145 protein-coding genes and 2 pseudogenes (1 of these 147 only partly in view) are annotated in these 162671 nt (G+C 52.4%); 77 read left to right on the plus strand and 70 right to left on the minus strand.

Translation table 11 applies throughout. From position 1 onward, the window contains the following. Nucleotides 1-625, minus strand: partial view of a hypothetical protein gene (locus tag KHS78_RS06380; RefSeq protein ID WP_211826321.1) — the 5' portion only. The gene continues 26 nt to the left of window position 1, outside the view; only the first 625 of its 651 coding nucleotides appear in the window; it begins with the start codon at nt 623-625; the stop codon falls past the left edge of the window. 242 nt (nt 626-867) lie between these two features. Here KHS78_RS06380 and KHS78_RS06385 point away from each other — a divergent pair, with 242 nt between their 5' ends. Then, entirely contained in the window at nt 868-2058 is a 1191-nt protein-coding gene (locus KHS78_RS06385; protein WP_211826323.1) for a class I SAM-dependent rRNA methyltransferase, read from the plus strand. A 55-nt stretch (nt 2059-2113) separates the two neighbouring features. Here the strand turns inward: KHS78_RS06385 and KHS78_RS06390 are convergent, their stop codons facing one another. Continuing rightward, complete coding sequence (locus tag KHS78_RS06390) at nt 2114-2770, minus strand: histidinol-phosphatase (RefSeq protein WP_211826324.1); 657 nt, start codon at nt 2768-2770, stop codon at nt 2114-2116. A gap of 198 nt (nt 2771-2968) precedes the next feature. Between KHS78_RS06390 and rppH the strand changes: the two genes are divergently transcribed. Further along, nucleotides 2969-3466: an RNA pyrophosphohydrolase gene (gene rppH, locus KHS78_RS06395; RefSeq protein ID WP_211826648.1), complete on the plus strand. Its 498-nt coding sequence runs from the start codon at nt 2969-2971 to the stop codon at nt 3464-3466. A gap of 62 nt (nt 3467-3528) precedes the next feature. Continuing rightward, nucleotides 3529-5805 (plus strand): phosphoenolpyruvate--protein phosphotransferase, encoded by a 2277-nt coding sequence (gene ptsP / locus KHS78_RS06400; RefSeq protein ID WP_211826327.1) that lies wholly within the window; start codon nt 3529-3531, stop codon nt 5803-5805. Between the two features lie 29 nt (nt 5806-5834). On the opposite strand, the gene KHS78_RS06405 is transcribed toward ptsP, so the two are convergent. Further along, a complete protein-coding gene (locus KHS78_RS06405; RefSeq protein ID WP_211826329.1) occupies nt 5835-6665 on the minus strand; it encodes an NRDE family protein in 831 nt (276 codons plus the stop codon). A 99-nt stretch (nt 6666-6764) separates the two neighbouring features. Here KHS78_RS06405 and KHS78_RS06410 point away from each other — a divergent pair, with 99 nt between their 5' ends. Genes KHS78_RS06410 through KHS78_RS06420 form a run of 3 tightly spaced genes read left to right on the plus strand, consistent with a single transcriptional unit; the run spans nt 6765 to nt 9251 of the window. Further along, nucleotides 6765-7553, plus strand: a complete 789-nt coding sequence (locus KHS78_RS06410) for a sulfite exporter TauE/SafE family protein (RefSeq protein WP_211826331.1) — start codon at nt 6765-6767, stop codon at nt 7551-7553. Between the two features lie 3 nt (nt 7554-7556). Then, complete coding sequence (gene lgt, locus KHS78_RS06415) at nt 7557-8405, plus strand: prolipoprotein diacylglyceryl transferase (protein WP_211826333.1); 849 nt, start codon at nt 7557-7559, stop codon at nt 8403-8405. 12 nt (nt 8406-8417) lie between these two features. Continuing rightward, nucleotides 8418-9251 carry a thymidylate synthase gene (locus KHS78_RS06420; RefSeq protein ID WP_211826335.1) on the plus strand — a complete coding sequence of 278 codons (834 nt, stop codon included), beginning with the start codon at nt 8418-8420 and terminating at the stop codon, nt 9249-9251. 25 nt (nt 9252-9276) lie between these two features. Here KHS78_RS06420 and KHS78_RS06425 read toward each other — a convergent pair whose 3' ends face one another. The 3 genes from KHS78_RS06425 to KHS78_RS06435 form a co-directional block, all read right to left on the minus strand. Continuing rightward, nucleotides 9277-11148 (minus strand): Na/Pi cotransporter family protein, encoded by a 1872-nt coding sequence (locus KHS78_RS06425; RefSeq protein WP_211826337.1) that lies wholly within the window; start codon nt 11146-11148, stop codon nt 9277-9279. 184 nt (nt 11149-11332) lie between these two features. Beyond that, nucleotides 11333-12466: a M20 family metallopeptidase gene (locus tag KHS78_RS06430; RefSeq protein WP_211826339.1), complete on the minus strand. Its 1134-nt coding sequence runs from the start codon at nt 12464-12466 to the stop codon at nt 11333-11335. A gap of 163 nt (nt 12467-12629) precedes the next feature. Next, complete coding sequence (locus KHS78_RS06435; protein WP_211826341.1) at nt 12630-13907, minus strand: dicarboxylate/amino acid:cation symporter; 1278 nt, start codon at nt 13905-13907, stop codon at nt 12630-12632. Between the two features lie 164 nt (nt 13908-14071). Here KHS78_RS06435 and KHS78_RS06440 point away from each other — a divergent pair, with 164 nt between their 5' ends. Then, nucleotides 14072-14851 carry an alpha/beta fold hydrolase gene (locus KHS78_RS06440; protein ID WP_211826343.1) on the plus strand — a complete coding sequence of 260 codons (780 nt, stop codon included), beginning with the start codon at nt 14072-14074 and terminating at the stop codon, nt 14849-14851. A 61-nt stretch (nt 14852-14912) separates the two neighbouring features. Here the strand turns inward: KHS78_RS06440 and KHS78_RS06445 are convergent, their stop codons facing one another. From KHS78_RS06445 to thiC, 4 genes are all read right to left on the minus strand, one after another. Further along, nucleotides 14913-15155 carry a hypothetical protein gene (locus KHS78_RS06445; RefSeq protein WP_211826345.1) on the minus strand — a complete coding sequence of 81 codons (243 nt, stop codon included), beginning with the start codon at nt 15153-15155 and terminating at the stop codon, nt 14913-14915. A gap of 146 nt (nt 15156-15301) precedes the next feature. After that, complete coding sequence (cpdA, locus tag KHS78_RS06450) at nt 15302-16090, minus strand: 3',5'-cyclic-AMP phosphodiesterase (RefSeq protein WP_211826346.1); 789 nt, start codon at nt 16088-16090, stop codon at nt 15302-15304. Between the two features lie 112 nt (nt 16091-16202). Continuing rightward, nucleotides 16203-16667: a DUF1249 domain-containing protein gene (locus KHS78_RS06455; RefSeq protein ID WP_211826348.1), complete on the minus strand. Its 465-nt coding sequence runs from the start codon at nt 16665-16667 to the stop codon at nt 16203-16205. Nucleotides 16668-16869: 202 nt separating this feature from the next. Further along, nucleotides 16870-18747, minus strand: coding sequence for a phosphomethylpyrimidine synthase ThiC (gene thiC / locus KHS78_RS06460; protein WP_211826350.1), 1878 nt, complete (start codon nt 18745-18747; stop codon nt 16870-16872). Nucleotides 18748-19027: 280 nt separating this feature from the next. Here thiC and KHS78_RS06465 point away from each other — a divergent pair, with 280 nt between their 5' ends. Next, nucleotides 19028-20419: a TolC family outer membrane protein gene (locus KHS78_RS06465; protein WP_211826352.1), complete on the plus strand. Its 1392-nt coding sequence runs from the start codon at nt 19028-19030 to the stop codon at nt 20417-20419. A 96-nt stretch (nt 20420-20515) separates the two neighbouring features. Here the strand turns inward: KHS78_RS06465 and KHS78_RS06470 are convergent, their stop codons facing one another. From KHS78_RS06470 to waaA, 3 genes are all read right to left on the minus strand, one after another. Further along, nucleotides 20516-24322 carry an ankyrin repeat domain-containing protein gene (locus tag KHS78_RS06470; RefSeq protein ID WP_211826354.1) on the minus strand — a complete coding sequence of 1269 codons (3807 nt, stop codon included), beginning with the start codon at nt 24320-24322 and terminating at the stop codon, nt 20516-20518. Nucleotides 24323-24589: 267 nt separating this feature from the next. Beyond that, nucleotides 24590-26749 carry an RICIN domain-containing protein gene (locus tag KHS78_RS06475; protein ID WP_211826356.1) on the minus strand — a complete coding sequence of 720 codons (2160 nt, stop codon included), beginning with the start codon at nt 26747-26749 and terminating at the stop codon, nt 24590-24592. A gap of 127 nt (nt 26750-26876) precedes the next feature. Next, a complete protein-coding gene (gene waaA, locus KHS78_RS06480; RefSeq protein ID WP_211826358.1) occupies nt 26877-28157 on the minus strand; it encodes a lipid IV(A) 3-deoxy-D-manno-octulosonic acid transferase in 1281 nt (426 codons plus the stop codon). Nucleotides 28158-28322: 165 nt separating this feature from the next. Here waaA and KHS78_RS22255 point away from each other — a divergent pair, with 165 nt between their 5' ends. Genes KHS78_RS22255 through KHS78_RS06490 form a run of 3 tightly spaced genes read left to right on the plus strand, consistent with a single transcriptional unit; the run spans nt 28323 to nt 31178 of the window. Continuing rightward, the gene (locus KHS78_RS22255) at nt 28323-29528 is read left to right on the plus strand and encodes an FAD-dependent oxidoreductase (protein WP_246506180.1); all 1206 of its coding nucleotides are present in this window, start codon (nt 28323-28325) and stop codon (nt 29526-29528) included. Further along, nucleotides 29524-30324: an aldo/keto reductase gene (locus KHS78_RS06485; protein WP_425513963.1), complete on the plus strand. Its 801-nt coding sequence runs from the start codon at nt 29524-29526 to the stop codon at nt 30322-30324. Before KHS78_RS22255 ends, KHS78_RS06485 begins: the two co-directional genes overlap by 5 nt. Beyond that, nucleotides 30321-31178 (plus strand): NUDIX hydrolase, encoded by an 858-nt coding sequence (locus KHS78_RS06490; RefSeq protein WP_211826368.1) that lies wholly within the window; start codon nt 30321-30323, stop codon nt 31176-31178. Before KHS78_RS06485 ends, KHS78_RS06490 begins: the two co-directional genes overlap by 4 nt. A 61-nt stretch (nt 31179-31239) precedes the next feature. Here the strand turns inward: KHS78_RS06490 and hldE are convergent, their stop codons facing one another. Then, a complete protein-coding gene (hldE, locus tag KHS78_RS06495) occupies nt 31240-32682 on the minus strand; it encodes a bifunctional D-glycero-beta-D-manno-heptose-7-phosphate kinase/D-glycero-beta-D-manno-heptose 1-phosphate adenylyltransferase HldE (protein ID WP_211826370.1) in 1443 nt (480 codons plus the stop codon). Between the two features lie 52 nt (nt 32683-32734). After that, nucleotides 32735-34582, minus strand: a complete 1848-nt coding sequence (gene msbA, locus KHS78_RS06500) for a lipid A export permease/ATP-binding protein MsbA (protein WP_211826372.1) — start codon at nt 34580-34582, stop codon at nt 32735-32737. Between the two features lie 218 nt (nt 34583-34800). Between msbA and KHS78_RS06505 the strand changes: the two genes are divergently transcribed. From KHS78_RS06505 to KHS78_RS06525, 5 genes are all read left to right on the plus strand, one after another. Then, the gene (locus KHS78_RS06505) at nt 34801-35451 is read left to right on the plus strand and encodes a BUD32 family EKC/KEOPS complex subunit (protein WP_211826374.1); all 651 of its coding nucleotides are present in this window, start codon (nt 34801-34803) and stop codon (nt 35449-35451) included. Nucleotides 35452-35522: 71 nt separating this feature from the next. Further along, the gene (typA, locus tag KHS78_RS06510) at nt 35523-37334 is read left to right on the plus strand and encodes a translational GTPase TypA (RefSeq protein ID WP_211826382.1); all 1812 of its coding nucleotides are present in this window, start codon (nt 35523-35525) and stop codon (nt 37332-37334) included. Nucleotides 37335-37586: 252 nt separating this feature from the next. Beyond that, complete coding sequence (pip, locus tag KHS78_RS06515; protein ID WP_211826384.1) at nt 37587-38564, plus strand: prolyl aminopeptidase; 978 nt, start codon at nt 37587-37589, stop codon at nt 38562-38564. 12 nt (nt 38565-38576) lie between these two features. Then, a complete protein-coding gene (dtd, locus tag KHS78_RS06520) occupies nt 38577-39014 on the plus strand; it encodes a D-aminoacyl-tRNA deacylase (protein WP_211826392.1) in 438 nt (145 codons plus the stop codon). Nucleotides 39015-39301: 287 nt separating this feature from the next. After that, entirely contained in the window at nt 39302-40087 is a 786-nt protein-coding gene (locus KHS78_RS06525) for a type IV pili methyl-accepting chemotaxis transducer N-terminal domain-containing protein (RefSeq protein ID WP_211826394.1), read from the plus strand. Nucleotides 40088-40158: 71 nt separating this feature from the next. On the opposite strand, the gene argS is transcribed toward KHS78_RS06525, so the two are convergent. Beyond that, on the minus strand, nt 40159-41901 hold the full coding sequence (gene argS, locus KHS78_RS06530) for an arginine--tRNA ligase (RefSeq protein ID WP_211826396.1): 1743 nt from the start codon (nt 41899-41901) through the stop codon (nt 40159-40161). 449 nt (nt 41902-42350) lie between these two features. Here argS and KHS78_RS06535 point away from each other — a divergent pair, with 449 nt between their 5' ends. The 3 genes from KHS78_RS06535 to hslU all read left to right on the plus strand — a co-directional run bounded on the left by KHS78_RS06535 (nt 42351) and on the right by hslU (nt 44988). Beyond that, the gene (locus tag KHS78_RS06535; RefSeq protein WP_211826398.1) at nt 42351-42971 is read left to right on the plus strand and encodes an SPOR domain-containing protein; all 621 of its coding nucleotides are present in this window, start codon (nt 42351-42353) and stop codon (nt 42969-42971) included. Nucleotides 42972-43065: 94 nt separating this feature from the next. Continuing rightward, complete coding sequence (gene hslV, locus KHS78_RS06540) at nt 43066-43611, plus strand: ATP-dependent protease subunit HslV (RefSeq protein ID WP_211826400.1); 546 nt, start codon at nt 43066-43068, stop codon at nt 43609-43611. A gap of 42 nt (nt 43612-43653) precedes the next feature. After that, nucleotides 43654-44988, plus strand: coding sequence for an ATP-dependent protease ATPase subunit HslU (gene hslU / locus KHS78_RS06545; RefSeq protein WP_211826401.1), 1335 nt, complete (start codon nt 43654-43656; stop codon nt 44986-44988). A gap of 61 nt (nt 44989-45049) precedes the next feature. On the opposite strand, the gene KHS78_RS06550 is transcribed toward hslU, so the two are convergent. Further along, a complete protein-coding gene (locus tag KHS78_RS06550; RefSeq protein WP_211826402.1) occupies nt 45050-46279 on the minus strand; it encodes an LPS O-antigen chain length determinant protein WzzB in 1230 nt (409 codons plus the stop codon). Nucleotides 46280-46422: 143 nt separating this feature from the next. Here KHS78_RS06550 and KHS78_RS06555 point away from each other — a divergent pair, with 143 nt between their 5' ends. From KHS78_RS06555 to KHS78_RS06605, 11 genes are all read left to right on the plus strand, one after another. Continuing rightward, on the plus strand, nt 46423-46806 hold the full coding sequence (locus KHS78_RS06555) for a gamma-butyrobetaine hydroxylase family protein (RefSeq protein ID WP_211826650.1): 384 nt from the start codon (nt 46423-46425) through the stop codon (nt 46804-46806). 100 nt (nt 46807-46906) lie between these two features. After that, a complete protein-coding gene (ubiE, locus tag KHS78_RS06560) occupies nt 46907-47665 on the plus strand; it encodes a bifunctional demethylmenaquinone methyltransferase/2-methoxy-6-polyprenyl-1,4-benzoquinol methylase UbiE (RefSeq protein ID WP_211826403.1) in 759 nt (252 codons plus the stop codon). Continuing rightward, nucleotides 47662-48309: a ubiquinone biosynthesis accessory factor UbiJ gene (locus tag KHS78_RS06565; protein ID WP_211826404.1), complete on the plus strand. Its 648-nt coding sequence runs from the start codon at nt 47662-47664 to the stop codon at nt 48307-48309. Before ubiE ends, KHS78_RS06565 begins: the two co-directional genes overlap by 4 nt. Nucleotides 48310-48312: 3 nt before the next feature. After that, on the plus strand, nt 48313-49926 hold the full coding sequence (ubiB, locus tag KHS78_RS06570) for a ubiquinone biosynthesis regulatory protein kinase UbiB (protein ID WP_211826405.1): 1614 nt from the start codon (nt 48313-48315) through the stop codon (nt 49924-49926). Next, nucleotides 49926-50327, plus strand: coding sequence for a phosphoribosyl-AMP cyclohydrolase (gene hisI / locus KHS78_RS06575; protein ID WP_211826406.1), 402 nt, complete (start codon nt 49926-49928; stop codon nt 50325-50327). Before ubiB ends, hisI begins: the two co-directional genes overlap by 1 nt. Nucleotides 50328-50340: 13 nt before the next feature. Beyond that, complete coding sequence (locus KHS78_RS06580) at nt 50341-50670, plus strand: phosphoribosyl-ATP diphosphatase (RefSeq protein ID WP_211826407.1); 330 nt, start codon at nt 50341-50343, stop codon at nt 50668-50670. 47 nt (nt 50671-50717) lie between these two features. Further along, nucleotides 50718-51053 carry a histidine triad nucleotide-binding protein gene (locus tag KHS78_RS06585; RefSeq protein WP_211826408.1) on the plus strand — a complete coding sequence of 112 codons (336 nt, stop codon included), beginning with the start codon at nt 50718-50720 and terminating at the stop codon, nt 51051-51053. 56 nt (nt 51054-51109) lie between these two features. Continuing rightward, nucleotides 51110-51373 carry a Sec-independent protein translocase subunit TatA gene (tatA, locus tag KHS78_RS06590; RefSeq protein ID WP_211826409.1) on the plus strand — a complete coding sequence of 88 codons (264 nt, stop codon included), beginning with the start codon at nt 51110-51112 and terminating at the stop codon, nt 51371-51373. Nucleotides 51374-51387: 14 nt separating this feature from the next. After that, the gene (gene tatB, locus KHS78_RS06595; protein ID WP_211826410.1) at nt 51388-51759 is read left to right on the plus strand and encodes a Sec-independent protein translocase protein TatB; all 372 of its coding nucleotides are present in this window, start codon (nt 51388-51390) and stop codon (nt 51757-51759) included. Continuing rightward, entirely contained in the window at nt 51756-52517 is a 762-nt protein-coding gene (tatC, locus tag KHS78_RS06600; protein ID WP_211826411.1) for a twin-arginine translocase subunit TatC, read from the plus strand. The genes tatB and tatC overlap by 4 nt, the downstream gene beginning before the upstream one ends. A gap of 42 nt (nt 52518-52559) precedes the next feature. Further along, nucleotides 52560-53273: a 16S rRNA (uracil(1498)-N(3))-methyltransferase gene (locus KHS78_RS06605; protein ID WP_211826412.1), complete on the plus strand. Its 714-nt coding sequence runs from the start codon at nt 52560-52562 to the stop codon at nt 53271-53273. Nucleotide 53274: 1 nt separating this feature from the next. On the opposite strand, the gene KHS78_RS06610 is transcribed toward KHS78_RS06605, so the two are convergent. Further along, entirely contained in the window at nt 53275-55530 is a 2256-nt protein-coding gene (locus KHS78_RS06610; RefSeq protein WP_211826413.1) for a primosomal protein N', read from the minus strand. 225 nt (nt 55531-55755) lie between these two features. Here KHS78_RS06610 and rpmE point away from each other — a divergent pair, with 225 nt between their 5' ends. Further along, a complete protein-coding gene (gene rpmE / locus KHS78_RS06615; RefSeq protein ID WP_211826414.1) occupies nt 55756-55971 on the plus strand; it encodes a 50S ribosomal protein L31 in 216 nt (71 codons plus the stop codon). Nucleotides 55972-56175: 204 nt separating this feature from the next. Next, the gene (locus KHS78_RS06620; protein WP_211826416.1) at nt 56176-57438 is read left to right on the plus strand and encodes a malic enzyme-like NAD(P)-binding protein; all 1263 of its coding nucleotides are present in this window, start codon (nt 56176-56178) and stop codon (nt 57436-57438) included. Between the two features lie 78 nt (nt 57439-57516). Here KHS78_RS06620 and KHS78_RS06625 read toward each other — a convergent pair whose 3' ends face one another. Continuing rightward, nucleotides 57517-59997: a penicillin-binding protein 1A gene (locus KHS78_RS06625; protein WP_211826418.1), complete on the minus strand. Its 2481-nt coding sequence runs from the start codon at nt 59995-59997 to the stop codon at nt 57517-57519. Between the two features lie 186 nt (nt 59998-60183). Here KHS78_RS06625 and KHS78_RS06630 point away from each other — a divergent pair, with 186 nt between their 5' ends. The 10 genes from KHS78_RS06630 (at nt 60184) to KHS78_RS06675 (ending at nt 73855) form a co-directional block, all read left to right on the plus strand. Beyond that, on the plus strand, nt 60184-61248 hold the full coding sequence (locus KHS78_RS06630) for a type IV pilus assembly protein PilM (RefSeq protein WP_211826420.1): 1065 nt from the start codon (nt 60184-60186) through the stop codon (nt 61246-61248). Then, nucleotides 61248-61802, plus strand: coding sequence for a PilN domain-containing protein (locus KHS78_RS06635; protein WP_211826422.1), 555 nt, complete (start codon nt 61248-61250; stop codon nt 61800-61802). The genes KHS78_RS06630 and KHS78_RS06635 overlap by 1 nt, the downstream gene beginning before the upstream one ends. Further along, entirely contained in the window at nt 61799-62413 is a 615-nt protein-coding gene (locus KHS78_RS06640) for a type IV pilus inner membrane component PilO (RefSeq protein WP_211826424.1), read from the plus strand. The genes KHS78_RS06635 and KHS78_RS06640 overlap by 4 nt, the downstream gene beginning before the upstream one ends. Continuing rightward, a complete protein-coding gene (locus KHS78_RS06645) occupies nt 62413-62940 on the plus strand; it encodes a pilus assembly protein PilP (RefSeq protein ID WP_211826426.1) in 528 nt (175 codons plus the stop codon). The genes KHS78_RS06640 and KHS78_RS06645 overlap by 1 nt, the downstream gene beginning before the upstream one ends. Before the next feature lie 71 nt (nt 62941-63011). Beyond that, nucleotides 63012-65024, plus strand: coding sequence for a type IV pilus secretin PilQ (locus KHS78_RS06650; protein WP_211826428.1), 2013 nt, complete (start codon nt 63012-63014; stop codon nt 65022-65024). 8 nt (nt 65025-65032) lie between these two features. Further along, nucleotides 65033-65545, plus strand: a complete 513-nt coding sequence (gene aroK / locus KHS78_RS06655) for a shikimate kinase AroK (protein WP_211826431.1) — start codon at nt 65033-65035, stop codon at nt 65543-65545. A gap of 15 nt (nt 65546-65560) precedes the next feature. Continuing rightward, nucleotides 65561-66640: a 3-dehydroquinate synthase gene (aroB, locus tag KHS78_RS06660; protein ID WP_211826433.1), complete on the plus strand. Its 1080-nt coding sequence runs from the start codon at nt 65561-65563 to the stop codon at nt 66638-66640. A 443-nt stretch (nt 66641-67083) separates the two neighbouring features. Then, entirely contained in the window at nt 67084-71541 is a 4458-nt protein-coding gene (gltB, locus tag KHS78_RS06665) for a glutamate synthase large subunit (RefSeq protein ID WP_211826435.1), read from the plus strand. Nucleotides 71542-71700: 159 nt separating this feature from the next. Continuing rightward, complete coding sequence (locus tag KHS78_RS06670; RefSeq protein WP_211826437.1) at nt 71701-73119, plus strand: FAD-dependent oxidoreductase; 1419 nt, start codon at nt 71701-71703, stop codon at nt 73117-73119. A gap of 163 nt (nt 73120-73282) precedes the next feature. Continuing rightward, a complete protein-coding gene (locus KHS78_RS06675; protein WP_211826439.1) occupies nt 73283-73855 on the plus strand; it encodes a hypothetical protein in 573 nt (190 codons plus the stop codon). 55 nt (nt 73856-73910) lie between these two features. On the opposite strand, the gene KHS78_RS06680 is transcribed toward KHS78_RS06675, so the two are convergent. Then, complete coding sequence (locus tag KHS78_RS06680; RefSeq protein ID WP_211826441.1) at nt 73911-74285, minus strand: RidA family protein; 375 nt, start codon at nt 74283-74285, stop codon at nt 73911-73913. Between the two features lie 229 nt (nt 74286-74514). Between KHS78_RS06680 and hemE the strand changes: the two genes are divergently transcribed. Then, nucleotides 74515-75585, plus strand: a complete 1071-nt coding sequence (gene hemE, locus KHS78_RS06685) for a uroporphyrinogen decarboxylase (RefSeq protein ID WP_211826443.1) — start codon at nt 74515-74517, stop codon at nt 75583-75585. 20 nt (nt 75586-75605) lie between these two features. Here the strand turns inward: hemE and KHS78_RS06690 are convergent, their stop codons facing one another. The 12 genes from KHS78_RS06690 to ppa all read right to left on the minus strand — a co-directional run bounded on the left by KHS78_RS06690 (nt 75606) and on the right by ppa (nt 90193). After that, a complete protein-coding gene (locus KHS78_RS06690) occupies nt 75606-78005 on the minus strand; it encodes a response regulator (RefSeq protein WP_211826445.1) in 2400 nt (799 codons plus the stop codon). Nucleotides 78006-78109: 104 nt separating this feature from the next. Continuing rightward, nucleotides 78110-79396 carry a phosphoribosylamine--glycine ligase gene (gene purD, locus KHS78_RS06695; RefSeq protein ID WP_211826447.1) on the minus strand — a complete coding sequence of 429 codons (1287 nt, stop codon included), beginning with the start codon at nt 79394-79396 and terminating at the stop codon, nt 78110-78112. A gap of 134 nt (nt 79397-79530) precedes the next feature. Further along, complete coding sequence (purH, locus tag KHS78_RS06700; RefSeq protein WP_211826652.1) at nt 79531-81117, minus strand: bifunctional phosphoribosylaminoimidazolecarboxamide formyltransferase/IMP cyclohydrolase; 1587 nt, start codon at nt 81115-81117, stop codon at nt 79531-79533. A 158-nt stretch (nt 81118-81275) separates the two neighbouring features. Then, on the minus strand, nt 81276-81584 hold the full coding sequence (gene fis, locus KHS78_RS06705; protein WP_211826449.1) for a DNA-binding transcriptional regulator Fis: 309 nt from the start codon (nt 81582-81584) through the stop codon (nt 81276-81278). Next, on the minus strand, nt 81581-82570 hold the full coding sequence (gene dusB / locus KHS78_RS06710) for a tRNA dihydrouridine synthase DusB (RefSeq protein WP_211826450.1): 990 nt from the start codon (nt 82568-82570) through the stop codon (nt 81581-81583). Before dusB ends, fis begins: the two co-directional genes overlap by 4 nt. A 202-nt stretch (nt 82571-82772) precedes the next feature. After that, nucleotides 82773-83846, minus strand: coding sequence for a DUF3426 domain-containing protein (locus tag KHS78_RS06715; protein WP_211826453.1), 1074 nt, complete (start codon nt 83844-83846; stop codon nt 82773-82775). A gap of 78 nt (nt 83847-83924) precedes the next feature. Beyond that, nucleotides 83925-84803 (minus strand): 50S ribosomal protein L11 methyltransferase, encoded by an 879-nt coding sequence (gene prmA, locus KHS78_RS06720; protein ID WP_211826455.1) that lies wholly within the window; start codon nt 84801-84803, stop codon nt 83925-83927. A 159-nt stretch (nt 84804-84962) separates the two neighbouring features. Then, on the minus strand, nt 84963-86303 hold the full coding sequence (gene accC, locus KHS78_RS06725) for an acetyl-CoA carboxylase biotin carboxylase subunit (RefSeq protein WP_211826457.1): 1341 nt from the start codon (nt 86301-86303) through the stop codon (nt 84963-84965). A 17-nt stretch (nt 86304-86320) separates the two neighbouring features. After that, on the minus strand, nt 86321-86797 hold the full coding sequence (gene accB, locus KHS78_RS06730; RefSeq protein ID WP_211826459.1) for an acetyl-CoA carboxylase biotin carboxyl carrier protein: 477 nt from the start codon (nt 86795-86797) through the stop codon (nt 86321-86323). 164 nt (nt 86798-86961) lie between these two features. Beyond that, complete coding sequence (gene aroQ / locus KHS78_RS06735) at nt 86962-87402, minus strand: type II 3-dehydroquinate dehydratase (RefSeq protein WP_211826461.1); 441 nt, start codon at nt 87400-87402, stop codon at nt 86962-86964. A gap of 252 nt (nt 87403-87654) precedes the next feature. Beyond that, nucleotides 87655-89508, minus strand: coding sequence for a protein-disulfide reductase DsbD (dsbD, locus tag KHS78_RS06740; RefSeq protein ID WP_343216885.1), 1854 nt, complete (start codon nt 89506-89508; stop codon nt 87655-87657). 154 nt (nt 89509-89662) lie between these two features. Continuing rightward, nucleotides 89663-90193, minus strand: coding sequence for an inorganic diphosphatase (gene ppa, locus KHS78_RS06745; protein WP_211826465.1), 531 nt, complete (start codon nt 90191-90193; stop codon nt 89663-89665). Nucleotides 90194-90353: 160 nt separating this feature from the next. Between ppa and KHS78_RS06750 the strand changes: the two genes are divergently transcribed. From KHS78_RS06750 to KHS78_RS06820, 15 genes are all read left to right on the plus strand, one after another. After that, nucleotides 90354-90764, plus strand: coding sequence for a CBS domain-containing protein (locus KHS78_RS06750; RefSeq protein ID WP_211826473.1), 411 nt, complete (start codon nt 90354-90356; stop codon nt 90762-90764). 509 nt (nt 90765-91273) lie between these two features. Continuing rightward, complete coding sequence (locus KHS78_RS06755; RefSeq protein ID WP_211826475.1) at nt 91274-93991, plus strand: hypothetical protein; 2718 nt, start codon at nt 91274-91276, stop codon at nt 93989-93991. A 49-nt stretch (nt 93992-94040) separates the two neighbouring features. After that, nucleotides 94041-94667 carry a hypothetical protein gene (locus tag KHS78_RS06760; RefSeq protein ID WP_211826477.1) on the plus strand — a complete coding sequence of 209 codons (627 nt, stop codon included), beginning with the start codon at nt 94041-94043 and terminating at the stop codon, nt 94665-94667. A gap of 27 nt (nt 94668-94694) precedes the next feature. Next, nucleotides 94695-95177 carry a SycD/LcrH family type III secretion system chaperone gene (locus KHS78_RS06765; RefSeq protein ID WP_211826479.1) on the plus strand — a complete coding sequence of 161 codons (483 nt, stop codon included), beginning with the start codon at nt 94695-94697 and terminating at the stop codon, nt 95175-95177. A 5-nt stretch (nt 95178-95182) separates the two neighbouring features. After that, nucleotides 95183-97021, plus strand: a complete 1839-nt coding sequence (gene sctE / locus KHS78_RS06770; RefSeq protein ID WP_211826482.1) for a type III secretion system translocon subunit SseC family protein — start codon at nt 95183-95185, stop codon at nt 97019-97021. Nucleotides 97022-97046: 25 nt separating this feature from the next. Next, a complete protein-coding gene (locus KHS78_RS06775) occupies nt 97047-98474 on the plus strand; it encodes a hypothetical protein (RefSeq protein ID WP_211826484.1) in 1428 nt (475 codons plus the stop codon). A gap of 27 nt (nt 98475-98501) precedes the next feature. After that, the gene (locus KHS78_RS06780) at nt 98502-99494 is read left to right on the plus strand and encodes a hypothetical protein (protein ID WP_211826485.1); all 993 of its coding nucleotides are present in this window, start codon (nt 98502-98504) and stop codon (nt 99492-99494) included. 67 nt (nt 99495-99561) lie between these two features. After that, nucleotides 99562-100020, plus strand: coding sequence for a TyeA family type III secretion system gatekeeper subunit (locus KHS78_RS06785; protein ID WP_211826487.1), 459 nt, complete (start codon nt 99562-99564; stop codon nt 100018-100020). A gap of 12 nt (nt 100021-100032) precedes the next feature. Continuing rightward, the gene (locus KHS78_RS06790) at nt 100033-100410 is read left to right on the plus strand and encodes a type III secretion system chaperone family protein (protein WP_211826488.1); all 378 of its coding nucleotides are present in this window, start codon (nt 100033-100035) and stop codon (nt 100408-100410) included. A gap of 124 nt (nt 100411-100534) precedes the next feature. Next, nucleotides 100535-100963, plus strand: a complete 429-nt coding sequence (gene sctI, locus KHS78_RS06795) for a type III secretion system inner rod subunit SctI (protein ID WP_211826490.1) — start codon at nt 100535-100537, stop codon at nt 100961-100963. Nucleotides 100964-101013: 50 nt separating this feature from the next. After that, complete coding sequence (gene sctJ / locus KHS78_RS06800) at nt 101014-101829, plus strand: type III secretion system inner membrane ring lipoprotein SctJ (protein WP_211826492.1); 816 nt, start codon at nt 101014-101016, stop codon at nt 101827-101829. 6 nt (nt 101830-101835) lie between these two features. Then, the gene (locus KHS78_RS06805) at nt 101836-102489 is read left to right on the plus strand and encodes a SctK family type III secretion system sorting platform protein (protein WP_211826494.1); all 654 of its coding nucleotides are present in this window, start codon (nt 101836-101838) and stop codon (nt 102487-102489) included. After that, nucleotides 102486-103142: an HrpE/YscL family type III secretion apparatus protein gene (locus KHS78_RS06810; RefSeq protein ID WP_211826496.1), complete on the plus strand. Its 657-nt coding sequence runs from the start codon at nt 102486-102488 to the stop codon at nt 103140-103142. The genes KHS78_RS06805 and KHS78_RS06810 overlap by 4 nt, the downstream gene beginning before the upstream one ends. Before the next feature lie 323 nt (nt 103143-103465). Next, nucleotides 103466-104020: a hypothetical protein gene (locus KHS78_RS06815; protein WP_211826498.1), complete on the plus strand. Its 555-nt coding sequence runs from the start codon at nt 103466-103468 to the stop codon at nt 104018-104020. Nucleotides 104021-104052: 32 nt separating this feature from the next. Next, nucleotides 104053-106020 (plus strand): ThiF family adenylyltransferase, encoded by a 1968-nt coding sequence (locus tag KHS78_RS06820; RefSeq protein ID WP_211826500.1) that lies wholly within the window; start codon nt 104053-104055, stop codon nt 106018-106020. Between the two features lie 269 nt (nt 106021-106289). On the opposite strand, the gene sctC is transcribed toward KHS78_RS06820, so the two are convergent. Continuing rightward, nucleotides 106290-108263 carry a type III secretion system outer membrane ring subunit SctC gene (gene sctC, locus KHS78_RS06825; protein ID WP_211826508.1) on the minus strand — a complete coding sequence of 658 codons (1974 nt, stop codon included), beginning with the start codon at nt 108261-108263 and terminating at the stop codon, nt 106290-106292. 389 nt (nt 108264-108652) lie between these two features. On the opposite strand from sctC, the gene KHS78_RS06830 reads away from it, so the two are divergent. The 3 genes from KHS78_RS06830 to sctV are packed head-to-tail and all read left to right on the plus strand — an operon-like array spanning nt 108653 to nt 111492. Then, on the plus strand, nt 108653-109039 hold the full coding sequence (locus KHS78_RS06830) for a hypothetical protein (RefSeq protein WP_211826510.1): 387 nt from the start codon (nt 108653-108655) through the stop codon (nt 109037-109039). Nucleotides 109040-109042: 3 nt separating this feature from the next. Beyond that, a complete protein-coding gene (locus KHS78_RS06835) occupies nt 109043-109369 on the plus strand; it encodes a tetratricopeptide repeat protein (protein WP_211826512.1) in 327 nt (108 codons plus the stop codon). A gap of 26 nt (nt 109370-109395) precedes the next feature. Further along, nucleotides 109396-111492: a type III secretion system export apparatus subunit SctV gene (gene sctV / locus KHS78_RS06840; protein ID WP_211826514.1), complete on the plus strand. Its 2097-nt coding sequence runs from the start codon at nt 109396-109398 to the stop codon at nt 111490-111492. 51 nt (nt 111493-111543) lie between these two features. On the opposite strand, the gene KHS78_RS06845 is transcribed toward sctV, so the two are convergent. The 3 genes from KHS78_RS06845 to KHS78_RS06855 all read right to left on the minus strand — a co-directional run bounded on the left by KHS78_RS06845 (nt 111544) and on the right by KHS78_RS06855 (nt 113547). Beyond that, the gene (locus KHS78_RS06845; RefSeq protein ID WP_211826516.1) at nt 111544-112083 is read right to left on the minus strand and encodes a GNAT family N-acetyltransferase; all 540 of its coding nucleotides are present in this window, start codon (nt 112081-112083) and stop codon (nt 111544-111546) included. A gap of 64 nt (nt 112084-112147) precedes the next feature. Next, complete coding sequence (gene mnmL / locus KHS78_RS06850) at nt 112148-113050, minus strand: tRNA modification radical SAM protein MnmL/YtqA (protein ID WP_211826518.1); 903 nt, start codon at nt 113048-113050, stop codon at nt 112148-112150. 191 nt (nt 113051-113241) lie between these two features. Next, the gene (locus KHS78_RS06855) at nt 113242-113547 is read right to left on the minus strand and encodes a hypothetical protein (protein WP_211826520.1); all 306 of its coding nucleotides are present in this window, start codon (nt 113545-113547) and stop codon (nt 113242-113244) included. 207 nt (nt 113548-113754) lie between these two features. On the opposite strand from KHS78_RS06855, the gene KHS78_RS06860 reads away from it, so the two are divergent. Next, nucleotides 113755-114090 (plus strand): hypothetical protein, encoded by a 336-nt coding sequence (locus KHS78_RS06860; RefSeq protein ID WP_211826522.1) that lies wholly within the window; start codon nt 113755-113757, stop codon nt 114088-114090. Nucleotides 114091-114139: 49 nt separating this feature from the next. Here KHS78_RS06860 and KHS78_RS06865 read toward each other — a convergent pair whose 3' ends face one another. Continuing rightward, nucleotides 114140-115750 carry a peptide ABC transporter substrate-binding protein gene (locus KHS78_RS06865; protein ID WP_211826524.1) on the minus strand — a complete coding sequence of 537 codons (1611 nt, stop codon included), beginning with the start codon at nt 115748-115750 and terminating at the stop codon, nt 114140-114142. Between the two features lie 254 nt (nt 115751-116004). Here KHS78_RS06865 and KHS78_RS06870 point away from each other — a divergent pair, with 254 nt between their 5' ends. Continuing rightward, complete coding sequence (locus KHS78_RS06870) at nt 116005-116286, plus strand: hypothetical protein (RefSeq protein ID WP_211826525.1); 282 nt, start codon at nt 116005-116007, stop codon at nt 116284-116286. On the opposite strand, the gene KHS78_RS06875 is transcribed toward KHS78_RS06870, so the two are convergent. Next, on the minus strand, nt 116287-116673 hold the full coding sequence (locus KHS78_RS06875; RefSeq protein ID WP_211826527.1) for an acyl-CoA thioesterase: 387 nt from the start codon (nt 116671-116673) through the stop codon (nt 116287-116289). A gap of 53 nt (nt 116674-116726) precedes the next feature. Between KHS78_RS06875 and KHS78_RS06880 the strand changes: the two genes are divergently transcribed. Together KHS78_RS06880 and KHS78_RS06885 are read left to right on the plus strand one after the other, a co-directional pair. Next, a complete protein-coding gene (locus tag KHS78_RS06880) occupies nt 116727-116870 on the plus strand; it encodes a hypothetical protein (protein ID WP_211826529.1) in 144 nt (47 codons plus the stop codon). 39 nt (nt 116871-116909) lie between these two features. After that, entirely contained in the window at nt 116910-118169 is a 1260-nt protein-coding gene (locus KHS78_RS06885) for a DUF1631 family protein (protein ID WP_211826531.1), read from the plus strand. Nucleotides 118170-118258: 89 nt separating this feature from the next. Here KHS78_RS06885 and KHS78_RS06890 read toward each other — a convergent pair whose 3' ends face one another. Next, nucleotides 118259-119707: a glutathione synthase gene (locus KHS78_RS06890; protein WP_211826533.1), complete on the minus strand. Its 1449-nt coding sequence runs from the start codon at nt 119705-119707 to the stop codon at nt 118259-118261. 266 nt (nt 119708-119973) lie between these two features. Here KHS78_RS06890 and KHS78_RS22555 point away from each other — a divergent pair, with 266 nt between their 5' ends. The 5 genes from KHS78_RS22555 (at nt 119974) to KHS78_RS06915 (ending at nt 123567) form a co-directional block, all read left to right on the plus strand. After that, nucleotides 119974-121269 carry an SDR family oxidoreductase gene (locus KHS78_RS22555; protein ID WP_211826535.1) on the plus strand — a complete coding sequence of 432 codons (1296 nt, stop codon included), beginning with the start codon at nt 119974-119976 and terminating at the stop codon, nt 121267-121269. 12 nt (nt 121270-121281) lie between these two features. Beyond that, the gene (locus KHS78_RS06900; protein ID WP_211826537.1) at nt 121282-121755 is read left to right on the plus strand and encodes a DUF2269 family protein; all 474 of its coding nucleotides are present in this window, start codon (nt 121282-121284) and stop codon (nt 121753-121755) included. A gap of 108 nt (nt 121756-121863) precedes the next feature. After that, nucleotides 121864-122184, plus strand: coding sequence for an Hpt domain-containing protein (locus KHS78_RS06905; RefSeq protein ID WP_211826539.1), 321 nt, complete (start codon nt 121864-121866; stop codon nt 122182-122184). 130 nt (nt 122185-122314) lie between these two features. Then, complete coding sequence (locus tag KHS78_RS06910) at nt 122315-122881, plus strand: sigma-70 family RNA polymerase sigma factor (RefSeq protein WP_211826541.1); 567 nt, start codon at nt 122315-122317, stop codon at nt 122879-122881. Beyond that, nucleotides 122866-123567 (plus strand): anti-sigma factor, encoded by a 702-nt coding sequence (locus KHS78_RS06915; protein ID WP_211826543.1) that lies wholly within the window; start codon nt 122866-122868, stop codon nt 123565-123567. Before KHS78_RS06910 ends, KHS78_RS06915 begins: the two co-directional genes overlap by 16 nt. Before the next feature lie 50 nt (nt 123568-123617). Here the strand turns inward: KHS78_RS06915 and amrA are convergent, their stop codons facing one another. Together amrA and amrB are read right to left on the minus strand one after the other, a co-directional pair. After that, a complete protein-coding gene (amrA, locus tag KHS78_RS06920; protein WP_211826545.1) occupies nt 123618-124184 on the minus strand; it encodes an AmmeMemoRadiSam system protein A in 567 nt (188 codons plus the stop codon). Between the two features lie 46 nt (nt 124185-124230). Further along, the gene (gene amrB, locus KHS78_RS06925; protein ID WP_211826547.1) at nt 124231-125010 is read right to left on the minus strand and encodes an AmmeMemoRadiSam system protein B; all 780 of its coding nucleotides are present in this window, start codon (nt 125008-125010) and stop codon (nt 124231-124233) included. 166 nt (nt 125011-125176) lie between these two features. On the opposite strand from amrB, the gene amrS reads away from it, so the two are divergent. Then, complete coding sequence (amrS, locus tag KHS78_RS06930; protein WP_211826549.1) at nt 125177-126271, plus strand: AmmeMemoRadiSam system radical SAM enzyme; 1095 nt, start codon at nt 125177-125179, stop codon at nt 126269-126271. Between the two features lie 20 nt (nt 126272-126291). On the opposite strand, the gene KHS78_RS06935 is transcribed toward amrS, so the two are convergent. Next, nucleotides 126292-128682: a Lon protease family protein gene (locus KHS78_RS06935; protein ID WP_211826557.1), complete on the minus strand. Its 2391-nt coding sequence runs from the start codon at nt 128680-128682 to the stop codon at nt 126292-126294. Nucleotides 128683-129154: 472 nt separating this feature from the next. Between KHS78_RS06935 and KHS78_RS06940 the strand changes: the two genes are divergently transcribed. Genes KHS78_RS06940 through KHS78_RS06950 form a run of 3 tightly spaced genes read left to right on the plus strand, consistent with a single transcriptional unit; the run spans nt 129155 to nt 132895 of the window. Next, a complete protein-coding gene (locus KHS78_RS06940) occupies nt 129155-130099 on the plus strand; it encodes an ABC transporter ATP-binding protein (protein ID WP_211826559.1) in 945 nt (314 codons plus the stop codon). After that, complete coding sequence (locus KHS78_RS06945) at nt 130099-130833, plus strand: ABC transporter permease subunit (RefSeq protein ID WP_211826561.1); 735 nt, start codon at nt 130099-130101, stop codon at nt 130831-130833. Before KHS78_RS06940 ends, KHS78_RS06945 begins: the two co-directional genes overlap by 1 nt. 10 nt (nt 130834-130843) lie before the next feature. Then, nucleotides 130844-132895, plus strand: coding sequence for a Gldg family protein (locus tag KHS78_RS06950; RefSeq protein WP_211826563.1), 2052 nt, complete (start codon nt 130844-130846; stop codon nt 132893-132895). 60 nt (nt 132896-132955) lie between these two features. Here KHS78_RS06950 and corA read toward each other — a convergent pair whose 3' ends face one another. The 13 genes from corA to KHS78_RS07015 form a co-directional block, all read right to left on the minus strand. Then, nucleotides 132956-133912 carry a magnesium/cobalt transporter CorA gene (gene corA / locus KHS78_RS06955; protein WP_211826565.1) on the minus strand — a complete coding sequence of 319 codons (957 nt, stop codon included), beginning with the start codon at nt 133910-133912 and terminating at the stop codon, nt 132956-132958. A gap of 170 nt (nt 133913-134082) precedes the next feature. Next, complete coding sequence (gene frdD, locus KHS78_RS06960; protein ID WP_211826573.1) at nt 134083-134436, minus strand: fumarate reductase subunit FrdD; 354 nt, start codon at nt 134434-134436, stop codon at nt 134083-134085. 1 nt (nt 134437) lies between these two features. Next, nucleotides 134438-134830, minus strand: coding sequence for a fumarate reductase subunit C (locus KHS78_RS06965; protein ID WP_211826575.1), 393 nt, complete (start codon nt 134828-134830; stop codon nt 134438-134440). Next, nucleotides 134827-135579: a succinate dehydrogenase/fumarate reductase iron-sulfur subunit gene (locus KHS78_RS06970; RefSeq protein ID WP_211826577.1), complete on the minus strand. Its 753-nt coding sequence runs from the start codon at nt 135577-135579 to the stop codon at nt 134827-134829. The genes KHS78_RS06965 and KHS78_RS06970 overlap by 4 nt, the downstream gene beginning before the upstream one ends. Beyond that, complete coding sequence (gene frdA, locus KHS78_RS06975; protein WP_211826579.1) at nt 135576-137354, minus strand: fumarate reductase (quinol) flavoprotein subunit; 1779 nt, start codon at nt 137352-137354, stop codon at nt 135576-135578. The genes KHS78_RS06970 and frdA overlap by 4 nt, the downstream gene beginning before the upstream one ends. Before the next feature lie 211 nt (nt 137355-137565). After that, nucleotides 137566-138306 carry a SanA/YdcF family protein gene (locus KHS78_RS06980; protein WP_211826581.1) on the minus strand — a complete coding sequence of 247 codons (741 nt, stop codon included), beginning with the start codon at nt 138304-138306 and terminating at the stop codon, nt 137566-137568. 70 nt (nt 138307-138376) lie between these two features. Then, a complete protein-coding gene (locus tag KHS78_RS06985; protein WP_211826582.1) occupies nt 138377-139303 on the minus strand; it encodes a universal stress protein in 927 nt (308 codons plus the stop codon). A gap of 148 nt (nt 139304-139451) precedes the next feature. Next, nucleotides 139452-140687: a glycosyltransferase family protein gene (locus KHS78_RS06990; RefSeq protein ID WP_211826589.1), complete on the minus strand. Its 1236-nt coding sequence runs from the start codon at nt 140685-140687 to the stop codon at nt 139452-139454. A gap of 88 nt (nt 140688-140775) precedes the next feature. Next, complete coding sequence (trmA, locus tag KHS78_RS06995; RefSeq protein WP_211826591.1) at nt 140776-141864, minus strand: tRNA (uridine(54)-C5)-methyltransferase TrmA; 1089 nt, start codon at nt 141862-141864, stop codon at nt 140776-140778. A gap of 221 nt (nt 141865-142085) precedes the next feature. Beyond that, the gene (locus KHS78_RS07000; protein WP_211826593.1) at nt 142086-143375 is read right to left on the minus strand and encodes an NCS2 family permease; all 1290 of its coding nucleotides are present in this window, start codon (nt 143373-143375) and stop codon (nt 142086-142088) included. Between the two features lie 207 nt (nt 143376-143582). Then, nucleotides 143583-144527 (minus strand): hypothetical protein, encoded by a 945-nt coding sequence (locus KHS78_RS07005; RefSeq protein WP_211826594.1) that lies wholly within the window; start codon nt 144525-144527, stop codon nt 143583-143585. A 187-nt stretch (nt 144528-144714) separates the two neighbouring features. Then, nucleotides 144715-145569, minus strand: a complete 855-nt coding sequence (locus KHS78_RS07010) for a hypothetical protein (RefSeq protein WP_211826596.1) — start codon at nt 145567-145569, stop codon at nt 144715-144717. 263 nt (nt 145570-145832) lie between these two features. After that, the gene (locus KHS78_RS07015) at nt 145833-146957 is read right to left on the minus strand and encodes a methyltransferase (protein ID WP_211826598.1); all 1125 of its coding nucleotides are present in this window, start codon (nt 146955-146957) and stop codon (nt 145833-145835) included. Nucleotides 146958-147098: 141 nt separating this feature from the next. On the opposite strand from KHS78_RS07015, the gene gorA reads away from it, so the two are divergent. After that, nucleotides 147099-148457, plus strand: a complete 1359-nt coding sequence (gene gorA, locus KHS78_RS07020; RefSeq protein WP_211826600.1) for a glutathione-disulfide reductase — start codon at nt 147099-147101, stop codon at nt 148455-148457. Between the two features lie 66 nt (nt 148458-148523). Here the strand turns inward: gorA and KHS78_RS07025 are convergent, their stop codons facing one another. The 8 genes and pseudogenes from KHS78_RS07025 to KHS78_RS07060 all read right to left on the minus strand — a co-directional run bounded on the left by KHS78_RS07025 (nt 148524) and on the right by KHS78_RS07060 (nt 155690). After that, nucleotides 148524-148715, minus strand: a complete 192-nt coding sequence (locus tag KHS78_RS07025) for a hypothetical protein (RefSeq protein WP_211826602.1) — start codon at nt 148713-148715, stop codon at nt 148524-148526. A gap of 127 nt (nt 148716-148842) precedes the next feature. Continuing rightward, nucleotides 148843-149913: a GIY-YIG nuclease family protein gene (locus KHS78_RS07030; RefSeq protein WP_211826604.1), complete on the minus strand. Its 1071-nt coding sequence runs from the start codon at nt 149911-149913 to the stop codon at nt 148843-148845. A gap of 293 nt (nt 149914-150206) precedes the next feature. After that, on the minus strand, nt 150207-151961 hold the full coding sequence (locus KHS78_RS07035; RefSeq protein ID WP_211826605.1) for a formate--tetrahydrofolate ligase: 1755 nt from the start codon (nt 151959-151961) through the stop codon (nt 150207-150209). 282 nt (nt 151962-152243) lie between these two features. Then, on the minus strand, nt 152244-152474 hold the full coding sequence (locus KHS78_RS07040) for a hypothetical protein (protein ID WP_211826607.1): 231 nt from the start codon (nt 152472-152474) through the stop codon (nt 152244-152246). Between the two features lie 57 nt (nt 152475-152531). Continuing rightward, nucleotides 152532-152819, minus strand: coding sequence for a hypothetical protein (locus KHS78_RS07045; RefSeq protein ID WP_211826609.1), 288 nt, complete (start codon nt 152817-152819; stop codon nt 152532-152534). Nucleotides 152820-152878: 59 nt separating this feature from the next. Beyond that, nucleotides 152879-154099: a hypothetical protein gene (locus KHS78_RS07050; protein ID WP_211826610.1), complete on the minus strand. Its 1221-nt coding sequence runs from the start codon at nt 154097-154099 to the stop codon at nt 152879-152881. A gap of 133 nt (nt 154100-154232) precedes the next feature. Further along, nucleotides 154233-154938 (minus strand): annotated as a pseudogene (locus KHS78_RS07055) (IS1 family transposase). 251 nt (nt 154939-155189) lie between these two features. After that, complete coding sequence (locus KHS78_RS07060; RefSeq protein ID WP_211826624.1) at nt 155190-155690, minus strand: hypothetical protein; 501 nt, start codon at nt 155688-155690, stop codon at nt 155190-155192. Nucleotides 155691-155744: 54 nt separating this feature from the next. Between KHS78_RS07060 and KHS78_RS07065 the strand changes: the two genes are divergently transcribed. Next, complete coding sequence (locus KHS78_RS07065; RefSeq protein WP_211826626.1) at nt 155745-156758, plus strand: IS1595 family transposase; 1014 nt, start codon at nt 155745-155747, stop codon at nt 156756-156758. Here the strand turns inward: KHS78_RS07065 and KHS78_RS07070 are convergent. Together KHS78_RS07070 and KHS78_RS07075 are read right to left on the minus strand one after the other, a co-directional pair. Further along, complete coding sequence (locus tag KHS78_RS07070) at nt 156731-157276, minus strand: hypothetical protein (protein WP_211826628.1); 546 nt, start codon at nt 157274-157276, stop codon at nt 156731-156733. The two genes, KHS78_RS07065 and KHS78_RS07070, sit on opposite strands and share 28 nt — an antisense overlap. A gap of 558 nt (nt 157277-157834) precedes the next feature. Further along, a complete protein-coding gene (locus tag KHS78_RS07075) occupies nt 157835-158845 on the minus strand; it encodes a methyltransferase (RefSeq protein WP_211826630.1) in 1011 nt (336 codons plus the stop codon). A gap of 251 nt (nt 158846-159096) precedes the next feature. On the opposite strand from KHS78_RS07075, the gene KHS78_RS07080 reads away from it, so the two are divergent. Continuing rightward, complete coding sequence (locus KHS78_RS07080; RefSeq protein WP_211826631.1) at nt 159097-160413, plus strand: DEAD/DEAH box helicase; 1317 nt, start codon at nt 159097-159099, stop codon at nt 160411-160413. On the opposite strand, the gene KHS78_RS07085 is transcribed toward KHS78_RS07080, so the two are convergent. The 5 genes and pseudogenes from KHS78_RS07085 to KHS78_RS07105 form a co-directional block, all read right to left on the minus strand. Further along, entirely contained in the window at nt 160367-160972 is a 606-nt protein-coding gene (locus KHS78_RS07085) for a hypothetical protein (RefSeq protein ID WP_211826633.1), read from the minus strand. The genes KHS78_RS07080 and KHS78_RS07085 overlap by 47 nt on opposite strands. A gap of 64 nt (nt 160973-161036) precedes the next feature. Further along, entirely contained in the window at nt 161037-161246 is a 210-nt protein-coding gene (locus KHS78_RS07090; RefSeq protein WP_211826635.1) for a hypothetical protein, read from the minus strand. 156 nt (nt 161247-161402) lie between these two features. Next, the gene (locus tag KHS78_RS07095; RefSeq protein WP_211826637.1) at nt 161403-161753 is read right to left on the minus strand and encodes a hypothetical protein; all 351 of its coding nucleotides are present in this window, start codon (nt 161751-161753) and stop codon (nt 161403-161405) included. 110 nt (nt 161754-161863) lie between these two features. Next, nucleotides 161864-162406: a cysteine hydrolase family protein gene (locus tag KHS78_RS07100; RefSeq protein WP_211826639.1), complete on the minus strand. Its 543-nt coding sequence runs from the start codon at nt 162404-162406 to the stop codon at nt 161864-161866. 143 nt (nt 162407-162549) lie between these two features. After that, nucleotides 162550-162671: pseudogene (locus tag KHS78_RS07105) on the minus strand (IS1595 family transposase); the annotation flags it as partial.

Consider the following 162671-nt stretch of genomic DNA (forward strand, 5'->3'; position numbering starts at 1 on the left):
CGATGGTTGATCCCGTATTGTCGATCACAACCGGTGCGTTGACGGGGATATTGGTGTCTGCAGGTATGCCGTTTCTTGGTATGCCACCAATCTGAAGACCGTTGGGGCCGGCAGTCATGGTGACACCGTTGGGCAGTGCATAGGTCCAGGAGTTATCAGGATTCTGGGTCAGGGTCGCGGTAACGCCCTGGTTGGTCAGCGTGAAGTTGCCGTTGGAGCCGCTGACGACCACACCATCCGGTGGTGCATCCAGCATCTGGGTAATACCATCATTGACTTGTTGGCCAAAGTCGAAAGAGTAGGCGTTGTCGCTGGTGATAGTGTCCAGCCCTAATGATTCTGCCAGTCCTCTCTGGGTTGCCTGACTCTGGGCTTGCTGAGCAATATCGGACATTGGGTCATCACGGTCTTCGCGATGTTGCAGGTCACCATCATAATAAGGTGTTGATGAAGATTCGTTCTTGGGTTTGACGGTGACGGTGTCCATGATAAAGACTTCCCCCATTTCGTCCCCATGGAGTTGCTCCACATCAGCATAAGTAAGGGAGGGAAGGGGCAGGCTGGCAAGGAGTGCGCTGTATCCCCAGAGTCGCGGTGATGAAAAAACTGACTTTTTGCTGCTCACAATCCCTGATCTCGCTATCGAATAGATTTTTATTGTTCTGAGTGTAGCAGGGGGTATGTCCTACTTCGGGTTCCCTGGCAAGGTGCAATAAACAATTGCCCTTTTATTCTCATCCATTATGAATACGGCTGCTGATACAGGGTTTACACCACTGAATACTCAGGCAGTAAACCGTATAATACGCGAAATTTTTTTTACATGACTACGTTTTCATTGCCTCTAAAGGCAAAAGGTATTGATTTATGACGTGCGCGCCGCTGCGGCTGAAAAAAAATGCAGACAAACGTCTGCGGGCTGGCCACCTCTGGATTTACAGTAATGAGGTGGATACTGCCGCAACGCCGCTGGCGGGATTTTCCGCAGGGCAGCAGGCGGTGGTTGAATCCTCGACGGGCAAGCCACTGGCTATCGCCACCGTCAACCCCAATACCCTGATCTGTGGGCGGGTGGTCAGTCGGGATACCCAGTACACACTGGATAAATCCCTGCTGGTGCACCGCATCAAGGTTGCCTTGGGGCTTAGGGAACGGCTGTTTGCCGAACCATATTACCGGCTGGTATATGGGGACAGTGACATGTTGCCCGGGCTGGTGGTGGATCGCTTTGGTGATTACCTGGTGGTGCAGATCTCCACCTGGGGTATGGAGGCGGTGAAAGAGGATATTGTCGAAGCGCTGGTTAAAGTGCTTAAGCCTGCCGGCATCCTGTTCCGTAACAATGGATCCGGTCGTAAGCTTGAAGCGCTGCCTGAATATATTGAAACCCCCTGGGGTGAAGTCCCGGATGACGTGCCACTGATAGAAAATGGCACCCAATTCGTTGCACCGGTGCGGGAAGGTCAGAAAACCGGCTGGTTCTATGATCACCGGCCGGCTCGTGCTCAGCTGAATCAGTGGGTCAAGGGCGCACGGGTTCTGGATGTTTTCAGTTACGTCGGCGGCTGGGGCGTGCAGGCAGCGGCGGCAGGTGCGGAAGAAGTTTATTGCGTCGACAGTTCTGCGACGGCATTGGAATACGTCCATCAAAATGCAGCGCTGAATGGTGTGGGTGACAAGGTGGCAACGTTTGAAGGGGATGCCTTCGCTGCGCTGAAAGAGTTACGTGATGGTGAGCAGCGGTTCGATGTCGTGATCGTTGATCCGCCGGCGTTTATCAAACGTAAAAAGGATATTCGTGCAGGTGAGCAGGCGTATCGACGCATTAATGAGTTAGCGATGCGCCTTCTTAAGCGCGATGGATTGCTGGTGAGTTGCTCGTGTTCCATGCATCTGGAACGGGATCGTTTACTGGATACTCTGCGTGCCGCCAGTCGCCATCTGGATCGAAATCTGCAGCTGGTGGCAGAGTGTCATCAGGGGGCGGATCACCCGATTCATCCGGCTATCGCTGAAACCGCTTATATCAAGGCATTATTCTGTCGCGTGACGGTTTAACCCTTTTTATCGTGAATCGGGCAGCTTATGGCTTACGCCGTAAGCTGCCGACGTTTCAACGCAGGCTGATAATGGGCCAGTTTTTCTGCTGGGCAATAACGGCCAGCTTTTCATCCGGGTCAACCGCTACCGGGTTGTCTATGAGTTCCATCAGCGGTAAGTCATTGTGCGAGTCGCTGTAAAATACACTTCCTTCGAGCGTTATGTCTTTATTCTCATCCAGCCACTGTTTTAAGCGGGTAACCTTGCCTTCCTGATAGCAGGGGATGCCTTCCGACTTGCCGGTATAGCGTGCGTTTTTGACTTCGACATCACTGGCCAATAGTTGATCAATGCCTAGCAGATGGGCGATGGGTTCTGTCACAAACCGATTTGTGGCGGTAATGATCATCAGGGTGTCCCCGGCCTCCTGATGACGACGGATTAACGCGCGTGCGCCTTGAGCAATCATTGGCACAATGCGTTCTTGGACAAATTCGTCACGCATCCTGTGCAGGGTTTCCATAGCGTGCTCAGTCAGTGGAGCGAGGCAGCAAGCGAGGTGAGCCTTGATGTCCAGCTTGCCTTGCAGGTAATCCTGATAGAACTTGTCGTTGGTTTCCCGGTAGGCCTGTTCATCCACCAGTTTGCGATCCACCATGAATTCCCCCCAAGTGTGATCGCTGTCGCCAGCCAGCAGCGTATTGTCCAGGTCAAACAGCACAAGCGCCATGTCCGTTGCTCCTCATTATTGGTGTTTCATGGCGGCATGGTAATCAAGAGCGCGGTGCGCGAACAGGGTTAATCCGATGATTTTTGGCAGGGACGACCGTTTCATAAAGGCAGTAAATGCCGCGATGGTTTTATGGTTTGCCGAAGTGGCGGGAACTATGAAACAATGCTTGGCAATAGTTTTTATAAGGTCAACCATGTGATTGATTCGGATGGATTTCGGCCCAATGTCGGCATCATCCTGGCGAATCGTCGGGGACAGGTGTTGTGGGCAAGACGAATCGGTCAGGATGCTTGGCAGTTTCCACAAGGCGGAATCAATGATGACGAAAGCCCCGAGGATGCACTCTATCGGGAGCTTTACGAAGAAGTCGGGCTAGAACGCGGGGATGTCAGGATACTGGCCTGTACCCGTGGCTGGCTGCGTTACCGGCTGCCCAAACGGTTGGTGCGTCGGGATAGTTTTCCGCTGTGTGTCGGGCAGAAACAGAAATGGTTTCTGCTGGAATTGCTGGGGCCTGACGAAAGGGTTCGTATGGATCGTTCCGGTTCTCCGGAATTTGATGACTGGCGCTGGGTCAGCTACTGGTACCCGTTGGGTCAGGTGGTCGCGTTCAAGCGGGAGGTCTATCGGCGGGCCATGAAAGAGCTGGCACCGCGGATGATGAGCCTGCATACGCAGGGGCTTGCCCGATGACACAGGGAGAATGCCGTTTATTGCGGATTCGCCATCTGGAGGACTGACACAGAAGGTTTGGCATGCTGACAACGTTGCGCAAGATCGTCCAGGATGTGGGTGCGGCACGGGATCTCCAGACCGCATTGGACGTTATTGTGCGCAGCGTCAGGGTGGCCATGCAGACCGAGGTCTGTTCTGTTTATCTCTACGATGAGGAAATCAGTCGCTATACCCTGATGGCGAATGAAGGCTTCAAAAGGGAAGCCGTTGGCAAAGTGACACTTGGGCGTTCCGAGGGATTGGTCGGGCAGGTCGGTTTGCGCGAAGAGCCCATCAACCTCGACGATGCGCCCTCCCACCCAAAGTACAGCCATATAAAGGGCATCGGTGAAGAAGACTATAAGTCGTTTCTCGGTGTCCCGATTATTCATCACCGAAATCTGCTGGGTGTGCTGGTGGTTCAGCACAAGGCTCAGCGTTGTTATGACGAAGGTGAGGAATCCTTTCTAGTCACTATGTCGGCCCAGCTGGCGGGTGTTATTGCCCATGCTGAGGCGACAGGTTCACTTCACGTTGTGCCGGCCGGCAAGCAGAAAAAATCCGTTCGTTTCAATGGCGTTGCCGGTGCGCCGGGTGTTGCTATTGGCGTTGCCGTTGTGCTGGCTCCTCCGGCGGATTTGAGCGTTGTTCCTGAAAAGAAAGCGGATGATATTGAGGCTGAACTGACGCTGTTTAACCGCGCGCTTGAAGCTGTTCGCAAAGACATGCGGGCAACCGCAGAGAAGCTCTCGGATCTTCGCCCTGAAGAGCAGGCACTGTTTGATGTTTACCTGAGAATGCTGGACGACAAGGCTTTGGGGGCTGAAGTCTGCAAGCTGATCAAGGCAGGTTCCTGGGCGCAGGGGGCTTTGCGCCAAGTGGTGGACGAGCATGTCCGACACTTTGAGATGATGGATGATCCCTATCTGCAGGAGCGGGCAGTGGATGTCCGTGATCTTGGACGTCGGGTGTTGTCTTACCTGCAGGAAGAAGAGCAGGTCTCTATCACCTATCCCGGGAAGTGCGTGGTCGTCAGCGAAGAGTTAACACCGGCCATGCTCGGAGAAGTGCCTCGGGAAAGCCTGGTGGGTCTGGTATCGGTACTGGGTTCAGGTAATTCGCATGTGGCCATTCTGGCACGTGCGATGGGCATTCCCACCGTTATGGGCGCCGTGGATCTGCCTTATGACCGTATGGCGGGTCGAGAGCTCATTGTTGACGGTAATCTGGGGCGCGTTTATTCATCCCCTTCCGTGGAAATGCTGCGGCATTACCAGAAAGTTGTGGATGAGGAAGAGCAGTTTTCCAAGGGGTTGGAAGCGCTCAAGGATAAACAATGTGTCACGCCGGACAATTACCGCATTCCTCTCTGGGTGAATACCGGCTTGATGACGGATACCGTCAGATCGCTTGATCATGGCGCAGAAGGGGTTGGCCTGTACCGTACGGAAGTGCCTTTCATGATTCGGGAACGTTTTCCCAGTGAGCAGGCGCAGGAAAAAATCTATCGTGAACAGCTCGCGGCATTTGCGCCTCGTCCGGTCACTATGCGTTCCCTGGATATTGGGGGCGATAAGTCTCTCAGTTATTTTCCCATTCGTGAAGATAACCCATTCCTTGGCTGGCGTGGCATTCGGGTGACTCTGGATCACCCTGAAATCTTTCTGGTTCAGATTCGGGCCATGCTCAAGGCCAGCGTCGGTCTGGATAACCTTCGGATTATGTTGCCGATGGTGACAGGGGTTTCCGAAGTGGAAGAAGCGCTTCATCTGGTGCACCGTGCACACCACGAAGTGCAGAGTGAAGGTCTGGATGTCTTGTTGCCGCCGATTGGTGTCATGATTGAGGTGCCTGCGGCGGTTTATCAGGTGCGCGATTTTTCCCGTCGGGTCGATTTCCTCTCCGTGGGCAGCAATGATTTGACCCAGTACATTCTCGCCGTTGATCGCAATAACCCCCGGGTTGCGGATCTTTACCACTCGTTACATCCCGCAGTATTGCAGGCATTGCAGAAAATTGTTCACGATGCTCACCAGGAAGGAAAGCCCGTGGGTATCTGTGGTGAAATGGCGGGCGATCCGGCGGCAGCCGTGCTGTTGATGGCCATGGGGTATGATGTGTTGTCCATGAACGCGACCCAGCTGTTGAAGGTCAAGTGGACGCTGAGAAGCATGGAGCGCAGTCAGGCCAAGGCGATTCTGGATGATGTGATGACGATGGATAATCCGAGAATTATCCGTAGCACACTGGAGCTTGCGTTAAGAAAGCAGGGGTTGGATCAGGTGATTGGCGGACGATGGCAAGGTGACCCTGCCTGACCTTTCTCTTCAGTGTTGTACTGTTTTTTTCAGGCCGTTTTCATTGGTTCAGTCTGACTGATTGTCGTTGTTGTCATCCATCCGGGCTTCAGCATTAATTCCCAGGCGTATCTATCTTCCATGACACCATCTGGCCCATAGTGCTGTTCATGCCAGCTTAACCGGCCATAGCGGTTAAGAATCAGGGCTGTGCTGGTCCGTGTGCCATAAATGGGGCTGCTGATAAAGCAGGAACTTAGCAGACGCTCCCGTTCAAGACCGACACCAGTGTCAGGGAGATCCGTTTCCTCAGGCTGCCAGTCATCCTGAAGCAGGCCTATCAGGGCGGCAACATCCGGTGACTGTTCATCGTTTGCTTGGGTAAAGCCTTTTTTCAGTCTCAACAGTTTTGGCCACGGTGTATCAAGCAGGTGGTTGCTCAGTCCATAGGTTCCCGGTGGCAGTTGTTGTAGACTATTCCCGTCCGCCGTCGTTTGACTTCGATTGGTAAAGTACCAGAGTCCCGTATCATCGGCGATTAACAGGTTAAAACCGGCATAGTGTTGGCTGGTTTCCTGCAGCGAATGCAGATATTCCTGAGCGGACTGGTCACCCGTCAGAAAATCATGGGTCAGGGCGCCGCGGCTGATGGTGCCGGTTTCCCCCGGTCGCCTGAAGTTGGTAACAGCGGCAAAACGTCCCTGGGTATTGATACCCAGCCAGGTGCCACCGGCCTGTTGGTCGAGTCCGGCGAAGAGTCCGGGACTGTTGGGCCAGTGATGGGCGGGAGCTGATGCACGTTGATAGAATTCATCACGATTGGCCGCTACGATCAGCGGCCATTCAGCATCGGGTGACCAGCGCAGGGCGATGAGACACATGCGATTCAGCCTTTTTATTGTGCGGTTGTTCCAAAACCTTCATTAATCAGGTTATCACAAGGTTCCGCGCAGTGAATACCAGCCGGAGTGGAGATTGATATGTTTGTAATCGGATTCCTGCTGGCGGGTGCAGTCGCGGGATTGCTGGCCGGGCTGTTTGGTGTCGGGGGCGGTATTATTATTGTTCCGGCCCTTATCTTCGTGTTTCACCTGCAAGGTGTTTCACCGGAAGTATTGACGCACATGGCCGTGGGTACCTCCTTGGCGACCATTATCCCTACGTCCCTGAGCTCTATTTACAGTCATAACCAGAAAGGTGGCATTGACTGGAAAACGTTTCGTTATCTTGTCCCGGGTATCTGTCTGGGAGCCATCCTGGGCGTGGCGACCGCGGTTCATATCAGCGGCAGTCTGCTACAGACACTTATCGGACTGTTCGCCCTCCTGGTTGCCTGGCGGATCTACCGTGGCGCTCGTCAACAATCAAAACGCAGCCTGCCCGGTCCTGCGCGACTGGGCGTTTATGGTGGCGGCATTGGCTATGTCTCCGCCGTGTTTGGGATTGGGGGCGGAACGGTGACAGTACCTTTGTTGACCCGTTACGGAATGGCGATGAAGCGGGCTGTGGGAACCTCCTCCGCCTGTGGTTTACCGATTGCGGTTGTCGGCGCACTGTTCAATATGTTGCTGGGATATGCCAATCCTCAGCTGCCGGTATACAGTACCGGCTTTGTTTATTGGCCGGCCTTTGTAGGCATTGTACTGGCGAGTGTGCCCTGTGCCCGATTAGGAGCTGTCATTGCCCATCGGTTGCCAGCGGATAAATTACGCTATCTCTTTGCCTTGTTGCTGTTAGTTATTGGTCTGAAATTTATTATCGGGAGCTGACGTTTGATTCAATATCCTGCCATTGATCCGGTGGCTATTGCCATCGGGCCTGTACAGGTGCACTGGTATGGTCTGACCTACCTGGCTGGTTTTGCCATGGCCTGGTGGTTGGGGCGTCGCCGTTGTCATACATCGGGGGGGCTGTGGTCTGAGGAACAGCTGGGTGACCTGATTTTTTTTGCTGCGCTGGGCGTGGTGGTCGGTGGCCGGTTCGGCTATGTGCTGTTCTACCATTTTGACTATTTTCTCCGAGATCCGCTCTGGTTGTTCAAGGTCTGGGAAGGCGGTATGTCGTTCCATGGGGGGTTGCTCGGCGTTCTGCTGGCCATGTATCTCTATGGCAGGAAACTCAATAAATCGTTTTTCCAGATGACGGATTTTATTGCGCCACTGGTTCCCTTCGGTCTGGGGGCTGGGCGTATCGGCAACTTTATCGGCGGAGAACTCTGGGGACGGGCCTCTGATGTGCCCTGGGCCATGATCTTTCCCCGTGATCCCGAGCAGTTGGCCAGGCATCCCTCGCAGCTTTATCAGTTTGCCCTGGAAGGTGTCGCGCTTTTCTGTATTCTCTGGTGGTTTTCCCGTAAACCCCGGCCGCGAATGGCGGTGTCGGGCCTGTTCCTGCTGTGTTACGGTATTTTCAGATTCGTGGTTGAGTTCGCACGACAGCCTGACAGCCAGCTCGGGTTTATTGCCTGGGACTGGCTGACCATGGGACAGCTATTATCGACCCCCATGATTGCCGGTGGCGTGTTACTGATCTGGCTGGGGTATCGCCGATATCCCCTGGTGGATGGTGCGAACAGCGACGATCGCCAGTGGCTGGCAACCCACGGCGAAGTCAGTAAATAGTTTGGGGCAAATATGAAACAATATCTGGACCTGATGCGCCATGTGAAAGCGCAGGGCGTATACAAGGATGACCGTACCGGCACCGGTACGTGGAGTGTATTTGGTTACCAGATGCGGTTTGATCTCAGCCAGGGATTCCCGCTGGTCACCACCAAGAAGTGCCATCTTCGTTCCATTATTCATGAGTTACTGTGGTTTCTCCGGGGAGAGACCAACATCGCTTATCTCAAGGAAAATGGTGTGTCCATCTGGGATGAATGGGCGACGCCGAAAGGTGACCTGGGACCGGTCTATGGCAAGCAGTGGCGCTCCTGGGAAGGCCCTAATGGTGAGGTGGTCGACCAGGTCGGCAATATTATTGAGGAAATCCGGACAAACCCGGACTCACGTCGTCTGGTAGTGAGTGCCTGGAACCCTGTCGTATTGCCTGATGTTGGTATGAAGCCCCAGGAGAATGCGGCGAATGGCAAGCAGGCGTTACCACCCTGCCACTGCCTGTTCCAGTTCTATGTCCAGAATGGAAAACTGTCCTGCCAGTTGTATCAGCGCAGTGCGGATATTTTCCTGGGCGTGCCATTCAATATCGCTTCTTACGCACTATTGACCATGATGATTGCCCAGGTTTGCAATCTTGAGCTGGGCGATTTTGTGCATACGTTTGGCGATGCCCACCTCTATTCGAATCACGCGGATCAGGTGGAAACCCAACTGGCCCGTGAGCCGTACCCATTACCCACCATGAAGCTGAACCCTGACATCAAGAATATCTTCGATTTCCGGTTGGAGGATTTTGAGCTGCAGGATTACCAGTCGCATCCACATATCAAGGCGCCAGTGGCCGTGTAATCGATGATGCACAGGCGCTGAGAGTTCAGCGCCTGCCGTTGATGATCTTAAACCCGGAACGGCTTTTTTTCCTCGGTTCCGGTGAATCAAACTGGTCGAACGTAGGGGAGGGTTCTTCATCATCCAGACGCATGATGTCGGCATTGCCGCCCAGCATGACGATTACGGCACCATCAATCAGGCTGTTACAGATGGTATGTACATAACCGTTGTCGTTAATAAGTGAGCTGGCAACGAAAGAATCCACATCACCACTTTGAATCAATCGATCCAGTTCGCCACTGGTTAACAGATCTTGCTGATGTAAACGCAGTTTAAGCTGATCCGTACTGGCGATGACTTCTTCCGGACCATTGTCACTGATGATCTGAATTTCTTTCACGGTCACAGCGATGCGTCGACGCAGTCGGTTGTACTGTTCTCTTACCAGTGCATTATCAGAATGAATATGGCGCGCCATGTTGCTGTTCAGATGCTTCAGATCTTTGACGGCTTCAATAAAGTTTCGACAGGCCAGCTTGGTGGCGAACAGTTCGGAGGATTGATGTCGGTCCAGCTCACCCTCCATGACGCTGCTGTATTCAAGAATATCGTTGTAAATACCCTTGATATGCCGCTTATAGAGCTTGTTGATACCCCAGTCAGGCCAGGGAGGAACACGATCACTGGTCAGTGCCACCAGATCCCGGCTCTTTAGTAATTGCTCACTGTTAAGGTAAATACCAAAACAAATCAGTGTCACCGTATTGCGATAGAGGCGGGCACATTCCTGTTGCAGGGCTTTCAGCGCGGCTTCGGGATGATTTTGAGCAGCTTCGGTGAGGTAAATAGCCCGTTCTGTCTGACCATCTGGCATGCTAAGCGGTAAGGTGTTGCCTTCTTCCTTGGTGAGAAACATCCTCTGCAATTTGTTAACCAGCTGCGGCAGGAATGGCATCAGGAGGGCTGCACCAAGAAGATTGAACAGTGTGTGGAACAGCGCCAGCTTCAGCGTGTAATCGGTCGCGGCAATCCCCAGAAGTGCGGCAAGTTCATCGTTAAGGAGGATAAACAGCGGTAGCAGCGGAAGAATGATGAGTGTTGCCACCATTTTGAAGACAAGATGGGCAAACGCCAGGCGCTTGCCATCACTGCCAGCGCTGATAGAACCCAGAAAGGTGGTGGCGGTGGTGCCGATGTTTGAACCGATGCACATGGCCAGTGCGGCTTCATACCCCAGCTGACCGCTGGCCAGTGCGGCGATGGTGAGCACCAGTAGGGCATGGCTGGACTGCATCAGGACAGTGAGCACCATACCAGCCAATACAAAGGCGAGAATATGGCCGCCTTCGCTGTATGCTGCTAACAGCCCGCTGTCGTTGCTGAAGGTTTCAAACCCTTCTTTTACATAGTGGATGCCGAGTATCAGGAATCCCAACCCCAGGATGGCGAACCCGCAGCCTTTCAGCTGCCGGTTTTTCTGCAGCTGCAATAGCGTGCCAAACACCAGCAGCGGCATGGCATAGGTGGATATTTTGACTTTCAATCCCAGGGTGGCGACCAGCCAGGTGCCAAAGGTAGAGCCCAGGTTGGCGCCAAACAGAATCCCCGTGCCCTGGATCAGCGTAATCAGCCCGGTACTTAAAAATGACAGGGTGATGACAGACACCAGGGAGCTGGATTGCAGGAAGGCCGTCGAAAATAATCCAAAGCAGAAACTGCCCGTTCGCGAGCGTGTCGTTCGGTTCAGCAGCTGTTCCAGGATGCCGCCGGTGAAGACCTTGAACCCCTGTTCCAGGCAGAGCATCCCAAACAGAAATACGGCGATACCGGCGGCTATGACCTTGAAGTCGGGGCTGATCCAGAAACCGTAAGCGAGCAGAATGAAGATGGAGGGCAATAATAATTTTTTTAGCATAATCCCTTGCCTGACAACTATGTCCAATAACGATTCCGTGTTATTGGCTGTAAAACGATGCTATCTGGTTATGAAAATGGCTTACTTTTTACAGTGTTATCTATACAGCTTAGCAACAGGAAGGGGGATTCGTCATGGTTCGCCGACACATAAAGGCATGTTGCCGGCGAAACCAGGGGATGGCTTAGTCAGCCAGATGTGTCAGAACGCGCTGCAGCAGTCGGATGCGGGGTTCAATGGAGTCCACTATCAGGAACTCCTTATCACTGTGCATACCGCCGCCAATGGGGCCGAGACCGTCCAGAGATGGAATACCCAGAGCTGCCGTAAAGTTGGCGTCGCTGCCGCCGCCAACGGCCTGCCAGGTGATGTCGATATTTTCTTCGCGACCACAGGCTTCGACCATCGCCATCAGAGCTTCTGTCTGCTCACTGGGCACCATGGCGGGTTTGTGAGCCGTACGCGCCTTTTCGATACGGATACCTTCCAGGAATGGATTTTCCGCCAGTTCGTGCAAACGGAAATCAATCTGCTCATAATCTGCGTTATTCCAGAAACGGATATCAAGGCAAGCCTTGGCATATTCTGGAACCACATTGCCCGCACTGCCGCCGGAAACGACGCCGAAGTTTAAGGTGGTACCGGTTTCAAAGTTGGTCAGTTTGTTCAGTTCAACAATCCACTGAGCCATTTCGGTGATGGCGGAAATGCCTTTTTCTGGCTCATTGCCGGCGTGTGAAGCGCGACCGTGGAACTCGATGTCATACACGGCCAGACCTTTACGGGCTTTGACCAGTGAACCATCCGTACGGGCAGCCTCACAAACAAGTACCTGCTTGCTTTTTTGGGCCAGGGATTCAATGAAGTCCTGGGAATAGATGCTGCCGATTTCTTCGTCGCAGTTCATGGCCACACAAATGGCGAGTTTGTCCGTCACGTCGCTGGGCAGATGCTTCAACGCGTAGAACGCATTGAGCAGGCCGGATTTCATATCGGCGACGCCGGGGCCATAAGCCTGACCGTCACGGATAGACATCGGGCGTTCAGCAACGGTGCCTTTGGGGAATACGGTATCCATGTGGCCGACCAGCAAAACATCATATTCTGCCGCTTCTGGATTGTTGGTCACACTCAGGCAGGGGCCGGCTTGATCCGCCACGTGATGATGGGTGACATGCCAGCCGATGCTTTCGTAGTGTGCGGTCATCAGGTCAGCAATCGCTGCAACGCCTTCCGGGGTACAGGTGCCGCAATCCACATTGATCAGGGGTTCAAGATCAGACAGATAGGCATCCAGACTGAATTCAAAGGTACTCATACGAGGTCAATCACTCATGGCGAGGGCAGAACGATTCTGCGTTACAGAAAACTGCAAGAGGCTAAAGGACTGGGGAAAACGAATACTGACTTGGGTCAAGAAAGCGACTGCGTCACATCGTATCGCTTGTCAGGATCGATGTGACGCAGTCGTACAGTGTGTATCAGGACGGTGTCGTTTCGACGAATGCCTTCGTGCCGTTGTAGAGTTCGGTATCCAGTTCGCCCTCGCTCTTGGCCACCAGGGTGGTGACCATCAGGTCGCCGCTGACGTTGACCATGGTACGGGCCATGTCCAGCAGTCGGTCAATACCGGCGATCAGGGCAACACCTTCCATGGGCAGGCCAACGGTGGTCAGCACCAGGGTCAGCATGACCAGACCTGCGCCAGGCACACCTGCGGTACCGATGGATGCCAGCGTGGCGGTGGCGATAATGGTTGCATAGTCACCGGGTGAGAGGGGTACACCAAAGGCCTGTGCCACGAACAGGGCTGTGACCCCCTGGTACAGAGCTGTGCCATCCATGTTGATGGTGGCGCCCAGCGGCAGGATGAAGCTGGAAGTTCCCCGGGAGGCACCCAGTCGCTGGCTGCAACGCAGGCTGACGGGCAGGCTGCCGGCACTGCTGGACGTGGTGAATGCAATCGCCTGGGCGTCAACAATACCCCGGAAAAAGCGCATTGGGTTGAGTCTGCCGATAATGGTTATGACAGCGCCATAGAACCCGTAGACATGCAGCAGACAGCCAATGTAGACCGCGGCGATCACCTTGATCAGGGGTAGCAGTACGCTCATTCCGTAAGCACCGGCTACCCACGCCATCAGGCCGAAAACGCCGTAAGGGGCAAGTATCATGACCAGGCCGGTCAGCTTGTACATCGCTTCCGCAAGACTGGTGAATATGGCAATAGCCGGCTTACCGTGATCCCCGATCATGTTAAGGGAAACACCGAGTGCCAGGGCGAAGACAATGATCTGCAGGATATTGCCTGAGGCCAGCGCCTTGACGGGATTGTTGGGAATAATGGAAACCAGTGTGTTGACCAGACTGGGTGCTTCTTTAACCACTTCCTGCTCTTTGGCAATCAGGTTCATCCCTTCACCAGGCGCAAGAAAGTGCCCCAGAACAAGACCGATGGAAATAGCGATAGCAGTGGTCAACAGATAGAAAACAAGGGACTTAAGTCCGAGGCGGCCCATCTTGCCGGTATCCTGCATGGACGTGACGCCGACAATCAGCGAGCAGAACACCAGGGGTACAATCAACATCTTGATAGCGTTGACGAAAATCGTACCGATCGGTTTCAGTACGATGGCATCAGGCCCGATAATGCCGCCTGTTATGATACCTATCACCATGCCGGCCAGGATTTTCTGCCACAGTGGCAGGCGATTCCACAGACGCCATGGGTTCATACCCGATGCGGAGCTGGTACTCATCATTCTTCTCCAAATGGTTGGTTCTCTAAAGCTCCTTACGGATAACCGGAAGGGACATTTTTCCATAACACCGGGATTTGGAGTTTAGTGAGTGGGGTTTGCTGGTAATATAGGTACTTTTCCCGTCCAATACTGTTTGTCGCTATCAACAACTGTACGTCCTGATGCCTGTAAAACTTTTTGCTAAAACCAGCGGTGCCGGTAAACCGGTGATTCTTATTCATGGTCTGTTCGGTGCAGGCGACAACCTCGGGGTTGTTGCAAGGGCACTGGCAAGTGACTACTGCGTTCATTTGCTGGACTTGAGAAATCATGGGGCTTCACCTCATGTAGATACCATGGATTATCCGTCCATGGCATCAGATGTGCTGGCCTATATGGACGACAGTAGTCTGGAAAAGGCTGCCCTGCTGGGACATTCCATGGGCGGTAAGGTGGCGATGCAGCTTGCATTGGACGCGCCAGAACGTGTGACCGGGTTGATCGTTGCTGATATTGCACCGGTTGAATACCCTGCCTGGCATACCGCAGTCTTTAAAGGAATGTTTGCGGTTGCTGAACACGAGATTCATCAGCGCAAAGAAGCCGATCGAATATTGGCTGAACATGTCACTGAGCCGGGTGTGCGTCAGTTCCTGTTGCGTAATCTCGTAAGAGCACCAGAAGGGCGTTATGTATGGCGTGTGAATCTCACCGGCATTCACGACAGTTATCACAAGATCCGTTTAGCACCGATGGGGCAGGTGCCATATGCAGAGCCTGTATTATTTGTGAAAGGTGAACGCTCGGACTACATCGACAGTACCCATCAGGAAACCGTGTTGTCACTGTTTCCCGCGAGTCAGTTAAAAGTCGTTGGGGGAGCCGGCCACTGGTTGCATGCAGAAAAACCGGAATTGTTTAACCGAATCGTGAGTCGTTTCTTGTCAGGACTTAACGATTGAACAACAACGCGAGTGATCAAGCGGGATAAGGTGTTCCCGCTTTGAATGATACAGAGTGGAATCAGTGTTGATACCAGTCGTCGTCATCCTCATCAAAGAAATCAAGGTCGTCTTCTTCCAGCTCGTCGCCGAGTTCTTCCCTTAATTTCTTTTTCTCAAAGTATTTTTCAATACCTTTGTGGATGCTCTTGGATCGTTTGCGCTTTGAGCGTTGTACTTCGGATTTGCGCTTTTTCAGTTCCTGGCCATCAGTCCAGCCAAGTGCCTCATTGTCTTCTTCATCCAAGGACCTGGATTGTCCCATGACTACGTCCTTTCCTTACAGCTCCTATTTCCACTTTAGGCAATATTCTGGCGGGAAAGTTCCAAGGCGTAATACGGTTTTCGCATATCCGGGAGAGGGCTTATTGTGCTGCTCTATGATGAAAAAGGTGTCGTCACCTCTCGTAGCTAATAGCCCGTTCCAGAGCGGTCTGGCAGGAAAGTTCCTGGGGCCAGGCGGTAAATCTGGCTCGAGAAGCTGCCATCAGGTTGGAGGATAATCTCTCGATAGCCTGGCTGCCGGGTATCGGCAGCAAAATCAGGTCTGGCCGGTAGGAATTGGACACAGGTTGAGGGGGTTCCCTGCACTGTGACCCCGTTTTCCCGAACTTCAGCGGCCTGGTGGGTATGGCCATGAATCAGTAGTTTGACCTGGGGGGACGTAGTCAGTAACTCCAGCAGATGTCGCCCATTTCTGAGGTTTATCGCGTCCATCCACTCACTACCGACCGGTAAGGGGTGATGGTGGGTGACGATCAGTGTTGGTCGATCAGGATCGGCTGCCAGAGCTGCAGATAGTCTGGCCAGCTCGCCGTTAACCAGTTCGCCGTGGATGGCGCCCGTGATCTGGCTGTGTAGTAGCATCAACTGCCAGTTATCCAGCTGTATCGCTTGGGGGAAGTTGGCAGCAAAAGGTGTTTGAGCCAGCCGTTCAGGTTCGTCATGATTGCCGTAAAGCCAAGCAAACGGGATGCCGAGTGTCTCCAGTGAACGCTGGCAGAAGGCATAAGAGGCGATAGAGTCATCCTGTGAAATATCACCGGTAACCAGGATTAGGTCAGCATCTGCACTGTGTGTTTTGACCAGCTCCAGCACGGCGTTGAAACTGTCGCGGGTATTGATACCCAGCAAGGTGCCATCTGCGTCACCAAACAGGTGGCTGTCGGTAATCTGGATGATTTTGCTGACGCCGTGCATGCTCAACCCGGCACTCTCCCTTAAGGCATGAATCGTATCGTTACAGAGAGGGAGATTACCCCAATTAATAGACCGAATCTGTTAATTTATTGGCAGTCCTGAAGAAGAATTTTCAGGAAGATTGCTCAATCGTTTCGAAGAGGTAACCGTTGTTGAGGCAGTGTTCCAGCCAATCGGCCAGAAACAGGTTGAGTTGCTCCTTTTCGTCGGGGTGGTACATCGACGTGTTGGGGTAGTTGTAGCGGGGTTTGAAGTCGCGTTGACGCTGGGAACTGATGACTTCGGCCATGCGGACATCGTGGTAAAGACGCACCTGCATTTTCTGGCAGGGCAGCCAGTTGAACCGGTTGTCCTGTGTAATGTCGATAACTGTGGTGTAACGGCTGCGACTGGTGATCTGGAAATGAACCGAACAGGTTTGCCCGTGGAAAGAAAAACCAATCATCCACTCATCCGAAGCATTACCAGCGATCAGCTTCATCAGTCGAATATAGTTCATCTCGCACAGCACATGCTGTCTCACCAGGTTCACCTGGTAAGGTTTGCGGTGGTGTGGAAGCTGACCTATCGTTGTCAATCTGGTTACGCTCCTGCTATGTCCTTGTTGTGCAATTTGTACTGCACTCAATTCATGTCTGTTTCAGCTCAAGTATAGTCACGCGAAACTATCACTTATGCATTGAAAACAAACATTGTTGTGCTAACTAGAGAGTTTTTTGATTCTGTCAAACCCAAAAAGTTTTTGGGAATTTGACAGAATCAGTAGCAAAAAAGGTTTTCTACGCCTTGCTGTACAATTCACTGCCTGATGCTCGGAATGCTTCCGCTTGCTCCTTCATACCTGAATCCAGTGCTTTGTCGACATCAAGTTTGTTCTGGGCAGCATAGTCCCGCACTTCATGGGTGATCTTCATGGAGCAGAATTTCGGACCGCACATGGAGCAGAAGTGGGCGACCTTTGCCGAGTCTTTCGGCAGTGTCTGGTCGTGGAATTCCCGGGCGCGATCGGGATCCAGCCCCAGGTTGAACTGGTCTTCCCAGCGGAACTCGAACCGGGCCTTGGACAGCGCATCATCGCGTACCTGTGCACCCGGATGGCCTTTTGCCAGATCGGCCGCGTGAGCAGCAATCTTGTAGGTAATCAGGCCTTCTTTGACATCGTCTTTATCCGGCAGGCCAAGGTGCTCCTTCGGGGTGACATAGCAGAGCATTGCGCAGCCAAACCAGCCGATCATGGCAGCGCCAATGCCTGATGTGAAGTGGTCATAACCCGGGGCAATGTCAGTTGTCAGCGGGCCGAGTGTGTAGAAGGGGGCTTCATCACACACCGCCAGTTGTTTTTCCATGTTGACCTTGATCATATGCATCGGGACATGGCCGGGGCCTTCGATCATGGTTTGAACGTCATGCTTCCAGGCAATTTTGGTTAGCTCGCCCAGCGTTTCCAACTCTGCAAACTGGGCTTCATCGTTTGCATCATTGATGGAGCCGGGGCGCAGACCATCCCCCAAAGAGAAAGCGACATCATAAGCTTTCATGATTTCGCAGATCTCTTCGAAATGGGTATACAGGAAGTTTTCCTGATGATGCGCCAGGCACCATTTTGCCATGATCGCACCGCCACGGGAGACAATGCCGGTCAGGCGCTTGGCGGTCATGGGAATATAACGCAACAGAACACCGGCATGGATGGTAAAGTAATCCACGCCCTGTTCGGCCTGTTCTACGAGGGTATCCCTGAAAATCTCCCACGTCAGATCCTCGGCGACGCCATTCACTTTTTCCAGTGCCTGATAAATCGGGACGGTGCCAATAGGAACCGGCGAGTTGCGAAGTATCCACTCACGGGTCTGGTGGATATTCGGGCCTGTCGATAAATCCATGACATTGTCTGCGCCCCAGCGGGCAGCCCAGGTCATTTTTTCCACTTCCTCTTCGATGGAGGACGTAACAGCAGAGTTACCGATGTTGGCGTTGATCTTGACCAGGAAATTACGGCCGATGATCATCGGTTCACTTTCCGGGTGATTGATGTTGTTCGGAATGATGGCGCGACCGCGGGCAATCTCATCTCGCACAAATTCCGGTGTAATCACGGCGGGGATATTGGCTCCAAACGTCTGGCCAGGGTGCTGATTGTCCAGCAGTCCCTGTTCCCGTAACGCTTCCAGCTTCATGTTTTCACGAATGGCGACAAACTCCATCTCCGGCGTGATGATGCCTTTTCGGGCGTAGTGCAGCTGGGTGACATTACGACCAGACAGGGCGCGGCGCGGTGATCGTATCAGGCCAAACTGCAGGTGTGACAACCTGGGGTCTTTCAGGCTGCGGTTGGCATATTCCGACGTGAAGGCCGACAGCTGCTCGGTGTCTTCCCGTTCCTGTATCCAGTGCTCACGCAGAGGAAGGAGCCCCTTGCGAATGTCGATCCTGGCATCCGGATCGGTATAGGGGCCGGAGGTATCGTAGACCCGTACCGGATCATTTTTCTCGCTGCCGGATTCTGTCACGGTGTCTGACAGGCTGATCTCCCGCACCGGTACGCGGATATCGGGCCGGCTGCCGGTCAAGTACACTTTTCGTGAGTTGGGGAAGGGTTGTACGGCCTGCTGGTCGGCCTGGGCGGACTCGCTGAGGAAACGCGGAAGATCACTCATTATGTCAGTTATCCCGGAGTGGTGGTTACGTTCTTGTCGTAATCTAACAGGCTGGTTTATTCATATTTTTCGGTGTTGTCAACCTATGGTGCCAGTTACATAGCCACCGTCCGAGTGAAGTGAACATTTTTTACAGGTTCCGCAGATATCTGTGGCGCATATCTGTTAACATCCACGCTTTTATCACTGTATGCACGCGATGACCGGCTTGAAGCACAAAGCGTAGTTCAAATCGTGTTGGGCAGGTTAAAGCACCTGTGGAGAGTAAAGGAAACAGGTAATGGTATCGAAGCGCTTTTTATCCCTTCTGAGCGGAACGTTGCTGACATGCGCAATGACCGTTCAGGCAGAGCAGCCCATGGACTTGCTCGAAATCTATGACCTGGCATTGAAAAATGACGCTCAGCTGGCGGCGGCCCGTGCGTCCTGGAAAGCCAGCAAGGAAGTCGTGCCTCAGGGTCGCGCCGCATTGCTGCCGAATATTTCTATGTCAGCCAATACTGCGGATAACCGGTCTTCCCAGCTGGTATCCGAGCCGCTGGGAACCGGCGACCGAACCAGTAACTGGAATTCCCATGGTTGGTCTGCCACCCTGCGTCAGCCGCTGTTTAACCTGGAATCCTGGTTTAACTTTGAGCGTGCTGAAGCATTGAGCGAACAGGCACGGATCCAGTTCAGTGTTGAGCAGCAGAACCTGATCATGCGGGTATCTGAAGCCTACTTCAATGTGCTGCGTGCCCAGGACAATCTGGCGACAGCCAAGGCGGAAGAGAAAGCCGTGAAGCGACAGCTGGACCAGACCCGCCAGCGTTTTGAAGTGGGCCTGATCGCCGAGACCGACGTGTATGAGGCCAAGGCGGCGTATGACGCGGCACGCGTTACCCGCATCCAGGGAACCAATGATGTGGAAGTGTCACTGGAAAACCTGCGCACCATCACCAATGTCGGCGTGCCGGCGATTGCCCAGATGGACAAGCGGATGCCGGTCAATACCCCGGTGCCAGCCATTGCGGAAGAGTGGGTGAAAACCGCCATTTCGCAAAACCTGACGCTGGATGCGGCGCGTAAGGGCGTGAATGCAGCAGAAGAGCAGTTGCGTGTCAGCAAGTCTGGCCATGCACCGACGCTGAATGCTGTTGCTACTTACAGTCATATCAATGATCCATCTGCAGCGTTTTCAAATCCGGCGTTGAACGGCAAGAGCAACAACACCGTTTATGGCCTGGAATTGAGTATGCCGATCTTCTCCGGCGGTGCCACCAGCTCCAAGGTGCGTGAATCCGGTTACCGGTTGGAAGAGTCCCAGCAGAGCGTTGACCTGACCCTGCGCCAGACGACGACGAATGCGCGCAACCTGTTCCGTACGGTGAATACCGATGTGGATCGTATTGAAGCCCGCTGCCAGGGAATCGTCTCAGCCCGAAGCGCGTTGAAGGCAACAGAAAGCGGTTATGAGGTCGGTACCCGAAACATCGTCGATGTGCTGAATGCCCAGCAGGTGCTGTATTCGGCCCAGCGTGATTATTTCAATGCGCGGTATGACTTCATCATCAACACCCTGAAGCTGAAGCAGACGGCCGGCACCCTGAGCCCGGAAGACCTGCAGGCGTTGAATGAGTGGATGACCGGTAATCCAGAAGAGGGAATGACTGTTCCGGTTTGTACCGGATAAGTTTTTGAGAGAAATTGACTGTCTTAAATAACAAAACCTGCCATTCGGCAGGTTTTGTTATTTATATATTGTTATAAATTTCATTGATATTGATGTTTATTGATCACTGCCATCTTCATACTTTTCTTCTACAACATCGAGAGTATTTTTATCACTAGTATCCGTTTGTTTTTGTGCTTCGAGTTTTTTAATAAGTTTTTCATATTCAATATCGCTGGTAAGCCCTAGCTCTGTGAAAGATTGCTCGCTCCCATTGCTGGAGCCCCAATCTTCTGGAATATCGCCAAATGTAGGCGAAATGCCTTCAGGTGTTGCCGGTTGGATCGGGCGGAACACGTCTTCTGGAAATGGTGCCTCTTCTACTAATGGTCGTGATAGTTCTAAGTCAGAAGACACTTCATGTTCAGCTTTGGATGTATCAGTGATGCTGTCATGATGACTTGCTGCGGGTGATTGTGCCTCAACTTGCTCAGCTGCTCTTATCGCCGTCCCGCTTTCGCCAGAGGTTGAACTTCTTGCCGCTTGATCTAAATAACGTTGGCAGGAGCTTGAATGTGAATATTCTGATAATGTAGTTTGGGAGTAATCGCTAGCATGCCACATTTGTGATGGGCGAAACCCGAGCATGGACTTACTTTCAGCGCCATAAGAGTCAACGTCAGATTTACGGTCGATTGAATCCAGACTTTTTGTTCGCTGGTCACTGCGGATGAATTGTGGGCCAGATATTCGTTCAGATTCTGGATCACTATGATGGAATGACAGATCAGTGGTTATTTTTTCATGGCTAATAATTGCAGGGGGGCGGTCCATCCATGTGTACGCTTTTTCTGTTGTTGTCACTTTAGCTTCAGTTGCACTTTCTGCTGTCAGTGGAGAAGACGTTGTTTTACGTTGTAAGGCCTTGAGTGTATTAAGGGTTTTATCCAACTTTGTTTGAGTGTCGTAATGTTCGCCTGTGAGATGTAACAGTTGTTGACGACTTTCCTCATTTAATGCCTCTTGTTGGCTGAAAAGCGCCTTCATTTCCGACTCTTGCTGTTTCTTTAATTGAATAAGCTCATCTCTTTTTTGGGCTAACTGCTGTTCGTTTTCTTCTGTAGCGGACTCCCTAAATACGAGTTGTGGCAGCAGGGGGAGCTCTCTCATTTGAGGTGGTTGTCGGATAACCTCAGTGTGAAGCATTTCTGCTGGGAGAGTGGGAGCGGTTAGTTCTATGCTTGTTCCGAAAGCTTGCATTTGTACCGGAATCAGCGCGGGCGCCAAGGCATATTCTTCTGATACGCTGGTTTTTGCTTCCTCAGAGACAGACAGGCTAGAAGTCTCCGAGGTTTCGCCAGCTATATCAATTGGCGGCGTAGTCTTAACTTGAGCCTGCAGTTTCTCTTGCTCCTGCACCATTTGGGGCAATGGCTGACTCTTTAGGGCTACCTCTACTTTGGATTCTGACATATCTTTGGTTGTTGGCCGTCGTTGGTCTTTTGCTGCATCCAGGCGGACTTTTCGTTCAGGCTTCCTTAGGATTAGGGTTGCACCTGCTGGGATTTGACTCTTCAGTCTTTCTTGATCTTCATTAGAGGCTTGTTCGGCAGCCTGACTTTCAACAGTTATTGCTGTTTTTACTTGAGTATGATGCTGACCAATCACTGTCTGTTGCTGTTTCTGATTTTGTAGGTGTATGTAAATAAGCTCGCAAATTGCTGGATGCTGTAGCCGGTATTCAGCATCATTGATGATGCGAAAGATACTCTCTCCATCATTGTTTTGCATTGTGAAAATGGTCAATAGCTGAATATGATCAATGTATTCTTTTATCAATATGGCTTGAATAATGTCGAGGTAACCATGTTTGACAGCATGAAAAAGCGCTGTTTCACGATTGTCGTTGATCTTGTGGATATCCGTTTTGTCGAACTCCTGTTCCGAGATCATGAGCGTTGTCACTGTCAGTTTATTGGGTCTATTGCTTTTTCCCATGCATGCGCGTAGAAGAGCATGATTACCCTTGCTGTCAGTCTGATTAACGTCCGCCTGTTTTTTTCTTTTGCCAAGATCCTGGTTCGGTGGTTGGCGTAATAATGTAATGACATCAATAAGATTCATTTCGCTGGCTATCATAAGTGGTGTTATATCGTCAGCGGTTACTGCGAGGTCGGGATTTGCGCCAAGTACCATTAATTGCCGGATAAGCATAAATCTTGATTGATCATCCGTAGCTTCGGCATAGTTTTTAATAGCCCATGTGAGTAATGAGCTGCTTCTATCAGCTGCCATAATGTCAGGATCAATCTTAGTAGCAGACTGTATGAAATAAGCTATAAACTCATTGTCATTACCGTCAAGTGCGAGTTGAAGAGCCTCGTTGAAGTGTGTGCAGCGTGTAGCCAGTAGCATTGCCATTTTTCTAAAGTCAGCGGAACAGCCTTTTTGGCGATGTATTACCAAGCCACGTTCTAAGGACGCTAAAGGTGTTTCCTGTTTGCCTTTTTCCAAGGTTTTACAGACAGAGAAGGCAAGCAATGATTGGCCATTAGTGCTATCAATGTCAGGATCGGCACCATGTTCTAGTAGAAGCTCGACTATTTCATGGGAGCAATCAAAGACATATTGCCCTAAAGCCGTATGATCGGTTCGATCTTGAAGATTAATATCAAGCCCGTGTTTTAAGAACAACTCAAGCAGCATCTCTCTATCTGATGCGTTGTCAATTGTTAGTATCTGCTTTAATGGAGTTTTACTTTTGGTGGAGACAATGTTGGTTGTTGCCTTGGCCGCTAATAATAATTCGATGGTTTTCATTTTTTGGGCTTGAAATTCTTTTAGTGCCATCATTAGTGCCGTCTCTAAGTCATGACTGTATTGATCGACCATGGCTTCATGCTTTAGTAAAAATTCGACAATATCATGGCAGCCGAAATATGAGGCTACCATCAATGCTGTTGTCCCGTTTACACTGTCGAAGATATTAACATCTGGGTGAGCTTTTGAATCATTAAATAATAATTCTATTAATTGGGTTTCCCTATTCCATGTTGCTCTCAGTAATGGTGATTTTGTTTTATCAATTTGGTGGAATTGGTTCGGGTCTGCTCCATGTCTGAGTAGGGTTTTAACATGCTCTTCTTTCTTTTCTTCAATGGCTAAAAGTAAAGGTGTATTGCCCGTGTTACTTGGTTTATTGGAGTTTGCACCATTTTCTAGCAGGAAGGCCAGCGTTTCATGGTCATTGTCGTGGATACAATGCATCACAACGGTGAGTGAAGCGCCAGTCTCGGTATCAGGATTATTGACTCCGCTTGCTTCCATGAGTGCTAGTGCGAGGGTGGTAATATCTTGTGATCCACCTTTGAAATAAGGGCTGGTCAGAAGGTAGTAAAGGGGGTGGTAACCACGAGAATCCGGTGTATGGGAATCAGCCTGCAATTCTATTAGAGCGGTTATCATATTGATTAATCGCGTTATTTCTTTTTGTGCGCTGTCCTTTTTCCAAACTTTCTGATCAGCTAATTCTTTACATGCAGTGCAAAGATGGGTTTCACCTGTTGCAGGGAATGTGTCGGTTCGAAAGTCAACACCCGTCGCTTGGTTTTGAAGAAGTTTTTTGAATGCTTGATGTGTTTTTGAGTAGTCTGTTGTGGTATTTTTCCAGAGAAGAAGGTAAGCATCTTTCTGGAATTTCTCAGGGTCTTTTCTTTTAGCATTCCCTGCTTTGCTTTGTTCATGGGTGAGTGATTTTGATAGGTCAGTATACCTGGATTTTACTTCTACTTGATAAAGACTTTCTCTACTTGATGAGATTGAGCGGGAACGCTGCTTCTTTAATGGGGATAACTTGTTTTCTTTAGACTCTCTGTCGACGCTGACGTCTCTGCTTTGACTTCTACTCCGAAATAGTCTGCTCAATGACCGTAATCTAGAACGACCTCTTCGTGAGCTATCCTCCTCTGATGACTGAATCGACGGATTCTTGGATATGCTAGGCGTTTCCATAAGATTACTCCATGAGATTGTATCAATGTAAAGTCTCTCTTGTTTCTTGATGGGAGATTTATAGTATCTCCTGAAACGATTTCGTTTGGGAGTATGAGTGATTGGAGCGCGAATAAGTTCAAAGTGGTAATGACTATATGGTTATTCGTTTGAAATGGGGAAATCGGTGCGTTGGAAATATTACTCGCGAGTCATGATTTCATCTAATAACGAGGGGACGATAAAGGGAGTCCACTCAATGGGTGCATTCCTTAATGTTGTTGTAAGGGTTAAATGGTTTTCTTTCAGCGTCAAATAGGCAGTGTCAGAATTCATTAACCGCTTATCTTGCCAAAACCATTTTTGTTGTTTTATATCCGAACATGGGCGTACTGATAATGTATTGTTTGTTTCTGCGGTCAGGCAGCGGTTTTTTGCTACCAGTGAATGTAAGCGTTGCTTGCTGTCATGTTGCCAAAATTGGTTCAGTGTAGAGCGGCATTTATAGATATCTACAGCAGCTCCCTCGGCAATGTTTTTTTCAATAACACTTAGGCAAAGCCCGCGAGAACTGTCTTTGTTGGTGATCTCAAGTGTTATCGTCGGGAGTATGCTGAACGCAGAAGCATCCCAGTTGACCCTGAACCATTGATCAATGCTATATGTTTCACCTTTCTGGTCCCAGAGTGAATAATCCTGAAACAGGAATTGGTAACGAATATGACCCGCCAGTGCGACAGGGTGAATAGCACTTGCAAGCTTGAAGCTCGAGGAGCCGCTTTTATTTGCCGGCACTTTAAAGGTTGCAGAAAAGCCGGGCGTAAAATGGCTGTATGCGTTTGCAGAAAAAGCGGCATCGGAAAAAAACCAATCCGTGCAGCTGAGATAGCATTTTTCGTGCTGTCTCCAATCACCACTGTATTTTGAAAATTCTCGATTCCAAACCCAGATGGCGGAGTCGGTTCTGGATGATCTCGACAGGTTGTGTATAACATACTCGTAGTTAAGATAAATAACCGATCGTGAACTGTAATAGGAGCCTGCGGGTATTGTAGCGAAGGTTCTTTTGTTATTCACCGGCCTTTGCTTTTTGTCTTGAGGCCAAAGGTTTCTGTCCCCATGAAGCATTGATAAATCGTATACCGGAATTTGAGGTTCAGCATCTGGTTGTATGTGCTCACCTTCTTCGATAATCGGCATAAGTGGTAACGGCTGATCTGGTGGGCGAAACTCAACCTCCTGGTTTGCGTCATCAGGTAGATCTGGATTTGGCGCTTCAAGCATGGGGGTAAAACCCATGCGTACGGGTAAGCCGACTTTAATGGTGTCTTTTGCTTTGACCTTTGAATGCTTGGGTGAACTGCCGGGGATGCTATGTGTTAGGCGGACATCTTCATCTAAAGCATGAATATCAATACGGTAGTAATCTGCAATAGGGCCAAACCAGGTGGTTCGGTTTGTCCAACTTTGAAACCATGTATGCCGATGAGTCGGTCTATCAACCAGATGCCAGCCTGCCCCACCGCTGGATTCCGGATTCACTGTAAAACGGACATATTTTGCGTCTTCCGCTCCCTGTAAGGATGACGTGGAACGGATAAAATCAATCTGATAATTTAGAGAGAAGCTGGCGCGGTGATCGCAAGCGTCAATCAGTCCTCCTGTCCAGTAGGTTGGTTCTGAATGAGTGCCTTCGAGTTGATTGCCGACCAGGCATGGCAGGTTAATTTCCCGTAACTCAATCTGTACCGTTGTTTCGGGGCGCCATTCCGATGGACTAAAGCGTTGTTGACTGGTTTTGTATTGCTGTTGTCTGGACCAGCGATCATGTAACGCCAATGTTTCATTGACCAGCTTTCCTGCTGTGTCGCTGTTGGGTGGCTCCCTGCCTGCTGATACGATTTGCTTGAATTGAGCGGGCGCAAAAGCTGGCTTGTATATCATGATGACGTGCCCGTACAAACCGATTCCGCCTAATGAGGCACTTATGGCTTGTACTGTTTGTGGTTCACTCTCCGTACCATCAATGAGCAAGATGTCTCCTGCCCACATTCGGTCTTCGATGTCGGAGAGCTGATCCTCCGATACTGGCATCGCGGCATTAAGGTACAACAGAGGTAAAGACGCGCGAGCATGGGCTGCGCTGCTTTTAAGTGATTCAAGTGTGTTTCCAAAATCTGTCATTGGCCCATAGGCGGACAATGGCATTGCTTCGACCAAAAGAGGGGAAGTCACTGCCAGAGCAGTCAGCGCCAGACGAACCGGAAGATAGTTACGATTTGATTGAGAAAGCATCAATGCACAGTTTTTTTCAGCAAGAGAATGCGTTGTTGCGATGGAACATAGTCGTAAATAAGCCATGTTGCATAAAAACTGTTGAGTAAGTGTTTTAATCGGTTATATGACGAGCGGAGGCTACCTTGGCAGGTAAATGTGACAGTTTGATGAAGCGGGCGATGAGAGAACTCATCGCCGAGGGAGGAGGGCGTTAGTGCATCAGGCTTGCTGCCAGTGTCAGCTGTTTTTCCAGGGCGCCACGGTTTTGTTCGACGACCCGCTTCCCTGCCTGTCCTGTGCTTTTTCTTAGAGGTTCATCGTCTAGCAGTGTGATCATAGTATCAGCCAGTTCTTCCGGGTTATTGACCACAGAAAGTGCATTGGCAGCTTTCAGGGTGGTGGCAACATCCGTGAAGTTGAACAGATGAGTGCCGCTGATAACAGGCAAGCCAACGGCCGCAGGCTCCAGCAGATTGTGGCCACCCACTGGTACCAGGCTACCTCCGACAAAGCTGATATCAGAAGCGCTGAAAAGCAGCATCATTTCGCCCATGGTGTCACCCAGGATGACATCGGTTGATACGGTCACCGGTTCATTCGTGCTTCGACGAGCTACTGACAGATTCTGGCTGGTGATCAATGTGTGAACGTCGTTAAAACGTTCGGGATGGCGGGGCACCAGAAGCAGCAGGGTATCCTTGTGGTGTTCTCGAACCTTCCCGAATGCTGAAAGAATTTGCTCTTCTTCACCTTTATGGGTGCTGGCAGCGATAAGAATCTTTGTTGATGCCGGACGTTCGCTTAGCCAGTGTGTGCGAAGCACCTCGGCCTTGTCACTCAGGGTCTTTTCCACATTCAGGTCATATTTCAGTGTACCGGTCACCAGTGTCTGGCAACGGGGGTGCCCCAGCTGGATAAAGCGGTCAGCGTCATCTTTTGCCTGCGCGGCAATAAAGCTTAATTGCTGAAGCATGCCGCGGGTCAAAGGCCCAAGCCTGGCATAACCTCGTGCAGAACGTTCTGACAGTCGAGCGTTCGTCAGGAGGGTGGGAATATGCCGCTTATGGCAGGCGGCAATGGTATTGGGCCAGAGTTCCGTCTCCATGATGATGACCAGCTCAGGAGTGACTCGGTCGAGAAATCGGTTGACTGCACCGGGCAGGTCATAGGGGACATAAACATGAAACACGCTGTCACCATGGATGGCCTTGACCCGGTCTGAGCCGGTAGGTGTCATGGTGGTAACGACAATCCGGTGGTGTGGATAGCGCGCTTTCAGGGCATTCACCAGAGGGGTGGCGGCAATGGTTTCTCCGACGGATACCGAATGCACCCAGATACTTTTCATCGGCGGTTTCGGCGCCTTGAAAAAGCCAAACCGTTCATTCCAGCGCCGGGCATAGGCTGGTGCTTTCCAGGTCCGGTAAAGCAGGCGAAGAATGATCAGTGGTAATAACAGATAATAAACCAGGGTATAAATCAGTCGAGGCATTGCGGCTTGTCACCGGTTTGTCAGCAAATGAGCCATTATCGTGATTTGTCAGTGCTTCTGCCATGGGTTTCTTGGATGACGCCAGTGTTGGCCGGATTGTGTCAATAGACCCGTACTGGCGGGAAGGCTTATACTCCCCCGAACTAACCTGAATTGATGAGTATCATGTCCCACGTCATCGACACTGATGTAGCTATTATCGGTGGCGGAATTGCTGGTTTATGGCTGTTCCGGCGCCTCAACGATATGGGCTACAAGGCCCTTCTCCTGGAAAACGCCACGCTGGGTGGTGGTCAGAGTATCAAATCACAGGGGATTATCCACGGCGGTATTAAGTATGCGCTGTCGGGAAACCTGACCGAGGCATCAGAGTGTATTGCCGGCATGCCGGCCCGCTGGCGCGCCTGCCTGGACGGTGAGGGTGAAATTGATCTGAGTCGAGTACGCATTCTCTCTGATCATCAGTATATGTGGACGCCGGGTGGCCTGGGTTCACGGATGGCAACCTTCTTTGCCAGCAAAGCCCTGCGGGGGCGTGTTGATCCTGTCCCCAAGAGTGAGTTGCCGAAGGTTTTCACCGATCCAGGCTTCAAGGGGAAACTCTACAAACTCAATGAAAGTGTGCTGGATATTGAAACGGTGGTCAGTGAACTGATCGCGGGTCTGGAAGATCGCACACTGAAAGTGGACTGGGGTCAGGACAGCGTGATTCGCTTTGGCGAGAACGGTGACATTACCGCCATTGAATGCACAGCCGGTGGTGAAACCTATGAAATCCATGCCCGCCGTTTTGTCCTTACGGCCGGCGAAGGCACGGGGGATATTCTCCAGCGGTGGGGTGTCACATCGCCTGAAATGCAACTGCGTCCGTTGCATATGGTAATGATGAAGCATAAGCACCCTTATCCGCTTTATGCTCATTGTATCAGCACGGATATTGTGCCGCGCCTGACCGTGACCAGCCATCCGACGGATGATGACCAGTGGGTCTGGTATCTGGGTGGTGATATCGCGGAGTCCGGCGTCAAACGTGACAGTGACGAGCAGATTGCCCGCGCTAAAAAAGAAGTGGAAAAACTGCTGCCCTGGGTTGATTTCTCGGATGCCCAATGGGCAACCCTGCGGGTGAACCGGGCGGAGCCCAAACAGGGCAAGCTGCTGAGGCCCGATGCGGCCTACTGCAAATCGATTGGGAATGGTTTGGTCACCTGGCCGACCAAGCTGGCGCTGGCGCCTAACCTGAGCGATGAAGTGGTTCGGGAGCTTAAGGGCGCGGGTATTGAGCCGTCTGGCAATCAGGCGTTCAGCCTGCCAGAGACACTGCCACGACCAGCCGTTACCGGCCCATTCTGGAGCGGTTATTTTGATTGAGCACCTGAGAAAACCGGTGGCCGACACCGGTGTGACGATTTCACCGGTGGGTTTCGGTACGGTGAAACTGGGGCGTGATCAACAGGTCAAATACCCTGAGGCTTTCAGAATTCCTGATGACCGTGAAGCGGCGAGTCTTCTGGCACAGGCCAGGGATCTCGGTATCAATTTACTGGATACTGCACCGGCTTACGGTTCGAGTGAAGAGCGGCTGGGGCATCTGATTGCTGGCGACCGTGCCTCATGGGTGATCTGCACCAAAGTGGGGGAAGAGTTCGAAAATGGTGAATCCCGTTTCGATTTCACGCCGGAACATCTTCGCTTCAGCATAGAGCGCAGCCTGAAACGGTTGGGGACAGACTATCTGGATATGGTGCTGGTTCATTCCAGTGGCGACGATGTGGATATTATCCGTCGTTACGGCTGCCTTGAAGCGCTTGCTGACTTGAAGCGTGAAGGGCTGGTGCGAGCGTCTGGTATGTCTACCAAGACAGTGGAAGGCGGTATCCTTGCGTTAGAGCAGTCTGACTGTGCCATGGTGACCTGGAACCTCAACGAGCAGGGCGAGCGTGCCGTGCTGGATTATGCCCGGGATCATGGCAAGGCCATCCTGGTGAAGAAAGCACTGGCCAGCGGCCATCTCTGCAGCGATGGTGAGGATCCGGTGCAGACCTGCATGGATTTTGTGTTCTCCCATGCCGGTGTGTCTGCTGCGGTTCTGGGAACCATTAATCCAGACCATTTACGACATAATGTGCATGCCGTGCTGCAGGCGGTGGAGAAGAATGCTGCATGAGTGAAGGAATCATTTTGCGCAGGGAGGCTGCAACAGCATTTTCAACGCGCCAGGTAAAGCTGGTGCTCACTGCGGATGGTTATGATCTAAGGCCTTTTGGTGACCCACTGGCATTTAGTGAAATGGCTGCCATCCGTTCCAGAGGTACAGTGCCACCTGCCTTTCCTGATAGTAATGAGATATCCCTGGCGAATGTCGGCGTTTCAGTTCTGTTGAAAATACAAATCGATGGTAGCGACTATCTAGTATTAGTGGCGCAGGATCGAGGGGGGGCAGGGCAGGTGTTAAAGCCGGTGTCCGGCTATGTCGAAACCTCGGAGCTGGATAACCCGTTTAGTACAGTGCTTCGGGAAATTTCAGAAGAGGTTCTGTTTAAGCAGGGGCCTGGCTATTTCCCGTTTTATTTTGACAGCCAGCCTGTGGGAAATCCTTATGAATTACCCCAGCAGTCAGCGATTATGGAGCTCCAGCCGTCCAGCTGGCTGGCTGGTCAGCAGGGAGAGACGGTTTTTATTAATGGCCAGTCAGTTAGATTACCTGTTCATCTCTATGTTCACTGTCCTACGAATAGCATTCAGTTAGTTTATAGCCTGACGGTTGCACTGGAAGCATGGCCTGAGCAGGGATTTTTTGTGGAAGATGAGAAAGAAGATGGTTTTCTTGTCAGCCGGTTAAGGCCAGAGCGGCGTTTTGTTCTTGCACAGTGTCAGGGTGAAAGGCTGATAGGTTATTTTCAGTTGGTTGATGGAAAACTTACCCGGTTTGATGGGAGTGGCTATCGTTTATCTGAATTTTTCGCGCCCAGGGAAAATCGGCTTTTTGTCACACAGCACGAGGGTGGAACGCTCATATAGTGTGCCGGACGGTAGTTGCATAATGGGTCGATGACAATCACCGACCCATTAATAGGCCTTATCAGGCAGGTTCTTGCTCATTTTCCTTGCGGATTTTCTGAACAATTGCCGTTGTTGAGCAGTTTTCCAGGAAGTCCAGAACAGCAACTTCGCCGCCGTAGGCGGTGACAATGTCCGCACCAACGACTTCGTTGATACCGTAATCGCCGCCTTTTACCAGTACATCAGGCTTCAGTTGTTCCAGCAGGGATTCCGGCGTGTCTTCGTCGAAGGAAACCACCCAGTCGACCGCTTCCAGACCCGCCAGTACCGCCATGCGTCGCTCAACAGGGTTGATCGGACGCCCCTCCCCTTTCAGACGGGTTACCGATTCATCCCCATTAATGGCCAGCACAAGACGGTCACCAAGCTTCCGGGCCTGTTCCAGGTAGCCGACGTGACCGGCATGAATGATGTCAAAGCAGCCGTTGGTAAAGACGATCTGTTCACCATGAGCGCGAGCATCTTCGACCGCGATCAACAGCTGCTCACGCGTCATGGCACCCCGTTCAGAGCCCTGGATGGCATTTACGGCGCGGCGCAGTTCCGGCAGGCTGACGGTGGCAGTGCCCAGCTTAGCCACCACAATGCCGGCGGCAATGTTGGCTAGCGCGGCTGCACGGGGCAGCGGTTCACCACTCGCCAGTGCGGCAGCCAGGGTGGCGATCACGGTGTCGCCTGCACCGGTGACATCAAACACTTCACGGGCGCGGGCCGGCAGGTGCAGTTCTTTTTCATCCGCACGCAGCAGGGTCATGCCATGTTCGCCGCGGGTAATCAGCAGGGCATCCAGCCTCAGCTCTTCGCGCAGCGCCTGGCCTTTGGCAACCAGCTCCTCTTCGGTGGAGCAGCTGCCGACAATCGCCTCGAACTCATGCAGGTTCGGGGTGATCACGGTGGCGCCACGGTAGCGGGTGAAGTCCTGTCCCTTGGGGTCTGCCAGTACGGGAATATTGCGCTTGCGGGCCAGTCGGATCAGTTCCTGGATGTCTTTCAGGGTGCCCTTGCCATAATCCGAAACGATCAGGGCGTCGGCATTGTCCAACAGCGCCGAGAGGCGATCAGGGATGGTGTCCACGTCGACGCCGGTGAACGCTTCCTCAAAATCCAGGCGGATCAGTTGCTGATGCTGGCTGATAACCCGTAGCTTGGTGATGGTCGGTGCATCTTTCAGGCGCACGAAGTCACAGTAGACGCCGGCTGCTTCCAGCCGGGTGGTCAGGGCGTCAGCGGCCTCATCATCGCCGGTGATGCCGAGCAGCCAGGCGGGAGCGCCCAGAGAGGTGACATTCAATGCGACGTTGCCGGCGCCGCCGGGACGGTCATCGCTGCCATTGACCCGGACGACCGGAACCGGCGCCTCGGGGGAAATTCTGCGGGTGGGACCCTGCCAGTAACGGTCCAGCATGACATCGCCGACCACCACAACGCGGGCTTTGTCAAAGCGGGGCAAGCTTGGTTTCATGGGTATCCGGGGTTTCCTGTCTGTCATTTCCGTTCAATGGTTGAGGTCTGTCTCAGGCTTCAACCAGGGTGACGGGTTCATTGTCCAGTGTTTGTTCCGCTTGTTCGCGGAACTGCATGCGATAGAGTCGCGCGTAGGCGCCGCCTTTGGCCAGCAACGCTGTATGGTTGCCGCTTTCCACGATCTGCCCCTTGTCCATGACCAGGATAAGATCTGCATTCTCGATGGTGGACAGACGGTGAGCGATGACCAAGGTGGTGCGACCCTTCATCACTTCATCCAGCGCCGCCTGGATGTGGCGCTCGGACTCGGTATCCAGGGCGGATGTCGCTTCATCCAGAATCAGTACCGGCGCATCCTTCAGGATGGCGCGGGCAATCGCCAGGCGTTGGCGTTGGCCACCAGAGAGCAGTACGCCATTTTCGCCCACCAGGGTATGCAGACCATCCGGCAGGTTGTCCACAAATTCCATGGCATAGGCGGCTTTTGCGGCCAGGCGGATGTCTTCCTCATCCATATCCTGCAGGTCACCGTAGGCGATATTGCGGGCGATGGTGTCATTGAACAGCGTCACCTGCTGGGTCACCAGAGCGATATGACTACGCAGGTTACGCAGGGCGTATTCATCCAGTGGACGGCCGTCCAGCAGGATGTCGCCTTCCGTATGCCCGTAAAAACGGGGTAGCAGGTTGGCAAGGGTCGTCTTGCCGCTGCCGGAGCGGCCAACGAGGGCGACGGTCTGCCCCGGTTCAATGGTGACATTTACATTGGATAATGCAGGTCGGTCAGCGGTCGGGTAGGTGAATCCAAGGTTTCGGAATTCCAGCCGCCCCTCAACACGCTCGGTGGTGAATGTGCCGGTATCCGGTTCAGTGGGTTCATCCACCTGCTCGAAAATGTTCTGGGCAGCGGCAATACCCTTCTGGATATTGGCATTCACTTCACTGAGCTGGCGAATGGGTTTGGGCAGCAGGCCGGCAGCGGTAATAAAGGCGACCAGTTCACTGAACGATGTGTTGATCGCGCCGGAACTTTTCATGTACAGGATGATGTACATGAGTATGGACAACGCAGACAGTACCAGGAACTGCAGGGTAGGGGTGTGGATAGCCGACACCTTGACCAGCTTCAGGCCCTGGCCGGTATTGCGACAGCTGGCGCTTTTAAAGCGTTGCTGCTCGTAGGTTTCGCCACCAAAGCCCCGCACAACACGGTAGCCACTGATGGTTTCAGACGCAATATGGGTGACATCCCCCATGGATGTCTGCAGTTTTTTGCTGAGTTTGCGGAATTTTTTCCCGGTCAACCCAACAACAATCGCAATGATGGGGGCAACGGCAACAAAGACCATGGTCAGGCGCCAGTTGGTCCAGAACAGGAAGCCCAGCAGGGCGATGACCGTCATCCCTTCCCGGAAGACTACTTTGATAGCGTCAGTCGCCGCACCGGTGACCATATTGACGTTATAGATAATACGTGAAATCAGGTGGCCGGAATTGTTGTTGTCAAAATAAGTATTGGGTAGTAGCACCAGTCGGTTAAACAGGGCAATCCGCAGATCGTTGACGATGCCCAGGGACACCTTGGCCAGAAAATAACTGCCAAGGAATGAGCCGATACCGCGGATGATACCGATAGACAGTACGCCGACTGGAACAAACCAGACCAGTGCACTTTTGTCAAAACTGCCCAGCAGGGGCAACATCACCGGATCGTGATCATTCACATCCAGCGCCCGGATAAAATAGTCCACCAGTTTCGGGAACATCGGCTGGCTGGCGGCAAACAGCATATAGCCGAAGATGCTCAGGGCAAAGATATGCCAGTAGGGGCGAACGTAGCCGAGCAGACGCAGGTAAACCCGCAGGCCCCCCTGATCATTTCGGATTGGGTCTGTCATACATCGTGACCTTTTTTCGGTTGCTGCAGACCTTGCCTTGTCAGGATCTGCAGTCAGAAGATATGAAGGTTTTTGCATTGAGCCTGATACAGAATCGGGCAGCACAATCGCGCAATATTAACATAATCTTTCCAAGGTGGTGCCAGTCTAATAGAATTGCCGCCCCTTGGGGTCATAGTTATGGCCAGAAACTGATTGATACAGAGCCCGGAATTTGCATGCGTACGCTGACAGCACAGGAGTACTCCGCCCTAAGGGATGGCGCCCGCGTCATTGAAGCGGATGGATTTGGTGACAAAGTGCTGCTGCTGAACGACGGTTCATTCCTGAAACTGTTCCGGCGCAAGCGGTTACTGTCATCGGCACTGATATTTCCCTATTCGACGCGATTTACCCTTAACGCGGGGTTGCTTGCCGAAAGGGGGATTCCCTCAGTCACGATTATCGATAATTATCGCATCCCCACTATCCGGCGGACGGCGGTGCATTACCAGCCGCTGCCCGGAGAAACGCTGCGTCATCTGCTGAAAGACGCGACGGGTGATTCGTCAGGATTAATGGGACAGCTGGGAACATTCATTGCCAGACTGCATGAGAAAGGCGTCTATTTTCGCTCCCTGCACTTGGGTAATGTGGTGCTGACCCCGGATCATGAACTGGGACTGATTGATATCGCAGATATGAGCTGTGGCCGGTTGTCATTGGGGCCACGGCGTGCATTACGCAACTTTCACCATCTGGCGCGTTCCAAGGTTGATATGGAACTGCTGGATTCTACCCTGAGAAAACGGTTGATTGAGGCCTACGGTGAGGCCTCTGGCCGGTCGGATGATTTTCAGGCGGCGCTAGGGAAAGTGCTGCAGGTCTGACCGATGAACAGGTGATTAACCGGTCAGATATAACAAAACAGACTATTTTTTTGAGAGCTTGAGGCATCATTGTGATTGAGAAGCTGAGAAATATCGCGATTATCGCGCACGTTGACCACGGCAAGACAACCCTGGTCGACAAACTGCTGCAGCAGTCCGGCACCCTGGGTCGGAAGGATCAGGATGCCGAACGCATCATGGATTCCAACGACCAGGAACGGGAACGCGGCATCACTATCCTGGCCAAGAATACGGCGATCAACTGGCAGGATTACCATATCAATATTGTGGATACTCCAGGACACGCCGACTTCGGTGGTGAAGTCGAGCGGGTACTGTCCATGGTGGATTCCGTCCTGCTGCTGGTGGATGCCGTCGATGGCCCCATGCCGCAGACCCGCTTTGTGACCCAGAAAGCCTTTGAACAGGGCCTGAGCCCGATTGTTGTTATCAACAAGGTGGATCGTCCCGGCGCGCGTCCTGACTGGGTCATGGATCAGGTGTTTGACCTGTTCGACCGTCTGGGCGCTACCGATGAGCAGCTGGACTTCCCGGTGATTTATGCATCAGCACTGAACGGTATTGCTGGCAATGATCCGGACGAGATGGCTGAGGATATGACGCCATTGTTCGAAATGATTGTGGACAAGGTACCGGCACCTGATGTTAATCGGGATGGACCGTTCCAGATGCAGATCAGTGCGCTGGATTACAATAGCTATGTCGGCATTATCGGTATCGGTCGTGTCAGTCGCGGTGTCGTGGGTACCAATACACCGGTACGCCTGATTGAGCGCGACGGAAAGGCGCGTAACGCTCGTATTCTGAAAGTCATGGGGCACTTGGGGCTGGAGCGGGTTGATGTAGAGCAGGCCCGTGCCGGTGATATTATCTGCATCACCGGTATCGATAACCTGAATATTTCCGATACCCTGTGCGACCCTGATCATCCTGACCAGATGACGCCGCTGACGGTTGATGAGCCTACCGTCAGCATGACCTTCCAGGTGAATGATTCGCCATTTGCCGGTCAGGAAGGCAAGTTCGTCACATCACGCAATATCAAGGATCGTCTTGAGCGTGAACTACTGCACAACGTGGCGCTGCGTGTGGAGCAGGGCTCTGATGCAGACAAGTTTGTCGTGTCTGGTCGAGGCGAACTACACCTGTCGGTTCTGATTGAGACTATGCGCCGTGAAGGCTATGAAATGGGTGTGTCCCGCCCTGAAGTCGTGATCAGGGATATTGATGGTGTTGCCCATGAGCCTTTCGAACAGGTTGTAATCGATGTGGAAGACCAGCACCAGGGCTCCGTCATGGAAGAAATGGGGCTGCGTAAGGCTGAGCTGAAAAACATGGTGCCGGACGGTAAGGGTCGTACCCGCCTGGACTTCATCATGCCAGCCCGTGGCTTGATCGGTTTCCGTTCCCAGTTCATGACCATGACCTCTGGCAGCGGTATCCTGACCCACATCTTTGACCACTATGGTCCGGTCAAGGATGGCAAGGTTGCGCACCGTAAGAATGGTGTACTGGTTTCCATGGTTAAGGGTAAGGCACTGGGTTACGCGCTGTGGAACCTGCAGGAGCGTGGTCGTCTGTTCATTGGTCCGAACGTTGAGGTCTATGAAGGCCAGATCATTGGTCTGCACAGCCGTGAAAACGATCTGACGGTGAACCCGACCAAGGCCAAGCAGCTGACCAACGTGCGGGCATCCGGTACCGATGAAAACATCATGCTGACACCGCATATCCGTCATACGCTGGAGCAGGCGCTCGAGTTCATTGATGATGATGAGCTGGTTGAAGTCACACCGGAATCCATCCGTTTGCGTAAGAAGAAACTGACAGAAGTAGAACGTCGTCGTTCTTCCAAGAAATAAGGGAATAGTCAGTCTGTCCTCTTTTTGATTTACCGCACGGATTAAGCGTGCGGTAATGACAGGATGTCTCTATGGACTGACAGCGAGTGAGAGCGCTTTCTGTCAGTCTGTAGCGGAGCAAAGGCCGTGTTTTTGCTGGCTTTATTCCCACTCTGAATAGGGTTAATGTTAGACACTGGTACTTTTAATCTGGCTGTTATGATCATTGTTCAGTGAGCTGACAGTTGCCTGTGTCATGACAAAGGATATCCGATGCTGACGCTTTATCCGGCCATTAAACCCTACGCCCGTCATATCCTGCCGGTTTCCGGTCATCATGAATTGTATCTTGAAGAGAGCGGTAACCCGGAGGGGATTCCGGTGCTCTACCTGCATGGTGGTCCCGGCGGTTCCTGCGACAAACATACCCGACGTTTCTTTGATCCCTATCTCTACCGCGTTATTGCGTTTGATCAGCGCGGCTGCGGTCGTTCCCGCCCCTATGGCGAACTGGAAAACAATACTACGGCGCATTTACTCGAGGATATGGAAGCCATTCGCGCCTTCCTGAAGATCGACAAATGGATGTTGTTTGGCGGTTCCTGGGGCTCAACACTGGCGCTGTTATATGCTATTCAGCATCCCGAAACAGTGCTGGCCATGGTGCTACGTGGTGTCTGGCTGGCCCGTGAGCGGGATATCAGCTGGCTTTACCGGGAAGGCGCTAACCGGGTATTCCCAGACTATTGGCAAACCTTCTCCCAACCCATTCCGGAGGCGGAACGCGGCGATATGCTCGGTGCTTTCCATGCACGGCTGACGGGTGCGGATGAACTGGCCAGGATGGCAGCTGCCAAGGCCTGGTGTCTCTGGGAAGGGCACTGCGCTACCCTGCGCCCGAGCCAAGAAGTGCTGGATGGTTTTTCTGATCCTCATCGTGCTCTTGCCATGGCGCGTATTGCTGCCCACTACATGATCAATAAGGCGTTTATTCGGGAAAATGAAGTGATTGAGCAGTGTCAGGCCATTGCAAATATTCCTGGCATTATTGTCCATGGACGTTACGACATGGTGTGCCCGCTAGAGAATGCGCAGACCTTGCAGCAGTACTGGCTGGAAGCCGAGCTGCATATTGTGCGTGATGCCGGACACTCCGCGAAGGAAGCCGGTATTCGTGACGCCCTGGTCAGGGCTACCGATGAAATGGGCAAACGCTTCAGTAAAGAGTTTGGTCTGGATAAAACCTCTTGATATAAGGCGGTTATGAAAGGGTTGATTCAGCGTGTCAGTCACGCGAGCGTGGTTGTTGAGGGTGAAACAGTGGGAGCAATAGATTCAGGATTGCTGCTGCTTTTAGGGGTAGAAAAAAACGACGATGAGCAGAAAGCGGACAAGTTGCTGGATCGTATTCTGCGCTACCGGGTTTTTTCTGACGACAATGGCAAGATGAACCTGAGCCTGGCCGATACGGGCGGCGGGTTGTTGATTGTCTCCCAGTTCACTCTGGTTGCCGATACCCGTAAAGGGTTGCGCCCCAGTTTCAGTTCGGGGGCAACACCGGAGAGGGGGAAAGCGCTATATGATCATTTTGTTACGTCTGCCAGTGAGCGGCACCCTGACGTTGCCACTGGTATCTTCGGTGCTGATATGAAAGTCAGTTTGCTGAATGACGGACCGGTAACTTTTATGCTGGATGTTTAGTGAGTAGATACCTGGAGTCAAGGGCAATACCCTTGACTCCAGGTATTCCCGCGGTCATAACCAACCACCTGAAAATATTGAACTTTCAAGCATAGATGTTGACGGGTCCTTTCAATTTGTCCATTCCCCTCTAAGTGCTACCATGGTGCGTAAAAAGCTTTACCGTGATCTTTCATGGTGCGCACTGTTGGGAAGAAGTCGCTGTTTCCTTGCTTTTTTGTGCCCCATTTTATGGCGTGTATGTTGCTAGAAGTGGACGGTAAAGTAACAGGAGTGGGGTACAGAATATGTTGAATAAGAACAGGTTGTTTGCAGTGTTTTCCATAGTACTGCTTCTGGCTTCAGTGCCTGTGGAGGCGGTTTTGACTGATGCTGAGGCGGTAAACATATCTGGCCGGCAGCGCATGCTATCGCAACGCATAGCAAAGAATTACCTGATGCTGGGCGCTGGAGTTAATATTGAAGTAGCACAGAAGCAGCTTGATGCCAGCATAGCCGAGTTTGAACAGCAGTTTCTTGACTTGGTAGATTATGCACCGACTCAAGGCATTCAGGATGGGCTTGGGCAGGTTGAGGAAATATGGCAGCTCTATCGGTTACAGGTGCTGGCGGTACCTGCTAAAAATGATGCCGCCAGGGTGTTGCGACAAAGTGATGAGCTGCTGACCTTATCAAACGATCTGGTCTCTAGGATTGAGACGCATGTTGGTGGTAATAGCGCCAGATTGATTAATTTGTCAGGTCGGCAGCGTATGCTCTCCCAGCGAATTGCCGCTCATTACATGGCTCTGGCCTGGGGGGTGGATTCGCAGGGGATTCATGACGATCTTCATCAGGCAGTAGATCAGTTTGATGAATCTCTGAAGTCTCTGCAGGCAGCCCCGGAAAATTCAACTGAGATCCAGAAAAAACTGTCGAGAGTGGAGGCTCAATGGCGATTCTCCAAGGCTGGCTTCAGTGGAGAGAGTGAGGGTCGCTATGTGCCTACGGTGATATCGGTGACAACAGAGTCCATCCTGCGCAAGATGGACGAACTCACAGCTGATTATGAAATGCTCATGGCGGCTCCATAGCTGATAGATGTCGGTCTGTACATAAAAACGGCAGCGAGTGCTGCCGTTTTTAATGCGAGTGGCAATTACAATTACATCTGTTCGACTGTGTTGATACCCAGAAGTCCTAGTCCCTGTTTCAGAACTCGGGCTGTCAGTGCACAAAGCTGCAGTCTGCTGTTCCGTACGTCTTCAGCGACACCTGCCTTGTTGACCGGGCAAGCTTCGTAGAATTTCATGAAGGCGCCAGCCAGATCGTACAGGTAAGCGCACATGAAATGTGGCATGCCTTCACGAACGACAGTGTCGATGGTTTCGCTGAACTGCATGACCTTCATGGCCAGAGCACGTTCTTCGGCTTCGGTCAGGGCGATGTGCCCAGTCAGGTCAGATTCATTCACCTCAGCCTTGCGGAAGATGCTACGAATCCGGGTGTAGGCGTACATCATATAGGGAGCCGTGTTGCCCTCGAAGGACAGCATGTTGTCCCAGTCGAAGATGTAGTCGCTGGTCCGGTTCTTGGACAGGTCGGAATATTTGACCGCACCCATCGCGACAGCTTTGATGACCTCAACCTTCTGCTCTTCGCTCAGGTCGGCCCCTTTCTGGGCGATCAGGCGCGCTGCCCGTTCTTCGGCTTCATCCAGCAGTTGGGACAGTTTTACTACGCCGCCACTTCTGGTCTTGAACGGTTTGCCATCTTTCCCCAGCATGACGCCGAAAGCGTGGTGTTCCAGCGGAACGGATTCCGGCACATAACCCGCCTTGCGTACAATCGTCCAGGCCTGCTGCAGGTGCTGGGCCTGGCGGGCGTCGATGTAATACAGCACCCGGTTGGCGTTCAGGGTTTCGTAGCGGTACTTGGCACAGGCGATGTCGGTCGTGGTGTAGAGGAAGCCACCGTCTTTCTTCTGGACGATAACGCCCATGGGGTCGCCGTCCTTGTTTTTGAATTCGTCCAGATGGACGACTTTGGCTCCCTGATCTTCTACCGCCAGCCCTTTGGCTTCCAGATCCTGGATGATGCCGGGCAGCATGTCGTTGTACATGCTTTCGCCCATGGCGTCTTCACGGGTCAGGGTGACATTCAGGCGGTCGTAGTTACGCTGGTTCTGTTCCAGAGTGACATCAACCAGTTTCTGCCACATATCCAGACACCACTCGTCGCCGCCCTGCAGCTTGACGACATAGTTACGGGCGCGTACAGCGAATTCCGGGTTGCTGTCATAATGCTTTTTGGATTCCCGGTAGAATTCTTCCAGGTCGGCCAGTTCGGCGGACATGACTTCCGGATTTTCTTTCTGCAGCTCTTCCAGATGGGCAATCAGCATGCCGAACTGGGTACCCCAGTCGCCGATATGGTTGGCGCGAATTACTTTATTGCCAAGGAATTCCAGGGTGCGCACAACCGCATCACCGATGATGGTGGAGCGCAGGTGGCCAACGTGCATTTCCTTGGCAACGTTAGGGGCGGAGTAGTCCACAACAATGGTTTGTTTTTCTGCGGTTTCCTCGACACCGGCGCGAGGATCCTTGCTGTAGCTGTCCAGTTCGGCAGTCAGCCAGTCAGCATTGATGAACAGGTTGATAAAGCCGGGGCCGGCGATTTCAGCCTTTGCGATGATGCTACCTAGTTCCAGTTTGTCCACGACCTGCTGCGCCAGTTCACGGGGATTCATGCCCATTTTCTTGGCGGCAGGCATGATTCCGTTGGCCTGGTAATCGCCGAACTGGGCGCGGGCGCTGGTGCGGACCATGGCATTGCTGCCTTCCGGGGCGCCGGCCGCGATCAGGGCCTGGGTGAGCTGGTGTTCGAGTACTTTAAGCACGTTCATGAACGGATCCTTAAACCTTGGTCAGGGTCTGGGTTATATAAACAACGTAGTGTAGAGACAAGCGGTCAGGCAGGACAGAGCACAAGATGGGCGCCTGTACTGCTTAAATTCGGCGGTAGCGTCGTCGGAGAGCGGGGAGAAAATAGAAACGTGCAATAATACCCGCGTCAGAGACGTGGTCTTCAGTCGGTAAGTCGTGAGAAGTGTCTATTATCGTAGCCATGAGCCGGATGCTATCGAAATTCCACAGGCAAAACAATACGTTTTCAAGGGGTTCTGGTTTGTCAGGTAAGACCGTAAAAGTCACGGTAGAGTTCCCGTTTTCTTCTGCAGATAATTGTCTGTTTGGTCAGCAGGCGTAGCTAACGGCTTGCGTGTTTTTAACAGTTGGCTCAATGCCTTGTATAGTATGGGTAGTCTTGACTACGTAGTGGTGCCATGGAGGGGTAATGGCGGCGAAAAAAACAGTTCGGCGTGGTGCGTCGACAACGAAGAAATCGGCAGGAAGGAAAGATATTCCCGGCTGGTTATGGCTGGGCGCCGGTGTCACCATCGGAGTGTTGGTGACGCTATTGGTGAATCTGGCGCCTGATGCCAGTGTGGATGCGCGTACGGTGGCTGGCAGTACGGGAACCGGTGAGATTGTCAGCAAGAAGAAACCGTCGCCGGAAAAGAAGCCGGTTTTTGATTTCTATACCCTGCTGCCAGAATCAGAAGTCATGGTCTCTAATGAGGCCAAGCATGCATCAGCGGCATCGCCTAAGAGCGAGAAACCCGTCGTGGCGAAGGTGCCGACAGAAAAACAGGCACCGGTCACCGTGGAGGCAAAGCCAAACCGACGTTATCTGTTGCAGGCAGGCTCCTTTCGCAACCCCGATGATGCCGATCGCTTACGGGCGCAGTTGCTGCTGTGGGGGCTGGATGCCCGGGTCGAGCGCGTGATCGTCAAGGGCGGGGATGCCTGGCACCGGGTGCAGTTGGGGCCGTTCACTGAACAGAGCTCCCTGAACGAAGCCCGTCAGACCCTGGTCGCCCATAAGATTGATTCATTGATGTTGCAGCTTAAATAATCCATTTCCGGCCCTCGAATGGGAGGGCCCTTGAAATTGTTTTCTGCCGTCCCAATCATTCCCTCATCTCAATGAACGAATTCAGGAGTCCGCCTTGGAACAGTACAGAGGCACTACCATCCTGTCTGTGCGCAGAAATGGCAAAGTGGTGATCGGTGGTGACGGTCAGGTGTCACTGGGGCAGACGGTTATCAAGGGTAACGCCCGCAAGGTTCGCCGTCTTTACAATAACCAGGTACTGGCCGGTTTTGCCGGTGGTACGGCGGATGCGTTTACCCTGTTTGAGCGCTTTGAAGCGCAGTTGGAAAAGCACCAGGGGCAGTTGGTGCGTGCCGCCGTTGAACTGGCGAAGGACTGGCGTACTGATCGTGCGCTGCGGCGCCTCGAAGCCATGTTGGCGGTAGCGGATGCAAAGGCATCATTGATCATTACCGGTAACGGTGACGTCATGGAGCCGGAAGATGGCATCCTGGCGATTGGTTCCGGTGGCTCGTTCGCCCAGTCTGCCGCCCGGGCCCTGTTCGAGAATACGGACATGGATGCGCGGGATGTCGTGGAAAAAAGCCTGTCCATTGCGGGTGATATCTGTGTCTACACCAATCACAACCGGACCATCGAAGAACTCTGCTACGACGAGTAAGCCCGGCACCGGTCACGAATTCAGGAAATCAGAGCTGCAGTTATGTCGAATATGACTCCCCGCGAAATCGTCCACGAGTTGGATAAACATATTATCGGTCAGGATGACGCCAAGCGTTCCGTGGCCATTGCCCTGCGCAACCGGTGGCGCAGGATGCAGATTGATGAAGCATTGCGCAACGAAATCAGCCCCAAGAACATTCTGATGATTGGGCCGACCGGTGTTGGTAAAACCGAAATAGCGCGTCGCCTGGCCAAGCTGGCCAATGCTCCGTTCATCAAGGTGGAAGCCACCAAGTTCACCGAAGTGGGCTATGTCGGACGTGATGTCGAATCTATCGTGCGTGATCTGGTTGATGCAGCCATCAAGATGCAGCGTGAGCAGGAAATGCATAAGTTTAAGCATCGTGCCATGGATGCCGCAGAGGATCGCATCCTGGATGCACTGCTGCCACCTGCCCGTTCGTTCTCCGAAGAGTCATCTCAGCCGCAGGACAACAGTACACGTCAGGTCTTCCGCAAGAAGCTGCGTGAAGGCGAGCTGGACGATAAAGAGATCGATATTGAAGTCAATGAAGCCAGTGTCGGTGTGGAAATCATGGCGCCTCCGGGCATGGAGGAGATGACCAGCCAGCTGCAGAACATGTTTTCCAGTATGTCCAGCGGCAAGAAAAAGGCGCGCAAGCTGAAAGTTCGTGAAGCCATGAAGCTGGTTCAGGATGAAGAAGCGGCCAAGCTGGTGAATGAAGATGAGCTGAAAACCAGCGCGATTGAAGCGGTGGAGCAGAACGGTATTGTCTTCCTGGATGAAATCGACAAGGTGGCCAAGCGTTCCGGCAACAACAGTGGTGATGTGTCCCGTGAAGGTGTGCAGCGTGACTTGCTGCCGCTGATCGAAGGCTGCACGGTCAGCACCAAGTACGGCATGGTGAAAACGGATCACATCCTGTTTATCGCTTCCGGTGCATTCCATCTCTCCAAGCCGTCTGACCTGATTCCTGAACTGCAGGGGCGTCTGCCGATCCGGGTGGAGCTGAAGGCGCTGAATGTGGAAGATTTTGAGCGTATTCTGACCGAGCCGGATGCATCGCTGACGGAGCAGTATCAGGCGCTGATGGCGACTGAAGGGCTGAAAATTGAATTTGCCCGTTCCGGTATCAACCGTGTGGCTGAAGTCGCCTGGCAGGTGAATGAAAATACCGAAAATATCGGTGCCCGTCGTCTGCATACCGTGATGGAGCGCTTGCTGGAAGAAGTCTCTTTCGGTGCAGCAGACCTGGCGGCTACTGGTGAGGCGGTGATGATAGATGCTGAGTATGTGAACCAGCATCTGGGTGCACTGGTTCAGAATGAAGATCTGAGCCGCTTTATCCTGTAACCCGTATCGATTGATCGCTTTGCAAAGCCCGCTTCCGGTAACAATCGGAAGCGGGCTTTTTTTAGGCCGGCGTTTTAGGTTGATGCTCGGGTGTTTCAGCTGAAAGCGTGGCGACCTGGATGCGCGCCTTATGGTTTTGGATAGCAATGCGTATCAAAGCGATAAACACTGACAGCATGGCACCCAGTACCAGCCCCACCGCAATGATCAGCTTTTTGTTGGGCTTTTCAGGTGTTAAAGGAGCACTGGCGCGCTGCTCGATTCGAACTGGTGTCGAATTGGAGAAGTCGGGTTTGATGCTGTCCAGCTGTTGGAAGCGGTAGAATTTTTCAGCAACACCGGGAATCAAAGGCGCATTGCGGCTAGATTGCTCGGTGTTGGTAATGCGGCGGTACTGGTTGAGCGTGAATTGGGTCTGAGCCAGCTCTGCACGGAGAGTATCTGTGCCGAGCAGGAAGAGGTATTGAGGGCTGTCATTACCTGAAATATTGTTCAATTGCGGTTTGATGATGCTGCCAGCCTCGGCCATGGCAATCGCCTGTTTGAGTTGGTTCTGCCGGTTCAGGTTGTTGTTGATATAGCGCTGCTCAAGCACCTGAATGTCATTCATCAATGTGATTTTTTCGAGGTTCAGTTCTGCGGTGATGGTCTGCTCCTCATCATCAATGACCTTTTGTATGGTGAGAGGGATCAGATAATCATTGATAATGCTGGCAGCCAGTGCCGGGTCATGGCCTGTCAGGGTGACACTGATACGAGGAACTTCGGATTTTATCAGCTTAATCTTGATGTTATTGCGCAATGCTTCGTAAAGGGCGGCAGTGTTTTTTTCGTTCAGGGTATCAAGTCCGGAATGCGTCTGGGCATAGTTGCTATCCCTGAATACGGCTTCGAGTGTGTCAGCGGAAGTCAGCGTCTTGTAGAAAAGCTTAAAGCTTTTTTCTGGCGTCAGCCTGTCGCCCTCCTGATAGGCCGCGTAGGAGCTGTGGGTGGGTTGCACTTGCTGGATTGGGCTATTTTGATCGGATTGTGCTAGTTCAGTCCCGGAAATGATGTAAGAGGGAGTTTGAGAGGCGCTGAATCGATTAATGGGCGCTAATGCCGCTGCGTTAGTCTCGGAGATGATTGCCTCGCTTTTATAGGTGGGAGGAATCATGAAGGCTGTAACAGTGGCTATCAATGTAACAGCAATGGTTATGCTGAGAATCATCCATTTTTGTTGCCACAGGTTCTCTGCCAGCTCAAACAGATCAATTTCATCATCATGAACAGGGTATGGGGGGTGCGACATCGCTACTTCCAAGGTTGTAGTTAGTGTATAAGGGAAAGCGTGATGGTGATTAGTATGTCATAGCCTGCTAAAGATGATACAGGGCTGCGGGATTCGTTTTCACGTTTGGTTGGGTTCATCGGGATTGTTGTTTTATGGCAGAAATGCACAGTGTACCGTCTGATATTCGGCTGCGCCGCAAGAGTGGCATTCTTGAATTATGTTACTCCGATGGTGTGAAGTATGAGCTGCCCGCAGAGTTTCTCAGGGTTTACAGCCCGTCGGCAGAGGTGCGTGGGCATGGCGCCGGTCAGGCAGTGCTTCAGACGGGTAAAAAACAGGTTCAGCTAAGTGGTGTTGAAGCCATTGGCAATTACGCCATTAAACTGATCTTTGATGATGGGCACGATTCCGGTATTTACACGTGGGAATACCTCTACGATTTGGGGGCTCATTTTGAGGCTTACTGGCAGGATTACCTGGAGCGGTTGCATCAGGCCGGCGCCTCGCGGGATCCGGATGTCAGCGCTGTGAAGTTCATGGAATGATACGAGTCGCTAGGTGGTGGTACGTATGTCAAGACATTGCCCGGCGGTAACGCTAGAATAAGTCGCCCTGATATCCGCACAGTAGTTTTCTGGATGAACCATGACTGACAAACACTCAAAAGAGACCACCCATTTCGGCTATAAAACCGTTGACAGGGACGACAAGCAAAAGCTGGTGGCTGAGGTGTTTCAGTCGGTCGCCGGCAAGTACGACCTGATGAATGACCTGATGTCCATGGGCGTTCATCGGTTGTGGAAGCGTTTCACGATCGAGATGAGTGCGGCCCGTCCCGGCCAGAAGATCCTCGATATTGCCGGTGGCACCGGTGATCTCACCGCCAAGTTTTCCAAAATCGTGGGTGAGCAGGGGCTGGTGGTGCTGGCGGATATTAACGATGCCATGCTTGAGGTTGGCCGTGACAAACTGACCGATGCCGGTGTCTGTGGCAATGTCGATTATGTTCAGGCCAACGCGGAAGATCTGCCATTCGCGGATAACACCTTTGACTGCATTACCATCGCCTTTGGTCTGCGGAATGTCACGGACAAAGACAAGGCACTGCGCTCCATGAACCGGGTGCTGAAACCCGGTGGTCGTCTGTTGGTGCTGGAGTTCTCCAAGACTGACAACCCACTGTTAAGCAAGTTGTACGATGCTTATTCATTTACCGCACTGCCCGTGATGGGTAAATTGATTGCCGATGATGCGGAAAGTTATCGCTACCTGGCAGAATCGATCCGCATGCACCCTGATCAGGACACCCTGGAGCAGATGATGAAATCCGCCGGTTTCGTCCAGACCGGTTACCACAATATGACCGGTGGTGTTGTGGCTCTGCACAAAGGCATCAAACCATGACCTCGCTGCTGGAAACCATGCCCGGCACAGCTGCACGCATGGCGCTGGAGCAGGGGCTGAAACAGGTGTTGAAGCTGGATCCGGTCACCGCAAGACGTTTTGCTGAGCTGAAGGGGCAGGTGTTGCAGGTGGCCTCTACGTCACCGGCAATGGATATTTGGCTGGTGTTTACCGAAGAGGGCATAGAGCTTCGTGCCTGTTACGAGTCTGAGGCGGATTGCGTGATTCGGGGAACCGCACCGGCCCTGGTACGCCTTGCAGTTAGTGATGAGCCCATGGCGACGCTGTTCAACGAGGGGATTACCCTGACGGGTAATTCGGATCTACTGTTAACGGTTTCAGCCATCGTCAAGCACAGTGAGTTTGACTGGGAAGCGTTGCTGTCCCGATACAGTGGTGGTATTGCAGCGCATGCCGTGGGGCAGGTAAGCCGTGTGAGCGCAGTCCTGTTTGGTGACATGGCGACGACAGCGCGACTGAATCTGTCAGAATACCTGCAGGAAGAACTCCGGGTGTTGCCGCCCAAAAATGAGGTCAGTGCGTTCCGGGATGATCTGGATACACTGCGACTGGCTGCAGACCGGTTACAGGCAAGAGTGGATCGTCTTATGGCGAAGACGCAACAGCAGATACAGGATGCCTGATCGGTGCAGCAGGTTTTTCGATTTATCAAGATAGTATCCGTGGTGGCCCGATATCGGCTGGATAACCTGGTTGATAGCGAGCCATTACCTTTTTATATCCGCTGGTTTCTCAAGCTGCTGCCCTGGCGTTTTATTCCCAGCCGACTCTCCCGGGGAGAACGGCTGCGGCGGGCATTGATTGAGCTGGGTCCTATATTCGTCAAGTTTGGACAGATACTCTCTACCCGGCGGGATCTTTTGCCGAATGATATCGGTGATGAGCTGGCGAAACTGCAGGATCGGGTGCCGCCTTTTCCCGGAGAAGCGGCTGAAACCATTATTCAGAAAAGTCTTGGGCGACCGCCCTCCGAATTGTTTGCCACCTTTAATCGTGAACCGATGGCCTCAGCGTCGGTTGCCCAGGTGCATGAAGCGACGTTGCACAGTGGCGAGTCCGTTGTGGTCAAAGTTATTCGACCGGGCATCGAAAAAACGATCCGTCAGGATATGTCATTGTTATTCCTGCTGGCGCATATTCTGGTGCGTATATCCAGTGATGGGCGGCGTCTGCGGCCGGTGGAAGTGGTGGCTGATTATGAAAAAACCATCTTCGATGAACTGAATTTGCAGCGTGAGGCGGCCAATGCCTCGCAGTTGCGTCGTAATTTTCTGGGTTCGCCTTCGCTGTATATCCCCCGGGTGTATTGGGATTACTGCAGCCAGAAAGTGATGGTGATGGAGCGCATTTATGGCGTGCCTGTCACGGATCTTGCGGCGCTGGAAGCGCAGGGCACCAATATGAAGAAGCTGGCAGAACGCGGTGTGGAGGTCTTCTTCACCCAGGTGTTCCGTGACAGTTTCTTTCATGCCGATATGCATCCCGGGAATATTTTTGTCTCCTATGAGCACCCGGAAGATCCACAATATATCGGTGTGGATTGCGGCATTGTGGGTTCTCTCACGCCGGAAGACTTGAGCTACCTTGCCCGTAACCTGCTGGCATTTTTTCACCGGGATTACCGGATGGTGGCGCAGCTGCACATTGACTCCGGTTGGGTGCCTCGGGAAACGGTCGTTAACGAGCTGGAAGCGGCGATTCGCACGGTCTGTGAGCCTATTTTTGAAAAACCGCTGGCGGAAATCTCTTTTGGCCAGGTGCTGATGAATCTGTTTTCCACTGCGCGTCGCTTCAATATGGAAGTGCAGCCGCAGCTGGTGTTATTGCAGAAAACGCTCCTGAATATTGAAGGATTGGGTCGACAGCTTTATCCCCAGCTGGATCTGTGGGCTACAGCACAACCCTTCCTTGAACAGTGGATGAAAGACCGGGTCGCGCCCAAGGGGGTGCTGCGCCGCATTAATGAGCAGATGCCCCAGTTGATTGAACAGGCGCCGATGGTGGCTCATCAGGTTGTCCGTGATCTGCATGAAATGCGGGGACAACAGGAGCGCATGTTGAAGCAGGGTGGGATGCCGTCGCATGACGGTTGGAGTCGGGCACTGGGTGTTGGACTACTGGTGCTGGCGATTACTGCATGGATTCAGCCCGGCTGGCTTGCAGCCATAGGATGGGAGCCGCTGTTGCTGGGGGGCGCTGGCATCTATTTGTTGAAACCGGGAAGCAGAAGAGAACGATAATGACGAATCCTGCATGGTTGGATGCGGTTCGCTGGAATGAGGATGGGCTGGTGCCAGCTATTGCTCAGGATGCGGTAACCGGTCGTGTCCTGATGATGGCGTGGATGAATCCGGAGTCACTGGCGCTTAGCGTACAGGAAAAGCGGGCGGTGTACTGGTCCCGGTCGCGCCAGTCCCTGTGGCGAAAAGGCGAATCATCCGGTCATGTACAGCAGTTGAAAGATATTCAGCTGGACTGTGATGGCGACACGTTGCTGCTGAAAGTGACGCAGCTTGGCGGGATTGCCTGCCATACAGGACGTGAATCCTGTTTCTATCGGTCGCTATCGGAGGGGGACTGGCAGGAGAAAGAGCCGGTTCTGCAGTCGCCAGAGCAGATTTACGGCAAATCGTCGCAGTAAGGAGTAGGTGGGGATGAGTGACATTCTGGATCAATTGGCAGAGGTGTTGGCCCAACGTCGGCAGGCGTCACCGGATAGCTCCTATGTTGCAAGCCTGCATGAGAAGGGCTTAAACAAAATTCTGGAAAAAGTGGGTGAGGAGGCGACGGAAACCCTCCTTGCCGCCAAGGATGTTACGGATGCTGAATCCGCAAAATCGCTGATTGCAGAGACAGCAGACCTCTGGTTTCATTGCATGGTAATGCTCTCCCATCTGGAACTCAGTCACGAGGATGTACTGGCTGAGCTTGAGCGGCGCTTCGGTTTGTCTGGTCTGGAAGAGAAAGCCGCCAGAACCCGGTAGTATGCAGCGTGTCTGGCCTGTCTGACATGAAACAGGAAGTGAGTGCTATGAGTGACTGTATCTTTTGCAAAATCTGCGATGGTGCCATCCCGGCGGATGTGGTGTATGAGGACGATCACTGCCTGGCGTTTCGGGATATTCAGCCGAAAGCACCGGTGCATCTTCTGGTGATCCCCCGCAAGCACGTGGAAAGTCTGGATGATCTGGGCGATGATGACCGTGAGCTGGCCAGTCATATGCTGCTGACCATTCCCCGGATTGCCCGGCAGCAGGGCTTGGACGGTGGCTATCGTACGGTCGCCAATACCGGCAAAGGTGGTGGCCAGGAAGTTTTTCATCTCCACTTTCATATACTGGGTGGTGGTACGCCGAAGCCGCTCTGATGGGGCTGGCTTCGCAGTGTTGAATAAATGCCTGATGGTCAGGTAAAGGAACGATTATGGGTTTGGGTGGAATCAGTATCTGGCAGTTGTTGATCGTACTGCTGATTGTGGTGATGTTGTTCGGCACCAAGCGGCTGCGCAATATTGGTGGTGACTTGGGTAGCGCGGTGAAGGGTTTCAAGAAAGCGCTGAGCAGCGATGAGGCCGAGTCGACAGCTGACAAGTCGTCAGACGACAAGCGTCATCTGGAGCAGGATGCGACCTTTGCGGCGCAGGATGATAAGTCCGGAGAGAAAAAATCCCGGGAAAAACAGTCGTAACCAGGTAGCTGATTGTGTTTGATATTGGCTTTCTTGAGTTGTTGGTCATCGCCGTTATTGCCTTGGTTGTACTGGGGCCTGAGCGGCTACCGGTGGCCATCAAGGTCGTCGCTGTCTGGGTCGGCCGGTTGCGCCGGAGTTTCCAGTCGATTCGTCAGGAAATTGAAAAAGAGATCAATGCCGACGAAATTCGACGCGAAATCCATAACGAATCGGTGATGGCTGAACTGAAAAAGACCCGGGACACCCTGCAGAGCGAGGTGGAGGGCCTTAACCGGCAGATTGATACTGGATCGGAATCTTCTCCGTTATCCAGTCATCGGCCGACGGCTTCCGCCGACAGCCCGGGGCAGGCGAACAGTGGTAGCAGTAAGAAAGACCCATGACAAAATCCTCCTCGACGGACAAGGAACAGCCGCTGGTACAGCATTTGCTGGAACTGCGCACTCGCCTGCTGAAAAGCTTTGGCATCATTCTGGTGATTTTTCTTGGTCTGTTTTATTTTGCCAACGACATTTATGTATTTGTCTCTGAGCCGCTGAGAGCCTATCTGCCGGAAGGTGCCAGTATGATTGCCACGGATGTGGCATCGCCCTTCCTGACGCCGTTCAAGTTGACGCTGGTGGTATCGGTGTTCCTGGCCATCCCTTTTCTGCTGCACCAGGCATGGACGTTTATCTCGCCGGGGCTTTACCGGCATGAAAAGCGCATAGCGATTCCCTTGTTATGCGCCAGCGTGCTGTTGTTTTACGCTGGCGTTGCGTTTGCGTACTTTGTGGTGTTTCCCCTGGTATTTGGTTTCTTCACCAGTGTCGGCCCTGAAGGTGTCGCGATCATGACCGATATCAATCGGTATCTCGACTTTGTCCTGAAGATGTTTTTTGCCTTCGGACTGGCGTTTGAGATTCCGATAGCCACGGTGCTGCTGGTCTGGTCTGGCGTCGCGGACGTCCAGTCACTTAAGGCGAAACGCCCTTATGTCGTGGTGATCTGCTTTGTGTTCGGCATGTTGCTGACACCGCCGGATGTCATTTCCCAGTCACTGTTGGCGGTTCCCATGTGGTTTCTGTTTGAGGTTGGGATACTGTTTTCCGGCCTGGTTCAGAGTCGCGATGATACCTCCGATGAGCAGCCTCAGGATTGAGGCTGTTTCTCCTTCTCCTTCTTCTGCCAAATTCCCTATTGTATGAATCTGTTATTACTGGAAGAGAGCGACTTTGTCTCGGACGCCCGGGTTGTAATCAGTGGTCGTCGTCTATCTCATGTGTCTGATATTCATCAGGCGTGTGTTGGCGACACCTTGCGGGTAGGGCGCGTCAATGGCCTGATGGGAACTGGGATGGTTCAGGTGCTGGATACCCAACAGCTGGTATTGGAGGTTTCGCTGACGGATACACCGCCACCTCTTCTTCCGTTAACAGTCCTATTGTCCCTGCCTCGCCCTAAAATGCTTAAACGCTGTTTGCAGACCATGACCGCCATGGGCGTCAAACGCATTGTGTTGATGAACAGCTACCGGGTAGAAAAAAGCTTTTGGCAATCGCCTTGGCTGGCAGAGGCAAAATTACGGGAACAGCTGGTGCTGGGGCTGGAGCAGGCGCGGGATACCCAGTTACCCGAAATTATCTTTGAGAAACGTTTCAAACCATTTGTGGAAGATCGTCTGCCTGCAATGCTGCAGGGTAAGCAGGGGCTGGTTGCGCATCCCGGCGACAATGGTCGTTTTTGTCCACGTCAGCTGACAGAGGAAGTGGTCCTCGCCATTGGGCCAGAGGGCGGCTTCATTCCCTATGAAGTGGAAAAGCTAGAGGCCTGTGGCTTTGAACGCATTCACCTGGGGCCACGCATTCTGCGAGTAGAAAATGCCATTCCAGTATTGATCAGCAAGCTGTTCGATTGATTTAACCCATCTCCAGTGGATCTACATCCACAGACCATCTGATCTTTCTTCCCAAGGGCGATGATTCCATAACAGGAATCAGATGGTTAAGTAGGGTGTGAAGTGACCCACGACTGGCTCCTTGCAGAAACAGTTGCATGCGATAACGACCCTGACGTTTCTCCATTGCAGCGGGCATGGGGCCCAGGGCTTTAACGCCCATCGGTCCCGCCAGATTCTGTGTCTGGATCGTCTGTTGAGCATGGTTGGCAACGGTTGCCAGAAATTGATGGGCGTCGTGTGCATGGGTTGCTTCTGCTGTCAGCAGCGTCATGTAGCCGAAGGGAGGCAGGCTAATTGATTGACGTTGTACGAGCAGACCCTCAGCAAAGGCGTCGTAACCCTGGGTGACCAGTTGCTGAAGCTGCTGGTTTTCCGGAAACTGGGTCTGGATTATAACGTGCCCTGGTCGTGTGCTTCGTCCCGAGCGTCCGGCGACCTGTAGCAGAAGCTGGCCGACTTTTTCCGGGCCTCGGAAATCGGCACTGAAAAAACCACTGTCGGCATTCAGGATGACGACCAGCGTGACTTTGGGGAAGTGATGTCCCTTGGCCAGCATCTGGGTGCCTACCAGTATGGCGGGTTCGCCCTTGTGGATAATGGAGAGCATATCACTGAGCGCTGTTTTGCGGCGTGTGCTGTCCCGGTCAATGCGAAGCACGTTGATATTGCGAAACTGTTTGGCCAGTACTTCTTCTGAGCGCTCCGTACCCTGACCGACAGGCGCCAGGTGGCGGCTATTGCAATGAGGGCATTGCAGAGGGATGGGACGTTGCAGATCACAGTGATGGCAATGCAGATGGGGCGGTGTTCGATGCAGTGTCAAATGGGCGTCACACTGTGGACAGTCCAGCAAATGGCCGCATTCATTGCACGATAATGTTGGTGCATAACCGCGTTGATTGAGGAATACCAGTGCCTGCTCGCCACGCTGTAAAGTTTGATGGATGGCTTGTTCGACCGTTTCGCTAAGTCCTGCATTCAGTTGTTTGCCGCGGATATCCACCAGTTCCATATGGGGTGGTTTGGCGTTGCCCGCTCGCTGGTTCAGTTTCTGATAGCGGTAGCGATGGTTTTTGGCATTGTGCAGTGACTCCAGTGAAGGTGTTGCACTGCCAAGCATGACCGGAATATTCCGTAGTTTTCCCCGGTAGATGGCCAAGTCTCGTGCCGAGTAGCGGATGCTATCCTGTTGCTTATAGGAAAGGTCGTGCTCTTCATCGACAATGATAAGTCCAAGGTAGGGCATGGGCGTGAAGATACTGGACCGGGTGCCAATAATAATGCCAGCTTCCCCATGGAAGGCGGATAACCAGCCATTCAATCGTTCTCTGTCGTTCAGTCCCGAGTGCAGGACAGTAACGGGAACGTTGAATCGGTTACGGAACCGTTCCAGTGTCTGGGGTGTCAGCCCAATTTCAGGGACCAGTACGAGTGCCTGTTGCTGCTGCTTCAGTGTGTTGTGAATCGCCTGCAGATAGACTTCAGTTTTTCCGCTGCCCGTCACCCCGTGCAAAAGCGTGGTGCTGAACCGGTTGGCATCACAGGTAATGGCTTCGAAGGCTTGCTGCTGCTCATGGTTTAGCACCAGCTCAGAGGTTTTCAGTATTGGGTTATAACTGTGGAAGGGGCGTTTTTCAGGTATATGGGTATAGGTTTCAATCAGCCCCTTATCGGCCAGTTTCTTCAATAGAGTGATTTCGGCGCCCAGCGCCTTGAGCGCCACTTCGGTTGCGCCTTTGGGGTGAGCTTTAACGATTTCCCATGTTGCTTGCTGGCGAGGGGCACGGCTAAGTTTTTCAATAATGGCCGGATCGATATCAGGCGCTTGTCGCCAGCAGGTGTGGGCTTCCTTGGCTAGGTCGTAGCCCTGACGGAGCATAACCGGTAATGCCTGGCTCAGTGTGTCGCCGAGGGAATACTGATAATAGCTGGCCGCCCATCGGCACAGTTGCAGAATATCGTCAGTGATAACCGCTTCCTGGTCTTGCGGATGCTCGGCGCGTTTCAGTTTTTCGACGGGATAGTCGCTGTGGCTGGTGGTTTCGATCAGGATCCCTGTCACCTTACGGCGGCCAAACGGAACTGTCAGCCGAATGCCGGGTCTCAATAGTGACGCATCACAGTTTACTGGCGGCAGGTAATCGAACAAACGCCGCAGTGTGACGGGCAGGGCAAGCCTGAGAAACGGTTGGGAGCAGTCAGAAGTTGTTGGCATGGTTTCGGTAAATCGCGTTCCAGCAGGCCCTTAATTGCAAAAAATGGTAACAGATTGCCGGTTCAACTGTCTTTGCTTGGCGTTTGCTCTCTGGTAGTATTCGCGCTCTTTCCGGACAGGATCCGGCGGTTCCCCGTGGATGGCCGGACCTGAAACCTGCATGCGGTGCCTGTTGATCTACGCATTAAGGGGTGGCGGCATGCCGAAACACAGAGGTGAGCTCACATGAAACAGGATATCCATCCTCAGTACGAAGAAATGACTGCTACCTGCAGCTGCGGTAACGAAATCAAGGTCCGTTCCACTCTGTGCAAGGACCTGCAGCTGGACGTATGCTCCAAGTGCCATCCGTTCTACACCGGCACTCAGAAGGTGATGGATACCGGCGGCCGTATCGAGCGCTTCCAGCAGCGTTTCGGCAAGCTCAGCACCCGTCGCTGAGTTTTTCGGACTCTGTCAAAAAAGGCGCCCTCACCGGCGCCTTTTTTGTTTCTGATACGTATTGCCCTGCAGAAAGACACTTTCGGTATGGGCTTACCCGCTTGCCAAATCCCCTGAAATGGCCGCCATTGCGGTTGTTCACCATTTCCCTTTCCTATATTCTCATGGCTCCGCGCAGGTACAACAACATCGGAAAAAAATACAATGGCTGAGGACATGAAGCAAGCCGCTCTTGACTATCACGCAAACCCCAAACCCGGAAAAATCAGTATTGAACTGACCACGCCGGCTGACACCGCTCGTGATCTGGCACTGGCCTATAGTCCCGGCGTTGCCGAGCCGGTCAGAGAAATCGCCAAAGATCCCGAAAACGCTTACAAATATACCGCTAAAGGTAACCTGGTCGCTGTCATCAGTAATGGTTCTGCCATTCTGGGCCTGGGTAACCTGGGTGCACTGGCCAGCAAGCCTGTCATGGAAGGTAAGGCGCTGTTGTTCAAGCGTTTTGCCGGCGTTGACTCCATCGATATCGAAGTTGAATCCGAAAGTCCCCAGGCCTTTATTGATACGGTCAAGCGTATCGCTAACACATTTGGCGGCATTAACCTCGAAGATATCAAGGCACCTGAATGCTTTGAGATTGAGCGTGCACTGATTGAGCAGTGTGAAATTCCCATATTCCACGATGACCAGCACGGTACAGCGATTGTTACCGTGGCGGGTATGCTGAATGCCCTGGAACTGGCGGGTAAAGACATTGCCACCGCCAAGCTGGTTTGCCTGGGTGCCGGTGCTGCGGCGATTGCCTGTACCAAGCTGCTGATCAGCTGTGGTGTTAAACCTGAAAATGTCAGCATGCTTGACAGTAAGGGTGTCATTCACTCAGGTCGTACTGATCTGAACGAATACAAAGCCGCTTTCGCCATTGATACGAACAAGCGCACCCTGGATGACGCCATTGAAGGGGCGGATGCTTTCCTGGGACTGTCAGGTCCTAACCTGCTGTCATCCGATCAGCTGTTGAAAATGGCCGAAAATCCGATTGTCTTCGCCTGCTCTAACCCGGATCCGGAAATTAACCCGGATGTGGCCCGGGAAGTTCGCCCTGATGTCATCATGGCAACTGGCCGCTCTGATTTTCCGAACCAGGTTAACAATGTTCTGGGCTTCCCCTTCATTTTCCGCGGTGCACTGGATGTTCGCGCCAAGGTCATTAATGAAGAGATGAAGGTTGCAGCGGCTCATGCTATCCGTGAGCTGGCGAAAGAGCCTGTTCCTCAGGACGTGCTGGAGGCTTACGGTGCTGATGCGTTGGAGTTTGGTACAGAGTACATCATTCCCAAGCCGATGGATGTTCGTCTGCTGGGTGTTGTAGCGGCGGCTGTAGCCAAGGCAGCAGTCGATACCGGTGTCGCTCAGTTGCCTTATCCGGCCAACTACCCGCTGAAGAGTGTTGACGATATCTGATTGTTGAGATCAGATGTATTCGCACTAACAAAAAACCCCGCTAAGCGGGGTTTTTTGTTGTCTGGGATAACTGTGGCTTCAGAAAATTTCGTCAGGATTGAAGGTTTCAGTCTCCAGGGCTGGCATCTGCTCATCAGAGAAGTCTGCCTTCGGCGCTTTTTCTGTGCGGAATATTTCAAAAATGGCATTTGGATCATCAGGACGTGCCGGCTTGCCGGTTTCCGGGTTGATCTTGATGGTCGTGATTCCTGCAGGTTGTGGCAGGTAGGATTCAGGGACGTCTTTCAGAGCAGTACGCATGAATTCAACCCACATCGGCAGTGCGGCGTTAGCGCCGTATTCCCAGCGCCCCAGAGGTCGTGGTTGATCAAAGCCAAGCCAGACGGTGGCCAGCAGATCAGGATTGTAACCCGCAAACCAGACATCTTTCTGGTCGTTGGTTGTCCCGGTCTTGCCGGCCAGATCGTCACGCTTGAGTGCCAGAGCGCGGCGCCCCGTCCCCTTGCGAATGACATCCTGCATAATACTGTTGATGATGTAGTTGACCCGCTCACCCATCACCCGTTCCGCGTAGTTGATGGTGAACGGGGCACCGGTAGGCAGTGCCGACATCAGGGCAAAGTCATTGATCGTACTGGCAATGGTCGGTGACAAGGTCTCATTGGGTATCAGGTCACTGATGGCCTGCTCCGCATCGGGCTGACCTTTGTGAATGTCGGAACAGTCCCGGCAAGCCGTCGGAGGATTGGCCTGGTAAAGGGTTTCTTCGAGCCGGTCGATTCGTTGGACCAAATGGGGCTCAACCCGGAAACCACCATTGGCAAGAATGGCATAGCTGGTTGTCAGCTCCAGAGGGGTGAGGTCGGCGCTTCCCAGTGACAGTGAAAGGTTTCGGGGTAGTTTCTCTCGTGGAAGTCCCAGTTTTTCCATGTAGTCAATGGTGCGCTGGACGCCTGTACGTTGCAGTACGCGGATAGAGACCAGGTTGCGAGAGCGATACAGGCCCTTTCGCAAGCGAGTGGGGCCATAGAACTTCATGTTGTCATTCTGGGGGCGCCAATGGCTTTCCAGTTTGTCATCACTGAAGACAATGGGGGCATCGTTAATGAGTGTCGCGGCAGTCATGCCATTGGCAAGTGCAGCGCTGTAGACAAACGGTTTGAAGGCAGAACCAGCCTGGCGACTGGCCTGGGTAACCCGGTTGTATTTGCTGTCATAGAAGTTGAAGCCGCCAACCAGAGCCTCAACTGCACCGTTTTTAGGCGAGATGGCGATCAGGGCCGCTTGGACATCGGGTATCTGGCTTAGTCTGTAGCTGCCATCCGGCTGCTGTCTGACACGGATAAGGTCGCCCTCAGCCAAAATGTCTTCCGGTTTCTTGGGTTTGGGGCCTTGCCGGTTGACCGTGATGTAGGGGCGAGCCCACTCGATGCCAGTCCAGGGGAGTTGAGCCGTTTCGCCTTTTTTGAACAGAATCTCGGTGGAATCACCGTTGAAGGCGGTGACGATGGCAGGCTTAAGCTGCCCAACACGGCCAGTGCTCATGAGCGCCTGGTGCCAGTTGTCTGGTGAGTCGCCCAGCTGGGCTTCAGGGCCGCGGTAGCCGTGACGTTCGTCATAGGCCTGGATTCCGTGGTCAATGGCTTTATTTGCTGCAATCTGATCGTTGCTATTTACAGTGGTATAGATTTCATAGCCGTCGGTGTAGGCTTCCTGCCCAAATTGCTCCACGACTTCCTGGCGAACCATCTCTGCGACATACGGCGCCTCAAGCTCAATAGGGAGGCCGTGGTATTGTGCGGTGACCGGTTGTTCGATAGCCGCCTGCATGTCCACTTGGGTGATGTAGCCCAGGTCGTACATCCGGGACAGGATCCAGTCTCTCCGAATCAGAGCGCGACGGGGGTTCGCGAGAGGATTGTAACGGGATGGTGCCTTGGGCAGACCGGCGATCATGGCCATCTCGGCCAGTGTTAGTTCACTGGAGGGCTTGCCGTAATACACCTGAGCAGCCGCTTCGACGCCATACGCTCTGTTGCCGAGATAAATTTTGTTCAGGTACAGCTCAAGAATCTCGTTTTTGCTGAGCTTTCTCTCGATTTCCAGTGCCAGCAGGATTTCATTGAACTTGCGGGAAAAGACCCGTTCATGGCTGAGAAAGAAATTTTTGGCGACCTGCATGGTGATTGTGCTGCCGCCAGATTTGATCTTGCCGGTGGAGACCAATTGCGCTGTGGCGCGCAGCAGGCCCATGATGTCGACGCCGTTATGGGAGTAGAAGCGATCATCCTCGGCGGCGAGGAACGCTTTGAGCATTGGCTCAGGAAGATCCTCATACTGAATAGGGCTTCGACGTTTTTCGCCAAACTCGGCAATCAGTTTGTGGTCCGCAGAAAAGACCCGCAATGGCGTTTGCAGGCGGATGTCTCTCAGGCTATCGACCGAGGGGAGCGCTGGGCTCAGATAGAGAAAGACGCTGGCGGAAATGAGTAGTGCACCACAAAATGCAGCAATGCCGCACCATAAGCCAAATTTCGCCAGTTTTACCGCTGTCTTCATAATTTCTTCAGTTAAATTAAAGAGTTGCGCTTATTTTGCGCGTCGTAGAGCGTGAAAGAGAGGCCATTATAAGCCTGCGGCGCCCCGATAGCACAATTGCGCTCATGTGCTGTCTGTTATTTAATGAAAAAGGTAACATAAGATAATGATATAAAAAGATATACTAACACTTACGGGATAAAAACAGTGCTGGGGCTGCTGAATAAGAAATCGAACTCCCTGCTGGGGATTGATATCAGTTCCACATCCGTGAAGTTGCTGGAGCTGAGTCGGGGTAGCAAACAGTATAAGGTTGAGGCCTACGCTGTTGAGCCTCTAGCGCCGAATGCGGTTGTCGACAAAAACATTAATGATCTTGACGCTGTGGGTGAGGCGATCAAGAAACTTGTGTCCAAATCTCGAACATCGCTCAAGAATGCGGCGGTTGCCGTTTCCGGTGCGGCCGTTATCACCAAAACCATCGATATGGACGCCAGCCTGAATGATGATGACATGGAAAGTCAGATCATGGTTGAGGCGGATCAGTATATCCCCTATCCGCTCGATGAGGTGGCAATCGACTTTGAAGTGCAGGGGGCGCACGAGAATAATCCGGGAACCGCTGAAGTTCTGATTGCCGCCTGCCGTCGGGAAAATGTTGAGATGCGTGAGGCTGTGCTGGATCTAGCGGGTCTGGCGGCCAAAGTCGTGGATATCGAAGCCTATGCCATGGAGCGGTCTTTTGAGATGGTTCTGCCCCAGCTTAATGTTGGTGCGGCTGATCCTACCGTTGCGGTGATGGATATTGGCGCGACGATGGCGACATTGAGTGTGCTGCAAGACGGTAAAACAATTTATACCCGTGAGCAGATGTTTGGTGGCCGTCAACTGACCGAAGAAATTCAGCGTCGTTATGGGTTGAGTGCTGAAGAGGCAGGACTGGCCAAGAAAACGAACGATTTGCCGGATGATTATGGTCCCGAGGTGCTGGAGCCTTTCAGGGATGCGGTGGTGCAACAGGTTTCCCGCAGTCTTCAGTTCTTTTATTCAGCTAGTCATTATAACGACGTTGACTGCATAGTGCTTGCCGGCGGTACGGCCTCTACGACGGGGCTGGCTCAGTTGATTGAAGAAAAGATTGGTACGCCCTGTGTCGTGGCCAACCCGTTTGCCGATATGGCTGTTGCCAGTCGTGTGAATGCCAGTGCACTGACCAATGACGCCCCGGCGATGATGATCGCCTGCGGGTTGGCCATGAGGAGCTTTGACTGATGGCAAAGATTAATCTGTTGCCCTGGCGCGAGGAGCTTCGCCAGGCACGGAAACAGCGTTTTTTCATCATGCTGGGTGTGTCCGCTGTTACGTCGCTTGTCCTCGTGTTCTTTATGGGAACCTATATTGATGGTCAGGTTGAGACCCAGCGTTACAGAAACCAATTCGTCCAGAAAGAAATCAATGGGCTGAATTCGCGCATTGCTGAAATTAAAAACCTCAAGAAGCGCCGCGAAGAGTTGCTGGAGCGGATGGGGGTTATTCAGAGCTTACAAGGTAACCGACCTGTTATTGTTCGGGTGTTTGATGAATTGGTTCGCGTGGCCCCTGATGGCGTGTATTTCACGTTTCTGGATATGCGGGGCAATAACATCACGATCAAGGGGATTGCGGAATCCAATAACCGTATTTCTGCCCTGATGCGACAGTTTGACGAATCGAAATGGTTTGACGGTCCGAACCTGACGGCGGTTAAGGCTTTGGGGGATGGGCGTGGTAGTAGTTTTGATCTCACCGTACTACAGGTGACCCCCAAGCAGGAGGATGAGTCATGAGCCTTGGGGATTCATTACAGAAACTCAATGATTTCGATATTAATGACCTGGACTTTGAAAACGTCGGGTCATGGCCTGCAGTTGTCAAGATTATTGCTTGTGTGCTGGTTTTTGTTGCCGTGATTGGCATCGGTTATCCCCTTTATTTGAGTGATATGCAGGGTACCCTGGATCAGGTGGTACGGAAGGAGCGTCAGCTGCGTGAGGAGTTCCAGACCAAGGCGTTTCAGGCGGCTAATGTAGAATCCTATAAGCAGCAGATGGTGGAGATGGAGACATCGTTTGGTGCCTTGCTCAGGCAGTTGCCCAGTGACACCGAGGTGCCTGGTCTGTTGGAAGATATTACTTACCTGGGTGTTGGGTCAGGATTGGAGTTTAACTTTATCAATCTCCAGCCTGAGGTGGTGAACGCGTTCTATATTGAGTTACCGATCAGTATCAGTGTGAAAGGGGGATACCATGACATTGGCAGTTTCGTCAGTGGTGTGGCAAACCTCCCCAGAATCGTCACTCTACATGACTTCAAGCTGACTCCAGGTAATTCTGGGGGGGTGCTGACTATGCAGATTCTGGCCAAAACCTATCGTTATAACGATAAGGGGGCGCAGTGATGAAGCATACAGTAGCGGCGATTGCAGCTGTTTTTGGGGCGGCTCTGTTGCTCAGTGGTTGTTCCGGTGGGGCGAATCATGATGATTTGTCACGGTTTATGGATGAGGTCAGGGCAAAACCCAAGGGGCAGATCAAACCATTGCCAACCTTTACCCCTTATGAAAGTTTTACCTACAGTGCTGGTGGCATGCGAAGCCCATTTGAGCCCCCTATAAAAATTCAGACAATCAAGCAGCGGGTAAACAGTGATATCAAGCCCGATACAAACCGAGTGAAGCAATTTCTGGAAAATTTCCCGGTTGACAGTTTCTCCATGGTAGGCACTCTCAGCAATAGTGAGGGTATCTGGGGGCTTGTTCGTACGGAAGGGAGTGTTTACCGGATTCGAGTTGGTGATTATATTGGCCGGAATCACGGGCGTATTATTGCTATCACCGAGGCAGGTATCCAGCTTCTTGAAATTATACCAAGCGGCCCGGAAAGCTGGGTGGAACGGCCGAGAACACTGACGTTGACTGAGCAATAACTACGGCCTGCTCAAGACATGCCGATAACAAAAACAGAATTACGAAAATGACAAGTGTGTGGGTAGGGCTGATGAAAATAATACTGGGTTCTGCTGCAAGAGTGGCGGCTCTTTTTCTGATTCTAGGGTTAGGCGGGGTGACATCGGCCGTTGCCGCCATCCTTGAGGGCATAGATGCTGCATCACTGCCGGGGGACAAGGTTGAACTCAAGTTGGAGTTCGATGGCCGGCCTCCTCAAATCAAGGGATATACCATTGAGCAACCCGCTCGGATTGCCATTGACTTGATTGGCACCTTGAGCAATGTGCCCAAGTATAATGAGATTGGGTTTGCCAACGCCCGAAATGTGGCGGTATTGGAAACCAATGAACGTACCCGCCTGATCGTCAGTCTCAATAATCCTGCCGGCTATAGCACGCGTACTGAGGGTAAAAACCTCTATATCATGATTGGGGATGGCAGAGAGGGAACGGCAGAAAGCTTCCCCGAACCTGAGTCAGGCATGGAGGGAGCTAGAGGTCGCTATGGCGTCAAGGAGATCTCTGATATTGATTTTCATCGTGGTGAGGCTGGTGAAGGTAATATCGTTATTACCCTTGCTTCTTCAGATGCAACCATGGACCTGGATGAGACAGGGGGGCGACTTGAGCTGTCTTTCCCGGGGGTCAGTTTGCCGGAAGGGTTGAATAATCGTCTTGATGTGGTGGATTTTGCAACACCGGTCAAATTCATTGATGCCAGGGTTCGTGATGGCAATGCACTGGTTGTGATTGAGCCGGAAGGTGAGTATGACTACCTTGCCTGGCAGGCAGAAAACAAGCTGACTGTGAGTGTTAAGCCTCTAACGAAAGAAGAGTCTGAAGAGCTCAAGAAAGAACGTTTTGCCTATGACGGTGAAAAGCTTTCACTGAATTTCCAGGATATTGAGGTTCGTTCTGTATTGCAGCTCATTGCTGACTTCAAGGATTTGAATTTGGTTGCCAGCGATACTGTCGGTGGAAATGTCACGTTGCGCCTCAAAAATGTGCCCTGGGATCAAGCGTTGGATATTGTTTTGAAGTCCAAGGGGCTTGATAAGCGTTTGGAAAGCAATGTGTTGACGGTGGCTCCAGCTGAAGAGCTTGCAGCCAGAGAGCGTCAGGAGCTGGAATCCAAGCAGCAGATCGATGAGCTAGCCCCACTGGTCAGCCAGATATTACAAATCAATTATGCCAGCGCCGATGAAGTTGCCTCTGTGCTCTTGGGTGGAGAAGGTAATCGTACGCTGTCAGAGCGGGGCAGTGTTCAGGTTGTCGAGCGTACCAACAGCCTTTTGATTCAGGAAACGCGGGAAAAACTGGATGCTATTATGGATCTGGTGGAGAAAATTGATGTACCGGTTAAACAGGTTCAGATCGAGGCTCGAATCGTCACTGCTGATACCAGTTTTGAAAAAAATATTGGTGTTAAATGGAGTGGTAGTAAGGGGCAGGATGGTGACAAAAGCAAAATCGACAATATGTTCGTTGACCTGAGTACGGCTGGTTCCAGTGGCTTTACATGGGGTTTTGTCACCGATAATACGACATTGAGTCTTGAACTTTCGGCCTTGGAAGCTGACGGTGGTGGTGAGGTGATCTCTCAGCCCAAGATTGTCACATCAGACAAGCAGAAGGCGACTATTAAAAACGGTACAGAGATTCCTTATCAGGAAGCGTCATCCAGTGGTGCTACCAGTACATCGTTCAAAGAGGCGGTTCTGTCTTTGGAGGTAACACCTCAGATCACACCTGATGGCCGGGTTATTATGGATATCAAGGTGACAAATGACTCTGTAAAGAGCACGGGTAGCAGTTCCAGTTCTGTGCCCTCTATCGACAAGAACGAAGTTCAGACAAAAGTGCTTGTCAACGATGGAGAGACATTGGTTATTGGCGGTATTTTCAATAATATACAGACGCAGGGTAAGTCAAAGGTTCCACTGTTGGGGGATTTGCCGGGTGTCGGTAGTCTTTTTAGCCGTACAACGAACTCCAATATCAAAAAAGAAGTCTTGATATTTATTACCCCCAAGATTATTTCTGACACACTAGCGCTACGCTGATGGGTTATATGCAGTCACGGATTATCTATCTGGTGGGGCCGATGGGTGCGGGAAAGAGCACCATCGGTCGCCTGCTTGCCAACGATCTCGGGCTCTCCTTTACAGATACTGATCAGGAGATTGAGGCCCGTTGTGGGGCTGAGATTGCCTGGATTTTTGATGTGGAAGGTGAAGAAGGGTTCAGGAAACGTGAAACCGATGTGTTGCACGATCTCAGTCAGCAATCGGCCCAGATTATTGCTACGGGCGGTGGGACGGTGATGCATGTTGAGAACCGCAAGATTATCAGCGCAACCGGTTTTGTGGTTTTTCTGGACGCTGCGGTCGATACACTGGTCCGGCGCATGGAAAAGGACAAGAGTCGGCCATTACTGCAAAAACCAAATCGAGACGAAGTGATTCGAGACCTTTATGCCGAGCGTGAGCCGGTTTATCGTGAACTGGCCGATGTGGTGGTTTCGACCAGTCGCGGAAATCCCCGTCAGGTAGTGAACAAAATAGTCGATGCCCTGAATCAGTGATTATCGAGGTTGTGGATGAAAACGCTGACTGTTGACTTGGGGGATCGATCCTATCCGATCTATACCGGTTCTGATCTGATTTCCCGCCCTGAACTCTATACGCCACATATCTGGGGGCGCGATGTTGTCATAGTCACCAATGAAACGGTAGCGCCTCTGTATTTGTCACAGGTTCGGCAGGCGCTTTCAGGTTTCAATGTGATTGATGTGGTTTTGCCGGATGGGGAACAGTGGAAAACGCTGGATACTGTTAACGGCATCTTTGACCATCTTCTGGAAGCGCGCCACACGAGAACGACAACGCTGGTTGCTCTGGGTGGTGGTGTTGTGGGTGACATGACCGGATTTGCAGCCGCCTGCTACCAGCGTGGAGTGGATTTCATTCAGGTGCCAACAACACTGTTGTCACAGGTTGATTCTTCTGTCGGTGGAAAGACCGGCGTGAATCATCCGCTGGGCAAGAATATGATTGGCGCATTCCATCAGCCCAACTGTGTGATTGCGGATATCTCCACACTGGATACCTTGCCGGACAATGAGTTATCGGCCGGTTTGGCGGAGGTGATCAAGTACGGTCTGATTTGTGATAGCGATTTCTATCAATGGCTTCAGGACAATATGGCAGGCTTGCTCGCGCGTCAGCCGGAGTTGCTGACAGAAGCCGTGATCCGCTCCTGTGAGAACAAGGCAAGGGTGGTTTCCGAGGATGAAAAAGAGTCAGGGCGTCGCGCCATTCTGAATCTGGGACATACCTTCGGTCATGCCATTGAAACGCATCAGGGCTATGGCAAGTGGCTCCATGGCGAGGCGGTTGCGACAGGCATGATCATGGCCATGGATCTTTCTGCCAGACAAGGTTGGATTGATCGCGATGAAGTACAGCATCTTGCCGTATTGCTGGAGTCTTCCCGGTTACCGGTAAGGCCTCCATCGAATATGTCTGCGAATGACTTTTTGTCGCTGATGCGGGTCGATAAAAAAGTGCTGGATGGCACATTGCGACTGGTATTGTTGAATGCTGTCGGTGATGCGGTGGTGACGTCTGATTTTTCGACGGACTACCTGAATGCCACCCTGGCAGAATTTGTCGATTAAATAATCATCTTTCTTAAGCAAGGCTGTGCATTGATGCAGTCTTGCCACTTCTTTCGGATTTTTTCTTTCTAACAAATTGATTCTGATACGACTTTTCCCGTATTGAAAGAAGGGTTGGTTTGTGGTCTTGCGTCTTGATGTGTAAAATGGCGGCCGTTTGCCCCGACAATGATAGTCCCTGCTAGACGTACAAAAATCGTATCGGGGCAGCGCTTCGCGATCACTGGCATGGTGGACGCCTAGAGGGGGAGCAGCCATTGCACGCAATTGCGGCCTGCTCATGCCATCGCCAGACAGCCATTGAAGGCTCAGAATGCTATCGGGCGAAGTTTTTGCGGACCATAACAGGGAATAGCCGGCAGGGGAGTCGGCGGTACTAATACCTGACAGGAACGCAGATTGCCGAATAATGATTACCAGAATTGGCTGATGAGAGTGTGCCTATGAATGCAGGTCTGTATCATCCCGAGCAGTTCAGGGATAACTGTGGTTTCGGGCTCATTGCCCACACCGAAGGCATAAAAAGCCATCATCTTCTCCAGACAGCTATCCAGGCATTGACCTGTATGACCCATCGTGGCGGTATCGCTGCTGACGGTAAAACCGGGGATGGCTGTGGTCTGTTGATCCAGATACCGGATCACTTTTTCCGAACCATTGTGAATGAACAGTTGGGGCTCACCCTACCGTCGCTGTATGCGATTGGTATGGTGTTCATGAATCGCGATGAGCAGGTTGCGCAGGTCGCACGTCAACGGTTTGAGCAGGAGCTGGCGGCTGAAAATATCCGGGTATTGGGTTGGCGTGAAGTCCCGGTTAACAGCGAGTGTCTTGGGCCGATTGCTCTTGAGCAGCTGCCCCGTATTGAGCAGGTCTTTATCGCGCCAGATAATGAGCAGGATGAAGTCCATCTTGCCGCCGCACTGTTCATGGCGCGACGTCGGATAGAAATTGCGCTCTCTGATGACGATGAGTTTTATATTTGCTCATTATCCAGCCGCGTGGTGACCTACAAAGGCCTGATGATGCCGGTGGATCTGCCGCAATTCTATCCGGATCTGAGCGATTCCCGTTTTGAAACGGCCATCTGTGTTTTCCATCAGCGATTCTCAACCAATACCATGCCCCGCTGGCCCCTGGCTCAGCCGTTCCGGATGTTGGCGCATAACGGTGAAATCAACACCATTATGGGTAACCGCAATTGGGCAGAAGCCCGTGCCAGCAAGTTCAAATCGGAGCTGTTGCCAGATCTGGAATCTGTTCGGCCGCTGGTTAACCGGACCGGTTCCGATTCCTCCAGCCTGGATAATATGCTGGAAATTCTGGTCACAGGTGGTGTTGATCTCTATCGAGCCATTCGCATGCTGGTGCCGCCGGCCTGGCAGAATGTCGATACCATGGATCCGCAACTACGGGCGTTTTATGAATATAACTCCATGCATATGGAGCCTTGGGATGGGCCTGCCGGACTTGTAATCAGTGATGGCCGCTATGCGGTTTGTGCACTGGATCGCAATGGGTTGCGTCCGTCACGCTGGGTTAAGACGAAGAATGGTTATCTGACGGTCGCTTCAGAAATTGGTGTTTATGACTACCAGCCTGAAGATGTGATTGCCAAGGGGCGTGTCGGTCCCGGTGAGGTGTTGGCTATTGATACCCAGACCGGTGAAATTCTTGAAGCACACGCTATCGACAACCATCTCAAGGGGCGTCAGCCTTACAAGCAGTGGCTGAAGAAAAAGGCGTACCGGATTCAGTCGAAGTTCATTGAAAATGAACACCGCGTGGAACATTTTGATAAGGCGGTGCTGAATGAGCACCAGAAAATGTTCCAGGTTACCTTTGAAGAGCGTAATCAAGTCATTCGTCCTCTGGCTGAAAATGGCCAGGAAGCGGTTGGCTCCATGGGCGACGATACGCCAATGGCGGTTTTGTCTCAGCGAGTACGCCCTGTTTACGACTATTTCCGTCAGCAGTTTGCTCAGGTGACAAATCCGCCCATTGACCCCTTGCGGGAAGCGATCGTCATGTCGCTGGAAACCTGTCTCGGTGCTGAAAAAAACATGTTCCAGGAAACCCCTGAACATGCTGAGCGGGTGATCCTGAAATCTCCTGTACTGTCGTCCACCAAGTTCCTGAACCTGACCAATGCGCACCATGAGGTGGGCAACCTTGAAGTGGCCAGAATTGAGCTGAACTATGATCCGGCGACTGGGCTTGAGCAGGCCATAGTTGCGGTCTGTGATGCGGCTGAGCAGGCGATTCGTGAAGGCAAGGTGCTGCTGCAGCTGACGGATCGTTATATTGAGAAAGGCCGGTTGCCGATCAATCCTGCCATGGCAACAGGCGCTGTCCATCACCGCTTGATTCAGGCTGGGTTGCGTAGTGACGCCAACATCATCGTGGAAACCGGTACTGCCCGGGATTCTCACCACTTTGCGGTTCTGATCGGCTTTGGGGCGACGGCGGTCTATCCCTACCTGGCCTATGAAATCATTCATGATCTCATCCAGACCGGCGAATTGATTGCTGATCCGATCGATGCTTACAAGGCATATCGGAAAGGGATTGGTAAGGGACTGCTCAAGATTATGTCCAAAATGGGCATTTCCACCATTGCGTCCTACCGGGGTGCCCAGCTGTTTGAAGCCATTGGTTTGAGTCAGCCAGTTGTTGACCTCTGCTTCTGCGGCGTGACCAGTCGCATCAGTGGTGCCGGTTTTGTGAATTTCCAGGAAGAACAGCATTTACTGGCTGATGACGCCTGGAAAGCGCGAAAGCCGATTCAGCAGGGTGGACTACTGAAGTATGTCCATGGTGGTGAATACCACACCTTCAATCCGGATGTGGTGCAGACGATTCAGGCTGCAGTGAAAACCGGTGACAGAGCTAAATACCGGGATTATGCCGGGATGATCAATCAGCGCCCTGTCGCGGTGATCCGTGATCTGTTTGCCCTGGAAAGTGATCGCAAGCCGATTCCCCTTGAAGATGTTGAGCCGGTCGAGGCGATTTTGCGCCGCTTTGATTCTGCGGCCATGAGCCTTGGTGCGCTGTCACCCGAAGCTCATGAAGCACTGGCAGAAGCTATGAACCGACTGGGCGGACGCTCTAACTCGGGAGAAGGTGGCGAAGATCCAGCCCGGTTTGGTACTAATCGTGTTTCCAAGATCAAGCAGATTGCCTCGGGCCGATTTGGTGTAACGCCACATTACCTGGTGAATGCAGAGGTGCTGCAGATCAAGGTTGCTCAAGGCGCAAAGCCGGGTGAAGGTGGGCAGCTTCCGGGCGGCAAGGTTAATAGCCTGATTGCCCGCTTACGGTATTCGGTACCGGGGGTTACGCTGATTTCACCGCCGCCGCATCATGATATCTACTCCATTGAAGATCTGGCGCAGTTGATCTTTGATCTTAAGCAGGTCAACCCTGAGGCTTTGGTCTCTGTAAAACTGGTCTCTGAACCGGGTGTCGGGACGGTCGCTGCCGGTGTTGCCAAGGCTTATGCTGACCTGATCACGATTTCTGGCTATGACGGCGGCACAGCTGCCAGTCCATTGACCTCCATTCGCTATGCCGGATCGCCCTGGGAACTGGGTCTGAGTGAAGCACAGCAGGCACTGCGTTCTAATGATTTGCGCGGCAAAGTGCGGCTGCAGACCGATGGAGGTCTGAAAACCGGCCTGGATGTTATCAAGGCCGCCATGCTGGGCGCGGAAAGCTATGGTTTTGGTACGACGCCGATGGTGGCGATGGGCTGCAAATACCTGCGGATCTGCCACCTGAACAACTGTGCGACAGGTGTAGCGACCCAGAACCAGAACCTGCGGGATGAGCATTTCATCGGCACGGTCGAAATGGTCATGAACTTCTTCACATTTGTGGCAGAAGAGGTTCGTGAGTGGCTGGCAAGCCTCGGTTATCGCAGTCTGGAAGAGGTTGTTGGGCGTACAGATCTGTTGAAAGTGAAGGAAGGGCAGACGTCTAAGCAGTCTCAGCTGGATCTTTCGCCGATTCTGGGTAACAGCTATGTCGCAGCGGATAAACCCAATACCTGCCTGCAGGAACGTAACCCACCGTTTGATCAGGGCGAGCTGGCAGAGCGTATGGTCAGCGATATGTTGCCAGCGATTGAATCTGCAAGTGGCGGCGAGTTCAGTTATGAGGTGGGTAACTGTGATCGCTCGATTGGTGCCCGCCTGTCCGGTGAAATTGCCCGTCGACATGGCAATCTCGGGATGTCTGACGCGCCGCTGACAGTTCGCCTGATGGGGAGTGCCGGACAGAGTTTTGGTGTCTGGAATGCCGGTGGTTTGAACCTCCACCTTGAAGGCGATGCCAACGATTATGTCGGAAAAGGCATGGCGGGTGGCAAGCTTGTTATCTGTCCGCCCCAGGGCAGCGCATTCCCGTCCAATGAAGGTGCCATTATCGGTAATACCTGCCTCTATGGTGCGACCGGCGGCAAGCTGTTTGCCTCCGGTCGGGCCGGTGAGCGGCTGGCTGTGCGTAACTCCGGTGCCCACGTTGTGGTTGAAGGTGCCGGTGACCACTGCTGCGAATATATGACCGGCGGTTTGGTGACAGTCCTTGGTAAGACCGGACACAACTTTGGTGCGGGCATGACCGGCGGTTTTGCGTATGTGCTGGATATGGATCGCCAGTTTGTTGACCGTTACAACCATGAACTGGTGGATATCCACCGTATCGACGCAGAATCCATGGAAGACCACCAGACCCACTTGCATGGCATCATTGCCGAGTTCGTGGCGGAAACCGGCAGCGAGTGGGGTCGTACCCTGCTGGAGGATTTCGAGGATTATGTGGGCCGTTTCTGGCTGGTGAAGCCCAAGGCGGCCAGCATGAACAGTCTTCTGGCCACGGTAAGAGGCCGTCCTGAATAACCGTGATCGTCGAGCTGGCTGCCGATGGCAGCCGGTTGAATAAGAAAAGGGTATGAGCAAGCGTTACCCGGGCAATGCGAGGCATGACCAAGACGATGACACCTTACGCAACCCAATGCTCATACACCGGAGAAGGACGACAAGTTTCATGAGGTGTATATGGCTGAACGACTGAACAATGACTTCCAGTTTGTGGAAGTCGGCCGTAAGGATCCTGATAAAAAGCCGCTCCGGATTCGTAAGCAGGCGTTTGAGGAAATCTATAAGCCGTTCTCACAGAAGCAGGTGGCGGCCCAGTCCCATCGCTGTCTGTCGTGTGGTAACCCCTATTGTGAGTGGAAGTGTCCGGTTCATAACTATATTCCGGATTGGCTCCAATTGGTCGCTGAAGGCAATATCATTGAGGCTGCCGAGCTGTCGCATCAGACCAATACGCTGCCGGAAGTTTGTGGCAGGGTCTGTCCCCAGGATCGTCTCTGTGAAGGGGCCTGCACGCTGAATGATGGATTCGGTGCGGTCACGATCGGTTCGACGGAAAAGTACATTACAGATACGGCGCTGGCGCTTGGCTGGAAGCCGGATATGTCCCAGGTGGAATGGACCGATCGCCGTGTGGCGGTGATTGGGGCAGGGCCCGCCGGTCTGGGTTGTGCCGATGTGCTGGTGAGAAATGGCGTCAAGCCGGTTGTTTTCGATCGCAACCCGGAAATTGGCGGATTGCTGACGTTTGGTATTCCGGAGTTCAAGCTGGAAAAGACCGTCATGCAGCGCCGGCGTGAGCTCTTCACAGAAATGGGGGTTGAATTCCGGCTGAATACCGACATTGGTCGTGATGTCACCATAGACGCACTGCTGGACGAATATGATGCGGTCTTCATGGGGATGGGCACGTACACCTATATGAAAGGAGGCTTCTCTGGGGAAAACCTTCCTGGTGTCCATGAGGCGCTGCCTTACCTGATATCCAATGTGAATCGTTGTCTGGATTTTGAAAAATCCCCGAACGATTTTATTGATATGAAAGGCAAGCAAGTCGTTGTACTCGGTGGTGGCGATACTGCCATGGACTGTAACCGTACGGCCATCCGTCAGCAGGCGGCGAAAGTCACCTGTGCTTATCGGCGTGATGAAGAGAATATGCCGGGATCCCGGCGCGAAGTGGAGAATGCCCGACAGGAAGGCGTTGAATTTCTGTTTAACCGGCAGCCTGTTGAGATTGTCGGTACGGATCGAGTGGAAGGGGTCAAGGTCATCACAACCCGGATGGGTGAGCCTGATGAGCGCGGTCGGCGTCGTCCGGAGCCGGTGCCGGGCAGCGAAGAAATCCTGCCTGCGGATGCGGTGCTGATTGCCTTTGGTTTCCGGCCGAGCCCTGCGCCATGGTTTGATGCACAGGGCGTTGCAATGGACGACTCTGGTCGCGTTATAGCGCCAGAAAATGGACACTATAAGTTCCAGACCGATAACCCGAAGATCTTTGCAGGCGGTGATATGGTGCGAGGCTCTGATCTGGTGGTCACGGCGATCTGGGAAGGTCGGCAGGCTGCGGAAGGGATACTCGATTACCTGGAAGTCTGAAAAACAGTTATGACCTGAGTAAATAAAAAACCGGCTTAAGCCGGTTTTTTATTCTTATGCTTTGCGGTGATTACGCTTATGGGCAGCTCTGTATGGCCGATACTTCAAGAACCGGGAGCGGAATATTCAGTGCAAAGTCTCCGGATTGTACAGGGATGTAATTATGGCTGTTGGCAGGAAAATCGGAATTACACTGGGAGCATTAGGCGTACTGTTCATTGCGGGGTGTGCATCTGTCTTGCCCAGTAACCAGAATAGAACGTTCACCGCGTGGAAGACTTTCGAAGAAGCCAAGAAGGCGTACGACAGCATCATCATTGGTCGGACAGACTTCAAGGCACTGACCAAACTCGGATTCGACCCTTTCCGAACGCCCAATGTACGCCGCCTCACGTATCTTGATGTCATCAAAATCTTCATGCCGAACCCAACGATTGGGATTGACCGTCTGGATCATGGCGTAAGACGCTGTATTGAGCAGCGTGACAACTGTTATGCGATAGAGGCCTATCCCCGTTACCGCAAGAAGCGTCGCTATGGTAACGCGGCGCTGGATCTGCTGAATTTCAGGAAAGAAACCGAAGTCAGTGGTTGGGAGTTCCGCGCGGTGGTGGTTTTGGTCGATGACGTGGTGGCTTATAAAATCTGGAGTGGAGTGCCTATCTTCCTTGAGCATGGCACCAGGAAAAATCCACTAGGCCCCATTGAAGGGGCACGGGACTTCCTGCTGGATTAGTCCCGCTCACAAACTGCAAACGATAAAAAAAGAGAGCAGAGGCTCTCTTTTTTTATCAGCAGTCGGCGATCACTTCGATCTCGACGCGCGCATCCTTGGGTAGGCGGGCGACTTCAACACAGCTACGGGCAGGAAAAGGCAGGGAGAAGTACTGCTTGTAGACTTCGTTGACATCAGAGAAGTCATTCATATCTTTCAGATAAACCGTCGTTTTCATAACGCGATCCATGCTGGAGCCAGCAGTTTCCAGGATGGCTTTGACGTTTTCCAGGGATTGACGGGCCTGCGCCTTGATGTCTTCGGGCATTTCGCCGGTTTCAGCGTTGATAGGCAGCTGGCCGGAGGTCATGATCACGCCGTTGAAGCGCATAGCTTGGGAGTAAGGGCCGATAGCAGGCGGTGCATCATTGGTTTCGATGACTTGTTTCATGGTGGTCTGTATACCTTTTGATCAATCTGGACGGGCTGGCTCGAAGCAGCCTCTCGATGAGTGGTTGAATTCTAGTGCGGGTTGTTCAAGTATTTTTGATTCTGGTCAAGGGAGTGGAGTTTAGCTTTCAATCATTTTGCCGGTGCCACCTGTTTATAGCAGAGAGAACGTAGCATCGTACGGGTTTGTTGGTATAGTTGCTGTCTTGTTACTGCCGTATGGATTTGACATGACAGCACTCAAGAATGATCGTCTGCTGCGGGCGCTGCTGGGAGAACCGGTTGACCGAACGCCGGTATGGATGATGCGACAGGCGGGCCGTTATCTGCCTGAATACCGGGAAAGTCGCAGCCGGGCGGGGGATTTCCTGTCCCTCTGCAAGAATCCCGAGCTGGCCTGTGAAGTGACCCTGCAGCCACTGGAGCGCTATCCGCTGGATGCCGCCATCCTCTTTTCCGATATCCTGACGATTCCGGATGCCATGGGGCTCGGGCTTTACTTTGAAACGGGGGAGGGTCCACGTTTCCGTCATCCGGTACGTACTGCTGAGGATGTAGACCGTCTGGAAATTGTGGATGTTGAGCAGTCACTGGATTATGTCATGGGCGCTGTTCGCACCATCCGCAAGGCGTTGGATGGCCGGGTTCCGCTGATCGGCTTCTCTGGCAGTCCCTGGACGCTGGCGACCTATATGGTTGAGGGTGGCAGTACCCGTGACTTCAGGATCATCAAGGCAATGCTCTACGATCAGCCCGCACTGCTCCATGAGTTGCTGGCCAGGCTGGCGGATACTGTGACAGCCTATCTGAATGCCCAGATCCGGCATGGCGCGCAGGCAGTCCAGATCTTCGATACCTGGGGCGGCGTACTGGAATCCGGTGCGTACCGGGAGTTTTCACTCCAATATATGCAAAGGATTGTGAACGGGTTGATACGGGAGCATGAAGGGCGTCGTGTCCCCGTGATCCTGTTCACCAAGAATGGCGGGCAGTGGCTGGAGGCTATGGCTGACACTGGCGCTGATGCGCTGGGGCTGGATTGGACAACGGATATCGGTGATGCCCGGCGTCGGGTAGGTGACAGAGTGGCTCTGCAGGGGAACATGGATCCCTGTGTACTGTATGCTTCACCCGAGCGGATTCGGGAAGAAGTCAGCCGCATTCTGACAGCCTTCGGCTCCGGTTCCGGACATGTTTTCAATCTCGGTCATGGTATCCATCAGTTTGCTGATCCGGCCCATGCGGGTGCCTTTATTGATGCTGTCCATGAACTGTCGCCGGCCTGGCACAGCGAAGCCTGAGCTCTTTTTGCAGACTGCCACTATATTGTTGTGGCAGTCGACACTTTTTTCCTCGCAGTCTGGCTGAGTTCTTTCACCAACACTTTCCCCAGTCGTTTACTACTGACCGGTTTGGTCAGAATGCAGCGAATACTGGACGTCTCGGTCTGCTGAGTCGTAGGGATAGAGCTGCCTGTTAGCATGATGACCAATAGCCGGTCTTTCAGGAGAGGGTCATCCGCAATCCGGGTGGCAAGCTGCATGCCGCTGGTGCCTGGCATGTTTTGATCAAGAATTGCCAGGTCAAAGGGGTTGGACAGGCTGGCCTCTGTCCGCAATAAGGCCAGGGCTTCAGTCGCGTTGCGGGTTTGATAGACATCCAGGCCCAAATGCATGCATTGCCGGACCAGTACTTTTCGGCAGGTGTCATTGTCGTCCACAACCAGTACCTTGCGGTTGCTTAGTAGCTGGATGGCCTTTGGGTCATCTGAGTTGTCGGGTGTCAGTTCAGGGAGGATGGTCAGGGGGAGCGTGAACCAATAAATCGTGTTCTGACCGTCCGTCATCAGGTTAAAGCTGCCACCCAGTCTTTTGAGCATGTTGCGGGCAAGCAGTATGCCGACCGGTGGTTGGGTGTCATTCTCGCTCAGGGTGTCTGCCATGCTGTCCGCATAGGGACGAAGTGTCCGATAGCCAATGCCATTATCTGAGCATTTCAGGGTGAATCTCGCCAGCGTTTTCTGGTCTTTCGTGTTATCTGGATCACCTGTGGCACTGAGTGTCTGCGGGCTGACCGTCAGGAGTATTTCGCCGTCAGCGATGTGATTGAAGTTGTAGGCCAGAAGTGCCAGCAGAATCTGGCGGATACGCTCCGTATCCCCGGCGAGGAACTCGGGCATATCGGGTTGGATGAAACTGATCAGTTCAATCCCCAGCTGCTCTGATTTGTAGCGGTAGCGATCCATGCAGACCTGCACCAGTTCCGTGATCTCAAAAGGAAAGGATTCTGCCTGCGGTGGTTCCACCTCAGTCTTGACGTTATCAACCACCTGGTTGACCAGGTTCAGCATTTCCCGCCCCGATAACTGTATGGTGTTGACGTAATCCTTCTGTCGTGGCGTCAGCGAGGTGTTCTGCAGCAATTCAGACATGCCCAGAATGCCATTCATTGGGGTTCTGATGTCGTGGCCTATATAGCTCCAGAGAGGGCGGGCTGGTTTATTGGTGGGTTGAGGGTCGGATTCCGGCGCCAGATTGCCATAACGCGAGCCCGGGTCAGCGGAGCGTATTAAAAAGCTCAACGACAGGCCGGTGACCAGTAACAGTACGCTGGACACCAGGGTGGACTGCATCATCCATATATCAAACGGCAGAATACCGAACTGGCACAGGACAAAGGTGATGAAAATCATGGTATAGGGCACAACAACCAGCAGCCACCGCCAGGCGGCAATGTAGCCCTCGTAGAGTCGGATCACGCCGGTAATTATGCTGCTGCCACAGCTCATGAGCGACAGTATGACGATGGCATTTTCCGGCAATACATAGCCGGGAAAAAGCATGATAAGCGCGGTGACAAAGCTGCCGGTACTCATCAGTAGCAGCAATCGGTCTGCAGCCCGGCTCTTGCTCGTTTCAAGAAGCGTTCGTGAAAGCAGGCATAGCAGGCCATAGCCGGCGGCGATACTGGCAAAGTGCACACGATTCTGCGCGTCAGGAAATAGGCGCCATAATGACGCAGGAATCCCTTGCCAACTTAACAGAAAGACCAGGCAGATCAGGCTGATACCAAAGAGTTGCAGGCAATCAACCCGCTTTCTTGTCAGGAACAGGGTGAGCGTGACCAGTATCAGGGCAATATTGATGCCTGCCCAGATTCCGAAAAACCAGTGAGTTTGCTGGATTGCATGGTGCTCATTATTGGGTTTGCTAAGCCAGGCGGAGATACGCTTGTGAAACGGCGAATGCATTCTGACATAGAGCGTCAACTGTTCGCCGGGATGGTACTCAAAGGGAATCAGGTGCTGGTTATGGCTGAATTGGGGGTGAGACGTCAGCTCGCTGATCTCATCGGAACCTTTCGTCGTTCTGTCACGGTGCAGGTAATAGGTAATATCATCATCGCCAAAGGTCAGTGCCCGGATTTCATAAGGCTGAGAGGCGGTTTCACTGATTGGCAGGGTGAACCGGAGCCAGACCGTGCTGTCCTGGGTAAAGTAGAAGTTGGTGCGATCCCACGGGATAAAACGGTGGCGGTATTGGTTGGAAACCAGTTGCTGTGGGGTCAGGCTGCCAGAGCGATCGAACAGAACATCCGCATTCTCCAGGGCATATTCAGAGAGCGCATGACCCATCGCCTGCAGTGGGCTGAGCACACACAACAGAAGCAGTAACAGGCGTATTCGTTGAGGGGGCTGCGGTTGTTGTTTTTGCTTCGTCACAGCGACTTCCGTTTACGTCCGGCATTCCATTATACCTGTGCCGCACGAAAATCCCATGCAGCCAGAGCGGGAAGGGGCGACCAGTATTGGCCGCCCTTCAGGGATTAAGCGTCCTGTTGTTCCCGGGCTATGGCGCGGTGGCCAATGTCGTTCCGGTAATAGCAGTCCTGCCAGTCAATGGATTTAACCCCTTTATAAGCGTTTTCCTGTGCTTGGGCGACAGTATCCCCCAGCGCGGTAACGCATAGCACTCGCCCGCCGTGGGTGGTGACCTGATCGCCTTCCAGGCGGGTGCCGGCATGGAATACCTTGGCATTGCCCGTGCTTTCCAGGCCGTGAATAGCGTCACCTTTCTTGTAGGCTTCAGGGTATCCACCGGCGGCCATCACCACACCCAGGGCAACCTGAGGATCCCACTCGGCCGTTATTTCATTGAGTCGGCCTTCCGCACCGGCGAGGCAGAGTTCAACGAGATCGGACTTCAGGCGCATCAGGATCGGCTGGGTTTCCGGATCACCAAAGCGGCAGTTGTATTCCAGTACTTTGGGCGTTCCATCTGCGGCAATCATCAGTCCGGCATACAGGAATCCACTGTAACGGTGCCCTTCAGCTGCCATGCCTTTGACGGTAGGGATGATGACTTCCTCCATGGCGCGTTGGTGCAGCGCCGGAGTCACGACGGGGGCGGGCGAATAGGCGCCCATACCGCCGGTATTGGGGCCGGTATCACCGTCATCACGGGCCTTGTGATCCTGGCTGGTGGCCAGTGGCAGGATGTTTTCACCGTCCACCATGACAATGAAGCTGGCTTCCTCGCCGGTCAGGAATTCTTCGACAACCACCCGGTGGCCAGCATCACCAAAGGCATTGCCCGCGAGCATGTCTTCGACGGCGGCGATGGCTTCTTCTTCGGTCTGGGCCAGTATGACGCCCTTGCCGGCAGCCAAGCCGTCAGCCTTGACGACGATAGGCGCGCCCTGTTCGCGGATATACGCTTTGGCGGGCTCAATTTCTGTGAAGTTGGCATAGGCGGCGGTAGGGATATTGTGCCTGGCCAGGAAATCCTTGGTAAAGGCCTTGGAGCCTTCGAGTTGTGCAGAGCCTTTGTCAGGCCCGAAGATGGCCAGCCCTTCCTTACGGAAACGATCCACAATGCCGGCGACCAGTGGTGCTTCAGGCCCGACGATGGTCAGGTCAATCCCCGTGTCCTTGGCAAAATCAACCAGTCGGTCAAAATCGAGTACATCGATGGCGACGTTACTGACCCCAGGCTCCAAAGCGCTACCCGCATTACCGGGTGCGACATAGACTTCGTTGACGCCCTTGGAGGTCGCGGCTTTCCAGGCCAGTGCATGTTCGCGACCGCCACTGCCGATGATCAGTATGTTCATGTCCTGTTTCCCTTGTTGTGTGCCTCCGGGTTACCCGAAGGCGTAGCCTGATATGATTTCCCATGAACCGCTGGCAGCCATGGGTAACGTGATCATTACCGGCACGGGTTGAGCATGGCTGCCAATAGCAGGTATCAGTGACGGAAGTGGCGCATCCCGGTAAAGACCATGGCCATACCCGCTTCATTGGCGGCTTCAATGACTTCTTCGTCACGCATGGAGCCGCCCGGTTGAATCACGGCGGTGATACCCGCGCTGGCTGCGGCGTCAATACCGTCGCGGAAGGGGAAGAAGGCATCGGATGCCATGACCGACCCTTTGACTTCCAGTCCTTCATCGGCGGCCTTGATGCCGGCAATGCGGGCGCTGTAGACACGGCTCATCTGGCCTGCGCCAATACCTATTGTCTGCTGGTTACGGGCATAGACAATGGCATTGGACTTGACGAATTTGCCGACTTTCCAGGCAAACACCAGGTCTCGGAGTTCGTCTTCGGTGGGCTGGCGTTCAGTGACAATCTTCAGGTCTTCTTCGGTGACGCGACCCAGGTCGGCATCCTGCACCAGCAGCCCGCCGTTGACGCGCTTGAAGTCCAGCCAGGGTGTTGCAATGTGTGGCAGTTCACCACAGGTCAATACACGGATGTTCGGCTTGGCGGCCAGGGCGGTCAGGGCATCGTCCTGTGCAGAAGGTGCAATGATGACTTCGACAAACTGGCGGTCAAGGATCGCCTTGGCGGTCTGGGCATCCAGCGCCCGGTTGAAGGCGATGATGCCGCCGAAGGCTGAGGTGGGATCGGTCGCATAGGCGCGATTGTAAGCTTCAAAGCAATCCGCGCCAGTGGCTACGCCACAGGGATTGGCGTGCTTGACGATGACACAGGCCGGTGTGGTGAAGCTTTTCACGCATTCCAGTGCAGCATCGGTATCGGCCACGTTATTAAAGGAGAGCGCTTTCCCCTGCTGCTGGCGGGCCGTGGAGACGCTGGCTTCCTTCGCGGCTTTTTCTACATAGAACGCAGCTTTCTGGTGTGGGTTTTCACCGTAGCGCATGTCCTGCGCCTTTACCATCTGCAGGTTGAAGGTATTCGGGAAAGCCTGTTTCTGTTCTGGCTGATCCGGATTCAGGCAGCCCAGGTAATTGGCAATAGCCGCATCATAACCGGCGGTATGCTCAAACGCTTTCACGGCCAGCTCGAAGCGGCGCTGCTGTGACAGTCCGTCCTGAGCCTTCAGCTCGGTCAGCAGGCCGTCATAATCATTGCTGTTGACGACAATCGCTGTGTAGGCGTGGTTTTTGGCGGTGGAGCGAACCATGGTCGGGCCGCCAATATCGATATTCTCAATCGCGGTTGCCAGGTCGCAGTCGGGCCGGGCGATGGTGGTCTCAAAGGGGTACAGGTTGACTACCACCATATCGATCGGCTGGATGCCATGGGCTTCCATTACGGCGTCATCCTGTCCGCGACGGGCCAGAATGCCGCCGTGAATTTTGGGGTGCAGGGTTTTGACCCGGCCATCCATCATTTCCGGAAAACCGGTGTAGTCAGACACCTCAACAGCAGGAATATCGTTATCCCTGAGCAGTTGCCAGGTACCCCCTGTCGAGAGAATTTCGACGCCCAGCCCGTGCAGTCCCCGGGCAAACTCAACAATACCGGTCTTGTCGGAAACGCTGATCAACGCACGACGGACAGGACGGATATCGGTTGTTTGTGCCATTGTTGCTTCGCTCATTGCTGTTTTACCGTGAATGCTTCAGTCCTTCAGGGAAGGAGCCCTAACCATTACATGCACTCGATCTGTTGTTTTGTTATTCGCTGACGTTCCCTGTGATAAAGAAAAAGGCGGAATACGTCCGCCTTTTTCTGATGTGCTCCTTACAGTAATCCATGCTGCTTGAGCTTTTTACGCAGTGTCCCGCGGTTCAGCCCCAGCAGGTTGGCTGCCCGGGTCTGGTTGCTCTTGACGTAGGTCATGACGGTTTCAAGCAGTGGCGCCTCCACTTCAGAAAGCACCATGTTGTAGACATCAGTGACATCCTGTCCGTCCAGGTGGGCGAAATAGTTGTTCATCGCTTTTTCAACACTATCCCGCAGGGTCTGGGTCTCCTGCGCCACCGGGCTGGCCAGATGGCGACGGTGGTCAGTGCCGGCAGTGTCCTGACCTAAAGCTTCAGATGCCGTCATGCCGCAATTTCCTCTCCATTAAGTAATCTCTCAAAATGCTCCCTGATACCGTCGCATTGGGCAGCACTGCTCTCCAGACGGTTAAATACACTGCGGAAAGACTGGCCGCAGTTGTTGGCCTGAAGGTACCAGCCAACATGCTTCCGGGCGATACGAACACCGGGCAGTTCCCCGTAGAATTCATGGAGCTGGGCCAGGTGATCCAGCAGGATATCCCGGATCTCTTCTAGTTTGGGGGCGGGTAGATGGGTTCCCTGCTTCAGGAAATGGTCGATTTCCCTGAATATCCAGGGTCGCCCCTGGGCGGCTCGACCCACCATCACTGCCTGAGCGCCGGTCTGATCCAGCACCGCCCTGGCTTTTTCCGCAGAAGTAATATCGCCATTGGCAATCACCGGGATGGAGATCGCTTCACAGATGGCGGCAATCGTGTCGTATTCCGCCTCGCCCCGGTACATGCAGCTGCGCGTGCGCCCATGGACCGCCAGCGCCTGAATGCCGCAGTCTTCGGCAATACGTGCGATGGTGACGCCATTGCGGTGCTCGGGGTTCCAGCCGGTACGAATTTTCAGGGTCACCGGAATGGAGACTGATGCGGTTACTCGCTCAAGAATCGCACGAACCAGTGCCTCATCCTTCAGCAGGGCAGAACCGGCGGCCTTGCTGCAGACTTTCTTCGCAGGACAACCCATGTTGATATCAATGATCTGGGCACCCAGTGCCTCATTCTGGCGGGCGGCCTCGGCCATCATCTCAGGATCACCGCCGGCGATCTGGACGGAGCGGGGTTCTGCTTCGCCATCATGCACCAGCCGCAGACGGGTTTTCCGGGTTTTCCACAGGCGAGTGTCGCAGGTGACCATCTCCGACACCACCATGCCTGCGCCCATTCTCAGGCAGAGCCTGCGAAAGGGCCGGTCAGTAACACCTGCCATAGGGGCCAGGATCACCGGGGTCTCTATGTCGTAAGGGCCAATTGTCAGCAAGGCTGGGTCTTCACTCTGTCTTCATGTGGGCGTTGGCTGCTCAAAAAAGCAACGGTAAATGGGGGCGCTATCATAACTGTTCAGCTGACCGGATTAAAGCCAAAACTGCCATTTGGTCAGTGATGCAAGCGCACTGGTTTGACCACTTGACGGGGCGGCTGGCTGGACGTCATTAATACAGTGATAGATTGGAATTTACTGATTATGGTGAAGGATTGGGGTAAAAAAACAACTGGTAATTGGTTGCTTCTTGACCAGGGTCAATGATTTGTAAAGAGAGGTGAACCGGCTGTCCGGGAGGGATCAAGGTGGTGCCGGCGAGTTCGCCTGCCAGGTACTCTTCCGGTGCAAACTGGCGGCTGGCCATGACGTTGCCTTGGTCATTCGTGAATGTCAGTTCAATCAGGGGGAAGGGCTGGCTGAAGCTGGCCCGGTTGTTGATGATGGCGTCTACCGACAGCGCATTCTCGTAGTCACTGGTGCTTCGAACCACCAGATGGCTGGTCTGGATCTGGCTGACATCGGATTTGCCGGGGAGCTCGCAGTTCAGGAGATTGCAGGTCGCTGCAAAGAAGGGGCGCCAGTTATCCTGACGGGCTAATGTGTCGAAATTAAAAAACAGCAGCTGCCCGGCGAGAGTCACTATAGCGGCGACTGTCAGACTGCCCCAGAGTAGTATGGGCTTCCACTGCCTGCGGGCATCGTAGTGCAGGGCAACGGGGGCATCTTCCAGTGACTGAAGCTTTTCCGTCGGCTTTTCTTGTTCAGGTTGCGTCGTTTCATGGGACTCATCGCTGGATTGCGATGATTTTGATGGCGTATCTTTCAGTAGCCCCGTCTCTTTTTCCAACTCACTAAGAATATTGCGAGCCCAGGACTCGTCAGGCTGTTCATCGTCCTCGTGATGGTCAATGTCATGGCCTGATGCCCCTGTGTCGTCTGGCGACAGATTCAGAAACTCTTCATTGAACTCCAGTTCATCCCGAGCATTGGCATGATCATGGATCAGTTCATCCTCAGCTTGCTCGGGTTCAGGGTCTGGTTGCCTGATGGTGGCTTCAGGTTTAGTGGCTGTGTTGGTGCCCAGGGTTTCCAGAATGTCATCGGGCAGCTCACCCGAAGCCAGGTGTTCGGGTGCCTTGAATACCTGCAGGCAGGAGCCGCAGCGGACAGAGCCCCGGGCGGCCTGAAGGTGTTTAAGGCTGACCCGGAACGCGGTCTGGCAGTTAGGGCATCGGGTGACCCAAGTGTTTCTGGCGGCCTGCATGCTTTCCATGACAATCAAGTTGTTGTTGTGACTGTAGGCGCTATTTTGCCAGCTTGTCCCGGGAATGACTATTGTATGGGGTTCGGCTTATTTACGAATACCGTCGAGGCGCACCCACCCTTCCTTGTTAACCGGTGGTGACATGGTAAACCATTCGCTATAGGCCTCGCTGACCGCCTCAGCCTGCTCTGCAAGGATGCCGGATAATGCCAGGTGTCCGCCGGAGTGAGTCAGTTCTGCGAGTGTGGGCGCGAGACTGGTCAGTGGGCCGGCCAGAATGTTCGCGACCATGACGTCGGCCTTGATAGCCGGTGTGGCATCCGGGTAGTGCACGTCAAACCGGTCGTGGCTGATGTGATTTCTTTCTGCGTTGATGGTGGAGGCTTCCAGAGCCTGTGGGTCGGTATCGACGCCCACAAAACGGCTGGCGCCAAGCAGTAGAGAGGCAATGCCGAGTATGCCTGAGCCGCAGCCATAATCCACAACCAGTTGATTGTCGATGTCCAGGCTTTCCAGCCACTCCAGGCAGAGGGCTGTGGTCGGATGGGTGCCGGTGCCAAAGGCCAAGCCGGGGTCCAGCATCAGGTTGACGCCATCGGGGTCGGGCACGTCTTTCCAGCTGGGGCAGATCCACAGTCGCTGGCCAAATTTCATGGGGTGGAAGTGCACCATCCATTCCCGCTCCCAGTCCTTGTCTTCCACAATCTCAATCCGGTGGGCACTGAAGTGGTTGGCGGCTGATTCTTTCAGTTGTTCAACCACACAGTCCATATCGGTGGCCGCATCAAACAGGCCGATAATACGGGTCTGGTGCCAGAGCGGGGTGGTGCCCAGCTCGGGTTCATAAAGGGGTTGGTCGCAGGCATCCTGCAGAGTGACGGCGCAGGCGCCCAGTTCAAGCAGGCGGTCTTCGAGATGTTCAGCCTGCTCGGCGGTAGAGTCCAGTTTGATCTGTATCCAGGACATAGTGTGCTAGCTACCTGAAAGAAAATAGAAGCCCCGGGTGGGGAAGTGGCGGCAGGGTAGAGTGTTTGCTTTTGGCTGTCAAAATAGCAGGGGAGGGGTTGTTATTTGCGGGGGAGTTAGTCAGGACAGTCTTTGTGAAGACTGTCCTGTAACTTACTGTTATTCCGCGAGTTTCTTTTCCAGGTAATGGATGCTGACGCCGCCTTTCTGGAACGCGTTGTCGCGCATCAGTTCATGATGAAGGGGGATGTTGGTTCGAATCCCCTCAATCACAAACTCATCCAGTGCGTTACGCATTCTTGCCATAGCGGTATCACGATCAGGCCCCCAGGTGATCAGCTTGGCGATAAGCGAATCATAGAAGGGCGGGATGGTGTAGCCATTGTACAAATGGGAATCCATGCGTACGCCGTTACCACCCGGGACGTGGAACTGCTTTATTTGGCCTGGTGATGGCATGAAAGTCTTGGGGTCTTCGGCGTTAATCCGGCACTCAAAGGCGTGACCATTAAAGCGGATATCGCTCTGTTTGATCGAGAGAGGTTCTCCGCCCGCAATGAGCAACTGTTCCTTAACGATATCGATGCCTGTGATGTATTCCGATACCGGATGCTCTACCTGAACACGGGTATTCATCTCAATAAAGTAAAATTCACCGTTTTCGTAGAGAAACTCAAAGGTACCAGCGCCACGGTAACCAATATCGACACAGGCTTTAACGCAGCAGTCCGCAATATGCTGGCGCTGTTCCTCAGGGATGCCGGGGGCGGGCGCTTCTTCGATGATCTTCTGGTGGCGGCGCTGCAGGGAGCAGTCACGGTCACCCAGGTGAATGGCGTTGCCCTGGCCGTCGGCCAATACCTGGATTTCGACGTGACGTGGGTTTTCCAGGAATTTCTCCAGGTAAACCGTGCCATTGTTGAAGGCCGCCTGGGCTTCAGACTGGGTAACACCGATAGCGTTGATCAGCGCCTGTTCCCGATGTACGACACGCATCCCCCGCCCGCCGCCGCCGCCGGATGCCTTGATAATGACTGGATAGCCAATGTGACGGGCAATCTGGAGTGTGCGAGCATGGTCGTCGGTCAGTGGGCCGTCTGAACCGGGGACTGTCGGGACGCCTGCTTTCTGCATGGCGCGAATGGCCGACACTTTGTCACCCATCAGGCGAATGACATCCGGGCTAGGGCCAATGAATGTGAAACCGCTGCGCTCAACCTGTTCGGCAAAATCCGCATTTTCTGCGAGGAAGCCGTAGCCGGGATGGATAGCGTTAGCATCGGTGACTTCCGCTGCACTGATAATCGCAGGAATGTTCAGGTAGCTCTCTGTCGGGCTGTTGGGGCCAATACAGACGGTTTCATCGGCCAGCCGGACATGCATGAGGTTGGCATCGGCCTTGGAGTGTGCCGCGACGGTTTTGATACCCAGTTCCTTGCAGGCGCGCAGGATCCGGAGGGCGATCTCGCCACGGTTGGCGATAAGGACTTTTTCCAGCATGAATACGCTCTCCGTTGTCAGACGATGGTAAACAGCGGCTGGTCGTATTCTACCGGTTGCCCATTTTCAACCAGGATGGCTTCGATCACGCCGGATTTGTCCGCCTTGATCTGGTTCATCATCTTCATGGCTTCAACAATGCACAGGACATCGCCTTCTTTGACGTGCTGTCCAGGCTCCACGAACGGTGCGGAGCTGGGGGACGGTGACCGGTAGAAGGAACCTACCATGGGGGAAAGCACCTGGTGGCCGCGCATGGGTTCTTCGGCGGGTTTCGGTGTGCTGCTACTCTGCTGTGCGGAAGGGGCTGTTTCCGGCGCAGCAGACTGGGCTGGCATCGCAGCAGGCTGCTGTACTACGGCCTGTTGCACGGGCACGGTACGGTGAGAGTAACGGCTGATGCGGACGGACTCTTCGCCTTCCTGGATTTCCAGCTCATCAATACCGGACTCTTCGAGAAGCTCAATCAGTTTTTTTACTTTTCGGATATCCATGCTCAGTCTCTGTATTCGGTCGTTGGCTGTCGAATGGGGTAAACGGTGAACAGGGTGAATGCCATTGCCTGTGGGACATGCTGATGGAATCCGGTCTGCCTGTTCGCTCGTTCATGACATTCAATCCGGTTGGGATTCAATGCGGGTATTCTTTAACAACGGTATTATCGGTTCAGTCGGTCAATGGCGGCGTTAAGAGCCAGTTCATAACCCATCGCCCCGAGTCCGCAGATCACGCCTTCGGCGATGTCGGAAAAATACGAATGATGGCGGAAGGGTTCACGCTGATGAATATTGGACAGATGAATCTCAATAAATGGGATGTTAACCGCCAATAATGCATCTCGGAGTGCCACGCTGGTATGAGTAAATGCCGCAGGGTTGAAGAGGATGTAATCAGTCCCCTGGCGGCTGGCATCGTGGATGCGGTCAATCAGTTCGTATTCGGCGTTGCTCTGCAGAGCCTGCAGGTGATGGCCTGCCACCACGGCTTGTTCCGTCAGGGTGTGAATGATGCCGTCGAGGGTGACAGCGCCGTAGACATCCGGTTCCCGGGTTCCCAATAAATTCAGGTTGGGTCCGTTAAGCACAAGTATGCTGGCCATTCGACGCCCCTGTTTAGCGATGCGTGTGCCCTTGTCTAAGCCATGGGCTTCAAGGGGTGTAATATCGCATTGCGCTTGTCATTGATGAATGATGCCAGTCAAAAAATGACGGAAAGCAATGGCTGGCATCACGATGAATTACAGCATTCTGCCGCATGAGAATAAGGGTGTCCAGTTTGCGCGTGTTACAGGAAGTTAACCGCAAGTTACAGTGGATTTCGTGACAGTTTCCTGATTCTGTAAGCCGGGGCTTCAGGAGGAAGAAAGGGCTTGATCAAGCAGTGCGGCCATTTCTTCAACCGTGACCTCGCCCTGTAAGCGCAGAGGGGTGATTTCCTGGCCATCCCGGTCAAAAAACAGGAATGCGGGCGGCCCAAACAGTTGGTACTGGTTCAGTAGCTGGGTCTGCTCCGGTGTATTTCGGGTGATATCCATCCGAATGGTGCTGAAGGCTTGCAGCCGTTTGGCAATATCGGGGTTGGCCAGTACCTCGCGCTCAATCACTTTGCAAGAGATGCACCAGTCGGCGTAAAAATCCAGAAGAAGGGGGCGGTTGTCCAGTATGGCCTGTGCTTTTGCCGCTTCCAGCTCGCTCAGCGTGCTAATGGTTTGAAAGCTGGGATGTGTTGTATTGCTGAGTGTGGTGCCAGGGGACGGTGCAATCGTCTCTGGCGCAAGCGGGCGAAGAGGGTCCGCATTACCTTTTATACCGCCAATAAAAAGTGCGGTGCCGTAAATCAGCAGCAGTATGCCAATGACCTGTTGCAAGGCGTTCCAGCCTTTGCGCTGGTTAAAATCCAGGGCGCCGAGATAAACCGCAGAGCCAATCAGCAGACTGCCCCATAGCAGCAGGGTCAAAGGCGCTGGAATGATGCGTTCGAGCAGCCAGACCGCAACACCCAGCATCAAAACGCCAAAAACGGCCTTGACGCCGTTCATCCATGCCCCGCTTTTCGGAAGTAGTGTGCTGCCACCGATGCCAAGCAGCAGCAGCGGTGTTCCCATGCCAAGACCCAGACTGAACAGTGCAGTACCGCCCAGGGTAATGTCGGAGGTGCTGCTGATGTAAATCAGCGCCCCGGCCAGCGGCGCTGAAACACACGGTGAAACCAACAGGGTGGCAAAAACACCCATCAATACCGCTCCCAGGTAAGTGCCCCCCCGTTTCTCGCCCGCGGACTGGTCGGCCTTGAGCAATTTGTCGCGCAGTTTTTCCGGTAACTGCAGTTCAAACAGGCCAAACATGGCCAGCGCCAGTACCGCAAACAGCAGTGCGAAGGGCACGAGAATCCAGGGAGATTGCAGTTTCGCCTGCAGGTTAAGGCTGGCGCCGAAATAACCCATCAACATGCCGGCCAGGGCAAAGGTGATGGACATGCTGAGCACATAGCAGATAGTTAGCAGGATAATGCGCAGACGATTGCTGGTTTTCCCAATGACGACGGTCGAGAGAATGGGGATCATCGGCAGTACACAGGGAGTGAACGTCAGCGCCAGACCGCCAAAAAAGAACAGGGTAATGACAGACCAGAGGCTGTTGCCAGTCAATAATGAGGCCAGAAATGTGTCCTGTCGGGTTTCTGTTGTCATCACGGGTGGCGTTGCGGTCGTAGAGGATTTGGTCTCACCGGTTGGCGTTTTTTCGCTGATCAAAATCAGGTTGGTCGTATGTGGTGGATAACACAGCCCTGCATCGGCGCAGCCCTGAAAGGTAACGGCAATTTCCGGCAGGGTTTCACGGGTGTCTATCGGTAACCGAATCTCTATGTCTTCGGGATATGTCTCCAGCTCGGTCTGCTGGTAGGGGTCGAATTTGACAATGCCGTCAGGCAGAACCGGATTTCCCAGCTTGGTATTGCTGTCAACGGCCTGGAATCGGAACATGTGGCGGTAGAGATAATGCCCCGGCGTGACGGTGAACTGTAGGACCGCCTCCTCGCCCGTGTGGTAGCCATTCAGCTGGAATGCTTCTTCTACCGGCAAAAAGTCGTTATCGGTTGTCTGTCCGAGCAGTGTCTGCAGTCCCGTTGCCATGACAGACTGGGACACGAGGATGAGCAGTAAAATAAACGGTCGAAAAAGCGTTTGCATAGTTTGGACAGACATTATTGGTATTTAACTGATGAGCCAGATTTATTCATTGTCGTCCGTAACAGGAGATAATGGCAATCCCGCAGGGATAAGTGGCTTTAATCAATGGGGCGTGCGGTGGGGTATTGCAGGGAGAGTGAGCCGGACGAAAGCCCGGCTCAAACGATGATCAGGCTTTCTGGTAAGCTTCAACCGACTGGACGATAGCTTCCCGGGCAGCTTCAGGGCCTTCCCAGGATTCCACTTTGACCCACTTGCCTTCTTCCAGATCCTTGTAGTTCTCAAAGAAATGCTGGATCTGACGGACCAGCAGCTCGGGCAGGTCACGGTAATCCTTCACATCCTTGTACAGGGGGGTCAGCTTGTCATGGGGAACCGCCAGCAGTTTGACGTCTTCGCCTTTCTCGTCGGTCATGTTCAGAACGCCAACGGCACGGCAGCGAATGACAGAGCCGTGGATCACCGGGTAAGGGGTAACGACCAACACGTCGATGGGGTCGCCGTCATCCGCCAGCGTCTGGGGGATGTAGCCGTAGTTAGCCGGGTAAAACATGGGGGTAGCCATAAAACGGTCAACAAACACCGCGTCGGAATCCTTGTCAATTTCATACTTGACCGGATCACTGTTGGCCGGGATTTCAATGATGACGTTGAAATCGTTGGGGATATCTTTACCCGCAGGAATCTGCTCAAAGCTCATGTACTTACCTTAAATGCGCAGTATCAATAAAGCCGGCAATTATAAGGGGTGAAGGGGATGCAGGCCAGCCCCCCTGATTTCGTGGAGTTTGCCAATCACGCCGGGGGCAGCTATACGGAACTAAAGGGGAAAAAAGTATTCCAACTGTGAGGAAGCAAGTATGCGATCAATTACCGTGGCCGACTGCATGACCCGACGGGTAGTGGCATTGGTACCTGAGATGGAAGTGGTAGAGGCAATACGAATATTGCTCAAACACAAGATCACAGCGGCTCCGGTCTTGGATTCTAACCATAAATTGGTCGGTATTTTGTCGGAATCGGATTGCCTCTCTGCTACGTTAACCAGTAGCTATTACTCTCAGGATTTCGGGTTGGTTTCGGAATATATGACGGCGAGTGTCATGAGCGCGGGGGAAGAAGATAGTGTACTGGATGTTTATGAGCGGTTTATGAAGCAGCGGGCCGTGAGAGTGCCGGTTCTGGATGAACAGGGGCGTTTGGTGGGTATTCTGAGTCCAAAGGATTTGATGCGTGCTGTGCTCGAATTCTATGAAAAGCCTGCTGCTTAAATCGAATAGAATAAAAAATATCCTGATTACCACCATTCTTCAGCTATTTTTCGAGACTTCCAGATTCTACGTGGGATAGATGGCGCATAAGTATCTTCGCACTGACATCTAAAAATTGAATCAGCAGCTCTTATCTCCAGTCCATCAAGGCTTTTAGAGCATTCGTCTCTACAGTGGCTGATGAATGATGGTAATCAGGAAAAATATTAAGTTTTAATAATGTTTTGCGATTCTTATTGTTTTTTTTATCGCACCTTTAATAGGAGTGGGGTGTTTTTTTTCGACTATTTTCCTATCAACTAAGCTCTTTATATATGTCCTAATAGGAATACTTGTTCTTAGAAACGGAATAAAAGATGGAATCAGGTGGCACGGGGGGACCCGGAAGATATTCAAGAGTCTCTAGTAATTCAGGGAGTGATCGATCGCTTGGACCTGATATGGATGGGCTTGAGCGAAAGCCAGGTATATTTGGGCATTCTGTTACTCCCGCGTCTGCTTCGTCACAGATGGTTGGGATTCCTGGTAGCTACACGGGAAGTTCGTCAAGAAGTGTTGATAGAAGTGAAGAAGTTTCAAATCATGGTTCGGAAGGTGATAGCACTACTCCTCAACCTTACACAGTAGAAGTGAAGGGAGAACTGACGCCAAAACAAAAACAGGATATGCTGGCTCATCTTGATGAAAAGAATCTGTCTCCAGACCAAAGACAGCAGGCCGTAGATGATATTGAACAGGTAGATGGCTGGTTTAAGAGCGTAGCAAAATTTTTTAAGAAAAACGCTAAAAGCATTCTTGCATTTAGTGCGTTTATAACTGTTGGGATCGGGTTGTCAATTGTTTTACCAGAACTGTTACCTGTCTTTGGGATACTACTTCTTGCCACATTGGTTGCATTTATTTTTTTAAATGATGACTTCAGTGCACAGAATGTTAATAACAATGACCCAGCAAATAATAATTCGACCCAGAATAATAATGACAATAATCAATCTTCAAGAACTGAAGAAAGTAATAAAGTTCCTCCCGCTGTTGAGGAGAATCCTCTCTCTCCTGCAGAGGTCCGAAGAAAAGAGAACTCCGGATTTTCTACACCGCGCGTTGAACAAGCCGGTGATAGTTCAACGTGGCCCAAGCTTAGAAAAGCAGGTGGTCCGCGAGAGCCGAATGAATTTGAGGTCAATCAAGGCGGTCCAGAAGTCACGCTGAGAGAAACAGGTGGTCCGCGGAAACCGGAAGAGTTTAAGGTCAATCAAGGCGGCCCAGAAGTCACGCTGAGGGAAACAGGTGGCCCGCGGAAACCGGAAGAGTTTAAGGTCAATCAAGGCGGCCCAGAAGTCACGCTGAGAGAAACAGGTGGTCCGCGGAGACCGGAAGAGTTTAAGGTCAATCAAGGCGGCCCAGAAGTCACGCTGAGAGAGACAGGTAGTTCGCGGAAAGCGGAAGAGTTTAAGCCCAAGCAGGAAGAACCCTGGGACTCGCCCATTGATAAGGGTGGCCGTTTCGACGATATGGTAGTCGATGAGAATGAAATAGATGATTTATTGAGTGATGTAAACGCTTTGTTGATTGATGATACAGGGCAAGACTCAGGAGAAACCGGGCTACATCCACAAAGCTCTCAAACCGGCGGCAAGGATGCTTCATCTGTGATGTCCAGATACCGTCCATATTTAGATATGGAAGATGATGATAGCGGTTTGAGAAAAACAGGTGGTCCGCGGAAACCGGAAGAGTTTAAGGTCAATCAAGGCGGCCCAGAAGTCACGCTGAGAGAAACAGGTGGCCCGCGGAAACCGGAAGAGTTTAAGGTCAATCAAGGCGGCCCAGAAGTCACGCTGAGAGAGACAGGTAGTTCGCGGAAAGCGGAAGAGTTTAAGCCCAAGCAGGAAGAACCCTGGGACTCGCCCATTGATAAGGGTGGCCGTTTCGACGATATGGTAGTCGATGAGAATGAAATAGATGATTTATTGAGTGATGTAAACGCTTTGTTGATTGATGATACAGGGCAAGACTCAGGAGAAACCGGGCTACATCCACAAAGCTCTCAAACCGGCGGCAAGGATGCTTCATCTGTGATGTCCAGATACCGTCCATATTTAGATATGGAAGATGATGATAGCGGTTTGAGAAAAACAGGTGGTCCGCGGAAACCGGAAGAGTTTAAGGTCAATCAAGGCGGCCCAGAAGTCACGCTGAGAGAAACAGGTGGCCCGCGGAAACCGGAAGAGTTTAAGGTCAATCAAGGCGGCCCAGAAGTCACGCTGAGAGAAACAGGTGGCCCGCGGAAACCGGAAGAGTTTAAGGCCAATCAAGGCGGCCCGGAAGTCGCGCTGAGGGAAACAGGTGGCCCGCGGAAACCGGAAGAGTTTAAGGTCAATCAAGGCGGCCCAGAAGTCACGCTGAGAGAGACAGGTGGTTCGCGGAAAGCGGAAGAGTTTAAGCCTAAGCAGGAAGAACCCTGGGACTCGCCCATTGATAAGGGTGGCCGTTTCGACGATATGGTAGTCGATGAGAATGAAGTAGATGATTTATTGAGTGATGTAAACGCTTTGTTGATTGATGATACAGGGCAAGACTCAGGAGAAACCGGGCTACATCCACAAAGCTCTCAAACCGGCGGCAAGGATGCTTCATCTGTGATGTCCGGATACCGTCCATATTTAGATATGGAAGATGATGATAGCGGTTTGAGAAAAACAGGTGGCCCGCGGAAACCGGAAGAGTTTAAGGCCAATCAAGGCGGCCCAAAAGTCACGCTGAGGGAAACAGGCGGTCCACGTAAGCCAGAAGACTTTAGTGTCAATACACAAAATGTACCTTGGGGTCCGCCCATTGGTGATAGTGGTCGTTTTGATAATGGAGTTGTTGCAGATAATGAAGTAGAAACCCTATTAAGCGAAGTAGAAAATTTATTGAGTAATGATGTGAAGTCCAGTGCACATAGCCCCACGGATAAGGGTCATGCAAATGTGCTTGATGTCTCTTCTGAGGAGGGGGTTTCAATGGCACCTTCTGCTATGTACGAGAGAGCTAAAGAAGCAAGGAAAGAAGAGGGTGATGCAGTGTTTTTATGGAACAGCAAACTGACTCCTGAACAGGAGAAATTTGTAAGGGAGATGCTAAATGCATTAGCCGCAGAGCAACAGCAAAATGATGTTGTTCGCTTGAACGAATTTCGTGACGCATGTTTTTCAGCAGCAAGATTAATTGACGTACGTAATTGAAAGTCGTTATACCGCTAATGTTTATTTAATTCAGCAGGAGGGCTGAACCGTGTCAGGAAAACTGATATCTGCATCGCAAGTGAACCAGCAGGATCAAATGGCGCAGGCAGCCAATAACAAACGTCCCATGAATGGTCAGCAGATGATGAAAAAATCTGTTCAGCTGATCAATCAGGCAGCGGGGGCGTCAAAAAATGTCAACTTCCTCAGTGTGGCAAGTCTTGATGCATTGATGCTCGCCATTATGAGTGAACGTGCAGAAATTCTCGAAGAAACCCTTAGGGAGCAGGTGCAGGAAGTCCGGAAAAAGAATGACAAGCTGAAGGAATCGAATCAGATTCTCGCCAAGGCCCGCGCAGCTAAATCCGGTTCCAAGGAAAGCGTTAAAACGCAGATGCCGGATGAAGTGAAGAAGTTCTTTCACGATAATGATATCGCATGGGAAAAAAAAGGTGCAAAGATAGACCCTAATAAAACCTACAACCTGAATTCCGCTCAGTGGGATCTTGCCATTGAAAATATGAAAGGCTTCACCGAAAGTCTGACCAGCACCTCTCAGTTAGATATGACCAAGCTGCAATCGACATCCGGTAAATTTAACCAGACCTTTGAAATGATGTCCCAGTTTGTCGCCAAGTACTATCGGACAGCCGACAACCTTATTAAAAATATTTGATAATACTTTTGTCATGGAGGACAGGCCGTGGAAACAGAACAACAGGATTTTAGCGCGGGTGATTATGAAGGCATGCTGTCGGATTTCCTGAGTCGAGGCGGTACCTTCAAAGATCTGAAGGATATGAGTGAAGACTCCATGGAGGCGATTTATAGCGTTGCCTATAACCTCTATGAAGGTGGTAAATACGACGATGCCATCAAAGTGTTCCAGTTTCTCTGTTTCTATGACCACTATTGCAAGAAATATTTTCTGGGGCTCGGCGCCTGTTTGTTAATGCAAAAGGAATACGACAGAGCGATTGAAGTCTTTGGTTATGTCTGTGCGATAGATACCACTGATCCACAGGCGATGCTCTATATCGGCGATTGTCATCTGGCTGCCGGTGATTCAGAAGCTGCCTGTGTTGCGTACCAGGCGGCGGTGGACTGGGCAGGGGATCAAGCGCAGTGGCAGGACGAGAAGCAGCGTGCCCAGGGCATACTGGATAGCCTTAAGGATGGAGAGTAGTCACTATGGCAGATGGGATCAGGGTAGATTCCACAGCGGCGTCGCAGTCAGCGAATAATATACCGCTGGACGGAACAGAAAATGCCAAAGAAGTGGTTGGTCGAGGGTTTGCTGATGCCAACTCAGTATCGCATCAGGGGCGCCGATCCGTTGATGGGAAGGCGGCCGAGAGAAAGATTGCACTGCCTCCCCCGCGGCTGACAGCGGCTGATACAACACCCCGGATGTTGCAGGAGGTGGATGGCAGCCTGAAAAATATCAATCCTTATGAAGCACTGGGCGAGCTGTTTACAGGGCTTCAGGATGATTTGGATGAAGGTGAAGTCGCGACAGGCACAGAAGAAGGCGAGGTTGTAACGGGGCAGAAGCATGCCAAGTCACGAATTCGCCGACAGAACGTTTTGGCTGAAGCGGTCAAACAGCAGATTGCCAACCCCGGCAAGGCTGACCTGCCGGCACTGGGACAGCTGGCACAAGATGATATTGCACATTTCCAGGCCATTGAGCCTAAGAGCGTTAAAACGCTGTCAGATACGGCACTGGATGTCATGGCGCATGTGGGAGCGATTGAGAGCGCCCCTAAAGAGCTGATGGATGACATTAAGGCCACTGCCACCAAAGCCTTCAATGCGATATTGACCGGCGATGTGGAGGATGCCGCCAGGTGGTTGATGGAGGTACAGACCAAACTGCAGGATAACCGCATCAAGTTTGATTCGGAGACGATTCAGGCCAATAAGCTCAGGCAACAGCAGACCCATGAAAATCGCATGGACAAGTTGTTCAAGCAATTGGAAAAATTGCGTGAAGCTAAAAAGCTGGGGCCACTGATTCAGGCGCTCAGTATTATTGCTCTGCTGGTTACCTATGTTATTGCCGCTGCAACCATTATTACTCCGGGAGCCCAGGCTGCCGGCGCCCTGTTATTCGCAGCGGCAGCTGTGATGACTGCCTCCATGGTTATCAGTGAAACGAAAGTGATCAAAGATGAAAAGGCCGCATTAGCAGTAAGTATCTCTCTGACCGTGTTGGCTGCGATACTGTCACTCGGTGCTGGTCTGGCGACAACGGCAGGCTCTGGGGCAACAACGGTTGCTTCACAGGCAGCCCGAACGGCGGCAGAAACCACAGCGAAAACAGCCGCCAAGGAAGCTGCCAAGGCTGCGTTGAAAGAGGCCGCTAAAGGCGCTACTGATGATGTGATTAAGGCTGCTGCACGGGAAGCGTCGAAAAAGGTTGCGGAGCGGGTTGCCCGGGAAACGGCAGAAGCCGCGATTACTGAAGGCATGAAGCCAATGGCCAAGGAAATCGTGTTCCGGTCTACCCAGAAAGCGGCGGAGAAAGCCGCTAAGAAAGTCACAGATTCGGTTATCAATGAAGCCGTCAAAGCCTCAACCAAAGCCACTGTCAGAGGGATGACGCAGCAGCAGATGCAACCCACGGTGAATCAGATTACCAATACTGCCAGAAATAGCTTAAGTAACAACGCAATCAAGAGAATTGGTCAGAATGCTGCTCAAGAAATGACCCGTGAAGTTAAGATGGGAGCGATGTATAAAATTGCACACTATGGCCGTCACAGTGCTCAATTTGTCCAGGGGGCAACTATGACGGCTCAGGGCGGCGTTGAGATCAAGTCCACAATCGTGAAAAAAGATGCCGCCGATTTCGGTGCGGATGCTAAAGAGGATATGGCGCGGCTGGCGCGACTCCAGTTCCTCATGGAAACATTAATGGAAAATATCAGGGAGATTTATGAGCAGCTGACGTCGGGTCAGCAAATAGCGTCAGATACCCTGAAATCAGCACTGGATACCAAGGGTTCCATTATCAGTCATATCTGATCGGATCAGATGAAGGAGTTCATGGATGAGCATTGATGGCGTTACACCTGGAACCGGTGGGGTTCCTCCCGAGAAACTGCCTCCTGAGGGACAGCCGCTCACGTCAAGTAAAACAGTGACTGCCGGTAGCCTGAAAGGCGGTAATCTCCAGCTCGGTGAGTCGGTTTCGACACAAAAGCCACAGTCTACCGGTATGCCGAAGCCTGCATTGCAGAGTCCTGCCTCTGAGCCTTCCATGAAGAGCTACCAAAATACCATGAATGTGTTTAACAGCGTGGCGTTGCAGCTGGATGCTGAGCAGCAGGCGGGTGTGCTGGCAGCACTGGCAGAAGAGCTGGGTGCCGGTGGTGATGATGGTGAAGGTGGAGTTTTGATTGGGCAAAAAGGTGGTCGGGTGAGACGGCAGAACGTGCTGGCCCGTGAGGTGCGCCTGAAAAATACCACGCCGGAACAGGCGAAAGATCTGGCCAACCAGTTGCGAAGCGTAGAGCGGGAACTCACGACGCTGAAGTCGGCTAAACCGGAAGCGTTTGAGCAGACCAAGACGGCGATCAGTAAATTCCAGCAAGCCCTGGCAAGTGGTCAGCTGGATGCAGGGGAAGCGGCAGAATTGCTGAAAGATATTCAGCAAAGTATGGAAAATGGGGCGTTTACCTTTGATCAGTCTAAAAAGACTCATATGGATCGCCTCATGAAGCAACTGAGCCCATTCTCTCCGCCTGACGCGAAGGAAATTAACCTGAAATCCACGGACAGTGGATTATCCGCCAAACTGGACAACAAGACGTCTGTTGAGGCTGACTTCAAGAATGGCAAGATGGCACTGAATATTGATGGACAGAAGGTCGAATACCAGTTTGGCCCGAAAGATACTTTCAAGGCCACGATTAACGGCCAGCCTATGGAGTTTGACCTCCATGAAACCCGGATTCTGACGGATTTCTTCCAGATCATGTCGCTGTTCCATGAGATGGGGGTTGCCATGCGCAGGGTGCACCGGGAAGGTCGAAACGCCTCTCAGGAAATGGTGGTTGAAAAGATCAAGATGCAGGCCGAGAAGCAGCGTACAGCAGCCATGCAGCAGTTTGTTGCCGGGATGGTCAGTGCGTCTGCAAAAGTAACAGGCGGCCTGATACAAATGCGTGGCGCCACGCAGGCCATGAGAGCCCCGCAAGGTCTGGCTGATGCTACGTCCATGCGTTATCGCGGTATTTCCGGGTTGTTCGAAGGTTTAGGCGAAGCTGGCGCCTCTGTCGCTCGTTACCAGGCGGGTATCACGGAATCTGAAATCACGTTGCTACGTGCTGAAGAAGAACAAGCCCGGTTTACCAAACAAACCGAGCAGGACCAGATGGAAGTGGCCAAGGAACTGACCAGCAAGGCCAGGGATACCTATATGCAGGTCTGGAACTCGTTCCTGCAGGCTCAGACGAAAATCAGTGGGAATATCTGATTACCGATAGCGGAATGGATACGTGGCATGTCTATCGATGCGCTAAACAGTGGCTCGGTCAATACGGCAGGCTTAGACGGCTCTGATAAAGCGGGTAATGGCCGTCCGGTCAGCCCCTTTAACCATTCCCAGTTGGGCAGTGGTAAAGCGCTTATCAACCCGGGTCTTTTTCCAAATGCGGGTGATGTTCAGGATCTCATGGAGAGCATGAACATTAGGAAAATGATGCCTTCTTCAAATAAGAAAGATGATAAAACTGAAGATGATGATAAGGAAGATATCAGTAAAGCCCTGGAAACACTCAAAAAGATCACAGAAATAAAAGAAGTCAATCTATCGCCTGAACAACTGACCGATTTACTCCGTGAGTTTAAATCACTTGAAAAAAATAGCGAACTCAATGAAAGCGCCATAAAGCGTGCACTGGAAGGCATGCCGGGGCAGGATCAGTATGAGGCGTTGGGATTGATCATTGAAAGCTTTAGGGAATCTGACAGTGATGCCTTGGCCAATAATCTGGCGAATACCCCGGTTATTGATCATAACGGGCAGTCTGTCACTTTTTCTGAAATGAGAAACGGACTACAGGGCTCGATCAGCCGTGTAGTCGATTTCCAGACGCTAGCAGATGCCTTGCAACATATCCATGATGAAATGAAAGCTGCTGGTGGCTTTTATGAAACGGTACTTGCCGGTATTGACTGGCTCCGCGCTGGTCTCGTGGTTGAAATGGCCATGATGGAGGGAAGCGGATCTGTATCATCCCTGGGTGATGCCGGTAAACCGACCGCACAGGTCGCTGAAAAATTGTTTCTGTCAGGGAATACCGACGGTGCGTTATCGCTTATTCACAGAATTTCTGACAGGAATGAGTTACTGCGGTTACAGGATGAAATCAAGCAGGTGCCGCCTAATACACCACATCTGGCGACCGTGCTGGCAGTAATAGAAGAACGGTTGAACCTGCTGCAGCCAGAGGCAGCCAAGAAATCTTCGGGACGCTCTGCCTGGAAAGGTTAAAACCAGATTGTTGATACGTGGAACGCCATTCCAGTCATTTCCACGAAAGGAGTTACGTTAACCAGCCATGGATGCCACACAGTTAATACATATCAGAAAACGGCTGGAAGTTCTGTTTGGCCTCAACACCTTTATCCGCAAGTTTCAGGATGAAGAGCAGGTTGTTGACAAGTTCCTGAAAGAATCTGACGCGCTGCCCAAACCACAGTTGAAAGAAGGTGTGATCGCGCAGGAAGTGCTGAAGTTGCTGGATCAGCGCTGGGTGTCGGTGGCTGATACGGAAGTGATTCCTGAAAAAATGGGCGTGCCGGAAGACCTGCTTGCCATTCGTATCTACGTTCTCAACCAGGTACTGGAAGCCTACCGCAAGATTCCGGATCAGTATTTCAAGGAAAGTGACCACCGTGAGAATGTACTGGAAGCGGTTCAGGAAGCCCTTGACGATCTGATCGAACAGGAAGAAGACGAAGAGATGGGTGAAGAGTTCGATGAAGACGATGATGATGATCTGGATTTCGATTTCTGAACAGGAGGCGTCATGAGGGATATTGTGGCCAGCGCAGTCGCGGATTTTGCCCGTACCATGGATGTGGATAATCTGGAACTGCCTGATAATGGCGATGCCGTCTGTTTTGCTTTTGATAATGCCGGACAGTTTTTCATTGAATACGATGATGTGGGTCTTTATCTGTGTCTCGCCCGAGAGGTTCCCGAGTATGATGCGGCCGAGAAGGCTGCCACCGCCTTTCAGCTCTGCCATTATAAAAACAGCCGGAAATATGACACACAGATGGCCATTAAGGATGGTAATCAGATGATTCTGCTGGCTTATCTGGCGCAGGATCAGGTCACGGGTCCCGAAGTAGAAGCCGTTTTGCAGCATCTGGTCCTGATACACGATCGTATTCAGGGCTGAATGCGATTACCACACTGATTTTTATTTCGAATCAGGCCGTTAGCGGGATATTTTTTTCTGGACGTAAGTCTTATTGACTAAACTTTTTAAATAACAGTAGCCATTAAAAGTCGAGGCAGTAGTTATGACAACCAATATTAATGGCGTTGGCGGCGTTACGGAGAAAGGGTTACAGAAGTCCGAAGAACAGGACCTCGAGAAACTCAAAGAACAGGCGGATTCGGACGATACCGCGCAATTTGATGCCTTGATGAATGAAGGCGGTATCAAAAGTGAGAGTGACACGAATGTGGCAGGTGAACCGGTGGTGTTCAAGGAAGCCCCTGCCAATGCTGGCGACAAGATCCTCAATGCCTTCATGGGCATGAAGGACAACATTGAAACACGGCACAGTGACATCAATAAAATGCTGGGCGGCGAAGGTTTCATGTCCATGAAGGACATGATCAGTTCCCAGCGGGCGATCACTAACCTGACCATGACAGAAGATTTGATCGCCAAGATTGTGGGTAAAGCCACCCAGAATATCGATACCCTGATGAAACAGCAGTAAACCAGCAGGGCGACCGGTAAAAACAAGGACGCTTTTACAGGTACATAGCGGTGCAAAAATCCAGATTACTAGCCTGCCTGGCATTTATACTGCTGTTGTCGGGATGTGAGGTGAAACTGTATACGGGGCTGACCGAGCGGGAAGGCAACGACATGCTGGCCATCCTGCTGGAAGGTGGTATCACCGCCCGCAAGGAATTGGATAAGGATAAGAACCTGACGCTCTATGTGGGGCAGGATCAGGTGTCCCGATCCATTCGGATGTTGCGCAACAATGGCTTCCCCAAAGATCGCTTTTCGTCCGTCAATGATATCTTTCCCAAAGATGGCCTGATTTCCTCACCCACCGAAGAACGAGCCCGCTATACCTACGCCATGTCGCAGGAGTTGGCTGCCACGCTGTCGATGATTGATGGCGTGCTGACGGCCCGGGTGCATGTCGTTTTACCCCAGGATTCCGCCGGAATGCCTGAGGACGCGTTCCCGTCGTCTGCCTCGGTGTTTATCAAGTACACGCCAGAGCTTGAGCTGGGTGGATTTGTGTCCAAGGTCAAAACACTGGTCGCAAACAGCATCGAAGGACTGAGCCTGGACAAGATTACGGTTTCACTGTTCCCGTCGGCGCGTATTGAGGGTAAGCCGACAGAAGTCGTCAGTCCGGAGTTATCGACGTTTCTTTCTATTCGGATCAGCCCGGAAAGTAAGTCTCGCCTTTATCTGTTGCTAGGCAGCCTCCTGATCTTGCTGGTGGGTGTTTCTGCCTTCTGCGGCTGGATCATCTGGCAGAAAATGCAGCGTAAACGTCAGGGCGGTGACGAAGAGGGTGATGACTTTATGGCGCCCGTTGAACTGGATCGGGAACCGTAACCTGTCATGGGCATGCAGCAGCTGGTGCAGTTACTGGATTTCAACTATGCCCCTGCGGCGTATATCGATGGCAGCTGGTTGCAGCCGCTTGACCATGGTGATGTAGCAGCAGCTTTGTTAGGTAATCCGGTCGCCCAGCCCTGGATGTCGAAGTTTATTCTTCGTACGTTTAACCTGGCCGATGATGTGGACTTCAACTTTGAAAATGACGTGAAACAAATTGCGTTGTTGGAACGTCCCAAATTGGCACAAACCGTTTACCATGCCGGGCTGTCATTAAATTCAGCGATGCTGCGAGGTATTGTCAAACGGCAGGAACGCAGCGCCATAGAGGCGTGTATCGGTGCGGATGCCTTTATGTTTGCGGTCAAGAAAGCGCCCTACATCGCGGGGGCATTGCCGGAAAACTTCCCCTGTGATTTCCAGATTGACTGGAATAATCCGGATGAAATGAAAAAACACCTGTTCCGATCCGGTGTGAAACTTTTGGGAACCGTGCTGCGGAAAGAGCCTGAATGCTTTAAGCGTCGTTTGTTATTCAAGTTTCCCGTGGCCAGTAAGGAATATTTTTATTCGGCATCTGCCATGCAAAGCAATGACGAGGTGATCCGCCAGGGCGGCATCATGTTGAAAAAACTGATGAAAGAGTTTTCAGGATGACTATTCGTGTCGTTGGCATTAACCACAATGCGATTCAGTTGCCGCAGGGAACCAAGGTGCTGAAGGCTGCGGAATATCAGACTATTGCCCAGCTGGCATCCATGCTGGATATTGCCAGGGAAAGGGCTGATTCCATCATTGAGCAGGCCAGAAAAACCTTTGAAAAGGAAAAGCTGCGCGGTTTTGATGAAGGCATGATGGAAAGCAAGATAGAGCAGTCTGAACAGATGCTCAAAATGGTCGGCCGCAGCATCAATTACCTGGCGGAAGTCGAAGGTGAAATGGCAGATATCCTCATGAACGCCGTCAAGAAGATCATTGACGGTTTTGATGATCGGGAGCTGACCGTTGGGCTGATACGCAGTGCGCTGCAGCATGTCAGAAATGAGCGGCAGGTCAGTGTTCGTATTCCTCCGGGGCATTATACGTTTGTCAAAGAACGCATTGCCGAGATTCTCGCGGATTATAAAGGGGTTGGTTTCATTAATCCGGTCTCTGATCCACGGCTGGATTCAGGCAGTTGTATCTTGGAAAGCCAGATTGGTGTGGTAGATGCCAGTATTGATATTCAACTCGAAGCACTGAAACGACGGTTTGAAAGTATTTCTGCAGAAACCATGGGCGCAATTAAGCGTTCGGAAGCGGATATCTGATCGTTTAATCTTCACAATAGTATGTGCTCCCCAGTATTATTTTTCTTCTGTTTATGTAATTGCTAGATGAATTAAAGTTTCATTTCTTCGGCGATTACAAAGCCTATTCTTCTCCCGATATCCTCTTTTTTAGGGTTGCCCTATTCAATTAACCCGTTGTCGCTTTAAACAGGGAGTAATATATCATGCAAATGAATAGTGATGCTTTGGAAGGATGTGTGTTTTATGTCTGTGAAAAGGGAAGTGATATTTTTGATCAGGGCAGGGAACTCGTCCGCAGGGTCTATTCGGATACCTGAGGAACAACGCAGTTCAATGATGAGATGGATCTTGGTGTTGTTGCGATCAATCATGATGGTGCCACGATAGGGAATGTGAATGTTGTCATCAGGCATCCACAGACACTGTTACCCAGTGAATCCTTTTATTATTCAGAACACTGGGTCAATGCCGGGTTTTCTCCAGCAGATACGGTCTGTGAGCTGACGGGGTTATCGGTTTCATCAGCAGTCAGGCGAGCGGATCGGGAATATATTATTGCGGGTATTTTATCGTTTGCAGTTATGGCGGCTATGGACAGAGAGATATCGCTGGTTTCAACCGTACAACGAAAGCGACTCATTGATAAGCTGGAAAATAAATACCGGTATCAATTTACACACAATACTATCGCATCGTTGTATAAGTCTGAAAAAACACCGGATGATGGCTATTGGAAATCCAGTGCTTCTCCGGGCATTTTTTATATGAAAACATCAGATGTAAAGGCGCTGGCGGCAACCTTTAATCTGGTAAGGTCAATGTCAACGTCAAAGATCAGTATGGTGAATTTTTCCAGCGTTAATGCGAAGCCTAATCCGTTGGCTGCCTGTGTGTGAAAATAACAAAGCATTTTTGAAAGGGGGTGGTTATGAATGTTTTCTTTGACTACAGTCGTGCATTTTTCAGAAATATTGGGTGGTTCACTTCGGAAGAACAGGAATTATTAAAATACAAGCGTGTGGCGATTGCTGGAGCGGGTGGCGTCGGTGGTATTCATATTCTTACCTTGGCTCGCTTGGGAGTTAGTCGATTCCAATTGTCCGATTTTGATACGTTTGAAATTGAAAACATGAACCACCAGGTGGGGGCCGATATGTCGACCTTGGGCTGTAGTAAATTGCAGGTCATTGTAGATCAGTTGAAAAAGATCAACCCGGATGTTGATATAAAAATATTTCCTGAGGGGATTAACGAAAAAAATCTGGATGCTTTTTTAGAGGATGTAGATTGCTACTTGGATGCACTGGATTTTTTTGCGCTGAATATACGACGATCTATTTTCAGGCAATGTGCAGAGCGAGGTATTCCAGCGACAACGGTTGCACCGTTGGGCATGGGCGCTGCCGTATTGAACTTTCTGCCTGGCCATATGACTTTTGAGGATTACTTCTGTTTTGATGGCCATTCGGAGCAGGAGCAGTATTTACGCTTTCTGGTGGGGTTGGCACCGGCTCGTTTGCATACCGGTTATCTGGTTGATACAACTACTGTCAGTCTGGCTGATAAACGCGGCCCTTCAACCATTATTGGTTGCGAAATGGCTGGTGCGTTGGCAGGTTCACAGGTTCTTAAACTCCTGTTGAATCGTGGAGATGTCGTTGCGGCTCCCCGGGGTTTGCAAATGGATGGTTATACGAATCAACTTAAAGTCACCTGGCGTCCATGGGGTAACCGTAATCCATTACAGCGACTGGCAATCCACTTTGGGAGAAAAGCATTTCTTGGCCAAAACAGACCAGTAAAACCGTTTGTTGAGCCCGAGACGGTCGCGCAAAAAGTGATTGACCATGCGCGCTGGGCGCCCAGTGGTGATAATGCTCAGCCCTGGCGATTTGAACTTAACAGTGATTCTGCATTTACAGTGCATACCTCCGATACGAGCGATACCGTCGTCTATGATCTCAATGGCTGGTCAAGCTTGTTAGCCATTGGCGGTTTATTAGAAACGATTGAAATTGCCGCAACCTTGTTTTCCCATCGGGCAACTATCCAGCAAGTGAGCCCCGATAAAGCGCGAAGTCCTGTTTTTCAAGTCAAACTGATTCCTGATGATACCTGCAAGATGTCACCACTGGCGCCTTACATTAAGCACCGGACCGTTCAACGACGAAGCATGGGTACTCGGGCGTTGACCGTGCATGAAAAGCTGATGATGGAGCGCGCTTTACCTGAGGGTGTGGAAATCATTTGGTTGGAGTCGAAGTGGCAAAAAAATACAGTGGCAAGGTTGTTATTTGCTAATGGTAAAACCCGGCTGACCATGAAGGAGGCCTACCCGGCACACCGGGCCGTGATTGATTGGGAAAACCCTGTCAAAAGCCCCGATAAAATTCCTGTTAAAGCCGTTGGGGTGGATCGACTAACGGCAGCAGTCTTTAAATGGACAATGGCCAGTTGGCGCAGGGTGCAATTCATGAACACTTGTTTGGCCGGTACCTGGTGGCCTCGCATTCAACTGGACTGGCTGCCAGCAAGGAATAGCGCAGCGCATTTTGCGTTGGTAGCCAGAAAAGTTCCTGATCATCACAATGACTACCTGTCTGCAGGCCGGGCCATGCAACGTTTCTGGCTAACCGCATCAAAACTGAATTTGGGGTTTCAGCCTCAACAAACCCCGGTCATCTTTAATCGGTATATCAACCTGTCCATAACGTTTACGGACAGCAAGCGAGTATTGGATCATGCCAGAAAGGTAAAGCATCGATTTGATCACATGTTCAGCGATAAAGCAGAACGGGTAGTATTTCTGGGACGTTTGGGGCGCAGTCAGCCTCCTGCATCACGTTCAATCAGAAAAAGTTGGTCTGAGCTCTTGGTTGAACCTGTGACGCAATAGTTCTTCCTGATTACCACCATTCTTCAGCTATTTTTCGAGACTTCCAGATTCTACGTGGGATAGATGGCGCATAAGTATCTTCGCACTGACATCTAAAAATTGAATCAGTAGCTCTTATCTCCAGTCCATCAAGGCTTTTAGAGCATTCGTTTCTACAGTGGCTGATGAATGATGGTAATCAGGTAGTTCTTTGTGCGTTGGGAATCACAGGCAATAAAAAAGGGTACTTGCTGTACCCTTTTTTAGTCATTGGTTTATCCGCTGTTACGTTACATCAGATTCACAATACGAGGCGTGATAAGGAACAATCGGACGGTTTTGACATAGGTATCGGACTTGGAACGGAACATGGCGCCAACAAGTGGAATATCGCCCAGTACGGGTACCTTGCTGACACTTTGGTTATTGGACTCATAATAGTAACCACCAATCAACAGGCTTTCGTTCTCATCAATGACCGCCTGTGTACTGATGGTGCTGTTCTTGATCGTGGGTAATTCTTTTACATTCTCTCTGGTGTCGCCCCGGGCGCCATCCTGAATATTCACACTGAGGTGAATTTTACGCCCGGTGACTTCTTCCACAATTCGCGGTGTCACCTTGAGGACGGAGCCATATGTGACCGGGAAAAGCTGGGCATCTTCTGTGCTGGCTACCTCAACATAAAATGTCTGACTGTTGTCCAATACTGCTTCCATATTGTCCAGCGTCAGGACCGAGGGGCGGGCCAGGACCTTGGCCTTGCCTTCCGATGACAGCAGGTTGACCTGGGTAAACAGTCGACCACTGGTGTTCTGGATAATTGTACTGAAGGTATCGCTGACATTGGTGTCGCTGCTGAATGGATTGAACTCAATGAAATCACTGCCGCTGCTGTTGAGGTCTAGCTTCCAGTTCACGCCGAGCCGATCCAGACTGTCCGTGTTGATATCAATAATCGAGACATTGATTTCAACCTGGGCGAGGGGTTTGTCGAGTGTATTGATCAGGCTTGCATACATCGCTATTTTCGTGGTGAGGTCATGCACGATGACGGCATTCAGGCGACGGTCAGCATTGATATAGACATTCTCTGCCTTAACATTCGGGTTTGGGGTCGTTGATTGCTGAGGCGCGTTACCGCCGGCAGGCGTCGCTTTCTGCACGCTCTGCATGGCCTGATGGGAGGTGTTGCCACTCATGGAAATACCACCACCTTGTACGATCTCACGAAGAATACTGGCAACACCGGGAATCGTGACCTGTTGGCTTCTGAAATTAAAGTTTCGGTCATCTGCCCAGGCGTATTTGAGAGGAAACACCTTGACGGTCATCTGGCTCTTCTGCCGGTTGCCCGCCTTCGAATCAAGGAGTGCGGCCGTTTGTGTCACCAGCTCCATGTAGCGTGGGGGGCCTGACAGATAGATGATGCCTTCGGCCGGCTTGGCACGCCAATAGAAGCGATTATCCCAGATACCAATATCGATTAATGTCTGGCGGAATTCCTCGGCACTCAAGTATTGCAGGCTGATAATTTCTTTTTCAATTTCCTGACTGTTGTATATGTAAAGGGTATTGCCATCAAAGTACCAGATCAGGTTATTGATGTAGGCCATCTTGTCGAGAAATTCGACCGGGGTCAGAGGCCCGAAACGGCCATTGACGACGCCTTCGACAAACTCGCTGAGTACAATTGGAATGCCATAGTTGCTGGCAAAGTTACGCAGAACATCGGCGACAGGCTCCCCATTGCCAAAATAGGCGTAGGGTTTGGTGGTGTTGAAGGCTTCCCGTGGTGGCTGCGATGGGAACGGCGCACTCATGTTCGGCTGGTTCGCTTGATAGGGGGCAGAATGGTTCCGGGGCAATGGTGGTGACGTGATGGCCTGATTCTGGTTGATATCAGAACGATAGAAACGGTTCTCCATCGGAATGCCGGCAGCCGCTTCTTTCCCGGCAGCGGGTGCTTCTTCAGGCAATAACAACTCTTCGGGATACTCGTTGCCAGGCATATAGATGATCTGGCCCACCATCACTTCGTCGGGATCACTGATACTGTTGTGATGGGACAGGAGGGCGACGGGGTAACCGTACATCTGGGCGATCTGGGAGAGGGATTCCCCGGGTTGGACGATATGCTTTTGGGCGTGGTTGCCTGAGGCATAACCGTTGTCGTACCCATAGCCCTGCTGTGCCAGACTCCCTGGCGACAGGCTGAACATGAGTATCGAACCGGCGAGTGACAGTGCCGTCACAATTCGCATTGCTTTAACGCCTCCTTGCTGAAGCTTGGCCAAAACTTCAACAGAACCCCGCCGCTAAGATCTGAGCACAGGATACTGCCTCATTCCGTTGATCATGTCCGTATGACAGGTGTTAAAAAGAATCGGATAACTTTAGTACGGTTTTATAATAAAAAACGACTCCAATATCACAAGTTTATACAACGAATAGCCTGTCTGCACAATTAACTGTCATTTAACGGGGCTGTTCAGCGCTTATTGGGTTTGCCTGCCGGATTGTTGATCCGAAATAACAAAAAGGCTGCATTTCATCGATTTTCCCAAGGGGCTATTTCTGTCGGGCTTCTAAACTTTAAGGAGGCACCAGTGCCAGTTTCTTTTATGGATGCGGGGCGACGCGACGGATGGCAATGAATCTGGATATTAACCGCGGTCTGACAGGTATCAGCTATCTGACAGATACGTCGGAGCTCCCTGACCTTGGCGCCTCCCGAAAAACCACCGTTTCCACGGCTAATAGCTATTCGGTTGCCGATAACGTGGGTGATGCCCTGGGTTATGACAACCAGGATAAAAAGCTCGCTGACTTCGCCCGTAATGCAGTGAGGCATCAATACAATGTGTCTGAGCATAAGGACAACCTGAAGGCGACGAAAGAATTCGTCACCGATGTGTTGAACAGCGATATTCCTGAAGAGGACAAGGCCGTGCTCAAGACAATGCTGGCGGAAATTGAGCAGGATGAACTGCTCTTTCAGGATGCACAGATGCGTGGTCTTGTACTAATAGCGGTGTAAATCATGGCAACAGGGATGGATCAGGGGAAGATCGACTGGCTGTTGACTCAGGCCTACACCAAGATGCGTCACCGTCAGTACAAAAGCAGCCTGGCGTTGCTTGAGGGATTGCGTATTCTGGCGCCGGATCACCCCGAAGTTTACCGCATGCTTTCTTATACCCTCCTACAGGCGGACCAGCCTGAAGAATGCCTGCAGATGGTCGATAAGTACCTGCAATATCTGCCTTCAGCTGCGGACGATGAAGAGATCCGCTGGATAGAGGCCAGAGCCAGGTTGCGGCTGGATAAAACTGCGAACGGAGCCCAGCAAGGCGAAACATCCGATTAACCGCCGTAGTCGACCGGCAGGGGACCATGAGCAGCCTCAGAATCAATGCAATTCTACAGGGCATAGGCAGCCGCAAGGATGTGATGCTGGCGATTCTGCTGGTATCCATCATTGTCCTGATTATCCTGCCGGTTCCCACCGTACTGGTGGATGTGCTGATCGCCACCAATATGGGGATTTCCGCCATCCTGTTGATGACGGCGATTTACCTGAAGTCTCCGCTTGAATTTTCGACCTTTCCTTCGGTTCTGCTGGTGACGACGCTGTTCCGTCTGGCGCTGTCCATTACCACCACCCGTCTGATTCTGCTGCAGGCCGATGCCGGCCAGATCGTATATACCTTTGGTAATTTCGTGGTGGGCGGGAATCTCATCGTCGGGATGGTGATCTTCCTGATCATTACCATTGTTCAGTTCCTGGTTATCACCAAGGGGTCTGAACGGGTGGCGGAAGTGGCTGCCCGATTCTCTCTGGACGGTATGCCCGGCAAACAGATGAGTATTGATGCCGATATGCGCGCCGGCTCCATTGATATGGAAGAAGCTCAGGCCCGCCGGGGACGGGTAGAGAAAGAGTCACAGCTGTATGGTTCCATGGATGGCGCCATGAAGTTTGTGAAAGGTGACGCCATTGCCGGTCTGATCATTATTTTTGTGAACATCGGTGCGGGCGTTGCTATTGGTGTGTTCCAGATGGACATGACCTCTGGTGAGGCGCTGCAGCTTTTCTCCGTCCTGACCATCGGGGATGGTCTGATCGCACAGATCCCGGCGCTGCTGATCTCCATAACGGCCGGTATCATCGTGACCCGGGTGGCCAACGAGGATGCCACCGATCTGGGTAATGAGATCGGCGACCAGCTCATGAACAAGCCCAAGGCACTGCTGGTCGGTAGTGGGTTGTTGCTGGGCTTTGCAACAGTACCCGGTTTCCCTACGCTGACATTTCTGCTCCTTGCCATGCTGGTGGGCGGTGGCGGCTTTATGAAGCTCCGCAAGCTGCGGCGTGAGGAGTTACACGAAGATGAGGGCGGTATTCCCGCCATGGCCGCGGCGGCGGATGGCAAACCTGACAAGAAGCAGCGTCTGGACAAACAGGAAGAGTTCTCCCAGACCTTGCCCCTGATCATTGATGTGCCGACCTCGTTGCAGAATCGTCTGAATACGACAGAGTTGAATGAAGAACTCCTTAAAGTCAGAAAAGCCCTGTATATGGACCTTGGGGTGCCTTTCCCGGGTATTCATCTTCGCTTTAATGATGCGGTTGAGGATGAGCATTACAAGATCCTGCTCAATGAAGTGCCTGTTGCCAATGGCCATTTCCGGCAAGGGTATGTGTTTGCGCGGGAACAGGCAGAACATCTCGATATGCTCAAAATTCCTTATGAAATGGGTGAGCCGTTTATTCCGTTACTCGATAGCCTCTGGGTGCAGGAATCCAAAAAAGACGCGCTGGATAATGCCGGCGTTAATTATATGAGCGATTCAAAGATTCTTACCCATCACCTGGCCTTCGTCCTCAAGAAATATGCGGAAGACTTCATTGGTATTCAGGAAGCCCGTTATCTGCTGGAGAAAATGGAAGACACCTTCGGCGAGTTGATCAAAGAAGTACAGCGCCTGATCCCGGTCAACAAGATTGCCGAAATCTTCCAGCGGCTGGTGTCCGAAGATATTTCTATCCGGAACCTGCGGACCATCCTGCAATCGCTGGTGGTCTGGGGGCACAAGGAAAAAGAAGTGGTGCAGCTGACGGAATATGTCCGGGGCAGTCTCAAGCGGTATATCAGCTTCAAATACAGTAACGGGCAGAATATTCTGCCGGTCTATCTGCTGGACCAGGATCTGGAAGATACGATCCGCAGCGGTATTCGTCAGACCTCGGCTGGCGCCTACCTGGCCCTTGATCCGACAGTCACCGCCCGCTTTGTGGAAGTCGTGAAGCAGACCATCGGCCGTATCGGTCACCTGGATAACAAGCCGGTACTGATCACATCCATGGATATCCGTCGGTATGTGAGAAAACTGCTGGAAGCGGAAGTGTATGAACTGGCTGTCCTGTCCCACCAGGAATTGACGGAAGAAGTGACGGTGCAGCCGCTGGGCAGAATCTCGCTGACCTGAGCAGGCCTGGCGTAATCCAGAGAGCGTGGGGAAGTTGTTTGTCAGGCTTTTCTAGTGAATCGTTGGATAGTCGTCCTCATCCAACCGTGCATAGACATACTGGTCGTAGTATTTGCCATTCTTGCAGATGTTTTTACGCAATACCCCTTCCAGCTGAAATCCACATTTAACCAGCACTTTCTGGGAACCGATGTTGTATTCAATAACATCCGCGAACAGACGCTTCAGCCCACGCTTTTTAAACGCATACTCCGCCACACTGTTAACCGCTCTGGTGACGATTCCCTGTCCCCAGTATTCCTCACTGACCCAGAAACTTATCTCGGCGCTGTTTCGGTGAACATCGCCTTGCACCAGGAAGCCAATCTCCCCGATAGCCTCTTTTTGGGTGGCGATGGCAAAACGGCTTTCCGTCTCATGTTCTTTGGCGTGCTGAATCCAATGCCGGGCATGTTCGATGGTATAGGGCACCGGGAAGCTTTCGCGCTGGTTGACCGCGATATTGGGATTGTCCCCGTGTTTGGCCAGTCCGGATGCATCGCCATACAGCAGACTGCGGAGAGAGACGTCATCGGTGAGCTGGATGTCCATACAGCTGATACCCCCTGGATACAAAATCGTTATCAAGGGGGTTATCGGCCGTAATTGGACTCAGTTAATGGCCAGAATCCTTCTTCTCAAGGCGTTCATAAATCCCGCCAAGAATATCCCATTTATGCTTGACCCAGTCTGGTGCCAGAAGGTACTGGTGTGCGCCAGAGCCGGTCAATCGGTGAAAAAGCAGCTCTTTGGGCGCGGTTTTGATGATTTCCACCACCGTATTCACGTAATCGTTCATGCTTAGCTCAGGCACCAGGCCCTGCTTCCACTCCCGGGCCAGTTGCGTGCCCTTGACGATATGGAGGGGATGAATCTTGATAGCTTTGACGCCCAGGTCCAGCACTCGCTGGTAACTGGTCAGGGTATCTTTGGCGGTTTCCCCCGGAATACCCATGATCAGGTGGGTGCACAGGTTCAGGCCATAGTGGTGAACCCGCTGTACGGCATCCTCGTAATCAGCAAAGGTATGGCCGCGATTGATGCGCTCCAGCGATGTGTCAAAGCTGGATTGCAGGCCGAGTTCCAGCCAGATTTCGTGGCCCTGCTGTTGGTAGTCAGCCAGGAGGGCCAGTACCGGGTCTGGCACGCAGTCGGGACGGGTGCCGATAGCCAGGCCGATAATCTCATCAGCCGCCAGCGCTTCATCGTAGAGCGCTTTCAGGCGCTCAATTTCGCCATAGGTGTTTGAGTAGGACTGGAAATAGGCAATGAAACGACGTGCCTTGCGTACCTGTTCTACGCGGGTACGTGCGGCATTGAGTTGCGCTGTCACGGAGCCAGCTTTGGTCGAGGCAGGGCTGAACGAGTTGTTGTTACAGAAACTGCAGCCGCCAATACCCTTGGTGCCGTCGCGGTTAGGGCAGGTAAAGTCAGCATTGACGGACAGTTTGTGAATCGGCTCTCCGTATTTTTGACGGAGGTAATTGCCAAAGGTATTGACGTAACGGGTCAGATCCATAAGCGCGTGATGACGGGTTATCAGAAACCTGTCGGTTGGCCTCTGTAGCGATAAGTAAGGGGGAGACTGGCTGTTTGGCACAATACGTGAACTGTTCGTTGGCCACTATCCGTGTTTTTGCGGATCAGTATTTGAGGGATGATGATAGATGGCTGCCGGCCTGCGGCCGGCACTGGGGTGAAAGCGGGGGCTTACTGATGCTTGCGCATCTTTTCGAGGACATCTTTGACGATACGGCGGGCATTGGCCTCGGTGGCTTTGCTGTTCTTGTTGTCTGACTGGCTTTTGCTGTCAATGATGCGCGTTGCCAGCTTGCGGGCCACGGACGCGACCAGTTCATCCATGAAGGCTTCGTCGAACCAGGGCATGTCGCTGAACTGGATCTGGACCAGCTGCGTTTCCTTCTTTTTCTTGCCCTGCTCAGAGAAATGGATAGCAAAATCCCCGTTATCGGACGCGCTCTGACTGATGGTCAGGGTAAACTGTTCGCCGCTCATGACTATCCATCTCCAGACTGTTATACCCTGATTGTCGGCAGGGGCATGACCGGCTTTACGGTCTTATTACACGCATTTTTTTCTTTGCATGCCTGGACGATATTTTTCTGTTCGGAGTGCCATTTACCTGCTACCGGTGAGGTTCAGACTGTGCTTGCGGTGTTTCAGTTTTGCACATTTTCCCAATCAGTCCGGGGGGGAGTTGTCATGATTACTGATATCCAGATGCAGTCGCTGGTTCAGCGGGTTGCCCATCATGCCACTATGGCGGTGCTGCACGGAAGGATGCCAAAGGATCAGGCGATTGATAACGCCATCCTGTCCACACTGGAACGGGTGGAAGACGCGAAAACCCATGAAGAGCACTACCTGTTTTCGAGTACGACAGGCAGCCTGGCGCTGGACCTGAGTGATATGCAACGGCTCGAAATGGATGCGGGTAGAGCCTTTTTTGAGGAAGTTCAGACGGAAGATAGCAGGGATGTCATTCATGGCGTACTGGTGGTGGCAGTACTGGCTGTGATTGCGGCCTTGACCTGGTAATCTCGCGCGGAGTCAGAGACTGTTCTGGCTCCGCCGCATATTCACGCGATCACTGCTTAAGGTATAAATGCCGGGTATAGATCTGATCTTGTGGGCTTGAATAGTAGTTGCCCACCCGGGGCGATACCAGGCGTGCTGTCACGTAGTGGTAGAGGGGAATCACCGGCATCTCCTGGTTCAGAATGCCTTCCAGTTTTTCGTAGAGCTTTTCCCGCTTATGGATATCCAGCGTGGTCAATGCGGTGGTCATTAACCGATCGTATTCAGGATAATGAAACCGGGCTTTATTACTGCTGTGGTCACTGGCAAAGATCGACAGCATGCTGGACGCTTCATCAAAATCCGCAATCCAGCTGGCCCGGGCAAGATCAAATTGGCCGGTTTTGATGGATTCAATGGCGGCTTTCCATTCCTGGTTAATCAGCTCCACCTCGACCCCTAATCCCTGTTTCCACATCTGGGCGATGGCGATGGCGATTTTTTTTCGTGATTCACTGGTGTTATAGAGGATGCTGACTTTCAGGGGATGGGTGCTGGAATAGCCAGCCTGTCGATAAAATTCCCGGGCAGCGGCCAGTCGTTCCTCGGATGACATCAGCTGATAATTCGGGGTGTAATCCGGCATGGATGAAGTATACGGCGGTGTAAATGTGTAGGCAGGGATTTGCCCTTCACCCAGTACTTTTTCCGTTAAAATCTGGCGGTCAATGGCATAGGCGAGTGCTTTGCGCAGATTGGCTTCCATGAACGGCGCCTTGCGGGTGTTAAAGGCGTAATACTCCGTGCCCAGTAAACGGGAGAGCTGGATCTCTGCGGCCTGCTTTTTCTTGATATGGGCATAGAAATTGGCGGGGAGCCCACTGGTGATGTCCAGCTCGCCAGCCTGGTAGCGGTGATATTCCGCTGAAGGTGAGGTCAGTGGCAGGTAGGACACCTGCGAGATTTTCAAGTGTTTGTATGCGGGGTGACGCTTGTTGGCGGCCAGTACAATATGCTCATTGACGACCCAGTCGGTCAGAGTGTAACTGCCGTTAGAGACAATATTGTTTTTGTCAATCCAGTTTTCGCCGTGTTGTTTGACAATCTCCCGGGGGACTGGAAACAGTACCGGATGGGTGAGTGTTTCCAGGAACCATGCCAGAGGTCGGTCCAGCGTGACCTCCAGAGTGTCGGGTGATTTGGCGGTAACCCCAAGGTGAGAGGGGGGCAGCTCTCCTCGAATGATGGCATCGGCATGGGTGATGCCGAGCATTTCAAGGTACCAGGCATAGGGCGATGCGGTTTTGGGATCCACGGCCCGCTGCCAGGCATAGACAAAATCCTCGGCAGTTACCGGGGTACCGTTGGACCACTGACTCTGCCGGAGATGGAAGGTCCACACCCGGCCGTTATTGCTGACGTCCCAGCGTGTCGCCTGCGCCGGCACAATGTCCCAGCTTCTGTCCCGGGTCACCAGACCATCAAACAGGTCATTGGCAATGTTGATGGCTGGCAGGCTGTGTATCTGTTGCGGGTCAAGCGATTCGGGTTCTGCTGCATTGCCTCGAACCAGCTGGCTGCCTGAGAGCTTGGCAAACACGCTACTGGCGCTGGCCAGAGAGATTGTGATGCAGAGCAGAAAAAGGCAGAGCGACTTACGAAGTGAATGGCCGTGTGGCATGCCTGAGTTTCCCCTTACTGTGATCGCTTAACAGGTTGTAACTATCGTCTTTTTTATGCGGATTGTGGATAACGAGACGATGCCTGATGCCCTGATCCGACTGGCTGACAACTATCCTTATAGGAGCAACAGGTACAAAGACACACTCTTTCCCTGTGGTTTGGCAGCAGGTCATTAACCATTAAACATACCGCTCATACGCCAAAGCTCAAGGGAAAAGAACGGATTGTTTTGTGAATCAGGAGGGATGGGCAATGACGCAGGTAAATAATAATGGTCCGATAGGGCCAGCCGATCCCACCGGACAGCCCGGATCGACCGGAAAACCCACCGGCCAGGTCGATCAGAAAGATGCGGATGCCTTCGCCAATATGATGGACGGCGATGACACCGCTCAAGCGACCCAGGCGGGTGAGGGTACAGAAGAAACCACGCGGGAAGAATTCGAAGAGCTGTTTCGCCGTAACTCCTTCCAGCAGTTCATGGAACAATCCAAGAAGCTGGTGGATGAGGCGAAAAAGAACACAGAGGGTTAATCAGGCTTCTTCGCGATCCACCGGTTGTGCCTTGCCGTTTTCATCAATGGCGACGTAGGTAAATATCCCTTCCGTGACTTTGGCCCGGGTCTGGTTATAGGGCATGCCCATGGTCCAGACTTCAATGCGAATCCGCATTGAGGTTCTTCCCACCTTCAGAATATCGGTATAACAGCAGACGATCTCTCCGACTCGAACGGCCTGGTGGAAACTCATGGATTCAATGGCCACGGTCGCGATCCGGCTATGGCTGCGTCCCTTAGCCGACAGACCACCCGCGATATCCATCTGGGACAGCAGCCAGCCGCCGAAGATGTCGCCATTGGGGTTGGTGTCAGCAGGCATGGCTAGGTTGCGCAGGGACAGTTCGCCTCGAGGTTCGGTCATGGTGGAGCTCCGGGTTCGGTGTGAGGCGGGGAATCCTAATCACTGGTTGTCTGGTGAACAATGGTGAAGTATGCGTACCTGAAAAACGCCTGCCCGAAAAAACAGGCAGGTTTCCTGCAGAAATGAGACCGATGTCGCTGTCTTCAGCGGCGGTTGGTGGAAAAATAACGGTCGGTTTGATGCATAAACCGGAATAAGGAATGACTGCTGCAGTGTAATCGCCGGGAGACACGGGCATGGCCGAAGCTGAATTAATAACGCAGATACCCTCCGCCAACGTGGTCAGCATTATGGGAACCTCAGGTGCTGTTGGTGAGAGTCGGCTTACGTATTTGATACAGCAGGCGCATAGTATTGGGCATAGCCGCAACCTGTCGGCAAAGGCCGATGACACGGTGCGAAGAGTCGCCACGCTGTTCGATGTGATGTTTGCTGAGCCGGCCATGGCGCCTTCGGTAAAATCATTGCTTGAGCAGTTGCAGATTCCACTGCTCAAAGCTGCCATGATCGATGGCGCAGCCTTCGTCCGGGAATCCCACCCGGCCAGAAAACTGCTTAACGAACTGGGCAGGGCGGGCATTCAATGCCGGGGAGATGTGGCTGCGCCTGACCCCCTCTACCGTCTGGTCGAAAAGGCGGTTGTCGCAATACAGGATCAGTTCGTGATCGATACCAGCGTCTTTGAACAGGTGCTGGTGGATTTCAACGCTCGTTTCGTGCTTGAGCAACAGCGTCAGCAGCGCCTGCAGCGGCGGCAGCAACAAGCCCGTGAAGCGCAGCAGCGGTCAGATGCCGCGAAAGGGCTGATTCGTGAACATCTGGATACTGTCCTGAACGGTTTTCTTCTGCCCGAGCGTGTACTCGATTTTATGCATGGAACCTGGGGGCATTACCTGTTTATTGTCTACCTGAAAGAGGGTAAAGACAGTGAAACCTGGCGCCAGGGGCTCAAAACCCTGGATTATCTCATCGCCACACTGCGATTGACTCAACAGGACCGTCGCCAGAAAGTGCTGCCGAAGTTGTTTGCGGTGATCCGACAGTCACTGGATAGCATGGGTTTTGATAAGTGCGCCAGTGATGAACAGCTTCAGATGCTGGGGACTTTCTACAAAGAACTGCCGCAGGTGTTGCAGGTGCCCGTGAACGAGGAGGTTTCCAAACCCTCGATGGTTGATCAGCCGGTGCAGTCCATCAGCAACGATGAGTCAGTATCCTTGCCGGTTCATCCGTCGCCTGATACGCGTGCTGTTGATTATCGCAGGCAGCGTGTGCTGGTCGGTAAACAGGTCGATCAGTTCAAGCCGGGCTTATGGGTGATGATTCGTGAGCGTGATGGCGAACAGAACAAAGCCAAATTGTCTGCCGTTTTACGCAGTGATGATCGCTACATTTTTGTGAACCCTGTGGGGGATCGAGTGAAGGAGATTTCCCGCAGTGCGTTGATTCGTGCGATCTGTTCTGGGTTCGTACAAGTCATGGATGCCGAGTCATGAAAGAGCGTGATACCCCATGTACCTGATCACCCAGTTTCTGCCCTATTGCTCAGAGGCTCAATGCCTCCCAGATAATAGTACTGAGACATTCATTCAGACGTGTTGTGTCCATACGCCAGTGAATCAACCGCCCCCTGCCCACTGTGTACGCCCCCTTCGGTAACCGATGACGGTTTGCTTCGAATCAGATAACCCGCATAGCCCAAGTCGCTGGTGAGGGAATGACCATCCAGATGGAGGGTAAACATACCCATTTCACTGATCAGGTCATTGACGGGTGAGGCCTCTCCTCGACGAACTACCAGGGCTGGGCGTGACCGATGCCTGGGGTGAAGTCGGCGCATCAATGACCAAGCGGAATATTGGTCAGGCTTCAGGCTCTTCAGCTTGGGTAAAATAGCATTGTCAAACACACAATGACCGCCACCTTCTCCCTGGTTTTTCAATACCCAGTGATGGGGGTTCTCATGTTCAAACCAGGCTGCCGACTGGTCATCAATCGGTCGCATGTCGCCCAGGAACGGTTTAATTCGGGTGGCTTCATCATGGGTCAGGCCAAAGTCCGTCAGCTGTTCAACCTTCATGGCGGATAGCAGCATCTGTACCCGTTTACTGGTTGCCAGCTGCTGACTGACAGTGGCATTGATCGCCACACGGTGCTGCTCAATCATTACCCGGGTTTTTCCGAGCGCTTCACAGCAACGGACCTCTTCGATGTCATTAGCCACATAGTCACAGTACTGATAGCCGGCACGAAGATAAATGGCATCAACACCGCCCAGGCCTTCCAGCAACAGCCGCTGGTTGTCGCCAGACGAGAGTTGGTCATACAGTTGCCGGAATGTACGGCGAACGGTTTTGACGCCTTCCTGCTGAATGGCTTCTTCCAGCAGGTGCTGGTCATAGACATTATCTTCGTCCGGTTGAACCACCATGATAAACAGGGGGAGCCCAGCCTCACCTGATTGTGCCCGCACTGTTTTGGCGGCACCGGCAATGCCTTTGGCGAGATTTTCAACACACGGGTTAGGCACCAGTTCCAGCGAAGCGTCTTCCGACCATTGCTGGAAAGCAGCTGGCCACTGATGCTCAAGGTAGCGATGCAGTTCATGTGCCCGTTGACCAAAAGGCCCCATGCCCGCCGCAATGCCATTAAACTCGATCAGCTTCGGGCCATGCTCAGCATCGTCCATAAAGTCTGTTCTCATGAGTAGCATAGGACGGCGCTCTGCTGGTATGGAACCCTGGTGAATCGCCTGATGCAGCGAGAGCAGGCTGTTAAAGAAAGGGTCTGCCTTGCAAAGTGGCGTGATGGCTTCGGTCAGGAAGTCATGATGTTCAGATACTCCGTGAATCAGCTTGCCCATCAATGGCACGATGGATTTCAGTAACTCAAAACGCTCTCTCTGTATCAGGGTAGGTGCAAAGCTGAAAGCGCAATGGGTTGCTGAATCTTTAGTGGTTTTTAGTGCCATCCCATGCATAAGAGACCACTCTATGGCATCTTGAACAGCGCTGACAATGACCGTGTCTTTCATGGCTTGGTTCTCAGGGGCGTGAGGAAAGGCGAGGGTATAAAAAGAAGCAATGTATCAATAAAAAGGTGATTGATAATAACGGATAACGGACATGGAGTGCAGGTCATCAGAAAAAGCACTGATACATCAAAGTAAACGACTCAAAAGGATATTCTGTCATCGAAGAGGCTTTTGTTGTGGTTATCTTGTCCGGTTACCATGTTGTTTTATTTTTTTGAGCGTGACTTGCATACACTGTAAGCATTAGATGGATTAAGGACGATTCCGTGAAATTCCTTGTCACCGGTGCTAATGGATTCATTGCCAGTGCAATCGTGGAACAGTTGCTGCAGGCGGGGCATCAACTGGTGCTGGCAAGCCGCAGAGGAAACACCGGTTTCCCGTTACATCAGGTCACGGCCATTCCGATGGATTTCAATCAGTGTATTGATCCTGATGAATGGATTGATCACCTGCAGGACGTGGATGGAGTCATTAACTGCGCAGGTGTGCTTCGTGAATCAATTCCAGGCGACTATGAGCGCATCCATTACCTGACCCCGCAGGCTTTGGCCAAAGCCTGTCTGCGCTGTGGTGTAAAACGCTTTGTGCAGATTTCTGCGGTGGGTGACGCTGAGATATCTGGCTTTATCGCCAGCAAACACCGGTTTGATGAATGGCTGCTCGCTTCTGGTCTGGATTGCACCGTGATTCGACCGTCAGTCGTAGTGTCCTTACGGGGTTCTTATGGGGGGACATCCTTATTAAGGGCGCTTTCGGCGCTTCCCTGGCTGGTGTTCTTACCGGGTAAAGGTGAGCAGAAAATCCAGCCGGTGCTATTGGAAGACCTGGCCAGCATTGTGGCACTGCAGGTAGAGAGTCAGGGGGATTCCGAGACTTCTTTGCTATATGTTGCCGGTCCTGACCCCGTCACGTTGCGTGACTTTCTGATCGCGCAGCGGCAGTGGCTGCAACTGCCAGCCGGTTTGTGCATCCCTATACCGTTGTCCCTGGTACGCATTGCTGTGCAAGTGGGTGAGCAGTTTGGTCGTGGGCCGATGGGGCAGACGGTCAATACATTGCTGGAACGCGGCAATACGGTGCCTGCAGGCGCCACTACGGCACAACAGGAAAATACGGGGATTCAGCCACGATCGGTCATAGAAACCCTGCGGTTGTCATCCAGTTTTGTTCAGGATCGCTGGCATGCCCGCCTTTACGGGGTTCGTGCAATCATGCTGTTTGTGTTGAGCTGTCTCTGGATGTTGTCAGGGATATCAGGGCTGGTGCACGGGCAGGCGGGTTTTGCGCCGATTCTGAATGCGATGCAGATCCCCACGACATTCCAGGGTTCTTTGGTGCTGGTGACCAGTGTGCTGGATATCGCATTAGGTATGGCAGTGTGGTCCTCACGCTGGCGCTCCCTGGTCCTGGGGTTAATGGCGTTCTCTGTGCTGGCTTATACCTCGACATTGGCTGTTCTGGCGCCAGAATACTGGTTATCCCCCCTCGGTGGTCTGGCCAAGAACCTTCCCCTGCTGGTTTTGCTGGCAATGAGTGGTGTTATGGAAAAACAACGATAGGGCGATCAGACTATGGACTATTACCTGCCGTTGAAACTGATCCATATTCTGTCATCCACCGTGCTGTTCGGCACTGGGATTGGCAGTGCCTTTTTCATGTGGCGTGCTGATCGCAGTCGTGATGTTGGTATGGTGGCCGTGGTCTCCAGACAGGTTGTCATGGCGGATTGGTGTTTCACAACGCCTGCAGTGGTTGTACAGCCCCTCACAGGGTTTGCGATGGTTTGGCTGGCCGGTTTTCAACTCTCCAGCCCATGGCTTCTCCTCAGTATTGGGCTTTATGGCTTTATTGGCCTGTGCTGGTTGCCGGTGGTCTGGATTCAGTGCCGGATTGCTAAAGACTCGGCACAGGCGAATGCTGAAGCCTCTGGTTTCAATTATCCTCACCGGTATTTGATGCGCTACTGGTACGCCTTGGGCTGGTCGGCCTTTGTCAGTATGCTGGGTATCTTCTTTTTGATGGTCTTCAAGCCGGTTTTATGGTGATTGGCGATAAGCCATTTTTTCTTCCCGAAGCACCGATTTCTGGGCGCTATAGTGTAACTAGACCTTACAGCATAAGGATCGTTTTTCTGGCGGTACAGGGAGTACGTTATGCTGAATATGGAGATGCTACGGGACTTTTTTGGTGATGAGGGAGAGATCCGTGAGATTCTCGCCCAATTTGTCGAAACCACGGACAGCGATATCCAGCAGCTTGAGCAGGCTATTGAGGAGCGGGATATCGGCCAGGTCGCGGAACTGGCCCACAGAATCAAAGGTGCCAGCCAGGTCATTGGTGCGGCGGATCTCGTCAGGGCGGTCGGCGAACTGGAAGCCGATGCCAGAACGCATGATGACCATTGTTTCGACGAACTCTACGCGGCGCTGGCTGAAACCTACCGGCATGTCAGTGAGGAAATACAGAGTCTCTGACGCTTCCCGCCCTGCCTAACGATCATGATATGATCGCCTGCACTAGAACACTCCGCATGTGAATGTCACATTCATAGATGCTTTTTTCATAACCCCAACCGGTACTATCACAATAAGCGGTGGACGTAATATGAATTCAGCCCCTGTCGGGCCGGCTGAGGCCGAGCTGCAGACCTGCTTGTCTGGCTGTGCCCGGGGACATCATCCCTCCCTCAAAAAACTTTATCAACGCACCTCGGCGAATCTCTTTGCCGTTGCCCTGCGTATATTGAATGACCGGCAGCAGGCCGAGGACTGCCTGCAGCAGGGGTATCTCAAAATCTGGCAGAATGCGGGTCGCTATGATCACTGCAAGGCCCGTCCCATGACCTGGATGAATACCATTGTCAGGAACCAGGCGCTGGATATGTTGAGGCGCCGCCGGGTCGTGGAAGTCAGCGACAGTGATGAACAGGCCGCCGTGCTGGTGGATGAGTCACCTTCACAGGAAGAGCAGGTCTTGCGGATGCAACGTGGTAGTCAGATTCATCATTGCCTGGAAACGCTGTCCGCGCAGCAGCGCCAGTGCATTGAACTGGCGTATTTCGAGGGTATGACGCATCAGGAATTGTCGGAACAGCTCAGTACGCCCCTGGGGAGCGTGAAGACCTGGATACGACGTGGATTGCTGAGGTTGAAAGAATGTCTGAATATCTGAATCTGAGTGACCCGGAGCAGCGAAATCAGGCCGCGGCAGATTACGTGTTGGGGCTGCTGGATCAGAGAGAAAAGGCCGCGTTCGAAGCACTGCTGTCAGTCAGCCATGATGCCCAGCGGGAGGTTGCCCTGTGGCGCGAGTGCCTGGATATCCTGAATCAATCATTACCCCCGGTTACACCACCCGATAGTGTCTGGAAAGCGGTGTGCGATCAAACCCGTCCGCCAGGGCACTGGTGGGATAACCTGCTGGTCTGGAAAAGCGCTGCCGCCGGGTTGTTCGGGATCCTGCTGGTGGTGGGGTTACTGTTTTTACGTAATCCGTATCCGGCGGTTAACAGTGACTATGTGTATGTTGTCCAGGGCAACACAACGCAGCCTGAGTGGATCGTCAACGCGTCACTGTCGACCAACACGGTCAGCATGAATGCCATCCAGCCGGTGGATCTGCCCAATGGCCAGGTCTGTGAACTCTGGCTGATGCTCAAGGGGCAGGAGCCGGTTTCGTTGGGAGTCTTGCCGAAACACGGCGTGAAGACGGTTGAGATCGATGCAGCCTGGCGTGATCGGCTGGCGGAAACACCGCTGGTGATCACAGTTGAATCGCCACAGGGAGCGCCCAGTGGTTACCAGATGGGAACGATGGTGAATCAAGGGGAATGGGTGCCCGTCAACAAGAGTATTTAATCGCGGGTTCACGCTTAATAGTGTCGGAATGCAGAAACTGGCCGGTTCGATTAACCGGCTGATTCCCGGAATTTATCGCAGTGATAGCGATAGCATTTCATGGTGTCAGGCCAGCTTTCCAGCGGCATGCCGGCTTTACGTTTCAGGTGGTTAAGAAACAGTGCGGGTTCTGGCAGTTGTGACCAGACCTGTGGAAGGAAAGTAGCGCGGTGATGACCGTCATCAATCAGCAGGCCGTCGATGCCGGGCTGCAATTGCTCGAGTAAATCCTGCTCATCGCTGATCTGCATCGGTTCCATCGGCGACAGTATCGAAATTTCTATGGCAATCTTTTCCAGTTCCTCTGCCGAAACGGGGGAGAACCTGGGATCTTTAAATGCACTGGAAAAGGCATTGGCGGCGACATCGTTAATCAGTGGCCGATGTGCTTCCAGAGAGCCAATGCATCCACGAAGGTTTTGATTGAGGGTCAGGGTCACAAAGCTGGCTCTGACTGCTTGCAACGCTTCGGGGGCAGCCTCTGTTTCCGGTATCAGCGGTTTCCCGGACTGGAGGCCATTCTCAATACTCGTCCTTGCGATGGCCAGCAATTGAGACTGGTCTTCTTCTGTCCACATGGCGTTTTCCTTTCAGGCCCGTGTGCGATGTGTTGGTTTGTGTGAATTATTGCAGGGCAAACGAGGCGTAACCCACAACCCGGTTTTTGTCGCCAGCGGTATCACCGGAATTGCAGACTTCCAGAGTCGACACCTGCATGCCTCGTTGCCGGGCGACTTCCAGTAAACCATTGAGCGGACGGCAGCCACAGGCCTGACCACCGGTCAGGTTGGGCGTCAATAGCTCAATCGCTTTAACGGTAGAAGCATCCCGGGCACGGGCTTCATCGTAGGTGTGGTAATGACTGAGGTCGGTGCTGATAACGATCAGGGTTTCATCGCCGCCCCATATGGCCTCAAGGACTTCGGCAACAGCCATGGTGGAGGCGTCGCCTACGACCAGTGGCACCAGATGGAAATCTTTCAGGCTGCGCTGCAGAAAGGGCACCTGGACTTCCAGTGAATGCTCCATGGCATGGGCGGCATCCAGTACCTGTACCTGCCCGAGGCTGAGCAGAGCCTGCATGGCCTGGGTGTCCAAGGGGACGTCGCCCAATGGCGTGGTAAACGTTTCGCAGTCCGGCAGTGCCAGTCCCCGGAAGGGAACCCGGTGGCTGGGACCCAGCAGAATCACTCGACGAATCGTATCCGCCTGTTCCTGTAACAGACGGTAGGCCGTCGCCGCTGTTTGCCCCGAATAAATGTAGCCGGCATGGGGCACCACCAGTATCTTGGGCGACAGATCCCGCTTCGGTGCATTAGCAAGGAAGGTGGTAATAGCAGCATCCAGTTTTTCGGTATTGGCAGGATAGAAACTTCCCGCCACGGCAGGTTGTCGTGTTTTCATAGCAGGCCCCCGGTCTGTCGAGCATAGTTAAGTATAACCGTCACTTTGTGAACGCATCAGATTATTTACTGATCAGACCAATGGGGACTAACTGGCAATTGGTTTTTGCATCTCTGGGCATTTTGCCTAATGCTTAGTGGCAGGAAACTCTAAGGAGGGAATGGCCATGGTTCAGGCATCCATCGTACCGCCATCGGCATTTCCGACCCGTTACTGGCATGAGCTGGAAGACGGGCGCATTCAGTGTGACCTTTGCCCCCGCGCGTGCAAACTGCGGGAAGGGCAGCAGGGGCTCTGTTTTGTGCGGGAGCGTCAGGATGACGCGATCGTGCTGACCAGTTATGGACGATCCAGCGGTTTCTGCATTGATCCCATTGAGAAGAAACCGCTTAATCACTTTCTGCCGGGTACACCGGTGTTGTCCTTTGGTACCGCCGGTTGCAATCTGGCCTGCAAGTTCTGCCAGAATTGGGATATCAGCAAATCCCGGCAAATTGACTCCCTGGCAGACAGCGCCATGCCGGAACGGTTAGCCGCTGCAGCCGTTCAGCTGAAATGCCGCAGTATGGCATTTACCTACAATGATCCCATTATTTTCCTTGAGTATGCGAATGATGTTGCACAGGCAGGGCATGAGATGGGGGTACGCTCGGTAGCGGTGACGGCAGGTTATATCTGTGATGAACCGAGGGTCGATTTTTTCCGTCACATGGATGCAGCCAATATCGACCTTAAGGCGTTTACCGAGCGCTTTTATAAGAAAATTTGTGGTGGCGAACTGGCGCCGGTATTGGAGACACTGATTTATCTCCGCCGGGAAACCAGTGTCTGGTTTGAGATCACGACCTTACTGATTCCGGGTGAGAATGACTCGGATGCAGAGCTGGACGCCATGACCGGCTGGATTGTTGAGCATTTGGGGTCTGATGTACCGCTGCACTTTTCGGCATTCCATCCGGACTGGAAAATGACTGACAAGCCCAATACTCCGCCTGCAACCCTGACCCGTGCACGCCAAATCGCCATGCAAAACGGTATTCGTTACTGCTACACGGGTAATGTGCATGATCCGGCCGGCAGCAGTACCTATTGCCATGCCTGCGGTGAACGGTTGATTGAGCGGGACTGGTATCAGCTGGGTGACTGGCAATTAAATGGCAAAGGCTGTTGCAACCATTGTGGTGTCGCGTTGCCGGGAGTCTTTGAACAGAGCGCCGGCGACTGGGGTCGCCGGCGCATTCCGGTCAGGATGACAAACTGAGTTGTGTCAAACGTGCGCTATCAGTGGGAATCCTTGGCGAGCTCTGCAATCTCCTTGAGCCGCTCCAGCACCCGGTAATTGATGGTTCCTTTCGGGTATTTGCCACGGCTGTTGAGTTTGCCGGGTTTGATACCACAGAGGATCTCCAGGGCTTCCTCAACCTCAGAGACCGCGTAGACCGTAAACTGTTTGGCACGGACAGCATCCTGAATTTCGGGCTTGAGCATCAGGTTACGGACGTTGGATGCGGGAATGATGACCCCTTGGGATTCACTTAGCCCCCGGGCCTGGCAGAGATCAAAGAACCCTTCAATCTTCTCGTTGACACCGCCAATAGCCTGGACCTGACCATGCTGGTTGATGGAACCGGTAATGGCCAGTCCCTGGTTGATTGGGATCTCGGTCAGTGCAGAAATCAGGCAGCAGAGTTCGGCCAGGGATGCACTGTCGCCATCGATATAGCCATAAGATTGCTCCATGGCCAGGCTGGCAGAGATGGCCAGCGGGAAATGCTGGGCATAACGGGCACCCAGGTAACCGGTCAGGATCATGACCCCCTTGGAATGGATGGCCTGACCCAGTTGAACTTCCCGTTCAATATCGACAATGCCCTGAGAGCCAGGGTACACCGCTGCGGTAATGCGGGCCGGTGAGCCAAAACTGGTATCGCCAACAGCGAGGACGGTCAATCCGTTGATCTTGCCGATGGCAGTACCTTCGGTGTCAATCAGGATACTGCCTTCCAGCATCTCCTTCTGGATTTCCTTGCTGACTCGGCTGGTGCGTTCCGCCTTGGCTTCCAACGCCTTGTTGATATGGTGGTGGGTGATCTTCCGCCCCTTGGCCATACTGCGGATGAAGTCCGCTTCTGCCAACAGGTCGAAAAGGTTGCCGATGTGGGCAGACAGATGACCCCGGTGTTCGGCAAGGCGCGAGCTGTGTTCCACCATGCGGGCAACTGCCTGGGATGTCAGCGCCGGATAGGCTTCGTCATCCGCCCGGGTCTTTAACAGGCGGGCAAAGGCGTGGATGGTGTCCGGGGTGCGTTCCAGGTAGCCGTCGAAATCCACCAGAACCCGGAACATTTCGTGGAAATCAGGATCCAGTTCCTGCAGCAGGTAATAGATCTGCCGGGAACCAATCAGGATCACCTTGACGTTCAGGGGGATATCATCCGGTGTCAGGGTGATGGTGTTCACCAGTCCCAGCTCGGCAGCCGGTGATTCGATTTTCAGTTGTTCTTCTTTCAGTGCCCGTTTCAGGGCTTCCCAGACAAACGGTTCATCCAGCAGTTTGGCGGCTTCAATGACCAGGTAGCCGCCATTGGCTTTGTGCAGGCTGCCCGGACAAATCTGGCGGTAACTGGTGATCAGTGCCCCCATCTCCGCGGCATATTCCACCCGGCCAAACAGGTTCTTGTAGCTGGGGTGGGATTCAAACACTACCGGTGCCGGCGCTTTTTTCTTGTGACCAACAACAATATTGGGAGCGTACTGTTCTTCCAGCTGGGCACGTTTGCTGCCGTCATCACGGGACTCAATGGCCCGTTCTTCCGCCAGGATTTCCACCACGACCTTGTGCAGGTCCTGCTTCATCGACGCCAGGTAGTTCAGGACATCCTTGTGCTTGCTGTACTTTTTCTTGAGCGGCTTGATCAGCGGCTCCAGCGCTTTGTCGATGGTGTCGTGGTTGAGTTTGCGCAGCTCCTCGCTGGATTCCCGCTTCCACTGGGGGAGCTCCGCCAGTTCGTCATTGAGCAGGGTTTCGAGCTCGGTGATGTCATTGTTGAAACGTTCCCGTTCTTCATCCGGCAGTCTGGCGAACTCGGTTTCATCCATGGCCTTACCTTCACTCATGGGCGCGAAGGTCAGGGAACCGGCTTCCCGGAACAGGGCGATGTTACGGCGCAGGGCTTCCTGTTCCACCAGGTCGATGGCCAGGTCATAACTCTTGTTGAAGTTGCGCTCAATAATGCTTTTACGTTGCTGATAGGTCGGGTGTTCGAAAGCGGCTGGAAAGGTATCCAGCAGGCCGTCGATCAGTTTGTCGAAATCCGCCTGGAGCACCTGGCCGGTACCCGCTGGCAGTTGCAGCACCGAAGGGGAGCGTGCTATGTCAAAATTATTAACGTAAGCCCAGTCAGAGGGCTCTTCCATCCGCTTGGCTTCACTTTTCAGGTAGTGCCGTACATAGGAGGTTCGGCCGGTGCCTGATTCCCCCATAACATAGATGTTATAGCCGGAACGCTGCATGGCGACGCCGAACTGGATGGCGCCGACGGCCCGCTCCTGGCCCAGTGTGCCGACAAAAGGCTCCAGCTCGTCGGTGTCCTTGAAACCCAGTTCTGACGGCGTCTGGCGGGCAGAAAGCTGGTTGGCGGCGACTTTTAGCTTGTTCACTGCGGTTGACATTAAGATCGTTTTCCCTGAGCTGTTTCTCTTCAATAATACCTTAATCCGCCCAGTAGCAGGACTGTCTTGGCGGTTAACCCGGGTTTCCGGATCGGGTGGAACCTTCTGGGTGGTGTACAGGTTCCGGTACGGCTTGGGACGGGGATATTACAGATAGTCTGAGGTTAATTATTGTCGGATTACTACGGCCTGACAAACCCGGATTGTCTGATGGCCAATCCCCTGTTTTATCCAGGGTATTTTTCAACCAAAAATATCATGAATTTCGGGACTTTTTGACCAAAAAGTTGTCTATGCTTCGTTCGCCTCGTGTTGTACCCCATCTTATTGCGGCGTGAGGTTCGGTAACAGGATGTCCAACAGGCCAGGGATTTGATGCTGGAATGTGCTTTCCGGCCTTGTTTAAGGTGACCGGGAGCCGCCAGGGCGAACGAGAACTGTATTGAACCTGTGGAGACTGGATCAGACAGCGATGATAACAATCGACAACCTCAAAAAGACTTTTGGCCGGTTCACGGCCGTCGACGGAATTACCTTTTCTGTCGGGCCAGGAGAAGTGCTTGGCTTCCTGGGCCCCAACGGGGCCGGAAAATCCACCACCATGAAGATGATCAGCGGCTTCATCAAGCCAACCGCTGGTGCTGTCAGTGTCTGTGGGCATGATGTGCTCAGGGATCCGGTAGGCGCCAAACAGTTGCTGGGTTATCTGCCTGAAGGTGCGCCCGCGTACGGTGAAATGACCCCGGCCCGTTTCCTGGATTTCATTGCCGATATCCGTGGCCTGAAAGGGGATGACAAAACCGTCCGTATCCAGCATGTGGTGGAGCAACTGGCGTTGGAATCGGTGATGCATCAATCCATTGATACGCTTTCCAAGGGGTTCCGGCGCCGTGTCGGTATCGCCCAGGCCATCTTGCATGACCCGGCCGTATTGATCCTCGATGAGCCTACGGATGGACTGGACCCCAACCAGAAACATCAGGTCCGGGAGCTTATCCGTAGCCTGTCAGAAGAAAAGATTGTCATTATTTCCACCCATATTCTTGAAGAAGTCACTGCGGTGTGTACCCGTGCCATTGTAATCGCCGGTGGGCGTGTACTGGCGGATGCGTCACCGGATGAGCTGGAACGTCGTTCCCGCTACCACCGCGCGGTCACCGTGATTCTTCCGGAGGTGGCACAGGATGAGGCGAAGGCCTGTCTGAGCCAGCTGCCCGGTGTTGCCGGTGTTGAAGTGGATATTGACCCGGTAGCGCGTTATACCCTGCTGCCTGAGGTCCACGCGGACCTGTTCCCTGTTGTGAGCCAGTTGCTGCATGAAAAGGGATGGGCAGTGGAAGAACTGTATGTGGAGCGTGGTCGCCTGGACGATGTGTTCCGGATGCTGACCCGTGGCGAGCAGAGGGAGGTGGCCTGATGCACAGTGTCAACGTGATCTTCCGGCGCGAGCTGAGCAGCTATTTTGCGACGCCTCTGGCGTACGTTTATATCGTGATTTTCCTGATGATGACCGGTGTCTTCACCTTTTACCTGGGAAATTTCTTCGAGCGTCGCCAAGCCGACCTGATGCCGTTTTTCATGTTTCACCCCTGGTTATACCTCTTTCTGATACCCGCCGTGAGCATGCGGCTATGGGCCGAAGAGCGTAAGACCGGCACGCTGGAACTGCTGCTGACTCTGCCTGTCAGTCTTGGGCAGGCGGTACTGGGCAAGTTTCTGGCGGCCTGGGTGTTTACCGGTCTGGCGCTGTTGCTGACTTTTCCCATGTGGCTGACGGTCAATTACCTTGGCAGTCCAGATAACGGCGTTATTCTTGCCAGTTACCTGGGCAGCTGGTTGATGGCGGGTGGATTTATTGCTGTTGGCTCATGCATGTCGGCAGCGACCAGTAACCAGGTTATTGCCTTTATCCTCAGTGTGGTTGTCTGCTTCCTGTTGGTCGTCGCGGGCTATCCGATTGTGCTGGATGCCTTCCAGTCCTGGGCGCCAGCGCCGGTTGTCGATGCCATCGGCGCACTCAGTTTCCTGACGCACTTTGAAGCGATCAGCAAAGGGGTGCTGGATCTACGGGATGTGGTGTATTTCCTGATCATGATGGCGGCCTGGCTGCTGGCTACCGCCATTATCATCGATATGAAAAAGGCTGACTGAGGAGCAGGCGATGACGAACAAACTGTTTTCAAAGACAGGGCTCGTGGCGCTGGCTGTTCTGGTGCTGTTGGCGACGGTGGCTGTCCAGATGGTGTTCCGCGGTGCCCGGGTTGATCTGACGGAAGATCATCTCTATACCCTGTCTCAGGGAACCCGCAACCTGATGCAAGACTTGCAGGAGCCGGTGACCCTGAAACTGTTTTATTCCCGTAAGGCGACAGAAGGGATTCCCCAGTTGCGCAACTATGCCAACCGGGTGGAAGAGCTCTTGCGTGAATATGCACAAGTCTCCGGCGGGAAAGTAACGCTAGAGGTCATAGACCCGGAACCCTTCTCGGAGCAGGAAGACGAGGCTGCGGGTTATGGCTTGCAGGCCGTACCCCTTTCCATGGGGAGTAAGGACGTTTACTTTGGCCTTGTCGCCTTGAGCGGCGATACGTCGGGTGGAGAAACCGTTTCAACGACCGAAAAGCTGTCAGAGCCTGCGGCGACAGATAGAGGGCGACAGGAGATCATTGGCTTTTTTCATCCGGACAAAGAGCGCTTCCTGGAATATGACATCAGTAACCTGATTTACTCTGTCGGCCAGAAAACCCGCCCCAAGGTGGCGGTGATCAGCGGTGTGCCAGTGAATGGCGGCTACGATTACATGACCCGTCGCCCCGGACAGTCGTGGATGAGTATTACCCAGCTGGAGCAGTTATACGACGTTCAGTATCTGGGGAATACAATAAAAACAATTCCTGACGATGTCGGGTTACTGGTGCTGATCCTGCCGGATGAGGTGTCTGACGATACGCTGTATGCCATTGATCAGTATGTCCTCAAGGGTGGTCATGCCTTGGTATTCCTGGATCCCCATGCTGAAGAGTCTGCCCAGGGAGGCGGCATGATGGGGGGCGGCAGTGGTCCCCGTTCTGCTTATCTGGACACCTTGCTGAGCGTCTGGGGCGTTGAAATGGTACCGGATCGGTTTGTGGCCGATGAAGATCATGCCCTGGCCGTTGGTGGTCAGTCGGGACGGCCTGTGCGCCATTTGGGTATTCTCGGCCTTGGTGAGAACAACTTTGCTCCTGATGACGTGGTGACTGCTAATCTCAAAACCGTCAATGTTGCCAGTGCCGGTGCGCTCAAGTTGAAGGACAACGCAACGGTCAGGATGGAGCCCCTGATTCAGTCCGGCATCCATTCAGCGCTACTGGATTCAGCGCAGCTGGCCACGCTTCATGATCCCAAAGTACTGTATAAGGATTACATGCCTGCCGGTGAGCGTTATGTGCTGGCGGCAAGGATCACCGGGGATGTTAAAACTGCCTTCCCTGAGGGGCGCCCTCAGCCCAAGGGGGATGAGCAGGATGATGAACATGCTCCGCTGGACGTGATATCCGAATCGGTTGTTGAGGATCAGTCATTACCTACTGGGGTCACTGTTTCCGAAGAAGAGGAAGAAGAGGTTGTGGAGGGGGAGTCAAATGATGTCGCCGAAGAAAAACCTCAAATCATGACTTCCCAGAAACCCGTCAACCTGATCGTGGTGGCGGACACGGATGTGCTGTCCAACCGCCTCTGGGTTCAGGTGAACAACTTCTTTGGCCAGCAGATGGCAACCCCTTTTGCCAACAATGGCGACATGGTGGTGAACATGGTGGACAACCTCATCGGCAATGCGGATCTGATCAGTATCCGCAGCCGGGGGCAGTATTCACGACCCTTCACCCGGGTTGATGCGCTGGAGCGGGAGGCCCAGGCCAGCCTTATGAATAAAGAAGAGGCGTTGACACAACAGCTTCAGGAAACCGAAAACAAACTGTTGGAGTTACAAGCCGGAAAGCAGGGGCAAGATGCCTTGATCCTGAGTGAGGATCAACAAAAGGCTTTGGCGCGCTTCCAGCAGGAAAAACTGAAGATCCGCAAGGAACTTCGGGATGTGCAGCATCAGCTGAATCAGGATATTGAAAACCTGGGCACGCGTCTGAAGTTGATCAATATCTTTGCAGTACCCCTGTTGCTGACCATTATTGTGATTGGTTTGCGGATTCGACAAACCCGGCGTCAGCACTGACGCAAAAAAGAACCCGGATTTTTCCGGGTTCTTTTTTGCGTGGTCTTGGTTAGCCGTTGTTTAGAGCCAGCCTTTCCGTTTGAAGAACAGGTAGGTGCTCAAACCGCTGGCAATCATGATGCCAATGGCGACGGGATAGCCATAAGTCCAATGCAGTTCGGGCATCAGCTCGAAGTTCATGCCATAACTGCTGGCAATCAGCGTGGGAGGCATGAAGATGGTGGCGGCGACCGAGAAGATCTTGATGATCTTATTCTGTTCCAGGTTGATGAAGCCCATGACCGCATCCAGCAGGAAGTTGATTTTGTCGAACAGGAAAGCGGTGTGCGGCAACAGGGAATCAATGTCGCGCAGCATGTCCATGATTTCCTGCTGATGAATATCTGACAGGCGAATCCGTCGGTTACGCACCAGGTAACGGAGAGAGCGCTGGCTGTCGAGCAGGCTCAGACGGATTTTCCCGTTGATATCTTCCTGCAGAGTGATGTTTTTCAGAATATTATCACGCTCATCACTAGTGCCTTCGCTCAGCGCCATATGTCCGGTTTCTTCGAGGGTCTCGTAGACCTCTTCAAGCAGGTCGGCGAGGTAGTCGACCTTGGCGGTGAACAGGGCATTCAGCACCACCATGGGCGAATCAATCTCGATCTGGTTGCGCTTGAAGTAATTCCGGACGAGGCGAAACAGGCCCACATCTTCATCACGCAGGGTGATCAGCATATGGGGACGCAGGTTGAACGAAACACTGATGGTCCGCAGCTCTTTACCGGAACGGTGAGGAAAAAAACTGTGGATATGGGTGCCGTCCTTGTCCTGGTAGAAACGCGAGGAGGCCTCAATCTCGTTCAGGTCTTCCCGGTCCGGCACTTCTTCCACGCAATACGTATGCAGCCACTCACGCTCCTGATCGGTAGGTTCTACCAAGTCCAGCCAGACTGTATCACTGGGCAGTTCATCCTGCAGGGTCAGGTGATCAATCTTCAGCTTGTTATCCAGAAGGCGGTAAGCGGTAATCATACGAATGCCTGCTCCCTTTACGAGTAGTACGAGATTACGTGAAAAAAGGATCGAATCTTATCACAGCCAATCAGGCCAGATAACACTCGCCATGACGAAATGACAGGAAAAAGGCCGGTCTGGAATGACCGGCCCGATCGGCGGCAGAGGGGTAGCCAGTGGCCTGTGGGTTAAACCAGCAGAACCATCGTGATCGTCGCGATCGAAAACACCAGTGCGCTGCCATAGAACAGGGTTTTCACGGCAATGCCGGGATGAAAACCAAAGTCATGCAGGCTGTGGTAGATGCGGTGCACACAGTGCCACAGGCTCAGGATAATCACGCCGGCCAGCGCCAGTCGTCCGAACCAGGATCCGGCAAAGGCCATCATTCGGTCATAGGACAGCGCGTCAGCGGGAATAATCCCCAGTGGTACACAAAGCCCAATGATCAACACCAGTACCGGCGTGGCCATGGCGGTCACGATGCCGCCGGCGCCAAACAGGCTCCAGAACAGCGGTTCGAAATGCCGTTTACCGTTCATCTCATACCCCCCAGAGTGTCGCAACCAGCACGATGGCGGAGAGCCCGACCATGGCGCCGATGTGGGCGTTGGTAATCAGTTTGGCGGGCACAAAGGCTGTGCCTATCTGAATCCGCATCACCTGTGGCACCGCACGGAACCAGGTCAGCGAATGATAGAGCGCCAGTACCAGCGTAACCGCGCTGAACAGGATCATCAGCGGATGGGCCTGCAGCGCCAGCCACTGGGACCACGTCTCAGGCCCCTGGATCAGCTTGCCAAGACCGACCAGCAGATTCAGTGTCCACAGGCCGATGAAGACACTGCTCATTTCCCGGATCATGTAGTTCCGGTAACTGGTTTGCTTCAGGTACCAGGTTCTGGACATGACGGGTTTGTAGGGACGTCGGCTCATGACTTGGCTCCCTTTCGAGGCATCAGGAATGAGAGGGCCCAGTCCTGGGCGCCTATCGCTTTCTCCTGCTGGATGGCGCCGGCCGGGTCAACGGATTTCGGGCAGACCTCGGAGCAGACGCCGACAAATGTACAACTCCAGACGCCGTTCTTGTCCTGCAGAACCTCGGTACGCATGGCCTGGCCATCATCCCGGCTGTCCAGGTTGTAGCGGTGCCCCAGGGCAATTACGGCCGGCCCGGTGAACAACGGGTTCAGGCCAAACTGCGGGCAGGCGGAATAGCACAGCATGCAGTTAATGCACATGGAAAACTGCTTGTAGCGGGCCAGTTCGGCGGGCGTTTGCTTGTAAGTGCCTTCCGAAACCGGTTTGTCTGCCGCGTTAATAATGTAGGGCTTGACGGCTTCCAGTTTCTCAATGAAATCGGCTGCATCGACGATGAGGTCCCGTTCAATCGGAAAGTTCGCCAGGGGTTCTACCCGTACCGTACCCGGGTAGTAATCCCGCAGGAAGGTTTCACAACCCAGCTTCGGGGTCCCATTGATCACCATGCCGCAGCTTCCGCACACCGCCATCCGGCAAGACCAGCGGTAGGCCAGCGTGGCGTCCAGCTCATCCTTGATATGGCCGAGTGCGTCAAGCAGTGACCAGTCATCCCGGTAGGGAATCTCAAAAGTGCCGAAGCTGGGTTCGTTGTCGGTTTCCGGATTGTATCGGAGTACCTCAAGGGTAATGGTTTGTCCGGTCATGGGGTCTTCTCCGCACGGGGCTGCTCGGCGGCGGCGCCGTAGAGGCGTTCTTCCGGCTGGAATCGGGTAATGTTGACGTTCTCATAGTCGATGCGTGGGGCACCATTACCATTGCTGGAAGCCAGGGTGTGTTTCAGGAAGGTCTGGTCATCGCGTTTTTCAAAACCGTCCAGACGCTGGTGGGCGCCACGGGATTCTTTACGCAGCAAGGCTGAGAGTGCGATGGTGTGGGCAATTTCCAGGGACGACTTCAGTTCAAGCGCCATCAGTAGCTCGGTGTTAAAGGCGTGGCTCTGATCTTCCATGGTGATACGGCTGAAGCGGTCACGCAGCGCAGCGATGGTATCGACACCCTGTTGCATCTCGTCACCGAGTCGGTAGATGCCAAAGTTGTCTTCCATGGTTTTCACCATCTCATGGCGGATATGCGATACTTTTTCGCTGCCCTTGGCATTACGCAGACTCTCAATGGCGGCGATATGCTGGCGGCCCTGCTCCTGGAGGGTGTTTTCCGCACTGTAGTCGGCCTGGGAGGCAAACTCAGCCGCTTTTTCACCGGCGACCTTGCCAAAGACCACCAGTTCCGCCAGGGAGTTAGAGCCCAGTCGGTTGGCGCCATGCATACCCACGCTTGAGCATTCGCCGACCGCGTATAGGCCAGGCAGTGCGCAGGCGGTCATATCCGTGCGGATACCGCCCATGGTGTAGTGAACCGCAGGGCGCACAGGAACCGGTTCATTCACAGCATCCACACCCAGGTAATTCTTGGCAAGGGAGCAGATCAGCGGCAGGCGTTCCTTGAGTTTCTTTTCACCCAGGTGGCGAAGGTCCAGGTGAACCGCATCGCCGAGCGGGGTCTCGATGGTGCGGCCCTTGCGCTGTTCATGCCAGAAGGCCTGGCTCAGCTTGTCACGGGGGCCCAGCTCCATGGTCTTGTTCTGGGGTTCGCCAATCGGGGTTTCCGGTCCAAGGCCATAATCCTGCAGGTAGCGGTAACCGTCCTTGTTCAGCAGAATCCCGCCTTCACCACGGCAGCCTTCGGTCATCAGGATGCCGGAGCCGGGCAGGCCGGTAGGATGGTATTGAACGAATTCCATGTCACGCAGAGGAGCACCAGCCCGGTAAGCCATGGCCATGCCGTCACCGGTGACAATGGCACCGTTGGTGTTGAAACGGAATACGCGTCCAGCACCGCCGGTTGCAAGAATGACTGACTTGGCCAGGAACAGCTTGGGTTCACCGGTTTTGACTTCAATGGCAACCAGCCCCTGGCAGCGACCGTCTTCAACGATCAGGTCCGTCGCGAAATATTCATCAAACCGCTGGATTGAGGGGTATTTCGTGGATGTCTGGAACAGCGTATGGAGCATGTGGAAGCCGGTCTTGTCTGCGGCAAACCAGGTACGCTCGATTTTCATGCCGCCAAACCGGCGGACATTCACGGAGCCGTCGTCCTTGCGGGTCCAGGGGCAGCCCCAGTGCTCCATTCGGACCATCTCGTCCGTGGCGTTGGCCACAAAGTAGTCGACCACATCCTGGTCACACAACCAGTCGCCGCCGGAGACGGTATCGTTGAAATGATGTTCAAGGGAGTCATGCGCCTGTACGACACCGGCGGATCCACCTTCCGCCGCAACCGTATGGCTGCGCATGGGGTACACCTTGGAGATAAGGGCGATCTTGAGTGCCGGGTTGCTCTCGGCCACGGCAATGGCTGAGCGCAGTCCGGCTCCGCCTGCGCCAACAATGGCAACGTCGGTCTTGATGACCTCCATAGTAACGCCAACCTGTCTCTTCTATGGCCTGTCGTACTGCCAGGCAGCCGTCAGACCTTTGTTAATGGAAATGGGGCAAAAAACCCCAAAGGCTATCAGGTAATTCAGTAACGGATGTTGATATAGCGCAAGGATGGTTGGGTGTATAGCCGAAGCGAATCGTGTGCAAATTTTGGGAACAGGGAAGCGGCTTGCTTTTCACCGCGATCACCTAAGTGGGTGGTGTTTCTCCAATGATGATCGGTTCTCCCAGGAAGCGTGGCTGGGTATTGAGCAGGCGGGCTTCCAGAACGGCCAGCAGGCGGGCCAGGGTTTCCCTGATCCGGTTACTGTAGTCCGAGTCTGGAAATTTTCCGTGGGCGTTGTAGGCAATGGCGTTAATGCCCTGTTCGCGGGCAATGAACATCGCCCGTTCATTTTGGTATGACTGGGAGATAATGGTGAACGGTTCGAGTCCAAAGACCTTGTGGGCGCGTACCACGGAGTCCAGTGTCCTGAAGCCCGCATAGTCGCGGTAGATGCGGTCAGCCGGTACGCCCATGGCCATCAGGTCTGCACGCATGCGAGTGGGTTCATCGTAGTAGCGGGTAGCATTGTCTCCGCTGACGAGGATGTAGCGTATTTTTCCGGCTTTCATCAGTTCGGCGACCGCTTCAAGGCGCCGGAGATAGTGACCGTTGGGCATACCGTCGCGGGTATAGCGGCTGGTACCGAGTACCACGCCAACCTGGTTGAAGGGCAAATGGTGGATATCACTGTAGAGATAACCGGAGGCACGGTCTGACACCAGCCGGTCACAGGCATGGAGAAGAACGCCTGCAACCATGCTCAGCAGTACCGCGACTGCAACGAGCGTGATCGGCCATGTCCTTTTCCGGTTACCCGCCATCTTGGCTTGTGATCCTTGCCCTGTCAGGGACTGCGAGACGTTTATGGTATTTACTGCTTCCATGGAGTTAGCCTACTTGAAGCGGTTAGGGCGCGTAAAGCCTGAATCCTGAGCCCATGGCGGCTTTTTTGACTCAGTGATCGGGCCTGGCAATCAGCAGGGAGCTTTTGACACTGGTTGCGACATTTTCGGCAGTATTACCAATCATGAATTTTTCAAGGCCACGGCGGGCATGGGTGCCCATGATCATTAAATCAACGCCCAGCTCTTCATCCAGCCGGCAGATTTCTTCCGATGCGCGTCCCCGGATCAGGTGAGCCGTGACATTCTCCCCGTGCTTCAGACCGGCACCTGACAGCAGATGCTGGAACCGCTTCATATGGTCTTCCTTCAGGACATTTTCAAGCTTGGTGTGAAGATTGGGGGGCGCATGATGCCGGGCGCGGGTCATGTAATCCTCGCCAATCAGGCGCCAGGTATGCACCGCATGGAGCTGGGCCTGCTGGAGTTCGGCCAGTTGCCGGCCCAGCTCCAGTAAACGGATGTTCAGCGCTTCGTTATCCGGGTCGGTATCCACGGCGACCAGCAGGGTTTTCAGTGTCACCGGATGATCCGGTTGTTCTTCTGCCAGCAGCAGAACCGGTGCGACGGAGAGACGCAGGACATTGAGGTCGTTGCCTGATAAACGACGCTGGCCGAGAAAGTGGTGATATTCCGCAGATTTCACGACCAGTTCGACCTTGCGGCTCTGTATTTCACGAATGAGACAATCGACGGGATTCCCCCAGACCAGGTCAGCTGTTGCGTGCAGCCCCGCTTTTTCCGCCTGCTCCAGGCAGGCATCAAGAACGACTTGGCATTCCTGTGCCCGGCTTTTTTTCAGCAGACAGGTATCAAAAGGAATGGGGCCCACCAGTTGGGGGATGTTTTCCTCAAAGACCATGAACGTCAAATGGGCGTTGCAGGCCTTGGCCAGTTGCAGCGACAGACTCAGCTGACGGCGATCACAGACGGCTTCAGCACGAATAATAGGCACCAGTATTTCTGAAATCTGCTGCATGGCGATGTTTCTCCCACGATGAAGGATAAAGATAGCAATACGTTTTTTGGGGATAAACATAGACCAGTGTGCCGCTGCCGGCCGGTAGAATCCGATCGGCAGCAGAATAAGGAGGCTACGTCCGGCAATAGACGGCAACCATTAATGGTTAATGATCTTCAACCTGTAACTGTTCCAGAATCGGAGAACCGGCGCCTATGACCTGGTATCGGGTGGTCTGCAGATGGTCGGCAATCCGTTGCAGGGATTGCTCCGGTACCCCCAGCATTTTGAATGACACGGTTTCACGCCGTTTGGGTTGGTCGACATAGCGATGAATCGTATTGAGAATCTGCTGCCAGCTGGAGGCCCGACTTGCGAGGCCTGCATCTATCAGAATGTTGGTGTAGTCATCGGGCGCGACAAAGAGGACCGGTACTTCCTGCCAGGCAGCCTGGAAACCGGTGGTGGACTTATGGGTGACAACCAGATCCGCTACTGTCGCCAGCTGTGCGGTGGAAACAATGCCATCCATGACGTTAGTGTTGGTCAGCTGCAAGCCCGCTACGGTAGTGCGTTCAAGTTGGCCGTCGGTTTTGGGGTGTGGTGCAATGAGAACTTGTAGGTCGGGGCGTTCTGCCATGGCCTGAAGAAAAAGCTGCAGCCATTGTTCATACTCGTTTCCATAGCCGCCGCTAAAGAGAATCACCGGACGCTTTGGATCAAGGGCGAGGCGTTGTTTCTCTTGTACCGCATTCGTGACAAGGAAAACAATGTCCCATTGTTCCAGGGCAGGATTACCGCTGATTGATATTTGGCTGTTGCTGAATGCGGGGAGTTTCCCGGCATCCGATGCCTGGTAGTGTCCGGGAAGCAGCAGTTCATCCACGCCGGTGGTCGTTTCCAGCCAGGGGACAACATACTGCGACTGGCTGATCAGGTCGAAGTTGTCGTAAAACGCCATCGTGGTGGTGCCATCGGTCTTGAAGCGGTTGGCCAGCTGCGCCTGTATGGCATGGGACATACCGGTAACGACGATGGCTGGACGAAATGTGGTGGCGATACGTTCGAGTGTTGCTTTATCCAGCAGTTGTGTTCTGTCGTTGGACACGTTTTCTGACAGAGAGCCCAGAGTGTTCAGTTGGACAGCGTCTTTCTGATTGGCAAAGACGGTATCCGCCTGCCCCATGGTCAGAACCCGGGCGCTCAGGTTTCGACGAGCAAGTTCGGGTAAAAGCAGGTTGAACACCTGGCTTTCTCCCTGGTCATTGGCAATCAGTAAGATGTCGACGGTTTCGCCGCTGGGTGCCTTGTCCGCTGCAGTTTTCTGTGCGAACGAGCTACAGCCCGTCACCAGCAGAAAGGACAGAAATAAAAAAAATGAGACCGGTAATCGTGTTTTCATTGGCCACCCCCTGGCAACAGAATCCTGATTATAGAATCAGACTGTGCCAGAAGGGGATGGTTTCATCGGTTTACGTTATCAGTGAGCCTTATTTGCGCACCAGATAAACGCCACACTCTGCATGGTGGGTATAGGGGAACTGGTCAAACAGGGCGAAACGTTCGATCCGGTGGGTCTGGCTCAGGGTGTCCAGGTTGGCCTGCAGGGTTTCGGGGTTGCAGGATATATAAATGATGCGCTCGAATCGTTGCACCAGGGCTTCAGTGCCCTTGTCCAGACCCGCCCGAGGTGGATCGACCAATACAGTGGAGAAATCGTAGCTGTCCAGGTCAATATTCTGAAGGCGCCGGAAGGGACGCTCCTTGTTCATCGCCTGGGTGAATTCTTCGCTGGACATACGCACGATGTCGGCATTTTCCACCCCATTCAGGGCAAAGTTGTGCTGCGCGGATTTAACTGAAGATTTGGATATCTCAGTCGCCAGGACACGACGAAACTGTTCGGACAGTACACAGGTGAAATTGGCATTGCCGCAATAGAGTTCCAGCAGGTCGCCGTCACTATCCTGTGCAATATTAGCCGCCCATCCCAGCATCTTTTCGTTAATACCGGCATTAGGCTGGGTGAAACTGTTTTCCACCTGCTGATAGCGCCATTGTTTGCCATTGACCGTCAGGGTTTCAGTAACGTAGTCCTGATCCAGCACCAGCTTCTGTTTACGGGCGCGGCCAATGATATGGATGTTGAACTGTTCGCGCAGGGGGCGGACGGCCTCCAGCCACTGTTCATCCAGCTTCTTGTGGTAGAGCAGACTGACCAGTGCTTCACCGGTCTGGGTGGTCAGGAATTCCACCTGGAACAATTTGCGACGCAGGATCTCCTGTTCGCACAAGGCGTCCAGCAACGGTTGCATCAGACTGTTGATGCGTTCCGAAGCGACTGGGAAATCGGTCAGAAAAAACGGTTCGGACTTGTTGCCCGGCGCAAACATGGCGTAATGTGCCCGGTCATCCTGGTGCCAGATGTGAAACTCTGTCCGCATGCGGTAGTGGGACGGGGATGAACGGAAGACGTCCAGTGCGGGCGGCGCAAAGGGAGCAAACATCGCCTCGATCCGGTCGGCTTTCTCCCGGAGCAGGTCATCATAGCGTTCAGGTTGTACGGAATCCGTCGACATCGGGCCTCGCCTGGAATAGGGGGAACAGGGGTAAAACGTATAGGGCGGGCATGATACCTGAGCAGGCCATAAAAAAAAGTCGGAGATCACCGGATGAAGGTGCGGTTAGCCTGTTGAAATAGGAAGGTAAAGGACAGTGTTGAGGTTAGGTCTCAAGGCAGGTGGCGCGGTCATTCTCAGATAAGAAGCGCCACCCTGTGGATGGATGGCGCTTCGCCTGATTAGAAAATCATGAACTTCACAATGAACAGTGCCGTCAGCACGATCATGGCTGGGGTGATCTCTTTCTGGCGGCCACTGATCAGCTTGATGCCGGTCCAGGCGATAATGCCCAGGGCAATACCGGATGCCACGGAATACGTCAGTGGCATGGTGATAGCCGCAACGCCAACGGGAGCCGCTTCGGTAATGTCATCCCAGTCAATCTTGACCAGGCTGTGGGTCATCAGTACAGCAACAAAGAACAGTGCGGGGGCTGTCGCGTAAGCAGGGATTGCGCCCGCCAGCGGTGACAGAAACAGGCTGACAATAAACAGTAAACCAACGACAACCGCCGTCAAGCCAGTACGGCCGCCTGCCGCAATACCGGCACCGCTTTCAATGTAACTGGTGGTGGTGGACGTACCGAGCATGGAGCCGGCGACAGTGGCAGTACTGTCTGCCATCAGCGCGCGGTTGATACGGGGCATGTTGCCGTCTTTGTCCAGCAGGTTACCTTTCTGGGCCACAGCGATCAGGGTGCCGGAGGTATCGAACATATCCACAAACAGGAAGGAGAACACGATACTGACCAGACCGATATCCAGCGCACCGGCAAGGTCAAGCTGCATGAAGGTGGGCACCAGACTGGGGGGCATGGCGAAAATGCCGTTCAATTCGACATGGCCGGTGGCAATGCTGAGCAGTGTCACAGACAGGATGCCGATCATGACGGAACCGGTAACGCCACGGAAATAGAGAGCGGCAATTACGACAAAGCCCAGGCAGGCCATGATCGCATTCCAGCTGGTCATATCCCCCATGGATACCAGCGTGGCCGGGTTATCAACGACAATGCCCGCATTTTGCAGGCCCAGGAAGCCGAGGAAGAAGCCGATACCGGCGCCAATACCGCCGCGCAGTGACAACGGAATACTGTTGATGATCCACTCACGAATGCGGAAAGCACTCAGCAGGAAGAAGCAGATACCGGAGAAGAAGACTGCGCCCAGGGCGACCTGCCAGCTGTATCCCATCTGCCCGACAACGGTGAAACTGAAGAAGGCATTCAGTCCCATGCCCGGCGCCATGGCGACAGGGTAATTGGCATAAAAGCCCATGATAAAACAGCCAATGGCGGCGGCAAGGCAGGTGGCGACAAACACGGCGCCGGAATCCATACCGGCAGCGGCCAACAGACTGGGGTTAACAAAAATAATGTAGGCCATCGTCAGGAAGGTGGTGAGGCCTGCGATCACTTCCGTTTTGACCGTAGTATTGTGTTCCTGGAGTTTAAATAAGCGCTCTAGCATGGGATTTGTACGACAACTTCAGAAGGGTGGTGAAGAAGGCGCGCAGTCTACACGAATCCCTTGGGTCGTTAAAATATTTTGATCATTGGAACGGATTTTTTAAACGAATCTTGTCTAAGGTCAACGCCCATTATCCGTCTTGTTGATGGATGCCAAATGCGATTATCGGTATTTGTACGTTAACTAAAAAAGGCGTTGTTTCGCAGGTTATATACACATGCCAAAGGGAAGTAGCAGGAGGCAGAGCAGAATTCTGAAAAAAAATCTGAGGATGGTCAGTTCTGTTTGATTTTCTGAAGAACAGTTTTGATCGGCAGTCTCAGAGGATTGCTGTTTTTTAATGTCGGGATGGCTGGTAGAGTTTGTGTCATAGGTAGTAGACAGCTGATGTTCAGGTGCTTCACGTAGCATACGAACGAGAGCCTCAGAGTAATGAGGTGCTTTAATCCATGTACTGATAGATATTGTGTCAAAACCTAGCTGGTGCAGACCAAGGATTGCAGTATGCCGATCGTTACTTATGGCTATCGTATTTTCTTTATCGATATGAATGGCTGTCATCTCTCTGTCTGAAAATATCAGGCTGTCTTCATCCTTGTAGAGTTTCTCAGTTGCGAGCATGTCTCCGATCGCTTGGCGAGTCTCAGCCGGTGATAGATAACACTGGTGTGGTATATCACCGAGAGCATCCGCCAGCGCAAACAAAATCGTTGAGGCAGACGTATCAGATAATGGCAAATTCTGATTTAAATCAGCCTCAGTGATATAACTTCCTCTTAGGATCAGTAACACCTGCCCTGGGGCATGGGTCACTAGGGACTGCTCGGATATGGGAATCAGTTCAAGACTTGATGCTGTGAGCGATGATGAGAGTTCGTTAGCATCGACAGACGCGAGGCATATGAGAGTGGTCAAATGATTTACTGTGACGTGTGAATTCTCTTTGCCCAGGGCATGGGGCATATCATGAACGAAGGTGATCATACACAACGCTATCAGCAAGACCTGTAAGGATGGTTTGTGATGTCTGGTCTTTGTCATGGTCGACTTCAATGGTTGAGTGATGGGTGTCCTCATGAAATAACGAAAACTAAAGCGTTTCAAAAGGCATTGTTGCCAACTCAGACATATCCTTATGTCAATCAGTTCCATGTCGGTTAGCCAGTATGACTTCATCTGTAACCGGCAGTGACAATGAGCCTTTTGCTATTCACATCAAGACTCCTGTAAATCAGGACAATATGCTTGTCAGCTAACCCCTTTTCGTGAAACAGATGAACGAACTCCGGAAAAAGTCGGATTGGCATATTCTCAGGAGTGTGAATGTGATTCGTGATGGTTAGAGAAATGCCATAAAAAAACCAAAAGGTAGAACGGCTGCAAAGACGATTGCCACGGCCAATACAGCCCATACCACAGCCTCGGATGTATCATCGTGAGAGGTTTTTCTGAATTGGTGAGATTGCGTCGTTTTTTGTTTTTCAGAAGCGTGTCTAAAGGCTTCAGTCTTGTTTTGAGGGTAAATGTTATTATGGACTGTGCGTTCTTCCACCTGGTTTAGAAAATCGTTTATGTCACTGCCAGAGAGCTGGGTCAAACTCATCACCGAATGACTGGTACCCAGCCAAATTCGCTCTGACAGGTTGTCCATGCCCAATTGGTGTAACCCAAGCGCCGCATGATCCGTATCAGTGTGGCTGATGGATACAGTGATCTGGTTATCGAGCGTTAGAACGGTCAGGGTATCATCGGCATAAATCCGACTGGTGGGGGAATGAACAAGGGAATTGGAGTGAATTAACTCAGCGATTTCATGGCGTGATCGGCCAGGGCCTGTGTAGCACTTTGGGGCGATTGCATTAAACGCGGTGATGAAATCTGAAAATGATGAGTGGATGGAGCCATCCTGAGCCTGCAGGTTTTGAAGGAGTGTTGGGAGGCTCAGGTGCTTGCCTTGCATCAGAAAAAGGAGCTGGTCGGCGGAGTGTGCGGAGAACCGCTCCTGGGCAGCCATCGAAAGCTTATGTATTAAGTGCTGGGATAGGCTCTGATAAGCGGCGTCATCGTCAAGGGCTAAGCAAACCAGCAGACGGGGTATTTCAGGTTTTTGGTCAGCGTATGCGGAAGTGGTGAATCCAAACAATGTGATGATCAGTGTGAAAAGGTAGCAGGCAGTCATATAGCGATGATGCACGTAAATCTCCCATCAGCTTGACGAAGGGGGTGTCATGACGTTGATAATTTTATTTTTGGTACGTTAGTTTTACTTTCTGTGAGGTTAGTTCGTCCAGAGAGACTTGCCTGCTTGAGCGACGAACGGTCTTTTTAATGGAGTGAAATGATGATCAAAAAAATATCAGCGCGCTGAAGCACTGTAAGGCTGCGGGTTGGCCGTGGTTAATCACATGCTATCCGAGAGGATATCCACAGATACTGTGGATATCCCTCCAATACTTTTCAGGTGTGGCGTGTGCTGCTCAGGATGACGAACTTGGCGTCGCTGGCGACCAGTCGGTAACCGCCAAACAGCTGTTTGAGGCGCGAGTGGTAGTTCAGGTGCCGGTTGCCGACAATGTGAAGCTCCCCGCCGGGACGGAGTACATGGTGCGCCTGTCGGAACATCCGCCGGGCGATATGGTCGCCAATGGTTTCCCCCTGGTGGAAGGGCGGGTTGCACAATACCAGATCAGCGCAGTTGGCAGGAAAACCGGTCAGGCTGTCATTGGCAATAAAACGACCTTTATCTTCAGGGAGGCTGTTGGCGTGCCAGCTTTCCCGTGCGGACTGTACCGCCATATAGGATTCATCCACAAAGGTCACGGTACTTTCCGGATCCCGACTGGCTGCTGTCAGTCCGAGAATCCCATTACCACAACCCAGGTCAATAATGTTGCGGTAGTGCTTGTCGGCCGGCAGGTGCTCAAGGAAGAATCGGGTGCCAATATCCAGTTTCTCTCTTGAGAACACGTTGGCGTGGTTGACCGTGGCCAGGTTGCCAGGCATTGAAAGGGTTTTGGGAAAGCTGGAATCCGCAGGTGAAAGGCTTGGGTCGAATGTCACAAACGCTAGTCGCGCCTTCTTGCGGGCCAGTGAGGTACGGGTTGGTCCGAGCGTTTTTTCCAGTAACGACAGGGTCGAGGTATGGATGTATTTGGCCATGCCTGTCGCAACAATCTGCGTACTTTTATGGATATGCGGACGCAATCGCAGTAGCTGTTCTTCGAGCCAGCTGAGGTTTTTGGGGAACCGGATCAGAACCTGATCAAAGGTACCCTGCAGAGGCTCTGTACTGGCCAGGCACTGGAAGCTATCTGTGGCGATGCCATTGTGCTTGGCATTGTGTATGGCACTCTGGTGTGCAAGCCATGAATCGCTGTAAAGTACCGGGTTATACGTTGCGAGATTCAGGGTCAATGCACCGAAACTGTCGTTGAGGATCAGGACCCGGCCGGAGACGCCGGCTTCCCCGAGGTGTTCCAACAGGTATTCATCAGCGGCATCCCAGGCCCGCAGGGTTTCCCGGTTTCTCAGGGGGAGGCGTTGCAGGGTGAGTGACTGGAACGGAGTATTGAACTGCTGCATCTTAAGTGGACATGAATCCGTATCATTTCAGACGAAACCAGCCGTACGACGGTACGTTCTACGACTGAATGAGACTGTTATTCTCTGGCGCCGAATGCGCATCATGAGAAAAAGCCGCATTTTACCTTCAGGAGAGGCTGAATGAACAATAGAACCTATGATTTTGACCTGTTTGTCATCGGGGCGGGCTCCGGCGGCGTCAGGGCAAGTCGGATGGCAGCGGCCGAGGGCGCGAAAGTGGCCGTGGCTGAAGGACGTTTTCTGGGTGGCACCTGTGTCAATGTAGGCTGCGTGCCGAAGAAGCTGTTTGTCTATGGCGCCCATTACCATGAAGATTTTGAAGATGCCAAAGGGTATGGCTGGACGGTTGATGGTGTCAGCTTTGACTGGCCAACACTCAGGGACAACAAGACCCGGGAAATTGAGCGCCTTAACGGTATCTATGAAAACCTGCTGAAAAACGCAGGCGTTGAGTTGATTGCCGGTTATGCCGCACTGGTTGATCAGCACACCATTGCCGTCGGTGACAAGCGCTACACCGCAGAGCGTATTCTGGTCGCACCGGGTTCGAAAGCCTTTGTTCCCGATTTCCCGGGTTCAGAACATGCGATTACCTCGGATGAAGCCTTTTATCTGGAGACGTTCCCCAAGAAAGTCATCGTGGTGGGTGGCGGTTACATTGCCGTTGAGTTTGCCGGTATTTTTGCTGGCCTTGGTGCCGAGACGGTGCTGTCTTATCGCCGTGACCTGTTCCTGCGTGGTTTTGATGGCGATATCCGCGAAACCCTGCGCGATGAAATGCTGAAAAAGCACATCAATCTGAATTTCAATAGCACAATCAGCAAGATTGAAAAACTGTCCGATGGACAGTTGCAGGTGACCTGGCAAGACGGCTCGACGGAAAACGCGGATACCGTCATGTACGCTACTGGTCGTGTGCCCAATACCAAAGGGCTGGGGCTGGAGCAGGCCGGTGTGGCGCTGGCGGATAATGGCGCCATCAAGGTGGATGATAACTTCCAGACATCGGTACCCAATATTTATGCGCTGGGTGACGTCATCGACCGTTTCCAGTTAACCCCTGTCGCATTGGCAGAGGCGATGGCGCTGGTTCGTTATCTGTACAAGGGACAGCCGGTGGTGATGGATTACTCCAATATTGCCACTGCAGTATTTAGTCAGCCGAATATTGGCACGGTTGGTCTTACCGAAGAGCAGGCGCGAGGCCAGTACAGCAATGTTGTGATCTACAAGACTGGCTTCCGCCACATGAAACATACCTTGAGTGGTCGCGATGAGCGCGTATTCATGAAGCTGGTGGTGGATGGTGACAGTGACCGTGTACTGGGTTGCCACATGGTTGGCCCTGATGCCGGTGAAATTACCCAGGGGCTGGCGATTGCCCTGAAGGCTGGCGCGACTAAGGCGATCTTCGATCAGACTATCGGGATTCATCCGACAGCGGCTGAAGAGTTTGTGACCATGCGAACGCCTGCCTGATCGGCGTACTGAAAAAAAACAGCGGGCAGTCAGAAAAACCTGACTGCCCGCTGTTTTTTATATGACTCAGTGTTGTTTATCTTTATCTGGCGGGGTTTTAATCTGTGTGCGCAGGGTGCGCATCTCATCAGCAATCTGGCGACACTGGTGATTTACCAACGCCATCCTGTTTTCCAGCTCTGCCATACTGGCAGCCATTCGGGCAAGATTTGAGCGCAGGCTCGACAGCCTTTCCAGCTGCTCAGCATCAATCATCATCTGTAAGTTCCCTCTACCTGTTTGTCTTCCGTGACGCTTCGGCATTACGCAAAGGATGTTTAGAGTCTAGAACACAGGAGAAGGGTTTGCCTGCAATGGTGATTGCAGGCAGGAAAGGCAACAGGAATCAGTGATGCGCAATGGTGTCAGACAGGGAGTAAGCGCGGGCGTTCAGTTCAGCCAGCATCTGGCTGATCTTTTCCTTCTCTTCATTCATCTGGGCGCTGGTACGGCTGGCGCGGGACTGGCGATGACGCTCAATGGCTTCACGAATACGCTTTTCCTTGCCGCAGATGGTTTTGGAGACTTCGCTCAGTGACGGATGTGCCACAGCAGCTTCTGTCGGAACCGGTTCGGTGACCGTTACAGCCTCTTCACTGATGATCTCGGCGGTGGCCGGTTTGGCTGCGATGTCGGTCAGTGACTCGGTCGCTGAGATGTCACCTGCCAATACCGCATCCGCCGCAGCGGTAATGGCCGCCAGCTGGGCAGAGATTGCAGAGTCCAATTCAAAGCCACCCAAGTCAACCAGCGAGCTGCTGCGGGAGGCGCGTACCGGCTGAACGGGTTCGGCGGGTTTCGGCGCTTCTGGTTTGGCGGCAATTTGAGCGGGTGCTTCAGTCGCCTGCGGTTTGACGACCGCGGGACGAGTAACCTCAATGGTTGCGACCGTTCGCTCCAGCGGGCTCGGTTTCGCTTCTTTAGGTTGTTCAGTGGCTTCCTGTTTCACGGAAGCGGCCTTGATGATGCGTCCCTGGGGTTTCTCCTCTTCTGCCTCCAACGCTTTTTTGGGCGTGATGGGTACAGGTGTTTCATCATCGTCGTCGCTGAAATCACTGTCACCGCCAAGCAGGGACATCAGTTCCTTTTCGATGGCGGAGACGGAGCGGCTTTTACGGGGCTTTTTCTTGGGTGAAATACAAACCGTGGTGGTTTTGTACCCCTTCAGGCTCTTGGCGTTGAACAGTTCAATGGCATCTTGTTCTACCTCTGCCAGCTCTTCGCGGGTGTCGACATAATCGTACACTTCAACCGAGAAGTTATCAGCGCCGTGGACGCGAATATCCTTGTAAAGGGGGTAGTCGAGCTGCTGCTCGGCAGCAGTAACCATCTTCTGCCATTGGGAGTAGAGGTCGTTACGGGTGTTGCCGACATAGACCTGGTTCGTGATTTTGTTGGTAATGGTGAAGATAATCAACGGGGACTCCGCTACAGCCTTTTACCTTGAAATCACCACGTATCCGGCATGCCGAAGGAGCCGGTAAACAATGGTGCGCTCATGGATGTGAAACAGGTCGGCAATTATAACGGCAGGGGCGGCTGATGGTAGTCTTGGGTGGTCAGTAATTGTCGCAGCAGTTCGTGCGTATTCAGGCTTGACGACACAGGGTTCAGATGATCAAACCACGGAGTGAGCGTGAAGACCAAAGGCCCGATGACACCATTCCGCATCCGGGTATCGGAATGGCGTCATCGAGCAGGCACAATCGATTAACTCAGGCCGGTGATGTGGCCATTGTCGTCAATATCGATATTCATGTAACCAGGCTTGGAGCCCAGACCTGGCATGGTCATGATCTGGCCACAGAGAATGTAGACAAATCCGGCACCCGCTGACACGCGAACCTCACGGACCGGGAAGTCGAAGCCTACCGGCGTGCCTTTCAGCATTGGGTCGTGAGAGATGGACAGCGGCGTTTTCGCCATGCAGACCGGCAGGTTGCCATAGCCCTGGGCTTCCAGTTCGGCAATTTGCAGGGCAGCCTTCTCGGAGAAGTTCACCGTTGCGGCACCATACCCTTTGGTCGCCAGAGTGCTGATCTTGTCCTGTAAACCTGCGTCCAGCGGATAGAGACGTTGGAATTGCGCAGGCTGCGTGCTGCAGGCCTGTTCCACTTCGCTGGCCACCGCCATGGCGCCTTCGCCGCCGAAGCGGAAGGTATCGCTGATGGCCGCACCGGTGGCGCCGAATTCACGGGCTTGTTCCAGCAACCAGTTCAGCTCTTCTTTAGTGTCATCAGGGAAGCGGTTGACGGCAACCACCACGGGCAGACCATAGCGCTTCACGTTGTTGATGTGCCACTGCAGGTTGCAGACGCCTTTTTCCAGCGCTTCCTGGTTCGGCTCAATCATACCCTTGTCCAGCGGCTTGCCCGGTTTCAGGTCAAACAGACCGGAATGGGATTTCAGACCGCGCAGGGAGCAGACCAGTACCGCTACGTCCGGTGTCTTGCCGGAGTAGTGGGCCTTGATGTTGCAGAACTTCTCCAGACCCATGTCAGAACCGAAGCCGGCTTCGGTGACGACATAGTCGCCCATCTTCAGCGCCAGGCGATCGGCCAGAATGGAGGAGTTGCCGTGGGCAATATTGGCGAAGGGGCCAGCGTGGATCAGGCAGGCGCCGCCTTCCAGGTTTTGCATCAGGGTAGGGTTGATGGCGTCTTTCATGATGGCGGTCATCGCACCGGCCACTTTTAGATCTTCGGCGGTGACGGGCTTGCCATCCAGGTCATAGGCCAGGATCGCTTTACCAATCCGCCGACGCATATCCTGGATGCTGTCGGTCAGGGCCAGGATGGCCATCAGCTCGGAGGCGACGGTGATGTCGAAGCCTTCCTCGCGGGGCACACCGTTCATGTTCTCGCCGGTGGTGTTGCCGGGTTGGCCGACCGTGATGGTACGCATGGCGCGATCGTTGTGGTCAACAACTCGCCGCCAGACGATACGGTCCTTGTCGATTTTCAGTGCGGACAGGCCACTGCGCTGTTCGAAGGCTTCATAGCCTTCGCGTTCTTCGTGATACAGGCGGCTGTCGAGTGCGGCAGAGGCCAGGTTATGGGCGCTGGTAATGGCGTGAATATCACCGGTCAGGTGCAGGTTGAAATCTTCCATCGGGACAACCTGGGCGTAACCGCCACCGGCTGCACCACCCTTGATACCAAAGACGGGACCCATGCTGGGCTGGCGGATACAGCTGATCGCTTTCCGGCCGAGCATCGACAGGCCCATGGTCAGACCAATGGTGTTAACGGTCTTGCCTTCACCAAACGGTGTCGGTGTGATGGCGCTGACGAGCACCAGTTTACCGTCCGGTCTGTCTTGTAATTTGTTGAGGGAATCAATACGCACCTTGGCCTTATAGTGGCCATAAGGTTCTATGTCCTGGTGCTCTAGACCGAGCTGGGCTGCAACATCAGTGATGGGTAACAGGCGTGCACTACGAGATATCTCGATATCAGACTTCATGGAACCGGGAGCCCCCTAGGTTAAGGTCGTTATTCGCTACCTTGCAGAGGGGGACGATGGTGACAGAAGTTCAGATATGCAGAATTGATCTAACGCATGAAATGTTTCTCATTTCGCGGGTTTAGAGGTATCTACGTATCCTCGAAGCCGTGGAGCACGGCTCCGGGGATTACAAGTAAAATTGACTCACTATTGGATTGGATGACGATAAAAGCCTAAAGTTTTTTTGTTTCTCTAAGGCGCTTGAAAAGTATTGTTTTAGCTATGAGTTATGTTGTTATTTTATGCTTGGATTAGTGAGATATTAATAACAATTGCCATATCTAGTGCCTCTGCCAGTGGTAATAATGAAACTCTTATGCTGCTGTCAATTTCCATTGCTTTCATGGTTTTCTCTGATAATTCCTGCAGTGTTTCTACCTCTATTTGTGTTTGGTTTGTATTAATGAAAGTTGCAGCAACTTCAACTTCTCTGTTATTTGTTTTTATATCTTCTTCGATGTTGATTTTCATTTTATCAGAGTGAATGTGTTTTGTTTTTTGTATCAGCGCCAGAATTACTGCCTCAAATCATTTGTTTAACGCCTTCCTGATTCTATCTCCCATCTTCTTGTGTGTGAATTTGTAAGCTTTTATAGCGTGCTTTTCAATATCAGGTTCTTTCACTGTACGGGTTTTGTCAGAGGCTGTTAAATCTTCAAGAGGTTTAGTTAACTGCCTAATTCCAGAAGTGAATTTCATCTCTATTGTTTCAGTCACTGTTTCGATACTGCGAGAAGGTGATCTTCCTCCTTCAGTTCTTGAAGAAGAAAGGCCGCTAACCCACTGAGTAATGCGAGATGTAGAAGACAAATTCATAGTAAATATCCATTAAGGCAGTGTGCATATAAATAATAACTTTTTGGATCTGATATTTATTAAAGTATGATGCAGCGGGATAGAGCACCGGGCAAAGCATTCATATGCCCCTCAAGTCTGCCGGGTGTAATTAAATATTGCTGTAGCTCGGATAAGGAACGCCTCCCCTGCTCATTTTGATACATGAGAGAAGCCATAACATTGGCACGGAACTCTCTATCGAATTCAGTTATGTAAATTGTTGAAGCTAATGCATATTTTACAGCTATATCAGTGTAAAAAAGGTCAATAGGTAAGCTAAAAAGCATCATCAGAGAACAATAGCCTTGCAACATAGCACGTTCGGTATCTGCTATTCGCCTACTAAGAAGTAATATCTCCTGTAAACGTAGATGTAAATAACTTCGGTTTCTATCATGGTGCATATATTTTATGGCAGTTGTTAAAAGATATTTATTTATGGGTTTATCTGTGCTTTTAGCCTGTTGATAGGCGTAGAGAAATACTGTCATAGCTGCAAGTTTTGGCATGTTTCTCTTGTTGAGTCTATATGCATGTAAATAACAATCTTTTAAGTTTGATAGTTTTTTGCTGTATACTGCGGTAAGTAATCCAGCTAGATAGTGTTGCTGATGTTGAGTCAATTTTTCACAATGAGACAATAAATGTTGGGTTGTGCTGTTATCCACAAGATAATGGCAGAAATAAGATGATAGTTGGCTGAACTCAATACGAGAGCCTAATGTCCATGGTTTATTCCAGCTGTTATCTGTAAGGAATATCTCGTTAAGTGGTTGCAGGTTTTGTCTCGTGTGTTGAATGAAATGTTCTGTAAAAACTGGTAGTGGAACGAGCTCTTTACATTTTACCATAGGGCATGTGACTGAAATTTTATTTAAGTCTAAATCGACATTCTCACAGGATACTATTGTTGCTGTATTAATATCCCTCCTGCATAAAGGACATTTTATAAACGTTTGTGAGATATTGTCAGTGTCTCTTACAAAAGAGTGATTGTATTTTAATTTGATATAGCATTTTGAACAGACGTCGTGAATGATCGTGTTGCGTTCTTCAAGGCTACATTCTCTGAATTTAACAATTTTTGGTTTTAAATTTAAACAGACGCAGCATGTGAAACGGTCATTATCTGTGTAATTTTCATGAACTCTTACAGTCAGGCCATTATTTAGGTTGACGGTTTGCTTTAATGATAAATCGTCTCTCTCTTCTGAAGCTTCTGTTGTTTTCTTTGCAGTGGTAGCCAAGCTTGTATCCATAAAAAAACCTCCAATAGACATGCATATTTGATTTCTAACAGAATGGTTGGTTCTTATGATTTAGATTTTAGGTTTATTTTGTTGCTGATACTGACAGAAATAGATAGATGATTGAACAAGTTTTGGTCATGTTTCAAACCGGTTGATACCACATTCTGGAGATAAACTCTCCGATGACTTTGTCGTGTAGATCCTCTGAACGGGAGAAGCAGATAGTCTTTCGATTCAGCCGTTTAATCCGGGTACGCAGCGTCAGATTGTTTCTTTCAAGACTCTGGGCAAACTGTTTGCTGACAACATGATTGTCTTCCGACAGTTCCGTGCTGTGTGGATGCCAGTCATCCGTACAGTAAAACCTGAATTTTTATAGGGTTTGATCAGTGCTATCAGTCTGTTCAGCGTTGCCTTTGTCCTGCGGCCGAACACATGAGCAATGACTTTCTGATAACGAGGTTCCCAGGCATAGAACAGCCAGCGCTGGTTCCCCTTATTGCCGACAAACGACCATTGCTCGTCCATCTGGCAGATCAACACCTGCTTTTCCCCTTCAAAAGGCTGAGATGTCACGCCCGGTGGCGCCAGTTTTTTAGATGGCTGATGACGGTGGTTGGGCTGATTCCGAGTACCCGGCCCGTATCCCTGACTCCCGAGCCATTCATCGCCATATCCTTAATCCGTTCGTGGGCGCCCGGTTTGTTAGCGTTATAGATGAAATCGAGCTGAAAGCTGCGTTTGCAGTGTCGGCAGAGATAGCGTTGCAGTCCGGACTCCGCTTTACCGTTTTTCACAACACCATCAATGCTTCCACAGTGGGGGCATACAACGTCAATGACAGCCATAATTCAAAATGCGTAGCATAACCATGATCAGCGGCTGTTATATATACGTAATCAACGGATCTGATTCATTACCAATCTTCTAGATATCTCTTATATGTTATATAAAAACTGTTTTCTATTCTATTAATGTGAGTAGAGCTATTGAACCCAGTAATGGTCAGGTAATATTTTACTTGGTCGATCCCTATGCTGAGGGTGGCTTTGGCAATGTCACACTGATATATGTGTTGTATTTTACTTTTAATGTCTTTTTAGGATATAGATATGCTTTTAAAATGATCTACAAAATCTCGTGCCGCTTTTTGATTATACTCGCACTCATAAATTTCAGATGTTTTAATATCATAGAGAGCATCAATCATATTTACTACATGTTCTGCTCTAGTACTGTATCCGTATATGCGTTGAGTTGTTTGATTAGGTTCGGTGTGGTGAAATATTATGCACATGGTAGGAGTTTTAATGCGTATGTTTCTTCTTTTATATGCATTGTCAAAGTTGGCTCCTATTCTATCCGTGTGTCGGCATGGAACTATGAGAGGCTCTTCTTTAGTAATTGCTTCATCACTAATATCGATATAAGCTTTGTTAAGCTTTATATCGGGATGGTGTGATTGAATAAAGTTAAAGAATTTCTGTAGCAGTTCGTCTTCAACCTTGGTTTTTTCAATATTAACAGCCTCACTCATCTTATCTACGGCGTCCTTGTTCACAACAGCTGGCGGGGCTCTGTTCACATTAAGTGTTGTCATCTCTGACTATACTGCTCAGTGCGTCTATTCCACTCTGCACTTGAGAGGTGAGACATGCAGCAGCAATCATTTGACGACATCCTGAAATCCATTCCTCTGATGTCTCCAGACCAAATCACGATTCTCCGAGAAGCTCTTCCTCCGGTACCTGCAAAGGGATCAGAAGACAGACAGGAATCCTGCCTGCTCGAAAGGCTCAAGTTTTACTTTGGCCGGCATCCTGTTTGCCCTCATTGCCATAGTGAATCGATCAAACGCTGGGGTCAGAAATCAGGACATCAGCGTTATCGCTGCAAACAGTGCAGGCACACATTCAATGCCATGACCGGCACACCTCTGGCGCATTTGCGTGTCCGCGACAAGCTGGATGCATACGTGGAATGCATGAATGGCAGCACTACCCTCCGTCCAGCGGCCAGGAAATGCGGTGTATCCCTGAACACATCATTCCACCTTCGCCATCGTTTGATGGCTGTCGTTGAAACCGATCATTACGGGGATCTCACAGGCATTTCCGAGGAGGATGAAACGTTTTTCCGTGAGTCCCACAAAGGCCAACGAGACCTGCCTGTACCCGCCCGGTGTCGCGGAGGCCGGATTAGGCGTCATCGCTCGAAGCCGGACGCAGGCCTGAAGCATGACGCCGTTAAGCAAGTGCCGGTCATGGTAGCCTGCGACCGTGAACATCATGTCATTGATGCCGTACTGAGCCATGTCAGCACCGATGAAATTCATGAGCATTTATGTGGGCATATTCAGGCAGGCAGCACCCTGTGTACTGATGGGCACCTGTCTCATGACAATTTAGGCAAACGACTCGGGATCAACACCAAAACACTGGTTGCGAAAAACGGCCAATACGTGAAGGAAGGCGTGTACCACATCCAGACGGTCAATGCATATCACAGTGACTTGAAGCGTTGGCTTAACGGTTTCTTCAACGGCGTAGCAACAAAATATCTCTCTCGCTACCTGGCTTGGAAGCGATATTTAAAGACCCATATCTTCTCAGAAGAAGGCTTTTTAGATCAGATTTCTATTCATTGGGTAAAACAACACTTAGTTTGAACAGAGCCAGCTGGCGGTGTAATAAATAAAGTGAAAACTCTTTGAGTGGTTATTGGCTGGTTGTCCAGCTGGACTGTACTGGTGCTGGGTGTTGGTTCTCGCGGTGCATTTTCGGCAATGTGAGCGTCTGTTATAGCAGCCGATGGTGCAGTTGTGTCTACTGGAACAAAGGCAGCTGCGCCCTGTTCATGAACAGGTATATCGCCACCGGTTGTTACCCGCAGTTCAGAGCTTGGCCTGCGGGATGATGGAGTATGTATCACAGCGGTTGATGGTAAAGTCATCACTTCCTTATCTGATGATCCTTCAATAACGGTATTGGATATGCCTTCTCCCGTCCCGGTCAACAGTTCTTCATCATCGCCGGATGATGCGGATAAATCGGCTAAATTCTGAAAGCTATTACTGCGAGAGGGATCGGCGTTAGATTCTACATCACTGTGAATGCCTTGCGCTCGTGATTCTTCTTCATACTCCTCAGGATTTATTGAACTGAGCGTTGTTTCAGAAACATGCAATGTGTCGTCTCTTTGTACGCTTAACGAGGGAAGCAGCGATTGTTCCTCTTCATTGACTTGTCGTGCAGGGCGCCAACAGCAACAAGTAAAGAGTAATTTGAAGAATGTAAGGACCCTGTTGCACCAGGTAAGAAACGCGGCTTCTGAGGGAGAGGTTATTCTTATGTTTCTTGTACCAAATGGGCGGGTTTCGCTTGTGTTCTAATCCCTACTGCCTGTTCGCTGCCCATGGCGACTCATGGAGGATGGATCAATCATTGCGGGTCTCCGGATGATTTAAGTCATGTTTCAGGTATTACTATATATATGACCTTGTTGGCTTGAATTCGTTCCATTTGTTTTTTTTCAAAAAAAACGATTGTATTTTTAACCTTATTTTATTTGTTGTTTTTGAGGTTTTTTTGTTTCTTTTGGAGGATATTGGTGGTGGGGCATATGGAAAAAGGCTTCGTTGAACGGTGGGTGTATATTGTGCAATGTTTGGCGGGCAAAATGCGCTTTTATCTACACATCAATGTATGCGAATTATGCTGTTAATCGATGGAAAGACTAGCCATTCTATTTTATCGCTATCACCATGGAATCTGCGCCTTGCAGGTGTTCGATTCGCGTTTCGCTAAATCCTGCCGCTTCCAGCCAGCTGCAGCAATCTGCACCGGTAAAGTCAAAGCCGCCTTGTGTTTCAACCAGCATGTTCAAGCTCATCAGTAATCCATGCGTATTTTCCCGGCGATCATCGTCAATCAAGGATTCATACACCACCAATGCTCCACCTTCTGGAAGCGCTTCAAACGCTTTTTTAATGAGTATTTGTTTTTTGCTCATGTCCCAGCCGTGAAGGATATGTCCCATTAGAATGACATCTGCACGGGGAAAGGGGTCTACAAAGAAATCACCAGAGACATAATGAAGCCGGTCACTGAGTGTGTGCTGGCTAACATTCTGGTTAAAAAAGCGGGCAATACGTTCCAGGTCAAAGCCTACCCCGGTTAAGTGGGGATGGGACAATGCAACCTGTATGGCGAGATCTCCCTCGGCGGTACCGATATCAGCGAACGTCTTAAAATGGGCCCAGGGGAATTGGCGGGCAATACTGCCATTTGAAGTTTTACTCACTCCGCTCATGGCGCTTATGAACTGGGCGAGTTTGTCATCATCTTCATACAAAATGCTGTAAACATCTTCATTTCCATCAGCGAAATCATGTTGGGGTTTCCCGGATTTGATGGCATCAGTCAATCGCCCCCAAACCGGGTATAAATGATGATTGGCGAGTTCAAGAATACTTCCAATGTATGACGGATGATCTCGGTTTAAAAAGAGCGCTGTCTCTTCGGTGTTTTGATATTGTCCCTCGTGCCGTTCCAGAAATCCCATGGACACCAGGGCGTCAAGAAAGTCCTGAGCGCCGCGTGGGTGGAGCCTTAGCCTCTCAGTCAAACCTTTCAGGTTGCCAGGGGCTTTTGCCAGTTCGGTAAAGAGATCCAGTTCCAGGGCACTCAACAGGACTTTTGACGACCAGAAGGCCAAACCGGTTTGCAGGATTCGGTCTGGTGCCGGTGTAGACATGGTTTATGCTCGCTTTGGACAGTCACTATCCGCTATAGGGGCTGCATGGCCAAGATCAGTAATCTATCCGCGATAGCATAGACACAAGTGCCTTTACATACCATGTTTCGAAAGCAAGGACTTTGCCGATGGAGTTGAGTCTTAACCTTCGTCGGTAAGGCAAAGCAATAATAGTAATTGACTGGCAGATACTGTAGGCTGCACGGCCTCCAGCCGGGCTGGTTATTTAATGTGCAATACAGAGAGAAATTATGAGCTTTGCCTCCCTGGGACTATCTGCCCCCATCCTTCAGGCCATTGCTGAGCAGGGCTATGAAACGCCTTCGCCGATCCAGGCCAAGGCAATACCTGCCATTCTTGAAGGCAAGGACGTCATGGCGGCAGCCCAGACCGGAACGGGCAAGACGGCCGGTTTTACCCTGCCCATCCTTGAGCTTCTGTCGCAGGGGCAACGGACTCAGTCCAACCAGGTGCGTGCATTGGTACTGACGCCGACCCGTGAGCTGGCGGCCCAGGTAGGTGACAGTGTGGCAACCTATGGTCAGCATATGCCGCTGCGTTCCACCGTGGTGTTTGGTGGCGTGAAGATCAATCCACAGATGATGAAGCTGCGTCGCGGCGCCGATATTCTGGTGGCAACGCCAGGCCGGTTGCTGGATCTTTACAACCAGAACGCCGTGAAATTCAACCAGCTGGAAGTGCTGGTGCTGGATGAAGCCGACCGCATGCTGGATATGGGCTTCATCCATGATATCCGTAAGATTCTTGCGATTCTGCCGGCCAAGCGTCAGAACCTGCTGTTTTCAGCGACCTTCTCGGATGATATCCGGAAGCTGGCCAAGGGGCTGGTGCATGAACCGGTGGAAATTTCCGTCAATCCGCCTAACAGTACTGCCAGAAAAGTACAGCAGTGGATGTGTCCGGTGGATAAAAAGCAGAAGTCTGCTTTGCTGACCCAATTGATTCATGAGAACCGCTGGCAACAGGTGTTGGTGTTTACACGCACCAAGCATGGTGCAAACAAGCTGACCCGTCATCTGGACGGTGAGGGTATCAAGGCGGCGGCTATCCACGGTAATAAAAGTCAGGGCGCACGTACCAAAGCGTTGGCAGATTTCAAGGCGGGGGCTATCCGCATTCTGGTGGCAACCGATATTGCTGCCCGTGGGTTGGATATTGACCAGTTACCCCAGGTCGTCAACTTTGACCTGCCCAATGTACCGGAAGATTATGTGCACCGTATTGGCCGGACCGGTCGAGCTGGAGCCAGTGGTCAGGCGATTTCGTTAGTCAGTGCCGATGAATTCAAGCAACTGTCTGATATTGAACGGCTGACACGGCAGGTGCTGGCACGAAAGCTGATTGATGGTTTTGAGCCTGTGCACGATGTGCCGGAATCCCGTCTGGACACCCGTCCACCGCGGCCCAAAAAGCCCAAAAAGCCGAAGCAACCGAACACGGGTAAAGAAGCGGCATCTCGTCCTGGACAAGCCCGCAAAACGAGTGGAAAGCCCAAGGTATTCAAGCCGGCCGCCAGAAAACCCCGTAATCGTCCACAGACGCAGTGAGCATGTCAGCATCAAGGGCTGGCGGACAGTGTGAAGGATGAAGCAACTCGTGGCGTGAGTGAATCTCAGGGATATCGCTGTCATTCCACTCGTTCATGAGTCGGCATTTTACCGTCCGTGTCTGACCATCGAATTCCGAACTGAGCCCTGTGAGCGTGGTGCAACGCAGGGCATTTCTCATCTGCTCGCGGTTGTTGGGATAGACATTGATAGTGACGTTGTAACGACCATTCTGCAGGTGCTGATAATCGCACTCCGAAAACTGGATATTGGAAAACCGTGCAATCTTGCCCGGTTTGATCACGATTTCAGTACTGCCTAAATAGACGGCGCGAAGGGACGGGATCGTTTGGTCGACGATGTGTTTGCTGTCGCCATCAAAATAGGCGACCACGATAATTTTTTCATGCAGGGCTTTCAATTCTGCGCTGGCCCATTCAGATAATTCGACTGAAATTGAAAACTGTGGCCCGCTAATGCTCGTGTCGGAGCAGGCTGACGCAAAAAATATAAACAGTAAAAGAAGATATAATCGAAATATATTCTTTTTAATGTGCATGATGGCAGGGTATTTTCCGGTTGTATGAATGGAGAATGACCCTGTAAAAGTAGCGCATGGATGCTCATTGCAGCAGAACAAGTTTCTCTTGTAACCGGTCTATCGCCTGTTGATGACGGGTAATGGCAGTCACATCATTTCGCCCCATCGCTTCCTGCTGGCGCTGCTGGTGCCGCTCAATTGCCCGTAAGGTACGCTGTAGACGCACCTGACAGGTGGCAGAGCCGCACTGGATGGTGTTGCGATTAGCACAGGTTTTGCAAAGTGTGCTCATGGGGAAATCGGCCAGGTGTTGGTTGTGAAGGAGGGCATCATGGCTGAATCAGCCGCTGCTTACATTGATATAGGCAGTGTTGTGGATGAAACGGTATACCGGCATCCAGACAACACGACAGGCTGAAAATCGGGTGGTCTGTCGGGCCGACGAATATTATGGCTCCTCTGGTGACTCGCCTTTGGTCAGGCGAACGCCGTCGACGGTCATCTGCCAGATGCCATCCGCCTGGGTAGGTGGTTCTGACACATTGAAGGTTGTGGTCAGAAATCCAATGCCGACCACAAAGTCATCCCCCACAAACTCGGCCAGGGGGCCATTTACGGTGGTTGTCGTACGACCTTGGATACGTTGGTAGTTCACCGTGCCGTCTGGATGAATGGCGATAACCATGTTATTGCTGGTCCAATAGCCGGCGTAATTCATCCGGTTCTCGGGGAGTGGCTTGCCGCATCCTGTCAGGAGCAGGAAGAGTAGGACGAGGAGCAGTGGTTTCGTAATGGTCATGCTTCATCCATGAAGTTGTGTTTTTCTGCGTTCTTTTTACCCTACCTCAATTCCACGCGAAGGGCTCAAAGAGAATGACTGTCACCGGCACAGATGCGTGACTGTTCAGTTTATCCGTAATGCCAGTGCTGCAACAGAGTGTCAGCGGTAACCAGCTCGACCTGATGGATAAAACGGGGCAGAAGGGTGTCCAGCACAGCGTGCTGTGTTTGATCCGATGAGCCGGCAACCGCGTCGGTCACGACAATGGTTCGGTAATCATGGTCTACGGATGCCAGCACGCTGGCCAATACGCAATAGTTGGTTTTTACGCCTGAAAATATCAGGGTGTCAGGCCGCTGTTGGTTCAATATTGCCTGGAATGCTGGGCTTTCGAAGACTGAATAGGTGTTTTTTTCTATGACCTTGTCCGGCTGAGAAAGCTGATCCAAAGGCGTGATCAGGTCATATTGTTCTGGCGAAAGTTGTCCAAAATCCTCTGCCAGCCATTGATGATAATGTGCCTGCCACTGCGAAGCCGTCGACTTATTGGGCTGGGGCGGAATAAAGCGGGTGAATACCGTACTCTGCATTTTACAGCACGTTATCTTGGCGATAACCGGTACGATCGCTTGCAGACCGGCACAGTAAAAATTTCCGGATTCAGCAAACATTTTTGCATATCAATCACGACATGTAAGGCGTTATTTCCAATCGGGCCGAAGCGTATTGAAGCGTGTGACATGAGTCGTTCTCCATAACCCTGCGCATCAAATCAACATTGTTGGTTTGTGTGCAGTTGCTATTGTCTACCTGATTACCACTGTGGCTCAGCCAGCTTGAGAAGCCTTGCTGGCATGGGGCAGGTTCGCGCAGCCATGTAACCCAGCCTTGATACCATCGCCTTCAAATCAAAGCGCCGGTTAAATCGATAACAGT

This window comes from Kistimonas asteriae (assembly GCF_018263925.1).
GTDB classification, from domain to species: Bacteria; Pseudomonadota; Gammaproteobacteria; order Pseudomonadales; family Endozoicomonadaceae; genus Kistimonas; species Kistimonas asteriae.

Excerpts from the sequence above, each read along its gene's own strand:
- KHS78_RS06385 (WP_211826323.1), top strand. The coding sequence starts at position 868 with ATGACGTGCGCGCCGCTGCGGCTGAAAAAAAATGCAGACAAACGTCTG.
- KHS78_RS06390 (WP_211826324.1), bottom strand. The coding sequence starts at position 2,770 with ATGGCGCTTGTGCTGTTTGACCTGGACAATACGCTGCTGGCTGGCGAC.
- ptsP (WP_211826327.1), top strand. The coding sequence starts at position 3,529 with ATGCTGACAACGTTGCGCAAGATCGTCCAGGATGTGGGTGCGGCACGG.
- KHS78_RS06405 (WP_211826329.1), bottom strand. The coding sequence starts at position 6,665 with ATGTGTCTCATCGCCCTGCGCTGGTCACCCGATGCTGAATGGCCGCTG.
- KHS78_RS06410 (WP_211826331.1), top strand. The coding sequence starts at position 6,765 with ATGTTTGTAATCGGATTCCTGCTGGCGGGTGCAGTCGCGGGATTGCTG.
- KHS78_RS06420 (WP_211826335.1), top strand. The coding sequence starts at position 8,418 with ATGAAACAATATCTGGACCTGATGCGCCATGTGAAAGCGCAGGGCGTA.
- KHS78_RS06425 (WP_211826337.1), bottom strand. The coding sequence starts at position 11,148 with ATGCTAAAAAAATTATTATTGCCCTCCATCTTCATTCTGCTCGCTTAC.
- KHS78_RS06430 (WP_211826339.1), bottom strand. The coding sequence starts at position 12,466 with ATGAGTACCTTTGAATTCAGTCTGGATGCCTATCTGTCTGATCTTGAA.
- KHS78_RS06435 (WP_211826341.1), bottom strand. The coding sequence starts at position 13,907 with ATGAGTACCAGCTCCGCATCGGGTATGAACCCATGGCGTCTGTGGAAT.
- KHS78_RS06440 (WP_211826343.1), top strand. The coding sequence starts at position 14,072 with ATGCCTGTAAAACTTTTTGCTAAAACCAGCGGTGCCGGTAAACCGGTG.
- KHS78_RS06445 (WP_211826345.1), bottom strand. The coding sequence starts at position 15,155 with ATGGGACAATCCAGGTCCTTGGATGAAGAAGACAATGAGGCACTTGGC.
- cpdA (WP_211826346.1), bottom strand. The coding sequence starts at position 16,090 with ATGCACGGCGTCAGCAAAATCATCCAGATTACCGACAGCCACCTGTTT.
- thiC (WP_211826350.1), bottom strand. The coding sequence starts at position 18,747 with ATGAGTGATCTTCCGCGTTTCCTCAGCGAGTCCGCCCAGGCCGACCAG.
- KHS78_RS06465 (WP_211826352.1), top strand. The coding sequence starts at position 19,028 with ATGGTATCGAAGCGCTTTTTATCCCTTCTGAGCGGAACGTTGCTGACA.
- KHS78_RS06475 (WP_211826356.1), bottom strand. The coding sequence starts at position 26,749 with ATGGCTTATTTACGACTATGTTCCATCGCAACAACGCATTCTCTTGCT.
- waaA (WP_211826358.1), bottom strand. The coding sequence starts at position 28,157 with ATGCCTCGACTGATTTATACCCTGGTTTATTATCTGTTATTACCACTG.
- KHS78_RS22255 (WP_246506180.1), top strand. The coding sequence starts at position 28,323 with ATGTCCCACGTCATCGACACTGATGTAGCTATTATCGGTGGCGGAATT.
- KHS78_RS06490 (WP_211826368.1), top strand. The coding sequence starts at position 30,321 with ATGAGTGAAGGAATCATTTTGCGCAGGGAGGCTGCAACAGCATTTTCA.
- hldE (WP_211826370.1), bottom strand. The coding sequence starts at position 32,682 with ATGAAACCAAGCTTGCCCCGCTTTGACAAAGCCCGCGTTGTGGTGGTC.
- msbA (WP_211826372.1), bottom strand. The coding sequence starts at position 34,582 with ATGACAGACCCAATCCGAAATGATCAGGGGGGCCTGCGGGTTTACCTG.
- KHS78_RS06505 (WP_211826374.1), top strand. The coding sequence starts at position 34,801 with ATGCGTACGCTGACAGCACAGGAGTACTCCGCCCTAAGGGATGGCGCC.
- pip (WP_211826384.1), top strand. The coding sequence starts at position 37,587 with ATGCTGACGCTTTATCCGGCCATTAAACCCTACGCCCGTCATATCCTG.
- dtd (WP_211826392.1), top strand. The coding sequence starts at position 38,577 with ATGAAAGGGTTGATTCAGCGTGTCAGTCACGCGAGCGTGGTTGTTGAG.
- KHS78_RS06525 (WP_211826394.1), top strand. The coding sequence starts at position 39,302 with ATGTTGAATAAGAACAGGTTGTTTGCAGTGTTTTCCATAGTACTGCTT.
- argS (WP_211826396.1), bottom strand. The coding sequence starts at position 41,901 with ATGAACGTGCTTAAAGTACTCGAACACCAGCTCACCCAGGCCCTGATC.
- KHS78_RS06535 (WP_211826398.1), top strand. The coding sequence starts at position 42,351 with ATGGCGGCGAAAAAAACAGTTCGGCGTGGTGCGTCGACAACGAAGAAA.
- hslU (WP_211826401.1), top strand. The coding sequence starts at position 43,654 with ATGTCGAATATGACTCCCCGCGAAATCGTCCACGAGTTGGATAAACAT.
- KHS78_RS06550 (WP_211826402.1), bottom strand. The coding sequence starts at position 46,279 with ATGTCGCACCCCCCATACCCTGTTCATGATGATGAAATTGATCTGTTT.
- KHS78_RS06555 (WP_211826650.1), top strand. The coding sequence starts at position 46,423 with ATGCACAGTGTACCGTCTGATATTCGGCTGCGCCGCAAGAGTGGCATT.
- ubiE (WP_211826403.1), top strand. The coding sequence starts at position 46,907 with ATGACTGACAAACACTCAAAAGAGACCACCCATTTCGGCTATAAAACC.
- KHS78_RS06565 (WP_211826404.1), top strand. The coding sequence starts at position 47,662 with ATGACCTCGCTGCTGGAAACCATGCCCGGCACAGCTGCACGCATGGCG.
- hisI (WP_211826406.1), top strand. The coding sequence starts at position 49,926 with ATGACGAATCCTGCATGGTTGGATGCGGTTCGCTGGAATGAGGATGGG.
- KHS78_RS06580 (WP_211826407.1), top strand. The coding sequence starts at position 50,341 with ATGAGTGACATTCTGGATCAATTGGCAGAGGTGTTGGCCCAACGTCGG.
- KHS78_RS06585 (WP_211826408.1), top strand. The coding sequence starts at position 50,718 with ATGAGTGACTGTATCTTTTGCAAAATCTGCGATGGTGCCATCCCGGCG.
- tatA (WP_211826409.1), top strand. The coding sequence starts at position 51,110 with ATGGGTTTGGGTGGAATCAGTATCTGGCAGTTGTTGATCGTACTGCTG.
- tatC (WP_211826411.1), top strand. The coding sequence starts at position 51,756 with ATGACAAAATCCTCCTCGACGGACAAGGAACAGCCGCTGGTACAGCAT.
- KHS78_RS06605 (WP_211826412.1), top strand. The coding sequence starts at position 52,560 with ATGAATCTGTTATTACTGGAAGAGAGCGACTTTGTCTCGGACGCCCGG.
- KHS78_RS06610 (WP_211826413.1), bottom strand. The coding sequence starts at position 55,530 with ATGCCAACAACTTCTGACTGCTCCCAACCGTTTCTCAGGCTTGCCCTG.
- rpmE (WP_211826414.1), top strand. The coding sequence starts at position 55,756 with ATGAAACAGGATATCCATCCTCAGTACGAAGAAATGACTGCTACCTGC.
- KHS78_RS06620 (WP_211826416.1), top strand. The coding sequence starts at position 56,176 with ATGGCTGAGGACATGAAGCAAGCCGCTCTTGACTATCACGCAAACCCC.
- KHS78_RS06625 (WP_211826418.1), bottom strand. The coding sequence starts at position 59,997 with ATGAAGACAGCGGTAAAACTGGCGAAATTTGGCTTATGGTGCGGCATT.
- KHS78_RS06635 (WP_211826422.1), top strand. The coding sequence starts at position 61,248 with ATGGCAAAGATTAATCTGTTGCCCTGGCGCGAGGAGCTTCGCCAGGCA.
- KHS78_RS06640 (WP_211826424.1), top strand. The coding sequence starts at position 61,799 with ATGAGCCTTGGGGATTCATTACAGAAACTCAATGATTTCGATATTAAT.
- KHS78_RS06645 (WP_211826426.1), top strand. The coding sequence starts at position 62,413 with ATGAAGCATACAGTAGCGGCGATTGCAGCTGTTTTTGGGGCGGCTCTG.
- KHS78_RS06650 (WP_211826428.1), top strand. The coding sequence starts at position 63,012 with ATGAAAATAATACTGGGTTCTGCTGCAAGAGTGGCGGCTCTTTTTCTG.
- aroK (WP_211826431.1), top strand. The coding sequence starts at position 65,033 with ATGCAGTCACGGATTATCTATCTGGTGGGGCCGATGGGTGCGGGAAAG.
- aroB (WP_211826433.1), top strand. The coding sequence starts at position 65,561 with ATGAAAACGCTGACTGTTGACTTGGGGGATCGATCCTATCCGATCTAT.
- gltB (WP_211826435.1), top strand. The coding sequence starts at position 67,084 with ATGAATGCAGGTCTGTATCATCCCGAGCAGTTCAGGGATAACTGTGGT.
- KHS78_RS06670 (WP_211826437.1), top strand. The coding sequence starts at position 71,701 with ATGGCTGAACGACTGAACAATGACTTCCAGTTTGTGGAAGTCGGCCGT.
- KHS78_RS06675 (WP_211826439.1), top strand. The coding sequence starts at position 73,283 with ATGGCTGTTGGCAGGAAAATCGGAATTACACTGGGAGCATTAGGCGTA.
- KHS78_RS06680 (WP_211826441.1), bottom strand. The coding sequence starts at position 74,285 with ATGAAACAAGTCATCGAAACCAATGATGCACCGCCTGCTATCGGCCCT.
- hemE (WP_211826443.1), top strand. The coding sequence starts at position 74,515 with ATGACAGCACTCAAGAATGATCGTCTGCTGCGGGCGCTGCTGGGAGAA.
- purD (WP_211826447.1), bottom strand. The coding sequence starts at position 79,396 with ATGAACATACTGATCATCGGCAGTGGCGGTCGCGAACATGCACTGGCC.
- purH (WP_211826652.1), bottom strand. The coding sequence starts at position 81,117 with ATGGCACAAACAACCGATATCCGTCCTGTCCGTCGTGCGTTGATCAGC.
- fis (WP_211826449.1), bottom strand. The coding sequence starts at position 81,584 with ATGACGGCATCTGAAGCTTTAGGTCAGGACACTGCCGGCACTGACCAC.
- KHS78_RS06715 (WP_211826453.1), bottom strand. The coding sequence starts at position 83,846 with ATGGAAAGCATGCAGGCCGCCAGAAACACTTGGGTCACCCGATGCCCT.
- prmA (WP_211826455.1), bottom strand. The coding sequence starts at position 84,803 with ATGTCCTGGATACAGATCAAACTGGACTCTACCGCCGAGCAGGCTGAA.
- accC (WP_211826457.1), bottom strand. The coding sequence starts at position 86,303 with ATGCTGGAAAAAGTCCTTATCGCCAACCGTGGCGAGATCGCCCTCCGG.
- accB (WP_211826459.1), bottom strand. The coding sequence starts at position 86,797 with ATGGATATCCGAAAAGTAAAAAAACTGATTGAGCTTCTCGAAGAGTCC.
- aroQ (WP_211826461.1), bottom strand. The coding sequence starts at position 87,402 with ATGGCCAGCATACTTGTGCTTAACGGACCCAACCTGAATTTATTGGGA.
- dsbD (WP_343216885.1), bottom strand. The coding sequence starts at position 89,508 with ATGTCTGTCCAAACTATGCAAACGCTTTTTCGACCGTTTATTTTACTG.
- ppa (WP_211826465.1), bottom strand. The coding sequence starts at position 90,193 with ATGAGCTTTGAGCAGATTCCTGCGGGTAAAGATATCCCCAACGATTTC.
- KHS78_RS06750 (WP_211826473.1), top strand. The coding sequence starts at position 90,354 with ATGCGATCAATTACCGTGGCCGACTGCATGACCCGACGGGTAGTGGCA.
- KHS78_RS06755 (WP_211826475.1), top strand. The coding sequence starts at position 91,274 with ATGGTTGGGATTCCTGGTAGCTACACGGGAAGTTCGTCAAGAAGTGTT.
- sctE (WP_211826482.1), top strand. The coding sequence starts at position 95,183 with ATGGCAGATGGGATCAGGGTAGATTCCACAGCGGCGTCGCAGTCAGCG.
- KHS78_RS06775 (WP_211826484.1), top strand. The coding sequence starts at position 97,047 with ATGAGCATTGATGGCGTTACACCTGGAACCGGTGGGGTTCCTCCCGAG.
- KHS78_RS06780 (WP_211826485.1), top strand. The coding sequence starts at position 98,502 with ATGTCTATCGATGCGCTAAACAGTGGCTCGGTCAATACGGCAGGCTTA.
- KHS78_RS06785 (WP_211826487.1), top strand. The coding sequence starts at position 99,562 with ATGGATGCCACACAGTTAATACATATCAGAAAACGGCTGGAAGTTCTG.
- KHS78_RS06790 (WP_211826488.1), top strand. The coding sequence starts at position 100,033 with ATGAGGGATATTGTGGCCAGCGCAGTCGCGGATTTTGCCCGTACCATG.
- sctI (WP_211826490.1), top strand. The coding sequence starts at position 100,535 with ATGACAACCAATATTAATGGCGTTGGCGGCGTTACGGAGAAAGGGTTA.
- KHS78_RS06805 (WP_211826494.1), top strand. The coding sequence starts at position 101,836 with ATGGGCATGCAGCAGCTGGTGCAGTTACTGGATTTCAACTATGCCCCT.
- KHS78_RS06810 (WP_211826496.1), top strand. The coding sequence starts at position 102,486 with ATGACTATTCGTGTCGTTGGCATTAACCACAATGCGATTCAGTTGCCG.
- KHS78_RS06815 (WP_211826498.1), top strand. The coding sequence starts at position 103,466 with ATGGATCTTGGTGTTGTTGCGATCAATCATGATGGTGCCACGATAGGG.
- KHS78_RS06820 (WP_211826500.1), top strand. The coding sequence starts at position 104,053 with ATGAATGTTTTCTTTGACTACAGTCGTGCATTTTTCAGAAATATTGGG.
- sctC (WP_211826508.1), bottom strand. The coding sequence starts at position 108,263 with ATGCGAATTGTGACGGCACTGTCACTCGCCGGTTCGATACTCATGTTC.
- KHS78_RS06830 (WP_211826510.1), top strand. The coding sequence starts at position 108,653 with ATGAATCTGGATATTAACCGCGGTCTGACAGGTATCAGCTATCTGACA.
- KHS78_RS06835 (WP_211826512.1), top strand. The coding sequence starts at position 109,043 with ATGGCAACAGGGATGGATCAGGGGAAGATCGACTGGCTGTTGACTCAG.
- sctV (WP_211826514.1), top strand. The coding sequence starts at position 109,396 with ATGAGCAGCCTCAGAATCAATGCAATTCTACAGGGCATAGGCAGCCGC.
- KHS78_RS06845 (WP_211826516.1), bottom strand. The coding sequence starts at position 112,083 with ATGGACATCCAGCTCACCGATGACGTCTCTCTCCGCAGTCTGCTGTAT.
- mnmL (WP_211826518.1), bottom strand. The coding sequence starts at position 113,050 with ATGGATCTGACCCGTTACGTCAATACCTTTGGCAATTACCTCCGTCAA.
- KHS78_RS06855 (WP_211826520.1), bottom strand. The coding sequence starts at position 113,547 with ATGAGCGGCGAACAGTTTACCCTGACCATCAGTCAGAGCGCGTCCGAT.
- KHS78_RS06860 (WP_211826522.1), top strand. The coding sequence starts at position 113,755 with ATGATTACTGATATCCAGATGCAGTCGCTGGTTCAGCGGGTTGCCCAT.
- KHS78_RS06865 (WP_211826524.1), bottom strand. The coding sequence starts at position 115,750 with ATGCCACACGGCCATTCACTTCGTAAGTCGCTCTGCCTTTTTCTGCTC.
- KHS78_RS06870 (WP_211826525.1), top strand. The coding sequence starts at position 116,005 with ATGACGCAGGTAAATAATAATGGTCCGATAGGGCCAGCCGATCCCACC.
- KHS78_RS06875 (WP_211826527.1), bottom strand. The coding sequence starts at position 116,673 with ATGACCGAACCTCGAGGCGAACTGTCCCTGCGCAACCTAGCCATGCCT.
- KHS78_RS06885 (WP_211826531.1), top strand. The coding sequence starts at position 116,910 with ATGGCCGAAGCTGAATTAATAACGCAGATACCCTCCGCCAACGTGGTC.
- KHS78_RS06890 (WP_211826533.1), bottom strand. The coding sequence starts at position 119,707 with ATGAAAGACACGGTCATTGTCAGCGCTGTTCAAGATGCCATAGAGTGG.
- KHS78_RS06900 (WP_211826537.1), top strand. The coding sequence starts at position 121,282 with ATGGACTATTACCTGCCGTTGAAACTGATCCATATTCTGTCATCCACC.
- KHS78_RS06905 (WP_211826539.1), top strand. The coding sequence starts at position 121,864 with ATGCTGAATATGGAGATGCTACGGGACTTTTTTGGTGATGAGGGAGAG.
- KHS78_RS06910 (WP_211826541.1), top strand. The coding sequence starts at position 122,315 with ATGAATTCAGCCCCTGTCGGGCCGGCTGAGGCCGAGCTGCAGACCTGC.
- KHS78_RS06915 (WP_211826543.1), top strand. The coding sequence starts at position 122,866 with ATGTCTGAATATCTGAATCTGAGTGACCCGGAGCAGCGAAATCAGGCC.
- amrA (WP_211826545.1), bottom strand. The coding sequence starts at position 124,184 with ATGTGGACAGAAGAAGACCAGTCTCAATTGCTGGCCATCGCAAGGACG.
- amrB (WP_211826547.1), bottom strand. The coding sequence starts at position 125,010 with ATGAAAACACGACAACCTGCCGTGGCGGGAAGTTTCTATCCTGCCAAT.
- amrS (WP_211826549.1), top strand. The coding sequence starts at position 125,177 with ATGGTTCAGGCATCCATCGTACCGCCATCGGCATTTCCGACCCGTTAC.
- KHS78_RS06935 (WP_211826557.1), bottom strand. The coding sequence starts at position 128,682 with ATGTCAACCGCAGTGAACAAGCTAAAAGTCGCCGCCAACCAGCTTTCT.
- KHS78_RS06940 (WP_211826559.1), top strand. The coding sequence starts at position 129,155 with ATGATAACAATCGACAACCTCAAAAAGACTTTTGGCCGGTTCACGGCC.
- KHS78_RS06945 (WP_211826561.1), top strand. The coding sequence starts at position 130,099 with ATGCACAGTGTCAACGTGATCTTCCGGCGCGAGCTGAGCAGCTATTTT.
- KHS78_RS06950 (WP_211826563.1), top strand. The coding sequence starts at position 130,844 with ATGACGAACAAACTGTTTTCAAAGACAGGGCTCGTGGCGCTGGCTGTT.
- corA (WP_211826565.1), bottom strand. The coding sequence starts at position 133,912 with ATGATTACCGCTTACCGCCTTCTGGATAACAAGCTGAAGATTGATCAC.
- frdD (WP_211826573.1), bottom strand. The coding sequence starts at position 134,436 with ATGAACGGTAAACGGCATTTCGAACCGCTGTTCTGGAGCCTGTTTGGC.
- KHS78_RS06965 (WP_211826575.1), bottom strand. The coding sequence starts at position 134,830 with ATGAGCCGACGTCCCTACAAACCCGTCATGTCCAGAACCTGGTACCTG.
- KHS78_RS06970 (WP_211826577.1), bottom strand. The coding sequence starts at position 135,579 with ATGACCGGACAAACCATTACCCTTGAGGTACTCCGATACAATCCGGAA.
- frdA (WP_211826579.1), bottom strand. The coding sequence starts at position 137,354 with ATGGAGGTCATCAAGACCGACGTTGCCATTGTTGGCGCAGGCGGAGCC.
- KHS78_RS06980 (WP_211826581.1), bottom strand. The coding sequence starts at position 138,306 with ATGGAAGCAGTAAATACCATAAACGTCTCGCAGTCCCTGACAGGGCAA.
- KHS78_RS06985 (WP_211826582.1), bottom strand. The coding sequence starts at position 139,303 with ATGCAGCAGATTTCAGAAATACTGGTGCCTATTATTCGTGCTGAAGCC.
- KHS78_RS06990 (WP_211826589.1), bottom strand. The coding sequence starts at position 140,687 with ATGAAAACACGATTACCGGTCTCATTTTTTTTATTTCTGTCCTTTCTG.
- trmA (WP_211826591.1), bottom strand. The coding sequence starts at position 141,864 with ATGTCGACGGATTCCGTACAACCTGAACGCTATGATGACCTGCTCCGG.
- KHS78_RS07000 (WP_211826593.1), bottom strand. The coding sequence starts at position 143,375 with ATGCTAGAGCGCTTATTTAAACTCCAGGAACACAATACTACGGTCAAA.
- KHS78_RS07005 (WP_211826594.1), bottom strand. The coding sequence starts at position 144,527 with ATGGAACTGATTGACATAAGGATATGTCTGAGTTGGCAACAATGCCTT.
- KHS78_RS07015 (WP_211826598.1), bottom strand. The coding sequence starts at position 146,957 with ATGCAGCAGTTCAATACTCCGTTCCAGTCACTCACCCTGCAACGCCTC.
- gorA (WP_211826600.1), top strand. The coding sequence starts at position 147,099 with ATGAACAATAGAACCTATGATTTTGACCTGTTTGTCATCGGGGCGGGC.
- KHS78_RS07025 (WP_211826602.1), bottom strand. The coding sequence starts at position 148,715 with ATGATGATTGATGCTGAGCAGCTGGAAAGGCTGTCGAGCCTGCGCTCA.
- KHS78_RS07035 (WP_211826605.1), bottom strand. The coding sequence starts at position 151,961 with ATGAAGTCTGATATCGAGATATCTCGTAGTGCACGCCTGTTACCCATC.
- KHS78_RS07040 (WP_211826607.1), bottom strand. The coding sequence starts at position 152,474 with ATGAAAATCAACATCGAAGAAGATATAAAAACAAATAACAGAGAAGTT.
- KHS78_RS07045 (WP_211826609.1), bottom strand. The coding sequence starts at position 152,819 with ATGAATTTGTCTTCTACATCTCGCATTACTCAGTGGGTTAGCGGCCTT.
- KHS78_RS07050 (WP_211826610.1), bottom strand. The coding sequence starts at position 154,099 with ATGGATACAAGCTTGGCTACCACTGCAAAGAAAACAACAGAAGCTTCA.
- KHS78_RS07060 (WP_211826624.1), bottom strand. The coding sequence starts at position 155,690 with ATGACAACACTTAATGTGAACAGAGCCCCGCCAGCTGTTGTGAACAAG.
- KHS78_RS07065 (WP_211826626.1), top strand. The coding sequence starts at position 155,745 with ATGCAGCAGCAATCATTTGACGACATCCTGAAATCCATTCCTCTGATG.
- KHS78_RS07075 (WP_211826630.1), bottom strand. The coding sequence starts at position 158,845 with ATGTCTACACCGGCACCAGACCGAATCCTGCAAACCGGTTTGGCCTTC.
- KHS78_RS07080 (WP_211826631.1), top strand. The coding sequence starts at position 159,097 with ATGAGCTTTGCCTCCCTGGGACTATCTGCCCCCATCCTTCAGGCCATT.
- KHS78_RS07085 (WP_211826633.1), bottom strand. The coding sequence starts at position 160,972 with ATGCACATTAAAAAGAATATATTTCGATTATATCTTCTTTTACTGTTT.
- KHS78_RS07090 (WP_211826635.1), bottom strand. The coding sequence starts at position 161,246 with ATGAGCACACTTTGCAAAACCTGTGCTAATCGCAACACCATCCAGTGC.
- KHS78_RS07095 (WP_211826637.1), bottom strand. The coding sequence starts at position 161,753 with ATGACCATTACGAAACCACTGCTCCTCGTCCTACTCTTCCTGCTCCTG.
- KHS78_RS07100 (WP_211826639.1), bottom strand. The coding sequence starts at position 162,406 with ATGTTTGCTGAATCCGGAAATTTTTACTGTGCCGGTCTGCAAGCGATC.